This is a genomic window from Rhizobium sp. BE258 (assembly GCF_031457345.1).
In the GTDB taxonomy this organism is placed as follows: Bacteria; Pseudomonadota; Alphaproteobacteria; order Rhizobiales; family Rhizobiaceae; genus Rhizobium.
The window spans coordinates 227,771-417,687 of record NZ_JAVDWL010000006.1; the positions used below are offsets into that span (position 1 = coordinate 227,771).

At 61.7% G+C, this 189,917-nt stretch carries 177 protein-coding genes, 1 tRNA gene, 1 other RNA gene, 3 pseudogenes and 1 riboswitch (1 of these 183 cut by a window edge); of the genes and pseudogenes, 84 read left to right on the forward strand and 98 right to left on the reverse strand.

Annotated features, from left to right (window positions below):
• Positions 1–155 carry the 5' portion of a low specificity L-threonine aldolase gene (locus tag J2X43_RS21645; RefSeq protein ID WP_310297116.1) on the reverse strand. 898 nt of this gene lie to the left of the window's left edge, so the window shows 155 of its 1,053 coding nt (coding positions 1–155); its start codon is at positions 153–155; its stop codon lies beyond the left edge, outside the window.
• Between the two features lie 537 nt (positions 156–692).
• Between J2X43_RS21645 and gltB the strand changes: the two genes are divergently transcribed.
• Together gltB and J2X43_RS21655 are read left to right on the forward strand one after the other, a co-directional pair.
• Complete coding sequence (gltB, locus tag J2X43_RS21650) at positions 693–5,417, forward strand: glutamate synthase large subunit (RefSeq protein WP_310297118.1); 4,725 nt, start codon at positions 693–695, stop codon at positions 5,415–5,417.
• Between the two features lie 256 nt (positions 5,418–5,673).
• Positions 5,674–7,128, forward strand: coding sequence for a glutamate synthase subunit beta (locus J2X43_RS21655; RefSeq protein ID WP_112385534.1), 1,455 nt, complete (start codon positions 5,674–5,676; stop codon positions 7,126–7,128).
• Positions 7,129–7,173: 45 nt separating this feature from the next.
• Here the strand turns inward: J2X43_RS21655 and J2X43_RS21660 are convergent, their stop codons facing one another.
• Both J2X43_RS21660 and J2X43_RS21665 read right to left on the reverse strand, forming a co-directional pair.
• Positions 7,174–8,370, reverse strand: coding sequence for a DUF459 domain-containing protein (locus J2X43_RS21660; protein WP_405049629.1), 1,197 nt, complete (start codon positions 8,368–8,370; stop codon positions 7,174–7,176).
• Between the two features lie 87 nt (positions 8,371–8,457).
• A complete protein-coding gene (locus J2X43_RS21665) occupies positions 8,458–9,681 on the reverse strand; it encodes a lytic murein transglycosylase (RefSeq protein WP_310297125.1) in 1,224 nt (407 codons plus the stop codon).
• A gap of 200 nt (positions 9,682–9,881) precedes the next feature.
• Between J2X43_RS21665 and galU the strand changes: the two genes are divergently transcribed.
• Positions 9,882–10,769 (forward strand): UTP--glucose-1-phosphate uridylyltransferase GalU, encoded by an 888-nt coding sequence (gene galU / locus J2X43_RS21670; protein WP_112385532.1) that lies wholly within the window; start codon positions 9,882–9,884, stop codon positions 10,767–10,769.
• Between the two features lie 3 nt (positions 10,770–10,772).
• Here galU and J2X43_RS21675 read toward each other — a convergent pair whose 3' ends face one another.
• The gene (locus J2X43_RS21675; protein ID WP_310297130.1) at positions 10,773–12,356 is read right to left on the reverse strand and encodes an outer membrane beta-barrel protein; all 1,584 of its coding nucleotides are present in this window, start codon (positions 12,354–12,356) and stop codon (positions 10,773–10,775) included.
• A gap of 145 nt (positions 12,357–12,501) precedes the next feature.
• Here J2X43_RS21675 and J2X43_RS21680 point away from each other — a divergent pair, with 145 nt between their 5' ends.
• A complete protein-coding gene (locus J2X43_RS21680) occupies positions 12,502–13,497 on the forward strand; it encodes an SIS domain-containing protein (protein WP_112385530.1) in 996 nt (331 codons plus the stop codon).
• On the opposite strand, the gene J2X43_RS21685 is transcribed toward J2X43_RS21680, so the two are convergent.
• From J2X43_RS21685 to J2X43_RS21715, 7 genes are all read right to left on the reverse strand, one after another.
• On the reverse strand, positions 13,498–13,953 hold the full coding sequence (locus tag J2X43_RS21685) for an NfeD family protein (RefSeq protein WP_112385529.1): 456 nt from the start codon (positions 13,951–13,953) through the stop codon (positions 13,498–13,500). It lies immediately after the preceding gene.
• A gap of 3 nt (positions 13,954–13,956) precedes the next feature.
• Complete coding sequence (locus J2X43_RS21690) at positions 13,957–14,967, reverse strand: SPFH domain-containing protein (RefSeq protein WP_310297135.1); 1,011 nt, start codon at positions 14,965–14,967, stop codon at positions 13,957–13,959.
• 102 nt (positions 14,968–15,069) lie between these two features.
• Positions 15,070–16,104: a ferrochelatase gene (gene hemH / locus J2X43_RS21695; RefSeq protein WP_310297138.1), complete on the reverse strand. Its 1,035-nt coding sequence runs from the start codon at positions 16,102–16,104 to the stop codon at positions 15,070–15,072.
• A gap of 126 nt (positions 16,105–16,230) precedes the next feature.
• Positions 16,231–18,108, reverse strand: coding sequence for a 5'-nucleotidase C-terminal domain-containing protein (locus J2X43_RS21700; protein WP_310297141.1), 1,878 nt, complete (start codon positions 18,106–18,108; stop codon positions 16,231–16,233).
• A gap of 211 nt (positions 18,109–18,319) precedes the next feature.
• Complete coding sequence (gene omp10 / locus J2X43_RS21705; protein WP_112385525.1) at positions 18,320–18,688, reverse strand: outer membrane lipoprotein Omp10; 369 nt, start codon at positions 18,686–18,688, stop codon at positions 18,320–18,322.
• A 168-nt stretch (positions 18,689–18,856) separates the two neighbouring features.
• Positions 18,857–20,311 (reverse strand): homospermidine synthase, encoded by a 1,455-nt coding sequence (locus tag J2X43_RS21710; RefSeq protein ID WP_310297144.1) that lies wholly within the window; start codon positions 20,309–20,311, stop codon positions 18,857–18,859.
• A gap of 136 nt (positions 20,312–20,447) precedes the next feature.
• Positions 20,448–21,353, reverse strand: coding sequence for a DUF3445 domain-containing protein (locus J2X43_RS21715; RefSeq protein WP_310297147.1), 906 nt, complete (start codon positions 21,351–21,353; stop codon positions 20,448–20,450).
• A 54-nt stretch (positions 21,354–21,407) separates the two neighbouring features.
• Between J2X43_RS21715 and J2X43_RS21720 the strand changes: the two genes are divergently transcribed.
• Together J2X43_RS21720 and J2X43_RS21725 are read left to right on the forward strand one after the other, a co-directional pair.
• Positions 21,408–21,692: a CopG family ribbon-helix-helix protein gene (locus J2X43_RS21720; protein WP_310297150.1), complete on the forward strand. Its 285-nt coding sequence runs from the start codon at positions 21,408–21,410 to the stop codon at positions 21,690–21,692.
• Positions 21,689–21,988, forward strand: coding sequence for a type II toxin-antitoxin system RelE/ParE family toxin (locus J2X43_RS21725; RefSeq protein WP_310297153.1), 300 nt, complete (start codon positions 21,689–21,691; stop codon positions 21,986–21,988). Before J2X43_RS21720 ends, J2X43_RS21725 begins: the two co-directional genes overlap by 4 nt.
• On the opposite strand, the gene J2X43_RS21730 is transcribed toward J2X43_RS21725, so the two are convergent.
• The gene (locus J2X43_RS21730; protein ID WP_310297155.1) at positions 21,989–22,273 is read right to left on the reverse strand and encodes a YciI family protein; all 285 of its coding nucleotides are present in this window, start codon (positions 22,271–22,273) and stop codon (positions 21,989–21,991) included.
• Positions 22,274–22,403: 130 nt separating this feature from the next.
• Here J2X43_RS21730 and J2X43_RS21735 point away from each other — a divergent pair, with 130 nt between their 5' ends.
• The gene (locus J2X43_RS21735; protein WP_310297157.1) at positions 22,404–23,309 is read left to right on the forward strand and encodes a sensor domain-containing diguanylate cyclase; all 906 of its coding nucleotides are present in this window, start codon (positions 22,404–22,406) and stop codon (positions 23,307–23,309) included.
• Here J2X43_RS21735 and J2X43_RS21740 read toward each other — a convergent pair.
• The 3 genes from J2X43_RS21740 to J2X43_RS21750 all read right to left on the reverse strand — a co-directional run bounded on the left by J2X43_RS21740 (position 23,306) and on the right by J2X43_RS21750 (position 27,215).
• Positions 23,306–23,932 (reverse strand): aminotransferase class IV family protein, encoded by a 627-nt coding sequence (locus J2X43_RS21740; RefSeq protein ID WP_310297160.1) that lies wholly within the window; start codon positions 23,930–23,932, stop codon positions 23,306–23,308. The two genes, J2X43_RS21735 and J2X43_RS21740, sit on opposite strands and share 4 nt — an antisense overlap.
• Entirely contained in the window at positions 23,929–25,035 is a 1,107-nt protein-coding gene (locus tag J2X43_RS21745) for an aminodeoxychorismate synthase component I (protein WP_310297588.1), read from the reverse strand. The genes J2X43_RS21740 and J2X43_RS21745 overlap by 4 nt, the downstream gene beginning before the upstream one ends.
• Positions 25,036–25,361: 326 nt before the next feature.
• A complete protein-coding gene (locus J2X43_RS21750; protein ID WP_310297163.1) occupies positions 25,362–27,215 on the reverse strand; it encodes a M3 family oligoendopeptidase in 1,854 nt (617 codons plus the stop codon).
• Positions 27,216–27,423: 208 nt separating this feature from the next.
• Here J2X43_RS21750 and J2X43_RS21755 point away from each other — a divergent pair, with 208 nt between their 5' ends.
• Positions 27,424–28,977 carry a sigma-54 dependent transcriptional regulator gene (locus J2X43_RS21755; RefSeq protein WP_310297165.1) on the forward strand — a complete coding sequence of 518 codons (1,554 nt, stop codon included), beginning with the start codon at positions 27,424–27,426 and terminating at the stop codon, positions 28,975–28,977.
• Positions 28,978–29,155: 178 nt separating this feature from the next.
• Positions 29,156–31,009 (forward strand): DUF882 domain-containing protein, encoded by a 1,854-nt coding sequence (locus J2X43_RS21760; protein WP_310297168.1) that lies wholly within the window; start codon positions 29,156–29,158, stop codon positions 31,007–31,009.
• 127 nt (positions 31,010–31,136) lie between these two features.
• Here J2X43_RS21760 and J2X43_RS21765 read toward each other — a convergent pair whose 3' ends face one another.
• The 3 genes from J2X43_RS21765 to J2X43_RS21775 form a co-directional block, all read right to left on the reverse strand.
• Positions 31,137–31,400 carry a DUF2312 domain-containing protein gene (locus J2X43_RS21765; protein WP_007822869.1) on the reverse strand — a complete coding sequence of 88 codons (264 nt, stop codon included), beginning with the start codon at positions 31,398–31,400 and terminating at the stop codon, positions 31,137–31,139.
• Between the two features lie 91 nt (positions 31,401–31,491).
• Positions 31,492–31,797, reverse strand: coding sequence for a DUF1244 domain-containing protein (locus J2X43_RS21770; RefSeq protein WP_310297173.1), 306 nt, complete (start codon positions 31,795–31,797; stop codon positions 31,492–31,494).
• Between the two features lie 10 nt (positions 31,798–31,807).
• Positions 31,808–32,599, reverse strand: coding sequence for an N-formylglutamate amidohydrolase (locus J2X43_RS21775; protein WP_310297595.1), 792 nt, complete (start codon positions 32,597–32,599; stop codon positions 31,808–31,810).
• A gap of 219 nt (positions 32,600–32,818) precedes the next feature.
• Between J2X43_RS21775 and J2X43_RS21780 the strand changes: the two genes are divergently transcribed.
• Positions 32,819–33,289 (forward strand): DUF1036 domain-containing protein, encoded by a 471-nt coding sequence (locus J2X43_RS21780; protein WP_112385515.1) that lies wholly within the window; start codon positions 32,819–32,821, stop codon positions 33,287–33,289.
• Positions 33,289–34,728, forward strand: coding sequence for a pyruvate kinase (gene pyk, locus J2X43_RS21785; RefSeq protein WP_310297176.1), 1,440 nt, complete (start codon positions 33,289–33,291; stop codon positions 34,726–34,728). The genes J2X43_RS21780 and pyk overlap by 1 nt, the downstream gene beginning before the upstream one ends.
• A gap of 73 nt (positions 34,729–34,801) precedes the next feature.
• Here the strand turns inward: pyk and J2X43_RS21790 are convergent, their stop codons facing one another.
• The 3 genes from J2X43_RS21790 to J2X43_RS21800 are packed head-to-tail and all read right to left on the reverse strand — an operon-like array spanning position 34,802 to position 36,170.
• On the reverse strand, positions 34,802–35,356 hold the full coding sequence (locus J2X43_RS21790) for a DUF4865 family protein (RefSeq protein ID WP_310297179.1): 555 nt from the start codon (positions 35,354–35,356) through the stop codon (positions 34,802–34,804).
• Positions 35,353–35,754 (reverse strand): cupin domain-containing protein, encoded by a 402-nt coding sequence (locus J2X43_RS21795; protein WP_310297181.1) that lies wholly within the window; start codon positions 35,752–35,754, stop codon positions 35,353–35,355. Before J2X43_RS21795 ends, J2X43_RS21790 begins: the two co-directional genes overlap by 4 nt.
• Positions 35,751–36,170 carry a tautomerase family protein gene (locus J2X43_RS21800; RefSeq protein ID WP_310297184.1) on the reverse strand — a complete coding sequence of 140 codons (420 nt, stop codon included), beginning with the start codon at positions 36,168–36,170 and terminating at the stop codon, positions 35,751–35,753. Before J2X43_RS21800 ends, J2X43_RS21795 begins: the two co-directional genes overlap by 4 nt.
• 104 nt (positions 36,171–36,274) lie before the next feature.
• On the opposite strand from J2X43_RS21800, the gene J2X43_RS21805 reads away from it, so the two are divergent.
• Positions 36,275–37,192, forward strand: coding sequence for a LysR substrate-binding domain-containing protein (locus J2X43_RS21805; protein ID WP_310297187.1), 918 nt, complete (start codon positions 36,275–36,277; stop codon positions 37,190–37,192).
• 71 nt (positions 37,193–37,263) lie between these two features.
• Here the strand turns inward: J2X43_RS21805 and J2X43_RS21810 are convergent, their stop codons facing one another.
• The 4 genes and pseudogenes from J2X43_RS21810 to J2X43_RS21825 all read right to left on the reverse strand — a co-directional run bounded on the left by J2X43_RS21810 (position 37,264) and on the right by J2X43_RS21825 (position 45,480).
• Positions 37,264–42,726 (reverse strand): hypothetical protein, encoded by a 5,463-nt coding sequence (locus J2X43_RS21810; protein WP_310297190.1) that lies wholly within the window; start codon positions 42,724–42,726, stop codon positions 37,264–37,266.
• A gap of 449 nt (positions 42,727–43,175) precedes the next feature.
• Positions 43,176–43,326, reverse strand: a pseudogene (locus J2X43_RS21815) (GlxA family transcriptional regulator); the annotation flags it as partial.
• Positions 43,327–43,371: 45 nt separating this feature from the next.
• Positions 43,372–44,346: a threonine/serine dehydratase gene (locus tag J2X43_RS21820; RefSeq protein WP_310297194.1), complete on the reverse strand. Its 975-nt coding sequence runs from the start codon at positions 44,344–44,346 to the stop codon at positions 43,372–43,374.
• 72 nt (positions 44,347–44,418) lie between these two features.
• Positions 44,419–45,480, reverse strand: a complete 1,062-nt coding sequence (locus J2X43_RS21825; protein WP_310297197.1) for a helix-turn-helix domain-containing protein — start codon at positions 45,478–45,480, stop codon at positions 44,419–44,421.
• Positions 45,481–45,636: 156 nt separating this feature from the next.
• Here J2X43_RS21825 and J2X43_RS21830 point away from each other — a divergent pair, with 156 nt between their 5' ends.
• Entirely contained in the window at positions 45,637–46,344 is a 708-nt protein-coding gene (locus tag J2X43_RS21830; RefSeq protein ID WP_310297200.1) for a hypothetical protein, read from the forward strand.
• Here J2X43_RS21830 and ggt read toward each other — a convergent pair whose 3' ends face one another.
• The 7 genes from ggt to J2X43_RS21865 form a co-directional block, all read right to left on the reverse strand.
• A complete protein-coding gene (gene ggt / locus J2X43_RS21835; protein WP_310297203.1) occupies positions 46,345–48,090 on the reverse strand; it encodes a gamma-glutamyltransferase in 1,746 nt (581 codons plus the stop codon). It abuts the gene before it with no gap.
• Positions 48,091–48,155: 65 nt separating this feature from the next.
• Positions 48,156–49,169, reverse strand: coding sequence for an alpha/beta hydrolase (locus J2X43_RS21840; RefSeq protein ID WP_310297206.1), 1,014 nt, complete (start codon positions 49,167–49,169; stop codon positions 48,156–48,158).
• 65 nt (positions 49,170–49,234) lie between these two features.
• The gene (locus J2X43_RS21845) at positions 49,235–49,849 is read right to left on the reverse strand and encodes a tetratricopeptide repeat protein (protein ID WP_310297209.1); all 615 of its coding nucleotides are present in this window, start codon (positions 49,847–49,849) and stop codon (positions 49,235–49,237) included.
• A gap of 111 nt (positions 49,850–49,960) precedes the next feature.
• Entirely contained in the window at positions 49,961–50,086 is a 126-nt protein-coding gene (gene ykgO, locus J2X43_RS21850; protein ID WP_003566454.1) for a type B 50S ribosomal protein L36, read from the reverse strand.
• 154 nt (positions 50,087–50,240) lie between these two features.
• Complete coding sequence (locus J2X43_RS21855; protein ID WP_310297212.1) at positions 50,241–51,305, reverse strand: 5-(carboxyamino)imidazole ribonucleotide synthase; 1,065 nt, start codon at positions 51,303–51,305, stop codon at positions 50,241–50,243.
• Complete coding sequence (purE, locus tag J2X43_RS21860) at positions 51,302–51,796, reverse strand: 5-(carboxyamino)imidazole ribonucleotide mutase (RefSeq protein WP_112385502.1); 495 nt, start codon at positions 51,794–51,796, stop codon at positions 51,302–51,304. The genes J2X43_RS21855 and purE overlap by 4 nt, the downstream gene beginning before the upstream one ends.
• A gap of 19 nt (positions 51,797–51,815) precedes the next feature.
• The gene (locus tag J2X43_RS21865) at positions 51,816–52,019 is read right to left on the reverse strand and encodes a YdcH family protein (RefSeq protein WP_112385501.1); all 204 of its coding nucleotides are present in this window, start codon (positions 52,017–52,019) and stop codon (positions 51,816–51,818) included.
• A 228-nt stretch (positions 52,020–52,247) separates the two neighbouring features.
• Between J2X43_RS21865 and J2X43_RS21870 the strand changes: the two genes are divergently transcribed.
• Positions 52,248–52,421 (forward strand): YdcH family protein, encoded by a 174-nt coding sequence (locus J2X43_RS21870; protein ID WP_112385500.1) that lies wholly within the window; start codon positions 52,248–52,250, stop codon positions 52,419–52,421.
• A 159-nt stretch (positions 52,422–52,580) separates the two neighbouring features.
• Here the strand turns inward: J2X43_RS21870 and J2X43_RS21875 are convergent, their stop codons facing one another.
• Positions 52,581–52,841 (reverse strand): metalloregulator ArsR/SmtB family transcription factor, encoded by a 261-nt coding sequence (locus J2X43_RS21875; protein WP_310297217.1) that lies wholly within the window; start codon positions 52,839–52,841, stop codon positions 52,581–52,583.
• A gap of 123 nt (positions 52,842–52,964) precedes the next feature.
• On the opposite strand from J2X43_RS21875, the gene J2X43_RS21880 reads away from it, so the two are divergent.
• The gene (locus J2X43_RS21880) at positions 52,965–53,357 is read left to right on the forward strand and encodes a GFA family protein (RefSeq protein WP_310297221.1); all 393 of its coding nucleotides are present in this window, start codon (positions 52,965–52,967) and stop codon (positions 53,355–53,357) included.
• Here J2X43_RS21880 and J2X43_RS21885 read toward each other — a convergent pair.
• Complete coding sequence (locus J2X43_RS21885; protein ID WP_310297598.1) at positions 53,354–54,118, reverse strand: sulfite exporter TauE/SafE family protein; 765 nt, start codon at positions 54,116–54,118, stop codon at positions 53,354–53,356. The genes J2X43_RS21880 and J2X43_RS21885 overlap by 4 nt on opposite strands.
• 107 nt (positions 54,119–54,225) lie before the next feature.
• On the opposite strand from J2X43_RS21885, the gene J2X43_RS21890 reads away from it, so the two are divergent.
• Together J2X43_RS21890 and J2X43_RS21895 are read left to right on the forward strand one after the other, a co-directional pair.
• The gene (locus J2X43_RS21890) at positions 54,226–54,882 is read left to right on the forward strand and encodes a thiamine phosphate synthase (RefSeq protein WP_310297225.1); all 657 of its coding nucleotides are present in this window, start codon (positions 54,226–54,228) and stop codon (positions 54,880–54,882) included.
• A gap of 10 nt (positions 54,883–54,892) precedes the next feature.
• Complete coding sequence (locus J2X43_RS21895; protein WP_310297229.1) at positions 54,893–55,972, forward strand: tetratricopeptide repeat protein; 1,080 nt, start codon at positions 54,893–54,895, stop codon at positions 55,970–55,972.
• A 3-nt stretch (positions 55,973–55,975) separates the two neighbouring features.
• On the opposite strand, the gene J2X43_RS21900 is transcribed toward J2X43_RS21895, so the two are convergent.
• Positions 55,976–57,712, reverse strand: coding sequence for a chemotaxis protein (locus tag J2X43_RS21900; RefSeq protein WP_405049630.1), 1,737 nt, complete (start codon positions 57,710–57,712; stop codon positions 55,976–55,978).
• 342 nt (positions 57,713–58,054) lie between these two features.
• Here J2X43_RS21900 and J2X43_RS21905 point away from each other — a divergent pair, with 342 nt between their 5' ends.
• From J2X43_RS21905 to J2X43_RS21975, 15 genes and pseudogenes are all read left to right on the forward strand, one after another.
• The gene (locus tag J2X43_RS21905) at positions 58,055–58,384 is read left to right on the forward strand and encodes a hypothetical protein (RefSeq protein WP_405049631.1); all 330 of its coding nucleotides are present in this window, start codon (positions 58,055–58,057) and stop codon (positions 58,382–58,384) included.
• Positions 58,381–58,749 (forward strand): response regulator, encoded by a 369-nt coding sequence (locus tag J2X43_RS21910; protein ID WP_112385492.1) that lies wholly within the window; start codon positions 58,381–58,383, stop codon positions 58,747–58,749. The genes J2X43_RS21905 and J2X43_RS21910 overlap by 4 nt, the downstream gene beginning before the upstream one ends.
• Positions 58,746–60,800: a chemotaxis protein CheA gene (locus tag J2X43_RS21915; protein ID WP_310297239.1), complete on the forward strand. Its 2,055-nt coding sequence runs from the start codon at positions 58,746–58,748 to the stop codon at positions 60,798–60,800. Before J2X43_RS21910 ends, J2X43_RS21915 begins: the two co-directional genes overlap by 4 nt.
• A complete protein-coding gene (locus tag J2X43_RS21920) occupies positions 60,797–61,300 on the forward strand; it encodes a chemotaxis protein CheW (protein WP_310297242.1) in 504 nt (167 codons plus the stop codon). The genes J2X43_RS21915 and J2X43_RS21920 overlap by 4 nt, the downstream gene beginning before the upstream one ends.
• 32 nt (positions 61,301–61,332) lie before the next feature.
• Positions 61,333–63,039 carry a methyl-accepting chemotaxis protein gene (locus J2X43_RS21925; RefSeq protein ID WP_112518049.1) on the forward strand — a complete coding sequence of 569 codons (1,707 nt, stop codon included), beginning with the start codon at positions 61,333–61,335 and terminating at the stop codon, positions 63,037–63,039.
• A 53-nt stretch (positions 63,040–63,092) separates the two neighbouring features.
• Positions 63,093–63,221: a hypothetical protein gene (locus J2X43_RS21930; protein ID WP_310297247.1), complete on the forward strand. Its 129-nt coding sequence runs from the start codon at positions 63,093–63,095 to the stop codon at positions 63,219–63,221.
• Between the two features lie 82 nt (positions 63,222–63,303).
• Positions 63,304–63,855, forward strand: a pseudogene (locus J2X43_RS21935) (MCP four helix bundle domain-containing protein); the annotation flags it as partial.
• A 132-nt stretch (positions 63,856–63,987) separates the two neighbouring features.
• Positions 63,988–65,136, forward strand: a pseudogene (locus J2X43_RS21940) (methyl-accepting chemotaxis protein); the annotation flags it as partial.
• 2 nt (positions 65,137–65,138) lie between these two features.
• Positions 65,139–65,615 (forward strand): chemotaxis protein CheW, encoded by a 477-nt coding sequence (locus J2X43_RS21945; protein WP_112385487.1) that lies wholly within the window; start codon positions 65,139–65,141, stop codon positions 65,613–65,615.
• 27 nt (positions 65,616–65,642) lie between these two features.
• Positions 65,643–66,497 (forward strand): CheR family methyltransferase, encoded by an 855-nt coding sequence (locus J2X43_RS21950; protein WP_112385486.1) that lies wholly within the window; start codon positions 65,643–65,645, stop codon positions 66,495–66,497.
• Between the two features lie 12 nt (positions 66,498–66,509).
• Positions 66,510–67,607 carry a chemotaxis response regulator protein-glutamate methylesterase gene (locus J2X43_RS21955; RefSeq protein WP_310297252.1) on the forward strand — a complete coding sequence of 366 codons (1,098 nt, stop codon included), beginning with the start codon at positions 66,510–66,512 and terminating at the stop codon, positions 67,605–67,607.
• A 185-nt stretch (positions 67,608–67,792) separates the two neighbouring features.
• Positions 67,793–68,593: an inositol monophosphatase family protein gene (locus J2X43_RS21960; RefSeq protein WP_112385484.1), complete on the forward strand. Its 801-nt coding sequence runs from the start codon at positions 67,793–67,795 to the stop codon at positions 68,591–68,593.
• A 113-nt stretch (positions 68,594–68,706) separates the two neighbouring features.
• Positions 68,707–69,786, forward strand: a complete 1,080-nt coding sequence (locus tag J2X43_RS21965; RefSeq protein ID WP_112518044.1) for a MotA/TolQ/ExbB proton channel family protein — start codon at positions 68,707–68,709, stop codon at positions 69,784–69,786.
• Positions 69,787–69,789: 3 nt separating this feature from the next.
• The gene (locus J2X43_RS21970) at positions 69,790–70,821 is read left to right on the forward strand and encodes a peptidoglycan -binding protein (protein WP_112385482.1); all 1,032 of its coding nucleotides are present in this window, start codon (positions 69,790–69,792) and stop codon (positions 70,819–70,821) included.
• Between the two features lie 121 nt (positions 70,822–70,942).
• The gene (locus J2X43_RS21975) at positions 70,943–72,580 is read left to right on the forward strand and encodes an FAD-binding dehydrogenase (RefSeq protein WP_310297258.1); all 1,638 of its coding nucleotides are present in this window, start codon (positions 70,943–70,945) and stop codon (positions 72,578–72,580) included.
• Between the two features lie 36 nt (positions 72,581–72,616).
• On the opposite strand, the gene J2X43_RS21980 is transcribed toward J2X43_RS21975, so the two are convergent.
• Positions 72,617–72,805, reverse strand: coding sequence for a YegP family protein (locus tag J2X43_RS21980; protein WP_112385480.1), 189 nt, complete (start codon positions 72,803–72,805; stop codon positions 72,617–72,619).
• A 65-nt stretch (positions 72,806–72,870) separates the two neighbouring features.
• Positions 72,871–73,860, reverse strand: coding sequence for a tripartite tricarboxylate transporter substrate binding protein (locus J2X43_RS21985; RefSeq protein WP_310297262.1), 990 nt, complete (start codon positions 73,858–73,860; stop codon positions 72,871–72,873).
• Positions 73,861–74,090: 230 nt separating this feature from the next.
• Here J2X43_RS21985 and J2X43_RS21990 point away from each other — a divergent pair, with 230 nt between their 5' ends.
• Positions 74,091–75,311: an adenylate/guanylate cyclase domain-containing protein gene (locus tag J2X43_RS21990; RefSeq protein WP_310297265.1), complete on the forward strand. Its 1,221-nt coding sequence runs from the start codon at positions 74,091–74,093 to the stop codon at positions 75,309–75,311.
• Positions 75,312–75,317: 6 nt separating this feature from the next.
• Here J2X43_RS21990 and J2X43_RS21995 read toward each other — a convergent pair whose 3' ends face one another.
• The gene (locus J2X43_RS21995) at positions 75,318–77,120 is read right to left on the reverse strand and encodes an ABC transporter transmembrane domain-containing protein (RefSeq protein ID WP_310297267.1); all 1,803 of its coding nucleotides are present in this window, start codon (positions 77,118–77,120) and stop codon (positions 75,318–75,320) included.
• A gap of 192 nt (positions 77,121–77,312) precedes the next feature.
• On the opposite strand from J2X43_RS21995, the gene rpmE reads away from it, so the two are divergent.
• The gene (gene rpmE / locus J2X43_RS22000; RefSeq protein ID WP_007527409.1) at positions 77,313–77,534 is read left to right on the forward strand and encodes a 50S ribosomal protein L31; all 222 of its coding nucleotides are present in this window, start codon (positions 77,313–77,315) and stop codon (positions 77,532–77,534) included.
• A gap of 148 nt (positions 77,535–77,682) precedes the next feature.
• On the opposite strand, the gene J2X43_RS22005 is transcribed toward rpmE, so the two are convergent.
• From J2X43_RS22005 to J2X43_RS22015, 3 genes are all read right to left on the reverse strand, one after another.
• Positions 77,683–78,198, reverse strand: a complete 516-nt coding sequence (locus J2X43_RS22005; RefSeq protein ID WP_112385477.1) for a DUF1465 family protein — start codon at positions 78,196–78,198, stop codon at positions 77,683–77,685.
• A 379-nt stretch (positions 78,199–78,577) separates the two neighbouring features.
• Positions 78,578–78,769 carry a DUF1192 domain-containing protein gene (locus J2X43_RS22010; protein WP_310297273.1) on the reverse strand — a complete coding sequence of 64 codons (192 nt, stop codon included), beginning with the start codon at positions 78,767–78,769 and terminating at the stop codon, positions 78,578–78,580.
• Between the two features lie 31 nt (positions 78,770–78,800).
• Complete coding sequence (locus J2X43_RS22015; RefSeq protein ID WP_112385475.1) at positions 78,801–80,081, reverse strand: MFS transporter; 1,281 nt, start codon at positions 80,079–80,081, stop codon at positions 78,801–78,803.
• Between the two features lie 174 nt (positions 80,082–80,255).
• Here J2X43_RS22015 and J2X43_RS22020 point away from each other — a divergent pair, with 174 nt between their 5' ends.
• A complete protein-coding gene (locus tag J2X43_RS22020; protein ID WP_310297279.1) occupies positions 80,256–80,420 on the forward strand; it encodes a hypothetical protein in 165 nt (54 codons plus the stop codon).
• On the opposite strand, the gene J2X43_RS22025 is transcribed toward J2X43_RS22020, so the two are convergent.
• The 7 genes from J2X43_RS22025 to tkt all read right to left on the reverse strand — a co-directional run bounded on the left by J2X43_RS22025 (position 80,417) and on the right by tkt (position 89,665).
• Complete coding sequence (locus J2X43_RS22025; RefSeq protein ID WP_310297281.1) at positions 80,417–81,334, reverse strand: PhzF family phenazine biosynthesis protein; 918 nt, start codon at positions 81,332–81,334, stop codon at positions 80,417–80,419. The genes J2X43_RS22020 and J2X43_RS22025 overlap by 4 nt on opposite strands.
• Positions 81,335–81,446: 112 nt before the next feature.
• Complete coding sequence (locus J2X43_RS22030) at positions 81,447–82,367, reverse strand: fructose bisphosphate aldolase (RefSeq protein WP_310297284.1); 921 nt, start codon at positions 82,365–82,367, stop codon at positions 81,447–81,449.
• A gap of 236 nt (positions 82,368–82,603) precedes the next feature.
• A complete protein-coding gene (locus J2X43_RS22035; RefSeq protein WP_310297287.1) occupies positions 82,604–83,803 on the reverse strand; it encodes a phosphoglycerate kinase in 1,200 nt (399 codons plus the stop codon).
• Positions 83,804–83,873: 70 nt separating this feature from the next.
• Positions 83,874–85,742, reverse strand: a complete 1,869-nt coding sequence (locus J2X43_RS22040) for a potassium/proton antiporter (RefSeq protein ID WP_310297290.1) — start codon at positions 85,740–85,742, stop codon at positions 83,874–83,876.
• A gap of 280 nt (positions 85,743–86,022) precedes the next feature.
• Positions 86,023–86,511 carry a GNAT family N-acetyltransferase gene (locus tag J2X43_RS22045; protein WP_310297601.1) on the reverse strand — a complete coding sequence of 163 codons (489 nt, stop codon included), beginning with the start codon at positions 86,509–86,511 and terminating at the stop codon, positions 86,023–86,025.
• A 101-nt stretch (positions 86,512–86,612) separates the two neighbouring features.
• Positions 86,613–87,623 carry a type I glyceraldehyde-3-phosphate dehydrogenase gene (gene gap / locus J2X43_RS22050; RefSeq protein WP_310297293.1) on the reverse strand — a complete coding sequence of 337 codons (1,011 nt, stop codon included), beginning with the start codon at positions 87,621–87,623 and terminating at the stop codon, positions 86,613–86,615.
• Positions 87,624–87,691: 68 nt separating this feature from the next.
• Positions 87,692–89,665, reverse strand: a complete 1,974-nt coding sequence (tkt, locus tag J2X43_RS22055) for a transketolase (RefSeq protein WP_310297297.1) — start codon at positions 89,663–89,665, stop codon at positions 87,692–87,694.
• 342 nt (positions 89,666–90,007) lie between these two features.
• Between tkt and J2X43_RS22060 the strand changes: the two genes are divergently transcribed.
• The 3 genes from J2X43_RS22060 (at position 90,008) to ssrS (ending at position 90,893) form a co-directional block, all read left to right on the forward strand.
• A complete protein-coding gene (locus J2X43_RS22060) occupies positions 90,008–90,283 on the forward strand; it encodes a DUF4164 domain-containing protein (RefSeq protein WP_112385709.1) in 276 nt (91 codons plus the stop codon).
• A 13-nt stretch (positions 90,284–90,296) separates the two neighbouring features.
• Positions 90,297–90,674, forward strand: a complete 378-nt coding sequence (locus J2X43_RS22065) for a cell division protein ZapA (protein ID WP_112385469.1) — start codon at positions 90,297–90,299, stop codon at positions 90,672–90,674.
• A gap of 60 nt (positions 90,675–90,734) precedes the next feature.
• Positions 90,735–90,893, forward strand: a non-coding RNA gene (gene ssrS, locus J2X43_RS22070) — 6S RNA.
• A 9-nt stretch (positions 90,894–90,902) separates the two neighbouring features.
• Here the strand turns inward: ssrS and J2X43_RS22075 are convergent.
• A complete protein-coding gene (locus J2X43_RS22075) occupies positions 90,903–91,055 on the reverse strand; it encodes a hypothetical protein (RefSeq protein WP_162698732.1) in 153 nt (50 codons plus the stop codon).
• An 85-nt stretch (positions 91,056–91,140) separates the two neighbouring features.
• On the opposite strand from J2X43_RS22075, the gene J2X43_RS22080 reads away from it, so the two are divergent.
• Positions 91,141–92,061, forward strand: a complete 921-nt coding sequence (locus J2X43_RS22080) for a LysR substrate-binding domain-containing protein (protein WP_310297302.1) — start codon at positions 91,141–91,143, stop codon at positions 92,059–92,061.
• 4 nt (positions 92,062–92,065) lie between these two features.
• Here the strand turns inward: J2X43_RS22080 and J2X43_RS22085 are convergent, their stop codons facing one another.
• Positions 92,066–92,467, reverse strand: coding sequence for a hypothetical protein (locus tag J2X43_RS22085; protein WP_310297305.1), 402 nt, complete (start codon positions 92,465–92,467; stop codon positions 92,066–92,068).
• Between the two features lie 276 nt (positions 92,468–92,743).
• On the opposite strand from J2X43_RS22085, the gene J2X43_RS22090 reads away from it, so the two are divergent.
• Complete coding sequence (locus J2X43_RS22090) at positions 92,744–93,937, forward strand: MFS transporter (RefSeq protein WP_310297308.1); 1,194 nt, start codon at positions 92,744–92,746, stop codon at positions 93,935–93,937.
• A 38-nt stretch (positions 93,938–93,975) separates the two neighbouring features.
• Here the strand turns inward: J2X43_RS22090 and J2X43_RS22095 are convergent, their stop codons facing one another.
• A complete protein-coding gene (locus tag J2X43_RS22095) occupies positions 93,976–94,302 on the reverse strand; it encodes a helix-turn-helix transcriptional regulator (RefSeq protein ID WP_112385466.1) in 327 nt (108 codons plus the stop codon).
• Between the two features lie 56 nt (positions 94,303–94,358).
• Here J2X43_RS22095 and J2X43_RS22100 point away from each other — a divergent pair, with 56 nt between their 5' ends.
• Together J2X43_RS22100 and J2X43_RS22105 are read left to right on the forward strand one after the other, a co-directional pair.
• The gene (locus tag J2X43_RS22100; protein ID WP_310297311.1) at positions 94,359–94,853 is read left to right on the forward strand and encodes an SRPBCC domain-containing protein; all 495 of its coding nucleotides are present in this window, start codon (positions 94,359–94,361) and stop codon (positions 94,851–94,853) included.
• Positions 94,850–95,224, forward strand: a complete 375-nt coding sequence (locus J2X43_RS22105) for a VOC family protein (RefSeq protein ID WP_112538697.1) — start codon at positions 94,850–94,852, stop codon at positions 95,222–95,224. The genes J2X43_RS22100 and J2X43_RS22105 overlap by 4 nt, the downstream gene beginning before the upstream one ends.
• Position 95,225: 1 nt before the next feature.
• Here J2X43_RS22105 and J2X43_RS22110 read toward each other — a convergent pair whose 3' ends face one another.
• From J2X43_RS22110 to J2X43_RS22120, 3 genes are read right to left on the reverse strand one after another with little or no spacing between them, the layout of a single operon-like run.
• Positions 95,226–97,394 carry a glycosyltransferase family 2 protein gene (locus J2X43_RS22110; RefSeq protein WP_310297316.1) on the reverse strand — a complete coding sequence of 723 codons (2,169 nt, stop codon included), beginning with the start codon at positions 97,392–97,394 and terminating at the stop codon, positions 95,226–95,228.
• Positions 97,379–98,668 carry a hypothetical protein gene (locus J2X43_RS22115; RefSeq protein WP_310297319.1) on the reverse strand — a complete coding sequence of 430 codons (1,290 nt, stop codon included), beginning with the start codon at positions 98,666–98,668 and terminating at the stop codon, positions 97,379–97,381. The genes J2X43_RS22110 and J2X43_RS22115 overlap by 16 nt, the downstream gene beginning before the upstream one ends.
• A gap of 54 nt (positions 98,669–98,722) precedes the next feature.
• Positions 98,723–100,021 (reverse strand): hypothetical protein, encoded by a 1,299-nt coding sequence (locus J2X43_RS22120; protein ID WP_310297322.1) that lies wholly within the window; start codon positions 100,019–100,021, stop codon positions 98,723–98,725.
• A gap of 578 nt (positions 100,022–100,599) precedes the next feature.
• On the opposite strand from J2X43_RS22120, the gene gnd reads away from it, so the two are divergent.
• The 4 genes from gnd (at position 100,600) to J2X43_RS22140 (ending at position 108,044) form a co-directional block, all read left to right on the forward strand.
• Positions 100,600–101,619, forward strand: coding sequence for a phosphogluconate dehydrogenase (NAD(+)-dependent, decarboxylating) (gene gnd, locus J2X43_RS22125; RefSeq protein WP_112385460.1), 1,020 nt, complete (start codon positions 100,600–100,602; stop codon positions 101,617–101,619).
• 89 nt (positions 101,620–101,708) lie between these two features.
• Positions 101,709–103,862 carry a mechanosensitive ion channel family protein gene (locus J2X43_RS22130; protein ID WP_310297603.1) on the forward strand — a complete coding sequence of 718 codons (2,154 nt, stop codon included), beginning with the start codon at positions 101,709–101,711 and terminating at the stop codon, positions 103,860–103,862.
• A gap of 202 nt (positions 103,863–104,064) precedes the next feature.
• Positions 104,065–106,668, forward strand: coding sequence for a bifunctional lysylphosphatidylglycerol flippase/synthetase MprF (mprF, locus tag J2X43_RS22135; RefSeq protein WP_310297326.1), 2,604 nt, complete (start codon positions 104,065–104,067; stop codon positions 106,666–106,668).
• Positions 106,665–108,044 (forward strand): AcvB/VirJ family lysyl-phosphatidylglycerol hydrolase, encoded by a 1,380-nt coding sequence (locus J2X43_RS22140; protein WP_310297329.1) that lies wholly within the window; start codon positions 106,665–106,667, stop codon positions 108,042–108,044. The genes mprF and J2X43_RS22140 overlap by 4 nt, the downstream gene beginning before the upstream one ends.
• Positions 108,045–108,053: 9 nt before the next feature.
• Here the strand turns inward: J2X43_RS22140 and J2X43_RS22145 are convergent, their stop codons facing one another.
• The 10 genes from J2X43_RS22145 to ruvC are packed head-to-tail and all read right to left on the reverse strand — an operon-like array spanning position 108,054 to position 113,045.
• Entirely contained in the window at positions 108,054–108,617 is a 564-nt protein-coding gene (locus J2X43_RS22145; protein ID WP_310297332.1) for a DinB family protein, read from the reverse strand.
• A 30-nt stretch (positions 108,618–108,647) separates the two neighbouring features.
• A complete protein-coding gene (locus J2X43_RS22150) occupies positions 108,648–108,866 on the reverse strand; it encodes a DUF2945 domain-containing protein (protein ID WP_310297335.1) in 219 nt (72 codons plus the stop codon).
• Positions 108,867–108,916: 50 nt separating this feature from the next.
• Entirely contained in the window at positions 108,917–109,429 is a 513-nt protein-coding gene (locus J2X43_RS22155; protein ID WP_310297338.1) for an NUDIX hydrolase, read from the reverse strand.
• A gap of 8 nt (positions 109,430–109,437) precedes the next feature.
• A complete protein-coding gene (ruvB, locus tag J2X43_RS22160) occupies positions 109,438–110,478 on the reverse strand; it encodes a Holliday junction branch migration DNA helicase RuvB (protein ID WP_112385455.1) in 1,041 nt (346 codons plus the stop codon).
• Complete coding sequence (locus tag J2X43_RS22165) at positions 110,475–110,873, reverse strand: type II toxin-antitoxin system VapC family toxin (protein ID WP_310297344.1); 399 nt, start codon at positions 110,871–110,873, stop codon at positions 110,475–110,477. Before J2X43_RS22165 ends, ruvB begins: the two co-directional genes overlap by 4 nt.
• On the reverse strand, positions 110,870–111,130 hold the full coding sequence (locus J2X43_RS22170) for a type II toxin-antitoxin system PrlF family antitoxin (RefSeq protein WP_112385453.1): 261 nt from the start codon (positions 111,128–111,130) through the stop codon (positions 110,870–110,872). Before J2X43_RS22170 ends, J2X43_RS22165 begins: the two co-directional genes overlap by 4 nt.
• A gap of 54 nt (positions 111,131–111,184) precedes the next feature.
• Positions 111,185–111,799 carry a Holliday junction branch migration protein RuvA gene (gene ruvA, locus J2X43_RS22175; RefSeq protein WP_112518025.1) on the reverse strand — a complete coding sequence of 205 codons (615 nt, stop codon included), beginning with the start codon at positions 111,797–111,799 and terminating at the stop codon, positions 111,185–111,187.
• 10 nt (positions 111,800–111,809) lie between these two features.
• Entirely contained in the window at positions 111,810–112,223 is a 414-nt protein-coding gene (locus tag J2X43_RS22180) for a type II toxin-antitoxin system VapC family toxin (RefSeq protein WP_112518024.1), read from the reverse strand.
• A 1-nt stretch (position 112,224) separates the two neighbouring features.
• The gene (locus J2X43_RS22185; protein ID WP_310297354.1) at positions 112,225–112,476 is read right to left on the reverse strand and encodes an AbrB/MazE/SpoVT family DNA-binding domain-containing protein; all 252 of its coding nucleotides are present in this window, start codon (positions 112,474–112,476) and stop codon (positions 112,225–112,227) included.
• Between the two features lie 56 nt (positions 112,477–112,532).
• Positions 112,533–113,045, reverse strand: a complete 513-nt coding sequence (ruvC, locus tag J2X43_RS22190; protein ID WP_112385449.1) for a crossover junction endodeoxyribonuclease RuvC — start codon at positions 113,043–113,045, stop codon at positions 112,533–112,535.
• Positions 113,046–113,276: 231 nt separating this feature from the next.
• On the opposite strand from ruvC, the gene J2X43_RS22195 reads away from it, so the two are divergent.
• Positions 113,277–115,592, forward strand: coding sequence for a methyl-accepting chemotaxis protein (locus J2X43_RS22195; protein ID WP_310297359.1), 2,316 nt, complete (start codon positions 113,277–113,279; stop codon positions 115,590–115,592).
• 68 nt (positions 115,593–115,660) lie between these two features.
• On the opposite strand, the gene J2X43_RS22200 is transcribed toward J2X43_RS22195, so the two are convergent.
• Complete coding sequence (locus J2X43_RS22200; RefSeq protein WP_310297605.1) at positions 115,661–115,885, reverse strand: hypothetical protein; 225 nt, start codon at positions 115,883–115,885, stop codon at positions 115,661–115,663.
• A 302-nt stretch (positions 115,886–116,187) separates the two neighbouring features.
• On the opposite strand from J2X43_RS22200, the gene J2X43_RS22205 reads away from it, so the two are divergent.
• Positions 116,188–117,189, forward strand: a complete 1,002-nt coding sequence (locus J2X43_RS22205; protein ID WP_310297362.1) for an LLM class flavin-dependent oxidoreductase — start codon at positions 116,188–116,190, stop codon at positions 117,187–117,189.
• Here J2X43_RS22205 and J2X43_RS22210 read toward each other — a convergent pair.
• From J2X43_RS22210 to J2X43_RS22230, 5 genes are all read right to left on the reverse strand, one after another.
• Positions 117,186–117,743 carry an SH3 domain-containing protein gene (locus J2X43_RS22210; RefSeq protein ID WP_310297364.1) on the reverse strand — a complete coding sequence of 186 codons (558 nt, stop codon included), beginning with the start codon at positions 117,741–117,743 and terminating at the stop codon, positions 117,186–117,188. The two genes, J2X43_RS22205 and J2X43_RS22210, sit on opposite strands and share 4 nt — an antisense overlap.
• A gap of 1 nt (position 117,744) precedes the next feature.
• Positions 117,745–118,233 carry an invasion associated locus B family protein gene (locus tag J2X43_RS22215; protein WP_310297367.1) on the reverse strand — a complete coding sequence of 163 codons (489 nt, stop codon included), beginning with the start codon at positions 118,231–118,233 and terminating at the stop codon, positions 117,745–117,747.
• A 152-nt stretch (positions 118,234–118,385) separates the two neighbouring features.
• Entirely contained in the window at positions 118,386–118,820 is a 435-nt protein-coding gene (locus tag J2X43_RS22220) for a DoxX family protein (protein ID WP_310297371.1), read from the reverse strand.
• Between the two features lie 62 nt (positions 118,821–118,882).
• Entirely contained in the window at positions 118,883–119,368 is a 486-nt protein-coding gene (locus J2X43_RS22225; RefSeq protein WP_112538713.1) for a M48 family metallopeptidase, read from the reverse strand.
• 20 nt (positions 119,369–119,388) lie between these two features.
• Positions 119,389–120,363, reverse strand: a complete 975-nt coding sequence (locus tag J2X43_RS22230) for an MBL fold metallo-hydrolase (protein ID WP_310297374.1) — start codon at positions 120,361–120,363, stop codon at positions 119,389–119,391.
• A gap of 437 nt (positions 120,364–120,800) precedes the next feature.
• Here J2X43_RS22230 and J2X43_RS22235 point away from each other — a divergent pair, with 437 nt between their 5' ends.
• A complete protein-coding gene (locus J2X43_RS22235) occupies positions 120,801–121,400 on the forward strand; it encodes a sigma-70 family RNA polymerase sigma factor (protein WP_405049635.1) in 600 nt (199 codons plus the stop codon).
• Positions 121,397–122,200, forward strand: coding sequence for an anti-sigma factor (locus J2X43_RS22240; protein WP_310297380.1), 804 nt, complete (start codon positions 121,397–121,399; stop codon positions 122,198–122,200). The genes J2X43_RS22235 and J2X43_RS22240 overlap by 4 nt, the downstream gene beginning before the upstream one ends.
• Positions 122,201–122,257: 57 nt before the next feature.
• Here J2X43_RS22240 and J2X43_RS22245 read toward each other — a convergent pair whose 3' ends face one another.
• Entirely contained in the window at positions 122,258–123,004 is a 747-nt protein-coding gene (locus J2X43_RS22245; protein ID WP_310297382.1) for a YebC/PmpR family DNA-binding transcriptional regulator, read from the reverse strand.
• 174 nt (positions 123,005–123,178) lie between these two features.
• Between J2X43_RS22245 and J2X43_RS22250 the strand changes: the two genes are divergently transcribed.
• Positions 123,179–123,682 carry a pyridoxamine 5'-phosphate oxidase family protein gene (locus J2X43_RS22250; RefSeq protein WP_310297384.1) on the forward strand — a complete coding sequence of 168 codons (504 nt, stop codon included), beginning with the start codon at positions 123,179–123,181 and terminating at the stop codon, positions 123,680–123,682.
• A gap of 27 nt (positions 123,683–123,709) precedes the next feature.
• On the opposite strand, the gene J2X43_RS22255 is transcribed toward J2X43_RS22250, so the two are convergent.
• The 4 genes from J2X43_RS22255 to J2X43_RS22270 all read right to left on the reverse strand — a co-directional run bounded on the left by J2X43_RS22255 (position 123,710) and on the right by J2X43_RS22270 (position 127,064).
• On the reverse strand, positions 123,710–124,555 hold the full coding sequence (locus tag J2X43_RS22255) for an MBL fold metallo-hydrolase (protein WP_310297387.1): 846 nt from the start codon (positions 124,553–124,555) through the stop codon (positions 123,710–123,712).
• A 315-nt stretch (positions 124,556–124,870) separates the two neighbouring features.
• On the reverse strand, positions 124,871–125,695 hold the full coding sequence (locus tag J2X43_RS22260; protein ID WP_310297390.1) for a TIGR00282 family metallophosphoesterase: 825 nt from the start codon (positions 125,693–125,695) through the stop codon (positions 124,871–124,873).
• Positions 125,696–125,698: 3 nt separating this feature from the next.
• Positions 125,699–126,292: a 5-formyltetrahydrofolate cyclo-ligase gene (locus tag J2X43_RS22265; RefSeq protein WP_310297392.1), complete on the reverse strand. Its 594-nt coding sequence runs from the start codon at positions 126,290–126,292 to the stop codon at positions 125,699–125,701.
• Positions 126,293–126,359: 67 nt separating this feature from the next.
• Positions 126,360–127,064, reverse strand: coding sequence for a hypothetical protein (locus tag J2X43_RS22270; RefSeq protein WP_310297395.1), 705 nt, complete (start codon positions 127,062–127,064; stop codon positions 126,360–126,362).
• Positions 127,065–127,282: 218 nt separating this feature from the next.
• On the opposite strand from J2X43_RS22270, the gene ybgC reads away from it, so the two are divergent.
• The 13 genes from ybgC to serA all read left to right on the forward strand — a co-directional run bounded on the left by ybgC (position 127,283) and on the right by serA (position 142,781).
• Complete coding sequence (ybgC, locus tag J2X43_RS22275; protein ID WP_112385435.1) at positions 127,283–127,738, forward strand: tol-pal system-associated acyl-CoA thioesterase; 456 nt, start codon at positions 127,283–127,285, stop codon at positions 127,736–127,738.
• 393 nt (positions 127,739–128,131) lie between these two features.
• Positions 128,132–128,851: a protein TolQ gene (gene tolQ, locus J2X43_RS22280; RefSeq protein WP_112385434.1), complete on the forward strand. Its 720-nt coding sequence runs from the start codon at positions 128,132–128,134 to the stop codon at positions 128,849–128,851.
• A gap of 21 nt (positions 128,852–128,872) precedes the next feature.
• A complete protein-coding gene (gene tolR, locus J2X43_RS22285) occupies positions 128,873–129,328 on the forward strand; it encodes a protein TolR (protein ID WP_112385433.1) in 456 nt (151 codons plus the stop codon).
• A gap of 8 nt (positions 129,329–129,336) precedes the next feature.
• Positions 129,337–130,473 (forward strand): hypothetical protein, encoded by a 1,137-nt coding sequence (locus tag J2X43_RS22290; protein ID WP_112541090.1) that lies wholly within the window; start codon positions 129,337–129,339, stop codon positions 130,471–130,473.
• A 21-nt stretch (positions 130,474–130,494) separates the two neighbouring features.
• Positions 130,495–131,805 carry a Tol-Pal system beta propeller repeat protein TolB gene (gene tolB, locus J2X43_RS22295; protein WP_112385431.1) on the forward strand — a complete coding sequence of 437 codons (1,311 nt, stop codon included), beginning with the start codon at positions 130,495–130,497 and terminating at the stop codon, positions 131,803–131,805.
• A 157-nt stretch (positions 131,806–131,962) separates the two neighbouring features.
• On the forward strand, positions 131,963–132,493 hold the full coding sequence (gene pal / locus J2X43_RS22300) for a peptidoglycan-associated lipoprotein Pal (protein WP_112385430.1): 531 nt from the start codon (positions 131,963–131,965) through the stop codon (positions 132,491–132,493).
• Between the two features lie 163 nt (positions 132,494–132,656).
• Complete coding sequence (ybgF, locus tag J2X43_RS22305; protein ID WP_310297401.1) at positions 132,657–133,691, forward strand: tol-pal system protein YbgF; 1,035 nt, start codon at positions 132,657–132,659, stop codon at positions 133,689–133,691.
• Between the two features lie 11 nt (positions 133,692–133,702).
• Positions 133,703–135,037: a tRNA lysidine(34) synthetase TilS gene (gene tilS / locus J2X43_RS22310; protein ID WP_310297404.1), complete on the forward strand. Its 1,335-nt coding sequence runs from the start codon at positions 133,703–133,705 to the stop codon at positions 135,035–135,037.
• Between the two features lie 98 nt (positions 135,038–135,135).
• Positions 135,136–137,067 (forward strand): ATP-dependent zinc metalloprotease FtsH, encoded by a 1,932-nt coding sequence (ftsH, locus tag J2X43_RS22315; RefSeq protein ID WP_112385427.1) that lies wholly within the window; start codon positions 135,136–135,138, stop codon positions 137,065–137,067.
• Between the two features lie 247 nt (positions 137,068–137,314).
• Positions 137,315–138,667 (forward strand): phosphoglucosamine mutase, encoded by a 1,353-nt coding sequence (gene glmM, locus J2X43_RS22320; protein ID WP_112385426.1) that lies wholly within the window; start codon positions 137,315–137,317, stop codon positions 138,665–138,667.
• Positions 138,668–138,869: 202 nt separating this feature from the next.
• The gene (locus J2X43_RS22325) at positions 138,870–139,727 is read left to right on the forward strand and encodes an outer membrane protein (protein ID WP_112385425.1); all 858 of its coding nucleotides are present in this window, start codon (positions 138,870–138,872) and stop codon (positions 139,725–139,727) included.
• A gap of 190 nt (positions 139,728–139,917) precedes the next feature.
• Positions 139,918–141,099: a phosphoserine transaminase gene (locus J2X43_RS22330; RefSeq protein ID WP_310297413.1), complete on the forward strand. Its 1,182-nt coding sequence runs from the start codon at positions 139,918–139,920 to the stop codon at positions 141,097–141,099.
• 86 nt (positions 141,100–141,185) lie between these two features.
• Positions 141,186–142,781, forward strand: coding sequence for a phosphoglycerate dehydrogenase (serA, locus tag J2X43_RS22335; RefSeq protein ID WP_112385423.1), 1,596 nt, complete (start codon positions 141,186–141,188; stop codon positions 142,779–142,781).
• A 68-nt stretch (positions 142,782–142,849) separates the two neighbouring features.
• On the opposite strand, the gene J2X43_RS22340 is transcribed toward serA, so the two are convergent.
• On the reverse strand, positions 142,850–143,443 hold the full coding sequence (locus J2X43_RS22340) for a YidB family protein (protein WP_310297417.1): 594 nt from the start codon (positions 143,441–143,443) through the stop codon (positions 142,850–142,852).
• Positions 143,444–143,531: 88 nt separating this feature from the next.
• The gene (locus tag J2X43_RS22345) at positions 143,532–145,757 is read right to left on the reverse strand and encodes a heavy metal translocating P-type ATPase (protein WP_310297421.1); all 2,226 of its coding nucleotides are present in this window, start codon (positions 145,755–145,757) and stop codon (positions 143,532–143,534) included.
• Between the two features lie 70 nt (positions 145,758–145,827).
• Between J2X43_RS22345 and J2X43_RS22350 the strand changes: the two genes are divergently transcribed.
• The 3 genes from J2X43_RS22350 to J2X43_RS22360 all read left to right on the forward strand — a co-directional run bounded on the left by J2X43_RS22350 (position 145,828) and on the right by J2X43_RS22360 (position 148,997).
• Positions 145,828–146,250: a helix-turn-helix domain-containing protein gene (locus tag J2X43_RS22350; RefSeq protein WP_112385420.1), complete on the forward strand. Its 423-nt coding sequence runs from the start codon at positions 145,828–145,830 to the stop codon at positions 146,248–146,250.
• A 51-nt stretch (positions 146,251–146,301) separates the two neighbouring features.
• A complete protein-coding gene (locus J2X43_RS22355) occupies positions 146,302–146,724 on the forward strand; it encodes a pyridoxamine 5'-phosphate oxidase family protein (protein WP_112385419.1) in 423 nt (140 codons plus the stop codon).
• Between the two features lie 119 nt (positions 146,725–146,843).
• Positions 146,844–148,997 (forward strand): putative bifunctional diguanylate cyclase/phosphodiesterase, encoded by a 2,154-nt coding sequence (locus tag J2X43_RS22360; protein WP_405049632.1) that lies wholly within the window; start codon positions 146,844–146,846, stop codon positions 148,995–148,997.
• 2 nt (positions 148,998–148,999) lie between these two features.
• Here J2X43_RS22360 and J2X43_RS22365 read toward each other — a convergent pair whose 3' ends face one another.
• Positions 149,000–149,899, reverse strand: coding sequence for a LysR family transcriptional regulator (locus J2X43_RS22365; RefSeq protein ID WP_310297430.1), 900 nt, complete (start codon positions 149,897–149,899; stop codon positions 149,000–149,002).
• 181 nt (positions 149,900–150,080) lie between these two features.
• On the opposite strand from J2X43_RS22365, the gene J2X43_RS22370 reads away from it, so the two are divergent.
• The 4 genes from J2X43_RS22370 (at position 150,081) to J2X43_RS22385 (ending at position 153,224) form a co-directional block, all read left to right on the forward strand.
• Positions 150,081–150,290, forward strand: a complete 210-nt coding sequence (locus J2X43_RS22370) for a hypothetical protein (protein ID WP_310297433.1) — start codon at positions 150,081–150,083, stop codon at positions 150,288–150,290.
• A gap of 182 nt (positions 150,291–150,472) precedes the next feature.
• A complete protein-coding gene (locus J2X43_RS22375) occupies positions 150,473–151,600 on the forward strand; it encodes a TDT family transporter (protein ID WP_310297435.1) in 1,128 nt (375 codons plus the stop codon).
• Between the two features lie 216 nt (positions 151,601–151,816).
• On the forward strand, positions 151,817–153,016 hold the full coding sequence (mnmA, locus tag J2X43_RS22380) for a tRNA 2-thiouridine(34) synthase MnmA (protein WP_310297438.1): 1,200 nt from the start codon (positions 151,817–151,819) through the stop codon (positions 153,014–153,016).
• Positions 153,017–153,147: 131 nt separating this feature from the next.
• Positions 153,148–153,224, forward strand: a tRNA-Met gene (locus tag J2X43_RS22385).
• A 611-nt stretch (positions 153,225–153,835) separates the two neighbouring features.
• Here J2X43_RS22385 and J2X43_RS22390 read toward each other — a convergent pair.
• A complete protein-coding gene (locus tag J2X43_RS22390; RefSeq protein ID WP_310297442.1) occupies positions 153,836–155,407 on the reverse strand; it encodes a bifunctional diguanylate cyclase/phosphodiesterase in 1,572 nt (523 codons plus the stop codon).
• Positions 155,408–155,634: 227 nt separating this feature from the next.
• Here J2X43_RS22390 and J2X43_RS22395 point away from each other — a divergent pair, with 227 nt between their 5' ends.
• The 4 genes from J2X43_RS22395 (at position 155,635) to J2X43_RS22410 (ending at position 158,345) form a co-directional block, all read left to right on the forward strand.
• A complete protein-coding gene (locus J2X43_RS22395; protein WP_112385414.1) occupies positions 155,635–155,877 on the forward strand; it encodes a DUF6894 family protein in 243 nt (80 codons plus the stop codon).
• Between the two features lie 75 nt (positions 155,878–155,952).
• Positions 155,953–156,297, forward strand: coding sequence for a hypothetical protein (locus J2X43_RS22400; protein ID WP_112385413.1), 345 nt, complete (start codon positions 155,953–155,955; stop codon positions 156,295–156,297).
• 114 nt (positions 156,298–156,411) lie between these two features.
• The gene (locus tag J2X43_RS22405; protein WP_310297447.1) at positions 156,412–157,905 is read left to right on the forward strand and encodes a CHASE3 domain-containing protein; all 1,494 of its coding nucleotides are present in this window, start codon (positions 156,412–156,414) and stop codon (positions 157,903–157,905) included.
• On the forward strand, positions 157,902–158,345 hold the full coding sequence (locus J2X43_RS22410; protein ID WP_112385412.1) for a response regulator: 444 nt from the start codon (positions 157,902–157,904) through the stop codon (positions 158,343–158,345). The genes J2X43_RS22405 and J2X43_RS22410 overlap by 4 nt, the downstream gene beginning before the upstream one ends.
• A gap of 258 nt (positions 158,346–158,603) precedes the next feature.
• Here the strand turns inward: J2X43_RS22410 and J2X43_RS22415 are convergent, their stop codons facing one another.
• Positions 158,604–159,161, reverse strand: coding sequence for a histidine phosphatase family protein (locus J2X43_RS22415; RefSeq protein WP_310297450.1), 558 nt, complete (start codon positions 159,159–159,161; stop codon positions 158,604–158,606).
• Between the two features lie 29 nt (positions 159,162–159,190).
• Positions 159,191–159,342, forward strand: a riboswitch (cobalamin riboswitch).
• Between the two features lie 25 nt (positions 159,343–159,367).
• On the opposite strand from J2X43_RS22415, the gene J2X43_RS22420 reads away from it, so the two are divergent.
• The 3 genes from J2X43_RS22420 to J2X43_RS22430 all read left to right on the forward strand — a co-directional run bounded on the left by J2X43_RS22420 (position 159,368) and on the right by J2X43_RS22430 (position 161,108).
• Positions 159,368–159,577 carry a CbtB-domain containing protein gene (locus J2X43_RS22420; protein ID WP_310297453.1) on the forward strand — a complete coding sequence of 70 codons (210 nt, stop codon included), beginning with the start codon at positions 159,368–159,370 and terminating at the stop codon, positions 159,575–159,577.
• 12 nt (positions 159,578–159,589) lie between these two features.
• Positions 159,590–160,327, forward strand: coding sequence for a CbtA family protein (locus J2X43_RS22425; protein ID WP_310297456.1), 738 nt, complete (start codon positions 159,590–159,592; stop codon positions 160,325–160,327).
• A 169-nt stretch (positions 160,328–160,496) separates the two neighbouring features.
• A complete protein-coding gene (locus J2X43_RS22430; protein ID WP_310297459.1) occupies positions 160,497–161,108 on the forward strand; it encodes a hypothetical protein in 612 nt (203 codons plus the stop codon).
• On the opposite strand, the gene J2X43_RS22435 is transcribed toward J2X43_RS22430, so the two are convergent.
• The gene (locus J2X43_RS22435; RefSeq protein WP_310297462.1) at positions 161,093–161,755 is read right to left on the reverse strand and encodes a sulfite oxidase-like oxidoreductase; all 663 of its coding nucleotides are present in this window, start codon (positions 161,753–161,755) and stop codon (positions 161,093–161,095) included. The two genes, J2X43_RS22430 and J2X43_RS22435, sit on opposite strands and share 16 nt — an antisense overlap.
• Before the next feature lie 212 nt (positions 161,756–161,967).
• On the opposite strand from J2X43_RS22435, the gene J2X43_RS22440 reads away from it, so the two are divergent.
• From J2X43_RS22440 to J2X43_RS22465, 6 genes are all read left to right on the forward strand, one after another.
• Positions 161,968–163,761: a sensor histidine kinase gene (locus tag J2X43_RS22440; RefSeq protein WP_310297465.1), complete on the forward strand. Its 1,794-nt coding sequence runs from the start codon at positions 161,968–161,970 to the stop codon at positions 163,759–163,761.
• A complete protein-coding gene (locus J2X43_RS22445) occupies positions 163,758–165,089 on the forward strand; it encodes a sigma-54 dependent transcriptional regulator (protein ID WP_310297468.1) in 1,332 nt (443 codons plus the stop codon). The genes J2X43_RS22440 and J2X43_RS22445 overlap by 4 nt, the downstream gene beginning before the upstream one ends.
• A gap of 200 nt (positions 165,090–165,289) precedes the next feature.
• Complete coding sequence (locus J2X43_RS22450) at positions 165,290–166,273, forward strand: tripartite tricarboxylate transporter substrate-binding protein (RefSeq protein ID WP_310297471.1); 984 nt, start codon at positions 165,290–165,292, stop codon at positions 166,271–166,273.
• A 181-nt stretch (positions 166,274–166,454) separates the two neighbouring features.
• Entirely contained in the window at positions 166,455–166,916 is a 462-nt protein-coding gene (locus tag J2X43_RS22455) for a tripartite tricarboxylate transporter TctB family protein (RefSeq protein WP_310297474.1), read from the forward strand.
• 10 nt (positions 166,917–166,926) lie between these two features.
• A complete protein-coding gene (locus J2X43_RS22460; protein WP_310297477.1) occupies positions 166,927–168,432 on the forward strand; it encodes a tripartite tricarboxylate transporter permease in 1,506 nt (501 codons plus the stop codon).
• A gap of 93 nt (positions 168,433–168,525) precedes the next feature.
• Positions 168,526–169,695, forward strand: a complete 1,170-nt coding sequence (locus J2X43_RS22465) for a M20 aminoacylase family protein (RefSeq protein ID WP_310297480.1) — start codon at positions 168,526–168,528, stop codon at positions 169,693–169,695.
• A 178-nt stretch (positions 169,696–169,873) separates the two neighbouring features.
• Here J2X43_RS22465 and J2X43_RS22470 read toward each other — a convergent pair whose 3' ends face one another.
• The 17 genes from J2X43_RS22470 to J2X43_RS22550 form a co-directional block, all read right to left on the reverse strand.
• A complete protein-coding gene (locus J2X43_RS22470) occupies positions 169,874–171,664 on the reverse strand; it encodes an adenine deaminase C-terminal domain-containing protein (RefSeq protein WP_310297483.1) in 1,791 nt (596 codons plus the stop codon).
• Entirely contained in the window at positions 171,661–172,581 is a 921-nt protein-coding gene (locus J2X43_RS22475; RefSeq protein WP_310297486.1) for a nucleoside hydrolase, read from the reverse strand. The genes J2X43_RS22470 and J2X43_RS22475 overlap by 4 nt, the downstream gene beginning before the upstream one ends.
• A gap of 4 nt (positions 172,582–172,585) precedes the next feature.
• Entirely contained in the window at positions 172,586–173,608 is a 1,023-nt protein-coding gene (locus tag J2X43_RS22480; protein ID WP_310297488.1) for an ABC transporter ATP-binding protein, read from the reverse strand.
• Positions 173,601–174,380, reverse strand: coding sequence for an ABC transporter permease (locus tag J2X43_RS22485; RefSeq protein ID WP_310297490.1), 780 nt, complete (start codon positions 174,378–174,380; stop codon positions 173,601–173,603). The genes J2X43_RS22480 and J2X43_RS22485 overlap by 8 nt, the downstream gene beginning before the upstream one ends.
• The gene (locus tag J2X43_RS22490; RefSeq protein ID WP_310297493.1) at positions 174,377–175,204 is read right to left on the reverse strand and encodes an ABC transporter permease; all 828 of its coding nucleotides are present in this window, start codon (positions 175,202–175,204) and stop codon (positions 174,377–174,379) included. The genes J2X43_RS22485 and J2X43_RS22490 overlap by 4 nt, the downstream gene beginning before the upstream one ends.
• A 64-nt stretch (positions 175,205–175,268) precedes the next feature.
• The gene (locus J2X43_RS22495) at positions 175,269–176,288 is read right to left on the reverse strand and encodes an ABC transporter substrate-binding protein (protein WP_310297496.1); all 1,020 of its coding nucleotides are present in this window, start codon (positions 176,286–176,288) and stop codon (positions 175,269–175,271) included.
• On the reverse strand, positions 176,285–177,334 hold the full coding sequence (locus tag J2X43_RS22500; protein WP_310297500.1) for a LacI family DNA-binding transcriptional regulator: 1,050 nt from the start codon (positions 177,332–177,334) through the stop codon (positions 176,285–176,287). The genes J2X43_RS22495 and J2X43_RS22500 overlap by 4 nt, the downstream gene beginning before the upstream one ends.
• A 165-nt stretch (positions 177,335–177,499) precedes the next feature.
• On the reverse strand, positions 177,500–178,939 hold the full coding sequence (locus J2X43_RS22505) for an efflux transporter outer membrane subunit (protein WP_310297503.1): 1,440 nt from the start codon (positions 178,937–178,939) through the stop codon (positions 177,500–177,502).
• Between the two features lie 156 nt (positions 178,940–179,095).
• Positions 179,096–182,203 (reverse strand): efflux RND transporter permease subunit, encoded by a 3,108-nt coding sequence (locus tag J2X43_RS22510; RefSeq protein ID WP_112390934.1) that lies wholly within the window; start codon positions 182,201–182,203, stop codon positions 179,096–179,098.
• 46 nt (positions 182,204–182,249) lie between these two features.
• Positions 182,250–183,470 carry an efflux RND transporter periplasmic adaptor subunit gene (locus J2X43_RS22515; RefSeq protein ID WP_112518770.1) on the reverse strand — a complete coding sequence of 407 codons (1,221 nt, stop codon included), beginning with the start codon at positions 183,468–183,470 and terminating at the stop codon, positions 182,250–182,252.
• Positions 183,471–183,625: 155 nt separating this feature from the next.
• Positions 183,626–184,228: a TetR family transcriptional regulator gene (locus J2X43_RS22520; RefSeq protein ID WP_310297508.1), complete on the reverse strand. Its 603-nt coding sequence runs from the start codon at positions 184,226–184,228 to the stop codon at positions 183,626–183,628.
• A 96-nt stretch (positions 184,229–184,324) separates the two neighbouring features.
• A complete protein-coding gene (locus J2X43_RS22525) occupies positions 184,325–185,269 on the reverse strand; it encodes a phosphoribosylaminoimidazolesuccinocarboxamide synthase (RefSeq protein WP_310297511.1) in 945 nt (314 codons plus the stop codon).
• A 75-nt stretch (positions 185,270–185,344) separates the two neighbouring features.
• On the reverse strand, positions 185,345–187,090 hold the full coding sequence (locus J2X43_RS22530; RefSeq protein ID WP_310297514.1) for an SLC13 family permease: 1,746 nt from the start codon (positions 187,088–187,090) through the stop codon (positions 185,345–185,347).
• 115 nt (positions 187,091–187,205) lie between these two features.
• A complete protein-coding gene (locus J2X43_RS22535) occupies positions 187,206–187,892 on the reverse strand; it encodes a phosphoribosyltransferase (RefSeq protein ID WP_310297609.1) in 687 nt (228 codons plus the stop codon).
• Positions 187,893–187,906: 14 nt separating this feature from the next.
• Positions 187,907–188,713: a pseudouridine synthase gene (locus tag J2X43_RS22540; protein WP_112541131.1), complete on the reverse strand. Its 807-nt coding sequence runs from the start codon at positions 188,711–188,713 to the stop codon at positions 187,907–187,909.
• 175 nt (positions 188,714–188,888) lie between these two features.
• A complete protein-coding gene (locus J2X43_RS22545; protein WP_112390942.1) occupies positions 188,889–189,095 on the reverse strand; it encodes a hypothetical protein in 207 nt (68 codons plus the stop codon).
• Between the two features lie 139 nt (positions 189,096–189,234).
• The gene (locus J2X43_RS22550) at positions 189,235–189,573 is read right to left on the reverse strand and encodes a hypothetical protein (protein WP_112390939.1); all 339 of its coding nucleotides are present in this window, start codon (positions 189,571–189,573) and stop codon (positions 189,235–189,237) included.
• Positions 189,574–189,917: the final 344 nt, after the last annotated feature.

Consider the following 189,917-nt stretch of genomic DNA (forward strand, 5'->3'; position numbering starts at 1 on the left):
GCGACGTCGCGCTCGAAGACCTCGGAGAAGCGGGCTGCGACCTTCTTGTCGAGATCGCTGTTGCCATAGGCGGCGGCAAAGCCGGTGGAGGCTGAAAGAAGACGTTTGGCAATGGCCTCGTGGGCACCGGCCCAGTTGTCGGAAGCAAAAAACATGATGTGACCGCACTTGGTAGTTTGGGGAGGGGTAAAGTTCGGCAGGGACATTACGCCATTGCCGCGGCCGATCAAGCGGCAGCCATCAGACACATCACGAAATCTGATTTCCGCAATCAATATACAAAATAATGCAAAAGAGCGTAATTTTATGTCGCCTAATTGTGGTTTCGGGTAACTTTTGGTCGAAACTTGATGTTTTTTTAATTTATCACTCTTGCGGGAGCTCCGTCATTCTGGCATAGAACTTGTGAATTAGGACAGGGTTGTTGTCCTATTTTGGCCTTCGTGGCCGGAGAGGTGCCGAAAGTCCTGACCTTTGCAGGCTTTCACGTTATAGTCCGCACGAGCGCAAGACCTTTGAGGTTGCGCGGAAGCGGCTGACAGGCGCGGAGCGCGGCGGATCGCTTCTGGCGGGCGCATGCGGCCGATCTTCACAATGCAACAGCGCTGTCACGCGCCGGACCTAAGATCGGGAACGGTGCATGACGAAAGGCCGCCCGCCGACCCCCGCGGGCTTTGACAGGAGCGAAGACGATGACGAAGAAGACGCCATCCACGAGTTTTGACCAGAGTGCTGCGGCCAATGCGCGCGCGACGGCCAAAACGCGCAAATTCGCCTCCGGGCTGCCGAAAAAGCAAGGCCTCTACGATCCGCGCAACGAACATGATGCCTGTGGTGTCGGCTTCGTTGCGCATATGAAGGGTCAGAAGTCGCATCAGATCGTCAAGGACGGTCTCTTCATTCTCGAAAACCTGACGCACCGCGGTGCCGTTGGCGCTGATCCGCTGATGGGCGACGGCGCGGGCATTCTGGTGCAGATTCCTGATCGCTTCTTCCGTGAAGAGATGGCCAAGCAGGGCATCACCCTGCCGAAGGCTGGCGAATACGGCGTCGGCCACATCTTCATGCCGCGCGACGAAGCGCAGATCGAGCATTTCAAGAAGGTGATCAAGGATGTCATCACCGAGGAAGGTCAGGTTCTGATCGGCTTCCGCGATGTGCCGGTCGACAACTCGTCGCTCTCCAAGGCGCCCGAGATCGCCGCCACGGAGCCGCATCACGTTCAGATCTTCATCGGCGCCGGCGAAGATGCCGCGACGAACGACGAGTTCGAGCGCCGGCTGTTCACGCTCCGCAAGGTGATCTCGAACCGCATCTATGACGAGTTCGATGGCGAGGAGAGCAATTTCTATCCCGTCTCGCTGTCGTCGGCGACGATTGTCTACAAGGGCATGTTCCTGGCCTATCAGGTCGGTGCCTACTACAAGGATCTGGCGGACCCGCGCTTTGAGAGCGCCGTCGCCCTCGTGCACCAGCGCTTCTCGACCAACACCTTCCCGTCCTGGAAGCTGGCGCATCCGTACCGCATGGTTGCCCATAACGGCGAAATCAACACGCTGCGTTCCAACGTCAATTGGATGGCGGCGCGTCAGGCCTCGGTGTCCTCGCCACTGTTCGGCGACGATATCTCCAAGCTCTGGCCAATCTCCTACGAGGGCCAGTCGGATACGGCCTGTTTTGATAACGCGCTCGAGTTCCTGGTGCGCGGCGGCTATTCCATGGCGCATGCCGTGATGATGCTGATCCCGGAAGCCTGGGCTGGAAACCAGTCGATGGCTGCCGAGCGCAAGGCATTCTACGAATACCACGCGGCGCTGATGGAGCCGTGGGACGGCCCGGCTGCCGTCGCCTTTACCGATGGCAAGCAGATCGGCGCGACGCTCGACCGCAACGGCCTGCGTCCGGCGCGCTACCTCGTGACCAACGACGATCGTATCATCCTTGCTTCGGAAGCCGGTACGCTGCCGGTTCCGGAAGAGGACATCGTTCAGAAGTGGCGCCTGCAGCCCGGCAAGATGCTACTGATCGACATGGAAAAGGGCCGGATCGTTTCCGACGAGGAAGTGAAGTCCGAGCTTGCAACCAAGCATCCCTATCGCAGCTGGCTCGACCGTACGCAGCTGATCCTCGAAGACCTGAAGCCGGTGGAGCCGCGCGCGCTGCGCCGCGACGTCTCGCTGCTGAACCGCCAGCAGGCCTTCGGCTACACGACCGAAGACACCAAGATCCTGATGTCGCCGATGGCGACCACGGGTCAGGAAGCCGTCGGCTCGATGGGAACCGATACGCCGATTTCGGCAATGTCGGAAAAGTCGAAGCTGCTCTACACCTATTTCAAGCAGAACTTCGCGCAGGTCACCAACCCGCCGATCGATCCGATCCGCGAAGAACTGGTCATGAGCCTCGTGTCGTTCATCGGCCCGCGTCCGAACCTGCTCGACCATACAGGCATGGCGAATGCCAAGCGCCTCGAAGTGCGCCAGCCGATCCTGACCAACGGCGATCTCGAGAAGATCCGCTCGATCGGCCACACGGAAGACCGCTTCGACACCAAGACGCTCGACTTCACCTATGATGTCGAGCGTGGCGCCGAAGGCATGCCCGAGATGCTCGACCGCCTCTGTGAGCGTGCCGAAGCGGCCGTCAAGGGCGGTTACAACATCATCGTGCTGTCGGACCGTCAGCTCGGCCCCGACCGCATCGCCATCCCGGCGCTGCTGGCGACCGCTGCTGTCCACCATCACCTGATCCGCAAGGGTCTGCGAACCTCTGTCGGCATCGTCGTCGAGACCGGCGAGCCGCGCGAAGTACACCATTTCTGCCTGCTCGCAGGCTACGGTGCCGAGGCGATCAATCCTTATCTCGCTTTCGATACGCTGCTCGACATGCATGCCAAGGGCGAGTTCCCGAAGGAAGTCGATGCCTCGGAAGTCGTCTATCGCTACATCAAGGCTGTCGGTAAGGGCATCCTGAAGGTCATGTCGAAGATGGGCATCTCGACCTACCAGTCCTATTGCGGCGGCCAGATCTTCGATGCGATCGGTCTGCAGCAGGAACTGGTCGACAAGTATTTCTTCGGCACGGCAACGATGATCGAAGGTGTCGATCTCTCGGCCATCGCCGAAGAAACCGTTGCCCGCCATACATCGGCTTTCGGCAAGGATCCGCTGCTGGCGACGACGCTCGATATCGGTGGCGAATATGCCTACCGCATGCGTGGCGAAAGCCATGCCTGGACGCCGGATGCCGTTGCCACGCTTCAGCATGCTGTTCGCGGCAATGCCGAGGACCGCTACCGCGAGTTCGCCGAAATGGTGAACACGTCGGCGCTGCGCATGAACACGATCCGGGGCCTCTTCAACATCAAGAGCGCGGAGCAGCTTGGCCGCACGCCGGTTTCCGTTGATGAGGTCGAGCCTGCGATCGATATCGTCAAGCGCTTCTCGACGGGCGCCATGTCCTTCGGCTCGATCAGCCGCGAGGCGCATACAACGCTGGCGATCGCCATGAACAAGATCGGCGGAAAGTCGAATACCGGCGAGGGTGGCGAAGAGAGCGACCGCTACATGCCGCTGCCAGACGGTTCGTCGAACCCGGAACGCTCGGCCATCAAGCAGATCGCCTCGGGACGCTTCGGTGTGACCACCGAGTACCTCGTCAATGCCGACATGCTGCAGATCAAGGTCGCTCAGGGCGCCAAGCCCGGCGAAGGCGGTCAGCTGCCCGGCCACAAGGTCGATGCGACGGTTGCCAAGACCCGCCACTCCACCCCGGGTGTCGGCCTGATTTCGCCGCCACCGCACCACGACATCTATTCGATCGAAGATCTGGCACAGCTGATCTACGACCTGAAGAACGTCAACCCGACGTCCGACGTGTCGGTCAAGCTTGTCTCGGAAGTCGGCGTCGGCACGGTTGCGGCCGGTGTTGCCAAGGCGCGTGCCGACCACATCACGGTCTCGGGCTTCGATGGCGGTACGGGCGCATCGCCGCTGACGTCGCTGAAGCATGCGGGTTCGCCCTGGGAAATCGGCCTTGCTGAAACACAGCAGACGCTGGTGCTGAACGGTCTGCGCTCACGTATCGCCCTACAGGTCGATGGTGGCCTGAAGACCGGCCGCGATGTCATCATCGGCGCTCTTCTCGGTGCCGACGAGTTCGGCTTCGCGACCGCGCCGCTGATCGCCGCCGGCTGCATCATGATGCGCAAGTGCCATTTGAACACCTGTCCGGTTGGCGTTGCGACGCAGGATCCGGTCCTGCGCAAGCGCTTCAAGGGCACGCCTGAGCACGTCATCAACTACTTCTTCTTCGTCGCCAACGAAGTGCGCGAGATACTCGCCTCGCTCGGCTTCACCAAGCTCGACGATATCGTCGGCGCTTCGGAGCTGCTGGAGAAGGACGAGATGCTGGCGCACTGGAAGGCCAAGGGTCTCGATTTCAGCCGCATCTTCCACAAGGTCGAAGCCGCCAAGGAAGAGACCTACTGGACCACCCGCCAGAAGCATCCGATCGACGATATCCTCGACCGCAAGCTGATCGAGCAGGCGGAGCCGGCTCTCTCCTCGAAGACCCCGGTTGCCTTCGAAGTCGATATCAAGAACGTCGACCGTTCGGCAGGCGCGATGCTGTCGGGCGAAGTCGCCAAGCGTTATAACCATCGCGGCCTGAAGGAAGACACGATCAACGTGACGCTTCGCGGCACGGCCGGACAATCGTTCGGCGCGTTCCTGGCCCGCGGCATCACCTTCAACCTGATCGGCGACGGCAACGACTATGTCGGTAAGGGGCTTTCGGGCGGCAAGATCATCGTTCGTCCGCCGGAGAATTCGAAGATCGTTGCGGAAGATTCGATCATCGTCGGCAACACCGTTCTCTACGGCGCGACCGAGGGCGAGTGCTACTTCCGCGGTGTGGCCGGCGAGCGCTTTGCTGTCCGTAACTCGGGTGCGATCGCCATCGTCGAAGGCGTGGGCGACCACGGCTGCGAATACATGACCGGCGGCGTTGTCGTCGTGCTCGGCGCAACGGGCCGCAACTTCGCGGCCGGCATGTCCGGTGGCGTGGCTTACGTTCTCGACGAGATCGGCGATTTCGCCAAGCGCTGCAACATGGCGATGGTCGAACTCGAGCCGGTTCCGGAAGAGGACGACATGATGGAGAAGCTGCATCATCACGGCGGCGATCTGGCGCACAAGGGACGTGTCGACGTCTCCGGTGACATGACCCGGCACGACGAGGAGCGTCTTTATCAGCTGATCTCCAACCATCTGCACTACACGGGCTCGACCCGCGCCAAGCAGATCCTGGACGGCTGGGCCGACTACCGCCCGAAATTCCGCAAGGTCATGCCGGTCGAGTACCGTCGTGCGCTTGAGGAAATGGAGCGCGCCCGGATGGGTATCGCTGCGGAGTAATGCTCTTGAATCGCTAGGTCCAAAACTGCTCTGACGAGGGGCAATGAGATACCGGAAAGGACGCTGATGAAAAGTCGATGGTCACTGTTCCACTCTGTCTCATCTTTATGCCTCGCCGTCGCAGTTAGCGCCGGGACATCCTTTCTCGGCGGCGACCTGAGAACCGAATTTATAGCCCTGGGTGCGGTCGTGGGACTCGCCTACTGGTATTGGGGACCTCTGGGTCTTGGGCTTTGAGATGATGAGGGACGAAAATATGGGTAAGGTTACAGGCTTTCTGGAAATCGACCGGCAGGTTGCGAAGTATCAGCCGGCGTCGGATCGTATCCGGCATTTCCGCGAATTCACCATCCCGATGTCTGACCCGGAAGTGCAGAAGCAGGCAGCCCGCTGCATGGACTGTGGCATCCCCTATTGTCATGGCCCGACCGGCTGCCCTGTACATAACCAGATCCCGGACTGGAACGATCTCGTCTACAACAACAACTGGGAAGCAGCGATCCAGAACCTGCATTCCACCAACAACTTCCCCGAATTCACTGGCCGCGTCTGCCCCGCGCCTTGCGAGGAAGCGTGCACGCTGAACCTCGAAGATACGCCTGTGGCGATCAAGACGGTCGAACAGGCGATCGCCGACAAGGCTTACGAGCTCGGTTTCATCCGTCCGCAGCCGGCAACGGTTCACACCGGCAAGAAGGTTGCGATCATCGGTTCGGGTCCGGCCGGCATGGCGGCTGCCCAGCAGCTCGGCCGCGCTGGTCACGAGGTTCATCTCTATGAGCGCGAGAGCAAGGCTGGCGGCCTGCTGCGCTATGGCATCCCTGACTTCAAGATGGAGAAGAACTTCATTGACCGCCGCGTCGAGCAGATGAAGGGCGAGGGTGTCACCTTCCATTGCGGCGTCAATGTCGGCGTCGACGTGACAGTCGAGCAGCTCCTGGCAGATCATGACGCGGTGCTCTATTGCGGCGGTTCGGAGACCCCACGCGAGGCCGGTATTCCGGGCACGGATTTCGCAGGCGTTCATGACGCGATGCCTTATCTCGTGCAGCAGAACAAGCGCGTCGGCCGCGAGAATATCGACAGCGTCGGCTGGCAGGCGGATCCGATCCTTGCCGGTGCAAAGCATGTGGTCGTCGTCGGTGGTGGCGATACTGCGTCGGACTGCGTCGGCACAGCGTTCCGCCAGGGCGCCGTCAAGGTGACCCAGCTCGACATCCGCCCGCAGCCGCCGGAAAAGGAAGACAAGCTCGCCGTCTGGCCATTCTGGGCCACGAAGATGCGCACCTCGTCGTCGCAGGCCGAAGGCGCTGTCCGCGAATTCCAGGTCGCAACGCTCGAATTCGTCGGCGAAGACGGGGTGCTGACCGGTGTGAAGTGCTGCGAAGTCGACGAGCGCCGCAAGCCGGTTCCCGGTACGGAGTTCGTGATCAAGGCTGATCTCGCCTTCATCGCTATCGGCTTCCGCGGCCCGTTCACCGACAGCGTGCTCAAGGAACTCGACGGCAAGCTGACGCTGAACACCGACCGCCGCGGCTCGACCAACGTCGTTGCCAACGACAAGGACTACAAGACCTCGGTCGACAAGTTCTGGACCGCCGGCGACGTGCGCCGTGGACAGTCGCTGGTCGTCTGGGCAATCCGCGAAGGCCGTCAGGCCGCGCGCGCGATCGACGAAGCGCTGATGGGCTCGACGGTTCTGCCGCGTTGATCGGAAGCCTGATCTGAAAGACAAGGGCCGCTTTTGCGGCCCTTTTTATTTTGCGGAAACCTGCTTCGGTTCTTTGGCGGCGGGAAGCCTGTAGTCATCGACCCGGCCGGCGGGTGCCTGTTCGACCATGCCGTCCTGCACCAGAATGTCGCGTGGCGATTTCGTCAGCGATATCGGCGGTGCCTTGGCGCCGAGCAGTTCGGATCCGCCGTCGAGATTGGGATCGGAGAGGCTGATCGGCTGCGTGTGCGGCGCGTTCGGTTCGGGCAGGCCGAGGCTTGGCAGGTTGCTGGTATCGAGGCGCACCAGGTCCGGGCTTGCCTGGGTGCCGAGAATGCGGCGGGCCGGTTTCTCGACATAGAAGGCAACCTTGCGGCGTCCGGCCTGCGTCAGGTTGATGCCGTCAGAGGTGCGCAGGCGGACCTGCTGGCCGTTGATATCCGAACCGGTGACGATGAACTCGCCACCCTCGTTGACGAAGCCGTCCCAGATATCGACGAACTCGCCGCCGGCACTTTCGATCTGCTTGCGGAACAGCTGGTTCATCTGCACGGCATCCGCCGTCATCGAATCCGAATCGAAGGCCGGGAGACCGACCCAAAGTAGCGGGATCTTACGGCTTGTCACTTCCTTGCCGAAATTCAGCACACGCTTCTGGTATTCGGCATACCATGCGTCTGTCCGGAATTTTTCCTTGGTGCCGTTGATCGCCATCTGCTGGCGGTCGTTGGCGCCGATCATCACGACGACGATGGCGGGTTTCACCTCGTCCATCATCTTCAGCAGCTGTTCGGGCCAATCGTAGTAGTCGTCGCGGACAAGGCCTGACGAAACATTGCCGCGAGCATCGATGACGACGCCGGGAGAGGTCTTGAAGGCTTCAGTCATGCCGTCGCCGAGGCCGCTTGCCAGAAAGTCGCCGACGATCAGGATCTTCTGGGCATTTTCCTGCTTCTGAACGACGTCCTCATCGGGCACGGGTGCCACAGCCTTCGGCGCAGCCGCTGCCTTGGGCGGCGCAGTGCGCTTCTTCTGCGGGCGGGGCCGCTGAACATCGGGCGCAGGCGGATATTCCTCTTCGACGGCGCGGCGGCCGAGAAAGAAATCGAGGATCGAGCGGCGCTGATAACGCTCCTGGGCGCCGGCAAAATGGACAGGCGCAGTCACACCGAACGACAGCACCAACGCAGCCGTCAGCAGCGTTCGTCCGCCGAGTTTCCGCTTGTGATCAGACTTCCGCATGGTCATGCCCCGCATCTCGCGCCATTTTCGCATGGAGTGGGCGCAATCGTCCACTCACAACGCGATTTGTGCCGCGGATTCTTCCTGTTAGCGCCGCAGCGCGTTCAGAAGAGGAAGCGAAGGCTCGCCATCCGTCTGCATGCCGAGACGCTGTTGGACTGCCGAAATGGCGGCTTTCGATCCGGAGCCGAAATTGCCATCGACTTCACCGTCATAATAGCCGAGCGTCTTCAGACGGGTCTGGAGCTCGAACTTTTCCTTCACATCAAGCGTACCATCTGGCCGCGGCCAGCGCTGCTTAATGCCGCCATAGCCGGCGATCTCATCGGCAAGCAGACCGACGGCGAGAGCATAGCTGTCGGAAGCGTTGTATTTCTTGATGGTGAAGAAGTTCGAGGTCATCAGGAAGCCGGGGCCACCCGGGCCGCCCGGCATTTTCAGCTGCGCCTTGGTCGAAGCATCCTTGAAGCTTTTGCCATTCGGACGGGTCAGGCCCATCGCTGCCCATTGCGCCAACGTGTGGGTCTTGCCTGCCTGCTTGGCAGCACTTGCGGGAACCTGGACTTCGTAGCCCCAGGTCTTGCCTGTGTCCCAGCCATTTTTGGCCAAGAGGTTGGCCGAAGTCGCCAATGCGTCCGGAACCGAATTCCAGATGTCGCGATGGCCATTGCCATCGGCATCGACGGCGTAGAGCAGATAGCTGGTCGGGATGAATTGCGTATGGCCCATGGCGCCGGCCCAGGAACCGGTCATGCCGTCGGCGGAGATATCGCCATTTTGCAGAATCTTGAGTGCTGCGATGAGCTGCTTCTGGGCAAATTTCGCCCGGCGCTCGTCGGCATAGGCAAGCGTTGCCAGTGCGCGCGGCACGTAATGCAGGCGGTCGTCCTTGGCGAGCACGGCGCCGTAATTCGATTCCATCGACCAGATGGCGAGAATGATCGTCTTGTCGACGCCGAAATGGCGCTCGATGGCGTTCAGGGTCGAGGCGTGCTTTGCGGCCATTTTGCGGCCGATCTCGACTGTGTAGGGGTTAACCCGGGAATCCACATAGTCCCAAATCTTGGTGGTGAATTCCGGCTGAAAAGCCGCCTTTTCAAGGACTGTAGGGTCAGGTTCGCTCACACCCGCGAAGGCTTTGCGGTACGTTGCCTTGCTGATGCCATTTTGCGCGGCAGTTTGATAAAAGTCCGCGATCCACTTTTGGAACCGCTGGTCGGCGGCTGCGTTATGCGGAGCCAATCCGGCGGAAGCGGTCACAACGAGGGCGAAAGCAAGACCACGAAGGGAGTATTTGTGATTTTTGGTCATCGGCAGTCCGTATCCGTCATCTCTGTTACAAGTGCGGCGGAGGGGCATTCCGTCCGGACCCGAGACTACCGGAACGAAGTCAACAAATTCTTTACCATGACAACGTCTTCCCGTCATCATTTGTAAAACAGTAGCGAATTTAGCTTAATTCACCCCAAATAGCTTGAGTTCAAAGCGATAAGCCCCCCAGGAGGTTCTACGTGACGCAGCAGAAAAAGGTTCGTAAGGCGGTATTCCCGGTCGCAGGTCTTGGAACGCGGTTCCTTCCGGCAACCAAAGCCGTTCCGAAGGAAATGCTGACCGTCGTCGATAAACCGATCATTCAGTATGTGGTCGACGAGGCGCTGGAAGCGGGTATCGAGCATTTCGTGTTCGTCACCGGCCGCAACAAGCACATCATCGAAGACTATTTCGACATCCATTTCGAGCTGGAGCAGACGCTGCGCGAGCGCAGCAAGAAAGCCGAGATGACGCTGCTCGCCGGCCAGCTGCCGAAGGCTGGTACCGTCAGCTTCACCCGCCAGCAGGAGCCGCTCGGCCTCGGCCACGCCGTCTGGTGCGCCCGCGAGATCGTCGGCGACGAGCCTTTCGCGCTGCTGCTCCCCGATATGATCATGAAGGCCGAGGGCAAGGGCTGCATGAAGGGGATGATCGATCTCTATGCCCAGAGCGGCGGCAACATCATCGCCGTCGAAGAATGCGAGCCGGATCAGACGCACAAATACGGCATCGTCGGTGTCGGCGAGGCGATCGGTGAAGGCTTCCGCATCACCGGCATGGTCGAAAAGCCCGCCAAGGGCACAGCACCGTCGAACTTCTTCATCAACGGCCGCTACATCCTGCAGCCGGAGGTCTTCAAGATCCTGGAGACCCAGGAGCGCGGCGCGGGCAACGAAATCCAGCTGACCGACGGCATGCTGAAGCTTCTGACGTCGCAGGATTTCGCGGGATATCACTTCAAGGGAACGACCTATGACTGCGGCGCCAAGGATGGTTTCATCCTTGCCAACGTCGCCTTCGCGCTCGACCGCGCGGATATCCGCCCGACCGTCGAAGACGGCTTCAAGGCTCTGCTGAAGGGTCTTTGAGACCTAGCGTTTCAGCCGCAAACCGACACCGGCTCGCCATTGCTGCGAGTCGGTGCCTTCATCCCGCGTCGTCAGCTCGTAGCCGATAGTGCTCGTCAGATCGAGATAGCGGTTGATGTTCCAGATGAGACCGGCACTCGTCGTATAGACGGTCTCGTCGCTGGTTGCGCCCGACGGATAGTCGCGCAACGTCACTCCACCCAGAACCGTTGCCTGCAGGTTGTCGCGCAGCTGATGCGTGATCGTCGTCGTCAAGGCGTGTGAGACATAGCCGCTCAGCCCCGGCGTCGTGGAAGGCTGGATGCTGGTCTGCAGGTCGAAATTGACATTGGTACCGCGCAGCGGCGACCAGAGGATATTGGCGTCGACAGTCGCCGTATCGATCGAGGCCAGGCGGTCGTCGTCGAAACTTGCGGTTTCGTATCCGGCGCTGACTTCGCCTCTGAGCTTCTCGCCGAGATCGACCTGCACGCCGGCCTTGGCGCCGTAGCTGTTGCCGGAGCGGGCGTAGCCTGAGCTGTCGCGGGTCTCGTCGTAGGCGGTCTTGCCTACAGTGCCCTCAATGAAGGGGATGAGTGCCGGGGAGAGCTCGTAGCCGATGCGGGCGCGGAAGGTGCCGGCGGTCTGGTCGCGGTCGCTGAGGGAAACGTCCGTGCCGTTGGCGAGCGTCACGTCGGAATAGATGGTCCTGACGACATCGAGTTCGGTGGTGCCGCGCAGCACGCCGAAGTCGCGCTCGATTGAGGCGCCGGTGCTGAATTCCTGAACATTCGACTGCTTGCTGGCATCGGAGATGGCGTTCGGATCGTCGGTGTCCTCGCGGTAGAAGCGGTAGCCGCCCTTCAGATGCGCGACCGTATCCTCCGGCAGATCGAGGCGCAGATCGCCGTCGATCTGGAAGGAGGGCTGCTCTTCGCCTTCGCCGCTGATATTCTGCTGCCAGCTGCCCTGGCTGGTGACGGTCAGCTGGTGCAGCGCCCAGTCGGAGGTGAGTGTCGCGTTGCCATCGGTCTGCAGGAAGCCGCGGCTTTCCTTGGTGCCGTTTTCCTTGGTCGTCTCGGTATTGATCGACTGCGTAATCGACGGGCGCAGGATGAAGGTGCCGACGCGGATGCCGTCGGTATCCTTCTCGGTCAACGCATCGTCGGCCTTGCGCGGCAGACGGCGTTCGTCGATAGCCGGTTCGCGGGTGTTGAGGCGGCGCATGTCCTCGTCGAGGATCGAGCCTGTCGTCTCGTCGCTCGGCTGCTGATCGCCTGATGCCGTCGTGGATGACGTGCCGTTCTGCTGGGCGGCGCCGGTCTGGGTGCCGGTTGCGGTGCCATCGGGGGAGGGCACGCCGGGCTGGCCCGGATCCGGGACACCATCGCCATCCAGGTCTGCCGCCTGTGTCTGCTGGTCGCCGGTGTTGCCGCCGGAAGAATATTGGGAGGAGGATGGGTAGGTAGATGTGCCGCTGCCGTAGCTCTGCGCCGATTGGGCGAACGCGGACTGCGGCAGTGCTGCGGCGGCCAGGAGAACGGCAGACACGGCAAAGCGCGTCGCACGGAGCGGCGTCAAACTGCTCGTATCACGTTCCTTGCCCATTCAGAATCCGCGTGTGGCATGCTTCAACTCGTTACCTGAAAGTAAAACGTCATAGTTAATCATTCGTTTAGACTGGTGCCTTCGCGCCGTCGTTTCGACCGAGACAGCAATAGACAGCCACAGTGAAAAGCGCTAACGCAGGCTCATGATGAGGAAAGCTGTCAATCTGGCCGAGAACAGTGTGCTGGAATCCGCGAAGCGGACCATCACGACGGAGCGGCGCGGTCTCGAGGCGCTCGAGCGCGCACTCGACAACGGGCTTTCCGGCCCATTCTCCCAAGCGGTCGAAACGATCGGCGGCATCAGTGGCCGGGTGATCGTGACGGGCGTCGGCAAGAGCGGCCATATCGGCGCCAAGCTTGCCGCGACATTCGCCTCGACAGGAACGCCTGCCTTCTTCGTACACGCCGCCGAAGCCAATCACGGCGATCTCGGGATGATTGCCAGGGACGATCTGGTTCTGGCGATCTCCAAGGGCGGCGAGAGTGCCGAGCTTCGTAGCATCATCTCCTATACGCGCCGGTTTTCGATCCCGCTGATCTCGATCACCTGCGGTGCGGAATCGTCACTCGCCAAGGCCTCGGATGTTGTGCTTCTCGTTCCGAACGAGGAGGAAGCCTGCCCGAACGGTCTCGCGCCGACGACCTCTACACTGATGCAGCTGGCAGTCGGCGATGCAGTGGCGGTAGCGCTGCTTGAGGCGCGCGGGTTCACGGCGCGCGATTTCCATGTGTTTCACCCGGGCGGGAAACTCGGCGCCAGCCTGGCGCATGTTGGCGACATCATGCACACCGGCGAGCGCGTGCCGCTGGTGCCGCAGGGGACGCCGGTGCCGGACGCGATTCAGGTGCTGTCGCGCAAGCATTTTGGCTGTGTCGGCGTTCTCGATCAGGACGGCCGGCTTTGCGGCATCGTGACCGAAGGGGACATGGCGCGCAATCTTACGCGCAACCTCGCGGAACTTGTTGTCGACGACATCATGACGCGGACGCCGAAGGTGGTGAAGCCGTCAGTGCTGGCCACGGCAGCTCTCGCACTGCTCAACAAGCACCATATCGGCGCGCTGATCGTCGTCGATGACGACAACCGGCCGGTCGGGCTCATCCATTTCCACGATCTGCTGCGGATCGGCGTCGCCTGATCAGGCGGCCTCGACCGTGAGGTCGCGGCCGTTGCTCGCGACGACCTTGACGCGGGTGCCGACCGGAAGGTCGGGCCCCATGACTTGCCATATCGTATCGTCGAGACGAATCCGGCCGCGTCCCTCGCGGATCGGCTCGGCCAGCGTTGCCGTGCGGCCGACGAGGCTCGCGCCGCGCTGATTGAGGAAGGGCTCGTCCGTTGCGTCGTGGCGCAGCGTCAGCTTACGGCCAACGAAAGTTGTCGCCACGGCAAAGGCCGCGAAAAGGATCAGTTGCACTTCCCAGACCCAGAAGCCTGCGTCCCATAGGAGAAGCGAAAGGACGCCGACGGCGAGCGCCGCAAGCCCGATCCAGACGAGGAAGAAGCCGGGCACGATCATTTCGGCGGCCAGCAGGATCAGACCGATCACCCACCAGCTCCACGGGCCAAGCTCTGCAACGATGCGTGCCAGCATGCGTCAGCGCTCCGGGTTCTGGTTGAACGGGTTTACGGGTGGCGTGCTGCGCTGGGTGACCTGGCGGGGAGGCTGTGGGGCGGGCGGGGTGCTGCCGTCGCCGAAGACTTCCTTGGCGATAGCGCCGATGCCGCTCAGCGAGCCGAGAATGGAGGACGCCTCGATGGGCATCAGCACCACCTTGGAATTGGGGGCCGAGCCGATCGACGTCAGGGCTTCGGTGTATTTCTGCGCCACGAAGTAGTTGATCGCCTGGACGTCGCCGGCGGCGATCGCTTCGGACACCATCTTGGTTGCCTTGGCTTCGGCTTCGGCCAGGCGTTCGCGCGCCTCGGCGTTGCGGAAGGCGGCTTCACGCTGTCCCTCGGCCTGCAGGATCGCCGACTGCTTGGCGCCTTCGGCGCGCAGGATCTGGGCGTTTCGCGAACCCTCGGCTTCAAGAACCTGGGCGCGCTTCTCGCGCTCGGCCTTCATCTGCCGGGCCATGGCATCGACGAGGTCACGAGGCGGCTGGATGTCCTTGATCTCGACGCGGGTGACCTTGATGCCCCAGGGGTGCACGGCCTCATCGACGACGCGTAGCAGGCGGTCGTTGATCGCGTCGCGGTTGGAAAGCAGCTCGTCGAGATCCATCGAGCCCATCACCGAGCGGATGTTGGTCATCGTCAGGTTGAGGATGGCGTTTTCGAGGTTCGAGACCTGGTAAGCAGCCTGCGCGGCGTTCAGCACCTGATAGAAGGACACGGCATCGGCGGAGACCGAGGCGTTGTCCTTGGTGATCACTTCCTGGGTCGGGACGTTCAGAACCTGCTCCATGACATTCAGCTTGGCGCCGACGCGCTCGATGAAGGGGGTGATCAGGTTGAGGCCGGGCTCCAGCGTGCGCGTGTAGCGGCCGAAGCGCTCAATCGTATAGCGATAGCCCTGCGGTACCGTCTTGATGCCGGCAAAGAGCACCAGAATGACGAAGATGACGAGTGCGATGACGACGATGTCGAAGCCGCCCAGGACCATGAAATTCCTCCACCGGTTGTTGCCGGACAATCCGGCACACATCAAACGTGGAGACTTATCCCGTTATTTGCAATGATCCGCAACAAAAAGCCGCTGGTTGGGTCAGACCCAGCCGAGAAGCTCACGCCGTACCACCTTTTCGAGCACGCGCATGCCGTCTTCGCTGTCGTTTAGACAGGGGATATGCGCGAATTTCTCGCCGCCATTCTCATGGAAGGAGTGGGCTGCCTGTTCGGCAATTTCTTCCAGTGTCTCCAGACAGTCGGAGACGAAGCCGGGATTGAGAACCGCAATCTTCTTGACGCCGTCCTGCGCCAGCTTCTCGATTGTCTTGTCGGTATAGGGCTGCAGCCATTCCTCGGGCCCGAAACGAGACTGGAAGGTGACCATGAACTTGTCTTTCGACAGTCCGAGGCGCTCGCGCAGCAGCCGGCCGGTCTTCTGGCACTGGCAGTAATAGGGGTCGCCCTGCTTGAAGTAGGACATCGGGATGCCGTGGAAGGACGCGAGGATCATCTCCGGCTCCCAATCCAGCGTCGCCAGATGCTTGGTCACCGAATTGGCGAGTGCCTCGATATAGGTCTCGTCATCGTGATAATCCGGGATCGTGCGCAGGGCGGGCTGCCAGCGCATTGTTAGGAGTTTCTGGAACGCCTTGTCGTTGACGGTGGCAGTCGTTGCTGCGGCGTATTGCGGATAGAGCGGGAAAAGCACGATGCGGTCGCATCCGGCGGCCTTCAGGCTGTCGATCTTCGAGGCGATCGACGGGTTCCCGTAGCGCATCGCCCAATCGACGACGACGTTGGGAATGTCCTTCAGGCGCTCGGCCATCAGGTCCGACTGGCTGCGCGTATAGGTGCGCAGGTAGCTCTCGTCCTTGTCCTTGTTCCAGATCAGCTCATAGGCCTTGCCGACCTTGCCGGGGCGGGTGTTGAGCACGATGCCGAACAGGATCGGGTACCATTTCCAAGGCGACCATTCGATGACACGCTTGTCTGTCAGAAATTCGCGGAGGTAGCGGCGCATCGAGCTGTAGTCGGTGCCGTCGGGCGTTCCGAGATTGACGAGCAGCACGCCCACCTTGCCGAAGGTCACAGGCGGGTGTTCCGCCGGGCGGTTCGAAAGTTCAACGGTCATTCTGGCCCCAACGCTCTCATGTCTTCGCCGGCTCATACGCAGCCGGATGCGATCGGTTCAACCCTATAAGTAGAAAAGCCGGCCCGGGGAACCCCGGACCGGCTTTCGAGATCGGGACAAATCGTCTTACTTCGCGGGAAGCTTCAGCTCCTCGCCAACAACAAGCCGGCGCGGGTTCGGGCTGCCATTGGCTTCGGAGATCTTCTTCCAGAGCTCGCCATTGCCGTAGAACTGCTTGGCGAGATCCCAGAGCGTGTCGCCAGCAGCTATGACGTGGCTGGCGGGCGTTGCCGCTGCCGGAGCAGCCGCAGCCGGTGCCGGTGCCGCAGCGGGAGCGGCGGCCGGTGCTGCTGCCGCTGGGGCCGCAGCAGGGGCTGCCGGTGCGGCGGCACCAGCGGCTGCGATCGCCGTCACGCGTCCGTCGGTATAGGGCTTGTACGGGTTGTGCGCCGTCAGGTATCCGACAGTGACATCGGCGAGATCGGGGCCGAAATCGTAGGCATTCTTGCCTGCTGTTTCGAAGATCGAATAGCCATCGCCGCCGGCGCGCATGAAGTTGTTTGTGGCAACGCCGTAGGTCATGGCCGGATCGATGGCGACGAAATTATCGCCGTCCTTGACCTGCACATCGCTGACGCGGCTGCCGACCGGCTTGGAGACGTCGAAGCTGTATTTCAGACCGGCAACCTGCGCGAAGCGGCCGGCACCCTGATCGATCTGGCTGACACCGTTTTCGAGCGCCTTGACGACGTCGGCACCGGTCAGCTGGAAGGTCGCCAGCGTATTCTGGAACGGCAGAACGGTGATGACCTCGCCCTGGGTGACTTCGCCGCCATCGATCGAGGCGCGCAGACCGCCGCCGTTCTGGATGGCGATCTGGACGCCCTGGCTCTTGGTGCGGTCGAGCATGGCATCGGCGACCAGATTGCCCATCGAGCATTCCTGGACACGGCAAATGGTGCGATCACCCTCGATCGGACCTTCCGACGCGCCGATGACCTTCTTGCGCAGGTCTTCGATCGGCTTGGCCAGCTCGGCGATACGGGCGGTGAGCGCCGGATCCGGCGTGAACGTCGAATCGATCAGGATCGGATCGCCCTTGGCGCTCTTGACGACGCCGTTGTCATCGAAATCGACGACGAGATCGCCGAGATATTTGCTGTAGGATGCTGCCTGAACGACCGGAACCTTGTAGCCGCCCGGGTTGTCGACCAGCGTCGGATAGGGGCCTTCGGCCTTCGGATCGGTGTTCGACAGCAGGCTGTGCGAGTGGCCGCCGACAACGACGTCGACGTCGGGGATCTTGGCGATGAAGGCGAGATCGCGCGGATAGCCGACATGGGTCAGCGCGATGATCTTGTTGATGCCCTGCGCCTTCAGGTCCTGAACGGCTGCGGTGATCGAGGCGACGTCGTCGGCGATCAGCACCTTCGGGCCGGGCGAGGAGAGTTCTTCGGTGTCGTTGGTCACCGCGCCGACGATGCCGATCTTCTGGCCGCCGACATCGAGAACCAGCGATGGCTTGATGCGGTCGCCGAGCTTCGAGCCGTCACCGGCAAGCACGTTGGCCGAAATGACCGGGAACTGCACCTTGTCGAGGAAGGTGGCGAGGCCGTCTTCGCTGTCATCGAATTCATGGTTGCCGACGGTCATGACGTCGAACTTCATGGCGTTCAGCACTTCGGCTTCAGCCGCACCCTTGTAGGTCGTGTAGAACAGCGAGCCCTGGAAATTGTCGCCGGCATTGAGCAGCAGCACATTTTGGCCGGAGAGGGCCTGACGGCGCTGGTCGATCGCGGTCTTCAGGCGGGCGGCGCCGCCAAAGCATTCCTTCTTGCCTTCTTCCTCGGCAGAGCAGGTGGAATCGAACTTGTTGATCGATTCAATGCGGGAATGGAAATCGTTGATGTGAAGAATATTGAGCTGATAGTCGGCGAAGGCCGCGCCCGTGCTGAGCGCCAGCATCGACGCAGTCAGCAGACCGAAACTAAAGGATTTCGTCATCCTGTTCTCCTGATTTTCCGGCGGCAGCGCTTACCCCTGGCTGTTCCGCCGATCCCTCTTAGCCGTGTTACCCGGCGCGCCGGATGTTTTCATCTCACCTGCGCAACCGCAAGCGAAAAGCTGGGCCAATGCCCGCGCTTTCCAAGTGGCGGTAAACAAAAAAGCTCCCGCGAAGGGGAGCTTTTCATTTTCGGCAATCGGTGAAGTGTGGTTACAGGCTGCGCGTCAGCGTGAATTGCGCGCCGGCATCCGAGGTGCAGTTCAGCTGGCCCTGATTGACCAGTGCGCAGTTGACCTTGGACTGGGTCTTGCGCACCAGCGAGGTCATGTTGATTTCCACCAGAGACGGCCCGGTGTTCACATAGGTGCCGGATGCCAGCAGCTGGTTGCTGTCGGTCGTGCGGGTGGTGAAGGTGCCAGCCTGGAAGGTCGAGACGATGCCGTTCGGATCGCGCCATGCGCCTTCAACGCCCGTTGGCGCGGCACGGGTGGAAACCGGCATGGGACGGGGATCAGAGGAAACACAAGCTGCGAGCGCTGCTGCTGCAGCCGCGAGCGCGGCAATATTTCTCAACTTCATAAAGCTTCTCCGGCGATTGGCGGCGGACGATATCCGCAAGTTCTGGAAAAAACATGGCGCGGGGCGGCCGCCAAGGCAAGCCTTCTACAAGCTGCAAGCGAAATTACACAGCAGGCGTTACAAAAATGCCCGCCTTTCGGCGGGCATTTTGTCTCTGCCGGTTCGCGATTACGTGCGAACCAGGATGTTCTTGAACTGCCATGGATCCTTGGTGTCGATGTCCTCGGGGAAGAGGCCCGGGCGCCCATCGAGCGGGGTCCAGTCGGTGTAGTGTCCTTCGACCGGGCCGAGGTAAGGCAGCTGCACTTCGAGGCAGCGCTTGTAGTCGATCTCGTCGGCTTCGACGATGCCGGCCTTCGGGTTCTCGAGCGCATAGACCATGCCGGCGAGAACGGCCGAGGTGACCTGGAGGCCGGTGGCGTTCTGGTAAGGCGCGATGCGGCGGGTCTCTTCGAGCGACAGGCGCGAGCCGAACCAGTAGGCGTTCTTCTCGTGGCCGTAGAGCAGTACGCCGAGCTCGTCGATGCCTTCGACCAGTTCGTCTTCGTCGAGAACGTGGTGCACAGGCTGCGCGGTGCCGCCATTGCCGAACATCTCATGTAGAGAGAGAACGGCATCGTTGGCCGGATGATAGGCGTAGTGGCAGGTCGGGCGGAAGGTCACTTCGCCGTCCTTGTCGCGCACCGTGAAATAGTCGGCGATCGAGATGGACTCGTTGTGGGTGACGAGGAAGCCGTATTGCGGGCCAGGCGTCGGGCACCAGGTACGAACGCGGGTGTTGGCGCCCGGCTGTTCCAGGTAGATCGCTGCCTTGTTGCCCTTCTTGTGCTTCTTGGCGTTCTTCGGCATCCAGTTTTCGTGGGTGCCCCAGCCGAGTTCTGCCGGCTGCAGGCCTTCGGAGATGAAGCCTTCGACCGACCAGGTATTCCAGAAGACGTTGAGCGGCTTCGGGGTCTTGGTGAGCTGCGTGTCGCGCTCGGCAATGTGAACGCCCTTGACGCCGAGTTTCTTCATCAGCTTGGCCCAGCCTTCGCGGTCATGCTGATCCGGCTCTTCGAACTTCAGGCCGGTGTCGTTGGCGAGGTTGACCAGCGCCTGCTTGACGAACCAGGAAACCATGCCCGGGTTTGCACCGCAGGTGGAAACGGCTGTTGCGCCGCCCGGGTTCTTTTCCTTTTCCTTGCGCACGGTTTCGCGCAGCGCATAGTTGGTGCGGTCGGCGTTCTTCATGCTCTTGTCGAAATAGAAGCCGAGCCACGGCTCGACGACGGTGTCGATGTAGAGAACGTCGAGCTTGCGGCAGAGCTTCATCAGGTCGAGCGAGCCGGTATCAACCGAGAGGTTGACGCAGAAGCCCTGGCCTTCGCCTTCGGTAAGCAGCGGCTTCAGGAGGTCCTTGTAGTTGTCCTTCGTCACATATTCCTTGATGTGACGGACGCCGTGCTTCTTGAGGATTTCCATGTCGCCCGGCTCTTCGCGCGGGTCGATGACAACCAACCGGTTCTTGTCGAACTTGAAGTGGCGCTCGATCAGCGGCAGCGTGCCGCGGCCGATGGAGCCAAAGCCGATCATGACGATCGGGCCGGTAATTTCGGCATATACCGGGTGGTTCTGTTCCGTCATTCTTTTCTCCTGTGGAAGGCGACGAAGGCGATCAGCCTCAAGAATTCTTCAAAATGCGCTGAAAATAAGCGAAGTGACCGGCTCTAACCATAAAATGGCGTCACAATAAAGAGCGTTTGGTCCGGGAAAGCAAATATCAGGCGGGGGCCAGCTGCTGTGCAAGGCTGTGCAGCTTCTGCACGAGGTCAGCTTTCTGCAGCGTCAATCCCTTGTAGGCGGCCTGATGTTCGTCCAGCGCGTCGAGTTGTGACGCGAAGCTTGAGGCGAGTTCCGCGGCCCGCGGGTGATGCTCGATCGCGACAATCGGATCGACATAGACGCGGATGGTGAAGACGATATCGCCGGAAAAGGGAAGCTTGCGCAGCGTCTGCCGCTCGACGCGGGCGAAGCGTTCTGCGAGCGTGAAATCGTCGGCAGAAGGCGGGCGGCGGTGCTTGGAGAGCGGCAGGAAGAGATCGCCTGTCGCGTTGACCGACCAATTCATCCGCTCGACCGGCCGGGTGACCTGCAGATTGTCGAAGATGCGGGTGATCAGTGTGGCGTTGCGCGTGCCTTCGCTGAAACCGGGCACATCCGCATGGATCGCCTGCATCGGACGGCCGAACTTTTCCTGCAGCGACCAGGAAGACGGGAAGGAGACGTGGCCTGCGACCAAATGCCAGCCATCATCCTTTCGGCGCATGATGACGAGGTCATCGGCAACGAGCAGGCCGGCTCTCATCAGCGGCGGCAATGTGCTGTCAGCGAGATCAATTCTGGTGCCCGCCGTTTCGATGACGCTGCCGTGGCGGGCATACAGATCGGGATGGGCAGAGCAGAGATAGTCCGCAAGCAGCGCCAGACATTCCTGCTGTGCCGGCAGCGTAGCGTCTTCGGCGACAAACACGTCCTCGCGATGGGCACCGATGAGGCTGCGCTTCTCGCCGAGATAGCGCGCCAGATCGGCATCCGGCTCGATCCACCTGCCGATATCGAGCGGCATCAGGCCGATGGTGAACGGCTTGGATGATCCATCATAGGGTGTGTAAGCGGGAAGTTTCATTGTCAGGAAACTGCCGGTTTGCTAGGCTTGATGCAAGAGTGAAAGGAAAGCTTCTTGGCAAGCAATACTGTCTCCTTTGATATGCCCGACCCGATGAAGCGTCAGCTCGATCAGCTTTCGCGCATGACGAAACGCGATGCGTCCACGCTCGCGCGCGAAGCACTTGCCGACTACCTCCAGCGGCAAGACGAGCAGGCTTCGGCGATCGACGAAGCCCTTCGGTCTGCAGATGACGGTCAGTTTATTTCTCATGACGCCATGTCGGAATGGCTGGAATCATGGGGGAGTGCTGAAGAGAAATCGCCGCCCAAAATTGACGTTATCAAAGCCCGGCGATGAAGCTTCTATGGGCAGCGCTTGCACGCGCCGATTTGCTGGCCATCCGTCACTTCATTGCTGAGCACCATCCGGGTGCTGCCAAGGCTGTAGCGGACAAGATTCTGCGGTCGGCAAACTTGTTGCGTGAACAGCCTGAACTCGGCTTGGCCACCCATAGGAACGATGTCCGGCGGTTGCTTGTTGCCGGGTCGGTCTATTCGATCATCTATCGGATTTCCGACCAAGACATCGAGATCATCGAAGTTTTTGATGGTAGACGGCACGCCCCGCGTACCGATCTGAAGCCGGGCGACTAGCTATCTCTTCAAAGCTTCCAATCCCTCATTGACCGTTGTCAATGCCACTTCCGTCACCTGATATTCCGCAACGCCGTGCAGCGTGAAAGGATCGGCCGCGACGTAGGCTTCGATCTCGGACCGGTCGCCAGTGGCGAAAATCACGCCGCCGGTGCGCGGGACCTTGCGGCCGGAGGCGAGGAACCAGCCTTTTGCATAGCCTTCCTTCACCCAGGCCATGTGCGTCTCCATGTGTTTGTCGGCCTCCTCGTTGGGCTTCACGTAGGTGAGGGAGAGAATGAACATGTTCCGATCCTGAAAGCTGTGTGCCGTTATGAGGCTGTTGATAACCGAAATGGGACTGGTCCATCCATCTTCTTTTTAGACTTTCGCCGCAATGTGCCACACATCGCCACAGCACGCCCGGGACCATCGGATGACCCAGATATCGGAGCGGCTTGCGGAGTTGCAGGAAGAAAGTGCCGTGCTGATCGGGCTCTACGATCAGGATGACCGTTTGCAATATGCGAACGCCGCCTTTCGCTCCATCTTCGCCATCGAGCCGGACGAAACGCCCACATGGGCCGAACTCATGCGCCGCAACACCAAGGCCGGACGCGGTACGATCATCCGTACAGCCGATTTCGAGGCTTGGCTGATTTCGGCGCAGTCGCGCCGCGGCAAGCTGCCGTTCCGCGCCTTCGAGACCGATGTCGTCGATGGCCGATGGTTCTGGATGACGGAGACGGTTCAGCGCGACGGCTGGATGCTCTGCATCGCCAGCGACATCACGCATATGAAGACCAGCCAGCGCGATCTCCGGCAGGATCGCGACTTCGCACTGAAAGCATCGCAGACAGACGAGCTGACGGGCATTTCCAACCGGCGCTTCATGATGTCAGCGCTTGAGAACATGATCCTGCGGCAGGGTTCGGCATTGTCGATCAGCGGCTGCATGTGCATCATCGATCTCGATTTCTTCAAGCGGATCAACGACAGCTTCGGCCATCAGGTGGGGGATCTGGTGCTGATCGATTTCGCCCGCCGCGTCCAGCCGATGGTCCGTCGCCGCGACAGCTTCGGGCGGATCGGCGGCGAGGAGTTCATGCTGGTTCTGCCGGATACGACGCTGGAGCAGGGGGAGAAGATCGTCGACCGGGTGCTCGACCGTGTCCGCGTTGCGCGGCCGCTGCTGGCTTCCCCCGCATTTTCCTATACCTGCTCGGCTGGGCTTGCCGAGCTCAGGATCGGCGATACGGTGCAGCAGATCTATGCGCGGGCGGACGAGGCACTCTATGTTGCCAAGCAGAGCGGCCGCGACCGGCTTAAGATCGTCGCCTAAGGCAGGAGTATGGCGGGGATCAATCCGCGCAGCGAGTTGCCCATGTAGAGCTTGCCGGCGGCGATATCGGCAAGACCGATGCGGTCAACGCGGGCCTTGCGCTGGCAGATCAGCTCGGTGCGCAACACGCCGGCCAGCAAGCCGCAGGAGATCGGCGGCGTGCGCAGAATGCCGGAGCCGTCATCGAGGAAGACCGAGGTAATGGTACCCTCGCAGACCTCATCCTTCTCATTGAGCATCAGCACTTCGTCGGCATCAGCAGCTGCATATTCCGCTCGCGCCGTCTCATAGACCTCGCGGCGCGTGGTCTTGATGCGCAGCAGCTTGTTGCTGCTATCAAGGCGTTGGGCGGCGAGTTTCACTTTCCAGATGGTGTCAGGCGCCAACGGCACGAAGGGGGCGCTGGTCACCTCGATCCGGCCATTGGCGTCGAAGGTCAGCCGGACACGGAGCGGGGCCGCCGCATCCCGAACCGCCTCTTGCAGAGCTTCGGCCGCAGCCCGAGGAACGGGAAAGCCGGTACGGCGGGCAGAGCGTTCGAGGCGGGCGAGATGCAGCCTCAGCCGGGTGAAGCCCACTTCCGAATCCCAGCGCATCGTCTCGATCAGCGAGAAATCGCTCATCGGGCAATCTCCTGATCGCCGATCGCAAAGCGCGCCTTCAACAGGCACTCCTCATACTCGGCCTCGGCGGTGGAATCGAAGACGATCCCGCCGCCGACATTGAAGACGGCGCGGCCATCCTCGAAGAGGCTGATGGTGCGGATGGCGACGGAGAAGCGCATGGCGCCCGAGGGGGCAATCATGCCGATCGCTCCGCAATAGACATCGCGCGGCTGGTCCTCGAGATCGTCGAGGATCTGCATGGCGCTGAGTTTGGGGGCGCCGGTGATCGAGCCGCAGGGGAAGAGAGCGGCGAAGATATCGCGTATCGTCAGATCGGGAAGCAGCTTCGCCTGCACATGGCTCACCATCTGGTGCACCGTGGGGTAGCTCTCGATGTCGAAGAGTTTTGGCACGTCGAGCGTGCCGACTTCAGTGATGCGCGAGATATCGTTGCGCAGGAGATCGACGATCATCCGGTTTTCGGCCTGGGTCTTCACATCGGCCAGCATGGCGGCCTTGATCGCTTCATCCTCTGCCGCATCGGCCCCGCGCCGGGCGGTGCCCTTCATCGGATGCGTCTCGATCCAGCCGCTTTCGTCGGTGCGGAAGAAGAGTTCCGGCGAGCGAGATAGCACGATCGGGCCGCCGAGATCGGCATAGGCGCCGTATTTGACCGGCTGGCGCTCGATCAGCGACCAGAAGGCGGCGAGCGGATCGCCGCTCCAGCGCGCCTCGATCGGCATGGTGAGATTTGCCTGGTAGCAATCGCCCTGGCGCAGGTGCCAATGGAGGCGGTCGAAGCGGGTCTTGTAGGTCTCGAAATTCCAGCCGGCTTTCGGGGCTGTCAGGAATTCCTCGTTGTCGCGGCGGCGGACTGGCTGCGACAGGGTGTGGCCATCCGGTGCCGGCCCGTCGAAGACGCCGAAGCAGAGGAGAGGGGATTGGCGATCGGTGGGGAGTTTGGGGGCGAGCTTGTCTTCGAAGAGGTAGCCGGCCTCATAGGAGATGTAGCCCGCCAGCCATTTGCCTGCGGCCTTGGCGTCCTGCATTCGCTGCAGGGCGGCGAAGAATTCGGCTCGGTCGTTCGCGATGATGGTTTCGGACGGCTCGGCGAAGAGCATCGTCTGATCGGTTGTGTCGTCGCGGAAGAGGATGAATGGGCTCAATTTACGCCTCCCTCATTCCTGTGGCCTTAGGGCTGCGCCCACGGGATGTCACAGGAATCCAGTGCGCCCAAGTCCTTGGGCGCGGAAGAGCCACTTCACGGCGCAGACGCGCCGTGGCTGGATTCCTGTGACGAGCACAGGAATGCGGCAGTGGGTGGGTTGGCGTCATTCGTTCTCTCTTGGACGGCAGCAAGGACGGCGTAACCCGCCTGACATGCGGAAAGCCGTTTCGCTGATCGCCCTTCGTCAACCTTCTCCCCGCGAGAAGGAGGCCTATCGCTTCAGCCCCTATCCAAAGCTTCCAGTTCGTCGATCAGCCCCTCGATCATCGACAGTCCCTTGCTCCAGAACGACGGATCGGTGGCATCCAGGCCGAAAGGCTTCAGGAGTTCGGAATGGTGCTTGGTGCCGCCGGCCTTCAAGAGCTCGAAATATTTGTCCTGGAAGCCCTTGTCCGCCTTCTGGTAGACGGCATAGAGCGAGTTCACCAGGCAGTCGCCGAAAGCGTAGGCATAGACATAGAAGGGCGAGTGGATGAAGTGCGGGATATAGGTCCAGTAAGTCTCGTATCCCTCGGAAATCTTGATCGCCGGTCCGAGGCTCTCGGACTGGACCGATAGCCAGAGTTCGCCGATATCGTCGGAGGTCAGTTCGCCGGCCTTGCGCGCGGTGTGCAGCTTGCGCTCGAATTCGTAGAAGGCGATCTGGCGCACGACCGTGTTGATCATGTCCTCGACCTTCTGGGCAAGCATCGCCTTGCGCTCGCGCTTGTCCGCCGTCTTGTCGAGCAGGGCGCGGAAGGTCAGCATTTCGCCGAAGACGGAGGCGGTCTCGGCCAGCGTCAGCGGCGTCTGGCACATCAGCGCGCCCTGGCCACCGGCCAGAACCTGATGGACGCCGTGACCCAGCTCATGGGCGAGCGTCATCACGTCGCGCGGCTTGCCCATATAGTTGACGAGCACATAGGGATGAGCTGAGGGGACGGTCGGATGCGCGAAGGCGCCGGGCGCCTTGCCGGGGCGAACCGGCGCATCGATCCAATGTTCGTCGAAGAAGCGCCTGGCGATGTCGGCCATCTCGGGGGCGAAATTGCCATAAGCGGAGAGAACGGTATCCTTCGCCTCGTTCCAGGAAATGACAGCGTTCGAGGTTTCCGGCAGCGGCGCGTTGCGGTCCCAGAAATTCATCTGGTCCATTCCAAGCCATTTCGCCTTCATCTTGTAATAGCGGTGCGACAGCCGCGGATAGGCCTGCTTGACGGCAGCAGCCAGGGCATCGACCACTTCGCGCTCGACGCGGTTGGCAAGGTGCCTGGAGTCAGCGATGTCCTCGAAACCGCGCCAGCGGTCGGCGATATCCTTGTCCTTGGCGAGCGTATTGGTAATCAGCGTGAAAACGCGGATGTTGGCCTTGAAGGTTTCGGCCAGCGCCATCGCCGCCTTGTGGCGGGCTTCCGGATCCGGGTCCTGCAGCATGTTGAGCGCGACTTCGAGCGGCACCTTCTCGCCGTCGATCTCATAGCGAAGCTCGGCCATGGTTTCGTCGAACAGGCGGTTGAAGGCGGCGGCCGATGTCATCGACTTTTCGAGGAAGAGCTGCTCCAGCTTGTCATCCAGCTGATAGGGCTTGTCCTTTCGCAAATCGACGAGCCAGGGACGGTAGTGCCCGGCAGCCGGGTCGTTTTCCATGCAGGCATCCATGACAGCGTCGTCGATGCGGTTCAGTTCCAGCGCGAAGAACAAGAGGTGGCCTGAGAATTCGGTGATGCGCGCCTGCACGTCGCCATACAGCTTGCCGTTAACAGGGCTCGTCGTATCGGAGAAATAGGTGAGGCCGGCAAAGGAGCCGAGCCGGCCGATGATGTCGTCGAGCGCTTCATATTCCTTCAGCGCCTGGCCGATGCCATCGGCGCCGGTCTTGGTGGCGGCTTCGGCAAGCTTGCCTTTCCATTTCTCCTCGAAGGCGATCGCGTTCTTGCCTGCCTTTTCCATGTCACTGGTAAAGGCCGTCGATGTTGCTGAGGGGTAGAGGTCCTGCAGTTTCCAGACCGGAAGATCGCCGAGCGCAGCGTCAGCCGCGCCACCGGCAGATGTTGCCGAGAAATTAAGACCGGCAGCGTTGAGCGCAAAATTCATGGCGAAGCTCCTCTTCCTCATTCAAAACAGGTCTGACTACCTAAGCGCCGGAAGGTCCCGCATCAAGGGGCTTTCGGCGCGTTAAAGGCCCCGGTTCGATACGGAATCGCCATCGTCACAATCGTTAAAATGCGATTATTTCTCAAAACTGGATGTTCAAGCCTTTCAGGCAGAGTGCAACCTAGGTTTCGCATGAAGTGAGGCGACAATGACCGGTTACAATGAGCTCAAAGGGGCAGGGCAGATACTCGTGGTCGAGGATGACCCGGTACAGCGCCGTCTGTTGAAGAACGCAATCGAGCGCCACGGGCACGTCGTCCATCAGGCAGAAAACGGCCGCATCGGCCTGGAGATGGTCAAGCGCGATGCCGGCCTCTTCAATGTCATCGTGCTCGACCTGATGATGCCGGAGATGACCGGTCTCGAATTCCTGGAAGCGGTGCACGAATTCGGCACACAGATCCCGGTGATCGTGCAGACCGGGCAGGGCGGCATCGAAACGGTAGTCCAGGCGATGCGCGCCGGCGCCTTCGATTTCGTCGTCAAGCCTGTCTCGCCCGAGCGGATCGCTACCTCGATCGCCAATGCAATGAAGCTCGACCAGCGCGAAGTGAAGGCCCGCTCCGGCCGCCGTTCGCGCTCCGGTGTGGTCGGCTTCGATGATATCGTGTCGGCAAGCCCGGCAATGCTTCGTGTCATTGATCTGGCGCAGCGCGCCGCTCAGTCGAATATCCCGGTCGTTCTCGAAGGTGAGTCCGGCGTCGGCAAGGAGCTTGTTGCCCGGGCGATCCAGTCTGCCGGCGACCGTTCCGGCAAGCCGTTCGTGACCGTCAACTGTGGTGCTATCCCGCATAATCTGGTCGAGAGCATTCTGTTCGGTCATGAGAAGGGCGCTTTCACAGGCGCGACCGAGCGCCATACTGGCAAGTTCATGGAGGCCGATGGCGGCACGATCTTCCTCGATGAAATCGGCGATCTGCCGCTCGAGGTTCAGGTCAAGCTGCTGCGCGCCGTCCAGCAGGGCGAGATCGAGACCGTCGGTGCCCGCACCGCACATAAGGTCAATGTCCGCCTGATTTCGGCGACCAACAAGGATCTGATCGAGGAGGTCAAGAACGGCCACTTCCGCGAGGATCTCTATTATCGCCTCAACGTCTTCCCGATCACGATTCCGGCGCTGCGCAAGCGCAAGGAAGACATTCCGCATCTGGTACGCGTCTTCACCGACCGGTTCTCATCGGAGCAGAAGAACGGCCATCGCATGACCGTCAATTCCGGTGCGCTGGCACTGCTGACGGCTTACGACTGGCCGGGCAACATCCGGCAGCTGGAAAACGCCATCTTCCGCGCCGTCGTACTGGCCGAAGGTTCTGAGTTGACGGAATCGGATTTCCCGCAGATTGCGGCGCAACTGCCGGAATATGATGTGGTCGATCACCTGGCGCTGGTCGCCGACAACACGCATCGCGATCACGATGCGGAGTTTGCGGCATCCGACTACAGCGTTCCGCCGCCCTCGGTTCTCGATGCTGCGCATCGTCACGCCGATAGCGCCGAAAACGCGATCGCGAGCGTCAATCCAGCCGGCGAGGTGAGGAAACTTGCTGATGTCGAAGAGGAGTTGATCCGATTCGCCCTTAAATTCTACCGGGGCCAGATGAGTCAAGTGGCGAGGAAATTGGGGATCGGCCGTTCGACGCTGTATCGCAAGCTGAAGGACTACGGCATCGACCCCGATAATCCCCAGAAGGACGCCGCTTAGTCCACAATCCGTTAATATTCCCGCAAGCATGTTCGGTTACTGTTCATAAACCACTTGTTAGTCGATCGTTGACTATGTAAAGAAAAGGTTGATCGTGTGTGGCATTTTTGCCATCGTGTCACCGCATTTGACAGTCATTGGGACAGCCGGACATTTGGCAGTCTGACGGGGATTGAGTTTGCCGGATCTGAATGAGCATACCAAGCCTTCGCGCTTGAGCTGGCGTACGCTGTGCGCCAACGTTGGCGGAAAGGTGGTCCGGACGGCAATGGCCGCCCTCCTCGCGCTTGCGGTATCCTCACCTGTATTCGTCGGCACGCCTTCCGAAGCGGCCGGCGAAACACGCAGCCTGAAGCTCTATTTCATCCATACGGGTGAAAAGGCCGTCATCACCTACAAGCGCAACGGCAAGTTCGACCCGAAGGGTCTTGAGCAGCTGAATCGATTCCTTCGCGACTGGCGCAAGAACCAGCCGACGAAGATGGATCCGCATCTGTTCGACCTGATCTGGGAAGTCTACCGCCAGAGTGGCTCGAAAGATTACATCAACGTCGTCTGCGGTTTCCGCTCGCCGGGCACCAATGCGATGCTGAAGTCGCGTTCGCGCAATTCCGGTGTCGCCGAGAAGAGCCAGCATATGCTCGGCAAGGCGATGGACTTCTTCATTCCTGACGTGAAGCTAGCGACGCTGCGTGCGATCGGAATGAAGATGCAGGTCGGCGGTGTCGGCTTCTATCCCAAGTCTGGTTCGCCCTTCGTGCACATGGATGTCGGCGGCGTTCGTGCCTGGCCGCGCATGAGCCGCGATGAGCTCGTCCGCCTCTTCCCGAAGGGCAACACGCTTCATATCCCTGCCGACGGCACGCCGCTTCCCGGCTACCAGCAGGCATTGGCCGACTACAAGCGCCGTGTGAATTCCGACCAGCTCGTCGCTGCCGTCGGCGGCGATAATCTCTCGGAAACGAAGAAGCCGAAGACGCTGTTTGCAGCGTTGTTCGGTGGCGGTGCGGACGAAGAAGAGGACAGCTCGGACGATTCGGCTCCGGTCGCTGTTGCCAAGGCAACGCCGACGAAGCCTGAAGCTCCGGCCGCCGCGGCCGAGCCGGTGCAGGAAGAAGTTCAGGTTGCCGCCGTTAATGCGCCGGTTCCGCAGGTTCGTCCGGCATTCGCCGGTCAGCTCGGCGGCGGCGAAGTCGCCAATGCGATGCTTCCGGCCAATTCGGGCAACGCAGCTCAGCAGGCTCTTGCTGCCGCGACCGCGCAGGAAGATCAGCCGCAGCAGTTTGCCGATCTCAGCACTTATCATGTTCCTGTTCCGGAACTGCTTGGTCAGCGCCGCGAGCCGGGTGATGCTGAAGTGGCTTCCGTCGATCCGTCCATTCCTGTTCCGACGCCTGTTGATCGTCCTGTTGCTGCCGAAAACCTTCTGGCTGCAGCTGCTGATGCTGATCCGGATGCTGCGGGCGACGAAGCGGAAGCCGAACAGCTTTCTCCTGCCGTTGCACAGCAGCTCGACAAGGATAGCGCTGCTTCCGGTCCGCAGGTTGCCGCTCTCGCGCCGGCGACGGTCGAGCAGGCGATCAATGCAGCTATGCCCGGATCGAAGCCTGTCGCCGCCAAGACGCCGGTGCAGCTTGCAGCACTTGCACCGACAAAGTCGGCAAGCTTCGGCGATAACTTCGATCTGCCTCAGCAGCAGGTCAGCGTTGATGATGCCGTCCCTGTAACGCCGTCCAAGGGTGGACGTCCGACCAAGGCCGTTGCTGCCGCCGCCGATGCAGGCCGCGCTTCGGTTCGCACCGAGCCCAAGCTGACGCAAAAGATGATCTCGCAGTGGGCGCTCACCAATGCGCGTCTCGAAATGGTCACCAAGCCAGTCAAGGCGCCGCGCTTCGTTAGCCAGACGCTCCGCGCACAGCCGACCGCCGTCTATGCCGAAGGCTTCAACGTCAAGACCGCTTCCATCGATCCCGGCCGTTTCAGCGGCACGGCCGTCAACTTCATGGAAGTGAAGAAGTTCAACACGAACTGAGGCGTCCAATCGTTTGACAAAGGCCGCTGGAGCGATCCGGCGGCCTTTTTGTTTGTGGACCCGTCAGGCCATAGAAAAAGCCGCCGAGGCGCGAGGCCTGGCGGCTTTTGAACTATGCCGTCGCGGCTCAGCCTTCCGGCGGTGACTCGATCATGCCGAGCGCATGCAGGTAGGTGTCGAGGATCGCATCTTCTTCCATGCGCTCCTGCTCGTCCTTCTTGCGCAGGGCAACGACCTTCTTGAGGATCTTGGTGTCGAAGCCCATGCCCTTGGCTTCGCCGTAGACGTCCTTGATGTCGTCGGCGATGGTCTTCTTTTCTTCTTCCAGGCGTTCGATACGCTCGACAAAAGCGCGAAGCTGATCGCGGGCGACGCCGTGAGCATCAGACATCCGTGTTCTCCTGATTTTTGCGGATTGAAATTCGTGGGCGTTGACTGCCGTGAAGCGGCGCCGCGGTCAAGCCCCTTCGGCCATCATCGGCTTATTTGTGCGGGTTGTTCGTGTCGAAAGCGGCTTTCTGTGCTTCCGAAGCCTCGTTCTGGTGAAGGGTTCTCCACTGCTCGTACGGCATTCCGTAGACGATCTCGCGGGATTGATCCTTGGTTACGGCTACGCCGTTTTCCTCGGCCGCTTCCCGGTACCAGTTCGACAGGCAGTTGCGGCAGAAGCCTGCGAGGTTCATCAGGTCGATGTTTTGCACGTCGGTGCGATCGCGTAGATGTGCCACCAGCCTGCGGAAGGCGGCGGCCTCGAACTCGGTCTGCTGTTCTTTCGTCAGGTCGGTCATATCGATTCCTTCATGCATAGGGGCCGGTGCGCGACGGGTGCACCTGGTATTCGTGCAGAGCCGGATCGGCATTCATCGCCTCGAAGACCGGTGCCAGCCGCGCCGCCCAACCGGCGATGCCGGCCTCGTCGCCGATCAGGTCCTGACGGACTTCGAGCAGGGCGTGCGGAATGCCCGATACCATGCAGTGCCGGTACATGGTGTCACCCTTCAGCGCACCATCATAGGGCTCGTTGTCACCGACAATGAGATCGGGATCGCGGCGCAGCATGTCAAGCAGCGGGCCGACGGCGCGGTGGTCGCTGTCCCAGAGGACGGCTGCGTGCCACGGGCGGGGAACACCCTTCCAGGCGGGCGTATAGGAATGCAGCGACAGGACCAGCGGCGCCTTGCCGGTGGCACTCGCCACCCTGGCGATCTCCGCCGCTACGGCATCGTGATAGGGCCGGTGGAAGCGCTCGATGCGGTTCTGCCATTCGACTGAGGAGATCGGGTGGTTGCCCGGAATGATGGCGCCATCCGAGATCTTCATGATTAGCGTCGGGTCGTCCTCACCGCGGTTCGGATCGATCAGCAGCCGCGAGAAGCCGCCGAGGACGGCGGGAACGCCGAGCCTGGCCGAGAGGCTGCGCACCAGCCCCTCGATGCCGATGTCGTAAGCAATATGCCGGGTAAAGGCCGTCTCCGGCAGGCCAAGCTTTCCATAACCTTCCGGCAGCCGGTTCATGGCGTGATCGCCAAGGATCACCATGCCGCTGTCATGATTGCCGGGTAGGATTTCGAAGGGTTTGAAGTCTTCCATCAGCGAAGGGCCATTCGTCATTTCGGGCAAGGCGCCACTGATCGCATGCACGTGCCGGAGGTTCAAGCGGGATGAGACGGCAACAGCCGTGACTCGCCGGTCACAAGCAGGTTATGAAAGGAATATAATCGATTAGCATCGCGTTGACATTCGCGGGATGGCGGCGCAAGAAGGCACGGGAAAACGAATAACCGTGGGAGCAAATCGGAAGCCGTGTTGATGCAAGCCGCACCAAGTTTCCTCACCCGGTCCGGGCCGCTTGCCCGCCTCGCTTTGTTCGCATTCGCAGCCATGATGCCATTCTTCGCCGCAAACGCGGCACGCGCGGATTTCCGCGTCTGCAATGGCACCCAAAATCTGGTCGGCGTCGCCATCGGCTATCGTGCCAAGGATGGCTGGATCACCGAAGGCTGGTGGCAGGTCCCGGCAACGACCTGCGCGACGCTGATCGAAGGAGAGCTGCAGTCGCGATATTACTACCTCTACGCAGAAGATGCCGCCCGGGGAGGCCGTTGGACGGGCGATGTGCAGATGTGCGTAGCGGAGAACGAGTTCAAGATCACGGGCGTCAATGATTGCTATGCCCGTGGCTACCAGAAGATGGGGTTCAAGGAATATGATACGGGCCGCCAGGGTAGCTGGATGGTCCAACTTTCCGATACGCCCGGAACGCAAGAAAGCCCGAATTGATGAAGCGTAACCGCAAAGTAAAAATCCTCGCCACGCTCGGCCCCGCCTCCAGCGACGAAGCGATGATCGAGAAGCTGCACCAGGCTGGTGCCGATGTCTTCCGCATCAACATGAGCCATGCGAGCCATGACGTGATGCGCTCGCTGATCCAGCGCATCCGCTCGGTCGAAGCCCGCTCCGGCCGCCCGATCGGCATTCTCGCCGACCTCCAGGGCCCGAAGCTTCGCGTCGGCAAGTTCGCCGATACCAAGGTCGACCTGAGGCCGGGCCAGACCTTCACGCTCGACAACAACGAAGCGCCCGGCGATGCCACCCGCGTCTTCCTGCCGCACCCTGAAATTCTGGAATCGGTACAGCCGGGCCACCGCCTGCTGATCGACGACGGCAAGCTGGCGCTGCGCGCTGAAAAGTGCGACGGCAAGAGCATTGTCACCACGGTTATCTCGGGCACCAAGATTTCCGACCGCAAGGGCGTCAGCCTTCCCGATACGCTGCTCACCGTCGGCGTTCTGACGGACAAGGACCGCGTCGATCTGGATGCTGTTCTCGCCACCGACGACGTCGACTGGGTTGCGCTCTCCTTCGTGCAGCGCCCGGAAGATCTCGCCGAAGTGCGCAAGATCGCCAAGGGCCGCGTCGGCATCATGTCGAAGATCGAGAAGCCGCAGGCGATCGAGCGCATCGAAGAAATCATCGAGTTGTCCGATGCGCTGATGGTTGCCCGTGGCGACCTCGGCGTCGAAATGCCACTCGAAGCCGTTCCCGGTATCCAGAAGCAGCTAATCCGCGCCTGCCGCCGTTCGGGCAAGCCCGTCGTCGTCGCCACGCAGATGCTGGAATCGATGATCACTGCACCGGTTCCGACCCGCGCCGAAGTCTCCGACGTTGCTACTGCCGTGTTCGAAGGCGCAGACGCCGTCATGCTCTCGGCTGAATCGGCATCGGGTGACTACCCGGTCGAAGCCGTGGCCACCATGGCGTCGATCGCCACCGCCATCGAGCGCGAGCCGCATTACCCCGGTATCATCTACGCGCAGCGCGCTCAGCCCGAGGCAACCGGTGCCGACGCGATCTCGCTCGCCGGCCGCCAGATTGCCGAAACGCTGAAGCTCTCGGCGATCGTCTGTTACACCTCGTCGGGCACGACGGGTCTGCGCGCCTCGCGCGAGCGCCCGCAGGTGCCGATCCTGGCGCTGTCGCCGATCATCAAGACGGCCCGCCGTCTGGCGATCGTCTGGGGCCTGCACTGCGTCGTTACCCACGACGCGACCGATCTCGACGACATGGTCAACCGCGCCTGCCGCATCGTTGCCGACGAAGGTTTCGGCAAGCCGGGTGACCGCATCATCATTTCGGCCGGCGTTCCGCTCGGCACGCCTGGTGCGACCAACATGATCCGGATCGCCTATATTGGCTCCGACGGCCGCAGCGGCATCTGATCCTCAGAGATTGCAACGAATACAAAAACCCGCCGCGAACACGGCGGGTTTTTTCTTTTTTGGGCAGGTCGGCTTAAGCGGGGAGGGACATGTGGCCGACCCGGTAGATCTGGCCATCACCTGATATCAGCGGCGCGTCGCGATAAAGCGTGAAGCGGACGAGCGACCACGTCGTCGCTTCGAAGGCCGAGATTGCGGCCAGCACATCGCGCCTGCTGCCTGCTCGCGACGCACGCTCCGTTTCCTGCACTTTCAATCCGGCAAGATCCGCGTGCGGCTCGATAGGCAACACCTCGCTTGAAGCAAACTGCGCCTTGCCGAGATCGGGCGCAGTGGCTGCGTGCCAGACCATCCACTGCCGGATACTCGGGCGGCCGAAGGACTGGGTCAGTGCCTCAAAGCCCGGCCCAGTGATGAAATTGCTGGCGCCTTCGGGTGCGTTCCAGAGATAGAAGGGCGCATAGAGATTTTCCGCACTGCCGAACTCGCCCTTTCTGGCGCTGAGATAGGCTTTGAAACCTAGATGCGGCAAGCCATCGGTGCCCTGCCCACGGTCGCGGATCCGGCGGTCGATGATGCCCATGTCGTAATCGGCGGGCAGCGTGAAGCTGTATTGCATGGCGATCATCGGGATATCTCCACGGGTTCCAGCCAGTCGACGATGCGTTCGCCGTCGGTCGCCTGGATGCTGATGTAGCTGAAAGGGCTGCCGACGGCCGCGCCATGCCAATGTTTCTCATGTGGGGCGAACCAGACGGCGTCGCCGGTTCTGAGCTCCTCCACCGGCCCGCCGTCGCGCTGAGCGCGGCCGGTGCCGGAGAGGACATAGAGCAGCTGACCGCGCGGATGCGTGTGCCAGTTGGTGACGGTGCCGGGATCGAGTGTTGCCCGCATGGCCGTGTTTTCGCCGCGCGCTTCGCCTTCGAGCAGCATCTCGACCCAGAAGGGTGCCGATGCCACGCCGTCGGGCGAGCGCGTGACGCTTCCCGGGCGGCGGATGGTCATCGCGAGAGGATTACCGCTCATGACGGCTCTCCCATGGCGCGGGCGCGCCAGCCGTCATCTGCCATCTGCGCCAAGCCGTCGCCGAAGGACCATTCGTCGGGCTGAGAGCTGACGATGGTGATCATGATGTCTTCCTTCCGAAGCCCCGGCGCCTCGGTCAGCAATTCGGCGGCGCGCTTGAAGAAGGCCTTGCGCATCTCCGTCGTCCGCGGCCGGCCGGCGCGGATCGCGAAGAGCACGAAGTCGTCGGAGCGTGGACCGGCGAGATAGTTGCGGTCGAAGATCAGTTCGCCCGGCTCATGCTGCTGGATTTCGTGGAAACGGTCGGCAGGTGGCACGTCGAACGCCTCGACGAGCGCGCGATGGATGCCGTCCGAAAGGGCGCGCAGGTATTCCGGCGATTTGCCTTTGAGAAGGGAGATGCGAACGAAGGGCATGGGAGCCTCCTGTTTGAAATCTTGACAGGAGGAGCATCGCACGGCAGATTGATCCATAAAATCAGAATATACCGAACATATGATCCTGAAAAATAGGATTGATGATGCGCAAGACGAATTTCGATCTGGATGTTCTTCGAACCTTCGCGACCGGCATGGAGCTCGGCAATTTCGCGAAGGCTTCCGAACGTCTGGGACGTTCGACATCCGCCGTCAGCGCGCAATTGAAGAAGCTCGAAGAGCAGGCGGGAACACCGATCTTCCGCAAGGCCGGGCGTGGTCTGGCGCTGACAGAGGCGGGCGAGACGATGCTTGCCTATGCCCGCCGTCTGCTTGAACTGAACGATGAGGCGGTCGCGGCAATCCAGAGCGTCGAGCTGGAGGGCTGGGTGCGGCTCGGGCTGCAGGAGGATTTCGGCGAGACCGTGCTGCCCGATGTGCTCGGGCGTTTCGCGCGGGCGCACCCAAGGGTCCGGATCGAAGCGCGTGTCGTCCGCAATGTCGAACTGATCGAGCGGGTGACAACCGGCAAGCTCGATCTGGCGCTCGCTTGGAGCAACGGGACGGTGACGGCGCATTGCGAGGCGATCGGCGAGGTGCCGATGCAATGGATCGGCCCTGCCTCGGGGCCGTCAGGGTGGAGTGCCGAAAGCGGGGAGCCGCTGCCGCTGGCCTCGCTTGAAGCTCCGTGCCTGCTGCGGACCGCGGCCACCAATGCTCTTGACCGCGCCAACATCCCCTGGCGCCTTTCCTTCGTTAGTCCCAGCCTTGGCGGGCTGTGGGCAGCGACCGCGGCAGGCCTCGGGATCACCATCCGCACGCCGATTGGTCTGCCCTCAAAGGTCAGAGCGCTTGCGCCCGGCGCCGCCGGATTGCCGCCGCTGCCATCGCTGGGCCTGATGTTGCACCGCGCGGAAGCGGATGCGGATGCAGCAACCGCGCGCCTTGCCTCCCTCGTCCTGCAATCCGTCCGCGAGGAGTTGGTCAACGCGGTACCGGTGAAGGGGCTGGTTGGCGGTTAGGCTTCTGCCACAGCTGAATTGATAGCCGCTCCCGATCGTTGACGGGGAGCGGCCAGGAACCGGAGACCGCTCTAGAAGTCGCTATAGGCCGCCACAACGGCTGCAACCTGTTGGTCGTTCATGGCCAGGACCTGAGGGCTTGTGAAGGCGTTTGCGTGGTTCTTGTCGAGACCCCTGAGGTCCTCGACGGAAAGTCCGGAAATCGCCCCGGTGTCGATGGCGGCGATGTCTTCGACGGAGAACTTCGCCACATCCTCGGGCGCCATTGCGGCGAGCTGTGCGGCACTCAGCTTTGCCGTCTGCGCCGGTGTGAAGCCTTCAATCTGGTCTGCTGTCATCGCGGCGATCTGGGCTGGTGTGAAACCGGCGACAGCTGTGTCGCTGAATTTGCCGATCTGTGCGGCGGTCAGACTGCCGATCTGCACGGCACTCATCCCGCCTAGCTGGGCGGCAGTCAGAGCGCCGAGCTGAGCGTCTGTAAACTTGGCAAGCTGAGCCGGGCTGAAGCTCGGAATCTGCTGCGGCGTCAGCCCCTTCAGCTGATCGGGGCCGAGCTTACCGAGCTGGCTATCGCTGAGGGCAGCGATGACGTCGCTCCGCAGGCCGATCATCGCCTTGGCATTGATGGCGCCGATTGCTTCATTCGTCAGCTTGGAGACGTTTGCGACCGTCAATCCGGCCACCTGCAGGGCGGTGAAGCCGCCAATCTGAGCCGGGGTCAACCCGGCCACCTGATCCGCGGTCATGGCCGTAATCTGGCTTGCCTTGAGGCCGACGGTGGCGGTCGCGCTGATCTTGCCGATCTGCGCAGGAGAAAGCGCCGCGATCTGGCCGTTGGTCAGTGCTCCAGCCTGCGCTGCCGACAGGGCGCCGATCTGATCGTCGGTGAGCCCGCCAAGCTGTGCAGGCGTGAGGCCCGGGATCTGCGCCGGAAGGAGGCCGGCGATCTGCTCCTTGCTGAGCTTGCCGATCTGTTCGGTACTCAGGGCTGCGATCGCGTCATTCTTCAGGCCGGCTATCGCCGCTGGGCTGATAGCCGCCACTTCGTCGGCAGTGAATTTCGCAATATCTTGAGGGCTCAGGGCGGCCACCTGAGCGGCCGTCATTGCGCCGACCTGGGCAACGCTGAGCGCTTCAAGCTGCGTATCCGACATGGCGGCGATCTGCGCCGGCGTCAGGCCGGCAACCGCAGCGTTGTTCAGCTGGCCGATCTGGGCAGCGGAGAGAGCCGTAATCTGATCGTTGGTCAGCGCCCCGGTTTGCACCGCCGACAACGCCCCCATCTGCTCGTCCGTGAACTTGCTGAGCTGAACCGGGGTGAAACCGGGCATCTGCGATGCGGTCAAAGCCTTGAGCTTGTCAGCGCCGAGCTTGGCGATCTGGCTGTCGCTGAGGACGCTGATGGCCTCCGGCTTGAGGCCGCCAATCGCGGTGGCGCCGATGGCCGCGAAGGCATCGTCGCTCAGCTTGCTGACAGCGAGCGCGCTGAAGCCGGCGACCTGTGCCGCAGTTAGCAAAGCGCTCTTGTCCGCAGTGATCGTGGCTACCTGATCTGGCGTCATCGCCGCGATCTGCGTAGCGGTCAGGCCGGCAAAGGCGGTATTGCTGATTTGACCGATCTGAGCGGCAGTAAGGCTGCTGATCTGTGTGCCGGTCAGTGCGCCGACCTGAGCCGCGGATAGTGCGCCTATCTGCTGCTCGGTAAGTTTGCCGAGCTGTGCTGCGGTGAAGCCCGGGATTTGCTGTGCAGTGACCGAAGCGATCTGTTCCGCGCTTAGCTTTCCGATCTGGCTGTCGCTCAAGGCGGCAATCGCCTCGTTGGTCAGGCCGGCGATGGCTTTGGGATTGATCGCGGCAAATGCCTCGTCGCCGAGCTTGATGATATTTGCTGCCGTCAGGCCAGCCGTTTGTGCCGCGGTCAAGGCACCGGCCTGCGCGGCCGTAAGCCCGGCAATCTGGTCAGCCGTCATTGCGGCAATCTGAGAGGACTTCAAACCGGCAAAAACCGCAGTGCTCAGCTGTCCGATCTGCGCGCCGGACAGACCTGATATCTGGTCATTGGTCAGCGAACCGGCCTGCGCCGCCGTTATCGCGCCGATCTGTTCTTCAGTGAACTTACCGAGCTGCGTTGCCGTCAAGCTGGCAACCTGGCTGGGCAGCAAGCCTGCGATCTGTTCAGCACTCAACTTGCCGATCTGGCTTGGGGTGAGAGCGGCTATCACTGCATTGGTCAGACCGGAAATGGACTTGGGATTGATCGCGGCGATCTCTTCGTCGGAGAACTTGGCTATGTCGGCCACGGTGAGCGCACCAATTTGAGCTGCCGTCAGCGCGCCGGCTTGGGCGACACTCAGGCCTTCGCGCTGCGCTTCCGTCATATCGGCAATCTGCGCGGGTTTAAGGCCTGCAACGGCCGCGCTGCTGAGCTGGCCAATCTGCGCCGCGGACAGACCTGCGATCTGCTCCTTGGTCAGCGCGCCGACCTGAGCCGCTGAGAGCGCGCCAATCTGCTCGTCGGTGAACTTGCCGAGCTGGGCGGCAGTGAAGCCACCCATCTGCGCTACGGTGAATGCCTTGATCTGGTCGGCGCTGAGTTCGCCGATCTGGGTGTCGGTCAGAGCGGCGATCGTTTCGTTCTTCATGCCCGTAATCGCCTTCGGGGGGATGGCGGCGATAACATCGACGGGCAGTTTCGTGGAATTGCCCGGGTTCACCCCGGCAACTTGCGCGGCGGCAAGAACAGCGGCCTGCGCTGCTGTCAGTCCGGACAGCTGGTCGGCGCTCATCGCCGCGATCTGCGCCGCCTTCAAACCGGCAATGGCCGCGTTGCTGAGTTCACCGATCTGAGCAGGCGTCAATGCTGCAATCTGGGCCGGGCCAAGCGATGCGGCTTGAGCTCCAGACAGCGCGTTGATCTGATCGTTGCTGAAACCTCTGAGCTGATCGGGGGTGAAGCTGGTTATTTGAGATGCCGTAAACGCCTTGATCTGCGTAGCGCTCAACATCGAGATCTGGTCGTTGCTGAGCGCTGCAATCGCCTCGCTCTTCAGGCCGCCGATTGCCTTGGCGTTGAGGGCGGCAATGGCTTCGTCGCTCAGCTTGGTAACATTGGTTGCCGTAAGACCGGCAGTCTGCGCTGCCGTCAGCGCCCCGGCCTGGGCTGCGGTGAGACCGGCAAGCTGGTCAGCCGTCATCGCGCCGATCTGCGTTGCCTTGAGGCCGGATATGGCCGCATTGCTAAGCTGGCCGATCTGGATATCGGAAAATCCGCCGATCTGGGCGTTGGTCAGCGCACCGGTCTGCGTTGCCGACAAAGCTTTCATCTGTGTCTCGGAAAACGTTCCGAGCTGGGCAGGGCTGAAGCTTGCAATCTGCTTGGCGGTCAATGCTTTCATCTGATCCGCACTCAGCATGCCGATCTGCGTGTCGGTAAGTGCAGCGATGGTATTGGCCGGCAATGCGCCAATGGCCTTGGGGCTGATGGCCGCGATCTCGTCGTCCGAGAATGTGGCGATATCCTCCGGCGTCAATGCGCCGACCTGCGTTGCCGTCAGGGCAGCAACCTGTGCAACGCTTAGACCCTCAAGCTGCTCGGCCGTCATCGCAGCAATCTGGCTTGCCTTGAGAACGCTCAGCGCCGTGTTGCTGAGCTGGCCGATCTGGGCACCGGAAAGGCCGCTGATCTGATCGTTGGTCAGCGCACCAGCCTGGGTTATCGACAAAGCCTTGATCTGTACGTCGGAAAAGGTGCCGAACTGAGCAGGTGTCAGGCTGGCGAACTGCTTTGCCGTCAGCGCTCTGATCTGCAGCGTGCTCAATGAGGCGACCTGCTCATTTCCCAGGGCTGCGATGATCTCGTTCTTCAAGCCGCCGATGGCCTTTGGATTGATCGCCGCAAAGGCCTCCGCGCTCATCTTCGAAATGTTTTCGACGCCGAAGCCGGCAACCTGCAGGGTGGTCATCGCCGCCATCTGCGCTGCAGTCATGCCGGCCACTTGATCCGCGCTCATTGCCGCGATCTGTGTCGGCTTCAGACCCGGGGTGGCCGCAGTGTTGAGCTGGCCGATCTGTGTGCCGGACAGGCCGGCAATCTGCGCGTTGGTCAGCGCACCAACCTGTGCTGCGGACAATGCATTGATCTGCACGCCTGAGAAAGTGGCGATCTGATCCGGCGTGAAGCCGGCGATCTGCTTCGCCGTCAGCGACTTGATCTGATTGGCGCTCAGTTTGGCAATCTGATCGTTACCAAGTGCCGCAATTGCCGCATTGCTAAGGCCACTGGGCCATTTGATGGCTGCGATGGCGTCTCCGCTCAGCCCGGTGACATTGGTGGCGCTAAAGCCGGCAACCTGGGAAGCCGTGAGAAGTCCTGCTTGAGCAGCCGTCAAACCGGCCACCTGATCCGCCCGCATCACGGCAATCTGCGTCGCCTTCAGACCGCTGATACCCCCAGTGCTAAGCTGGCCGATCTGCGCTGCCGTCAGGCCGCCGATCTGGTCGTTGGTCAATGCGCCTGTCTGGGTGGCCGACAGTGCCTTGATCTGCACGTCGGAGAATGCACCGAGATGGTCCGGCGCTATGCTGGCAATCTGCTTTACCGTCAGCATTCTGATCTGATCGGCGCTCAACTTGGAAATCTGCTCGCCGCTGAGAGCCGCGATCGCTTCGGGCTTCAGCGCGGCAAACGCCTTGGCGCTGATTGCTCCGATTTCGTCGGGCGAGAATTTGGCGATGTCATCGGCGCCCAGCGCGCCAACCTGGGTTGCGGTCAGTGCGGCTGCCTGGGCCACACTGAGGCCTTCAAGCTGGATATCGCTCACCGCGGCGATCTGTGTTGCCTTTAGACCTGTGATGGCCGTGTTGCTGAGGCTTGCGATCTGTGTGGCAGTCAGTCCGACGATTTGTGTGTTGGACAGCGTGCCGACCTGGGCTGCCGACAGTGCGCCGATCTGGCTCTCGGAGAACGACGCGATCTGGCCTGGCGTCAAGCCGGCGATCTGCTTTGCCGTCAGCGCCTTGATCTGATCGGTGCTCAACGCGGCGATCTGCTCGCCGCTGAGAGCGGAAACTGCTTCGGTCTGCAAGCCGCCGATCGCCTTGGGGCTGATCGCCCCGACGTCTTCTGCCGAAAACTTGGCGATATCGTCCGCCCCGAGCGAAGCAATCTGGGATGCGCTCAGGCCCTTGATCTGATCGGGCGTCAGAGCCTCGATCTGCTCGGGGGTGAGGACAGCAAGCTGGGTCGTGCTCAAGGCGGCGATCTGAGCCCCGCCAAGCGCGGCAAGTTTCGCGGCGTCGATCGCTGCGAGTAGCTCCGGTCCCAGACCGGCAATCGCACCGGCCGATATGGCACCAAGCTGAGCTGAGTCGAGCTGTCTGATATCTTCCGCTTCGAGCGCAGAAATCTGCGTCTTGCTGAGAACCCTCACCTGATCAGGAGAGAGCGACCCGATATCCTCGGCCGAAAGCTCCTTGATCGTCTTCGTCGAGAGAGCTCTGATCTGGGCGGTCGTAAAGGAAGCGATCGAGGTCATCTAGTTGCCCTTGCACTGGCGTTGCCGGTAACCGTCTCACGTCTGATGTCCAAAGGTTCGCACGCACCGCCTTCGGGCGGTTTGCAACAAACGCAACGGAACAAGACGCAGAAACAAATGGTTCGACAGGCATCGCTGGAAGCGAGCCGATGGGCGGGACAAGCATTATCGATGCGGCGCGCGTAAAGCGGCCGCCTTCCCAACACGACATGCGGCATTGCTGCCGCAAATCGTCAGGCTCAAAACGACCGGAGCCGTTATCGGCCGAAAAATGACTTACCCCACAACCAACGATTACAGCCCTACCTGCCGCCGTCTTGTCAGGATATGTGTCGTGCTAAGCTTGCGTGAGGATGGAGAGACAACGCCCGATCAACGGCGCCGCGAAATAGACAGCTTCCGCGTGCGGTAATGATCGCGAGTCCAGGGGACCTGTTCGCTCTGTGCGTCCGGCGGATGTTCTGCGGTGGCGGGCTGAATGCGCGCAGGAAGGCACGGCGTATCCGCTCGCCATCGGCAAAAGCCGGTCTCGCGGGCGAAAGCACCGATCGGGTGGCGCGCCTGTCACATCAACAGTCTTGCCGCTTCCAGCCGCAGGTTTCTGCTCGAAACCAGCCACCCGCTATAAGGTTTGAGGATCCGGCGTCAGCCGAAGCGCTCCAGCGCCATTGCAAAGACTTCGGTATCGACATTCCCGCCCGAAGTGACGGTGATGACGCTGTCGCTTTCCAGCGCCTTGCCGTGGAACAATGCCGCAGCAAGTGCCACCGCGCCGCCGGGCTCGACGATGATCTTCAGCCGCTTGAAGGCGAGCGCCATGGCGCGCAGCGCCTCGTCGTCCGTCACGGCGATACCTGCGCCGGCAAGCCGCTGCAGGATCGGGAAGGTGATCTTGCCGGGTTCAGGCGTGATGATCGCATCGCAGATCGAGCCGGCCAGCGCCGCATTGCGCTTGATTTCGCCTGATGCCAGCGAGCGCGCGAAGTCGTCGAAGCTTTCAGGTTCGCAGGTGCGGACGGTAAAGTTCGGGGCGCTTGCTTCCAGCGCCAGCGCGATGCCGGAGCTCAGGCCGCCGCCGCCGCAGGGCACCAGAACTTCGGCTTCCTTGATGCCTTCCTCTTCCGCCTGTTCGGCAATCTCAAGACCCGTCGTGCCCTGGCCGGCGATCACGAGCGGTTCGTCGAAAGGCTTGATCAGCGTCAGGCGCCGATCGGCGGAGAGCCGGGCGCCGATGGCGTCACGGTCTTCCTTGGCGCGATCGTAGAGCACCACCTCGGCGCCGAAGGCGCGGGTGTTGTCGATCTTCAGCTTCGGCGCGTCCGCGGGCATGATGATGACCGAGGGGACGCCGTGGAGTTTGGCGGCCAGCGCCACGCCCTGCGCGTGGTTGCCGGAAGAGAAGGCGATGACGCCGCGCTTGCGGATATCGGGTTCCAGTCCCGATACCGCCGACCAGCCGCCACGGAACTTGAAGGAGCCCGTGTGCTGCAAACATTCGGCCTTCACAAAGACACGGCGACCAGCCATCTCGTCGAGAAAGGGTGACGAGAGCAGCGGCGTGCGCCTGATATGTCCGCGCAGACGGGCGCGGGCGGCGACGATCATTTCAATGGATGCCATGGGATGCTCTTTCGGCTGATGTGCTGCGCCATGAATAGAAGACGGCTTGGCGCTTGTGAACGCCGGTTCTTGTCACCGTGACACGAAAGCCTGTAGCGCGGTCTCCTTGGCGGGTTGCGGCGCGCGCTCACGGCGCCGGTATTCCGTCGGACTGGTGCCGGTGACGCGCAGGAACTCGCGATTGAAGTTCGACTTGCTGATGAAGCCCGCCTCGAACATCACGCTGGTGACCGGCATATCGTTATGCGCCAGTTGATCGCAGGCGAAGCGGATGCGGAATTCGTTGACATATTGCGAGACGCTCATGCCGTGGATGCGGTTGACCGCCACCGAGACGCGGCGGGCGGGGAGGCCGAGCTTGCGGGCGATGCGGTTCAGATTGAGCTCGGGATCGCGATAGACCTGCTTGGTCTCCATGAGGCTGTCGAGACGACTGGCGACGGCGTCGTCCTCTTCCGTTGGAAGAGCGGGCGATGGAGGCGCGCTGTCGATCCCCTGTTCCGGCTGCGTGCCGCCGGCGATCGAGGCCGCGGCGCCGAGGATCAGGAGGACGATGACGTTTCCGAGCGCAACGATGGCCCCGGCGTTGGCGCCGCCGGTGCGGTAGAGATCGAGGCTGATGACGACGTCGCTCAGGCCCGAGCCGATCAGCGCGACAGCCGTGATCACCAGCGACCGATAGGAAAGGAACGCCCCGTCGAGGCGGGAGGCGACAAGCGCATCGGCGCCGCTTCGCGAAATCCAGAGTAGCGCAAGGCCATAGCCGATGAAGAGCAGGATCAGGCTCAGGCCGACGACATCCCGCCAGCAGGCGAATGCCAGAGCAACGCCGATTGCCGGCAGAAGATGCAGCCATTGCCGGCTCAACGGCCGTGGCGTGCCGAGCGTCAGGTCAGCGAAGCTTGCGAAGGAGAGCGGCGCGACAATGGCGGCGAGCACGGCCTGCAGCGGCATGATCGCTAGCATGTCGTAGCCCCAGCGCAGGCCGATGAAGACGGATTGCAGCGCATAAGCGGCGATCAGCGCCAGAAACAGCCGCCGCCCGGGCGCGCTCCATTCCTCCATCCTCAGCATCCGGATGAGGAGGATAGAGAGGAGCAGGGCGACCACGAAAGGCAGAGGCACGAAAATCATCGGCAGTGTCCGGACATTTATCTCATCAATATGAGCACGAGATTGGCCTTGATCGCAATTGCGGGCGACCCGGAACACGATCAAGGTCTCAAGAAAGCGCAGCGGACCTCACCTTGCTTGCGCCGGATCCACCGGCGTCAAACAGGGAGCAAACCGATGACCATTATCCTTTCCATACCGCTTTTCTTCATGAGCCTCGTTTCCGCCTTCGGAGGCTCGAGCACGCCTGGCGAAATCTTCGATATCACCAAGGTCCGCTCAATCGTCATCCAGGGCGATTCCAGCTCGATCAGGATCACCACCGATGCCGGGAAGCCCTATGAGGCCGTCACATCCGGCCGCCGCAGCGGCTGGTTCTCATCCTGGTACTCGAGCTGGTTCTTCAATGCCTGCAAGGATGAAAGCCGGGTGCGGATCGACGGCACGGCGATGACGATCGATGTCGGCGTCTCGGCGTGGAGCGACATTGCCGATTGCACGCCTGAAGTTTCCGCCAACGTACCTGCGGGTGCGGCCGTGTCGATTGATCAGCATGCCTTCATGGCAAGGCTTGACGGAAACTTTTCCGCGTTTCGGACATCGGGCAACGCTGCGGATATCACACTCAACGGTCACGCATCGGAGGTCGACATCACGGGCACCGCGGTACGGGCGAACCTTACCTATGCCTTGATCACCCGGGACGAAACGATAGGTATCGAGGCGCAGTCGCTCGACGCCACCCTCGGTTTCGGCAAGGACGTTCCTGTCGATTACACCGTGATGGCCAAGGCGTCGCTGGTCGATACTTTGACGCCGAGCGTGCCGGGGGCAAAGCCGCAGGTGACGATCCGGGGCGATTATGTCCGCTCCCGGATCCGCTGATCAGTATCCCTTGGCCGAACCTTCCGCAGCGCGGCTGTCCATGGCGCCATAGTAGCGTGAGCCGCCGCCCTTCTCGATATCGGCCAGGCTCTTGCCGCCGACGAGGATGCCGGCGGCCAGGCCCCAGAGCGGCGCGTCGTTGCCGCCGTCGAAGCTGTAGCCCATGGCAGCGAGCGCCTTCTCGGTGTCAGGCGACAGTGCATAGGGCTCGAGATAGACCTTGTCCGGCTGCCATTGGTGATGGATGCGCGGGGCATTCACCGCCTGGCTGATGTCCATGCCGAAATCGATGACGTTGAGAATCGCTTCGAGCGTGATGGTGATGATGCGCGAGCCGCCCGGGCTGCCGATCACCATGAAGGGCTTGCCGTCCTTCGTGATGATTGTCGGGCTCATCGATGAGAGCGGCGTCTTCTTCGGGGCGATGGCGTTGGCCTCACCCTGGACGAGGCCGTAGAGATTTGCCACGCCGGGCTTGGAGGTGAAGTCGTCCATCTCGTTGTTCAAGAGGATGCCGGTGCCCGGCGCCACCACACCGGCGCCGAAGGAGCCGTTCAGGGTGTACGTCACCGCAACGGCATTGCCTTCGTCGTCGATGATCGAATAGTGGGTCGTCTCGGTGCTTTCCTTGCCGCCAAGCGGTTTCAGATCGGCCGATTTCCCGGCCTTGTAGGGATCGATCTTCTCGCGGATCTCGGTGGCATAGGCCTTGTCGAGAAGCTTGGAAACCGGATTGTCGATGAAGTCAGGATCGCCAAGTGCAGCGTTGCGATCGACATAGGCGTAGCGCATCGCCTCGACCATCGCATGGACAGTCTCGGCCGAGCCGTAGCCGAGATAGGAAAGCGGGTAGTCTTCGAGAACGTTGAGGATCTCGCAGATGATGACGCCGCCGGAGGAGGGCGGGGGCGAGGAGATGATGTCGTAGCCGCGGTAATTGCATTCGATCGGCTTCAACTCGCGGACCGAATATTGCTCGAAATCTTCCTTGGCGAGGATGCCGCCCTTTGACTGGCTGGCCTTGACGATCGCGTCTGCCGGGGTGCCCTTGTAAAAGGCGTCGGGGCCTTTCTCGGATATCGCCTGAAGCACGGCGCCGAGTTCCGGCTGCACCAGCTTCTCGCCTTCGGCGTAAGGCTTGCCATCGGGCTTCAGGAAGATCTTGGCAGCCGCCTCGTCTTTGGCGAGGCGCTTTGCGCTGTCGGCGAGCGAGGCTGCATCTCCCTGCTCGAAGGTGAAGCCGTCCTTGGCGAAAGCGATTGCCGGGGCAAGCAGGTCGGCACGGGATTTGGTGCCGTATTTTTCGCGCGCCGTCTCGAAGCCCATCACCGATCCCGGCACGCCGACCGCCAAATAGCCGTCGAGGCTGGCGCGGGGAACGATATCGCCCTTGGCATCGAGATACATGGTCTTGGTGGCGGCGAGCGGTGCGCGTTCGCGGAAGTCCAGGAAGGTGCTCTTTCCATCCTTCATGCGGATCGTCATGAAGCCGCCGCCGCCGATATTGCCGGCGGTGGGATAGACGACGGCCAGCGCATAACCCACGGCCACAGCTGCATCCACGGCGTTGCCGCCGCTCTTCAGAACCTCAACGCCGACATCAGTTGCCAGATGCTGGGCAGTGACGACCATGCCATGCTGCCCTTCGACGGGCGCAGGCGAGGCGGCAAAGCTGGTGGAAAGCGGGCTGAGAGAGAAGGCTAAAGCGGTGAAAAGCGAAATGGTTTTGGCTTGAAGCCGGTCCATGAGATCCCCTCCAAAAGATAAATTATCGAGTGGATATGGTTCGGCCTGCGCCGGGTGCAAGGCTTTCAGTTGGCGGTCGCAACGATATCGCCGGCCAGCCGCTCTTCGGCTATACGGGCCGCTGCCTGCAGATCGCGCGGCATGCCTGCAATCTTTTCCAGCCCGGCGATGGCCACATCCGTCGCCAGATAATCCGGCTTGTGCCCGACGCCCCGTATGGTCACCAGTTCCGAGCCGGCGATATCGCGGGCGAGGCCTTGGGAGTGCAGGTGTTCCCAGACGATATCGTCGCTGTCACCGGTCATGATGACGGTCGGCGCGGTGATCTCCCTGTAGCGATGGGACTCGGCCTTGAGATAGGCGAGCAGGCGGGTGAAATCGGTGGCGTTGTTGTGGAAGGTGCCGGGCCGCAGGACCAGTGACGGGCCGGTGCTGGCGATATAGTCAGCCGGGCGGACGTTTGGCCGGAAGACGTTCATCGTGCCCTGTTCCAGCCGCCGCAATCCCATCGGCACGACGAGCGCGTGATTGAAGAGCCAGCCGAGCAGCGGGGCCGTTGCAGCGTGATAGTACCAGTCCACGCCGCCCGGCCACGGGTGGGTCGCCGGCGCAAGGAAGAGCAGCCCTGCTGTTTTCTCTGGATGATGGACGCCGAAGGCGGCGGCGATGGCGCCGCCGAAGGAATGGCCGACGATGATCGCCTTTTCGATGCCGCGCCTTTCCATCAGCCGGGCAATAGCTGCCGCCTGACCGGACGGCACGGCATTTTCAGGGCCGCCACGCTCGGAATAGCCGTGTCCGGGGCGGTCGACGAAGAGCATTTCGGCGCGGCCCTGCAAAGGCCGCAGAAAGGCACCGGTCTGATCCAGCAGATTGCCGCTGGCGCCATGAATGAAGACGATCGCTGGGAGGTCGGCTGTGTCTGGACGCGGTATATGCAGGGCGTTCATGCGATAGCCGCCGACATCGGTCAGCTCGCCGACATTGGGGAAAGCTTGCTCGAACTGCCGGGCTTTGAAGGAGCTGTAGCCGATCGCGGCGGCCAGAGGGGCAAGAAGGGCGGAAACTTCGGCAAGCATGGGCGGACCGGCGGTGAACTCTGTGACTGTTTCCTAAAATTGGTCTCGCGCGGCCGCCGTCAAGATCAGGTGCGGCTGCCCGCCAGTTTTTCGGACAGCGTGTTCACCTGCTCCTGCGCCGTGCGGTTTGCCGGGAAGACCTCCAGGAAGCGTTCCCATGCCTTCAGCGTCAGCTGGTCGTTACCGGTGTCGTTCAGAATCGCGGCCATGCCGGACAATGCGCCGAAGTGGCGGGGATCGAGATCCAGCACATGCTCGATGTCCGACATCGACTTGCGATAGTTGCCCGAGGCGTAGTTGAGGGTGGCGCGGCGGTTCCAGCTCTCGGCATAGGTCGGCTTCAGGGCAATCGCCTGGTCGAGAAAGTCGAGGGCGGCGGCGCTGCGCTTGTCCTCGATTGCCTTGTCGGCCCACTGCATCAGAAGGTTTACGGTGGCGCTGCCGGAATCGTTCCATTCCGTGCGAATTTCCTGCGCGATGCCGTTGGCCTTTTCGGGGTCACGTTCGCGTTTCAGCTGGGCGTAGAGATTGTCGAGCCTCTGCTTCGGGGAGGCGTTGGTATCCGGCTGCTCGACGATGACGTCCTTCTCGGCGCTTTCGGCGGGGAAGGCAGGAGCAAGGAAACCGGTGGCGAGCGGCGCGGCCGCCAAGAGCAAAGCAAAAAAGCGCATGGCGGACAATGTAGCCCGCCATCACACAAGATCAAAGAAAATTTGACGTGATCACCAAAGCGACCCACCGGAAATGAGCGATCAAGCGGCTACGCCGTCAATCGCTTCCGGAACGCGCAATCAGCCCTGACGAGCCTTGAAGCGCGGGTTCAGCTTGTTGATGATGTAGATGCGGCCCTTGCGGCGAACCAGACGGTTGTCACGGTGACGAGCCTTGAGCGACTTGAGCGAATTCTTGATCTTCATTTTTCTGATCCGCGATCTCTGGGGGGAATTTCACATTCGCCCGTATCTTCAAACATTCAAAAGCGCGCTCGTGGCGCGCCTTTAGGTTGGGCAGGCAGATAACCCGATGGCATTCCTGTGTCAACCACATGAAGGCCTTTTATCCGGCAAAATCCTAGGTTTTCGCAGTCAGCACCGTCACATGGCCCATCTTGCGGCCAGGGCGGGACTCGGTCTTGCCGTAGAGATGGACGAGCGCGTCCTTGCGCCTCAGCCAGTCCGGAACGGTCAATATATCATCGCCGATGAGGTTCTGCATCACGCAATCCGAATGCCTGCCGGCATCGCCGAGCGGCAGCCCGCCGACGGCCCGGATATGCTGCTCGAACTGGGAAACCACGTAGGCGGCTTCCGTCCAATGGCCGGAATTATGGACGCGCGGCGCCATCTCGTTGGCGATCAGGCTGCCGTCGGCGAGCACGAAGAACTCGATGCCGATGACGCCGACATAGCCGAGCGAGGTCAGGATTGCATCCGCGGCCTGGCGGGCAGCCTTTGCCGTGGCATCGGAAATCGAGGCCGGGATCGTCGAGGTGTGGAGAATGCCGTTTCTGTGGATATTCTCGGCCGGATCGAAGGCGACGATCGTGCCATCAGTCGCGCGGGCGGCGATGATCGACACTTCTCGCTCGAAGGCGACGAAGCTTTCCAGAACGAGCGGCACACCACCGAGCGCCGCAAAGGCGCCTTCGGCGCTGTCGGCTGGCGAGCGGAATACTCTCTGGCCCTTGCCGTCGTAACCGAGGCGGCGGGTCTTCAGGACGCCCTGGCCGCCGAAATCCTTGAGTGCCGCTTCCAGGTCTTCCTGGCTGTCGACGCTATGGAATTTCGCGGTTGGGATGCCGCAGTCATTGATGAAGCGCTTTTCGACCAGACGGTCTTGGGCGGCTTCCAATGCCTTCGGCGGCGGATAGACTGGCACGCTTGCGGCCAGCGTTTCGGCAGCGCCGACAGGTACGTTCTCGAATTCATAGGTCACGACGTTGCAGAGGCTGGCGAGCTCGGCAAGGGCTGCCGGATCGTCATATGCGGCGGTGATCTGGTGATTGGCAACCTGGGCTGCCGGGGAATCGGCCTGCGGCTCCAGAATGACCGTCCGGAAATTCAGGCGGGCGGCAGCCATGGCCAGCATGCGGCCAAGCTGGCCGCCGCCGATGATGCCGATTGTCTTTGCGCTCATCTATCGTCCATGGGGTATTCGGCGATCGCATCGCTTTGGCGCGCACGCCATTCATCGAGGCGATCGGCAATATCGTCGTCGGAAAGGGCAAGAACGGCAGCGGCCAGCAGGGCGGCGTTGATCGCGCCGGCTTTGCCGATCGCCAGCGTGCCGACCGGGATACCGCCCGGCATCTGAACGATCGACAGCAGGCTGTCCTGGCCGGACATCGTCTTGGATTGCACCGGTACACCGAAGACCGGAAGCGGCGTGAAGGCGGCCGTCATGCCCGGAAGGTGGGCGGCACCGCCAGCGCCGGCGATGATGATCTTGAACCCCTCGTCGCGAGCGCCCTTGGCGAAGCTGACCATCCGGTCGGGCGTGCGGTGGGCGGAGATGATGCGCGCCTCATAGGGGATCTCGAGCGCCTCGAGCGTGTCGGCAGCGTTCTTCATGGTTTCCCAGTCGGATTGGCTACCCATGATGATGGCAACGGGTGGTCTGTCTGTCATCGTCAACGGCACGTCCTCTTCAGGCGATGATATCCGGGATGATCTGATCCTCGAGCTTCGACAGCTTGTCCTTGATCACAAGCTTCTTCTTCTTCATGCGCTGAACGCGCAGAGCATCGCAGCCGGTGGCAATCATGGCATTGATCGCGGCATCATAATCTTCGTGTTCCTGACGCAGGCGAGCCGCGATGAGCCTGACTTCCGCCTGTTCCTGATCGGCCATTTACATTCCCCATTATCGTCTTCGGACGTTGTCCGGTCTGCCGATGATTTCCGCAAGCTCCTATCACCAAATAGCGGTAACGGGAAGTTAGTGTTGATCATGAATTTGCCATCGACACACCATGTTTTCGCCTTCGACAAGCCTTCAAAAATATGTCACAGTCGAAAGGTTGACGCCTAGAACTCCAGCGATGGATGGCTGGGGAAGGCAAGAGGAAGGAAGGGTCTAATGACTGTTCAAGCTCATCTTGAGTCACTACAGAAGAAGCATGTAGCTCTGGAGGAAGAGTTACATTCACTGATGACAGCTCCCTCCAAAAGAGACGCAGACATTGCGGAGTGCAAGCGCAGGAAACTGCGTATCAAAGACGAGATCCAACGTCTGAAATCTTCCGTTCACTAATCGAATAATTGAGAGATCATTGCTCGGTCAATTGCGGTCCATAAGGACATAAACATAATCTTTCAAAAGGTTTAGCAAGACAGAGCCGATCCCAAGACATCATGCGCCAGTCCATTCAGTGCGGAGTTGGACTGGCGCATTTTTTATGTCCGGCGGGCGCTAGGCCCAGAATTGATCCAGCCAGAGATTGAGCCTGTCGAAGCCGCGGTTGTTGACCGCGTAGATGCGGCGCGTGCCTTCCGAGGTGACGGAAACGAGGTTGGAATCGAGCAGCGCCTTGAGGTGCTGCGAGACCGCGGGGCGGCTGATCGGCAGGCCTTCGGCGAGCTCGTTGACCGTCTTCGGCGCGCGCCTCAGCTCTTCCAGCAGGAACCGCCGGTTCGGATCTGATATCGCGGCGAAAGGGTCAGCGCTCGACATGCCGGAACGCTACGGCAAAGGGCGCATTCCGGCAAGGGAATTGTGCGGTGCAGCAAGCGCGATTGCAGCTTTGCCGTCGTCCGCCCTAGATATCTAGTCAGCTTCATTTTGAGGAGGATCACGATGGACCGCATCACCGGCGGCTGCCTTTGCGGCAGCGTCCGCTTTGCTGCAACGGGAGCCCCATACCGGGTCGGCATTTGCCACTGTCTCGATTGCCGCAAGCATCACGGCGCCCTGTTTCATGCCTCGGCGATCTATCCTGCCGATGCGGTCGAGGTTCAAGGCGAGACGGGGAGCTATGCGGGGCGGTTCTTCTGCCCGCGCTGCGGCTCGCCGGTCTTCGGCCGCAGCGGCGATGATATCGAGCTGAACCTCGGCTCGCTCAATGAACCCGGCCAGTTCAAGCCGGCCTATGAGCTCTGGACGATCCGCCGCGAGGCATGGCTGCCGAAATTCCCCTGGGTTCGCAGCTACGAGCGCGACCGCGACAATGCAAGCCGCTCGGAAGATTAATAGCCGAGACCCTCACGGATGATCAGGAAGGCAGCGATCAGCGCCATCGCATACATGAACGGATAGAAGATCTCCGGCTTCATGCGGCGCACACACCAGGCGCCGGCGATTGTTGCCAGGGGCGCGAAGGGCAGCAGCGTCATCGAGGTGACGAGGTTCTTGGTATCGAGCTGGCCAAGGGCGAAATAGGGGATCAGCTTCACGGCGTTGAGGATTGCGAAGAAACGAACGCTGGTGCCGGTGAATTCGCGCGGCGGCAATTTCAGCGGCAAGGCGTAGATCTGGAAGGGCGCACCGCCGGCATGAGCAACGAAGCTGCCATATCCGGATAGCGTGGCCCAGGCACTGGCGAGGATCGGGCGCTGGCCGCGCGGCGGGACGACTTTGCCCGCGCCAGGGCCGAAATTGTTCCAGAAGTATCGCAAGCAAAAGAGCACCATAACGAGGCCGATAAGGATGCGCAGTGCGTCTGCAGGAACAAGCGCCGATGTTGCCCAGCCGAACGCGATACCCAGCAAGCCGCCAGGCAGCATGATTTTCAGCGTCGTCCAGTCGCCATGCTGGCGCCAGATGATCAGCGAAATGATGTCCATGAAAACGAGGATCGGAAGCAGAATGGCGGCGGCCTCCACCGGAGACACGACGAGTGCCAGAAAAGGGACGCCGATCAACGAGAGGGCATCTCCCATGCCGCCCTTCGCAAACCCGACGAGCAATACCGCGGGCACCGCCGCATAAAAGAATGACAGTTCCGGCAGCATGCTTTTCAAGTCCTCCCCTTGCCAGCCCCGTCTATCGGAATTACTCACACAAAACGAGTGCGGAGTTGCCGCCTGCTGGCGGAATCCGCGGAAAATGGAAAGACGTCATGACCACCGACCCGGAAAACCGCTGCCGCCTAGTTCTGATCGCCCCTGACATCGCCGATGCCGATGAGAGGACGAAGATCGTCGGCGACGCGCTGAAGGGCGGCGATGTCGCCTCGGTGATCGTTCCGCAATATGGTCTCGATGACGGCGCCTTTCAGAAACATGCCGAGAAACTTGTGCCGGTTATCCAGGATGCCGGCGCTGCAGCGCTGATATCTGGCGACAGCCGTATCGTCGGACGGGCGAGGGCTGACGGGCTGCATATGGCTGAGCCGGCTGCAGCACTGGCCGAGGCGATCGACAAATATGCCGACAAGCTGATCGTCGGCGGCGGCAACGCGACCGATAGACATATGGCGCTGGAGATCGGCGAGGCCCGCCCGGACTACATCTTCTTCGGCAAGCTCGACGGCGACATCAAGCCGGAGGCGCATCCGAAGAACGTTGCGCTCGGCGAATGGTGGGCATCGATGATCGAGATCCCGTGCATGGTGATGGGCGGAACGGACCCGGCCTCGGCGCTCGTCGTTGCCGAATCCGGCGCCGAATTCGTCGCCCTCCGTCTGGCGGTCTTTGCCGATCCGGCACAGGCGCCTGCGATCGTTGCGCAGGTCAACGCACTTCTTGACGAAAAAGCGCCACGGTTTGAGGATTGAAGTCGCGCTTATGCCGATCCTTGCCGTTCAGATGCGCCGATTCTTCCTTGCTGCCGCCACGCTCGCCGTGGCGCTGCCCCACGTTGCTGCCGCGCAGACGATCGACAATGTGGTGACACGGCCAGTCGGCGGCGATGCCGAGCCGCTAAAGAAGGGCCGCCCCGCAGAGGGTGCTCAGCCCTCGTCCGGGCTCGGCGTGCTGGATCGCATGGGTGCGAAGCTGCCCGATCTGCCGCCCGAGAAGAACTACCACGGACCCGTCGATGACGCCTACGGCGCCTATCAGCGCGGCTATTATCTGACGGCGATGCAGCTTGCGCTGCCGCGGGCGCAGCTTGGCGATCCCTCGGCACAGACGCTGGTTGCCGAGATGCAATATGCCGGGCTTGGCGTGCGCCGCGATCTGAAGAGTTCGGCCTTCTGGTACGGCAAGGCGGCCGAGGGCGGCGATGCGGCGGCGATGTTCAAATATGCGCTGATGCTGATGGCCGGCGAGATCGTGCAGCGCGACAAGGCGAAAGCCGACGACTACATGAAGAAGGCGGCTGATTCCGGCAATTCTTCGGCGCAATTCAACTGGGCGCAGATCCTGACATCCGATCATCCCGGACAGGAGGGGCTGAAGCTGGCGTTGCCTTACTATGAAAAGTCAGCCGAGCAGGGGATCGCCGACGCGCAATATGCCGTTGCCGAACTCTATTCGACCTTGCCTGACCTGCCGGAAGAAAAGCGCCGGCGGACGCGTGAATGGATGGCGCGCGCGGCGCGTGCCGGTTTCGATACCGCCCAGGTCGATCTGGCTGTCTGGCTCGTGAATGGCCAGAACGGCCCGCGCGATTTCGTGCGTGGCTTCGAATGGATGCAGCTTGCCGCCAACCGCGGCAATGTCGTGGCGCAGAACAAGCTGGCGCATCTCTACATCTATGCGCTCGGCACCAAGCCCGATCCGGTCGAGGCTGCCAAGTGGTATGTCCTATCGCGCCGGGCCGGATTGCCCGACCCGGAGCTTGAGGACTTCTTTCTGGGGATCGAGGACGATCAGCAGAAGGCGGGGATCGACCGGGCGAACAAGTTCCGCCGGCTGCCGTAGTTCCTAGAACAGTGCATCGGCGAAGAGATCTTCGTCGCTCTCCGCGTTTACAGGGGCTGCCGCCACCGGTGCGGGTGCCGCCTCGTCTTCCATCTGCGGGATGATGTGGCGGTGGACGTGCCGCTCCTGCACCATGGTGTAGAGCTTGAAGATCTTGCGATCGAGCGGCGCGACAGCCTCGGCGATGTCGTCGATGGAGGCGATTTCCTGACCGGCTGCATCTTCAAGAACCGTGGCGCAGCGGGCCAGCGTTTCGCCGAGATCGTGTTCGAAGTCGAGCTTGCCGATCATCAGGGTGATCTTGCTTGCGACCTCGCGGCCGTGCTCGGCCAGCACCTTCAGTTCTTCTTCCATCATGTTGGCGGCAGAGCGGATGCTGCCGACGGCCGCCGTCAGGTTCTCGGCGAGACCGCCGGAATTGCCGGTTGAGGGCGCCATGTTGCCGGCGGCCGCTTCCAGTGCCGGAAGGCCGTTGACGATGGAGTCGGCGGAATCGTCGAGCTTGCTTGCAAAGATGCGCAGCTCGGCGGTGACGACGTTGATCGACTTGCCCTCTTCGCCGAGGCGGCTGCAGCGCAGGTTAGTGTTCAGAGCCATGTAATTGATATCGGTCTTGACCGAACGGATGTTGCCGATCGATTCCAACAGCTTAGCGGCAGTGCCCAGCGTCGATTGGCTGACCTGATCCGCCTGCCGGGTGGCCGCATCGACCTGCTTGACGATCTCGTGGGCTGCCGAGACGCTCGATTCCAGGGCGCGCATGAAGTTGTTTTCGCCACCGCCGCCCATCTGGTCGCGGAGCTTCATGATCTCGTGCGTGTCGTGGCTGAAGCTCTTGATGGTCTGCACGACATTCTGCGAGTCGCGGTGGAAATCGGTGCACATGTCCGCCATCTGTGCGGCGGTCAGGTGGTTGATGACGTTGCGCAAACGCTCGCGCTGGTCGGCGTCGAGCGATTTGCCGTCGCCCTCCAGAAACTCGTCGAGCAGGGCAAAGCTGCTCTGCACATGCTCGATGCGCTGACGGGTGATGTCGCCGATCTGCAGTGCCGACAGCGTCGAGGCGACCTTGGACTGGACGCCGCGTGCGATGGCGCCGACGTCGCGGGCGATGGCGCCAAGATTCTGGCGGTGGCCGGCAATCTTCTGCGCATCCTGGCGGAGCGCCGAAGCCACGGCAGGAACGGTCTCAGAATAGCTCTTCGACAGATTGACGCCAAAGCTCAGCGCCACTTTGACTTCCTTCTGCAGGCTGTCGAGATGGCCGGCGAAGCGGTTGACTTCCTCGGTACCGGAATAGATGCGTTCAAGGATTTCCTGGGCGAAGCCGGCGAATTCGGGAAGGCCAGCACCGGTGATCTTCACGGTCACCGCAAAGGTCCGCAGGTAGCGCATGGTCTCCTGCATTTCGGCAATGTGTTTGTGCAGATCACTGCCGGTCTGTGCAAGGACCGTCAGGGCGGTCTGGCGGGCCTGTTCGGTGACCGGCAGGGCCGTCAGGCTCTCGACGGTCGCGCGCAAATCAGCATCTGCATTGCTCGACTCATTGTTGTCGAGCGCCTTGGTGATGTTATCGAGGGAATTCAGCAAACGGTTGAGAACATCCATCACCGAAAGCAGTACCGTGCCGCCTTCGAGGAAGCGCTCTTCGACCTGGCTGCGCGCCGTTTCCAGCGTCCGGCTTACATCCGTGCCCGCCGTCAAGATTGTCGGCTGTGCCGATACCGCCCCGTGTTTCACCCTGTTCCCTTTACTTATAACTTTTGGAAATCTGGTGCTATCTTTACGGGCAGGATGGAAATGAGGGGTAAACAGTTCCGACTCGCGTACGTTGTGATTAATGCTGCGTAAAGATTCCAGCGCCCTTTGTCCGCTTTAGCCCTAATATTAAAATAACAGACTGTTTTCATTTTGTTTTTTAAAGAGCGGGAAAGCCATACTACAACTTATCTTAGGTAAAAATTCGGGAGTCCCGACTCGCTCCAATTGCAGATCGGTTACAACCAGAATTTACTCCCCGTTAAGCCTGTCGTGAGAGTCCTTTAAAGGAATACAAGTATTTCTCATGCCGCGAGGGCTGACTTGAACATGGATAATCAACTCCGTGATTCTGTATTATTTCCTGATGTTCTGAGCATCAGAAACGTATCCGATCTGCGTGCGAATATTATTTCGACGCTCGATAGTAATGAGCGGATTGTATTTCAGATTCCGGCTGGTGCCGAAGCCGACCTGAGCTTCGTGCAGCTGGTTGAATCGGCACGGCGGCAAGCAAAGGCGCTGGGCAAATCCCTGACACTCTCCTCGCCTGTTGGCGAACGTCTTCTCAAGGTTCTCGAACGGGCCGGCTTCGTCGAAGCCTTCACCGCCGAGGACGCGAAGTTCTGGTTGCATAAAGAGGTTACAGCATGAGCGCCAACATCCTGACAGTCGACGATTCCGCCAGCATCCGGCTGACGACCAAGGTCACGCTGACCAATGCAGGCTACGCCGTGACCGAGGCGGTCAACGGTGCGGAAGGTCTCGCCACCGCGCAGACCGCCCAGTTCGATCTGATCGTCACCGATCTGAACATGCCGGTTATGGATGGCCTGACGATGATCGAGGAGCTGCGGAAGCTGCCGAGCCAGGCCGGCGTTCCAATCATCTTCCTGACGACCGAGTCCGACGCCGATCTGAAGGCGCGCGCCAAGGCCGCCGGTGCCACCGGCTGGCTGACCAAGCCCTTCGATCCTGAGAACCTGGTGAAGATCGTCAAGAAGGTCTTAGGCAGATGAGCACGCTCGATCCGGTCGCAGTCTTCCGCATGGAAGCCGCCGAATGCCTTGAGGCAATCGAGGCGGGTCTTCTCGATCTCACTCATCAGCTCGACGACAAGGGTCTCGTCGATGCCGTCTTCCGCGGCCTGCACACCCTCAAGGGCTCGGGCGCCATGTTTGGCTTCGAGGCGCTTGCCGCCTTCACGCATCACTGCGAGACGGCTTTCGACCGGGTCCGCAAGGGTGAAGTACCGGCGACCGCCGAACTGGTGGCCGCGGTTCTGGCAGCGCAGGACCACATGCGCGCTCTCGTCGATCAGCCGGATGCCGATCACGGCGATACCGGACAGAAGCTGCTTGCCCTGCTGCAGGCAGCTGTCGGCGGTTCTGCTGCTGCGAAAGAGGCGGCGCCTGCCGTCGCTGCTCCGGCCGCCGCCGCACCAGCGCAGCAGAAGAAGCTCAACCGTTGGCGCATCCGTTTCAGCCTGCCGTCGAATGCGATGGCCAACGGCACCAATCCGCTCGGCCTCCTCGACGAGCTGCGCGAACTCGGCGAGTGCACCGTCCGCGCCAATACCGCCGCTATCCCGCCGTTGAACGAGCTGGTCCCGAACGAGCTCTACGTCTCTTGGGAAGTGGTGCTGAAGAGCGAAAAGGATCGTTCGGCGATCGATGATGTCTTCATCTTCGTAATGGATGACATGGAGCTCGAAGTCGTCGACATCGTTGACGCCCCCGCACCTGCTGCCGAGCCCGCGAAGGTCGTCGAACGTGCACCTGCAGCCATTCCCGCAGCCGCGATCCCGGCTGCTGCTCCGGCCTTCAAGCCGGTCGAAGCGCTGCCGGCCAAGCGCGAGGCGCCGGCTGTTGCCGCCGACAGCCGCCAGGCCAAGGCGCAGGAAAACGTTCGTGTTCCGGCCGAACGTCTCGACGAGCTGATGGACCGCGTTGGCGAGCTTGTCATCGCCCAATCGCGTCTCAGCCAGCTTGCCAGCTCCAGTGCCGATATTGCCTTGCGCTCCGTCTCGGAAGAAATCGAGCGTCTGTCGGGCGAGTTGCGCGACACGATGATGGTGCTGCGCATGGTGCCGGTCGCCACGCTATTTTCGCGCTTCCGCCGCCTCGTGCATGATCTCGCCCGCGAAACCGGCAAAGTAATCGAACTGGTCACCGAGGGCGAAAGCACCGAAGTGGACAAGACCGTCATTGAGCGCCTCGCCGATCCCCTCGTCCACCTGGTCCGCAATTCCATCGACCACGGCCTGGAAACGCCTGCCGACCGTCTTGCTGCCGGCAAGAGCGAAACCGGCACGGTGACACTGTCTGCCCGCCAGTCCGGCGGCGAGGTGATCATCTCCATCAAGGACGACGGCCGCGGCATTAACCGGGAACGGGTCCGTGCCAAGGCGGAGTCGTCAGGCCTGATTGCGCCGGGCCAGCCGCTGTCGGATTCCGAACTGCTGCAGCTGATCTTCGCGCCGGGCTTCTCGACGGCCGCGGCGATCACCAATCTTTCCGGCCGCGGCGTCGGCATGGATGTGGTCAAGAAGACGGTCGAGGCGCTGCGTGGTGCGATCGATATCGAAAGCAAGCCGGGCGAAGGCTCGGATGTGTCACTTCGCATTCCGCTGACACTGGCGATCATCGACGGTCTGCTCGTTCGTGTAGGCTCCGGCCGCTACGTCATTCCGCTGTCGGCGGTCGAGGAATGCCTCGAGCTTTCGCTCGAAGAAGACCTGCGTTCGCGCGGGCGGAGCTTCATCTCGCTGCGCGATAGCCTGGTGCCGTTCCTGCGGCTCCGCGATCTGTTCCGCACCGGCACCAAGCCTGACGTTCACCAGAAGGTGGTGGTCATCTCGACCGGCACTGAGCGTGTAGGCCTCGTTGTCGATCAGATCATCGGCGACCACCAGACGGTCATCAAGTCGATGTCGAAGCTGCATGACGACGTTGCGACCTTCTCGGGCGCAACCATTCTCGGCGACGGCAGCGTCGCCCTCATTCTCGACGTCGGCCATCTGGTGGCCGCCGGTCAGCAACAGGAATCTCAGATGAGGGTGGCAGGATGAGTGCGGTAGCCGAGAGAGTGGACCAGTTCTGGTCCTATGCCGACGAAATCGAGGTTCTGACATTCGACATGAATGGCGAAACCTTCGCGCTCGAAGCTGTGATGGTCCAGGAAATCCTCGACCTTCTGCCTGAGACCGCCGTTCCCGGCGCTCAGTCCTTCGTGGCCAGCGTCATCAACTTTCGCGGCAAGGTCATCCCGCTTGCCGATCTGCGCCTCGCCTTCGGCATGGAAGCGACCGAAGCGACGATCGACAGCCGCATCATCGTTATTGAAATCGACCTGCATGGCGAGCAGACGCTCGTCGGCCTCAGGACCGACAAGGTGAATGAAGTCACCACGCTCGCAAAGACGGCGAGCGAACCACCGCCGAGTGTCGGCATGCGCTGGCGCGCCGACTACATCAACTGCCTCGTCAAACGGGGAGGGGAATTCATCATCATCCCCAACCTGCAGGCAATCTTTTCCTCCCGGCACGACAGCGCCGGCAACTCACACTGAAACGCCGTTGATATCAGCTAGGGGGCTGGACGATGCGACTGACAATTAAAGCAAAACTGGTGACTGCGTTCACCTTCATCATATTAATGCTCGTGGGCACCGCCGGTTACGGCGTCATGAGCCTGGGCGCACTGAACGACACGCTCGGCAATCTGCTTGCCGGCCCGGCGGCACGCCTGGATCTCGCGCAGCAGATCAATATCGCGCAGCTGGAAGCGATCCGTCAGCAGAAGAACCTGCTGACTTCCCGCACGCCGGACGATATCGCCTCTTCGATTCAGAAGGGCGATCAGGCCCGCAAGGACTTCTCTGACGCATTCAGCAGCGTCGTTGCGATCGCCAGCGAAGAAGGCAAGCCGCGCTGGGCACAGATTGCCGAATTCTCCAAGGCGTTCAACCAGGCCGACGATCAGATCCGCGATCTGATGAAGGCCGGGAACATGGATGCTGCCAACACGATTTCGGTCTCTACCGCGCGCGATGCTGCCAACAAGATCGATGCGGCGCTCGATGACATCCTGGTGCTCGAAAAGCAGCGCATGAAGGATGCCGACGACAGCGCCGATCTGCAGTTTTCATCGACCCGTACGGTCATGATCTCTATTGCCGGCGTCGCTCTGCTGCTCGCAGCCGTTACTGCCTTCTGGATCGCCAACACCATCAGCAAGGGTCTGACCCGCGCCAACACCGTCGTTCGCGAAGTTGCCGAAGGCGACCTCACCAAGACGGCTGAGATCACCAACCGCGACGAAATCGGCGAACTGCTGGGCAACGTCAACGTGATGATCGAGCGTTTGCGCGGCGTCGTCGCCGATGCGCTGTCGGCTGCCGACAACGTCTCCTCGGGCAGCCAGGAACTGTCGGCGTCCTCCGAGCAGGTCTCGCAGGGCGCGACCGAACAGGCCGCGTCCGCCGAGGAAGCATCTGCCTCGATGGAGCAGATGGCTGCCAACATCAAGCAGAACGCCGACAACGCCGCTCAGACGGAAAAGATTGCCCGCCAGTCTGCCAAGGACGCCGAAGCATCGGGCGAAGCCGTCACTCGCGCTGTCGAAGCGATGCGCACGATCGCCCAGAAGATCGGTATCGTTCAGGAAATCGCCCGCCAGACCGACCTGCTCGCCCTGAACGCCGCTGTCGAAGCAGCCCGTGCAGGCGAACACGGCAAGGGCTTTGCGGTCGTTGCTTCCGAAGTCCGCAAGCTTGCCGAACGCAGCCAGTCTGCTGCCGCCGAAATCAGCTCGATGTCGGGCGATACCGTGAAAGCTGCTGCCGACGCCGGCGAAATGCTCGGCCGCCTGGTGCCCGATATCCGCAAGACTGCCGAACTGGTCTCCGAGATCAGCGCCGCCTGCCGCGAACAGGATATCGGTGCCTCGCAGATCAACGAAGCGATCCAGCAGCTCGACAAGGTGACCCAGCAGAACGCGGGTGCATCGGAAGAAATGTCGGCAACGTCTGAAGAACTCGCTGCCCAGGCAGAAGAGCTGCAGGCCTCGATCGCCTTCTTCAAGGTCGATACGGCCGGCGCCACCCGCGCTGGTGTCAAGAAGGCTGCTCCGGTCAAGACCACCGCCAAGTTCGTCAAGGCCCCGGCTGCTGCCCGCAAGCCGACCAACGATCACTTCGCTCACGGTCAGTCGGTTTCGAGCCAGCAGGCTCGCGCCAAGGGCTTTGCGCTCGACATGTCGATGGGCGGCCCTGACGCGCATGACGACGACTTCCGCGAAAGCGCCTGAGCGCTGAAGCTTCGATGAGATTGCCGCGGGCCTGATGGGCCCGCGGCAGGGAAATGCCCGGCGTGATGGATGCGCCGGTTTCGACCGGCGATGTCTGCCTGCCGGTCGCCGAAGCCCGGGTACGTCCTGATTGGCTGCCGGCTCAAGCGACGATGATCTGGAACAAGCGAATGGTCTCGTGATGCGTGCCGCTTACCGCGGCGCGATCCAAACGCCGCGTTGCCGCGGCGGAATAATCAGACAATCTCTAGTGAGGAATGCCCTATGACTGCCAGCCGCAAAAAAGGACTCTTCAGTTCCATCGGCACCAAGATTCTTGCGATCCAGATCTCGTCCAGCATTGCCATTGCCAGCGTCATCGGCGGTGGCGCCTATTACGGCATGAACGCAATGACTGAATCGATGAAGTCGATCTATGACGATCGCGTCGTTCCATTGCAGCAGCTGAAGCTTGTCTCTGACGCCTATGCCGTCAGCATCGTCGATACGACGCACAAGCTGCATGCTGACAAGCTCGACTGGCAGCAGGCCGCGACCAGCATCGAAGGCGCAAAGCGTACGATCTCCGACCAATGGTCGGCCTATCTCTCGACCGAGCTGACGCCGCAGGAAAGCCTGATCGCCGAAAAGGTGAAGAGCGACATGGCCAAGTCCGACACCGGGGTCGGCGAGCTGCAGGATATCCTGAAGTCCCACGATGCCGCCAAGCTCGACAGCTTCGTGAAGAATGACCTCTATCCGGCAATCGACCCGACCACCGACGGGATCGGCAAGCTCACCGAGTACCAGCTGGAAGCCGCGAAGGAACTCAGAGAGCAGGGCATCGCGCTCTTCCATTCGCTGATCCAGCTCACCGTCATCAGCGGTCTGCTGATCACGCTGGCTGCGATCGGCGTCGTCATCTTCGTCACCAACGCCATCAAGCGCAACCTCGCCGCCGCCACCGAGCTGGCAAGCGCCGTTGCACTCGGCGATGTTGCTGCCACGGCCACCGTCAATTCGAATGACGAGGTCAAGGACCTGGTGGACGCGCTGAACACCATGACCGCCAACCTCCGCAACACGGCCGGCATAGCCGACCAGATCGCCAATGGCGACCTGACGGTCATGCCGAAGGCGCTGTCGGACAAGGATACGCTTGGCATCGCCCTGGAGCGGATGGTCGAACGTCTGCGCGGCGTCGTTGCCGATGCGATCGCGGCTGCAGAGAACGTCTCGGCGGGAAGCCAGGAGCTGTCCTCCAGCTCGGAGCAGGTCTCGCAGGGTGCAACCGAACAGGCTGCCTCGGCTGAAGAAGCCTCCGCGGCCATGGAGGAAATGGCGGCCAACATCAAGCAGAACGCTGACAATGCCGCGCAGACCGAGAAGATCGCCCGCCAGTCGGCAAAGGATGCCGAAATCAGCGGCGAAGCGGTGACCCGCGCCGTCGAAGCGATGCGCACGATCGCCCAGAAGATCGGCATCGTTCAGGAAATCGCGCGCCAGACCGACCTTCTCGCTCTGAACGCCGCTGTGGAAGCAGCCCGTGCAGGTGAGCATGGTAAGGGCTTTGCCGTCGTCGCCTCCGAAGTCCGCAAGCTTGCCGAACGCAGCCAGTCGGCTGCTGCCGAGATCAGCGCCATGTCCGGTGACACGGTCAAGGCGGCCGCCGAGGCCGGCGACATGCTGGGGCGTCTGGTTCCGGATATCCGCAAGACCGCCGAACTGGTTTCCGAGATCAGCGCTGCCTGCCGCGAGCAGGATGTCGGCGCCTCGCAGATCAACGAAGCAATCCAGCAGCTCGACAAGGTAACCCAGCAGAATGCCGGTGCATCCGAGCAGATGTCGGCGACCTCCGAAGAGCTTGCGACGCAGGCTGAAGAACTGCAGGCCTCGATCGCCTTCTTCCGCGTCGATATGGCGACCGGACGTCAGCAGAAGGTGCCGGCGGCTCGCATGTCGGTCAGCCGCATCCCGGCTCCGGCGGTTCGCAAGCCGTCCAAGGCTCCGGCTGCCAACAGCATTGCCAGCCAGCAGGCACGCGCAAAGGGCTTTGCCCTTGATATGTCAATGGGCGGTCCCGACGAGGGCGATGCCGAATTCAAGGAAAGCGCATAATCATGGCGACAGCGTCCCAGGAAGCTCAATTCGTGACTTTCAGCCTCGGCGATGAAATCTTCGCCGTCCCGGTGGAAGTGGTCAGGGAAATTCTTGATTACGCGGAAGCGTTCAAGATCCCGAACGGTCCGGACTACCTGCTCGGCCTTCGCGACGTGCGCGGCCAGGGCGTGCCGACCATCGATCTCCGCCTGAAGCTCGGCATGTCGAAGACGCAGCCGACCTCGCATACGCGGGTTCTCGTTCTCGACATTCCGATGGAGAGCCGGATGCTGACGCTGGGTCTGGTTGCCGACCGGGTCTTCGAGGTCACGCCTTTCCGGCGCGATCAGATCGAGGCGGCGCCCGATATCGGCGTCCGCTGGCGTTCGGATTACATCGCAGGTGTCGTCCGCCGCGACGATGGTTTCGTGGTGATCGTCGATCTCGCGCGGCTGCTGTCGCGCGAGGATGCCTCGGCATTGCAATCGGCGGCCTAGCGCTGCCGCCTTTGGAGTATTGCGTTCATGAGTATGGCAGCAGTGGAAGCCCAATTGCCAGGCGACCGGATCAGCAAGCGTAATTTCGATAAGCTTGCCCGGTTCATCTACGATTATAGTGGCATCAAGATGCCTCCGACAAAACTGACGATGCTCGAGGGCCGTCTGCGCCGTCGCCTTCGGGCCACCCATCACTCCAGTTTCGATGATTATTGCGACTTCCTCTTCGATCATGGCGGTCTGGAGCAGGAAACGGTTTACCTGATCGACGTGGTGACGACCAACAAGACCGACTTCTTCCGCGAGGCCAAGCATTTCGAATATATGCAGCTGACGGCGCTTCCGGCGCTTGTTGCAGGTGGTGCGCGCAAGATCCGCACCTGGAGCTCGGCCTGCTCGACCGGCGCCGAACCCTATACGATGGCGATGGTGCTCTCCGAATTCGTCGAGGAGCGGGCCGGGCTGTCTTACAGCGTGCTGGCCACCGACCTCAGCACCGACGTGTTGCAGACGGCGCGTCGCGGCATCTATCCGCAGGATCTGGTGCAGCCGGTACCTCACGATCTGCAGCGCAAATATGTGATGACCGCCAAGCAGCCGGGCCGCCGTGATGTGCGCATCGCACCATCGCTGCGCAGCAAGGTCGGCTTTGCGCGCATGAACCTGATGGACGACAAATATCCGGTCGGCGAGCCGATGCAGATCATCTTCTGCCGCAATGTGCTGATCTATTTCGACAAGCCGACGCAGCAGGGTGTGCTGAGCAGGCTCTGCGACTGCCTGGCCGACGGCGGCTACATGTTCATCGGCCATTCGGAATCGATCACCGGATTCGACCTGCCGCTGAAGCAGGTTTCGAACACGGTATTCCAGAAGACGTAAAGCAGGATTGAGATGGGAAAGAAGATTCGCGTCCTCGTCATCGACGATTCCGCCAGTGTTCGCCAGACGCTGGTCCGCATTCTCGAAGAAGACCCCGATATCGAAGTCATGGGCGTGGCGACCGACCCCTTCATGGCCGCCCGCAAGATGCAGGAAGACGTCCCAGATGTCATCACGCTGGATGTGGAAATGCCACGCATGGATGGGATCACCTTCCTGCGCAAGCTGATGTCGCAGCACCCGATCCCCGTTGTGATGTGCTCGTCGCTGACGGAGACCGGTTCCGAGACGTTGATCCAGGCGCTGGAAGCCGGCGCCGTCGATATCATTCTGAAATCGAAGATCGGCGCTGCCGATAGCCTGGCTGACGATGCAATCCGCATCCGTGAAGTGGTGAAGGGCGCTGCCCATGCCCGTCTGCCATCTCTGCGGCGCGGTGTCGGCGTGGTGCGTTCGGCATCCGCTGATGGCCCGGCGAAGAAGCTCACGGCCGATGCGATGCTGCCGCCGCCGACCGGCCGCGCCATGGCGAAGACCACTGAGATGGTCGTCTGTGTCGGCGCATCGACAGGCGGAACCGAGGCGCTGCGTGAATTTCTGGAAGCGCTACCTGCCAACGCGCCCGGCATGGTGATCGTCCAGCACATGCCGGAGAAATTCACCGCCGCCTTCGCAAAGCGCCTCAACGGTCTCTGCGAGGTCGAGGTCAAGGAAGCTGCGGATGGCGATGCGGTATTGCGCGGTCATGTGCTGATTGCGCCAGGCGACCGGCATATGCTGCTCGAACGCCAGGGCGCCCGCTACCATGTGTCGGTCAAGACCGGGCCGCTGGTTTCCCGCCACCGCCCCTCCGTCGATGTGCTGTTCCGCTCGGCGGCGCGGTCCGCCGGCTCGAACGCCATGGGTATCATCATGACCGGGATGGGCGACGACGGCGCACGCGGCATGCTCGAGATGCATCAGGCCGGCGCCTATACCGTGGCACAGGACGAGGCGAGCTGCGTGGTCTTCGGCATGCCCAAGGAAGCGATCGCCAAGGGCGGTGTCAGCCGCGTTTTGCCGCTCGACCAGATAGCCCGCGAAGTGCTGCTGACACAGCAGAAGTTTTAGAGAAACCGGCGGCCTTGGCCGCCGGTTTTCGTCTGGCGACGAGGGTGGGCGTCGTCTCCCCTTGAAATTTCCCCGATTTTGTGGTCTTGAGGCCGCCAATCTTATAAAGCGCTGCCTTTTCCGGCGATCAGGGACACTTCCCGCCCTGACAGCGACCCCGTACCAGTTCCAAGGAAATTGCCAACATGGCCCGTTCTGCTCTTCTCAATGTCATGGTTCAGGCTGCCATCAAGGCAGGCAAGTCGCTGGGGCGTGATTTCGGGGAAGTTCAGAACCTGCAGGTTTCCGTCAAGGGTCCGGGCGATTTCGTTTCGAATGCCGATCGCAAGGCCGAGAAGATCGTCAAGGAGGAGCTGCTGAAGGCGCGTCCGACCTATGGCTTCCTCGGCGAGGAAAGCGAAGAGATCAAGGGCACGGACGGCGCGCATCGCTGGATCGTCGATCCGCTCGATGGCACCACCAACTTCCTGCACGGCATTCCGATGTTTGCGGTCTCGATCGCGCTGGAGCGCAACGGCGAGATCGTCGCCGGCGTCGTCTTCAACCCGGCGACCGACGAACTCTACACCGCCGAGCGCGGCGGTGGCGCGTTCCTCAACGATCGCCGCCTGCGCGTCGGCGCCCGCCGCGTGCTGTCCGATGCCGTCATCGCCTGTGGCGTTCCGCATCTCGGCCGCGGCAATCACGGCAAGTTCCTCGTCGAGCTGCGCCATGTGATGGGCGAAGTTGCCGGTATCCGCCGCATGGGTGCAGCGTCTCTGGATCTCGCCTACGTGGCCGCCGGCCGCTTCGACGGCTTCTGGGAAGACCGCCTTTCCCCGTGGGATATCGCTGCCGGTATTCTGCTGATCCGCGAAGCCGGCGGTTACGCAACCGACTGGAACGGCGGCGCCGATGTCGTCGAAGGCGGCGCGGTGGTAGCGGGCAACGAGTACATTCACAAGGCACTCACCGAAACCATCAAGCGCCCTATCCCTTCGAAGTAATTCCTCATCAAAACCGGCTGTTGTAAACACACGGTTTTCTGTCGCGGCATACTTCAATTCGGCACAATGTTGCTCTAGTCTCGCAGTGCAAGCAATGCGGAGGCTGCGAGACCATGGAAAACGTGAATGCGGCGGAGTTCGGCTCGACCGAAAAACCGAGCGGTACCTATACGCACAAACTCTCCAGCCCGATGTCCTTCTTGTGGACGATGGTCCTCTTTCTGGTGATCGTCGGCTTCATTGCTGCGATCCTTTTCAGGCAGACGCAAACCGCCTTCATGCATAATCCGGGCCTCAACGGCCTGATCCTCGGCGTGCTCGCTGTCGGCATCATTCTGGTGTTCAGCCATGTGCTGGCGCTCAGGCCCGAAGTGCGCTGGTTCAACTCGTTCCGCGCTGCCGGCAGCGCCGACAAGGTGAATCGTAATCCGAAGCTGCTCGCGCCGATGCGGGCGCTGATCGGCAGCCGCAAATCGACGGCAACACTATCGACGACGGCGCTGCGTTCGATCCTGGATTCGATTGCGACCCGTCTCGATGAATCCCGCGATACGTCCCGCTATCTCATCGGCCTGCTGGTCTTCCTCGGTCTGCTCGGCACCTTCTGGGGCCTTATCGGCACCATCGGTTCGATCAGCAATGTCATTCAATCTCTCGACGCAGGCACCAATGGCTCCGGCGATGTGCTGGCGACGCTCAAGGAAGGTCTTTCGACGCCGCTTTCGGGCATGGGCCAGGCCTTCTCGTCTTCGCTGCTCGGTCTCTCCGGCTCGCTGATCCTCGGCTTCCTTGATCTGCAGGCCGGCCGCGCGCAGAACCGCTTCTACATGGAGCTGGAAAACTGGCTGTCGTCGGTCACCGACGTCGGCTCGGACATGCCGGTTCCGATGATCGATGCCGCAGGCGGCTCGTCGGAAGATGTGCGTTCGCTCTCAGAATATCTGAAGAAGGTTTCGGAAGACGGCGGTGCCGGCAATCAGCGTTCCGTTGCCGCTATGGCGAGCCTCGCGGAGGGTATCCAGGGCTTGGTCAAGAACATGCGAAACGAGCAGCAGATGCTGCGCGACTGGATCGAGGCGCAGCAGGACGAGGCCAAGGCGATGCGCCGCACGCTCGACCGGCTAGCCGAGCGGATCGGCGCGCAGGAGCGCGGCTATCGCAGCAACCAGACAGAGAAGAGCGAGGGCAAGTAAGCCATGGCTCTCGCCAGGAACCGCCGCCGCGAGCGCACGGTCGATTATTGGCCGGGTTTTGTCGATGCGCTGTCGACGCTGCTGATTTCCATCATGTTCCTGCTGACGGTCTTCGTCGTCGGGCAGTTCATCCTCAGCCGCGAAATCAGCGGCCGTGACGAGGTGCTGACGCGCCTTAACAGCCAGATCAACGAACTCACCCAGTTGCTGGCGCTCGAAAAGGGCAGCAAGCAGGATCTGGAAGATTCCGTCGCCAACCTACAGGCTTCGCTTGCCGGCGCCGAGAGCGAGCGTTCGCGCCTTCAGGCGCTTCTCGATGCCGGCTCCGGCGGGCAGGACGTCGCGCAGCAGCGTATCGGGGGGCTGACGAAAGAACTCGACGAGCAGAAGCAGGTCAGTGAGCGGGCGATGAGCCAGGTCGAGCTGCTCAACCAGCAGATCGCTGCACTCCGCAGCCAGATCGCTGCCGTCGAAGTGGCGTTGCAGGCATCCGAGCAGAAGGATCAGACCTCGCAGACGAAGATCGCAGATCTCGGGCGGCGGCTGAACGTGGCGCTGGCGCAGCGCGTGCAGGAGCTGAACCGCTACCGCTCCGATTTCTTCGGCCGTCTGCGCGAGATTCTCTCCGATCGCGAAAACATCCGCATTGTCGGCGACCGCTTTGTCTTCCAGTCGGAAGTGCTGTTTCCGTCGGGCAGCTCGGATCTCAATCCGGATGGTACCGCCGAGATGGGCAAGCTTGCGGCAGCCCTTCTCGATCTTGCCAAGGAGATCCCGCCTGAGATCAACTGGGTGCTGCGTGTCGATGGACACACCGACAATGTGGCGTTGTCAGGCACGGGGCGCTACCGTGACAACTGGGAACTTTCCTCGGCGCGCGCCATCTCGGTCGTCAAATATCTGATCTCGCAGGGCGTCCCGGCAGATAGATTGGTGGCCGCAGGCTTTGGCGAATTCCAGCCGATCGCACCCGGCGATACGCCGGAAGCGCGAGCGACGAACCGCCGTATCGAGCTCAAGCTCACTGAGAAATAAGCTGGGGGCGGCATCTGGCCGCCCTGCCATCGCCCCAAATTTCAGAGAGTGAAATCCAGCAGTTGCGGCTGACGCTGCCACTGCATAACCTTGGATTCGTGAATGCGGGGAGGCGTTCGGGATGGAATGTGATGTGCTCGTCATCGGCGCGGGCCTGGCGGGACTGGTAGCGGCTGCCGAGGCTGCCGATCGCGGACACAAGGTCTGCATCGTCGATCAGGAAGGCGAGCAGAGCCTGGGCGGGCAGGCCTTCTGGTCTCTCGGCGGGCTGTTTCTCGTCAACAGTCCCGAACAGCGCCGGTTGGGTATCCGCGACAGTATCGATCTGGCGCGGCAGGACTGGTCTGGCTCGGCGGGGTTCGACCGGCCGGAAGATTACTGGCCGCGGCTCTGGGCCGAAGCCTATCTGGAATTTGCCGCCGGCGAAAAGCGATCCTGGCTGCATCAGCAGGGCATGCGCTGGTTTCCCGTCGTCGGCTGGGCCGAACGCGGCGGCGGCATGGCGCATGGCCATGGAAACTCGGTGCCGCGCTTTCATTTGACCTGGGGAACAGGGCCGGCCGTTCTCGAGCCTTTTATTCGCCGCGTCCGCGTAGCGGAAGGACAGGGCAAGATCACCTTCGCCTTCCGCCATCGGGTCGATGATCTGATCGTCGAGAACGGCACGGTCGTCGGCGCTTTCGGCACCGTGCTGGTGCCTGACAATGCGCCACGCGGCAAGGCAACGGCGCGGATGATTTCCGGCACGTTCCAGATCCGGGCTGGGGCCGTCGTCGTCACCTCCGGCGGGATCGGTGGCAATCATGATCTTGTCCGGCGCAGCTGGCCCGTGGACCGGCTGGGGGCACCTCCTGCATCGATGGTGGCGGGTGTGCCCGCCCATGTCGATGGCCGGATGCTGGAAATCGGTGAACGCGCCGGCGCGCGCGTCATCAACGGCGACCGCATGTGGCACTATACCGAGGGCTTGAAAAACTGGGATCCGGTCTGGGCGAACCATGGTATCCGCATCCTTCCCGGCCCATCCTCCTTCTGGTGCGATGCGCGCGGCAACCGGTTCGCCGCCCCTGCCATGCCGGGCTTCGATACGCTCGGGACGCTGAAGGCGATCAAGCAGACTGGCCACGACTACAGCTGGTTCATCCTGACCAAGGCGATCATCAAGAAGGAGTTTGCTCTCTCGGGCTCCGAGCAGAACCCGGATCTGACGGGCAAGGATATCAAGCTCCTGCTGCAGCGACTTGGCCGCGAACTGCCAGGGCCGGTGCAGTCGTTCATGGACAAGGGCGAGGATTTCATCGTTCGCAACACGCTGGAGCAGCTGGTCGACGGCATGAATGCGCTGACCGGCGAAAGGCTGCTCGACGTTTCGCATATCCGCCGGCAGATCGAAGCGCGCGACCGCGAGATCGGCAACAGCTTTTCCAAGGATGCGCAGGTGACGGCGATCCGCGGCGCACGGCGCTATATCGGCGACAAGCTGCTGAGGACGGCCCGGCCGCACCGGCTGCTCGATCCGGCCAAGGGACCATTGATTGCCGTGCGCCTGCATATCCTGACGCGAAAGTCGCTGGGTGGTCTGGAGACGGATCTTTCGGCGCGGGTGATGGGCGCAAATGGCGATGCCATACCCGGTCTCTATGCGGCCGGCGAAGTCGCCGGTTTCGGCGGCGGCGGCATGCATGGCTACAACGCGCTGGAGGGAACCTTCCTCGGCGGTTGCATTTTTTCCGGCCGGGTGGCCGGGCGGGCGGTGTGAAGGCGGCACCACATTCGGGATGCCGCCTTCCTTAAATTATGCCGTTGGCTTGGTCTGATCGTCGACCGTTGCGCCGGGCGCATTCTTCTTGATGGATTCGATGGCGCTCAGCGCGGATGCCTTTGCTTTGTAGCCTTCCGAGCCGAACATCTGCTCGCCGTTTGACGCCTTGAAGCGGAAACGGAATTCACCAGCCTTGTCTTTGTACACTTCGAACTTATACATCGATTGTCTCCCAAAATCAGGAAGTTGCCCCGGTAACAAAGAGCAATCTAGAGCAAAAGTTCAATCTATTCCATCTGGATATTTGCACCTTTAACGATCGGTTCCCATTTGGCCAGTTCGGCCTTCACATGGGCGCCAAGCTCTTCCGGCGTCGAGCCGACGATCGTGGCGCTGAAGTCCTTCATCCGCCCGGCTACGGCAGGATCCTTGAGGGCCTTGTTGGCTGAATCGTTGAGTTTTGCCACCACATCGGCCGGTGTATTGGCCGGGGCGAAGAGCGCGTTCCAGGTGTAGGTCTCGTAGCCGGGAACGCCGGATTCGGCGATCGTCGGAATATCCGGGAAGGATGTAGCCCGCTCGGCCGTTGTGACCGCGAGCGCGCGCAGCTTGCCGCTTTTGATGTGCGGGGAGGACGAAGGCAGGTTGTCGAACATGATCGAGACCTGGTTGCCGAGCAGGTCGGTCAGCGCCGGGCCTGCGCCCTTATAGGGGATGTGCTGCATCTTCGTTCCGGCCATGGCGTTGAAAAGTTCGCCGGAGAGATGCAACGGGGTGCCGTTGCCGGAGGATGCGTAGCTCCACTTGTCCGGCTCGGCCTTCAACAGCGCGATCAGCTCCTGAACGTTCTTGGCTGGCAGTTCCGGATTGACGACCAGCACGTTCGGCACCACGACAAGCAGCGAGACCGGGGCGAAATCCTTCTGCGGATCGTAGGGCGTCGATTTGAGGATCAGCGGGTTCAGCGCGTGGGTGGCAACGGTGCCCATCAGGATGGTGTAGCCATCCGGTTCGGCGCGGGCGACATTATCGGCGCCGAGATTACCGCCGGCACCGGCAACGTTCTGGACAATCACCTGCTGGCCTAGATCCTCCGACATCTTCTCGGCGATGATACGGGCGACCACGTCGGTCGATCCGCCGGCGGCGAACGGCACCACCATGGTGATGGTGCGATCCGGAAATCCTTCGGCCAGCGCCGTCCCCGCGCCAAGCGCGGTCAGCAATCCGATGCCGAGGGCAATACTTGCCCGGCGGGTAAAGGTAAAAGGCGCCATTCGATTCTCCTCCCAGAATTCAACAGCTCAGTCGCCCGGCTGCGTCTTGCCGGGCAGGAGGAGGTTAGGGCAGGGTGGGGTAAAGGCAACCGGTGCGATTGCTCGAGGGCATGCGACTTTAGTCGCCTTGGAATGGGGGATTGATATTACATTTGCACCTTCGATAACCATCTAAGGGTAAAACAGAATTCCACCGCTTGCCGCCGCAAGCGGATTTCATGAGGTTTGATATGCATCTGTCCCCCGATGCGATGGCCACTTTCACGGATGCCGAAGACGGCGCCTGGCCGCTTCGCCGCCGCCGTATTCTCGACTGGCTGGTCAACGAGACGCGCGGCGAACGCTTCATCGACAACATCTTCGTCGAGATGAATGAAAGGCTCCTGGAAGCAGGCGTGCCGCTCGGCCGCGCGACGCTGCATTTCCGCACGTTGCATCCGCAATGGATGGGCGCGCGCGTTCTCTGGCGACCGGGGCTGAAGGAAGGCAAGATCACCACCTTCGGCTATGGTGTCGAGAACACGCCGCAGTTTCTCAGCAGCCCGATGAACGAGATTTTCAGCGGCGCTTCGGAAGTGCGCCAGAATCTGGAAGGCGAGATCCACAGCGACTATGCGCTCTATGATGAGTTACGCGGCGAGGGACTGACCGACTATATCGCCTGGCCATTAGAGCACACGCTCGGCAAGCGCCATGTCGTCACCTTTTCCAGCAATCGGCCGAGCGGATTCACGGCCGAGCATATTTCGTTCCTTCGCGATCTTCTCCCGGCCCTGACGCTGGTCAGCGAGATCCGCGTCAAGAATATCCTGGCGCGCACGCTGCTGCAGACCTATGTCGGCCCGCATGCCAGTGAACAGATCCTCGCCGGCGCCACGACGCGGGGCAGCGGCAGTACAGTCGGCGCGGCGATCCTGATCTGCGATCTCCGCGATTTCACGACGATCTCGGACATGTGGCCGCGCGACGACGTCATCGAGCTGCTCAATGCCTATTTCGATGCCATGTCCGAGCCGATCGAGCGACACGGCGGTGAGATCCTGAAATTCATGGGCGACGGGCTCTTGGCGATCTTCCCGCTCAGCAATCCGGATGCCTGCCGCAACCTGCTGCTGTCGCTGAAGGAAGCCCGCACGGCGATCAACGACCTCAACAAGTTCAACGCCGAACGCGGCGTCGTCGAGCTGCGCTACGGCGTCGGCGTCCACGTCGGGGATGTGATGTATGGCAATATCGGCTCGCGCAAGCGCCTGGACTTCACAGTGATCGGTCCGGCGGTGAATGTCGCTTCACGGCTCGAAACGCTGACCAAGGAGGTCGGCCGTCCGGTGCTGATATCGAAGGCCTTCGTCGACATGGCGAAATGCGGCGCGGAACTGGAGCCCGTCGGCACCTACCCGCTCCGCGGATTGGGAGAGCCGGTGGACGTGTTTACGTTCCCGCAGGGGTGAGACCCGTTATTTCGCAATCGCCAGAAATTCCTCGGCGCCTGCATCAAATTGCAGCTTGGCGAGCTTGGCGTAGATACCGCCGTGCCGGATGAGGCTTTGGTGGGTGCCTTCTTCGACGATGCGGCCCTGGTCGAGCACGAGGATGCGGTCGGCTTTCAGGACGGTTGCCAGGCGGTGGGCGATGACGAGGGTGGTGCGGCCCTGCATCAGACCGTCGAGGGCCTTCTGGACCAGCGTCTCGCTCTCGGCATCGAGCGCCGAGGTGGCTTCGTCGAGCAAGAGGACCCGCGCGTTCTTCAGGATCGCGCGGGCGATGGCGATGCGCTGGCGCTGGCCGCCCGATAGCGTGATGCCGCGTTCGCCGACCTGCGTTTCGTAACCGCGGTCGAGACGGGCGATGAATTCGTCGGCCTGCGCGGCGATCGCGGCGGCGCGGACCTGCTCAGGGGTCGCCTGCGGGTGGCCGAAGGCGATGTTGTCGTGGATCGAGGCGGCAAAGATCGTCACGTCCTGCGGGACGATCGCCATGCGCTCGCGCAGATCATCCGGGTCGGTTGCGCGGGCATCGAGGCCGTCGATGGCGACAATCCCTTGCTGCGGGTCGTAGAAGCGCAGCAGCAGCGAGAAGATCGTGCTTTTGCCAGCACCCGATGGCCCGACGATGGCAACGGTTTCGCCGGGGGTGACATGAAAGCTCAAACCATGCAGCGCCGATTTTCCCGGGCGCGACGGATAGGCAAAATGGACGTTTGAAAACTCGACGCGGCCGCGGGCAGGCACCGGCAGGATTTCCGGCTGGGGCGGCGCTGCGATCGGCGATACTTCGTCGAGAAGCTCAGTCAGCCGGTCGGCGGCACCGGCGGCTTGCGAGAGTTCGCCCCAGACTTCAGAAAGCGCGCCGAGCGATCCGGCGGCGATGACCGAATAGAGCAGGAATTGGCCGAGCGTGCCGGCTGACAGCGTGCCTGTGAGCACGTTATGGGCGCCGACCCAGAGAACGGCGACGACGCTGCCGAAGATGAGGGTGATGGCGATACCGGTCAGCAGCGCGCGCGAGCGGATTGCCGAGCGGGCGGCTTCATAAGCGGATTCGACCGCCATGCCGTAGCGGGCGGCTGCGGCATCCTCGCCGTTGAAGGCCTGGACGGTGCGGGTGGCGGCAATGGTCTCGTTGGCAAAGGCGGAGGCTTCGGCGAGCGTATCCTGGGCGGCGCGCGAGCGCTTGCGCACCGAGCGGCCGAAGGCGACCAGCGGGAAGACGATCAGTGGGATGGCGCCGAGCGCCAGGCTTGCCAGCTTCGGCGAGGTGACGACCATCATGCCCATGGCGCCGAGACAGAGGATCAGGTTGCGAAGTGCGACCGAGGCGGTGGCGCCGACGGCGGACTTGATCTGTGTCGTGTCGGCGGTCAGGCGGGAGACGATCTCGCCCGACTGGTTGACGTCGAAAAACGAGGCGGAGAGGCGGGTGACATGGGCAAAGACATCGCGGCGCAGGTCCGAGACGATGCGCTCCCCAAGGGTGATGACGAAATAGTAGCGGAGCGCGCTGGCGATCGCGAGAACGATCGCCATCACCATCAGCATCGCGAAGTAGCTGTTGATGAAGGAGCCGTCCGGCTGCGTGAAGCCATGATCGATCATCCGGCGAATGGCCAGCGGCAGGGCAAGCGAGGTGACGGCGGCAAGCGCCAGCGCGACGAGGGCGCCGGTCACCAGGCCGCGGTAGCGCATGACATAAGGCGTCAGACGCCCGAGAGGCTTCAGCGACCGCGACTTCTTTTCCCCGCCCTGCACTGCGTCTGTCAAATCAGCTCCAATCGCCCTCAAACCGTTGATCACCAGCTTGTTGGCACTTGTTATCCTTTAGGCCTTCATGTATAGGCACCGCATCCGAATGGGAAGCCGTAGCCTTCGTGACTGCGGCTTCATTTATTCAATCGGGCCTCTTGCCGCAATGACATGCGTCAAATTGGACCCTGGCATCGCAGGAAGATTGTTATGAAGGCTGATATCCATCCCGACTACCACACCATCAAGGTTGTGATGACTGACGGCACCGAATACGAAACCCGCTCGACCTGGGGTTCGGAAGGCGCTGTCATGAACCTCGAAATCGATTCCAAGTCCCATCCGGCATGGACGGGCGGCAACCAGCAGCTCATGGACCGCGGTGGCCGCGTTTCCAAGTTCAACAAGCGCTTCGGCGGCCTCGGCCTCTAATCGCTTCTGCGGTACTGAATTTGAAAAGAGCCCGGTTTTCACCGGGCTTTTTTATTGCCCGTTTTTGGCGCTGCGCTTTCCGCCAATGAAAAAGGCCGGTTGCGCAGGGAACGCAACCGGCCGGATTTAAATATACTTCTGAGTAAACTTAGTTGTTGCCGAAAGCGGTCTGCAGCAAGCTGAGCTGCGCCTGAACGCTGTTCTGATTGTCGGGAACGATCGGGGCTTCCGACGGGCGATAGATTTCGCGGTCGAGAAGGGCGATGCGATTCTGCAGACGCAGCGAGCGCTCGACGAGATCGCGGAAGGATTCCGGCAGGTCGCCCCAGCCCGGAGCGTTGCGATCGACGTTGAAGCCGTCGAGGCGAACCTTGTTCTTTTCAGCCAGAACCTGATCGCGGGACATCTCGCCGTTGTTGACGGCGCGCTGCAACAGCAGCCACGATGCCATCTGCATCAGGCGGGTCGTGAGGCGCATCGATTCCGCTGCGTAAAGTACCGACGCCATGCGGGGGAGGACCTTGGAAGCTGCGCGGCCGTTACCATCGAGGTAGGCTGCGGTTTCTTCGACAAGCGACATGCCCTCGGCATAAAGCGTCTTGAATTGCGACGATGCGGCGGCGCGTCCGGCGAAGCTGATCGTATTCAAACCAAGTTCCGACATTCAATTTGTCCCTGTTGCACGCGTCTACATATGGTCAGGTAACGCCAGCCTGAAGTAAAAGTTTCAAGGGCCGGTCTTTATGTCTTTAAGATGGTATCATTACCCTAAATGCGCAAGGCGTTTCTTAAGAAAGGGTTAACTTCCACAGATTCGTGGTGAACGGCCGCGCAGGCAAAAAAGAAGAGCCGCAAAAGCGGCTCTCAAGGTAAAACAGGGAGAAAAATCAGACCAATTCACCGCATGGAAAACTGTCTGAGATCCAGACGAAATCTGGATGGTTTAAGTAATAGCTCGTAAAGCTTAATATCCTGTTAATACTGTTCAGCATTAAGACTGGGCGAAGCGTGTTTTGCGCTTGCCTGTGACTTCTTTCTTGAAGTCAGGAGCGGAACAGGCCCTCGGCGGCGGCGCGCCCCGAAGCCTTCCTGACCGACTCGGCCTCCAGTCTTGCGATCTCGCTTTTCAGCAGCTCGATTCGCTCCTTGAGCTCACCGACCGACAACAGCGAGAGATCCGCACCAATCTCGTGGGCGGTCTTCTTCACGGACCGTTCCTCGTCAAAGAAGCTCATGGCAATCCTCCCTTTCGTTCAGTTTGGCTTTTCAGCCATACTTTACAGCAGGATCACCACTTTCGGGAGACTTGTTGGATCCGCGGTCGGCAAGCGTCATGCTTTCGGGCGTGATCATCGGCGATGTTGCCGTCGGGATCGTCGTATAGGCGTCACGGGCGTCGGGGTGGATGGCAGCGCGCAGGCGGCTGCGGATGATCGCGTAGGCGGCGATCAGCACGTGAGCGATCGCCGTTACCAGGAACAGCGCGTGCGGGCTCACCATCGACATGACAGGGCCGCCGATCGTCGGGCCGATGACGGTGCCGATGCCGTAGAGCAGCAGCAATCCGCCGGAGACCTTCACGAAATCCTCGGAGGAGGCGAAGTCGTTCGCGTGCGCCACGGCGATCGGATAGAGCGTGTTGGCGACGGCGCCGTAGAACACCACGAGGCCGATCACCCAGAAGGGGTCGGACGGGCTGAAGAGGACGATCAGGATACCGGCGAGAGCAGCAAGGCCGGACATGGCGGCCAGAACGTAGCGGCGGTCGATGCGGTCCGAGAGGCGGCCGGCCGGAAACTGCATGACGGCGCCGGCAAAGATCGTGGCGCTCATCATGATGGCGATGCTGGTATCGGACAGCCCGGCACCGGCACCGAAGACGGCGCCCAGCGTGCCATAGGCACCATTGGCGATGCCGACAAGCAGGATGCCGAGGCAGGAGACAGGCGAATTGCGGTAGAGCGCCGGCAGGTCGAGGCGCACGGCCTTCAAAGGCTGCGGGGAGGCCGCGGTGGACAGCGTGGTTGGCAGCATGGCGACGCAATAGAAGACGCCGCAGATCATGAAGAGAATGGGCGTGCGCACATCTTCAAGCGGGATCATCATCTGGCCGCCGACGACGCCGAACAGCGTAATGGCGATATAGAGCGAGAAGATCGCGCCGCGGCTTTCGTTCGTCGCCCGTTCGTTCAGCCAGCTTTCGATGATCATCGAGGTGCCGGCCGTGGAGAAGCCGGTGACGGCGCGCAGCGCAATCCACCAGACCGGATCGATGACTATGCCGCTGAACAGCGCGCTGATGGCGATGATGGCGATGAAGCCGGAGAAGGCGCGCACATGGCCGACACGGCGCACCATATTCGGCGCCACAAGGCAGCCTATAACAAAGCCGCCGGCCCAGGATGTGCCGAGCAGACCGAGCGTGGTGGTGGCGTAACCTTCGATGTTCCCGCGGACGGGGAGCAGGATGCCCTGCAGGCCATTGCCCATGAAGAGGAAAAGCGTTCCGAAAAGCAGCGCGGCGACGGACAGCAGATTTCTTCTCATATGCCCACTCTCGACGAGTTCGATTTCAAAAAGACATAAGCCGAGACGATGTCCCGCCCAGTCCCAATGGTGTTGATTGTGCCCCGGAATGCCGTTACGGCATGAAGAAATTCTGTGTTCGCCCGGAATAATGTCGGTCCTGTGACATTATGATAATATTGGAAAAATAAAACCATGACCAAGCTGCTCGCATTGCTGCTCATCCTGGCCATGGTCATACACATCATCAAGCCGTTCGGGCTGCCCGGTTTGCGACGGCGAATGGACTTCTGGAAAATTGCGCTCATCGCTTTTGCGATCTGGACGGTAGCGCTGCTCGGCCGCGAGTTCTTCGGCTAGGCGAGAATCTCGCCGTGCATGACGAAGACGCAGCTGCCGGAAATGCGGACATCGGTGATCGTTCCACCCGCTTTCGTCACATCGACCTCAATGATGCTCCGACGACCCATCTCGACACCCTGTTCGATAGTGATGCGTTGTTGGCTGTCGTTTCCGGGCGTCCGGGAAACCAGATAGGCCGAGAGGGCGGCGGAGGCACTGCCTGTCGCCGGGTCTTCAGGGACGTTATCGAGTGGCGCAAACATGCGCGCACGAAGATGCCAGGGGTTCTCGCTGGAGCGGACATAGAGGAACAGCGAGAAGTCGTGGTTATTCTCGCCGCGGTTCCCGGCGGCTTCGCGGAACAGGGCGGGGTTGGGCACCGCTGCGGCAAGTGCCTCGAGGTTTGCGATTTCGGCAACGGCAAATTCCAGGCCGACGGAGACGAAAAGCGGGTGGTGGCGTGCGGTGGCGATCTCATCCGGCTGTATGGCGATGCAGCGCGCAATATCGGCTTCCGGGATCGCAGCGCCTACCTGCAGCGGTTTTGGCGCACGGATCGTCGCTGCGGTCACCTTTCCGTTGCTGCGGCGCAGATCGACCTCGACGATACCGGCTGCCTCCTCGAAGCGCAGCTTGTCGCCAACAGGTTTGCCGAAGATCTCGCTTTGCTGGCCAATGAAATAGGCGGTGCCGACATTCGGATGGCCGGCGAAGGGCACTTCCATTGTCGGCGTGAAGATGCGGACATGCGCGGTGTTGGCAGGATCCTTCGGCGGCAGCACGAAGGTGATTTCGGAGTAGCCAAACTCTGCGGCGATCTTCTGCATCTCGGCCGTGTCGAGAGCCTCTGCGCCGGTGATGACGGCAAGCGGATTGCCTTCGAAGCGAACGGAGGTGAAGACGTCGAGGGTGGTGTAGGCAAGATTGGGCACGGCAGGCTCCTGTTCGGCAGGCAGCCATGATTAGCCATGAGCGCCTATCACAGAAGATGCAAACTTGTCGCCGTGACAAAGAAAATGGGCGGCCAAGGCCGCCCACATTTGATCAAACGAGGGCGCTCTCGCGCGCGTCGGACTTATCGACGCTCGCCGCATAGATCTGGGCGATCGTTTTGGTCAGGCTCGCGTCGAATTCCGCGTCGCTCATCGTCACGCGCAGATTTTCCGCCAATGCGCGGGAGAAACTGGCGATCATGCCATGGTTATGGCTGAGCTTTTCGCAGGCGTCTTCGGTGCTGTATCCGCCTGAAAGGGCCACAACGCGGATCACCGACTTGTGGGCGATCAGCGGCGCATAGAGATCGGCAACGGTCGGGATCGTCAGCTTGATCATGACGTTTTCACCGGCGGGGAGCTTGTCCAGTTCCTTCAGGATCTCGTCGCGCAGGATGGCCTCGGCCTGCTGCTTTGTCGGGCTGTCGATCGAGACTTCGGGCTCGACGATCGGGATGAGGCCGTGGCCGATGATCTGGCGCGCCACTTCGAACTGCTGCTTCACGACGGCGGCGATCCCTGCCTTGTCCGCATGAGCGATGACCGAGCGCATCTTCGTGCCGAATATGCCCTTCTGCCGGGCGCGGATCAGGAGCGCGTCCAGATCGGGCATTGGCTTCATCACCTGAACGCCGTTCTCCTCGGCTTCGAGGCCCTTGTCGATCTTCAGAAAGGGAACGACGCCGCGCTTTTCCCAGAGGTAGGAGGGGACAGCCTGACCATCGACTTCGCCGTCCATGGTTCGTTCGAAGAGGATCGCGGCGATGACCTTCTCGCCCGAAAAGGCAGGCGCGCTCATGATGCGGGCGCGCATGGCATGGACCAGGCGGAACATTTCCTCGTCACCGGAATAATCCGATTCAGATACGCCATAAAGACGCAGTGCCTTCGGCGTCGAGCCACCGCTCTGATCCAGCGCTGCAATGAAACCCGGTGCAGAGCTCATCTTATCCAACATCTTCGCGTCTACCATGCTGCTCCTATCCCAAAAATCGGCGCGCTAGGCGCCTACTGCTCAATGGCTATCATTCGCGGATAACAGAAGTTTATGAGCGGGAGAATGGAGCGCTAAACCATTGAAACGATTGAAATCATTTCAATCGTTTGAAAGTTTGGGCAGTTTTGACCCCGCTGAGCAAAAGACCGCGAAAGCGAGGTGCTTCCGCGGTCCTATCCACATGTAAAAATTGTTAAATCAGCTTTGGCTGATTATTTGCCCTTGAGAACGGCAACGCCTGGAAGGACCTTGCCTTCCATCCATTCCAGGAAGGCGCCGCCTGCCGTCGAGACGTAGCTGAAGTCGTCGGCAACGCCTGCATGGTTGAGCGCCGAAACGGTGTCGCCACCGCCTGCGACCGAGGTCAGCTTGCCGGCCTTGGTGCGCTCGGCAGCGTATTTCGCAGCCGCAACCGTCGCCTTGTCGAAGGGCTCGATTTCGAAGGCGCCGAGCGGGCCGTTCCAGACCAGCGTCTGTGCACGGTCGATCCAGGCCTTGACCGCTTCGACCGACTTCGGACCGACGTCGAGAACCATGGCATCGGCAGGGATCGCATCGATGGCGACCGTCTCGTTGGCGGCTCCCGCCTTGAATTCTCGGGCGACGACGCCGTCCTCGGGCAGGATGATGGCGCAGCCGGCGGATGCGGCTTCAATCATGATCTGCTTTGCGGTTTCGGCGAGATCATGTTCGCAGAGCGACTTGCCGACATTGGTGCCGCGGGCGGCGATGAAGGTGTTGGCCATGCCGCCGCCGATGACGAGGGCGTCGACCTTCTTTACCAGGTTCATCAACAGGTCGATCTTGCTGGACACCTTGGCGCCGCCGACGATGGCGACGACCGGGCGGACCGGCTCGCCGAGACCCTTTTCCAGCGCTTCCAGCTCGGCCTGCATCGTGCGTCCGGCATAGGCAGGCAGCAGATGGGCGAGACCTTCGGTCGAGGAATGGGCACGGTGGGCCGCGGAGAAGGCGTCGTTGACATAGATGTCGCCGTTGGCGGCGAGCGCCTTGGTGTGTTCGGGGTCGTTCTTCTCTTCGGCCTTGTGGAAGCGGGTGTTCTCAAGCAGCAGGATATCGCCGTCCTGCAGCTTCGCGACGGCAGCGGATGCTGCATCGCCGATCGAGTCGGTGGCGGTGGCAACGGGCTTGCCGAGAACCTTGGCGACGTCGGCTGCGATCAGCGACAGCGAAAGGTCAGGCGAGGGACCGTCCTTCGGGCGGCCGAAATGGGCAAGCAGGATGACCTTTGCGCCCTTCTTCGACAGTTCGAGGATCGTCGGTGCGACGCGCTCGATGCGGGTTGCGTCGGTAACCTTGCCGTCTTTCACCGGAACGTTGAGATCGACGCGGACGAGAACGCGCTTGCCGGCGATGCCGTTGAGGTCGTCGAGGGTCTTGAAAGCTGGCATGGGAGTATCCGTTCGTTAGTGCCTTGGAAGGTGGCCGACCATAGCAAGGATGCCCCGCGACGCAAGGTGTTCAGCCGTGCTTTTCACGCGCGTTTTCGTCGCTCTCCGGCACCCGTCCCGCATGCGCAGGCTCCGACACATGGCGGCCTTTGAAGCGGTCGCGGATGCGCTGGATGATATCGCGCATGTTGATGAAGATCGGCAGGGTAATTGCCGGTTCCACCGCTTCCAGAGACATGCCGACGGAGCTGATGTGATCCTGATCGTCGAGGTCGCGAACGATGAGGATGATCGAGCCGAGACGGACGCGATCGGCATAGTCGGCCTTGCCGCCAAGCCGCTGCTTCATCAGTTCGGCGATCGTCAGGCCTTTCTCGGATTCGTTCAGCAGACCCGGCCCATAGGCGGCATCGAGATCGGCGGCTGGACGGATCGGCGAGAGCGCGAAGGCTCCGAAGAAGTCCGCATCATCCTCATCCACAGGCGCCTTGCTGGCGAAGAGACGGTCGAGCAGGCGGGCGTAGCTCGGGACGATGAAGAGATAGACCAGATCGTTTTCGCGCAGGCGGCCAGCATATTGATAGCGCAGCGACTTGCCGTCGCGGATGACCAGAGATGGTGTGGCCCAGCGCGGGATGCGCTCGCCACGGAGGACGGGACTGTCCTTGATGACACGGTAGGCGAGGAGTTCATGGTTTGCAGAGCCCGGCAGATCGATCTCGACCTTGTCGACGGCGCCCATACGCGGCGGGATGATGAGGCCGAGCTTCTTGGCCACCGGCTTGATCGTCCACCCCTGTACGAGGAGCGAGACGAGGACGATGATGAAGGCGACATTGAAATAGACATGGCCATTTGGCAGTCCGCCGAGGATGGGCATGATGGCGAGCAGGATCGAGACGGCGCCGCGCAGGCCGACCCAGGCGACGAAGCCGATTTCCTGCTGGGTGTAATCGTAGGGCAGCAGCGACAGCCAGACGGCCAGCGGGCGGGCGACGAAGATCAGGAACAGCGCCAGCGCCACGGCGGGTAGGATGATCGCCGGAAACTGCGACGGCGTTGCCAAAAGCCCAAGCACCAGGAACATGATGATCTGCGCCAGCCAGGTCATGCCGTCCTGGAAGCGCTTGATGGCGGCCAGGCCAGGCAGCTTGCGATTGCCGGCATAGATGCCCGCGACATAGACGGCGAGGAAGCCGCTGCCGCCGACCGCGCCGGTGAAGGCGAAGACGAGCATGGCAAGGCCGAGCACGAAGATCGGCGTCAAGCCGCGATCGGTATCGAGGCGGCTGACCACCTGGGCGATCATCATGCCGCCGAGCATGCCGAGGATGACACCGAGGCCCATTTCCTCGATGAAGAGGGCCAGCATCGACAGATTGATGCCGGAATAGCCTTCGCCGCTCGCCAGCAGTTCGACGAGAACGATGGTGAGGAAGATCGCCATCGGGTCGTTGGTGCCGGACTCGACTTCCAGCGTCGAGCGCACCTTGTCGCGGATATTGATGCCGCCGATGCGCAGCAGGAAGAAGACAGCGGCGGCATCGGTCGAGGCGACGATCGAGCCGAGCAGCATGCCCTCGAGCCAGCTGAAATTGAGCAGCCAGGTGGCGGCGAAACCGACAAGGGCGGCGGTCATCAGAACGCCGACGGATGCAAGCGTCAGCGAGGGAATCGCGGCAAGCTTGAAGGCCTGGATCGGCGTGCCGAAGCCGGAATCGAAGAGGATGACGGCGAGCGCGATGGAGCCAAGGATATAGGCAAGATAATTATTGCTGAACTCGATGCCGAGGCCATCCACACCGGCCAGCAGGCCGATGCCGAGGAAGAGGAGCAGCAGGGGGGCGCCGAAACGGAAGGCGAGCAGGCTGGAGAAGGCAGCAAGAAGCACCAGCGCCGTCGAAACCAGCACGACGATATAGAATGCTTCCACGTCCATCCCCTTTCACATCCGCGCCGCGGCCCGCCCCCGGAAACCGCAACCATTGCTCGATCCTCGTCCTTTGCTGCGCTTCCGCCAGTAAACGGCAAAAAAGACCGGAAGGGTAGGCCTTGCGGCTTAACCTTGCTGGGCTGCGGCGTCATGCTGCTGAACGGAGAGCCGGACGGCTCACCAGCGAATGCTACGGGAGAGAATCTCTATAAAGAATGTATAGGCAAATCAGGCGAGAGCAGGGCAAAAACTGAGATGAGCATCGCTTTTGCCGATAAGGCGGCGCTTATCGGCCATTGACCTGAAAGCGCTTGTTGATGCGATCGACCGGCGTGCCATCGAGAAGGGGAGCATCCTTCGTAATGCCGTAGGTCTCGAAGCCCATTTTTGCATAGTAGGCCAGACCACCGGTATTGTCGGCGCGGATCGTCGCGTTGATGAACTCCATATCGAGCGACCGGGCGGCCGCAAGCGTTGCCGCGAACAGGGCAGTGCCGACGCCGGGGATTTTGGGGTGCTTGCGGGAAAATGTCCCGATGTCGGCCCATCCGTCCGGCAGGTCTCCGTAGCGGCTGATCTCCTGGAACCCGGCAAGGCCGTTATCGGTTTCGGCGACATGGCAGGCGAAGACCGATGGTCCGTCGATGAACCATTCCCGGAATTCTGCAGGCGAAAGTGCGACCTCTATGGCTGTCGTGCCACCGGCCGCGATGATCTCGTTCAGGAGGCCGGTGAGCTCGCCAGCGTCATCCGCGATTGCTTTTCGAATGCTGATATCCACCATGATGCCGCTCGCCTCCCTCCGGTGCCACTCAAAACAAAAACGGCCCGGTTTCCCGGGCCGCTCTCTCGATCTGCTTTTCGCAAAAGCGAAGCTTAGATGAGCTTTGCGAAGGCGACGGCCGTGTCGGACATGCGGCTCGAGAAGCCCCATTCGTTATCGTACCAGGACAGGACGCGCACGAAGTTACCTTCCATGACCTTGGTCTGGTCGGTCGCGAAGATTGACGAATGGTCGTCGTGGTTGAAGTCGCGGGAAACCAGCGGCTCGTCGGTGTAGCCGAGAACGCCCTTCAGCTTGCCGTTGGAGGCAGCCTTGATGGCTTCGTTGATTTCGCCGACGGTCGTTGCCTTCTTGGAGACGAACTTGAAGTCGACGACCGAGACGTTCGGGGTCGGGACGCGGATCGACGTGCCGTCGAGCTTGCCCTTCAGGTGCGGCAGCACGAGGCCGACGGCCTTGGCAGCGCCGGTGGAGGTCGGGATCATCGACAGGGCTGCAGCGCGGGCGCGGTACAGGTCCTTATGCATGGTGTCGAGCGTCGGCTGGTCACCCGTGTAGGAGTGGATCGTGGTCATGAAGCCATGATCGATACCGACGGCGTCGTCGAGAACCTTGACGACCGGTACGAGGCAGTTCGTCGTGCAGGATGCGTTGGAGATGACCAGGTGTTCCTTGGTCAGCTGGTCGTGGTTGACGCCGAAGACGACGGTCAGGTCGGCACCATCGGCAGGAGCCGAAACGATGACGCGCTTGGCGCCGGCCGTCAGGTGGGCAGCAGCCTTGTCGCGCGAGGTGAAGATGCCGGTGCACTCGAGCGCGATATCGACGCCGAGTGCGCCGTGCGGCAGCTCAGCCGGGTCGCGAACGGCGGTCACCTTGATCGGCTTGCCGTTGCCGACGATGATCGTGTCGCCTTCGACCTTGACGGTCGCCGGGAACTTGCCGTGGATCGAATCGTAGCGCAGCAGGTGAGCGTTGGTTTCGACCGGGCCGAGGTCGTTGATCGCCACGACTTCGATGTCGGTGCGGCCGGATTCGACGATAGCGCGGAGAACGTTGCGGCCGATGCGGCCGAAGCCGTTGATGGCAACCTTTACAGTCATTTGCATTCACTCCCTAGACATGGGGCTTGCGGATGGAGTGGAGAGCGCCGGAGCGCTCTCCCTGAAACTCAGAGCTTTGCTTCTGCAGCAGCGACGACGGCGTCTGCCGTGATGCCGAAATGCTTGAAGACGTCCTTGGCCGGGCCGGAAGCGCCGAAGCTCTTCATGCCGATGAAGGTGCCTTCCGGACCGATGAACGCATCCCAGCCTTCGCGAACGGCGGCTTCGACGGCGATCTTGACCGGCGAGTTGCCGAGCACTTCCTTGCGGTAGGCATCCGGCTGTTCGAAGAACAGTTCGGTGCAGGGCACGGAAACGACGCGGACGGAAACGCCCTTGGCTTCGAGCGTGGCGCGGGCGGCAACGGCGAGTTCGACTTCAGAGCCCGAAGCGAAGATCGTCACCTTGGCGTCGGCCTTGCCGGCCAGCGTATAGGCGCCCTTGGTCGTCAGGTTCTCTTCCGAATATTCGGTACGAACCGTCGTCAGGTTCTGACGGGTCAAGGCCAGCGCGGTCGGGCGGTTCTTCGTCTTCAGCGCGATCTGCCAGGCTTCCGCCGTCTCGGTGACGTCGGCCGGACGGAAGACCAGCAGGTTCGGAACGGCGCGCAGGCTCGGCACCTGTTCGACCGGCTGGTGGGTCGGGCCATCTTCGCCGACGCCGATCGAGTCATGCGTCAGGACGTGGACGAGGCGGATACCCATCAGGGCGGCGAGGCGGATCGGCGGACGGCAATAGTCCGAGAAGATCATGAAACCGCCGCCATAGGGGATCAGACCGCCGTGCAGCGAGATGCCGTTCATGGCCGAGGCCATGCCGTGTTCGCGGATACCCCAGTGCATATAGCGGCCGGAGAAGTCGGTCGGCGTGATCGAGACCATCTGGCTGGTCTTGGTGTTGTTCGAAGGCGTCAGGTCGGCGGAGCCGCCGAGCGTTTCCGGCAGAAGGCCGTTGATCACTTCAAGCACGTCCTCGGACGCCTTGCGGGTGGCGACTGTCGGCTTGGTCTCGACGATTTTCTTCTTCAGTTCGCTGATCGCAGCGTCGAAGCCTTCAGGCAGATCACCAGCAAAGCGGCGGCTGAATTCAGCATTGTGAGCCGACTTTGCGAGGCCAGCTTCCCAGGACTTGACCAGATCGACCGAGCGGGCACCGGCGGTGCGCCATGCGTCGAGAACGTCGGCCGGGATGACGAAAGGTTCGGCTTCCCAGTTCAGAGCCTTGCGGGTAGCGGCGATTTCCTCGGCACCGAGCGGGTTGCCGTGAACCTTGTGGCTGCCCTGCTTGTTCGGAGCGCCGAAGCCGATGATCGTCTTGCAGGCGATGAAGGTCGGGCGGTCGGACTTGTGGGCGGCTTCGATGGCAGCGGCGATTGCTGCCTGGTCGTGACCGTCGACTTCGATCGTGTTCCAGTGAACCGCCTTGAAGCGCATGATCTGGTCGGTCGAGTCAGACAGGGAGACGGCGCCGTCGATGGTGATCGAGTTGTTATCCCAGAAGAGGATCAGCTTGTTCAGCTTCAGGTGACCGGCAAGCGCGATCGCTTCATGGCTGATGCCTTCCATCAAGCAGCCGTCGCCGTTGATGACATAGGTGTAGTGGTCCTGCAGGTCGGAACCGAATTCCTCGCGCAGCTTGCGCTCGGCGATCGCCATGCCGACAGCATTGGCAATGCCCTGGCCGAGCGGACCGGTGGTCGTTTCGATGCCGGTCGCGTGGCCGTATTCAGGATGGCCGGCGGTCTTCGAACCGAGCTGGCGGAACTGCTTCAGGTCCTCGATCGTCATGTCCGGATAGCCGGTTAGATAAAGGAGCGAATAGAGAAGCATCGAGCCGTGGCCTGCGGAGAGGACGAACCGGTCGCGGTTCGGCCAATGCGGCTTCTTCGGGTCGAAGCGGAGATACTTGCTGAAGAGGACAGTGGCGACATCAGCCATGCCCATCGGCATGCCCGGATGGCCGGAATTAGCCTTTTCGACTGCATCCATGGCGAGGAAGCGGATCGCATTTGCCATCCGGTCGTGTTGTTCAGGAGAGGTCATGGCTATTCCACGGGTTCCGGGTGTCGGGGGATGGCCTCGAGCCTTCTGAAGACCATCGATGAGAGCGGGGTGACACATAGCAGTTGGAACGGCCAAGTCAATAAATTGCAGGCCGAATCCGGGGCGGGTGCGACGATTTTTAACATTTGACCATCAAATTTTACAAAAGACCAATTCACTGCAAAGACTGGGACTATTTCAGTCATCCACAGAATAGGGCCGGTGCCCCCATGCCACCTTTATTGACGGGCAGTTGGCGAGCTGCATATCCTCTTGAAAACACTGAACCGGCACCGCTTGCCGATTCGAATGGTCTTCTGCGGGAACACCGGACTTAAGACAATGACGCCGACAGGCAACGCCATGGAAGCAGCGCTCAACGAGCTCAAACAGGCCATCTCAGGCCTGGAGAACGCCGTCGATATGCGCATCGAACGCCAGCGCGAGCAGGGCGATATCGAGGGCGAGGTACGGCGCGTTCATGCCGATCGCTCGAAACTGGCGCAGGAGCTGGATCAGGCGGAATTCCGGGCGAACCGTCTGGAAGAGGTCAATCGCGAGGTCTCCCGCCGGCTGGTGACGGCGATGGAAACCATTCGCGCGGTTCTGGACCGGTAAAGGAAGCAGCGACATGGCGCAGGTGACTGTTACGATCGACGGCAAGGCCTATCGCATGGCCTGCGAGGAAGGCCAGGAAGGCCATCTGACGGATCTCGCCAACCGCTTCGATGGCTATGTCGGCCATCTCAAGGGCCAGTTCGGCGAAATCGGCGATCTCAGGATCACTGTCATGGCCGGTATCATGGTGATGGACGAGATTGCCGAACTCACGCGCCGGGTGGCGGGTCTCGAGGCGGAACTCGACGGTCTGCGAAGCAATCGCGATACGGTACTTGCCGCGACCTCGCGCACCGAGGAGACGCTGGCATCGGCGCTTGGCGAAGTTACCAGCCGCCTGCGCAGCATCACCGAAAAGCTGAACGGCCGGACGCCTGCCGAGCTGAATTAATTCGCCGAAACACTGTCTTCTGCCACTGGCGCGGCCTCGAGAACGCCCTTATATATTGAAGGCGATCTGCGCCTCTCGACAGGAATCACAATCCCTGGGGCCATACTCGATCCAACGGGAGCTGTCCCTGACCAGGCTCGTGGGCCTGGACATATGGCGCCCACCTACGTTTGTAGGCACCCAGGATCGTAAACATCCACCGGTTGCCGCGGATCGCACTTTTCCCCTTCACAGTTTCCCTTCCCCGATTGCCACGTCCTTCTTCAGGTGAGCGCTTAGGTCGTTGGCCTTGGCGGGGCGAGGCGGTTTGGCCGCCGATTTGGCCCGATATGGCTGAACCAAGCGCAGCAAGATATTCAGAAATTTCATGGAAACGGTCATGGTCTTTCCTTCCATGACGCCAATTTACTGCTGTGGAGTAGCGCAGTATAATGAAACTCCCTCCGCTCAATGGTGAAGGATTTTCATGCCAAATCGCGTTCTGCCGCCTGTCGCCACATTGCAGGCCTTCTGCGCCATTGCGGAAACCGGCGGCTTTGCCAAAGCGGCGGAGCGGCTGGGTCTTACGCAGACGGCAGTCAGCCACCAGATCGCGCAGCTCGAAGGCTGGCTTGGCGGACGGCTTTTCGACCGCGGGCGGCATGGGGCCAGGCTGTCGGCTCTCGGAGCGAAGCTTCATCCGGACATTTCTGCGGCAATGACCGCACTGGAGATGGCGCTGCATCAGGGCCGTGCGGCAAGCCTCGATCCCTCGCTGGTCATTGCCACGACACCCGAATTTTCCAGCCAATGGCTGGCGCCACGGCTGGAGGCCTTCTGCCGCCGTTATCCGAAGATTGAGGTGCGCACCGCGGTCACCTATCAGCGCCCCGATTTCACCAGCGTCGATCTGGCGATCTGGCTTGGGCATGGCGGCTCAGAGCTTGTGACCGAATCTTTATTGCTCGACGACGAATTCGTGGTGTGTGCGCCGGAAGTCTCCGCGCGGCTTCCGCGCCGGGGTGCGGTTCGTGCGGCACCTCTGCTTGCCTATCGCGGCATGCGTCATACGGTTCTCGACTGGCAGCGATGGTTCGAGCAGGTTGGTGGCGACCTGAATTCGCATGAACTGGCCGGTTTCGATATTGGCGAAGCGGTGCGGGAAGCACAGGTCTTCGATACATTCGAGGAGATGCTGGAAGCCTGCGGCCGGGGCGAAGGCTTTGCGCTCGTTCGAAGTTCGTTGATGGATGCAGATCTTCAGTCGGGAAAATTGGTGCGCTGTTTCGTCGAACAGCAGCCGGCGGCATTGAATTATGCGATGCTTTATCCGGCGGGCGCCCTGGAAAAATCGTCAGTCGCGCTCTTCAGGCAATGGCTGCTCAGCCAGACAGGGCCGCAGCAATAGGTTCTTATTCGGCTGCAGCCAGATAGATGGTGTTCTGCGAGGAGGCGGCTAGCGCCTGCACTCTTGCTTCGGCCTTGGCGATCAGCTGGTAGAACTCGTCCTGTGCATCGACATCGATCTGGATGACGGCGTTGACGTCCTCCGGGGTATCGCAGACGCAGGCAACTGCCGAGATCGGACAGATGCCGCCCGGATAGCGCTTTCCATTGCCGGTATAGGCGCGGCGGCCCCAGCGCTCGGAGAAAACGGTCTCTTCGCGGTCCAGATGCAGAATCGTGCCCTTGCAGGCCGTCACAATCGCGGCCTTGCCGTAAGCGAACCAGTGATAGTTCAGCTTGCGCAGGATATATTTGCCCGTGATGTCCTCTCCGGCCAGTTCGGCGGGATCTTGAATCATTCTGATCATAACGGCGTCCTCGAAGTTGTCTTCAATATCCGGTATGTCGGTTTCCGCCGCAAGTCGAAAAACATCAGGTTTTGTATAGACTTAGTCACAAACTATTTCCAATTTTTACAAACGGACGGCTGTCGCGCATATCGGACTGAGTTCCATTTGGTGAATTGAATTCATAAGTGTTGGGATTTTCATCCGGATTATCGTCGCAATGGCGGTCGCCCATATTGTGAGCCGAACAAGAATTTGCCGCGCCTGTCAGATGCGGCTTTCACATCGGATCTCATTATGCCCCTTGCACTTTTTGCTTTGACGATCGCGGCCTACGCGATCGGAACCACCGAATTCGTCATCGTCGGCCTGCTGCCAACCGTTGCCGATGACCTTCACATCACGCTGCCGCTCGCCGGCTTGATCGTCAGCGTCTATGCCCTCGGCGTCACTTTCGGTGCGCCCATCCTGACGGCGCTCACCGGGCGGATCGAGCGCAAGCCGCTGCTGCTCGGGCTGATGGCGCTGTTTGTCCTTGGCAATGCGATGGCCGCGCTCAGCCCCGGCTACCTGCCGCTGCTGGTCGCCCGTGTGCTGTCGGCCTTTGCCCATGGCGTGTTCTTCTCGGTCGGCTCGACGATCGCCGCCGGTCTGGTCCCTGAAAATCGCCGTGCCTCGGCCATTGCGATGATGTTCATGGGCTTGACGGTGGCGATCGTCACCGGCGTGCCGCTCGGCACGTTCATCGGCCAGACTTTCGGCTGGCGCGCGACATTCGCAGCCGTTGCCGGGCTGGGCGTCATCGCCTTGATTGCGATTGCCGTCCTACTGCCCTCGACGCTGACGAGAGCTGAACCGGCGACGCTGCGCCAGCAGGCGGGCATCCTCGGTAGCGGGCGCCTGCTGATGGTGTTCGGAATGACGGCGCTCGGATATGGCGGCACCTTCGTGGCCTTCACCTTCCTGGCCTCGATCCTGCAGGAGGTCACCGGTTTCTCGGCTTCCTCAGTTAGCCTCATCCTGGTGCTCTATGGCCTGGCGATCGCTGCCGGCAACATCGTCGGCGGGCGGATCGCCAATCGGGATCCGGTGCGGGCGCTGACCTGGCTCTTCGTTGCCCAGGCCGCGGTTCTGGTGCTCTTCAGCTTCACGGCCGTCTCTCCCTGGCTGACGATCCCGACGCTGGCGGCGCTCGGCTTCCTCTCCTTCGCCAATGTGCCGGGCCTGCAGCTCTATGTCGTTCAGCTTGCCAAGCAGGTTCGGCCGGCAGCCGTCGATGTGGCCTCGGCCCTGAACATCGCCGCCTTCAACCTCGGGATTGCCGCAGGCGCCTGGATCGGCGGGCTGGTCGTGGAATCCCGTCTCGGCCTGCAGGCGACGCCATGGGTCGGCGCGATCCTGGTCGTTGGTGCGCTGCTTCTGACGCTGAAGAGTGCGGCTCTCGACCGGCGGGTGGTTCCGGCGGCGGAGCCCATGCGCAGGGCGGCCTGAACGGTCATGCAATCAACGGGCGCTTCGGCGCCCGTTTTCTATTGCGCTTCAAGATCGCTCTTCAACCGGTCGATGATCGAAAGCGCGTGCCCGGCATAGGCGCTGATCCAGCGGTCGTAGATATGTTTGATCGGCAGGCTGTTGAGGTGGTTCCAGCGTTCGCGGCCCTCCTTCTTCGCGATCACCAGACCGGATTCCTCCAGAACCTTCAGATGCTGCATCACCGTGCAGCGGTCCATATCCGGAAAATTTTCGCAAAGCATGCCGGTCGTGCGCGGTCCGTCCTTCAAAAGATCGAGGATCTCTCGGCGCCGGAAATGGGCGAGGGCCTTGAAGACAGGGTCGTTTTCCGATTCGCTTGACATGTTATGTTTTTATAACATAATGGCGCCGATCACAATGGAAAAGAGGAGGAAGTGCCATGTCCCTCGGTATTCGTGTCGGAGGCCGGATCGGCCGCCCTGCCGCGGAGGTTTTCGATGCGGTGGTCAATCCGAAAAAGCTCTCGGGTTATTTCACGACGGTCGGCGGCGCGAGCGCGCCGCTTGTCAAGGGAACCACGGTGACCTGGTGGAAGGACGCGCCGGTGGAGGTCGTCGATCTGGTGCCGGAGAGCCTGATCGTGCTGCGCTGGGACGGCGGAAAGGATGCGGACAAGGTCCGCTACAAGACGACGGTCGAAATGAAGTTCGAGGCGCTTGAGGATGGCGGCACGATGGTGACCATCTCCGAAGACGGCTGGCACGAAGACGAAGCCGGGCGGCGCGGCACCTATCTCAATTGCGAGGGCTGGGCCAACATGCTGTGCTGCATGAAGGCCTTCGTCGAGCACGGCATCAACCTGCGCGACGGCATGTTTCTCAGCGAGATGCGCGGCGAGCCGGCCGAAGCGCCTGACTACGAGGCACGGACATGAGCGCGGCTTTCGAGGGCGGCGTCGATGTCGCGATGAAGGTGCCGCCGCACCAATATCAGCCCGTCTTGAATTTTTACCGTGATGTCGTCGGGCTGAAGGAAATCGGCAATGAGGGTACGCGCGGCTTCGAACTTGGACCGATCCGGCTTTGGATCGACGAGAGCCCGGGCATGAGCCAGGCGGAACTCTGGCTGGAGCTCTTCACGCCGGATTTCGGCCAGGCCGCAGAGCATCTTCGTCAGGCTGGCGTGACGCGCTGCGATGCCATCGAACCGCTCGGCGAGAGTTTTCGCGGCGGCTGGATCCTCAATCCAGCCGGCATCGTCCATATGGTGCGGGAGCCGGATACCTGGGAACCGCCCTCGGAGTGACCTATTCGGCCGCGGGCGGCAGCAATCCCTGGCCCGGGGCCGGCAATGCCCTTGATCCGCTCGCCAGGATGCCGCCCGGCGACGGGCGCCATCTGGAGCGGCGCACGGAGACCGTGTTGGCCGCCATCCGCGTCTGGCCGGCATAGGCAGACGGCTTCTGGAACATGCGGCTGAACAGGGCTCGGAGCGCTGCCAGCGGATAGGCCCGGCCCGGCATTGCTTCCGGCATCTCGCTGTAGAGCCGCTGGATCATCTTGCGCCGGACGATCGCCGGATGGGCGTGGATATCCTCGCTTTCGCGCCGTTCCTTCACCGCGACTACGGAGACGGTGAATGACGACCGGTTCTGATCGACGCGGTCGATGCGTCCAGCAACGTCGAAGCCGGGGAAGGGCGAAAAGAGAAGCAGATCGCCGACACCGGCATTCATGCCGATGCGCGGCTGCTGCAGGCTGATTTCCGCCTGTGTCAGAGACAAGCTATCGACGGTGCAGGGCAGGGCCTGGCCGTTGCAGGTCATTGCCGTCTTGCGTCCGACCGGAAACTTGATGGCGTCCAGCGGCTCGCGCGGCAGCTCGATACACACGAGCATCGAGACGAATGCATAGACCATCACCACCATGCCCCAGGCGACACTAAAGCTGTCGAGGCCGCTGTAATTGCTGAGCAGCGGCCCATTGAGCATGCCGGTGAAGGTGAGGATGATGATCAGCGCGAAGGTGGTGGCGATCGGATAGAGGATATCGACGCGGGTGCGGTCCTCGCCCTTCGCCGTCACCTTGAATGGCCGTCCGAAGGGGTGGGCGATGGCGTGGCAGATGGCGATGGTGATCGGAATGGCCGAGACCATCTGCGAGACCTCGGTGAACAGCGGCAGGCTGCGCCAGCCGGAGACCCAGGCGTGGAAGGTCCACATCGCGCCGACCATCGGCAGCGCATAAAGGAAGAAGGCTTCGGGCTCCATCAGGATCGCCGGCAGGCCGAGGAAATAGAAGAGGATCGGCGCTGCCATCAGAAGCAGCATGAACGGCCGGCAGAACCAGAACAGCAGCCCGTGGAAATAATGCAGCCGCTGCATCAGCGTATAGCCGCGGCCGAAGAACGGCCCGTCGCGCAGCAAGGCTACCTGAATGGTGCCGAGACACCAGCGGCAGCGCTGGGTGATGTAGCCCGACAGGCTTTCGGCGGAGAGGCCGACGCTGAGCCGCTCGTTCAGCCAGCGGGTGCGCAATCCCTTCTGCATAAGACGGTAGGTGAGATGAATGTCTTCGGTCACGGTCTCCTCGGGCATGCCGCCGATCAGTTCAAGGGCATCGCGCCTGACGACGCAGGATGTGCCGACACAGAAGGCCGCTCCCCAGCCGTCCTTCGACGGCTGCATGACGTCGAAGAAGATGCGCTGGTCGTCGACCCAGGCTTTGGACGCCAGAAGGTTATGCTGCACCGGGTCGGCATTATAATAGAATTGCGGGGTCTGGATCAGTCCGATCTCGGGATCGACGAACTGGCCGATGATGCGCTTGAGGATCGGCCGCTGCGGCGCGAAGTCGGCATCGAGGATCAGGATGAAGGGGGCGTTGGTGATCTGCTTCGACCAGCGGATGGCATTGTTGATGTTGCCGCCCTTGGCGCCCTTGTTGTCGTCGCGCGTCAGATAGCGCACGCCGAGTTCGCTGCAGTAGTCGCGCAGCCATTCGCGCCGCCCGTCGTCGAGGATCCAGATGGTGAAGTTGCCGTAGTCGATCGCCTTGGCGGCGAGGATCGTCCGCTCCAGGATGGTGACATCCTCGTTGTAGGTGCAGATGAAGACGTCGACGGCCGGTGGCTTTCCCATGCGCGAGATCATCGCCTCGCTGGTATCGGCTGCCCCTGTATGGTCGGTCCGCCGGAAGAAGAAGACGATCGACAGCAGCGTGTAGAGAATGACCACGGCCTCGAAAGCCAGGTAGATGCGCGGCCAGATCGCGTAGGCGCTCCAGTCGAAAGCTGGCAGCGTCGTCGTCAGCCGGAAATAGACGTAGTTCGCAAGCATCAGGATCAGGATGGTGCCGAAGACGGCGCGGTCCTTGCTCCTGTTGCTGTCGAGCAGCAGTGCGCAGCCCAGAATGAGGGCAATCGTCACCAGCGAGAAGAGGATGGCATCCGAGAGGGTGACTACTTCTGGGGACATGGCTCTTCCTCGTTCTTGGCCGCAAAGGAATCTGCATTGAAGGGATTCAGCCTGAGTGCCGCGAGCACGGCCCATCCCGTCGCCCCGACATGGGGCAGGCGATAATATTTGAAGTCGCCGGGCTCCGAGTTCGGCCCCACCTGCAGCCCTGTGGTCAGCTGCTCGTCGACGGTGGCGTAGATCAGTTTCTCGGGTGAGATCTGGGCCGAGATGGTCTGGAATAGCGGCTCCGCCTTCTGCGCATCGCCGACCATCTGATAGATCAGCGCGGCCTGCGCGGTGCCTTCCAGCCAGATGCCGTCGCGATCGTCGTTGAAGTCGAAGCCGCCGGGAACGCCGTGGTTGACTTCCGTCCATTCGAGCACCTGCGGTGCCTTGGCGGCAAAATCCTTGACGGCGATCAGCGGCCACAGCTGGGCATCGAGACCGGACATGTTGACGTTGGGCGCGTTGCTGTCCGGCACGCTGCCGATATAGAAACGGCCCTCCGCCTTGTTCCACATGGCATCGAGGAAGTCCTTGGCACTCTCGCCGTCATGTTCCCAGTCGCCGGCCTCGTCGATTGTCGCCAGCCAATGATCGGCAGCGTAAATATCGAGATTGTGCTCGGTGGATTTCCAGGTCATCCGGTCGGGCGTCGGTTCGTGGCCGAAGAAGCCGCCGAAATAGCCGGGGTTCTTGGGGTCGGCAGTCGAACGGTGGATGAAGTCCATGATCTTGCGGGCGCCGTCGAGATAAGCCGTCTGGCCGGTCTCGGAATAGGCGGCGAGCAGGCCGAGCGCCCCCCAGGCGGTGCTGCCGGTCGCACTGCCGACCTGATAGCCGTCCTCGATCCAGGAGTTGCTGGCCGTGCTCCAGTAGCCGGGAAGCAGCATGCCGTCCTTGCCTGTTATGACCGGCCCGGAGCGATAGGCGTTGCGCAGCCGTCCGTCGTGATAGTGGCGGTCGGTTTCCAGCGCCAGCACCAGCGCATCGGCGACGCGTTTAGCCTCCTTGGCGCGGCCGCAGCCATAGAGCGCCATCATCGCCAGCGCGTTGTCATAGGTGAAGCCGGTATTGTCGAGCGCCGGGTGCAGCTTCGATCCGCCGTTTGCCGGTTCGAAACTGCGAAAGACGAAAGCCTGCTCCGGTTCACCCGTCATCAGCGCGGCAAGGCCGTCGCAGAGGGTGCAAGCCAGTTCGTCATGTTTGCCTGCGGCCGCAGCAGGCGGTGGGCTGAAGGCAAATGCCGCCATGGCGAGCATCGCCGCTAGGAACGTTCTACGCAAAACCATATCAAAGTCTTCCCTGTTATCGCCGCTCGATAACGTGAAGCGAAAGCGCGCTTGTTACTGCTGGAGGCTCGCCATCTTGTGGCCCTTGTCGAAAAACGCCGACGCGGAGAGCAGGCCGTCCGCCTCTGACAACTTGTCGACGGCCATTTTCGAATAGCGGGTGAGGCGCGCGACGACGGTCTCTCCAAGCGAGACAATCACGTCCTCACCGACATTGCATCCAAAGAACTTGTCGTTGTTGGGCTGTCCGGCAGCGGTCAGCTCGACAGGATCGTCATCGACCTTGACGAGGACATAGACCTCGTCGCCCTCGGCCTTCGGAAACTTGGCGAAGTAGCGGTTCTGCTGGCCGCTGTCGAAGTAGCGGACGATCTTGTAGACATGGCCGCTTTTCTTAACGCCGAGCGAGCGGAAATTGACCATCGCCGGCGTGCCGATATCGAGGGAGGAGACGTCGCGGCTTCTGTAGACCGCCGCAGCGAACGCCTCGGTGCAGTCGAGAGACTTGGCGACCGCCTGGCCCTGCATGACGAAATCGCCGAAGGCGGCGTCGACGCTGACGACCTGGCCGTGATGGTCTGCGACCACCTCGGCTGCCCCCGACTTGCCGAGCCGGCCTTCCTCGCGGTTGATCAGTTTCTCAACCTGCGCCTTGCGCTCGGTCATCTGGTTGATCTCGATATTGTCTTCGGCGATGTCGCCGGCGAGCTTGGTGCGCTGCATTTCCAGCGTCAGCAGGTTGGCTGCGACCGTGCCGCCCGTATAGATGTCGCGGCTGACCAGCGACTGGACGATTTCGTTGCGTTTCAGTTCGCCGCGGGCTGCATCGAGCTCGCCCTGGGCGGCATTACGTTTCTGCCGCTGCGGCTCGACACTCGCTTCGGAGGTCATCCCCTTCTTCAAAAGCACGGTGGCGCGCTGCAGCAGCGCATCCTGCTCGGCAAGCCGCGCCTCGTAGATCGAGACGTTCGATTGGGCGTTGCTGATGACGGCGCCAAGTTCGCTCAAAACCCCGTCCTTCACATCCGATATCTGCGCCTTGACCTTGCTCAGCTGGTCATTGCGTTCGGCAACCACGTTGATCGTGTTGTTGAGCTTTTCCGTCAGGTCGAGTTTCTCAAGCCGGAGACCGGTGAGAGACGTCTGATCCTGATTGGGATTGGAGACGGTTGCCGTCACGTCGCCGAGATTGACCACCTGGCCGACCTGCAAGGAAATCTTGTCGACGCGGCCGTAGATCGGCGAGGCGATCATCTGCACGGGGGCGTTGATCACCGCCTTCGGCGAAACGACGAAGAACTGGTTGGGTACCATCGAGATGCCGATGGTGAAGAGCAGCAGGAATGCGAACAAATACCCAACGATCCGCGAAGCAGACAGTATTCGTACGTCTTTTGGATGAATATTAATTGGTGTGGCCTTCATAGTCTTCAATCCTGAACTGACAAATCATAGATCGAAATTGAAGGGCACTTCCCCCGTTGTTTTTTTATTTAGTTGTTAATCAAAAAGTACCATCGAGATTTCGCCAAGGCAACTGCTCACCAAGTGCAAAATTTTGCGGGACAGTGTTGTGACGAAGATGAGCGATAAGTTAAGAATATGAAAAGAAACGGATTAATCAGCTTTATTTCGGGCATAGAAAATTTTCGTGACTGCTTTGATTGGCCGCTTGAAAGCATCCGCCGGTAACTGCGGCATGCTGCAATGCAACTGCCATACGTCTTTGCCGCCGGGCTCCGGGCGGCTCTTTTACTGAGTTTTTCACTCCGATTTTAACAGGGCCACACCCCTTGCGCGAAACGTTTCGCGGCATGAAAGGACGGCAGCGCGGTTTCATCTCCCGAATGTGACAGAGACTTCGCTTGCCTGCGGCGGCATGAGTGCTAATTTCCGGAATCATATCGATTAGATTCCCAGGAGAATATAAAATGCAGCTTGGCATGGTAGGTTTGGGCCGTATGGGCAACTACATGGTCCAGCGCTTGATGCGGGATGGCCACGAATGCGTGGTCTATGACGCGAAGCCGGAAAGTGTTGCCGACCTGACGGGCAAGGGCGCCACCGGAGCCAGCTCGCTCGAGGAGTTCGTCTCGAAATTGTCGCGTCCGCGCGCCATCTGGCTGATGCTGCCGGCTGCCATTACCGACAAGGTGATCGCCCAGCTTCTGCCGCTGCTGCATGATGACGACATCATCATCGACGGCGGCAATTCCTACTACCACGACGATATCCGCCGTGGCGCGGAGCTGATCACCAAGGGCATCCATTATGTGGATGTCGGCACCAGTGGCGGCGTCTTCGGCCTCGAGCGCGGCTATTGCCTGATGATCGGCGGCGAAAAGGGCATCGTCCAGTCGCTGTCGCCGATCTTCGCATCGCTGGCGCCTGGCGTCGGCGACGTGAAGCCGTCGGAAAACCGCACCGCCGGCGAACACAGCACCGCCGAGCAGGGCTATCTGCATTGCGGTCCGCATGGCGCAGGCCACTTCGTGAAGATGGTCCATAACGGCATCGAGTACGGCCTGATGGCCGCCTATGCCGAAGGCTTCAACATTCTGAAGAATGCTAATATCGGCGCGGCGACGCATGAAGCCGATGCCGAGACGGCGCCGCTCGCCCATCCGGAACATTACCGCTACGACTTCAATCTGCAGGATGTTTCGGAAGTCTGGCGCCGCGGCAGCGTCATCACCTCCTGGCTGCTCGACCTCACCTCGGATGCGCTGCATGCCGATCCGGCTCTGGCGAAATATGCCGGCCGCGTCTCGGATTCCGGCGAGGGACGCTGGACGATCATGGCGGCCATCGACGAAAGCGTTCCGACGCCGGTGCTGAGTGCTGCGCTCTACGGCCGCTTCTCGTCGCGCGACCAGGACGAGTTCGCCAACAAGGTGCTCTCGGCGATGCGTGCCGGCTTCGGCGGTCACGTCGAGAAGCCGAAGGCGTAAAGCCCAACAGGTACCCATATATTCTTGAAGACCCGCGCTTTCCGAGCGCGGGTTTTTTCGTGCCCATTGCCTATGGCATCGCAAGCGATATGGTTGATTCCAGTCATACCGGAGGGCGTCGGGTGTTGGGTTCAAGGTTCGTGAGGGGGAGCCTCTGGGCTTGCCTGTTTTCGTTGACGATTTTTCTCGGCACTTCCGATGGCGTATACGCGCAGACCGCGCCGGCGCCACCCGCAGCCGATGCCGCCACGCCGCCCGACAAGGTGCGGCAGATGATGCAGCTGATGCAGGCGCCCGAGGTGCAGACATGGATGGCATCGCAGATGAAGATGGTGCCCGCGGCGGCGGCCGATGACGGCGGACAGATGTCGGTGCTGTCAGACCTGCTCGCCCATGCGCGCCACCATGTCGAGATGGTCTCGGATGCGGCCATGGAACTGCCAGAAGAGGTCGAGGCGGCCGATGGCATTGTCGATCGCGAGGTCGAGCCGACAGGGCCTGGCTGGATCGCCGTTCAGGGGCTGACACTGTTGCTGATCGGCACTTTGGCCGAACTGCTGTTTCGCGCCGCGACGCCGCGTCCGCGCGTCCGCCGCTCCGATGTGGAGGAGCCTGCCGCGCTGCATCACGCTGGCGCCAATCTCTTCTATCGCGTCATCCCGGCCATCGTCTTCGCCATGGCGACGATCGTTCCGCTGGTTGCCTTCAGCTGGCCGCCGGTGAGCCAGGCGATCGCGATTGCCGTTGCGATCGCGCTGATCGCGACCCGCTTCACCATTTCCATCGGCCGGATGCTGGTCGTGCTGGTGACGCTGCCGCGCGCCGACGGCGAGCGCGATATCTCCCGCGCCAGAGCGCTGTACTGGTTCCGGCGCTCGGCCATATTCGCCATCTACTTCGCCTTTGGCTGGGTCGTCATCCAGGTCATGGAGCCGCTTGGCTTTTCGGTCGGCTCCCGCTTGTTCGTTGCCTACATCCTCGGAATCGGGCTTTTCCTGATTGCCGTCGAAGCGGTCTGGTCGCGCCCCAGCGATGGCGTCAGGCACAGCACGGCAACAGCCTGGTTTCTGACGATCTACTTCCTCGCGCTTTGGCTTCTGTGGGTCACCGGCTTCATGCTGCTGCTCTGGCTCGGCATCTATGCCCTGCTTCTGCCGAAGGTTCTCCGCGTTGCGACGGCCGCGGTCCGTTCGCTGCATCAGGCGGAAGCGGGCTTCCTCGCCAATCGCCGGATGGCGACCGTGTTGCTGGACCGCGGCGTTCGCGCCATCATCATCGCGGCGGCGGCGGTATGGATGGGGCGGATCATGGGCTTTGCGGCAGACAGGATGGCGGCGGGCGACACCATGGTCGATCGCATCACTCGCGGCGCCATTGGCGGCATCGTCATCCTGCTTGCGGCCGATCTGCTCTGGCATATCGTCAAAGCCTATATCAACGGCAAGCTTATCGATTCGCCGCTCGACGCTTCGGCCTCGGACGAGGAGAAAGCCAGACGGGCCCGGCTGCAGACGTTGCTGCCGATCTTCCGCAATATCTTCGCGGTGGTCATCGCCGTTATTGCCGTTTTGATGGTCCTGTCCGGTCTGGGTATCGAGATCGGGCCGCTGATTGCCGGCGCCGGTGTCGTCGGTGTCGCGGTCGGCTTTGGCGCGCAGACCATCGTCAAGGACGTGATCAGCGGCATGTTCTATCTCTGGGACGATGCTTTCCGTGTCGGTGAATATATCGAGAGCGGCAGCCACAAGGGGGTGGTCGAGGCCTTCAGCCTGCGCTCCGTGAAGCTGCGCCATCACCGCGGACCGCTGACGACCGTTCCCTTCGGCGAGCTCGGCGCCGTCAAGAACCTCAACCGCGACTGGACGATCGATAAGATCAGCCTCAACGTCACCTATGACACCGATCTGGTGAAGGCCAAGAAGGTCGTCAAGCAGATCGGTCAGCAACTGCTCGACAATCCCGATTTCGGCCCGCACATCATCGAGACGCTGAAGATGAAGGGCGTCGAGCAGTTCGGAGAATTCGCGATCGAGATCCGGCTGTCGATGATGACCAAGCCGGGGGAGCAGTTCGTCATCCGTCGCAATGCGCTGGCGATGATCCGCAACGCCTTCAAGGAAAACGGCATCGAGTTCGCGGTGCCGACGGTGCAGGTTTCCGGCGACGGGCGGGACCATGAGGCGATGGCCGCTGCCGCACGCTATGCGGCCCAGGCACGGGCAGGCGGCGAACCTGCCGCCTGAGGGTGGAGCGGGTGCGACGGAATGCTACAAAAGCGCTGTGGAGGACTATGTCACCCAGCGCTAATTTTGCCCCAATTCAGGCCGATGAGGCGCGCTTGGCGGTAGCGGGGTAGCGCTGTCGGGGGCCGATAGAGCTTGCCTGCAGCATATGCTAGTTCTTTGCCGAACGACTCACGCCAAGCTGGCAGTCGGCAGGGGTAAGATGGCGAATCAAGGCAGTCTGGAAGAAATGGAAAGCGAGGAAGCCGGTGGCTTTCGGGGCTTTATCCGGCGTTACCGTACGCAGCTTGTCGCGGCAGCGACGCTTATCCTGTTTTGCATGGTCGGTTATGCGATCATGCAGCTTACCAACGAAGTCCGCTATGACGACGTCGTCCAGGCGCTTGCCGACACGCGCGTCAGCTCGATCCTGCTGGCCTTGCTCTTTACCGGCCTCAGCTTCTTCGCGCTGATCTTCTACGATCTCAATGCGATCGAATACATCGGCAAGAAGCTGCCCTTTCCGCATGTCGCACTGACGGCGTTCAGCGCCTATGCGGTCGGCAATACGGCGGGCTTCGGCGCGCTCAGCGGTGGCGCTATCCGCTACCGCGCCTATTCGCGCCTCGGCTTGACGCCCGAGGATATCGGCCGAGTCATCGCCTTCGTCACACTGTCCTTCGGTCTCGGTCTTGCCAGCGTCGCGGCGATCGCGCTGATGATCATCGCCGAGGAAATCGGGCCGCTGATCAATACCAATGCGCTGCTGCTGCGGATCATCGCCGGGGCGATCCTGGCGGGGCTCGGCGTCATGGTCTATCTCGGGCGTGATGGCCGGGCGGTGGCTCTCGGCCCGATCGCCGTCCGCCTGCCGGATTCGCGTACCTGGTCGCGGCAGTTCCTCGTTACCGCCTTCGATATCGCCGCGTCGGCCACCGTGCTTTATGTGCTGCTGCCGCAGACAGCGATCAGCTGGCCGGTGTTCCTGGCGGTGTATGCGATTGCCGTCGGCCTCGGCGTGCTCAGCCACGTGCCGGCCGGTCTCGGCGTCTTTGAAACCGTCATCATCGCCTCGCTCGGCAGCGCGGTGAATATCGACGCGGTTCTCGGATCGCTGGTTCTCTACCGCCTGATCTATCATGTGCTGCCGCTGCTGATCGCAGTGCTCGCGGTGTCGCTGACAGAGCTTCGCCGCTTCGTCGATCATCCGGCCGCTTCCAGCATCCGCCGTATTGGCGGCCGCCTGACGCCGCAGCTGTTGTCGGCCTTTGCACTCATCCTCGGCGTCATGCTGATCTTCTCGAGCGTCACGCCGACGCCGGATGAGAATCTCGAATTCCTCGCCAATTATCTGCCTCTGCCCATCGTCGAGGGCGCCCATTTCCTGTCGAGCCTGCTCGGTCTGGCGCTCGTGGTTGCCGCGCGGGGTCTTGGCCAGCGTCTCGATGGCGCATGGCTGGTATCGGTGGTCTCCGCCGTTCTGGCGCTCACCCTGTCGCTGCTGAAGGCGATTGCGCTGGTCGAAGCGATCTTCCTCGCGATCCTGATCTTTAGCCTGTTCGTCAGCCGCCGACTGTTCACGCGCCACGCCTCGCTCTTGAACCAGACGCTGACGGCCGCCTGGCTCATGGCGATTGCGGTCATCTGTGTCGGCGCCGTCGTTATCCTGCTCTTCGTCTATCGCGACGTCGAATACAGTAACGAGCTCTGGTGGCAGTTCGAATTCGCGGCTGAAGCACCGCGCGGTCTGCGCGCCGTGCTTGGGATCACCATCATCTCCTCGGCGATCGCCATTTTCAGCCTGCTGCGTCCGGCGGCCTTCCGCCCGGAACCGGCAAGCGACGAGGCGCTGCAGCGCGCCGTCGATATCGTCAAGGCGCAGGATTATGCCGACGCCAATCTGGTGCGCATGGCCGACAAGAGCATCATGTTCTCCGAGAAGGGCGATGCCTTCATCATGTATGGCCGCCAGGGGCGCTCATGGATCGCGCTGTTCGATCCGGTCGGCGAGCGGCATGCCATTCCGGAGCTCGTCTGGAGCTTCGTCGAGGCGGCGCGGGCTGCCGGATGCCGCGCGGTCTTCTACCAGATTTCGCCGGCGCTACTGTCCCATTGCGCCGACGCGGGTCTGCGCGCCTTCAAGCTGGGCGAGCTCGCCGTCGCCGATCTCGGCGCTTTCGAAATGAAGGGCGGCAAGTGGGCGAACCTGCGCCAGACGGCCAGCCGCGCCCAGCGCGATGGCCTGAGCTTCGAGGTCATACCCGCCGAAGACGTACCTGCCATTCTCACCGATCTGGCCGCGGTTTCCAGCTCCTGGCTTGAAGACCATAATGCCAAGGAGAAGGGTTTCTCGCTCGGCGCCTTTGAGCCGGACTATGTCAATTCGCAGCCGGTCGGCGTGTTGAAGAAGGACGGCAAGATCGTCGCCTTCGCCAATATCCTCGTCACCGAAACCAAATCGGAAGGCACGATCGACCTGATGCGCTTCTCTCCAGAGGCACCAAAGGGGTCGATGGACTTTCTATTCGTGCAGATCATGGAATATCTGCGCGAGGAGGGATACCGCCACTTCAACCTCGGCATGGCACCGCTTTCGGGCATGTCGAAGCGTGAAACGGCGCCCGTCTGGGACCGCATCGGCAGCACCGTTTTCGAACACGGCGAGCGCTTCTACAATTTCAAAGGCCTTCGGGCATTCAAATCAAAGTTTCATCCGCACTGGCAACCGCGCTATCTTGCGGTTTCCGGAGGGGGCAATCCGATGATCGCGTTGATGGACGCGACCTTTCTCATCGGTGGCGGATTGAAGGGAGTCGTCAGGAAATGATCAGAAAATATATCCTCGCCGCAACATGCGCCACGGCGCTTGCATTTCCGGCCTATGCCGCCGACGAGAGCACGAAGGACTTCGAAACTGGACTCATCCCGTCGCCGCACATCTTTCTGCCGAAGGGTGATGTGAAGGGTGCGGTGATGCTGATCTCGGACGCGGCCGGCTGGGGCGACAACGAAAAGGCCGAGACGGATAAGCTGGTGGATGCCGGTGCCGTGGTGATCGGCGTCGACTTTCCGTCCTACATGGATGCGCTGCGCAAATACGATGCCAGTGACAATGACGGCTGCATCTACCTAGTCTCCGACATCGAGGCGTTGAGCCAGCAGGTTCAGCGCGCCGCCGGCAACAGCGCCTATCATCTGCCTATCATCGCCGGTGTCGGCGAGGGCGGCGCCCTGGCGCTGGCGATTGCCGCGCAGACGCCGGATGCGACGATCGGCCAGACGCTGGCGATCGATCCCACGGCAGGCATTCCGCTGACGCAGCAGCTCTGCACGCCGGCCAGCAAGAAGACCGTTGGCGACCGGATGATCTACGGCCTGACCGAGGGCAATCTGCCGGATCCCGTCGTGGTGGCCTTGACGTCGAATGCACCGAAGGATGGGCGCGAGCATGTTGCGGAGCTGAAGAAGACGCATCCGGCGATCGATGTTCGCGATGCCGATGACGACGCGCAGACGACGCTGTCCGATACGCTTGACGACATGATCGACGCATCGGGCAATGCCGATAATCCGCTCGGCCTGCCGCTTGCGGTTCTCGATGCCAAGCCGGCGATGGATACGATGGCGATCGTCTATTCCGGCGATGGCGGCTGGCGCGATATCGACAAGGAAGTTGGCAGCAAGCTGCAGAAGGAGGGGATTCCCGTCGTCGGCATCGACTCGCTGCATTACTTCTGGTCGGAACGGAAGCCGCAGGAGACCGCCGACGATCTCGGCAAGATCATCGACCTCTACCGGAAGCAGTGGAAGGTCAAGCATGTGCTTCTGATCGGCTACTCGTTCGGCGCTGACGTGGTGCCGGCGACATACAAGCTGCTGAAACCGGCCGAGAAGGCGTCGATCGTCCAGATCTCGCTGCTGTCGCTGTCGCACGAGGTTGACTACGTGATCTCCGTCATGGGTTGGCTCGGCCAGAAGACCGACGGGGCCGGTGGCGATCCGGTCGCCGATCTGAAGGATGTCGATCCGAAGCTGATCCAGTGTATCTACGGCAAGGAAGACGATGACGAAGTCGCCTGCCCGGATTTGAAGCAGAGCGGCGCTGCCGTCGTCGAGCTCGCGGGCGATCACCACTTCGACGAAAACTACGATCTGCTGACCAAGACCATCGTCGATGCGCTGAAGTCACGCCTCAACGACTGAGGTTGGCTTTCAGCGCATCAGCTTTTCCTCGCTCCAGCCGAGGGCGGCAATCTCGCCGCCCCGGAAACGGGCATCATCGTTGACAATGAATTCGTCGAGTTGCGGCGGGCGGACACTGGATTCCGCCAGCATCGCATGCACCTGGCCGCGGTGATGGGTCTGGTGCTGGAAAAGGTGGCTGAGGATATCGTCCGCACGCTCCTCCTGAAACCGGCCGCCGCGATCCAGCCGGATGGTTGCTGCCAAGCTGTCCGGCGTCAGCGCCTCGCATAGCGCAACAAGGCGTGCATCGACATTCCGCTGCTCGGGGATCAGCGCTTCAAGCGTATCGAACGGCTCTTCGATCTTCCATGCATCGGGTCCGAGGCTGCCGCCTTCGAGCCCATCCACGTAGAACCAGTCGACGGTGATGATATGGTTCAGCGTCATCTTGATCGAAGGGAAGAAGCTGGTGCGATGCGCTTCGAATTCGCCCGGCTGCAGCCGGAGGCAGGCATCGAGCAATCTGACATTGGCGAGCGCATTGTTATAGGCGAGCTTGCGGAAAGCCCGGCAGGGATCGAAAACGGTCATGTCATCTCCTGTCGGGCCGATCATCGCCCATCAATGAACCTTCCTGATTTCCGAGTGGCCCTTCAAGACCTTGCCGCCATCTTCCTGCTCGATCAGATAGGCGGGTTCCTCGCTGGTCGCCTTCCGCTTGATGTCGGCACCCTCGATGATGCGCTCGACGTCTTCGGTGAAGCTTTCAGCGATCCTGCCCGTTCCCTTGCCTTTGCCCCATGTCCACTCGACGCTCGTGCCCGTCCTGTATTTCTGCATGGCGATGCTCCTTGTTCAGGATGCAATGCGCGGAGAAGGGGACAGTTCCCTCAATCGTCCCGGTCGAGGTCGCCGTCGCGCCAGACGACGTGGCGCGGTGCCGGAGGAAGCGCCTCGATCTCGTCGGCAATGAAATAGGGCGGGATATCGAGAGCCTTCAGCGCTCCGCGGGTGGCGGGCACCCATTTGAACTCCAGAATGCTCTTGCCGTCCTCGATCTGATGGACGATCTCGTTTGGCCGGAAGGGGAAGCTTTCGGGGAGTTCCATCAGATAATAGAGCCCGAGTTCGTGCCAGTCGCGCTTCTCGAAATGGAAAAAATTCTCGACGATCCAGAGCAGGCGGCCGACCTCGACCGTCACACCGAGCTCTTCGACCATCTCGCGCCGCAGCGTTTCTTCCGAGGTCTCGCCAATCTCGGCGCGGCCACCCGGGAATGTCCAGAAAGGTTCATGGACGGCCCGGTGAACGAGGACATGGCCATCGCGAAAGCCGAGCCCGGCAATGCGGTAGTTGAAGCGTCCGGCACTGCCATCCAGCCGGATCATTGTTCTCTTCGGCATCGGCGCACTCAGTCGTCTTGCTGGAAGAGCCGGAACTGCGCGGCTTCCAGGTCCTTCGGCGGCTGCATGCCGAGGTGCTTCCAGGCGGTTGCGGTGAGTACACGGCCGCGCGGCGTGCGCTGGATGAAGCCCTGCTGGATCATGTAGGGCTCGATGATGTCCTCGATCGCATCGCGCGGCTCCGAAAGGCCGGCGGCGATGGTTTCGATACCGACAGGGCCGCCGCCGAAATTGACGGCGATCATGTTGAGGTAGCGCTTGTCGAGCTGGTCGAGGCCCATATTGTCGACGAGCAGCCGGGTCAGCGCTTCGTCGGCGATCTCGCGGGTGACGGCTTCGGCCCTGGCGACTTCGGCAAAATCACGGACGCGGCGCAGCAGACGCCCTGCGATGCGCGGCGTGCCGCGGGCGCGGCGGGCGATTTCCTTGGCGCCCTCGTCGGTCATCGGCAGGTTCATCAGCCGCGCGCCGCGGCGGACGATCAGCTCCAGTTCCTCGACGGTGTAGAAGGAGAGACGAACCGGAATGCCGAAACGGTCGCGCAGCGGTGTCGTCAGCAGGCCAAGGCGCGTGGTGGCGGCGACCAGCGTGAATTTCGACAGATCGATCTTCACGGAGCGTGCGGCCGGGCCTTCGCCGATGATCAGGTCGAGCTGGAAGTCTTCCATCGCCGGATAGAGGATTTCTTCAACGGCCGGGCTCAGGCGGTGGATTTCGTCGATGAAGAGCACGTCGCGCTCTTCGAGATTGGTGAGCAGCGCCGCAAGATCGCCGGCCTTGGCGATAACGGGACCAGAGGTGGAGCGGAAATTGACGCCGAGTTCCTTCGCCATGATCTGCGCCAGCGTTGTCTTGCCGAGACCGGGCGGGCCGACGAACAGCACATGATCCAGCGCCTCGCCACGGTTCTTGGCGGCCTCGATGAAGATTTTCAGGTTGGCGCGCGCTTCGGCCTGGCCGGTGAATTCATCCAGCGACTGCGGACGCAGCGTCGCATCAAAATCTTCGCCCTTCTTTTCCGGCGATATCAGGCGGGCGGGGTCGCTCATGTCAGTAGTTCCATTCCAGGGACGCCTCTGGCAGCTCGCTGATCGAAAGTTTTCGTAACAGAGCAGCCGGCATCTCGATTCCTAAGAGCTATGAAAACATCGGCAAATTCGGCTGTCGTTTGCGCCATCACATCAAGCGTCTCTTCAACGATGTTTTCGTCCTCCAGAATGAGGTCGGCGGCATCCAGCAGATCGGAAACTGCTTCCATGATCTCTTCACGCTTTAGCTTGATACGCTGCCGCAGAAACCAGGTCACCTCCATCAGGGTAATACAGCTTATATAGCCCGGCCCTGCCTCAGGAAGCGACGCGAAAAGAAGCTCGACCTTCTTAGCCTGCTCTGCATCATCCTTGAGAAAAAGGCGCAGCAAAATATTTGTGTCGACGCCGATCATTTTGCCGCGGCGACCCTTTGCGCGATAGAGTCTCCGACAGCCTGATCCATGTCATCGAGCGAGAAGGTCGGGCGATATGGATCGTGAAACTTTCCCGCGAGATCGATCGCGCGCTTGTTCTTCGCCTTGATGAAAACCTTACCATCGCTGTGGATGTAGCGAATTTTATCGCCAGGCTTCAGGTGCAAGAGTTCGCGAACTTCTGCGGGAACAGTTGTCTGGCCCTTTGATGTCAATGTACCGTAATAGATATTCATCTAAACCTCCTTACGTTTTAAATATAGTAAGGAATAAGTGATTTCGCAAGGAAATCATCGCGCCAGTTCCTTCAGCCCCAGCCGGATCAGCTTGGCGCTATCGGCACCTTCGCCGGCGGTCTTCATGGCGGCGGCGACGGCGTTGGCGGCCTGATCACGGGAATAGCCGAGATTGGTCAGCGCCGAGACGGCATCGGCAACCGGGGCCGAAGCCACGCCTTCGCCGAGTTCCTGCTTGAGGCCGATATTCATCGCCTCGCCGGCGTAGGCGGGTGCCTTGTTCTTCAGTTCGGTGACGATACGGACCGCGACCTTCGGCCCAACCCCTTGAGCGCGTGAGACGGCGGTCTTGTCCTGGAGGGCAATGGCATTGGCGAGTTCCGGCGGCGTCAGCGTCGAGAGCACGGCGAGCGCCACCTTGGCACCGACGCCCTGAACGCTCTGCAGCAGGTTAAACCACTCACGCTCAAGCACGCTCATGAAGCCGAAGAGCTTCAGCTGGTCTTCGCGGACATAGGTCTCGATGAAGAGGACGCAGGCCTCTCCGACGGAGCCGAGCTTCGACAGGGTGCGGCCCGAGCAATGGGCGACGTAACAGACACCATGCACATCGACGAGCACATAGTCTTCGCCGATTTCTTCGATGGTGCCTTTGAGCTTGCCGATCATGATATGTCCGTCAGGGATGGGTTTCGGGAGTGATGAGGTCGAGCGACGGGAAGTAGGCGCGGTAGCCCTTCACATCGCGTGTCAGCAGTGAATAGCCGCGTATGGCGGCATGCGCACCGATCAGGAAATCCGGCAGAACACGTTCGCGCTGGCCACCGGCCTTGCGATAGATACGGAATGCGGCTGCGGCCGCAAAAGCCGCTGGCCAGGGGAGATTTTCCCTGCGGAAGGCATCTTCCGGCAGTGCGTTATCGACTTCATCGATATCGCGGTAGCGTACCGAAAACTCGGCATAAATGATCGGGTTGATGAGCACCGGCCCCTGATCGAACGCTTCGATCGTCCGTTGCCGTGACCAGCCATGCCAGTTCGAAGACGGGATGGCGAGATCTACCAGCACGTTGGTGTCAATCAAGGTCGCCATGTCAGCGGTCACGTGTCATCGACATGAGCGCGTCAGCATCGATCGCCTGATCGCCGGTCCCTTCAAGCTTGGAGATCGCCCTGAGGACTTGATCAAGACGGTTTCGATCTTCGATGGCGCTACGACCGCTCTTTGGTGAAACGACTAGCTTGCCGCCTTCCATGGAGAATACGACCTCGCTGTTCGGCTCTATACCGGCCAGCTCGCGGAGATCGCGGGGAATCGTGACCTGACCTTTCGAGGTAACGCGCATGACTTTCTCCTTCAAAGTAAGAATAATCCTTACCTTGAGAACAAGTCAAGAACAAATTACCCCGCGAGCGCTGCCAGGCGCATGCGGTTGCTGCCGCGATTATGGGCATGGCAGATGGCGATCGCCAGCGCATCCGCGGCGTCGTCGCCCTTGAATTCCACCTTCGGCATCAGGATCTTCAGCATCATGTGGATCTGCTTTTTTTCCCCGTGACCGACACCGATGACGGCTTTCTTGACGGCGTTCGGCGCATATTCGGAAACCTGCAGCCCGGCGCGGGCCGGAACCAGCATGGCGATGCCGCGGGCCTGGCCGAGCTTCAGTGTCGCGACCGCGTCCTTGTTGACGAAGGTCTGTTCGACGGCGGCTTCATCGGGTGTGTAGCTGTGGACGATCTCAGCAAGCCCGTCATGCAGCTGGCAGAGGCGGGAGGCCAAGTCCATGTCGCCGTCCGACGTGACGGTGCCGGAGGCGACGAAGCGCAGCGAATTGCCCAGCGTGTCGATGACGCCCCATCCCGTGCGGCGCAGGCCGGGATCGATGCCGATGATGCGAATCGTGTTTTGCATGGCTCACCATATTGCAGTTGCAAAATAACTGCCATCGATATGTGAACAAAACAAAAACATCCCTTGTTTTTGTGTCGCGCCGTTTACTGCGAATTAAATCAGTTGTCTGAAATCTAATCCATCAAATGTGAGAGGGGCTCCTTTTTCGGAAGGTTAAGGCCCCCAGTGTTCTGTTTTCGGTCAAGCCAGCTGCGAAAAGCCAGGCAAGCCGCTCCGGAAGGGTTCTAGTTTATGGCTCAGAGATTTCAGTCTCTATCGTTTAAAGTGATTGCGACTTTCATTCTGCTCACGGCGCTTGCCGTCAGTACCATCAGCGTGCTCGGCTATTTCGCCAGCAGCCGCATTTCCGACGAGCAGGCGCTGAAGGCGAAGGAGAGCGTGCTCATCTTCCGCGGCGACATGCTGCAGGATCAGCTGGAGCAGCTTGAAAACCAGGCGAATTCGATTGCGCGTATCGAAGCGCTGCAGATGTCGATCACCAGCCTGAAGAGCGGCTGGAAGACCATCGAGAAGTCCTCGGGCGATGCCCGTGCGGAACTGAAGAAGGTCTTCATCACCAACAACCCGAACCCGGTCGATCAGCGCGAAAAGCTGATGAAGCCGGAGGGGCCGAGCGGCTTCTACTATTCCAACCATGAGAAGACGCAGGGCGAAGTCGCCCGCGACCTCGAGAACACGGCCTTCAGCGACCTGTTGATCGCCGACATGGATGGCTCCGTCCTCTATTCCTACAAGAAGGACGACAATTTCGCCGAAAACCTGAAGGCCGATGCCTGGAAGGTGACCGGTGCCGGTCTCGCCTATGCGAAGGCTGTCGAGAACACCGCAAAGGCGACCGACGATTCCGCGCCGACAGGCTTCTCGGGTCTGCGCGTCGATGCGGGCAAGTCGGGGATCTTCTATGCCGTTCCGATCGTCAAGCTGGGCCTCGCGAAGGGCATCATTCTGTTCAAGGTTCGTGATGATATCGTCACCGGTATCCTGTCGAAGGGCATTGTCTCTGGCAGCACGGCGCAGGCGGCGATCATTTCCAGCGATGGTTCGGCGGTCGGTCTTGCAGACGGCAAGCTGGCGACGCTCGACACCGCGGCCTTCACCTTCATTCCGGATGCGCTGGCCAACAATCAGGGCATGACGGTCGATGACTTCGACCGCGCCGATGGCTCGGCCCGCGCCTATGTCCGCGGCATCGATTATCACGGCGACCGCTTCCTGGTGGTCGAGAGCGTCCGTCTCAGCGAGCTGAATGCCGGCTCGATCGAGATCGCCACGTTGCTGACGATGATCGGTCTGGGTGCCCTCGTCGTCATGGCGATCGCCACCGGCCTGATCACGAAGCTGCTATTCTCGCCGCTTGCCCGCCTTGCCGGCAACACCCGCGACGTCGCCGACGGCAAGCTGGATACCGAGATCGGCAGCCAAAACCGCCACGACGAAATCGGCACGATGGCCAAGGCTCTTTCCCGCTTCAAGCAATCGCTGTTCGAAAGCCGCGAGCTCGAGGCCGCAAGTGCGGAGACCCGCACACGCGCCGAGCGTGATCGCCAGGAAAACATGGCGCTGCGCGAAGCCGAGGCGAAGAGCCTGCAGGATGTCGTCCAGGCGCTGGACGAGGGCCTGCATCATCTGGCCAGCGGCAATCTCGCCTATCAGATCGAGACGCGCTTCCCGACCGAGCTCGAGGGCCTGCGTGTCAATTTCAACGAGGCGCTTGCGACGCTGAGCGAAACGATGACGGCGATCGGCGGAAACTCGATGGCGGTTCGTTCAGGCTCGGAAGAGATGCGCAACGGCGCCGACGATCTGGCCGGCCGTACCGAGCGGCAGGCCGCCTCGATCACCGAGACCGCCAATGCGATCGACGCCATCACCCAGTCGGTCCGTATCCAGATCGAGCGCGCCGAGCAGGCTGAGCGGATTGCCCGTGACGCGAAGAAGGAAACGGCGGGCTCAAGCGATATCATGCGCGAGACGATCGCGGCGATGGAGGCGATCCAGTCGTCCTCGCGCCAGATCAACTCGATCATCTCGGTGATCGACGAAATCGCCTTCCAGACCAATCTGCTGGCGCTGAATGCTGGTGTCGAGGCAGCGCGTGCCGGTGAATCCGGCAAGGGCTTTGCCGTTGTCGCCATGGAAGTCCGTGAACTGGCACAGCGCTCCTCGAGCGCCGCCAAGGAAATCGCCAGCCTGCTGCAGAAGTCGACACATGAGGTCGAAAGCGGCGTGTCGCTGGTCGAGCGGGCAGGGGTTGCGCTGACCGGTATCGGCAGCCGCGTCGAGGCGATCAACGGGCAGATCCACGAGATCATGGAATCGACCCGCGAAGAGGCCGATACGCTGCGCCAGATCAACAGCGCGGTTTCCGAACTGGATTCGATGACACAGCAGAACGCTGCGATGGTCGAGGAAAGCACGGCAGCGATCCATCGTCTCGCCAGCGAGGCGCTGGAGATGGACCGCCAGCTCGGCAACTTCACGCTGCCGCAGGGCCATCACCACCAAAGCGCGGAAGTGCATGTGCTCAGGCACCGCCGCGCTTCCTGACGCTCTCAAAGGGTCAAGCGACTCCAGCCATCAAGTTGGATCTGGAGTCGCTTGAAACAGCGGCCTCATCAGAGGCTCAAGTCCAAGCCGAGCTTCCTGCTCAGCAAGAAGGCGGCGAGCCCAACGCCCAATACCGCTATCGCGAAGACCGCAGCCATCATGCCGCCCGATCGCAGTAGCGCTCGCCTGTCGCCTTTCTCCGATCGGTCATAGTGCCACTTGATGGCGAAGAACATGGCTATTCCCAAGGCAAGAACCTTGAACGTAACGAAGACTACCGGGACCCAATCCATATCAAACACTCTCGTATGCTAATCTGCGCTCCTTATGATCCCATTGAGGGCAGGCGCCTACTTCCGAGTATGCAACGCAGATATGTAATAGTAGGTGGTGGTTATTTAGCCTGTACTGCTGGCTCAGGAATGACCGCCTAGGGCCTGCAATGACAACGACATGCGGAATGCCGGAATTTGGTTTCCACATCTGCGTTGATGGCAGGCGGCCGATCGGCCCATTTTCTTCGCCGCAGGATTTGGATGCGGCGCCGTTACCACCTACATAGCCGGTAGCCCCATTATACCGACGGCAGGTTTTCATGATTCCCTTTTCCATCCTCGATCTTTCGCCCGTTCCAGAGGGCACGACCGTCAGCCAATCTCTCGCGGGTTCCGCGCGGATGGCGCAGAAGGCGGAAGAATATGGCTACAAGCGCTTCTGGCTTGCCGAGCATCACGGCATGCCGGGGATTGCCAGTGCCGCGACTGCCGTCGTCATCGGTCATGTCGGTGCGGCGACGAAGCGGATCCGCATCGGATCGGGCGGCATCATGCTGCCGAACCATTCGCCGCTTGTTATCGCCGAACAGTTCGGCACACTCGCCGCACTCTTCCCCGGCCGCGTCGATCTCGGTCTCGGCCGCGCGCCGGGAACGGATATGCGCACCGCCCAGGCGCTGCGCCGCAACCTCGATGCCGGCGCCCAGAGTTTCCCGCATGATGTCGTAGAGCTGCAGCAGCTGCTCGGAGAGCCGGTCGAGAACCAGGCGATCCTCGCGGTGCCCGGCAACCGGACGCATGTACCAATCTGGTTGCTCGGTTCCAGCCTCTACAGCGCCCAGCTCGCCGCCATGCTCAGTCTGCCCTATGCTTTCGCGTCGCATTTCGCGCCGGACTCGCTGCTCGATGCGATCGATATCTATCGCAGCAAGTTCCAGCCCTCCGCCGTCCTCGACCAGCCCTATGTGATGGCCGGTGTGATGGGCTCCGTCGCTCCGACGGATGAGGAAGCCGAGTATCACTTCACCTCGGCGCAGCAGCAGTTCGTCAATCTCCGGCGCAATGTGCGCGGCCAGTTCCCGAAGCCTGTGAAGGATATGGAGAGCTTCTGGTCGCCGATGGAAAAGCTCAATGTCGAGCATACGCTGCGCTATGCCGTCGTCGGCTCGCCGCAGACGGCTGAAGCCAAGCTCAAGGAGTTTCTGAAAGAGACGGAGGCCGACGAGCTGATCATCTCCATGCCGATCCACGATATCGAGGCGCGGCTGAAGTCGGTCGAGCTGTTCGCGGGGCTCGGCAGCTTTATGAGCGCCGCTGCCTAATCCGTGATCGTTTCGCCGGGATAGACACCCCAGAGGGCCGATTGCTCGACGAAGCCGGTGAGATTCTGGTGCGGCAGACCGATGCTGCACCACGCTCCGTCGCAGCGTCCGACATGGACGAGGACGCTGGCCATCAACGCCGCCGATACAGCCGCACTTTCCCGAGCTCCGGTGTGAAGTGCCGCAGGCTCTCTCAGCCAGGGGCCGATCACCGCGGTCCGGCGCGAGGAGAGCAGGGCGCGATGCATCCATCCGGTGATGCCATCGCTATCGCGCACCTGACGCCAATTGTCGTATTCGGCGGTGATCTCCAGCGGCAGGCCTGATTTCAGGTAAATCCACTTGGTCCCGTAATCCAGTGACGGGCCGATGCGCATGCGCGCGTTGGCCGATTTGAGCGAGACGAAACGGGGAACCGGCAGACCGGTTTCCCGGCCTTTTGGTGCGCTTGTCTCAACCGGGACTGCCGATGCCTGGCTGGCCAGGCAAGCGGCAAACAGGCTGCAGAGGGCAAGCAGCCTCATCGTCCGGCGAAGAAGAGAAAAACGGCGCATGTCAGCTACAGCTGGCCACCTGTTTCAACGCTGCTGTGATACCATCGAGCGAATAGGTGTAGCTGGTATCAGTCCCCCGGCTGGAGGTCGCCTCGATCACCATCTCGCTGCCGCCGCGCATGGCGCGGATCATTTCCGGTTCACGCTCCTCATGCTGCATCCAGGCGGCGTTCTCGCGGGTGAACATCCAGAATGTCTGGTCGCCGATGCGCACCTTCACGCGCGATCCCTGCTTCAACTCGTAGCCCATCCGCGCCTGTGGTTCGTATTTCGCCGAAGCGCCGGGGCCGACCATGAAGAAATTCTTGCCGTGATCGACACTGGCCGGAGTCTGGCCGGTCGGTACGGTCAGCAGATAGCAGACCGTCTGGCCATCGGACTTGTAGGAATAGACGCCCCAGTCGTTGAAGCGCTTGACCATTGTAGGCTGTGCTTGCGCGGCGAAGGCGCAAAGCAGCGAAATGGAGAGAGTGAGAGCAAGTTTCTTCATGGCATTTTCCCCGCCGATGGTGTGAGAGACGCTGGCCTGAGACAGACCGGCTGGAGGCAGGGACATTGAAGGGTTGCAGCGTTACCGCTTTCTTAAAATCAGGCTGCGGCTCACGGAGCTGTGAACCGCTTTGATCCAGATCATCGCGAAGGTTAGAAGAAGGCTGCCACCGGCGCCGGGACGATGCGCTTCAGGACGGCATCGACAGACAGCGATCCGGCGCCCGAGATCGCCAGCACAAACATGCCACCGGCGATCGCAAAGTCCTTCTCGAAATGCAGCAGTTCGTTCTGGCTGGTGAAATCGGTGTGGAAGAGCAGGGCCGTCATCAGGCAGAAGATGCCGAGCGCAACAGCACCCAGCCGTGTGGCCATGCCTGCCGCGACCGAGAAGCCGGCCGCGAGCTGCAGCAGGATGACGCCGATAGCGACCGGCAGTTCGAGACCCAGCCTTTCGAAGGCCGTTGCCGTGGCGTTGAAGTTCAGCGCCAACGTTGCGCCTTCATGCAGGAAGATGGCCGAGAGCAGCAGACGTCCGGCGAGAAGTGCTGCATTGCTGCCGACGGATCGGATAGGGGAATGTTCCATGATCATCTCCAAAGGGTGAGCAGGGCGAGCGGCATCTGCCGCCCGCCCCGGGGCAATCACCGTCAGTTGCCGCCCCGTGCGGCGATCGCCTCTTGTAGGTCTTCCAGCTCCTCGCAGCCTGCGGGGCACAGCTGCTTCAGCGAAGCCAGCTGCTCGTTCGCCTTGTCGGGCTTGCCGGTCTGCAGATAGAGCTCGCCAAGATATTCGTGTGCCGCCTTGTGATCGGGCTGCAGTTCCAAGGCCTTGGTGTAGTAGGTCAGCGACGTGTCGTAGTCGCCGGTCATGCGCAGCGTGTAGCCAAGCAGGTTGTAGACATCGGCCTGCTGGTTATCCTCGGCGAGGCCGCGCAATTCCTCGAGTGCGCCCTGATAGTCCTTGGCGGCGATCTTGGCGCGGACGGAGGTGAGGTCCGGGCCGTCCCCGGTTTCCATGTTGTCGACGGCAAAGGCCGGCATTGCTGTCAGCGCCGAGATGGCCGAGCCGCCTGCCGACAGCGCGCAGAAGCTGATGACGCCGAGAACGGCGTAGCGGGTGAATGATCTTTTCATGACGATGGTCTCCTCAGGCGTCAGGCCTGGCTGGTGGGTGTGAAGGCATAGGCGTTTCCGTCCTTGACGAAGCTGCCGGAGCCGGGGAAGGGGAAATGCGAGCCGCAGATGGCGATCTTGTCCGATATGACGCGATCGATCAGCTTGCGGCGGCTGGTGATGGCAAGAGGTCCGTCCTGATCGTAGCTGCCTTGCCATTCCGGGTGCGGCGCCAGCAGCGCCGGGACGTACATGATGTCGGCCGACACCAGCAGCTGGCTGTTTCCGGAGTTGACCAGATAGGTCGAATGACCCGGCGTATGGCCTGGCGCCGAAATCAGCTCGATGCCGGGCGCCACCTGCGCACCGTCCTCGACCAGCTTCCAGTTCTTCCATTTCGGGAAGACTTCGGCGATGCGCTTTCCGGCAGGCTTGCGTCCCTCCGCGAGTTTCGAGAGGCGGCCGGGATCGGTCCACCAGTTATATTCGGCCGAATGAACGATCAGTTCGGCATTCGGGAAGACCGGCGCATTGGTGCCCTTTTCCATCAGGCCCCAGACGTGGTCAGGGTGGAAATGCGAGATCATGACCGTGTCGATCTTGCGGTAGTCGATGCCGGCGGCCGCCATGTTGCCGGGAAGGTTGGTGGCATTGGCCTGCCACTGACCAACGCCGGAACCGGCATCCATCATGATCAGCCGTCCGCCGACCTTCAGGACGACCACCGTCAGTGGGATCGGCATGAAATCGGTCGGCAGATGCGCCTTGGCGAGCGCATCCTTGGTCTCGTCGACCGTGGCGTTCTTGATGAAGGCGGGATCGTGCGGCTTGCGCCACATGCCGTCATAGATGGCAGTCACTTCGATATCGCCGACATTGTAGCGGTAGAAGCCGGTTGCCGGTTCGTCCGGCGATGCGGCGAAGGCCGGGGGTACGAATTCGAGCTTCGATGCGAGGCCGAATGCGGCTGCCGCGGCGGCCGAACCAAGCAGTGTACGGCGTGACATTTCAAACATTGGGATGCCTCCTCTGGCTTGTCCTGTGTCTCAGCGGAGACGGGATGGGTTCGACGCCGCCGCTGAAGAACTAGACCGGAGAGGCCTGCTGCTTATTCCGAGCCTTTCGTAATTTTTCATGCAAGCCATTGAGAATGAACGGCTAATTTTTTCACCCCGGCAAAGCGGTCAAAAAAATCTCAGTCGGCAGGGAATAAAACCGGGTGCTTGGCGATCTAGGCAATAAAGGGTCGCATTGTGCTGAGGGCGGCCCGAGGACTAGAGTCGGCTGCGCTGCAGCCGCAGAGGGTGTGATGACCGAAGCCTGTCTTGCTTTCCCCACATCGTTCGACGATCAGCTGGCCGCGGCTCTGCTGCGCTGGCGCCGCCGCTCGCGATCGTTTTCTCAGCTCGCAAGCTGTTTTCTCGCCGAGGCAGCGTCGGTCCTCGTCGGCTATATGGAAATGGCACTGGCGAATGGTGGACAGCAGGCCGCTGCCGCCTCCGAGCAGCCCGATCACACGCTGCGTTTCCAGCAGAACATCCTTCCGCACATGGATGCTGCCTACAATTTTGCGCGCTTTCTCAGCCGCGACCAGGATGCGGCGCAGGATATCGTCCAGGACGCCTTCCTGCGCGCCTATCGCAGTTTCGAGACCTATCGCGGCGGCGATTCACGGGCCTGGATTTTCGCCATTGTCCGCAATTGCCATCTCGCCTGGCAACAGCAGGGGCGGCGGAAGGCACGTTTCGAAATGCCGCTGGATGGCGATGCCGGAGGCGACAGTCCGGCGCATGAGATTGCATCGGATGACGATACGGCGGAGACCGCGATGATCCGCGAGAGCGAGACGTCGCGCGTGCGCCATGTCATCGGCCTGCTTCCGGAGGCGATGCGGGAAATTCTGGTGCTGCGCGAACTCGAGGAGCTTTCCTATAAGCAGATCGCCGAGGTCATCGATGTGCCAATCGGTACCGTGATGTCGCGGATCGCCCGGGCGCGGCGCGAATTCGGCGAAGCCTGGGATGCGTTTGAGAATGGCGCGGTGCGGGCATGACCGAGGCGCCGAAGCAGGGCTGCGACCAGTGGGGGCCGGTGGTGCACGCCTTCATCGACGGCGAGCTGGATCTGGTGCGCGCGGCCGAGCTGGAAAGTCATCTGGCGGGGTGCCCGGATTGCCGGGCGGAGATCGAAAGGGTGCGCGGGGTGCGGCAACGGATCGGACAGGACGGCGTGCGCTTCAAGCTTCCGGACGAGGTCCGGTCGCAGGTTCTCGCCGCGCTGTCGCGCGAGCAGGCCATCTCCTCATCCGCTCTTCAGCCGCGCCAGAAGCCTGCTTCGCGGTGGGACCGTTTCTTTCGTTTCATTCGCGACTGGAGCTTCGTGCCGTCACTGGCGGCGCTGGCGGCGAGCGCAATGCTGTTCGTCAACGCGCCGGCGCCGGATCTCGGCATCGAGGACCAGTTGCTGGCGAGCCATGTCCATTCGATGCTCGCCGATCACCTCGTCGATGTGCAGACCTCGAATCAGCATACGGTAAAGCCCTGGTTCAACGGCCGCATCGATTTCTCACCGCCGGTCAACGATCTTGCCAAGGACGGCTTCCCGCTGGTCGGCGGCCGGGTCGATTATATCGGCGGCCGGGTGGTGGCGGCACTCGTCTACCGGCGCAACGGTCACGTCATCAACCTGTTCATCTGGCCGCAGGCGAAAGGCGGGCAGGCGACGCGGGAACATGACGGCTACAACATGACGGACTGGTCGTCCGATGGACTTGTCTTCTGGGCGGTCTCCGATGTCAGCGCTGGCGATCTCGCCGCCTTTCGCGACAGTTTCATCCGGGCGGCCGCACCCTGATCCAACGAAAAAGGCGGGCATCAAGCCCGCCTTTGAAAACAGTTCCGGAAGAGGCGATCAGGCCGAAAGCTTGGCCATCACTTCTTCGGAGACTTCGAAGTTCGAATAGACGTTCTGGACGTCGTCATCGTCTTCGAGGTTGTCGATCATCTTCAGCAGCGACTGAGCCTTTTCCTCGTCTACCGGCACGTTGTTCTGGGCGCGCCAGACGGCCTTGACGGTTTCGGCTTCGCCGAGCGTCGCTTCGAGCGCCTTGGCGACTTCGCCGAGCGATTCAAAAGCGCAGGTGATGTAGTGGCCGTCTTCGTCGGTCTCGACATCGTCGGCACCGGCTTCGATCGCGGCTTCCATCATCTTGTCGGCATCGCCTGCTGCGAGCTTGTAGGTGATTTCGCCGACGTGATCGAATGAGAAGGATACCGAGCCGGTTTCGCCGAGTGCACCGCCGGCCTTGGTGAAGATCGAGCGGACATTCGAGGCGGTACGGTTGCGGTTGTCGGTCAGCGCCTCGACGATGACGGCGGTGCCGCCCGGGCCGTAGCCTTCGTAGCGGATCTGCTCGTAGTTTTCGCCGTCGCTGCCTGCTGCCTTCTTGATGGCGCGGTCGATATTGTCCTTCGGCATGGACTGGGCCTTGGCGTTCTGGATGGCCAGGCGCAGGCTCGCGTTCATCGACGGGTCGGGCAGACCGGCCTTGGCGGCGACAGTGATTTCGCGCGCGAGCTTGGAGAACATTTTCGACCGCACGGCGTCCTGACGGCCCTTGCGATGCATGATGTTTTTAAACTGTGAATGGCCAGCCATGGCACCCCTGTTCACGTCTCATTATTCGGAATGGGCCGCCTTATAAGAGCGAAACGGGCCGTATTCAAGCGGAAAGCGCCTTTTCAGGCAGGCGGTTGGCTTGTGCAGCGCGGGGGAACAAAGGCGGCAGACCTGACGTTTTGAACCGGAAACTGAAAACGGAAGGGAATGGCCATGGCAAGCTTCAGCGAAGCCCGCGAACATCCGGCGCAGCAGCTCTGGGATCAGGTGAACGGCATTCACGCCGGCATGCTCGGTGTCGATGGCGCCGACATGCATATGCAGCCCATGGCGCCGCATGCCGATCCGAAGACCAACACCATCTGGTTCTACACCAAATCGGACGCGGATATCGTTCGTGCCGTGAAACCGGGAACACGCGCGCATTTCTGTGTCGTCGGCAAGGATCACGACTATCACGCCTGCCTGGCAGGCAAGATCGAGCTGAAAGCCGACCCGTCGAAGATCGAAGAATACTGGAACTCGGTGGTTGCTGCCTGGTACGAGAACGGCAAGAAGGACCCGAAGCTGACGATGCTCGCCATGCATGTCGATGATGCCGAAATCTGGGTCTCGACCGGCAGCAAGCTGAAATTCGGCTGGGAGATCGCCAAGGCCAATCTCGACGACGAGAAGATGCCGGATGTGGGCATCAAGCGGCATTTGCAGTTTGCTTAAAATTTGGAGGGGGATGGTGCTGCCCCCTCACTGCACGTCCCTCATCACATAAATCTGCGGCTTCTTCGGCAGCGTCCGCAGCGACACCGTCAACGTGTTGTTCTGCGCCATCTGAATATCGAATTCCTTGCCGATCATTGACAGGAATCGCTCAACCGGCGGCCCGCGGCGGTGCATCGGCAGGACAATGGAGGCGCGCAGGCGCTTGATCACCCGGCTCATGCTGTCCGGTCCCATCGTCAGCCCGCCATCGACGGGCACCATCACCACGTCGAGACGGCCGATCTCGGTGTAATGCGCATCGGTCAGCTCGTAATGCAGATGGCCGAGATGGCCGATACAGAGGCCGGCGATCTCGAAGATGAAGATCGAGTTGCCATCCTGCTGCGATCCGCCGAGGCCGTAGCTAAAGCGGATGTCCGTCGTGACGTTGCGGATATAGGCGTCGCCGACGACGAGATCGACCTTGGCCTTTTCGCCGGGAATATCGCTCCAGCCGTGCAGCACATGCTTGATCGCCGGATCCGGCGTCAGCGTGTAATGCGTCTGGTGCGCCTTGTTCATGGTCACGACGTCAGGCGTCACCGAGGGCTGGTAGATGCCGTTGTAATCGGTGGCGATGACGATGCCGCCGGGTGTGTCGATCTCGAAAGTGGAGTGGCCGAGAAAGGTGAAGGTGACGTCCTCGCCTTCCGATACCGCGGGGATGACGGGTGCGGTGGTCGAGAAGCTGGCGAACTGCGCCTTCGGAATGCCTTGGGCAATTGCCTGGCACTGGCTGACGTTCTTGCGCTGCTCCTGCGCGCTCGCGGCCTGTGGCAGGGCGAGGGAAACAACGCCTGCGATAGCGAGGACAAGCAATTGCGGCTTCATGCCACCCCTCCGGCGCTTTCATGAAGCCGGGAGGATGCGGCAAGGCGCCGCAGGGGTCCAGATGCGGGGTGCTCACAAATGCGTGTTGGGTGGGTGGTTCCTCGGCTGCTTTGGTGGCTGCCGGCCCCCTCTGCCCTGCCGGGCATCTCCCCCACAGATGGGGAGATTGGCTGGGCGCATCCGCTCGCCTCACCAGCATCGTCCTACGAGCCGCAGCCTTCATTTCAAAGCGGGGAGCCTGCCACTTGTTATCTCCCCACCCGTGGGGAGATGCCCGGCAGGGCAGAGGGGACTGCCACCCGCCAACGTCAAAGACTACCGCCAAAACTCCGGAATCGTCTCCGCCAGTCTCGGCCCCAGCCGCAGCGGTGCAATCTTCTCCGCCAAGCCCGTCGCGTCCGAAATCTCGACGCCGACCCCGCAGATCGTCGCCGGCCCGGTCGCCGCTTCCATCCGCCCCTTCGGCATCTTGGAGATGAACCGGTTGAGCGGCTCTTCCTTGTCCATGCCGAGCGAGCTGTCATAGTCGCCGCACATCCCGGCGTCCGACATATAGGCGGTGCCACCGTTCAGGATCTGGTGGTCGGCGGTGGGCACATGCGTATGCGTGCCAACGACGAAGCTGGCGCGGCCGTCGACGAAATGGCCGAAGCACTGCTTCTCGCTGGTCGCCTCGGCGTGGAAGTCGAAGATGATGGCGTCGGCCTGCTCCTTCAGAGGCGCGGCGGCGAGGATCGCCTCGGCCGACTTGAAGGGGTCGTCCAGCTCCGGATGCATGAAGACGCGGCCCATGATGTTGGCGACCAGAACGCGGGCGCCGTTGCGGGCGTAAAACAGGCCGGAGCCGCGGCCGGGCGTGCCCTGCGGATAATTGGCCGGGCGCAGGAACTGGTCATGGCGGCCAGCGAAAGCGACGGCGTCCTTCTGGTCCCAGACGTGGTTGCCTGTCGTCACGACATCGGCGCCGGCATTGATCGTCTCGAGGAAGATGTCTTCGGTGATGCCGAAGCCGCCGGCGGCGTTTTCGCCGTTGACGATGACGAAGTCGAGTTTCAGGTCAGAGACGAGTCCGGGCAGGCGATCCCAAACCGCGGTGCGTCCCGTCTTGCCGACCATGTCACCCAGAAAAAGCAGTCGCATTCACTATCCAATCCAAGAGGCAAAAAAGCGAAGGCCGCTTTCTGTCAGGATGGCATCCAGGCTTATATCATGCGGCTCGTCGGGCACATGTGCCACTTCCTGGCAGTCGAATGCAATGCCGATGAGCTTCGGTTTCAGGCCTTTTTGCCGCAAAAGGCTAATGGCACGGTCATAATAGCCGGCGCCGTAACCGATCCGGTGGCCACGGGCGTCGAAGGCCGAGAGCGGCACCAGCATGATGTCGGGGTCGAGAACCGGCGCATCCGGCCCTGGGCCCGACGTGCCGAAGCCGGTCGCGATCAATGGCGCGCCGCGCACCAGTTCGCGAAACACGATCGTCTGCTTGTCGATAATGGCGGGCACACAAAGGCGGGCGCCGCGGGCCTGAAACCGCGCCATCAGCGGCCGGAGATCGGCCTCGGAGCGGATCGGCAGAAAGCCTGAAATGACGGCGCCGGGATCGAAGCGAACGGCATCACCTGCGTGGTCGGCCATGGCAAGGGCCATGTCGATGCGCTCTTCTGGGGCGATCGCATCGCGAAGGGCGAGCCGTTCGGTTCGCAGGTCCGCCTTGAGTTGCTTGAAATCGGTCAGCATGCCGCAAACCATAAACCGCTGACGGGCCAATGCAATGCGTGAAAGCGGCGTTCGCTTTGCCGATCGGCTAGATGACGATGCTCGACGGAATGCCCGACGAACCGGTTGGAAGCGGCATGGCCTGCGTGTAGTCGCCGCCGGTCTTACCGTTTCTCACTTCATCCATCGCCTTTTCGAGAATCTGACGGACCTCGCGCAGAAGCGACTGCAGCTTTTCCAGCGATAGGCGGTCTTCGTTCGACACGCCTGATGCCTGCTGCTCGCCATCGGCGGCCGTGTCCTGGTAGGCCTTGCGTGCCTGCGCGGTATCGACAGGCTCGGTTTCTCCGGCGGCCGGATCGGCGGGTGTTTCGCCCGAGGCGGAAGCTGCGGAAGCAGAACCGGCCGTTGTTCCGGCGGTGCCCGCTTCGGCGGAAGCAGCCGCAACAGCACCTGGCGTGACGCCCGCGCCAGCGATGGAAGAGGCAAATTGTGCGGCGGCCGAGGCAATCTTCTGTGACAGCTGTGCGGCGAGCCGCGCCGTGGCTTCGGGCGAGAGCCCGCCGCTCTTCAGCATCTCCACCTGCTGCTGCAGTTCGGCAAGTTTGCGCGCGGCGCGTTCCTTGGCGATATCGGACGACGATTTCTTGTCCTGCTGCAGGGCGGCGAGGGCCTGATCGGCACGCTCGGCCAGCCGCACCTGCGGGTCGCTGCTCGGTGTTGCGGAGGCCGCAATCGACTGTTGTGGTGTGCTGCGCAGTATGTTCAGCGCATTCGACTGTGCGACCTGCATCATATCCCCCGATATCGTCAGGGATGGTTTCTGCAACTTCAGGCTTGCGCGGGCCTTGGCAGTAAACGCCGAGCGGGCGTCTTTTGTGTCTCGCAACGATGCAGCGCGGCAGGGTGACGGATGCAATCCTCGCCGCATTGCCTCCGGCCTGCTCATCCACTATCGGGGGAGACGCGGAACGATAACGAACTGGCAGGCATGCCCATCTGGAGACGGCTATTGTGGATGAGAGTTTTTCGATTTCGGGCAAGCTGACGGACGAGGGTCACAAACTCGTCCAGCGGGTCTATTATGAAGACACCGATTTCTCCGGCCTTGTGTATCACGCCCGCTACCTGCATTTCCTCGAGCGCGGACGCACCGATTACCTACGCTGCCTCGGTGTGGAGCAGCGCGAGCTTATCACCGCCGACGATGAAGGGCTGGTTTTCGTCGTCCACCGCATGGAGATCGACTTCAAGAGCCCGGCTCGGATGGACGATATCCTGACAATCGTAACACGAACCGAAAAGGCGGGCGGCGCCAAGATGATTCTGTCGCAGGAAATCCGCCGCGGCGAAACGCCGCTGATCGCGGCAAAGGTCATCATCGCTGTCATCAACGCCAAGGGCCGGCCACGCCGCCTGCCGGAAGGCTTGGCGAAGCAGATGCTGATTGCGGCTGACGCAGGCTAAAGGAAGCGTTTTATGCTGTAGAACAGCTGTAAACCGGCGCTTGCAAAAACATGAGTTTCATGTGAAGGAATTTCCGCGCTGCAGGAAATGCGCGGTGCTCCGCTGCCGGACCAGCTCAGATCAGTTCTGACCGGCTAGAAAAACCCAGCGAATTGAAGCTTTCAGTCGCACTCTGACACTAACGATGTGTTAACCATAATGGTGTCTTACTCTGAATGTCAGAGTTTGTGCGGTGCACGCCTTCCTTTGACCAAATTTGACGGCAAGGAAGGCGGAATAAAAGCTTCAAGCTTGACCAGGGCTTAGGGCGGCGGTCGCCAGACATTTCTTGCGAGATCACTTTTGTGCCGCCCGGTCAAGCACCGGGCGTTTGGATTCGGGGATTTTGGATCAATGGAACAAGCAGGATTGGCAGCAGCAACGGCCGACGTCAGCCTCTGGTCGCTGTTCATGCAGGCAGGCATCGTCGTTAAGCTCGTCATGCTCGGGCTTCTCGCGGCCTCCGTCTGGACGTGGGCGATCGTCATCGACAAGTATCTGGCTTATGGCCGTGCGCGGCGCCAGTTCGACAAGTTCGAACAGGTGTTCTGGTCGGGCCAGTCGCTGGAAGAACTCTACAGGACGCTCTCCGAGCGCAACAACACCGGCCTCGCGGCGATCTTCGTTGCGGCGATGCGCGAATGGAAAAAGTCCTTCGAGCGCGGTGCGCGCTCGCCGATCGGTCTGCAGATGCGTATCGACCGTGCCATGGACGTGACGCTGTCGCGTGAATCTGAAACACTTTCGTCCCGCTTGGGCTCGCTTGCGACGATCGGTTCGGCCGGTCCGTTCATCGGTCTCTTCGGTACGGTTGTCGGTATCATGACCTCGTTCCAGGCTATCGCCGGTTCGAAGTCGACCAACCTCGCGGTTGTGGCGCCGGGTATCGCCGAAGCGCTTCTTGCGACGGCTATCGGCCTCGTCGCCGCTATTCCGGCGGTTATCGCCTATAACAAGTTCTCCGCCGATGCCGGCAAGCTTTCGGCTCGCATGGAAGGCTTCGCGGATGAATTCTCCGCCATCCTTTCGCGCCAGATCGATGAAAAGCTGCAGCCGCGCCAGGCCGCGCAGTAACGGAACGGCGGGAGTACGACCATGGGTATGGCTGTTGGAGGCAATTCCGGGAGCGGTGGCGGACGCCGCCGCCGCGGTGGCCGGAACAAGAATGTAATTTCCGAAATCAACGTGACGCCGCTTGTCGACGTCATGCTGGTGTTGCTGATCATCTTCATGGTCGCAGCACCGATGATGACGGTCGGCGTGCCGATCGACCTGCCGGAAACGCAGGCCAAGGCGCTGAATTCCGAGACGCAGCCGATCACCATCTCCGTCAAGAACGACGGCCAGGTGTATCTGCAGGAAACGACGATCCCGGCTGAAGAGATTGCCGCGAAGCTCGAGGCGATTGCGACGACGGGTTACAACGAACGCATCTTCGTTCGCGGCGACGCGACGGCGCCTTACGGCGTGATCGCTGATGTGATGGCGCGCATCCAGGGTGCGGGCTTCAAGAATATCGGCCTCGTCACGCAGCAGAAGAAGGACCAGTAGAAAGCAAGATGAAGACCAGCGTCGTCACATCTGCTGTTCTGCATGGACTGGTGCTCGCTGCAGCGCTGGTGACCATTGGCTCGCCCGAGCATTTCAAGGTTGATGATTTCGAAGCGATGCCAGTCGATCTGGTGCCGGTCGAATCGATCACCCAGATGCAGCAGGGCGACAAGAAGGCGCCGATGAAGGAAACGTCGGCGCCGAAGCCGACGACGCGGCCGCCGACCCCTGATCAGGGCGAGAATGTCGGCGACAACAAGGTTGATCTCAAGACACCGCCGGTGCCGAACGCCAAGCCGAGCAATACGGATGCGGCGGCTGCCAATTCGAGCGAGAAGCCGGCGCAGAAGATCGATCCTATCCCGAACGAAGTGAAGGAAATCAACAAGGAAGAGACCGAGGTCGAGCAGCCGAAGGAAGTCGCTTCCATTCCGCAGACCAAGCCCGACGTCGCGCCGACCCCGCCGAAGCCGGAGGAAAAGCCGGTCGAGGAAGCAAAGCCCGAGGAAGCGCCGAAGCCCGATGCCGAAGCGCTGCCGGACAAGGTCCCGACCCCGGTTGCCAAGCCACAGGTGAAGCCGCCTGAGGAAAAGCAGGCCGAGAAGCCGCCGGAAAAGCCCCAGGACCAGCCGAAGACGGCTGAAAAGCCGACCGATAAGAAGAAGGACGATCAGAAGCGCGACGTGGCGAAATCCGCATCGTCGATGAAGAGCGACTTCAACGCCGACGACATTTCTGCGCTCCTGAACAAGACCGATCCTTCGGCCGGCGGCACGAAACACTCGACACAGGAAGCCTCGCTTGGCGCCAAGAAGGCGACGCAGGGTGCTTCGAAGCTGTCGATGAGCGAGATGGACGCGCTGAAGAGCGCGATCGCCGGCAACTGGAACGTCATTCCGGGCATGGAAGGCATGGGCGACGTGCGCATCAAGGTGCATATGAAGCTCGACGAAGACGGCAACATCATCGGCCAGCCCGAAGTCGAAGCAACCGGCGGCGACAACGATTCGACCCGCCGCGCGCTTGCCGGCGGTGCCTATCGCGCGATCATGAAGTCCGCGCCGTTCTCCACGCTTCCAAAAGATAAATACGATGCCTGGAACGAAGTCGTCGTGAACTTCGATCCCAGCGATCTAGGGATTTAAATGCTGAAAGGCCTCTGTCATATGAGAAAGTCTTCCCTTCTCCGCGCCTTGATGATGGTGGCGGGTCTCGTCACCGTCGGCGCCTTTACGACGCCTGCGAACGCGCTCGTCGAAATCAATATCAACAAGGGTAACGTTCAGCCGCTGCCGATCGCCGTCACCGATTTCCTGCAGGGCGATATGGGCGCGCAGGTTTCTCAGGTGATCGCCGCCGACCTGCAGCGCTCGGGCCTTTTCGCGCCCGTCAACAAGAATGCCTTCATCGAGAAGATCTCCAATCCCGATGCCGCTCCGCGCTTTGAGGACTGGAAGGTCATCAATGCGCAGGCACTGGTGACCGGCCGTGTGACGCAGGAGGCCGATGGCCGCCTGCGCGCCGAGTTCCGTCTCTGGGATACGTTTGCCGGCCAGCAGATGACCGGTCAGCAGTTCTACACGCAGCCGGAAAACTGGCGCCGCGTGGCCCACATCATCGCTGATGCGATCTACAAGCAGATCACCGGCGAAGAGGGCTATTTCGACACCCGCGTCGTCTTCGTTTCGGAATCCGGCACCAAGCAGCAGCGCAAGCGCCAGCTCGCCATCATGGACCAGGACGGCTTCAACGTCCGTACCCTGACCGACGGCAGCGACCTGGTTCTGACGCCGCGCTTCTCGCCGAACCGCCAGGAAGTCACCTACATGTCCTTCGCCAACCAGCAGCCGCGCGTCTACCTGCTGCAGCTGGAAACCGGACAGCGCGAAGTGGTCGGCAACTTCCCGGGCATGACCTTCTCGCCGCGCTTCTCGCCTGATGGCCAGAAGGTGGTGATGAGCCTCCAGCAGGAAGGCAACGCCAATATCTACACGATGGACCTGCGTTCGCGCACCACGACGCGCCTGACCTCGACGGCGGCGATCGATACGTCCCCGTCCTATGCGCCGGATGGCGGCCGTATCGTCTTCGAAAGCGACCGCGGCGGCCACCAGCAGATCTACGTGATGAATGCCGATGGCTCCGGCCAGACGCGTATCTCCTTCGGCGACGGCAACTATTCGACGCCGGTCTGGTCTCCGCGTGGCGATCTGATCGCCTTCACCAAGCAGTCGGGCGGCAAGTTCTCGATCGGCGTGATGAAGCCTGATGGTTCGGGCGAGCGCATCCTGACGACGGGCTTCCATAACGAAGGCCCGACCTGGGCTCCGAACGGCCGCGTGCTGATGTTCTTCCGTCAGGCCGCGGGTGCCGGTGGTCCGCAGCTCTACTCGATCGACCTGACGGGCTACAACGAGCAGCTCATCAAGACTCCGAACTACGCTTCCGACCCGGCATGGTCGCCGCTGCTGGAGTAGTGGACGGCCCGGAATACGCCTTCATGTCGCCGCAAAGTCCTGAAAATGGGCAATGTAGGGACAAATCAGTAAATCATTAACCATACTTCTTGAGCGCCGATTAACCTCGTACGGTTACAGTCCGGCAACCCTGATGAAGTCGCAAGGAGACCCGGCCATGAGCCGAATTCATACCCCGGCAATGAGCCGCATGCAGAGCCTCGCCCGCAACCCCGTCATGATCGCGCTCGTCGCTGGCCTCGCTCTCGCAGGCTGCGCCAACAAGAAGAACATGGCCAACAGCGCTGGCGATCTCGGCCTTGGCGCCGGTGCCGCAACGCCGGGTTCGGCTCAGGACTTCACCGTCAACGTCGGCGACCGCATCTTCTTCGACACCGACTCCACGTCGATCCGCGCAGACGCTGCCCAGACGCTCGACCGTCAGGCACAGTGGCTTGCCCGCTACCCGAACTACGCGATCACCGTCGAAGGCCATGCCGACGAACGCGGCACGCGCGAATACAACCTGGCTCTCGGTGCCCGCCGTGCGGCTGCCACCAAGGACTACCTCGCTTCGCGCGGCGTTCCGGCTCAGCGCCTGAAGACGATCTCCTACGGCAAGGAACGTCCGGTTGCTGTCTGCGACGATATTTCCTGCTGGTCGCAGAACCGCCGCGCCGTGACCGTTCTCGGTGGCGCAGGCATGTAATCTGCGGAAATCGCATTACATTTTGGAAAGGCGGTCCGTTCGCGGGCCGCCTTTTCTTTTTGAACACACTTTGGCCAGACTCCGTTGCTTTTTGAAAGCAATTGGCAAAATCTCCTGTTCGTGCCATCGGGGCGCGAAGAATCACTGGGACAGGACGATACCTATGAAGAAATATGTCGTGGCAGGGGTGCTCTGCCTCGCGGCTGTGACGGGGACCGAGCGAGCGGCGTATTCCGCCTCGTTTCTCGGTCTGAACCTTGGCGGCAAGCCGGTGCAGACGCAGGCGCAGCCTCCCGTCGTCAACGTGCAGAGCAGCGGCACGGAAATGCGGGTCCAGCAGCTGGAAGATCAGCTGCGCCAGCTGAACGGCCGCATCGAAGAGATGAGCTATCAGATCCTGCAGATGCAGGAATCGCTGCGCAAGACGCAGGAAGACAACGAGTTCCGTTTCCAGCAGCTTGAAAAGGGCGGCGGCGCAGGCGGCGGTTCGACCGGCGGCAGCACCAAGGGCACCAAGAAGAGCGAAGCCGACGTTCCCCCCGCATCGACGAACCAGGCGCAAGCCGGTGCTCGAGGGCAGGGCGGCGATGATGTTGCGACCATTATCGAAGCACCGCAGGGAGCCGAAACGGCTCCCTCCAACGACGTGCCGTCGAACAGCGGTCTTGGCCAGCCGCCGCAGCAGCTGGGTTCGATGGACTTCGACCAGAACGGCAATCCGATCGGCGGCACGGTCAATCCGGGCGCCGAGGTCGGTTCTGCGCCGCTTCCGCCTCCGGGCTCCGGCGCCTCGCCGCAGCAGACGGCATCGCTCGGCAGCGAGGCTGACCAGTACAAGGCCGCCTACGGCCATGTTCTCTCAGGCGACTACGGCACGGCGGAGCAGGAATTCACCCAGTACATCGCGCAGTATCCGGGCAGCGCCCGGGCGGCGGATGCAAATTTCTGGCTCGGTGAAGCGCTTTATTCGCAGGGCAAGTTCAATGAAGCGGCCAAGACCTTCCTGAACGCACATCAGAAATACGGCTCGTCGGAAAAGGCGCCGGAAATGCTCTTGAAGCTCGGCATGTCGCTGGCTGCGCTCGACAACACCGATACGGCCTGCGCCACGCTCAAGGAAGTCTCGAAGCGCTACCCGAAGGCATCGCGCGCCGTCATAAGCAAGGTCGCGAGCGAACAGAAGCGTCTCGCCTGCTAAGGGTTTCCGGTTTGTCTCCGGAAGCCATCCTGCCGCCCGAGGCTGCGGTCAGCCGCTTTCTCCAATCGCTTGCCGAACCCACGCGCATTCTCGTTGCGATTTCAGGGGGCAGCGATTCCACCGGCCTTCTCGTCGCCCTCAACGAAGCGATCAAATTCCAATCGAAATTCTCGCTCTGCGCCGCCACCGTCGATCACGATCTGCGCCCTGGCTCTGCGGATGAAGCGCGCGCTGCCGCTGCTCTCTGCCATTCGCTTTCCATAGATCACCTGATCTGCCGCTGGACAGGTCCGAAGCCGAAGACCGGCATCATGGCCGCTGCGCGCGAGGCCCGCTATCAGTTGCTCGCCGCGGCCGCGCGGCAACTCGGCGCAAATCTTGTTGTCACCGCCCACACGCTCGACGATCAGATCGAAACGCTGGCGATGCGCGCCGGCCGTGGCGCCACGTCCGCAGCCGAGACCGGGATTGCCGACGCCATGCTGTTCGATCGCAGCATCTGGATCGCCCGCCCTCTGCTTGCCTCCAGCCGAGCTGACATTCGCACACTGCTCACCGCCAGCCATATCGGCTGGTCGGATGATCCGAGTAACGAGGACATGAAATACGAGCGCGTTCGAACGCGCGCAGCCCTCGCTGTGCAAAGCGCCGACCGTCTCGACATGCCTTCCATGGAAACGAGAGCGGCGCTTGCGGAAAGTGCTGCAGACTGGCTCGACCGGCATTTCTCTCTCGCCGACCGCGGCCTCGGGCGCGTTTCGCCACAAGGGATCGATGTTGGCGATCCGGCCTTTTGCTATGCGCTCGGGCGTCTGGCAGCGGTTTTCGGCGGGCAGGCGTTTCCGCTCTCGTCTTCGTCGCTCGAACGCGTCCTTGCATTTCTCGGAACCGGCGAGCCGGGGAGGGTGACGGCTGGCCGGGTGGTCTTCGACAGGCGGCGTGACGGTCTTTACCTGACGCGCGAGGACCGCGGCATCTTGCCACTCGCGCTTGCGCAGGGCGCCTCCGCCATCTGGGACGGGCGGTTTGTGATCGCCAACCATTCCGGCTCGGAAATCCGTGTCGAAAAGCAGGGTGCCGAGCCAGACCAATGCGGCGTTGACGATCGCCTGCCGCGATCAGCCCTCAAGCGCGCTCTGGCTGCGGCTCCGGCCGTATTCGCTGGAGATGACGCAAATGTGTCCGGCGCATTTTTGGGGAGCGTGGAGGTCATCCCGCATTTTGCACCATTCGACCGCTTTTTGACACGATTCGACTTCAAGTTCGCCCAACGCCTCGCGGCGGCTTTTGGAACACGCCCCTATCCAAGGCCACCTTTAGGTCTTATTGACGGAAAAACCATCTGACGGACCGGATCGCCTTGGCAATGACACGGCGCAACCCTATGTTAGAGTTCAAATAAGACGGCCGCCATGAGGCGGCTGTTCCAGTGCTGGGGAGTTCGATGAACCCTAACTTACGTAATTTCGCCTTGTGGGCGATCATAGCTCTGCTGCTGATCGCTCTTTTCAGCATGTTCCAGACGACGCCGGCACAGACCAGCTCGCGCGAAATCCCTTACTCGCAGTTCCTGCGTGAGGTTGATGCGGGCCGTGTGAAGGAAGTCGTGGTCACGGGCAACCGTGTCTCCGGAAGCTATGTTGAAAATGGCACCACCTTCCAGACCTATTCTCCTGTGATCGACGACAACCTGCTCGATCGCCTGCAGCAGAAGAACGTCCTGGTTTCGGCCCGCCCGGAGACCGACGGTTCTTCCGGCTTCCTGAGCTATCTCGGCACGCTGTTGCCGATGCTGCTGATCCTCGGCGTCTGGCTGTTCTTCATGCGGCAGATGCAGGGCGGCTCGCGCGGCGCGATGGGCTTCGGCAAATCCAAGGCCAAGCTTCTCACCGAAGCGCATGGCCGCGTGACGTTTGAAGACGTCGCTGGTGTCGATGAAGCCAAGCAGGACCTCGAAGAAATCGTCGAATTCCTGCGCGATCCGCAGAAGTTCCAGCGTCTCGGCGGCAAGATCCCGCGCGGCGTGCTGCTCGTCGGTCCTCCGGGTACCGGTAAGACGCTGCTGGCGCGCTCCGTTGCCGGTGAAGCCAATGTTCCGTTCTTCACGATCTCGGGTTCCGACTTCGTCGAAATGTTCGTCGGTGTCGGCGCAAGCCGCGTCCGCGACATGTTCGAGCAGGCCAAGAAGAACGCGCCCTGCATCATCTTCATCGACGAAATCGACGCCGTCGGCCGCCATCGTGGCGCCGGTCTCGGCGGCGGTAACGATGAACGCGAGCAGACGCTGAACCAGCTCCTCGTCGAGATGGACGGCTTCGAAGCCAACGAAGGCATCATCCTGATTGCAGCGACCAACCGTCCTGACGTTCTCGATCCGGCGCTGCTGCGTCCGGGCCGTTTCGACCGCCAGGTCGTGGTTCCGAACCCTGACATCGTCGGACGCGAGCGTATCCTCAAGGTTCACGCCCGTAACGTGCCGCTGGCACCGAACGTCGATCTCAAGGTTCTGGCCCGCGGTACGCCCGGTTTCTCCGGTGCCGATCTGATGAACCTCGTCAACGAAGCTGCCCTGATGGCCGCACGCCGTAACAAGCGTGTTGTCACCATGGCGGAGTTCGAAGACGCCAAGGACAAGATCATGATGGGTGCCGAGCGTCGCTCGTCCGCCATGACCGAAGCCGAGAAGAAGCTGACCGCCTATCATGAGGCCGGTCACGCCATCACCGCGCTCAAGGTTGCCGTGGCCGATCCGTTGCACAAGGCAACGATCATTCCGCGCGGCCGTGCTCTCGGCATGGTCATGCAGCTCCCCGAGGGCGACCGCTACTCGATGAGCTACAAGTGGATGGTCTCGCGCCTGACGATCATGATGGGTGGCCGTATCGCGGAAGAGCTGACCTTCGGCAAGGAGAACATCACCTCGGGTGCGTCCTCCGACATCGAGCAGGCCACAAAGCTTGCCCGTGCCATGGTGACCCAGTGGGGTTTCTCCGACGTGCTTGGCCAGGTCGCCTATGGTGAGAACCAGCAGGAAGTTTTCTTGGGCCATTCGGTTTCTCAGTCGAAGAATGTCTCGGAATCGACGGCCCAGAAGATCGACAGCGAAGTGCGCCGCCTCATCGAGGAAGCCTATGCCGAGGCACGTCAGATCCTGACGGACAATCACAACGAGTTCGTCGCGATTGCCGAGGGTCTGCTCGAGTACGAAACGCTGACCGGTGAAGAGATCAAGGCCCTGATCCGCGGCGAAAAGCCGGCGCGCGATCTCGGCGACGATTCACCGCCGAGCCGCGGTTCGGCTGTTCCGAAGGCGGGCGCACGCCCGGCATCGAAGGGCGATGAAACGGAAGGTGGCCTCGAGCCGCAGCCGCATTGACCGAAAGTACGAAAGCCTAAGCTTAAGAGAGGCCGGGTTTCCCCAGGAAATCCGGCCTTCTCGTATCGGTAACGCGATGTAATCGGTTTTCGCGGTAATTGACGTGATGGCGCCTGCGTTTTGTGGCATGCCGCTATTATGAGCAGGCCGCGTTAGAGACATCGAACGAATTGATTCGTTCTTGCGGCCAGGATTTGCTTGGCACATGGCGCCGCCTGCTTGGCGCGCCGGAAGCATAGGGGTACATATGAAGAGACGTTACTTCGGCACGGACGGCATTCGCGGCCAGTCGAACATTTTCCCGATGACGCCGGATCTGGCGATGCGGGTCGGCATCGCGGTCGGTACCATCTTCCGCCGCGGCAATCACCGCCACCGCGTGGTCATCGGCAAAGACACACGCTTGTCCGGCTACATGCTCGAAAACGCCATGGTTGCAGGTTTTACTGCTGCCGGCGTCGATGCCTTCGTCCTCGGCCCGATCCCGACACCCGCCGTTGCCATGCTGACGCGATCGCTGCGCGCCGATATCGGCGTGATGATCTCGGCCTCGCACAATCCTTACGAAGACAACGGCATCAAGCTTTTCGGCCCCGATGGCTACAAGCTTTCCGATGATATCGAGCAGCAGATCGAGGACCTCCTTGAAAGAGACCTGTCCAGTCAGCTCGCCAAGTCCGACGATATCGGCCGCGCCAAGCGCGTCGATGGCGTCCACGACCGCTATATCGAACATGCCAAGCGCACACTGCCGCGCGACGTGACGCTTCAGGGCCTGAGGATCGCCATCGACTGCGCCAATGGCGCTGCATACAAGGTTGCGCCCGCCGCTCTCTGGGAGCTCGGCGCCGAGGTTGTCACCATCGGCAACGAGCCGAATGGCACCAACATCAACCTGAATTGCGGCTCGACCAGCCCGGTTGCCCTGCAGAAGAAGGTCGATGAAGTCCGGGCCGATATCGGCATCGCGCTCGATGGAGACGCAGACCGTGTGATCATCGTCGATGAGAACGGTGCCGTCGTCGATGGCGACCAGCTCATGGCTGTGATTGCCGAGAGCTGGGCCGAAAGCCAGCAGCTGCGCGGCAATGGTATTGTCGCAACCGTGATGTCGAACCTCGGCCTGGAACGGTTCCTCGGTGACAAGGGCATGACACTTGCCCGCACCAAGGTCGGCGACCGCTATGTGGTCGAGCACATGCGCCAGAACAATTTCAACGTCGGCGGCGAACAATCCGGCCATATCGTCATGTCCGACTACGGCACGACGGGTGATGGCCTCGTGGCGGCGCTGCAGATCCTGGCTGCCGTCAAGCGCACCGGCAAGACCGTCAGCGAAATTTGCCGCCGCTTCGAGCCCGTGCCGCAACTGCTGCGCAATGTGCGTATCTCTGGCGGCAAGCCGCTTGAAGATATCCAGGTGCAGAAGGCGATTGCCGATGCCGAAGCCGAGCTGTCGAAGAACGGCCGCCTCGTTATTCGCCCGTCGGGCACCGAGCCGCTGATCCGCGTCATGGCCGAGGGTGACGACCGCGCCCAGATCGAGCGCATCGTCAACGACCTGATCGGCACGATCTCGAACGTCCGCAGCGCGGCGTAAGATCCTCCCGATGTCTTGCATTGAGCCGGCGTCACAAGCGCCGGTTTTTTGTTGCCGCAAGAATTATGGTGTCCGCTCTATGAACAAACACGGTAAATATTCGTAGTTAAGCGGGTTTTAACGTTTCCCGTTCATTATCCAGACAAAGCGTATCAGATTGGCAGGCTCGCGCTCGGCCAATGTAACTTCTTTGGAGTGGATCATGAAAAAAGGCTTGGCCGGCATCTTCGCCGCACTGCTTATGACCTCGAATGCACTGGCGGCCGATCTCGCTCCTGTCGAGCCGGTTCCGGAAATGCCGCCTGAGGTGACTGTTACCGAAGCGACCGGCTGGTACCTGCGCGGCGATGTCGGTTATGGCTTCAACGATCTGCGCGGTGCCAAGTTCTATCAGGGCGGAAGCTCCGCTGACGAAGTGGACTTCACTACCTCGGACCTGCGGGACAGCTTCACCGTTGGCGGCGGTGTTGGTTATCAGGTCAACAGCTACCTGCGTACCGACTTGACGCTCGACTATCTCGGCAAGAGCGACTTCCACGGCTCGACGACTGGCGGCGGTTCTGCCTTCGGTGCCTGCCAGGTCACCTGCTCTTCGACCGATCTGTCTTCCTTGACGGCATGGACGCTGATGGCGAATGCCTATGTGGATCTTGGCACCTATGGCGTCTTCACGCCTTATGTCGGTGCCGGTATCGGTGGTTCCTACGTTAAGTGGAAAGATCTGCGCAACACGTCTTGCGACACCAGCGGCAGCGGTTTTGGTTGCGACGATACCGTCACGCATAACGGCAAGGGCGACTGGCGCTTCAGCTACGCTCTGATGGCCGGTGCATCGATCGACGTCACCTGCAACGTCAAGGCTGATGTCGGTTACCGCTTCCTGCATGTCGATGGTGGCAACATGTTCGGCTATGCTGAGAACGGCGGCCCGGGCCGCGACAAGGGCTTCAACGTCCACGAAGTCCGCGCCGGTGCACGCTACCTCTTCGGCGGTTGCGAGCAGCCCGTCGCTTACGAGCCCCAGCCGGAAATTCCGCTGCAGCAGCCTGTCTACAAGTAATCGGATCTCTATCGATCCTGCGAAAGCCGCCTTCGGGCGGCTTTTTGCTTTTCAGGCCTCGCGTCGCACCTGCGTCAAAAAATCCTCAGTGTGCGACACTTCTCCGTTGACCATGACGGGCGAGGTCTGTATCTACGGCGGCGGGACACCTCTCCCCAACGAGAGGCTAATTACCTGGAAGGGTATACATATGGCCGCTGCCACCGCAAAGCCGGACGTCCGTCCGAACAATACTCATTTTTCTTCTGGCCCTTGCTCGAAGCGCCCCGGTTGGTCGCTCGATGCTCTCTCCGACGCGCCGCTTGGCCGTTCGCACCGCGCGAAAGTCGGCAAGACGAAGCTGAAGCAGGCCATCGATCTCACCCGTGAAATTCTGGAAGTACCCGCGGATTACCGCATCGGCATCGTTCCCGCCTCCGATACCGGCGCCGTCGAAATGGCGCTCTGGTCGCTGCTCGGCGAGCGCGGCGTCGAGATGGTCGCCTGGGAAAGCTTCGGCGCTGGCTGGGTCACCGATGTCGTCAAGCAGCTGAAGCTGAAAGACGTCCGCAAGATCGAAGCCGGTTATGGCGAGCTGCCTGACCTCTCGACCATCGATTTCGACCGCGACGTCGTCTTCACCTGGAACGGCACCACCTCGGGTGTCCGTGTTCCCAACGCCGATTTCATTCCTGCCGACCGCAAGGGCCTGACGATCTGCGACGCGACGTCCTCTGCCTTTGCGCAGGACATGGACTTCGCCAAGCTCGATGTCGTCACCTTCTCCTGGCAGAAGGTTCTCGGCGGCGAGGGCGCACATGGCGTCATCATCCTGTCGCCGCGCGCTGTCGAACGCCTGACGACCTATGCACCGGCCTGGCCGCTGCCGAAGATCTTCCGCATGACCTCGGGCGGCAAGCTGATCGAGGGCATCTTCACCGGCGAGACGATCAACACGCCGTCGATGCTCTGCGTCGAGGACTATATCGATGCGCTGCTCTGGGCCCAGAAGCTCGGCGGCCTGAAGGCGCTGATGGCGCGCGCCGATGCCAATACCAAGGTCATCGCCGACTTCATCGTTGCGAACGACTGGATCGCCAACCTGGCCGTCAAGGCCGAAACGGCTTCCAACACCTCCATCTGCCTGAAGATCGTCGACAAGGATGTCACCGCTCTCGATGCCGATGGCCAGGCAAATTTCGCCAAGGGTCTCGTCGCTCTCCTCGAGAAGGAAGGCGTCGCCTATGACATCGGCGCTTACCGCGACGCCCCGTCGGGCCTGCGCATCTGGGCTGGTGCCACCATCGAAGCTTCCGACATGCAGAAGCTGATGCCGTGGCTCTCCTGGGCGTTCGAAACGCAGAAGGCCACGCTTTCCCAGGCTGCTGCCTGAGTTGATCGCATAAGGCTCCGCCGGAATGGCGGAGCCCAGCATCCCTGATTTCATCCATCGCTGAACACTTTTGAAGGAAGCCCACAATGGCACCTCGCGTTCTCGTATCCGACGAACTGTCGGAAACCGCCGTCCAGATTTTCCGCGACCGCGGCGTCGAAGTCGATTTCCAGCCGCAGCTCGGCAAGGACAAGGACAAGCTCGCCGAAATCATCGGCAACTATGATGGCCTCGCCATCCGCTCGGCCACGAAGGCGACCGAGAAGCTGATCGCTTCGGCGACCAATCTCAAGGTCATCGGCCGCGCCGGTATCGGCGTCGACAATGTCGATATCCCGGCTGCCTCGCGCCGCGGCATCATCGTCATGAACACGCCATTCGGCAACTCGATCACCACCGCCGAGCACGCCATCGCGCTGATGTTTGCCGTTGCCCGCCAGCTGCCACAGGCCGATGCCTCGACGCAGGCCGGCAAGTGGGAAAAGTCGAAGTTCATGGGTGTCGAAATTACCGGCAAGACGCTCGGCGTCATCGGCGCCGGCAATATCGGCGGCATCGTCTGCAAGAAGGCGATCGGCCTCGGCATGCATGTCCTGGCCTACGACCCCTTCCTGTCGGCCGAGCGCGCCCAGGAAATGGGCGTCACCAAGGTCGAGCTCGACGAGCTGCTGGCTCAGGCCGACTTCATCACCCTGCACGTTCCGATGACCGACAAGACCCGCGGTATTCTCGGCAAGGACAACCTTGCCAAGACCAAGCCCGGCGTTCGTATCATCAACTGCGCCCGTGGCGGTCTGGTCGATGAAGCCGCACTCGCCGAAGCCATCAAATCAGGCCATGTCGCCGGTGCCGGTTTCGACGTCTTCGAAGTCGAGCCTGCCAAGGAAAGCCCGCTCTTCGGCCTGCCGAACGTCGTCTGCACGCCGCATCTGGGTGCGTCGACCACCGAAGCCCAGGAAAACGTTGCTTTGCAGGTTGCCGAGCAGATGTCGGATTACCTCGTCAAGGGTGCGGTTTCTAACGCCATCAACATGCCGTCGATCACCGCCGAGGAAGCACCGCTTCTGAAGCCGTTCATCAAGCTGGCTGATGTTCTCGGCGCCTTCGTCGGTCAGGTCACCGACGAGCCGATCAAGGAAATCGAGATCCTCTATGACGGCGTCACCGCCGGCATGAACACCCGTGCGCTGACCTCGGCAACGCTCGCCGGTTTGATCCGCAGCCAGGTGGCGGACGTCAACATGGTTTCGGCGCCTGTTATGATCAAGGAAAAGGGCATCGTCCTCTCCGAGGTCAAGCGCGACAAGACCGGTGTCTACGACGGCTACATCAAGCTGACGGTCAAGACCGACACCATGACCCGCTCGATCGCCGGTACCGTGTTCTCGGACGGCAAGCCGCGCTTCATCCAGATCAAGGGTATCAACCTTGACGCCGATGTCGGCTCGCACATGGTCTATATCACCAACACCGACGTCCCCGGCATGATCGGCTTCATCGGCACGACGCTCGGCTCGGCCGGCGTCAATATCGCCAACTTCCAGCTCGGCCGTGACAAGCAGGGCGGCGATGCGATCGCGCTGCTATATGTTGATGGACCGCTGAACGACGAAGTTCTTGCCAAGCTGACCGCCAATGCAGCGATCCGCCAGGCCAAGCCGCTGGTCTTCGCCGTCGATTGATTTTCCTCCCAGGAAGACAAGAAAAGCCCGGCGCGGGAAACTGCGCCGGGCTTTTCCGTTTTGAGCGATCAGGCGCTGATGCTGCCTGCGTCGGGCACGCGGCCTTGCGGCGTCAGCCCGTCGACCGCCTGCGGCAGGGTCTTGGAGAGGCGGGCGAGAAGGTCATCCTTGTTGAGGCCGGTCGCCTTGGCGAGCTCGTCGACAATATCGGGGCCGAGGGCCTGGGAGAGCTGGCCGTTGTCGATCGGCTTGTTCTCGCCAGAGGAAACCCAGGAATTCGCCGTGTCGCCGAAGCCGTTCTGCTGGAAGTGATCGAGCAGGCCGCCAAGGCCGCCGCTCAATATGCCGCCGGCCGAGCCGCCTTTCAGCAGGTCGCCAAGGCCGCCTGCACCGGCAAGGCCGCCGAGAAGGCCACCCAAACCGCCGAGGCCGCCGGTTTGTGTCGCGCCGCCGCCATCTTGCCCGCCGCCGAGAATGCCACCAAGGAGACCACCCAGGCCTCCACCATCCGCTTGTGGCGCGGCTCCGCCAGGCTGGGTGCCCGAGGCTTGCGGCTGTGCGCCGCCGGTCAGTTCGCGAAGCGTGGCTGCAATCTTGTCGCGGTTCTGGTAGCCCGCAACGGCCAATATGCCCAGCAATGCCGTAAGATTCCTGCGATCCATGGTGTCCTCCCGCTGAAATCGCCAGGGCGCAATCCGCCCGGATGCCTCAATGCACAAGACGGCAAAATGTTCCGCAGCGCCGGTGTTTTCAGCCGCGCGGCTTGAGCAGGCGAAGCGCGTTCATCGTCACCAGCACCGTTGCGCCGGTATCGGCCAGGATTGCAGGCCACAGACCGGTGACGCCAATGATCGTAGTGAACAGGAAAACCGCCTTGAGACTGAGCGCGATCGTGATGTTCTGGAAGATGTTGCGCATCGTCCGCTGCGACAGTGCGATCATCTCCGCGACATCGCCGACACGTCCGTGAAGGATCGCCGCATCCGCAGTTTCGAGCGCGACATCGGTTCCGCCACCCATCGCGATGCCGATATCGGCGGCGGCAAGCGCCGGGGCATCGTTGATGCCGTCACCGACCTTGGCAACAGTGAAGCCCTCGCGCTTCAATTCGCCGACGATGCGCTGCTTGTCTTCAGGCATCAGTTCGGCGCGCACATCGATACCGAGCTGCTTGCCGATCGCCTGGGCGGTGCGGGCATTGTCGCCTGTCAGCATGACGATCTTCACGCCGCGGGCCTTGAGAGCGTCGAGGCCGGCCCGCGCGTCGTCTCGCGCTTCGTCGCGCATGGCGACCAGCCCGGCAATCGTATCATTGACGAGAAGGATCGAGACGGTCTTGCCGTCGTCGTTCAGTGTCTGGATCGCTTCGCCCTGCTCGGCGGTCAGCCGCTCGCGCACGGCGGCGGGGGAAAAGAGGTCGAGCTTCTCGCCACCGGCACGACCGCTCATTCCCTTGCCTGCAACGGCCGAGGCTTCAAGGGCAGGCGGGACCGGCAGCTTGTCGGCCGTTGCCCTGTTGAGGATTGCCAATGCCAGAGGGTGGCTGGAGTTGCGCTCAAGTACGGCAGCGCGCGACAGGATCTGCGCCTGGGTCAACGTGCCGAAGGAGACGATATCGGTGACCTTCGGCTTGCCTTCGGTCAGCGTGCCGGTCTTGTCCAGCGCGACGGCGGTGATCTTGCCGAGGCCTTCCAGCACGGCGCCGCCCTTCAGCAGCAGGCCGCGGCGCGCACCTGCCGAGAGCGAGGCGGCGATGGCGGCGGGCGTCGAGATCACCAATGCGCATGGGCAGCCGATCAGCAGGATCGCCAGACCCTTGTAGATCCATTCATCCCAGGCGCCGCCTGCGACAAGAGGCGGCAGGATCGCGACCAGTGCGGCAACTGCCACGACACCGGGCGTATAATAGCTCGAGAAGCGGTCGATGAAACGCTCGGTCGGCGCCTTCGATTCCTGGGCTTCCTCGACGAGCTTGACGACGCGGGCGATGGTGTTGTCGGCCGATGCCGCGGTGACGCGGACGCGCAATGCGCCATCGCCATTCACCGTTCCGGCAAAGACGATGTCATCAGGCGTCTTGCGAACCGGAACGCTCTCGCCTGTAACGGGGGCTTCGTCGATTGCGCTTTCGCCGGAAACAATGATGCCGTCGGCCGAAATCCGGTCGCCGGGGCGCACCAAAATGATGGCGCCGACGGCAAGCGTCTCGGCCGGGACTTCGCGGGTTGCGCCGTTTTCCTCAAGCAATGCGCTTTTCGGGACGAGCGCGGTCAGCGACTGGATGCTTGCCCGGGCTCTACCCGCCGCAACGCCTTCCAGCAACTCGCCGACAAGGAAGAGGAAGACGACGGCTGCGGCTTCTTCCGCCGCATTGATGACGACGGCGCCGACGGCGGCGATGGTCATCAGCATCTCGATCGAAAACGGCGTGCCGGCCAGCGCCGCCATCATCGCCCGCCTTGCGATGGGTACAAGACCGATCAGCATCGCGACCATGAATGCGTAAGGCGCGATCGCCGGGACAAGGTGACCCGCCGCATAGGCTATGACGAAGGCCGCGCCCGACAGGATGGTGAGCCTTCCCTTGCTGCTTTTCCACCAGGGACCGGTGGACGGCGCGTGATCATGACCATGCAGGCCGGGGATTTCGGCCTCATCATGCGAATGCCCTGCATGCTCATGCTCGTGATTGTGGTCATGTCCGGAATGGTCGTGGTGGACAGCGGTCTTTTCGTGCCTGGCATCTTTGCCGCCCGCCGCCATCGGAACGACGGAATAGCCAAGGCCGGTGACGCGTTTCTCGATGGTGCCGAGATCGCTGCTGCCGTCGTGGCGCACCGTCATCGTACCGGCAGTCACGGAGACCGAGACATCCTCGACGCCAGGCACGCGGCGCACCGCCGTGTCGATCTTTGCCGCGCAGGAGGCGCAGTCCATGCCGCCGACGCGGTATTTTGCCTGGGATGTTTCGGCCATGATCCGGTTCCTTGTCTTCTACCGGTTTTCTTCCTACATCCTCTAGTCACTAGAGGTGCAAGAGGAGATCATGAAAAAAATCACCATTGGAGATGCCGCGCGTCAGAGTGGCGTCAAGGTGCCGACGATCCGCTATTACGAAAGCATCGGATTGCTGGCTGCCCCAAGCCGTAGCGAGGGCAACCAGCGCTCTTATGAAGTGTCGGATATCCGGCGGCTGGCCTTCGTGCGGCACGCGCGCGAGCTCGGTTTCGAGGTCGATGCCATCCGGGCGCTGCTGACGCTGCAGGACGACCCGCATCAATCCTGCGCATCCGCCGATGCCATCGCCAAGGCCCGTCTCATCGAGGTCGAGCAGCGTATCCGCAGCCTGACGGCACTGAAGGCGGAACTGGAGACCATGGTCGAGGGCTGCTGCCACGGGCGCGTCGACCAGTGCCGGGTCATCGAGATCCTGGCCGATCACGGTCAATGCATGCACGACCATCATTGAACTTAAAACCGCCGTGGCCGTTTCTTCGACTGGACAACGGAGGAGCCAGTCATGACGAAGATGAGCCTTGCGGATATTTCCAAGAAGATGCGCGATATCGATGTCGCGATGCTATCGACCCATACCGACGGCGGCGCGATCGCCGGCCGGCCGATGAGCAACAACCGGGAGGTCGATTACGACGGCGACTCCTACTATTTCACGTGGTCGGATTCGCGCATGGTCTCCGATATCGAGCGTAACCCCAAGGTCTCGCTGACATTCCAGGGGAAGCAGTTCTTCTCGATCGCCGTCGAGGGTAAAGCCGAGGTCGTGCGCGACAAGAAGGCCTTTGAGGAACATTGGACCAAAGACCTCGACGATTGGTTCAAGGATGGTATCGACACCAAGGGCGTAGCGATGATCAAGGTCCATGCCGATCGCATCCATTACTGGAGTGGCGAAGAGGACGGCGAGGTCAAACTGAAGAACTAGGCCATGCGGCGCCGGTGGCAAAAGAATAGTCACCGGCGCGGTGACGGGAAGCACTTGCCGAGATTTTACAGAACGACGATGCCTATTCATCGGGCTTTCGCCTAAAGTTTAGGCGCGCTATGATTCTGATTTTATTTAGTTTTTTCAGTTATAACGGCGGAGTTCCGTTTCAATTTCCGATAAGATTCATGGCATCCACCACGACGAATCCAGATGATTTCCACGCCCCGAACGATGACTTCCGTTCGCTGTTCGAGACCCATCCGTCGCCGATGTGGGTCTACGATCCCGTCACGCTGCGTTTCCTGATCGTCAACGATGCGGCCCATGATCTCTACGGCTATTCCGCCGAGGCCTTCGCGCGGATGACGGTGCTCGACATCCGGCCCGCGACCGAGCGCGAGCGGATGGTCAGCGCCGTTCAGGGCCGGACCGATATCGAGCGGGCCGAGCGCTGGACGCATTTGAAGGCCAGCGGCGAGCCCTTCGAAGTGCTGACATACGGGCGCGAGGTGCGCTTCGACGGCGGCAATGCCATTCTTGCCATCGTTCAGGACCGAACCGAGGTCAACGCCGCCAGACGGCAGGTCACAGATGCCCGCTCACTGCTCGACAGCATCGTCGATAATCTGCCGGTCGGTGTCTTCGTCAAGGATATGGAAGACGACGGGCGCTATGTGCTGTTCAACCGCCAGAGCGCCACGATTGCCGAAATGCCCGGCCGAGAGATCGTCGGCAAGACCGACCGCGTGGTGTTTCGCGACAAGACCCGGTTTTTCCGCGAGCAGGACAAGCGGGTGCTGGAAGAAGACATCACGATCACTTTCGAGGAAGTCATTGCCAAGAAGGGCGGCGGCCATCGTCTGCTGAAGACGGTGAAGCGTGCGCTTCCAGCATCTGAGGGTCGTCAGCGCCGCTATCTTCTCGGCATCTCGCAGGACGTGACCGAGGAGCGCGCCTTCGAAGCGCGCCTTGCGCATCTTGCCATGCACGATGCCCTCACCGGGCTGCCGAACCGCGCGGCTTTTGCCGATCACATCGAGAGCCATGCCGCGGCAGCAACGGCGCAGACGCCGATCGCGCTGCTGTACCTCGATGTCGATCACTTCAAGCTGATCAACGACAGCAAGGGTCACGCGGCCGGCGACGCGCTGCTCTGCCAGGTGGCGCGGCGGCTGAAGATGCTCCTGGAGGAGGGGGATCTCGTGGCGCGCCTAGGCGGCGACGAGTTTGCGATCGTGCTGAAATCCGGCGATTGCGGCCGGACTGGACGCTTTGCCGAGCAGCTGCTCGCCGTGCTCAGCGCGCCTTTCGATCTCGACGGCAGCAACGAGCACGTGACCTGCAGCATCGGTGTCGCCTTGGCGCCGGATCATGCCGGCGATGCCGACGTGCTGATGCGGCATGCCGATCTGGCGCTTTACGCCGCCAAGGAAAGCGGCCGCTCCACCTACCGTTTCTACGAGACGGAAATGCGCCTTGAAGTGGAGCGGCGTCATCAGCTCATCGCTGAATTGCGCGATGCCGTCGAGAAGCGGCAGTTCGAGCTTCACTACCAGCCGATCGTGCAGGCGGCGAGCGGCGAACTCGCCGGTTTCGAAGCATTGATCCGCTGGCATCACCCGAGCCGCGGGCTTGTGGCGCCGATGGAATTCATTCCGCTCGCCGAAGAAACCGGGCTGATCGTGCCGATCGGCGAATGGGTGCTGCGCGAAGCCTGCCGCGTTGCAGCCGGCTGGCCCGGACATCTAAAGATCGCCGTCAATCTTTCGGTCTGCCAGTTCCGCCACAACACGCTGCTCGCGACCGTCGTTTCGGCGCTCGGCGACAGCGGCTTGCAGGCGCAGCGGCTGGAGATCGAAATCACCGAGTCCGTTTTCCTCGCCGATGTCGAACAGAGCCTGCCGCTGCTTCGGGCCCTGAAGGAGCTCGGCCTGCGCATCGCCATCGACGATTTCGGCACCGGCTATTCGTCTTTCAGCTATCTGCGGGCCTTTGCCTTCGACAAGATCAAGCTCGACCGCAGTTTCGTCGCCGGCATGGAGAGTGACCCCGGCAATCTGGCAATCATCCGTGCCGTCGTCGGCATCGGCTCAGGGTTCAATGCGGTGACGCTTGCCGAAGGCATCGAGACGGAAGAGCAGCTGCAGAGGCTACGGCGGGAGGGTTTTGCGGAAGTGCAGGGCTATCTGCTCGGCAAGCCGATGCCGCAGGCCGACGCCGAGCGGATGACCGAAGGCGATGTGCCGTTAAGGCGCGCCGGTAATTGGTGAGATCATCGCGTCGAAGGCGTCTTAGCTCTATCCAGGGCGATCTTCTCAAAAGCTTTCGCCGCGTTCGAGTTATAGCGATCAGGGTTGCGGATCAGGAAGTAGGGTCGTGGAAGGGGCGCTATAGTTGTCTGTACCGCGCGTCCCGACAGTATCGAGGTTTCGGCGGCACTTTTCGATATCAACGTGGCTCCTAATCCCTGCTCGACCGCGCCTACCACGGCCGAGTTGTCGGGTAGCTCCATCACCACGTCGATGGATGCTGCCGGTGTAGCGTGAAGTTCCAGAAGGCTCTTGAAGGCGAATCTGGTTCCGGAGCCCAACTCCCTCAGCACCCAGGACGTTTCACTCAGATTGTCGAGAGGACGGGTTCTCGAGGCCCATGGATGATCCGGCGAGACGATCACTACCATTTCATCCTCGTCCAGCTGCATCGCGGCAACATCAGGGTCGTCGGTCGGCCATTCGATGAGTCCGATCTCCGCAACGCCCGCCTTCACGGCAGCGGTCACTTCACTGGTGTTGCCCATGCTCGTGCGGAGCTTGATGCCCGGATATTGCCGCCGGAAGGCCGCCAGGCGCTTGGGCAGCCAGTGTGAAACGATGGTGTTGCTTGCCATGATCGACAGGTCACCAACTTGAAGGTTGCCGAGGTCGATGAGCGCCGCTTCAGCCGCCGCCGCACTTGCCAGCACCTTCAATGCTTCCGGCAGAAATTTTCGCCCGGCCGGGTTCAGCACGATCGATCGTCCAACTCGATCGAAGAGCTCGATGTCGTAACGGGTCTCGAGGGCTTTTATGGCTGCGCTGACGGCCGATTGGCTGAGGTTGAGTTTCTCGGCGCCCCTGGTGATGTGCTCGACGGACGCTACCGCCGCGAAAATTCGAAGCTGATCAAGGGTCATGTCAATCCTTGTGCCGATGCGCAGAGGTAGGGTGCCTGCAGTCCGATTATCACGGTAGACAGGGATTTTCTAGCGATCGCCGCCGTCAGGCTGATCCTTCCAATGCGCGAAACACCGGCATCAAGCCGTCCCTGACCGCGGCAGTAGTTGGCCCTTGGTCCAACTATACTTCAATCTGCGGATGGATCCATACGAACGCGCGATACAGACCTCCAATACGTTCTACGATTGGATGTTCCGGCACATCTATCTGCTTGTGCCGGCCCAGGCAGGCGTGGCGGAATTCCTGTCATCGTTCAAAGAGTTTCCGCCCCGGCAGAAATCTGCAAGCTTCAGCCTGGATCAAGTGCTCGAAAAGATGACGGATGCATCGGCCAGCGGTGGGCATTGAGGCTCTGACGCCTGGCTGCATCGCGCTGGAGAGATGAAGAAAGATTGCCTCGGCTAACTAGGCCGGGGCATTTATTTTAGTATAGTTTCATCGATTTTATCGAACGGTTTGACAATCACAATTCGTTGGAAGCGATTAATTCAAGGGTCTATTGGTGACGCCGAAAGATGAGGCGAGCGGCAATGACCATTCTGATGAAAACCGGTGCCGGTGATGTTCCCAGCGAAGGGCTGCGGCTTGTCCGGCATTTCACGCCCAACTGGTTTGCAGCGACCATGGGTACCGGGATGTTCGCCGTCTGCCTGGCGCAGTTTCCATCGGCACCGGCGCTCTACAGCCTCGGCGAAACGCTGTGGGTGGCGAACATCCTGCTCTTCATTGCTCTTTCGCTGATCTACGCGGCGAAGTGGATCATCTATCCTGGCGATGCGCGCCGGATCTTCGATCATCCGGTGCTTTCGATGTTCTTTGGCTGCATTCCGATGGGACTCGCCACCATCATCAACGGCTTCGTGATCTTCGGGCAGCCGCTGGTCGGGGATTTCGCGATCGATATCGCGCAATCGCTATGGTGGTTCGATGCGGCGCTGGCGATCCTTGCCGGTCTTTCCATTCCGCTTGCCATGTTCACCCGGCAGGAGCACGCGATCCATCAGATGACGGCGGTCTGGCTGCTGCCTATCGTCGCCTCTGAGGTGACCGCCGGCAGCGGCGCGATGCTAATGGCGCACCTGCCGTCCGGTGCGCCGCAATTCACCATGCTGTTCGCGAGCTATGTCCTCTGGGCCTGCTCCGTGCCGCTGGCGCTCGGCATTCTGGTAATCCTGTTCCTGCGCATGGCGCTGCACAAATTGCCGCCTGCCAATATGAGCGCGACGAGCTTTCTGGCGCTCGGCCCGATCGGCACCGGTGCTTTCGGTCTGGCTCTATTTGCCGCCAATAGCGCCAGCGTGCTGGAAGCAAAGGGGCTCGGCGAACTGGCGACGGCGATGGCCGGGGCGAGCCTGCTCGGCGCCGTTCTGCTCTGGGGTTACGGGCTCTGGTGGCTGGCGATCGCCATCGCCACGACGGTCAGCCATGCGCGCGAGGGGCTGCCGTTCAATCTCGGCTGGTGGGCCTTCACCTTTCCGATCGGCGTCTATGCGGTGACGACGCTGCGGCTTGGCCAACTCCTCGACTTTCCACTGCTGACAAGTTTCGGCGGCGTGCTAGTGGCGGCGCTTGCGATGATCTGGCTGGTCGTGGTCGGCAAGACGCTCTCCGGCGCGCTGAAAGGTTTTCTTTTTGCCGATCCCTGCCTGGAGAACTGAATTCTGCGCGGCATAGGCCGTTCACTCGTCGGGACGGCGGCCGAATTCCGGCTGTGGAGGCTGCCCCTTGCGTGGGCGGCCAATCCTTTCTATATCCAGCGGCACGGAAAGCCCGGCGGACGAGCCCGCCGGTGGCATCGAAACCGGCCGTATTTGCAGCGCAAAGCATGCCGGTCGCATCAATCGCGGAACTCGCGCAGAATTTGGCAGTGGGACGTGAATACACTGGATTTTGACAAGAAGCCGGAAGACACCCGTGTCGTCGTGGCCATGTCGGGCGGCGTCGACAGCTCCGTCGTGGCCGGAATTCTGAAACGCCAGGGCTATGACGTTCTCGGCATCACCCTGCAGCTTTACGATCATGGCGCCGCCGTTCACCGCGCCGGTTCGTGCTGCGCCGGTCAGGATATCGACGATGCGCGCCGCGTCTGCGAGACGCTCGGCATTCCGCATTACGTGCTCGATTATGAAAAGCGCTTTCGCGATACGGTGATCAACCCGTTCATGGAAAGCTATGTGGCCGGTGAAACGCCGATCCCCTGCGTGTCCTGCAATCAGACAGTCAAGTTCGCTGATTTGCTGGAAACCGCCAAGGAGCTCGGCGCCGATGCCTTGGCCACCGGCCATTACATCCGTTCGCGGCCCAACCCCGCAAGCGGCGCGCCGGGACGCCGGGCACTCTATCGCCCTGCCGATGCCGATCGCGACCAGAGCTACTTCCTGTTCGCGACGACGCAGGAGCAGATCGATTATCTGCGCTTTCCGCTGGGCGGCCTGCCGAAGGCGGAAACGCGCAAGCTCGCCGAAGAGATGGGCCTCGTCGTTGCCAAGAAGGCCGATAGCCAGGACATCTGTTTCGTGCCGCAGGGCAAGTATTCCGATGTCATCAACAAGCTGAAGCCAAATGCGGCGCTGGCGGGCGAGATAGTTCATCTCGACGGCCGCGTGCTCGGCCGTCATGACGGTATCCTGCATTATACGATCGGCCAGCGCCGCGGCATCGGCGTCGCCACTGGCGACCCGCTCTATGTCGTCTATCTCGACGCGCGCTCGCGCCGCGTCATCGTCGGCCCCAAGGAAGCGCTGGAAACCCACCGCGTCTATCTGCGCGACGTCAACTGGCTGGGCGACGAACCGCTGCTGCAGGCTGCTGCCGGTGAAGGCTTCGCCTGCTATGCCAAGGTCCGCTCCACCCGTGTGCCGGAACCGGCGGTGCTGCGCGCCGACGCATCGGGCATCTATGTCGATCTGACCGTCGGCGAAGCCGGTATCGCGCCGGGCCAGGCCTGTGCGCTCTATTCGGCGCCGGGCGACGACGCCCGCGTTTTCGGCGGCGGCTTCATCGAACGCTCGGAACGTGAGCCTGCAGCGGAAGCCTCGCTGAAAGCGCTTCTGAGCCAGCCGGTGGCTGCGTGAAATTGTTGGGAAAAGCCATGCTGCAGCGCTCCCTTTTTCTCCTTCACGTGCTTGACACAAAGCCGAGACGCTCTTAATAACCCGCTCATCCGACGGGCTGCCGCTTTGTGAAGGGCTTGTCTGGATGGTGTGGCTGGGTAGCTCAGTTGGTGAGAGCGCAGGATTCATAACCCTGAGGTCGGCGGTTCAATTCCGCCCCCCGCTACCATTTTTCATCACCGAATACGCATTCTAAGGTGAGGCTTGAGAAAGCCTCTGATCGCTCTTTTGCGATGAGACTTTTGGGCAGCTCTGCTTGCTTTGATTCTGGTCAGATGCGTTCTGTGCCGGCAGCGTCTTCATCCTGACATTTCCCAAGCGCTCGACGTTTTGATCAAAAATGCCCGCCGCAATGGTGTGCGACGGGCATAGGTTGATCCGAAGACTGATCTGTCAGGCTATCACCGGCAAATCCGTTCACGTCTTTGAATGAGATCACCGTGACGCCAATAGCGAACGGTCTCCGTATGGCAACGTGGACGGTAACGTCTGTCGTCGCGGTAATCGCGGCTATGGCGCAACGGACGATACTCCTGTCCGTGGGTTCTCGCCCACGTTTCCCTTTGCCGCTCCGTGGGAGCCGCCATGCTTGGCGACGGGATTGCCGAAATCGAGGTGATGGCGAGCAGGCAGGCCACTATTATTTTCTTCATGCTTCTTCCAACGTTCTGTTGACGAGACTGGAAAAGCAACGCGGTCTGCGCGGTTTGGTTCCTGAGAGCGTGGTGATTTGCATCGGCTCGCCGGATTCAGGCCCGCAGGCTTTCAGGATACCTCCGGCTATCCCGCAGCAGACAGCGTCTGCATCCGCTCGGCGATAAACGCGCTGGCCTGATCGGCTGGCATGGCCTTTCCGAACAGGTAGCCCTGGCCGATGTCGCAGCCGAGGCGGGTGAGGTAACCGAGCTGGCTGTGTTCCTCGATGCCCTCGGCCGTCGTCTTGATGTTCAGGCTGTGGCCGAGGCCGAGCATGGCGCGGACGATCTTTTCCTGGCGTTCGTCGTCCTGGTAGGTGGCAACGAAGCTCTTGTCGATCTTGATCTTGTCGAAGCGATAACGGGCGAGCTGGGCAAGGCTGGAATAGCCGGTGCCGAAGTCGTCAAGGGCGATCTGGACGCCCGCCGCATGCAGTTCATCAAGGATGACGGCGGCCACCGCCGGATCCTGGATCAGGGCATTTTCGGTAATCTCGATCTCCAGCCGCTCCGGCGGCAGGCCGGAGGCGACCAGCACCTTGAGTACGCGCGAGGCCAGCAATCTGTCTTCCATCTGCACCGGCGAGATGTTGAAGGAGAGCACGATCCGGTCATGCCAGGCCAGTGCATCGCCACAGGCCTGGGTCAGCAGGTTTTCGAAGAGCTCGGTGATCATCCCGGTCTCTTCGGCAATGCCGATGAAGACAGGCGGCGGGATGCTGACACCGCTATCGTCGGTCCAGCGGGCTAGCGCCTCGAAGCCGCAGATATCGCCGGTCTTCAGGTCGATCAGCGGCTGGTAGAAGGGCCGGATGGCCTTTTGCTGGATGGCGGTGCGCAGTTTGGCTTCGAGAGCCGCGCGTTCGGCGACCTTGTCCTGCATCGAGGCTTCGAAGGCGAGGGCATGGTTGGGGCCGCGCGACTTTGCTTCGTACATCGCAAGATCGGCGCGGTGCGCGGCGTTTTCGAGCGGCTCGCTGCCCTCGATCCAGCGCTCGTAGCCGACACTGGCGCCAACCTCGACGGCAAAGCCGTCGATGCTGATTGGCCTGGTGACGGCCTGAATCAGGACGCGCGCGAAATGCCGCTCGCGCTCCTCGGTCATGCCGGCGCCGATGATGACGAATTCGTCGCCGCCGAAGCGGTAGACGCAATCGGCATTGCCGAGCGAACAGATGCGCCGGGCAACCTCGATCAACAGGATGTCTCCGCCCTTGTGGCCGACGAGATCGTTGACCTTCTTGAAGCCGTCGAGATCGACGGAAAACACGGTGACATTCAGCGCTTCCGCCTCTGCATGCTCGTGGTTCTTCGGCGTGGAGCGGGTGAGTTTCTTGCGCTCGAAGGCGTAGCGGTTCGGAAGCTTGGTCAGGTGATCGTGGGTGGCCGTCCAATCGGCCTTGAACTGGGCCGCGGCACGAAGCTCCATTTCCTGGCGGAGATCGGCAATGCGCAGGATCGAATAGATGAAGCTCATCGCACCGGCGATGACGAAGGCGAGCACCAGCTTCTCGGCGCCGTAATCATCGAACATCTGCACAAAAGCCGACAGCCCGTCGCCGAATTGCAGCCAGGCGCCGAGCAGCCAAAGGACCGTTCCCAGCATCATGACCGATAAACATTGCCTTCCGGCACGGCTACGAAAGAACCCCGGCATCGTCATTCCTCACCCCATATAAGACATAGCAATATCATCGAAGTCTGAAATGTTCGTTGAAAACGGGTAGTGATTGTTTGCTGCAATCACTGGGCTGCAGAACGACGCAAGGGATCGGTGGTCGCACGGAAACGACGGGCCTGGCCGGCTCCGCCCAAGTTTTTAGACGCGAATTGAAACCTTTAGCCTGTTTCCCGCTTTAAAGAGCAAAACCAGAGTGGGAAGCAATGTCCGCATTCTATTTCAAGACGCATGACAATGACGGCACTGTGCCAGCCGACCGGGCTTTCGAGTTTCCGGATCTGATCTCGGCCGTTGAACAGGCCAAGCGCGTGCTGGCGGAAATGGCGCTGGATGGGTTGCCGTCGGCGCCGGGCGAGCGGCTCAGCATCGAGGTGCAGAACGGTCAGCGCATGCCGATCGTCAATCTTGAACTCGAGCTGACCATCAGCTACCTGCGCCAATCCTGATAGCCGTCCCGCGGAACCAAGCGATCGCCTCTGCCGTTTGGACATTGAAGTTGAAACGCTCAGGAGGATAGGTCCATGCAGGTCGTCGGCACTCAGGTCATTCCCAGCCATGGCGGAAAATCGGGATTCACCGTCGAATTCGTCAGTGATGGCGGCGAGGTCGTCTCCGTTCAGATGAAGGGAGCCGATGATCTCAACCGGCAAAACGCAATCGACAAGGCGAAGGCGCTGATGGGCGAATTTGCTTCGGCCGAGGCGCAGGAAGGCGGCGATATGCGCGTTCGCGAGAGTGCGCGCGTTTCCAAGGCAGAGCAGGAGCTGGAAGCGCAGCTTGATCGCGGCCTTGAGGATACGTTTCCGGCAAGCGATCCGGTTTCGGTGACCAGTCCGTCGATAGCGGGCGACGGCGTCAAACACTGACGCAAATCCCATTTATAGTCACGCTGGGTATCATTGCCTTGCGGTCATCGGGTTGATCGCAGGGCGTTTTTCCGTCACTTGTATTTCAGAAAATCCTTTTCAGAGAAATCCCTGATGTCATCCAACACCTCCTTCGTTCGCTCGACGCTGATCATGCTCGGGCTCGGCGTTCTGCTTCTGGTGGGCATCGTCGGGACCTCGCTGTGGTTGACGAGAGAAAACCGGGTCTATTCCGATACCGTTGCCGAGATGCGCCGGATCCGCAGCGGCTCGGCCGATCTGCTGTCGGCGCTTCAGGATGCCGAAACCGGCCAGCGCGGCTTTCTGCTGACCGGCGAGCAGAGCTATCTCGATCCTTTCAATCTGGCCTTGAAAAATCTGCCGGAGCGGCGAAAGCGCCTTGCCGATGCCGTTGCCAACTACCCGGAATATGCCGGGAAACTGCCTGACCTCGACAAGGCGATCGACGGCAAGCTGGCAGAGGTCGAGAACACCGTAGCGCTCGCCCAAAGCGGAAGGCAGCAGGAAGCGCTTGCCATCGTCAGCAACGACAGCGGGCGCGTCTACATGGACGATGCCCGGCGCCTTATGATCGGCTTCATTGGGCTGACCGACGAGCATTTGCGGGTGATCGTTGCCGAGCAGCTCGAGGCCGCCAGCGATCTGCAATGGGTCACCGTCGGCGGTGCGTTGGCGATCGTGATTGTGCTTGGCGGCGCCATCCTCATTATCTTCCAACATGTGCGCGATCTGTCGCGGGCGCGTGAGGAACTGGAAGCGCTGAACAGCGGCCTTGAGGAGCGCGTCAACGAGCGCACGGAGGATCTGATGCAGGCGAACCAGGAGATCCAGCGCTTCGCCTATATCGTCACCCACGACCTGCGCGCGCCGCTGGTCAATATCATGGGCTTCCTCAGCGAGCTGGAGGCGAGCCTCATTGCAGTGACGGCCTATGTGATGGCCGACGAGAAGAAGCCGAGCGAAAGCGAGATCAAGGAAGCGCGGCTGGCGGTGGAGGAAGACCTTCCGGAGGCGATGAGCTTCATCCGCTCGTCGACGCGGAAGATGGATTCGCTGATCAACGCCATCCTGAAGATTTCCCGCGACGGGCGCCGCAAACTGGTTCCGGAGAGGGTCGACCTCAAGGCCGCGATGGAGACTGCGGCTGCGAGCGTTCACCACCAGGTGGTCGCTGCCGACGGGACGATGGAGATGGACATTCGCGTTCCGGCGCTCATCACGGACCGCTTCTCGCTGGACCAGATCGTCGGCAACCTTTTCGACAATGCGGTCAAATACCGCTATCCTGGCCGCCCGGTGAAGATTGCGGTCCGGGCAATGCCTGCCGGCAAGGGCCGTATCAAGATCGATGTCGAGGATAATGGCCGCGGTATTGCAAAGAACGACCGCGAGCGCGTTTTTGAGCTGTTCCGCCGCGCCGGCGAGCAAGACCAGCCGGGCGAGGGGATCGGCCTCGCATATGTGCGTTCGTTAATACGAAATTTGGGCGGCGACATTACTGTCGAGTCGATTGAGGGTACCGGCAGCACGTTCACGCTGCTCCTGCCTTCGGATCTCACCACCATCGTAAAGGGTACAGAGTCATGAAAGCCACGGGCCAGGAAGTCACGATCGTGATGATCGAAGACGATGAGGGGCATGCCCGCCTTATCGAGAAGAACGTGCGCCGGGCCGGCGTGAACAACGAGATCGTTCCCTTCACCAATGGCAAGAGCGCTCTCGATTTCATCCTTGGTGCCGATCGCAGCGGTGAGGTCAGCAGGGACCGCTATCTGCTGGTGCTGCTCGATCTCAATCTGCCTGACACCTCGGGCATCGACATTCTCGAGCAGATCAAGGGCAACGAGCACACCAAGCGCATGCCGGTGGTGATCCTGACGACGACCGATGACGAGCGTGAAATCCAGCGCTGCTACGATCTCGGCGCCAATGTCTACATCACCAAGCCTGTGGATTATGAAGGCTTCGCGCACGCGATCCGCCAGCTCGGCCTGTTCTTTGCGGTCATCCAGATTCCGCAGCAATAATGCGAAAAGGCGAGCAGTTTGGCTGCTCGCCCTTCTTTCAGCTCACCAGCATCGGGATGCTGATGACAAAGCCTATGAGAACAACGGCGGTCGCGATCTTCAGAAGACGCATGCGCCGTGTACGCTCCCCACTCCAATCATACGTCATGGCTGGTCTCCCCGGGGCAAGGACTTAGCGCCCGGCAAGCCGGGTTCAATAGGTATCGCGCAACTTGCTTGCGTAAGGCTTATCTAAATTTCGCGTTGGGAATGGTCGCCTTAGCGGCCGAAGCGCAGCGCCCAGCGGCGGCCGTCATGGCTCATGCGCAGGATGGCAAGCGGTTCGATATCCGTCAGCCAGAACGAGGCGAGCGGCGCGTTCAGCACATGGAGAACGGCGGCCCGGATCACCGCGGCATTGGCGATTGCGATCATGTGCCCGTCGAGGCTCTGCTGTTCTTCCATCCAGCCGATGACGCGAGACTGAAGTTTGGCGAGACTTTCTCCGCCATGCGGCGCCGATTGCGGGTCCGTCATCCATTGAACCAGGGCGTCGGGTTCCTTTGCCTGCAGATCGGCAAGTGAGCGTCCCTTCCAGCGACCGTAGTCAGGATCGGCGAGCCTGGGATCGCCGGTGGCGGCAAGGCTCAAGATTTCGGCCGTCTGCAATCCTGCCAGGGCAGGGCTGCTTGCGCTCCGATCGGCGTGCCGAAGCCTCTCCGTCAACGCTGCGGTTTCCACAACGGCGCTCTGTTCCAGTGGCTCGTTCAGAGGGAAGCGGCCTTCGCGGTTGGCGCTGGTCGGGCCGTGGCAGATCCAGGTCAGCCGGGTATGCACAGGTGAGCCTCCGGCTTGCCGTGGATGGCAAATGAAGTTTCGTTGACAGTTCTCAGCCTAGAGATATAACGGGCATGTTGCGGGTTTGGAAGCCGGTGGAAATCCGGCGCGGTCGCGCCACTGTGACCAGGATGCGAGAGCAGGCTGGAAGTCAGACCTTGCCGCCAACACTCTTTCGACTGAACGCGTCATTCCAGGAGGAATACATGTCTGACACCACTTTCGCGCCCGTCGCAGCACCGGCGCCAATCCCGCTAGGCGAAATCCTGCCATGGGCGATCTTCGGCGGCCTGCTGATGATCATCGCCATCTATTTCGTCGGCACGGAAGAGGGCGCCATGGCGCTGTTCTCCGGCGGCTACGTCCACGAATTCGTGCATGACGGCCGCCACCTTCTCGGCTTCCCCTGCCACTAAAGGACGACAGACATGGTTGGAAATCTTCTTCTCCGTGGGATGATCGCGGGGGCGGTTGCTAGCATCCTGGTGTTTGCCTTCGCCCATACCTTCGGTGAGCCGCTGGTCGACCAGGCGATCGCCTTCGAGGAAGCCGCAGCCACGGCTGCCGGCGAAGCCGCCGAACCCGAAATCGTCAGCCGCGCCACGCAGGCCGGCATCGGCCTCTTCACCGGGGTAATGGCTTACGGCATCGCCGTCGGCGGCCTCTTTGCTCTTGCCTTCGCCTTCGTGCATGGCCGCTTCAGCAAGCTCAGCGCCCGCGGCACGGCTGCCGTCATCGCGCTGGCAGCTTTCGTCGCCATCATCCTCGTGCCCGGCATCAAGTACCCGGCCAATCCGCCGGCTGTCGGCAATCCGGATACGATCGGCGTTCGCACCGAGTTGTTCTTCCTGATGATCGTCGTCTCGGTTGGGGCGCTGGTTGCCGCCGTGGCATTTGCCCGCAATCTGGCTGTCCGCTTCGGAATCTGGAACGGTTCGATCATCGCCGGCATCGCCTATATCGTCTTCATCGGCGCCGTGCAGTATCTGCTGCCGCCGATCAACGAGGTGCCGGAAAACTATTCGGCAGCGGTGCTCTGGAGCTTCCGCACGACGTCGCTCGGCATGCACGTGATCCTGTGGTCGGTGCTTGCGGTGGTCTTCGGCTTTCTGGCCGAGAAGCGGCTGGAAACGCGGTCCCCGGTTGGCCGTCCGGCGTTTCGGTGAGAGGTTGGTGAGGGAGGTGTTCCGCACTCTCCCTCATTCCTGTGCTCGTCACAGGAATCTAGCCACCGCGCGTCGGCGCGGTGAATGACTCTAGTTTCCCGCGTCCATGGACATGGACGCACTGGATTCCTGTGACAAGCACAGGAATGAGGGATTGGTAAGGTCTGCGATGAAACGGCTGCTTCTTCGTTCGGCGATCTCTGTAGCTGCGCTCGCGCTGCTGACCGGCGGAGCCATGGCCCACAGCCGCACCGCGTCGGAAAACCATAGCGGCATTTCCGTTCCCGAAATTTCCCACGGCGAAATGGCCGTCATGGCTGACTACCGCGATCGGATCATCGCGCTCGCGTCCCGCGCCACCGATACGAACGAGCCGTTCCGCCGGGTGCTGAACTATGCGCAGATCCAGTATTCCTACTGTCTGTGGGGGCGGATGCCCGGCAGCGTCACGGATGAGGAAAGTCCGTTCAACGAGTGCGCCCATGCCTATCTTGCCGCTACCAAGGCGGTGCTGCTATCGCTGCGGGATATGCCGCGCGAGAGCGAGGCGGCGACTGCGATCATTACGGATGCCGATGCCGACATGGTGCGCCGCGGCCTGTCGCTGATCACCTGCCGTTTCAGCGGCGAGGCTTTCAATACTGCCGATGTCATCAAGCCGCGCTGGAGCGAAATTCCGCTGCATACCGCGAGCATGGCGTCGCTGACCGGTTTCTTCGCGGTGATCTTTGGCGTCTTCTTCGCCGGCCGCAGGCTGCTGCGGGTTCAGTCTTCGGTGTAGCGCTGCTCGCGCCAGGGGTCGCCGAGCATGTGATAGCCGTTCATTTCCCAGAAGCCCGCCCTGTCTGACGGCATCAGGTCGATGCGGCGCAGCCATTTGGCGCTCTTCCAGAAATAGAGATGCGGCACGACCAGCCGCATCGGGCCGCCGTGATCAAGCGTCAGCGGCTGCCCCTCCCAGGCGGTCGCCAGGATCGCATCTTCGGCGGCGAAATCCGCCAGCGGCAGATTGGTGGTGTAGCCGTCATAGCTCGTCAGCATGACGTAGCCGGCTTCGGCCTTCGGCATGGCGGCGTCCAGCAGATCGCGGGTCGAAACGCCTTCCCAGCGGTTGTCGTAGCGCGACCATGTCGTCACGCAATGGATGTCGCTGACATGGGTGCTCTGCTGCATCGACTGGAAATCAGGCCATGTCAGCGCAAGCGGTGTCTCTACGAGACCGCGCACCTCGAGCTTCCAATCATCCAGCGATATCGCCGGCTGTTCGCCGAGATCGAGCACCGGCCAGTTCTTCACCAGATGCTGGCCGGGCGGCAAACGCTCGGTCTCCGGGCGGGAGATGCGGCCGGTGAGGAACTTGCCTTCCGCGGCCCAGCGGCGTTTGGACGTGGTGAGCTTGCTGTCAACAGGCGCCTGTTCGTCGGTCATCGCGGTCTCCCATCACAGTCGGCCGATAGGACAATTCCGGGCCCGGAGTGTCAAGGGCAGGGTGATCGCCTTGGCCATGCCGCTGGCCTCTTGGAATTCGCGGCGCCGGTCAGTACAATCGGTCGGTCGGGGTTGCCTTCCTGGGGAGGGAGGCAAAATGGGAGGAGCCGCCGCTGTCTCAGAGGCATAGGCTTATATTTGCGCTGTTTTCAGTGCCTTTCGTCGTTTTCGCCTTCTTCTATTATGGCGGATCGCTGGCGACGCGCGCCTATATGGGCGAGGCCTCGGCGCAGGCGGGGACGGCGCTGAGGCTGGCCGTCTCCGCCCTCAGCGGTCACCTGAACCGCTACGAGGCACTGCCGGCGTTGATTGCCGATCACGACGATATCAAGGAACTGGTCACGCATCCCGGTGACAAGGATCTGCGCGACGCCGCGAACCTCTATCTCAAGGAGATCAACCATCTCCTCAAGTCCTCAGACATCTATGTGATCAAGCCCGACGGCGAGACGATCGCCGCCAGCAATTTCGATATGCCCGGAAGCTTCGTCGGCGAGAATTTCAGCTATCGCCCGTATTTCCAGGAGGCGATTTCGGGCAAGCAGTCGCGGTTCTACGCGCTGGGGACGACCTCGCTGAAGCGCGGTTATTATTTCGGATCGCCGATCAGGGGCGGCGACGACATTCGCGGCGTCATCGTCTTCAAGGTGGATATCGACATGATCGAGTCTTCCTGGACCAGCGGCGAATACCGCATCTTCGTCTCCGATCCTGAAGGCATCATCTTCATGTCCGGCAAGCCGGCCTGGCTGTACAACAGCATCCTGCCGCTGACGGCGGATCGCATGCAGCGGACCGAGGCGTCCCGGCGCTATGCCAACGCGGCGCTGACCGCATTGCCGCTGGGCCGCAGCCGGTTCGCAGAGCATGATCTGATGACGATGATCGAGGAGGGGGCGCAGAAGGAATATCTGGTTCTCTCGCAGTACATGGAGGCGGAAGACTGGACGGTGAACGTTCTGCTCGATACCGGCTCCGTCCGGGCGCAGGCGCGCACGGCGCTGGTCGCCGGTTTCCTGATGCTCTGCATTGCCGGTCTCGCCTTTGCCGTTCTGCGCCAGCGCCGGATGCGGCTCAATGAACGCATGCAGCTTCAGGCCGACGCCCGCAACCAGCTGGAACGGCGCGTCGAGGAGCGCACCGCCGATCTCGCCCGGGTCAACAGCCGCATCGAGGAAGAGATCGCCGAGCGGCGCCTGACGGAGCAGCAGCTGCGGCAGACGCAGGCCGATCTCATCCAGGCGGGCAAGCTCGCCGGGCTCGGCCAGATGTCGGCGGCACTCTCGCATGAATTCAATCAGCCCCTGGCGGCTGCCAAGACCTATACGGATAGCGCCGCCGTGCTGCTCGACCGCGGAAGAAACACCGAGGCGCAGGACAATATCCGCCGTATCGGCGGGCTGATCGACCGGATGGCGGCGATCAGCAAGCATCTTCGCAATTTTGCCCGTAAGCCGAACGAGAAGCTGGGTCCGGTGCCGCTCGACGAGGCGATACGCGATACGCTGGAGATCGTCGCCTGGCGGCTGAAGGCGGCCGATGCCGATCTGCAGCTCGATCTTGGCCTGCATCCGCCGGTCGTCCGGGCGGGTTCCGTGCGTCTGCAGCAGGTGCTGGTCAATGTCATCTCGAATGCGGCTGATGCGGTGGAGGGCCTGAACGACCGGCGGATCGAGGTCAGCGCCTTCGAGTATGCCGACAAGGTGGTGCTGACAGTGCGCGACTTCGGGCCCGGCGTGCCGGCCGCGATTGCCGAGCGCATCTTCGATCCGTTCTTCACCACCAAGGGCGTCGGCAAGGGGCTGGGGCTCGGTCTTTCCATCTCCTACAACATCATCAAGGATTTCGGCGGCAGCCTGACTGTTGCGAACCACCCCGATGGCGGGGCCGAATTCCGCATCGAACTGCAATCGGCGGCGGGCGCCATGCCGGAGGCTGCGGAATGAACGAACAGAAGATCCTGCTCGTGGACGACGAGGAGGAGCTGCGCCGTTCGACGGCGCAAGCGCTGGAGCTTTCGGGCTTCAACGTCGAGACCTTTTCGAACGCCGACCATGTGCTCGAGCTGATCGGCTACAGCTTCCCCGGCGTCGTCGTCAGCGATATCCGCATGCCCGGCACCGATGGCATGACGCTGATGAACCGCATCCGCGAGATCGATGCGGAAGTGCCTGTGATCCTCGTCACCGGCCACGGCGATGTGCAGCTGGCGGTGAAGGCGATGCGCGAGGGCGCCTATGATTTCATCGAGAAGCCGTTCACGCCGCAGATGCTGGCCGGTGTCATCAAGCGCGCCCTCGAGCGCCGCAGTCTTGTCCTCGAAAACCGGCTGCTGAAGGCCGTCGCCGGAAAGCGCGATGATATCGAGTCACGGCTGCCGGGACGGACGCAGGTGATGGTCGATCTGCGCTACCGCATCCGGGCGATCGGAGCGAGCGATGCCGATACGCTCATTGTCGGCGAGACGGGAGCAGGCAAGGAAGTGGTGGCCCGGGCGCTGCACGATATCAGCGCCCGGGCCAGCCGCCCTTTCATCGCCATCAACTGCGCCGCACTTCCCGCAAACCTGATCGAAAGCGAGCTGTTCGGCCATGAGGCGGGCGCCTTTCCCGGCGCCGTGCGTCCGCGCTACGGCAAGTTCGAGCACGGCCGCGGCGGTACAATCCTGCTCGACGAGATCGGCTCGATGCCTTTCGATCTGCAGGCGAAGTTTCTGAGAGTGCTGCAGGAGCGGGTGATCTCGCGGCTCGGCTCCAACGAGATCGTGCCGCTCGACGTCCGCTTCATCGCCACCAGCAAGGTCGATCTGGAAGCCGAAGTCGCCGCCGGCCGCTTCCGCGCCGATCTCTTCTACCGGCTGAATGTCGCGACCCTGCATGTGCCGGCGCTGACGCAGCGGCGCGCTGATATTCCGCTGCTGTTTCTCCAGTTGGTACGAGAGGCGGCGGCGCGCTATGGGCGCGACGATCTGCCGGTTTCCCCTGACCTGATCTCCGATATGGCCCAGCGCGACTGGCCGGGCAATGTGCGCGAGCTTCGTAACGCGGCAGACCGCCTGGTCCTCGGCCTCGATGGCGGCGAACGGCCGAATGGCGAGGTGTCCGGGCTTGCCGATCGCGTCGCCGAATTCGAGCGCGGGGTGATTGCAACGGCGCTGGTCGCGCATGGTGGAAGTCTCAAACCGGTCTATGAGTCGCTGCAGATTTCACGCAAGACGCTGTACGAAAAGATGCAGAAATACGGGCTCGACAAGAAGATGCTCGTTTCCGAATAGCCAAGATGGGTGGATTTCCACCCATCGTCTTCGGCCTTTGTTTCCAAATCGACCCATGGTGCAGCGCACGCAGGCGAAATCTCTGTCTGACGGTGGCGCCTGACGATTGCCGGGGCCCGTTTACCTCCTGTTAATGGCCGCCATTCCAGCCGCGCACGGGAAGCGCCGCTGGCAGCCTGTTTTCATCAGGGAGGAAAACGATGAAACTCTTCAAGGCCATGCTTGGCATGACGGCCGCTGCCGCCGTCTCTCTTTTCGCTGCCGGTGCATCCGCACAGGGCTATCCTGAACGCACCATCACCATGGTCGTGCCGTTCGCGGCCGGCGGCCCGACGGATACCGTCGCGCGCCTCGTTGCCGAATCCATGTCGAAGGATTTGGGACAGCAGATCGTCGTCGAAAATGTCGGCGGCGCCGGCGGTACGCTCGGCGCCGGACGCGTCGCGTCGGCCGATGCTGATGGTTACACCATCCTGCTCCACCATATCGGCATGGCGACGTCCGCCACGCTCTACCGCAAGCTCGCTTATGACACGCTCAACGCCTTCGATTATGTCGGTCTCGTCACCGACGTGCCGATGACGATCGTCGCCCGCAAGGATTTCGAACCGGCCGATCTCAAGGGCCTCGTCGAATATGTCAAGGCGAACAAGGACAAGGTGACCTACGCCAATGCCGGTATCGGTGCAGCCTCGCATCTCTGCGGCATGATGTTCATGAGTGCCATCCAGACACCGCTGACGACGGTTCCCTACAAGGGTACCGGCCCTGCGATGACCGATCTTCTCGGCGGCCAGGTCGATATCATGTGCGACCAGACCACCAACACCACCAAGCAGATCCAGGGTGGCACGATCAAGGCCTATGCCGTGACCTCGCCGAAGCGCCTCGATGTCCTGAAGGACGTTCCGACCGCTGTCGAAGGCGGCCTGCCGGGCTTCGAAGTCGGTATCTGGCACGGCATCTACACGCCGAAGGGCACGCCTGCCGACGTCAACGAGCGTCTGTCGAAGGCACTGCAGGTGGCGCTGAAGGACAGCAACGTCGCTGCCCGCTTCGCCGAACTCGGCACCGTGCCGTCGCCGGACGCCGATGCGACGCCTGCGGCGCTGAAGGCAAAGCTCGAGAGCGAAATCACCCGCTGGAAGCCGGTGATCGAAGCGGCCGGCGAATACGCCGACTGAGTGGCCGTCGCAAGCCCGGAGCTTGTGGCCCCCTCACCCTAGCCCTCTCCCCGCTGGGGAGAGGGGACGCGGTTTTCCTTCTCCCCAGCGGGGAGAAGGTGCCCGCAGTTTCAGGCGCAACGCGTTGCGCCGGGGATGAGGGGGCTCCACCCACAGTTCTCTCCAACCCCACGGAGACACCATGAAATCTGTCACATTCGACACCACCAATGCGATCTGCGGCGCGCTGCTCGTCGCGACCGGCGCGTTCTTCGCCTATCAGTCCTTCACGCTGGAACTCGGCACGGCGTTGCGCATGGGGCCGGGCTATTTTCCGCTGGTGCTCTCAGGGGTGCTCGTCATCCTCGGCGCTATCGTGTTCTTCCAGGCGCTGCGCGTCGAGGGCGAGCCGATCGACCCATTTGCCTGGCGCGGCATGCTCTTCATTCTGCCGGCGCCTGTCATCTTCGGCCTGACGGTTCGTGGGCTGGGCTTTGCGCCCTCGCTGTTTCTCACGGCCTTCATCGCCTGTTTCGCGTCGGAGAAGATGAATGTCTTCTACGCGCTGATCCTGTCGCTGGGGCTCACGGTCTTCTCGGTCGCGGTGTTCAGCTATGGCCTCGGCCTGCCGTTCGAACGCTTCGGTCCGTGGACCAGGTTCTGAGGAGAGAGACATGGAACTTTTCAACAATCTCGCCCTCGGTTTCGCCACGGCGGCAACGCCGGCTAACCTGCTCTTCTGCCTGATCGGCGTTCTCCTGGGCACGCTGATCGGCGTGCTGCCCGGCATCGGCGCCACGGCGACGATCGCCATGCTCTTGCCGATCACCTTCCAGCTGGAGCCGGTCTCTTCGCTGATCATGCTCGCCGGCATCTATTACGGCGCGCAGTATGGCGGCTCCACGACGGCGATCCTGATCAACATGCCGGGCGAGTCATCCTCGGCGGTGACGGCGATCGACGGCTATCAGATGGCCCGCAAGGGCAGGGCGGGGGCAGCACTGGCGATCGCCGCACTCGGCTCGTTCTTCGCCGGAACGGTCTCGACCTTCCTCGTCGCCATCTTCGCGCCGCCGCTGACGGAGATCGCGCTAAAATTCGGCGCGCCCGAATATTTCTCGCTGATGATCGTCGGTCTGGTGTCGTCGATCGCGCTGGCGCATGGCTCGATCATCAAGGCGCTGGCGATGGTGGCGCTCGGTCTGCTGCTCGGGCTCGTCGGCACCGATATCTATACCGGGACGCCGCGCTTCACCCTTGGCATCCGCGAATATGCCGATGGGCTGAACTTCGTGGCGCTCGCGGTCGGCGTCTTCGGCATCGCCGAAATCCTGCGCAATCTCGAAGGCGAGAAGACCCGGACGGTGCTGATGGCGAAAGTCTCCGGATTGCTGCCGTCGAAGAGCGAGTTCAAGCAGATGATCGCGCCTGTCATCCGTGGCACGGCGATCGGCTCGGCACTCGGCATCCTGCCCGGCGGCGGTGCCATTCTCGCGTCCTTCGCCTCCTATACGGTGGAGAAGCGCACGTCGAAGAACCCGGAAGAATTCGGCCACGGAGCGGTGGCGGGTGTCGCCGGTCCCGAGTCGGCGAACAATGCGGGCGCTCAGACCTCGTTCATCCCGCTCTTGACGCTCGGCATTCCGGCCAACCCGGTCATGGCGCTTATGGTCGGCGCGATGATCATCCAGGGGATCGTCCCAGGTCCGAACGTCGCGACCGAACAGCCGGCGCTGTTCTGGGGCATCATCGCCTCGATGTGGATCGGCAACCTGATGCTCGTCATCCTCAACCTGCCGCTGATCGGTCTCTGGGTGAAGCTGCTGACGGTGCCCTACTATGTGCTCTTCCCCGTCATCATGGCCTTCTGCTCGATCGGGGTCTACAGCGTCAACGCCAATGTCTACGACCTCTATGCCGTCGCCTTCTTCGGCCTGATCGGCTACGTGCTGGCGAAGCTGCGCTGCGAGCCGGCGCCGCTGCTGCTCGGCTTCGTGCTCGGGCCGCTGCTGGAAGAAAACCTGCGGCGGGCGATGATCCTGTCACGCGGCGATCCGACGACCTTCGTCACGCGTCCGATCAGCGCCGTGCTGCTCGCCATCGCGCTCGGCGTGCTGATCATCGTCTTCCTGCCGAGCGTCAAGAAGAAGCGCGAAGAGGTGTTCGTCGAGGAAACGTGAGGGGTTGAACTCACCGCTCCTTTGTTGAACAAAGGATCCATGAAGCGGGCGCCGGTCTGGCGCCCGTTTTCGCATGCAAGGACATCCCGGCTCATGACCATTCCCGCAGGGATCATCGACGATCTGCCCTTTCTCGCCTCGCTTCGCCGCGATCTGCACGCCCATCCGGAGCTCGGCTTCGAAGAAGAGCGCACCAGCGATATCATCGCGAAACTGCTGGAGGAGGCGGGCATCAAGGTGCATCGCGGGCTGGGGGTAACGGGTGTCGTCGGCACGCTGCAGGTCGGCAACGGCACGCGCAGCATCGGCTTGCGCGCCGATATGGACGCGCTGGCAATGCCGGAGATCGCCGATCGCCCCTACAAATCGACGGTGCCAGGCAAGATGCATGCCTGCGGTCATGACGGGCATACGGCGATGCTGCTCGGCGCCGCCCGGTATCTCGCGGAGACCAAGGGCTTTTCCGGTACGGTGCATTTCATCTTCCAGCCGGCCGAAGAGGGCCGGGGCGGCGCAAAACGCATGGTCGAGGAGGGACTGTTCGATCTCTTCCCCTGCGATGCCGTCTACGGCCTGCACAATATGCCCGGTCTCGACACCGATGAGATCGCCGTCGTCGAGGGGCCGCAGCTTGCCTCATCCGACAGCTGGCGCGTCACCTTCCGCGGCATCGGCACGCACGGCGCCAAGCCGCATCTCGGCCGCGACCCGATCACTGCCGCCGGCACGTTTCTCGCTTCGCTGCAGACCATCGTTGGCCGCGTCGTCGATCCGCTGCAGCCGGCGGTCGTCAGCGCCTGTTCGCTGCAGGCGGGTGATCCGAAGGCGCTGAACGTCATCCCCGATATCGTCGAGATCGGCGGCACGGCGCGGGCCTATTCCCCGGAGGTGCGCGATCAGCTGGAAGAAGAGATCGGCCGGTTGGCGCATGGGACGACGCAGATGTTCGGGATTGCTGCGGACTATCAATTCGAACGGCGCATTCCGCCTGTCGTCAATAACGCCGATGCGACGGCGCGGGCGCTGGGTGCTGCGGGCGAAGTGTTCGGGGCGAAGGTCCGCACCAGCTTTCCGCCGTCGACAGCGGGGGATGACTTTGCATTTTTCGGGCAGAATGCGCCGGGGTGTTATGTCTGGCTCGGGAACGGCCCGGCTGTGGACGGGGCGCTGCACCACAATACGGCTTATGATTTCAATGATGGGGCGCTTGGGTTTGGCGCGGCTTATTGGGTGAAGCTGGTGGAGTGGGAGTTGGTGGCTTAGACCGCGCCCGGAGCCCCCTCATCCGCCCTCCGGGCACCTTCTCCCCGCTGGGGAGAAGGGAGGTGTGGCAACGCCTCGCCTTAATTTTTTGGTGGCACAACGATGCGACTTCCCTTCTCCCCAACGGGGAGAAGGTGCCCGAAGGGCGGATGAGGGGGCCACGCCCTCCAAGCGATCCTTAGGACAATATCTCCACCACCGGCGTCTCCAGCACCTTCCCGGTCAGCACATCGGCAATCCCCATATCCGTCTGATGCGGGCCGATGTTACAGGCAAGCGTCGCACCGAAGCAGGCCTTGAAGACGAGGTAGGGCGGCTGCCAGGTGACGATCTCTTCCATCGCCTGACGGATATCGCGAAACCCCTGCGCCGTCTCGGCAAGCGGGGCTTCGGTGACGAGACCCGAGAGCGGTAGCGGCAGCAGCGCCAGGATGACGCCATCCTTCGCAACGGCCATGCCGCCGCCTGCTGCGATCACCGCATTCGCCGCCGCCGCCATATCCGCAGTGTTGCCGCCGAAGACCGTCAGGTTGTGGCTGTCATGCGAAACGGTGGTGCAAAAGGCGCCGCGCCATTCGCCCCAGCCGGTGAGGAAGCCGGTGCGCGGATGTGGATCGGTGAGCCCGTGGCGATGGGCGACCGAGATCATCGTGCTGCCTGCGGGCGGGACGACGAAACCGTTTTCGACTGACGTTTCAGCCTCGGCCCATTGGGTGAAGCGCGGACGGTCGATGGTGGCGACGCGCACACGGGCGCCTTCGGAGCGGACCTTGAAGTCGTCTTCGCCAAGCGGAGAGAGTTTGACGGAATTGGTGAGTGGCGTCGTGTCGAGCGGCTTCAGCGCCGCTGTCATGACGCCATCCTGCGCAATGGTACGGCCATTAGCGATCACCCGTCGCGCCCGGAAGTCGGTCAGATCATCGAAGAGCACAATATCGGCGCGACGTCCGGCGGCGATCAGGCCGAGATCTGTGCGTCTCAGCCGCTGGGCCGCATTGAAGGTCGCGGCGCGGAGCGCCCATTCCGGGCGCATGCCGTAGCGCACCAGGCGACGGATCACGTCGTCGAGGCCGCCACCATCGAGCAGTTCGTCGGGGAAGACGTCATCGGTGCACAGCGTCACCGTCTGCGGCAGGTGGCCGATGGTGTGCAAGGCTTCGACAAATTCGGCAAGCAGGTGGTCGTGCGAACCGCGCAGCTCGATTGTCATGCCTGCCGCCAACTTCTGCAACAGGTCCGCGCCGGAGGTCAGTTCGTGGTCGGAGGTGATGCCTGCGGCCATAAAGGCATTGAGATCGGCGCCCTCCAGCCCGCGGGCATGGCCGCAGACGAGCTTGCCGGAGGCGAGACCGGCATTGACGATCTCGGTCATGCGCGGATCGCCGTCGATGACGCCGCGCATGTTCATCACCTCGGCGACGCCGCCGATGGCGGGCGAACGGAGCATTTCGGTGATGACGGAGGCATCGAAATCAGCCCCGGCGCGTTCCAGGCCGGGTGCGGAGGGCACGCAGGATGGGGCGAGCAGGATCATGCGGAGCGGCAGGCCCGCGGAGGCCTCGATCGCCCAGCGGACGCCGTCGAGGCCGTGGACATTGCCGAATTCATGCGGGTCCCAGAGGATTGTCGTCACGCCGCGCGGCAGCACGGCCCGGACATATTCGGCCGGTGTCACCATCGAGCTTTCGACATGCATATGCGTGTCGATCAGGCCGGGGGTGACGATCGCGCCCGAGGCATCGACGATCTCGGCGGCATCGCTGCGGCTTCCCGGCGCATGGACGCTAGAAATCAACGGGCCTGTGAGGCCGATATCCGCCTCGCGGATCAGGCCGGTGACGGCATCGAGCAGTTTGCCGCCGGTTATGAGAATGTCGAAGGGCGCATCGCCGCGGGCGGCGGCGACAGCGCGGGCGTGCAGCTGCGGGTCGTTGAGATCGGCGGGTTCCTGGCGGAGCGGATGGCTCATTTTCCGGCCTCGCTCGCCAGCGCGCCGAGGATCATGGCGCGGGCGGCTTCGGCGTCGATCTCGACGGCGAATTCGGCATTGGGTGCTGCGTGGGTGGTGCGGGTCTCGACGACGGTGCGACCGCGGGTGAACTGGCCGGCGAGCTCGACATCGATGCGAGCGGCGCGGAAGGTGACCAGTTCAGGGGCCACGAAAGCAACTGCGGCAGAGGGATCGTAGATCGCCATGGCGGCGCGACCGCGGCTGACGCCGATATCGACATAGCCGGCCAGCATGTCAGCGATCAGTTCGGCATTGGCGCCGCCGGCGGAACGGATCGGGACGATATCGTCGGGTCTAGCAAGGACTTTGCGGCAGAGATCGAGATCGACCATCTTCAGCGCCAGGCCGTGGCTGATGACAATCGCCAAGGCCTCGGGGTCTGCAAGGGCGTTGAACTCGGCAGAAGCGGTATGATTGCCGATGGTGACGCCGCCGCCCATCCAGGTCAGTTCGGTGATGCGGGCGGCGAGATCGGGCCGGGCGAGTGCCAGCGCTGCGATATTGGTCAGCGGTCCCAAGGCCAGGATGCGATGCGGTCCATCTGTTTCGAGCCAGCGGCAGAGTGCGGTGAACGCATCGCTATCCGGCAGCGCCGGGCCTTGCGGCAGCGTGCGGCCCGCCGTCGGGATGCCTGTGTCGCCGAGGATTGCCTGGGCGGTCTCGATCTTGCCGATCACCGGATTGGCCCTGCCGCTATGGATGGGGAAGGTCCAGCCGAAGGCCTGTGCGGCGCCCGCGGCATTCACCTTCACCTGCGGCAGCGGCGTGTTGCCGAAGGCCAGCGAGACGCCTGATATTTCGAGGCCCGACTGCTTCACCACCAGAATGGCGGCGATGTCGTCGAAGCCCATGTCGGTATCGATCCAAATTCCCATCATGTCACCCGAAGCGCGAAAGGCTTGCGGCTGCAGCAAGCGGAAGGTCGAAGGAGAGGGCGGTGCTGATCGCATGGGCAGGGAGGCTTGCATCGACCTCCGCCTTGATCGGCCCGAGCGGCGTGTCGAGCAGGTACTCCCGGGTATTCCCGGCGAAGGAGGTGCCGCGCACGGTTCCCTGGAAAGGACCGGAACCAAGGATGACCGTGCGCGGCCGCCAGGCCAGCCCTGCAGCCTGAGGCGCAGGGGCCGGCAAATCGACCGGACCATTCGGCGTTGCGAGCTTGCCGCCTTCGAGCTTGAAGACATTCTCGAAGCCGACGAAATCGGCGACGAAGGCCGAGACCGGCCTGTTGTAGATATCTTCAGGCGTACCGATCTGCTCGATCCCGCCGTTCAGCATGACGACGATCCGGTCGGCAAGGGCCAGCGCCTCGACCTGATCATGGGTGACGAAGATCATCGTCACGCCGGTTTCCTTTTGGACGCGCTGCAGCTCGGCGCGCATTTCCAGACGCAGCCGGGCGTCGAGGTTGGAGAGCGGCTCGTCGAGCAGCAGCACCTTCGGCTCCATCACCATCGAGCGGGCGAGCGCCACGCGCTGCTGCTGGCCGCCGGAGAGTTCGGCGGGCTTGCGGGAAGCGAAGTTTGCGAGGCCGACCGACTTGATGCCCGAGGTGACCCGCTTGTCGAGATCCTGGCCGGATATGCCCTTGAGGCGCAGGCCGAAGGCGACGTTTTCGTAGACGGTCAGATGCGGGAAAAGGGCGTAGGACTGGAAGACGAGGCCGACATTGCGCTTGTTGGCCGAGACGCGGGTGATGTCGTCGCCATCGAGATTGATGCGGCCGGAGGCGGGCGTCAGCAGGCCGGCGATCGAGCGCATCGTCGTCGTCTTGCCGCAGCCGGAGGGGCCGAGCAGGGCGACGAGCTCGCCCTTTTCGATCGTAAGATCGAGGTCCTTCACCGCGACCGTATCGCCATAGGCCAGCGTCAGCTTGTCGAGTTGAAGATAGGCATCAGACATAACGCGAGAATCCCAGGAAGCGTTCGGCAAGGAAGACGATGCCGATGGACAGGAAGGCGAGCAGCGAGGAGAGGGCTGCGATCGACGGATCGTAGGTGGTTTCCATGTAGCCCAGCATGTCTATCGGCAGGGTGCGGACACCGGGGCCGGAAAGGAACAGCGAGACTGGCACCTGATTGAAGCTAGTGACGAAGCCGAGGATAAAGGCCGCGAGAATGCCGCCGCGGATATTCGGCATGACGACACGGAAGAAGGCGCCCGATCGCGACGAGCCCAAGAGAACGGCGGCTTCCTCGATATCGGAGCGCAGGTTGTTGAGGCTCGCCGAGACGACACGCACGGCATAGGGCAGCACCAGCGCGGTATGGGCGAAGAACAGCGCCAGCGTGATGTTGAAGCCGAAGGGCACGACCAGATAGCGCAGCAGCGCCAGGCCGACGATGATGCCGGGCACGATGATCGGCAGGGAAACGATGGTGCGAATGGTTTCGCCGAAGGGCAGCTTGTAGCGCGACAGCGCGTAGGCGGCGGGAATGCCGAGGATGAGCGCCGAGAGCGTGCCGAAAACGGCGAGGAACATCGACATGCCGAAGCTCTCGCGGAAACTGTCGATGGTGAAGACCTTGGCGACCCATTTCAGCGACAGGCCCTGCGGCGGGAAGGCCAGCGTGTCGCCGGCCGAGAGCGAGGCGGCGATGATGATCAGGAATGGGCCGATCAGGAAGGTCAGCAGCAGGATCAGGACGAGCGGCGGGAAGAGGCGTGCGGTCATCGCTTGTTCCTCGCGGTCGCTAGGCGTTTCAAGAGAATGTTGGCGGCGAAGCTCATGACGATCAGCATGAAGGCGATGACGCTGGCCGAGACGAAATTGTTGGAAACGGAGACCTGCTGGTAGAGCAGGGTCTCCAGCATCAGCACCTTGGAGCCGCCGAGCACGGCGGGAGTGATGTAGGCAGTCAGCGAGCCGGTGAAGACGAGCGTGCCGCCGACCACGAGGCCCTCCTTGGTGAGCGGCAAGATGACCTTCCAGAACACCTGGAACCAGTTGGCGCCGAGCACCCGGGCGGCCGGGATCGCATCCTTCGGCATGTTTTCCAGGGCGCTGATCAGCGACAGAATCATCAGCGGCAGGAAGAGCTGCAGCAGGCCGATGAAAACTGCGGTTTCGGTAAAGAGCAACCGCAGCGGCTCGTCGCTGAAGCCGAGACCGGTGATCGCCTGGTTGATGATGCCGGTGCGGCCGAGGATGACGATCCAGGCGTAGGTGCGGGCCACCGGCGAAATCATCAGCGGCAGGGTGACCAGACCGATCATCCGGCCCTTGCCCTTGGGCGGCAGGTTGACGATGGCAAAGGCCGCGGCATAGCCGATGACGGCCGAAACGGCGGTGACTTCGAGGCCGAGCCGGAAGGTGCGCAGAAAGACGGTGCGGTTCAGCTGCTCGGAGAAGAAATCGGTGTAGGCCGACAGTGTCCATGCGCCGTCAGCGCGAAAACCTTCGGAGAGCAGAACGGCGACGGGCAGCAGGAAGACCACGGCCGCAAAGATTGCGGCCGGCAGCGCAAGCGCCATAGCTTCTGCTCGGTTCTGAAACATCGGGAGCCTTTCGGGCAGGGAAGAAACGGTCCCGGGCTTGCCGGGACCGGATGTTATTTGTGGCTTACTGGCCGACCGTGCTGTTCCATTCCTTCAGCCAGGCATCGCGATTATCGAGCGCCACGGCAGAGGGGATGAGCTTCAGACTCTTTGCCGTTTCCTCGCCATAGGTGAGGTTGTTGGCAGCGGCCTCGGAGAGCTTGACCTCCTTGTTGGCCGGGCTGTCGACGAGCTTTTCGGCAAGCTTGGTCTGGATGTCGGTGGAGAGCCAGAAATCCATGAACTGCAGGGCGAGGTCCTGGTTCTTCGAGCCCTTGGCGAGAACCATGACGTTCATGCCGCCGGTCTGGCCCTCCTTCGGGGTTGCCCAGGCAACGGGCACGTCGAGCTTGGTGAAGCCTGCCCAGGAGAAGCGGCCGATAGGGGCGGCCCAGATCTCTTCCTGCTGCATCAGCTGCACGAGCTGCGAGGACTTTTCGTAGAAGGTGACGATATCGTCCTTCTTTTCGCCGACGGCCGCGATCGCGCCCTTGAGATCAGGCGTATCCTTGCCGATCGCCTTGCCGAGCATGAAGAGTGCCGGCGGTCCCTGATTGGTGGTGACATTCGGGAAAGCGACGTGGCCGACATATTCAGGCTTCAGCAGATCGGCCCAGGACTCGATCTTCATCTTGTCGGAGCGGTAGGCGATCGAGGTGGCGTAGAAGGTGTAGCCGACGCTCATGCCGTCGCCGTTCGGATCCTTGGCGACGTCGTAAAGCTTGCCGAAATTGGTGAGCTTCGACGTGTCGATCTTCTCGACCAGATCCTTGCGGGAGGCCGAGAGCGCGTCGGCCATCGAGACGACGGCCATGTCGATGACGGGGTTCGCCTTGTTCGCTTCCATCTTGGCGATGCGCTCGACGCTATTGCCGGTTTCGACGACGAGCTTGCAGCCGCACTGCTTTTCAAAGGGATCGTAGACGATCGTCTTGAAGTCGTCCTGTGCGAAGGCATAGACGGAAATGGTCAGCGTGCGGTCCTGCGCGGCTGCCGCCAGCGGGGAGAGCGCCAAGAGCGCTACCGATGCGATGAGGGATTTCATGTCGCGAGTTCTCCATCTGTCAGGTTTTCTTTTGCCGGGCGTGCTGGCCCGGAGGATTGGCGGACGATCAATTGCATGGGTACGCGATCGGTCTCCGCAGTGACGATGACACCCTCCCGGGTGCCGCTTTCCAGAATGGTCTTCAGCAGCGCCGAGATGGCGATCTCGGCGATCCTGTCCATGTCCATCCGTGCCGTGGTCAGCGCCGGGGTGACGACCGGTGACCAGATCAGGTCGTCGAAGCCGGTGACGCTGACATCGGCGGGCACATTGATGCCTTCCTGCTGCAGCTCGGTCAGTGCCCGAAGGGCTTGCAGGTCGGAAAGGGCGGCGAAGGCGGTAAAACCTTCGGCAGCCTTCCTGGCGAGGCCCAGCCGGCAGCCGGCGCCGGCCGTCTGTTCGAGCCGTTCGATCCAGAGCATTTCCGAGCTCATGCCCTTGGCGAGCCCGGAGCGAATGCCGCCGGCGCGATCGTTCTGGACGTTCGATTCCGGATTGTTGCCGATGATCAGGATGCGCTTGTGGCCGAGACCCGCCAGATGGGCGGCGATCTGCTGGCCGCCCTGCCAGTGGTCGGCGGCAACCGTGTTGCCTGGGGTTGAGGCCGTGTCGATCACGGCGACGGGACAGCTGGAAGCGGAGATGCGGGTGGCGCGGCGGGGGACGACGACCATGCCATCGACGCCGCGTTCGATCAGGCGGTTGATCGCCTCGGTCTGCGCCGTCACGTCACCGCGCGAGTCGGCGATAAGCACGCCGTAGTCGGCGGACTTGGCGGCGAATTCGATCGCCTGGGCGATTTTCGGGAAGAGCGGATTGGCAATATCCGGAAGCACGAGGCCAAGAACGCCGCTGCGGCCGGTGCGCAGTGCCCGGCCTGCCTGGCTCGGCACGTAACCGAGCTCGGCGGCATGGTCGCGGATCTTTTCCGCCAGCTGTTCGGAAACACGGCCCTTGCCCGAAAGCGCATTTGAAACGGTCGCAACGGAGACGCCGAGCGACGTTGCTATTCTGCTCAAGTTCGGTCCCGGGCGTGACGAAGCCATGGTTTGCCGTGCGGTTGATTAATCGTTTAATCAGGCTGTACAGGAAGCATGTGGCGTTGTCGAATCGAATCTTAGCGTAACTGGCGTTTTCCGCACTATATTAGATGTTACGGACATAAAAAAAGCCCCGCAGAGCGGGGCTTTTTCTGGATCGTTTAGCGGTGATTACTTCTTCACCGCAACCGTCTGCACCTTCGCGACGGCACTCGGCTTTGCGCCATCGGGCGCATAGCCGCCGCCGACGGCGACGTTGAGCGAGACGTAGTCCTTGGCCATCTGCTGGACGGCGGCGGCAAGGCTTGCCTGGGCCGTCGAGACGTTGCGCTGGGCATCGAGAACGTCGAGCAGCGAGGATGCACCGTCCTTGTAGCTGGCGGTCGAGAGCTCAAGCGATTCCTGGGTGGTCTTCACCTGGGCACGCAGCGCCTGAACCGTCTGCGCATCGCGGCGCACTGCCGACAGTGCGTTCTCGACCTGCTCGACGGCGCTCAGCACCGCAGACTTCCAGGCGAGATAGGCGGCCTTGGCATCCGACTTGGTGATGTCGACATTGGCGCGCAGGCGGCCGCCGTCGAAGATCGGCAGGTTCAGCGTCGGGCCGAAGGACCAGGTGGTCAGGCCGCCATTGCCGCCGACCGGGCGGACATAGGAGGGCGAGATCGAGCCGGACAGCGAGATCGACGGATAGAGCTGTGCCTCGGCCACGCCGATATTGGCGGTGGCGGCGGCCAGATCCCGTTCGGCCTTGCGGATATCGGGACGGTTGCGGATCAGGTCAGCCGGAATGCCGGCCTGCAGGCCACCACGGAACACCGGCTGATGCGAGCCCTTCTGCAGATCGCTGACCAGCGAGGAGGCGGGCAGGCCGAGCAGGGTGGCGATGTGATGGGCGGCAACCCGGAAGTTGGTTTCGAGACCGGGGATTTCGGCCTGGGTCGACTGCACCAGACCTTCGGCCTGGACGACGTCGAGGCGCGAGGCGGCACCGGCTTCGAGCTGGAACTTGGTGAGGTCGAAGGTTTCGCGGCGCGACTTCAGGTTTGCCTGGGAGAGCGCGATGCGTTCCTGGTAGTAGCGGGCGTCGATATAGCTGTTGACCAGATCCTGGAGGAAGGTGAGCTTGGCGACATCGGCGGTGGCATAGGCCGAATCCAGCGATGCCAGTGCGCTTTCCTTCGAACGGCGGTATTCGCCGAACAGATCGAGCAGCCAGGAGACATTGGCTTCACCGGCGGTGGTGTTGGTGGCGCCGGAGCGGGTGCGAAGGTTGCCCATCTGGCCGCTGACGGTATGGGAAGCACCGACGACGAGGCTGGGCAGCGCGCCTGCACCGGCGACCGTCACCTGGGCTTCGGCAGCGTTGATGCGCTCCAGCGCCTGCAGCACGTCGAGGTTCTGGCCGATGCCCTGGGCCACCAGCGAATTCAGCCGCTGGTCGCGATAGGCCGTCCACCACTGGGCGGTCGCAACATCACCATTGCTCTTGACCCCGCCTTCACCGAACTTCGCGGGAAGCGGCATCTCCGGGGGGACATGATCCGGACCGCTCACGCAGCCGGCCAACAAAAGCATCAATGCCGGTGTGGCATAACGAAGAGATACCATGCAATGTTCTTCCTGTAACTCGACCAAGTTCTAAATTTCTTGTCCGAAGCATCATGCTTCGCAATCGGCCGCGCTCCGTGCCAACGAGATACACCATGCCGAAGCAGTTCCGCGGCAATGTAGCAATGAGTCAGTCATTCTGGCAGTGTATTTTTATCACACTCCCGCCTCATTTTTGCGCCGCGAGAAGACCCGACGAATGACCACAAAGAAGGACGGAACGAAGAAGATACCGAGCGCGGTCGCAGCCAGCATGCCGCCGAGAACGCCGACACCGATGGCATTCTGGGCCGCCGAGCCGGCACCGGTCGCGATCGCCAGCGGCACGACGCCGAGGATGAAGGCGAGCGAGGTCATGATGATCGGGCGCAGACGCAGCCTTGCCGCTTCGAGAGTCGCCTCCAGAAGACTCATCCCTGTCTCCATGCGGTCCTTGGCGAACTCGACGATGAGAATCGCATTCTTCGCCGCCAGTCCTATCGTCGTCAGCAGGCCGACCTTGAAGTAGACGTCGTTGGCCTGGCCGAAGAGCGTTGCCGCGGCAAGCGCGCCGAGCACGCCGACCGGTACGGCCATGATCACCGAGAACGGGATCGACCAGCTTTCGTAAAGCGCTGCAAGGCACAGGAAGACGACGAGAATCGAGATCGCGTAGAGGATCGGCGCCTGCGAGCCGGAGAGCCGCTCCTGATAGGAGATCCCCTGCCAGGCAACGGTGTAGCCACCGCCTAGCTGCGCCGTCAGTGCTTCCATCTCATTCATCGCGTCACCCGAGCTGACGCCCGGCGCCGAGGCGCCGTCGAGCGGGATGGCGCTGACCGCATTGAAGCGGGCAAGCGAAGGGGCGCCCTTTGCCCATTCCGTCGTGGTGAAGGCGGAGAAGGGCACCATTTCGCCAGCCGTGTTGCGGGCATACCAGTGATCGAGATCGCTCGGCTGCATTCGGAAGGGCGCGTCGCCCTGCACATAGACAGGCTTGATCTCGCCGTTCAGCGTGAAGTCGTTGACGTCGCGGCCGGTGAAGATGATCGACAGCATCGAATTGACCGAGGCAATGTCGACGCCCATCGCACCGATCTTTTCCTGATCGATGATGATCTTCATCTGCGGTTCGACTTCCTTGTTGTTGCTGCGCAGCGCGACGATCTTGCCGCTGCTGTTGCCCATCTGGATCAGCCGCTTCGATGCCGCATCGAGCGCTTGGGTGCCATGGCCGCCGGTATCGACGAGATACATGGAGAAGCCGCTGGATACGCCGAGGCCCTGGATGGCCGGCGGCAACAGCGCGAAGACCTGCGCCTCGCGGATGGTAAAGAAGTTCTTAAGCGCACGGTTGACGACGGCCTGCGCATGCAGGTTCTCGTCGGTGCGCAGCGAGAAGTCCTTGAGCTTGGTAAAGACGATCGCGCTGTTCTGGCCCGAACCGTTGAAGCCGAAGCCAAGGGCGCCGAAGACCGAATCGACGGCGTCCTTCTCGTTTTCGCGGTAATATTTCTCGACCTTCTCGACGACGGCCTGGGTCTGCTGCGAGGTGGAGCCTGGCGGCGTGGTGACGATCGTCAGCAATACGCCCTGGTCTTCCTGCGGCAGGAACGAGCTCGGCAGTTTCGTGAACAGATAGGCACATCCGCCGCCGACGATCAGGAACAACAGCATGACGCGGACCGGCCGCTTCAGCAGGTAGCCGATGGTGCGGACGTAGCCGTTGGTGGAACGGGTGAAGTTGCGGTTGAACCAGTCGCCGACGCGGTTCTTTTTGTGCTCGTTGACCGGCTTCAGCATCGTGGCGCACAGCGCCGGCGTCAGCACGATGGCAACGAGGGCAGACAGCAGCATCGCCGAGACGATGGTGATCGAGAACTGCCGGTAGATGATGCCGGTCGAGCCGCCGAAGAAGGCCATCGGAATGAAGACGGCGGTCAGAACGAGCGCGATACCGATGATAGCACCGGTGATTTCACCCATCGATTTCTCGGTCGCTTCGAGCGGCGAGAGCTTCTCTTCAGACATGATGCGCTCGACGTTCTCGACGACGACGATGGCGTCGTCGACGAGCAGACCGATCGCCAGGACCATGGCGAACATCGTCAACGTATTGATCGAATAGCCTGTCGCCGCAAGGATGCCGAAGGTCCCGAGCAGAACGACGGGCACGGCGATCGTCGGGATCAGCGTGGCGCGCAGGTTCTGCAGGAAGATCAGCAGCACGACGAAGACAAGCACAATCGCTTCGATCAGGGTGTGGACGACCTTTTCGATCGACAGTTCGACGAAGGGCGTCGTGTCGTAGGGATAGGTGATTTCGACGCCTTCGGGCAACGAGCCACTGATGCTTTCGAGCGATTCACGGACGCGGGCGGCAGTGTCGATGGCGTTGGCGCCGATCGCCAGGTTGACCGCGAAGCCGGTCGAAGGCTGGCCATTGTAGCGGGACGAGCCGCCGTAGCTTTCCTGGCCGATCTCGATGCGGGCGACGTCGCTGAGGCGTACCGTCGACCCGTCCTTCTCGACCTTCAGGATGATATGCTCGAAATCGGCGACCGTCGTCAGCTGGCTCTGGGCGGTGATCGTGACGTTCAGCTGCTGGCCTTCGGTGGTCGGCTGAGCGCCGAGCGAGCCGACGGAGACCTGCGTGTTCTGCGCCTCGATGGCCGAGGTCACATCGCTTGGCGTCAGCTGGAACTTCTGCAGCTTGTATGGATCCAGCCAGACGCGCATGGCGTAGCCGGAACCGAAGATGTTGATGCTGCCGACGCCTTCGAGGCGCTGCACCTGATCTTCGATCGAGTTCGAAACGATGTTGCCGAGATCGACGGAGGAGCGCTTGCCATCGGTCGAAACCAGCGACCCGACGAGCAGGATGCTCGAGGTAGAGCGCGTGACGCTGATGCCGGCGTCGATGACGTCTCCCGGCAGCTGCGACTGGACGAGCTGCAGCTTGTTCTGCACCTGCACCTGGGCGATGTCGGCATCGACGCTGTTGCCGAAGGTCAGCGAGATGCTGGCCGAGCCGGTCGACGAGGTCGAGGTCATATAGGTGAGATCGTCGAGGCCGGTCATGCCTTTTTCGATGATCGTCGTCACCGATTTCTCGACGGTTTCGGCGCTGGCGCCGCGATAGGTGGCGTTGATGCGCACCGTGGTCGGCGCGATGTCAGGGTATTGCGAAATCGACAGCGTATAGATGCCGAGCAGGCCCGCGAGCATGATGGTGATCGCGATGACCCACGCAAAGATCGGGCGTCGGATGAAGAACTTGGCCATCAGTTTATTCCTGTGCGGCTTGGATCACTGTGAAAGGCGTCGCGACTTACTTCGCGGCGGGCTTCTGAGCGTCACCGGCCGCAGGCTGCTCAGCAGCCACGACCACACCGTTTTCATTGATTTTCATGGGAACCGGCTTCACCGGCATGCCTGGCGTAATGGATTGCAGACCGCTGACGATCAGCTGGTCGCCGTCCTTGATGCCCTGCGTGACGAGCCACGCGTTGTTGGAGGGCGTCGCGTCTTCGAAGACGCGGCTTTCGACCTTGCCGTCGGCCGAGACGAATTGCGCCGTCAGGCGGCCGTTGGCATCGCGGCTGGTTGCGAGCTGGGGCAGCGCATAGCCGTTTTCCGAGCCGAGCTCGACGGTGGCACGGACATACATGCCGGGCAGAATGACGCGGTCGGGGTTCGGGAAGAGAACGCGGATGATGAAGGTGCCGGTCGTCTCGCTGACGATCTGCTTCGACATATCGAGCTTGCCCTTCTGATTGTACTCCTTGCCATTCTCCAGGATGACGCGGAAGGCGACGTTGGCGCCTTCGCCCTTCACCTCGCCGGAGGCGATCGCATCGCGGAGCTTCAGGAGATTGGTGCTCGATTCCGTCAGCGAAATGTAGATCGGGTCGAGCTGGCGCACCGTCGTCAGCGCTGTCGTCTGGTTGGCGGCGACAACGTTGCCGACATTGTAGGCGGTCTGGTCGATGACGCCATCGAAAGGAGCGATGATCTTGGTGTGGTCGAGATCGATCTGCGCCGAGGCCAGCGATGCCTTGGCGGAGGCCACTTCGGCCTGCGCCTGTAGCAGCGTCGTCTTGGCGGTTTCATACTCGATCTGCGTCGCACCGCTGCCGACGAGCCGCTGGTAGCGGTCGAGATTGCTCTGGGCGCTCGGAACGCTGGCTTCCGCCTTGGCAATCGCCGCCGTCGCCTGCTCGACCGTGGCGATATAGGGTGCATCGTCGATCTGGTAGAGAAGGTCGCCCTTCTTGACTTCACCACCTTCACGGAAGGCGATTTCGCGGATGATGCCGCTGACCTGCGGGCGGATATCAGCGGTCTGGAAGGCTTCGGCACGGCCGGGCAGAATCGTCGTCACCGGGTAATTCGCCTTGGTGAGTGCGACAACGCCGACGGGCGAAGCCTGCTGGGCAGCCCCTGCCGCGCCAGCGCCGGCGGCTCCCTGCTTGTTGCCGCTATCGCTGCAGGCTGCGAGCAGTCCGCCAATTGCCAGAGCCGAGGTGATGAGGAGGGCACGCCGTATCATTCTGAATTCCTTGATGCAGATGGCATTCACAGACCGGACCAGCCTTCCGGCCGGCAACAAGCGACATATTAAAAGGCTGGTTGATCCGGATTCAAATGCCATCAATCCGAATTTAAGAAAAGCTTTCCGAAGTGACGTATGTCAGGAATCGTCACTTAGCAAGCGCTATTTTGCAGTGCGGTATCAACAAAACAAACGATATCGTGTGCTTTGTGAACGAGCGTTTCCTTGTCATCACGCGCAATCAGCACCGGATGAAGGACGCAGGCCAGGACGTCGGCGACGGTAATTGCGGCGCGATGCGGGTCGGCGCAGCGGTAGGCGCCGGAGGCGACACCGTCCTGGATGATCTGCTGGAGCCGCTGTTCGATACGTTCCCTATAGCGGTTTCCCGCCTCGAACTTGGCTTCGATGGTCGTCAGGACCATCTCGAAGATATAGGGGTTGTCCTTGATATCCTGCAGGTGGCTGTCGAGCAGGCGGAGCACGAAGCGCTGCAGCCGCTCCTTGGGCAGCATCTCGCCGTCGACGGAGCCGAAGCGGTCGGCCATCGCTCCGAGATGGATTTCGGCAATGGCATCGACCAGCGCCGTCTTGGAATGGAAATGCTTGAAGACATTGGCAGGCGACATGCCGAGGGCGGTCGCGATGTCGGCGATCGAGACGGCGACATAGCCCCGTTCACGAAACAGCATCTCTGCCATCGACAGGATGTCGGCGCGTGTCTCTTCGGCCTTTCGTCTCGGCCTGCGTGCCATTCAGCCCCCTGCCGGTCTTTGCCGGCTCGCTTTCATTCAATGCTAGCGCGATCGAAGCCCGGCCTGCAAGCATCTCTGCAGGCCGGCTTCAGGCGCTCAGGCGAAATAGGGCGCGAGGTTGGTGCGCACACGGGCGAGGGGCGTTTCGCCGCTGTCATCGGGGACGAAGGTCTTTCCGGTGATCGCCTCATAGGCCTTGATGTAGACGGCCGAGGTCTGCTCGATCAGATCGGCGGGGATTTCCGGGATCGCGTCCTTGTAAGGGTCGCAACGATCGGCGACCCAGGCACGGACGAAGTCCTTGTCGAAACTGACAGGGCGGCCGCCGCTTTCGAATGCGGCCTGATAGCTATCGGCCAGCCAGTAGCGGCTGCTGTCGGGCGTATGGATCTCGTCCGCGAGGATGATGTTGCCCTCGGCGTCGGTGCCGAACTCGTATTTGGTGTCGACGAGGATCAGGCCACGCTTGGCCGCCATTTCCTGACCGCGGGCAAAGAGCGCCAGCGCGTATTTCGACAGCGTGTCCCACTGCTCCTGCGTCAGCAGTCCTTTGCCGGTGATTTCGGCGGGTGTCAGCGGCGCGTCGTGGCCGCCATCGAATTCCTTGCTGGTCGGCGTGATGATCGGTTCCGGCAGGATCTGGTTGTCGCGCATGCCGTCGGGAAGGGTGATGCCGTACATCTGGCGCTCGCCCTTCTTATAAAGAGTAAGGATCGACGTGCCCGTGGTGCCGGCCAGATAGCCGCGCACCACGACTTCGACCGGCAGGATGTCAAGCCGTTTGCCGACGACGACATTCGGATCGGGATAGGCCATCACGTGGTTCGGGCAGATGTCCTTGGTTGCCTCGAACCAGTAGCGGGCGGTCTGCGTCAGCACCTGGCCCTTGTAGGGAATGCAGGTGAGAATGCGATCGAAGGCGCTGAGACGGTCGGTGCTGATGATGATGCGGCTGCCATCCGGAAGATCGTAATTTTCGCGCACCTTGCCGCGGTAATAGTTCGGCAGTTCGGGGAAGTGGGCTTCGGATAGGATTCGCACGGGCTCAGCATTCCTTTGTTGGAGGGGTTCATCCCTGCTCTAGTTTCATTGCGGGCGATGTCAAGCAAATGGCGGTCAAAGCCAGACGGCCGCGACGATCAGCACCGTCATTATATATCCGAGCAGGGCGAGAGGGCCACCGGCGCGCAGGAAGTCCGAAACCCGGTAGCTGCCGATGCTCATCGCCAGCGTATTGTTATGGTGACCGAAGGGCGTGAGGAAATCGAGCGAGGCACCGGCGGCTACGACGATCAGATAGGCAGCCGGGGGATGATGGGCGGCGGCGGCGAATTCCAGGGCGATCGGGCTGAGCACGATCGCGACCGTGGCATTATTGACGAAGGGCGTCAGCGCCATGGCGATGAAGAGCAGCAGCGCGATACCGGCAATCGGCATCGAAATCGGCACGGCGAGGCTCAGCCAGTGTGCCAGCACTTCGGCGGTGCCAGTCGTCGCCACCGCCGAGCCGATCGGGATCATTGCGGCCAGCATGATGACGATCGGCCAATTGATATCGGCCATTGCCTGGCGGATGTTGAGAAAGCGGGTCACGGCCAGCGCGAAGACCGCGGCGGCAAAGGCGATCTCGGGCCGCAGCAGGCCGAAGGCCGAGAGCGCGACACCGGCGGCGAAGATCGCGAAAGGGCGCCACGATCCCTTGACGCTGCTTGTTGCCGGTTGCGTCGCCAGCGGCAGGCACTCGCATTCCTCGAGTGCCTCGGCGATCGCATCCCGGGTGCCTTCCAAGACCAGGATATCGCCGATCGACAGCTGCAGATCCTCGAAGCGGCCTTCGATGCGTGGCGAACGCATCGAAAGCGAGGTGACCGAGACGCCCCGATTGCGGAAGACGTCGAGCGAGCGGATGCGCGAGCCGATCAACGTGCTTTCGGGCATGACGACAGCCTCGACGCGCGCGAAATCGGTCTGCAGCCCGTTCGGATGGATGGGTGCGGCAAGGGCTCCCTCTGCCTCCAGATCCGAAAAGACTGCGTCAGCACCTTCGGCAAGCAGTATGTCTCCCGCCGTGATCACCGATTGCGTCAGGCTGCCGAAGACGAAGGTGCCGCCGCGGATCAAAGCATGCGGTTGCAGCCCGAAACGCTCGGGGCAATCGGACAGCCGTGTGCCGGCAAGCGGCGATGTGACCGGGATTTCGCGCTCTGCGACGATGCGGCGGCCCGCGGGTGGCGGCGCCGAGATGTCGCCGTCGGTTTCCGGAAACAGACGGACGGCGAGGGCGGAGACGAGGAGAATCCCGGCAATTGCCACCGGCAGGCCCGCATAGGCGAAATCGAAGAAACGGAACCCAGTTCCCGTCGCCTTTGACAGGGCATCGCTGACGAGCAGATTGGCCGGCGTGCCGATCAGCGACACCAGGCCGCCAAGCAGTGCGGCGAAGGAAATCGGGATGACCAGCTGGCGCCTTGGAATCTGCAGCACCGTTCCGGCGCGCAGGGTCGCAGGCAGCATGATGGCGAAGGCGCCGATATTGTTCATGAAGATCGAGATGAAGCCGGTGATCCCGGCAAGTGCGGCGATGACGGCGGCATTCGGCCAGCCGGCCGATTGAAAGCGCTGGGCCAGCCCGTCGAAGAATTTCGCCTGTGCCAGGACCTGAACGATCAGCAGGATTTCGACAACGGTGATGACGACGGGGCTTGCGAAGCCGGTAAAGACCGCCTCGGCCGGGTAGAGCTTCAGAAGAAATCCGGCCAGCAATCCGCCGATCGCCACGACTTCGATGCGGAAACGGTCGAGGGAAAACAGAACGAGCATCGTAGCGAGGAGGACCAGCAGAGAGGCTTGCTCGACATTCATGGGCAGGCTCGCGTTGCAACCGTCAGCCGAATGTAGCGGTCCGGGCGCGGCTGTATAGAGAGAGGCGGGAGAAAGATCGCATAATCCTCATAACCGGCCGCGTTGGCGGCGGCGATCAGAGCGCCGGAACGCGCCAGCGGCCGTCGGCCGTCTTTTCCAATATCGGCGTCGAAAACACGCCGATCGTCCGGGCCGGCCAATGCGGTCCCGATGCTGCCAGCCTGTCCCGCCAGCGATCCGATTGCAGCATCGCGGCACCGATCACGATCGGCTCGATGCTGCAGGCGCTAAGGAGGTTCAAGCCTGAGACGATCGAGGCGCCGCTCGATATGACATCGTCGATCAAGGCGACACGGCGGCCTTCGAGCAAAGGCAGCATGCGCGGGTCTATATAGAGACGCTTCTGCTGGCCGGGCGTGGTGATCGACGAGAGCTCGACGGACAGCTCATCGCGATACCAGAATTTGCGGGAGGTGCCGAGCGGCACATAGCGCGCATGGCCGAGCTTCTGGGCGACGGCTGCCGCAAGCGTCAGGCCAAGCGTCGGCAGGCCGGCGATCACGTCGGGTTCGAAGGCTGCAAGCTTTGCTGCCAGCGCCGCGGCCAGCGTATCCAGAACGGTAAAGCTCGCCTGATTGACGATCAGCGAGGCCAGCGCGTGCTCGCCGTCCGAAAGCATGCGGATCGGCAGACGAAGCTGGCGGCCGTCCTCGAGCCCGGCAACATAGAAATCAGCGAAAGTACCGGTGGTTTCGAAGCTGCCGGGGGCGTGGATCTCCTGCCAGAAGTCGTGGGGGGCCATGGTCATGCTGCGGTTCAATCCCGTCTTGTCTTTTCCATGCCGGTGCGGCGGCGCAGATCGCGAAGCTCGGTGTCGGTCAATGCCCGGACGGCGCCCTTCGGCAATTCACCGAGCTCAAGTCCGCCGATCGCCACGCGCACGAGCCGCAGGCATTCGGTATCGAGCGCCTCCAGCATGCGGCGGATCTGGCGGTTGCGGCCTTCGTCAAGTTCGACCTCGATCCAGGAGTTGCGATCGCCGCTGCGCAGCAACGTTGCCGAGGTCGCCTTCAGCAATTCGCCGTCATGGCGCACGCCGTAGGTCATCTCCGCCAGAAGTTCGCCATCCATGATCCTGCCGACCTGCACATGATAGGTCTTGGTCACGTGGGTGATCGGGTCGAGAAGCGTTTGGGCGAATTTGGTGTCGTTGGTGAACAGCAGCAGGCCTTCGCTGGCCTTGTCGAGACGGCCGACCGGCGACAGATGCGGGGCGTCGAAATCCTTCAGGCAGTCGTAGACGGTCGGCCGCCCCTCGGGATCGTGGCGCGTGGTCACTAGGCCGCGCGGCTTGTTCAGCATCAGGTAGATCTTGTCTTCGGCGGCGATCGCCGTGCCATCGACCGATATCTTGGCGGTCGAGAGATCGACCCAGGCGCTGGCATCGGTGATCTTGCGCCCGTCGACGAGCACCCGCCCGTCGGCAATCAGACGCTCCGCCTGGGTGCGGGAACAAAAGCCGAGCTTCGACAGGGCGCGGGGCAGGGTGACCCGCTTGCCGCTGGCATCGGGGCCGGGCCGGGCGCGGTCACGCAGTTTCTGCGGTGGGCGCCGTTCCTTCAACGCGCTGTCCTTCTTCCATTCATGGCGAAGGTTTTTGGCATGAACGGCAAACGCGCGCCAGCATGGGCGGTCAAAATCCAGAGAATTTCAGGGATTGCGGTATAAGAGCGGACGTCAAAAACCAGCGGCGCGAAGAGCGCCGTCTAAAAAGGTAGTCTGAGCGTCGCCGTGCCGGTCAATGATAGGCCAGGAAACCAGCGAGTTCCTGACGGCTGATGGTAATGCCGGCCGCAGCCTTCACAGGGTCGGGATGCGTATAGGACAGGCTTGCCATTTCAGGCAGGTCGAGAGCCTGCTGCATGTTCATGATGCCGATCGCGCGACGGCCGTTTGCGCTGTTGACGCTGACCTCGACGATGCAGTTCGTCTTCCTGTTTTCCATGATCATTTCCTCCCTCCTTATTATGCTTGAATATCTGGCATTAAAAATAGGTTTTTATGAGACATAAGTATTTACGGACCTTGGCGAATTTAAGATCACCAAGGTCCGTAAAAAGTCATAGTTATTGTGCGTCGCGGTATCAGCGCCACCAGTTGCGCTGCGGCGGCTGTTGCTGGCCGCTCAAGAGATAGCCGGCGAGAAAGCCGAGCGCGCCGACAAGCGCTAGCGCCGTGGTGGTGGCTGCCGGGTGCTCGCGGGCCGCACCTGCTGCGGCAACGCCTTCGGCACGGATCTGCGCGACCGCATTCTTGGCCTTCGGAAGCGCGTCGTCATACGCCTTGCCGGCGCGGTCGCGGACTTCATAATAGGCTTCGGCGCCCTGGGCGGATATCATCTTCTGCAAACGTGACACTTCCTGCTGGAGGGAAGCGATGTCCTTGCTGACGGACGAACGGATGTCATCGGTATTGGCTGCCATAATGGTCTCCTTTCCTGCAATGGTGAGAGAACACCGCAGGACGGATTAGGTTCCGCGCCGTTGGCGGCTTTGCGCCGCCGGTTCTTTAGCATTCCGTGTATTATATCGGTGAGGATCAGGCTGTTTCCGCAGGCCTTTTGCGGTTTCCGGGGGGCGGAAAGCGATTTTTTGACCGGTTGATAAAGATTTTCGACGGGAGAGCGCCGCAAGGGGCGGGGCTGTGAATAATTCGCACGAGAATTTCCGAGCCAAATCAATCTGTTACAAAAATGTCAAAAAACTTTGTTGGGTGCTGTTGACTGTTTGCGGGGGTTAGCCGTATAAGCCGCGTCACTGAACGAGGG

Excerpts from the sequence above, each read along its gene's own strand:
- gltB (WP_310297118.1), top strand. The coding sequence starts at position 693 with ATGACGAAGAAGACGCCATCCACGAGTTTTGACCAGAGTGCTGCGGCC.
- J2X43_RS21655 (WP_112385534.1), top strand. The coding sequence starts at position 5,674 with ATGGGTAAGGTTACAGGCTTTCTGGAAATCGACCGGCAGGTTGCGAAG.
- J2X43_RS21660 (WP_405049629.1), bottom strand. The coding sequence starts at position 8,370 with ATGCGGAAGTCTGATCACAAGCGGAAACTCGGCGGACGAACGCTGCTG.
- J2X43_RS21665 (WP_310297125.1), bottom strand. The coding sequence starts at position 9,681 with ATGACCAAAAATCACAAATACTCCCTTCGTGGTCTTGCTTTCGCCCTC.
- J2X43_RS21675 (WP_310297130.1), bottom strand. The coding sequence starts at position 12,356 with ATGGGCAAGGAACGTGATACGAGCAGTTTGACGCCGCTCCGTGCGACG.
- J2X43_RS21680 (WP_112385530.1), top strand. The coding sequence starts at position 12,502 with ATGATGAGGAAAGCTGTCAATCTGGCCGAGAACAGTGTGCTGGAATCC.
- J2X43_RS21685 (WP_112385529.1), bottom strand. The coding sequence starts at position 13,953 with ATGCTGGCACGCATCGTTGCAGAGCTTGGCCCGTGGAGCTGGTGGGTG.
- J2X43_RS21690 (WP_310297135.1), bottom strand. The coding sequence starts at position 14,967 with ATGGTCCTGGGCGGCTTCGACATCGTCGTCATCGCACTCGTCATCTTC.
- hemH (WP_310297138.1), bottom strand. The coding sequence starts at position 16,104 with ATGACCGTTGAACTTTCGAACCGCCCGGCGGAACACCCGCCTGTGACC.
- J2X43_RS21700 (WP_310297141.1), bottom strand. The coding sequence starts at position 18,108 with ATGACGAAATCCTTTAGTTTCGGTCTGCTGACTGCGTCGATGCTGGCG.
- omp10 (WP_112385525.1), bottom strand. The coding sequence starts at position 18,688 with ATGAAGTTGAGAAATATTGCCGCGCTCGCGGCTGCAGCAGCAGCGCTC.
- J2X43_RS21710 (WP_310297144.1), bottom strand. The coding sequence starts at position 20,311 with ATGACGGAACAGAACCACCCGGTATATGCCGAAATTACCGGCCCGATC.
- J2X43_RS21715 (WP_310297147.1), bottom strand. The coding sequence starts at position 21,353 with ATGAAACTTCCCGCTTACACACCCTATGATGGATCATCCAAGCCGTTC.
- J2X43_RS21725 (WP_310297153.1), top strand. The coding sequence starts at position 21,689 with ATGAAGCTTCTATGGGCAGCGCTTGCACGCGCCGATTTGCTGGCCATC.
- J2X43_RS21730 (WP_310297155.1), bottom strand. The coding sequence starts at position 22,273 with ATGTTCATTCTCTCCCTCACCTACGTGAAGCCCAACGAGGAGGCCGAC.
- J2X43_RS21735 (WP_310297157.1), top strand. The coding sequence starts at position 22,404 with ATGACCCAGATATCGGAGCGGCTTGCGGAGTTGCAGGAAGAAAGTGCC.
- J2X43_RS21740 (WP_310297160.1), bottom strand. The coding sequence starts at position 23,932 with ATGAGCGATTTCTCGCTGATCGAGACGATGCGCTGGGATTCGGAAGTG.
- J2X43_RS21745 (WP_310297588.1), bottom strand. The coding sequence starts at position 25,035 with ATGCTCTTCGCCGAGCCGTCCGAAACCATCATCGCGAACGACCGAGCC.
- J2X43_RS21750 (WP_310297163.1), bottom strand. The coding sequence starts at position 27,215 with ATGAATTTTGCGCTCAACGCTGCCGGTCTTAATTTCTCGGCAACATCT.
- J2X43_RS21755 (WP_310297165.1), top strand. The coding sequence starts at position 27,424 with ATGACCGGTTACAATGAGCTCAAAGGGGCAGGGCAGATACTCGTGGTC.
- J2X43_RS21765 (WP_007822869.1), bottom strand. The coding sequence starts at position 31,400 with ATGTCTGATGCTCACGGCGTCGCCCGCGATCAGCTTCGCGCTTTTGTC.
- J2X43_RS21770 (WP_310297173.1), bottom strand. The coding sequence starts at position 31,797 with ATGACCGACCTGACGAAAGAACAGCAGACCGAGTTCGAGGCCGCCGCC.
- J2X43_RS21775 (WP_310297595.1), bottom strand. The coding sequence starts at position 32,599 with ATGGAAGACTTCAAACCCTTCGAAATCCTACCCGGCAATCATGACAGC.
- J2X43_RS21780 (WP_112385515.1), top strand. The coding sequence starts at position 32,819 with ATGCAAGCCGCACCAAGTTTCCTCACCCGGTCCGGGCCGCTTGCCCGC.
- pyk (WP_310297176.1), top strand. The coding sequence starts at position 33,289 with ATGAAGCGTAACCGCAAAGTAAAAATCCTCGCCACGCTCGGCCCCGCC.
- J2X43_RS21790 (WP_310297179.1), bottom strand. The coding sequence starts at position 35,356 with ATGATCGCCATGCAATACAGCTTCACGCTGCCCGCCGATTACGACATG.
- J2X43_RS21795 (WP_310297181.1), bottom strand. The coding sequence starts at position 35,754 with ATGAGCGGTAATCCTCTCGCGATGACCATCCGCCGCCCGGGAAGCGTC.
- J2X43_RS21800 (WP_310297184.1), bottom strand. The coding sequence starts at position 36,170 with ATGCCCTTCGTTCGCATCTCCCTTCTCAAAGGCAAATCGCCGGAATAC.
- J2X43_RS21805 (WP_310297187.1), top strand. The coding sequence starts at position 36,275 with ATGCGCAAGACGAATTTCGATCTGGATGTTCTTCGAACCTTCGCGACC.
- J2X43_RS21810 (WP_310297190.1), bottom strand. The coding sequence starts at position 42,726 with ATGACCTCGATCGCTTCCTTTACGACCGCCCAGATCAGAGCTCTCTCG.
- J2X43_RS21820 (WP_310297194.1), bottom strand. The coding sequence starts at position 44,346 with ATGGCATCCATTGAAATGATCGTCGCCGCCCGCGCCCGTCTGCGCGGA.
- J2X43_RS21825 (WP_310297197.1), bottom strand. The coding sequence starts at position 45,480 with ATGATTTTCGTGCCTCTGCCTTTCGTGGTCGCCCTGCTCCTCTCTATC.
- J2X43_RS21830 (WP_310297200.1), top strand. The coding sequence starts at position 45,637 with ATGACCATTATCCTTTCCATACCGCTTTTCTTCATGAGCCTCGTTTCC.
- ggt (WP_310297203.1), bottom strand. The coding sequence starts at position 48,090 with ATGGACCGGCTTCAAGCCAAAACCATTTCGCTTTTCACCGCTTTAGCC.
- J2X43_RS21840 (WP_310297206.1), bottom strand. The coding sequence starts at position 49,169 with ATGCTTGCCGAAGTTTCCGCCCTTCTTGCCCCTCTGGCCGCCGCGATC.
- ykgO (WP_003566454.1), bottom strand. The coding sequence starts at position 50,086 with ATGAAGATCAAGAATTCGCTCAAGTCGCTCAAGGCTCGTCACCGTGAC.
- J2X43_RS21855 (WP_310297212.1), bottom strand. The coding sequence starts at position 51,305 with ATGAGCGCAAAGACAATCGGCATCATCGGCGGCGGCCAGCTTGGCCGC.
- purE (WP_112385502.1), bottom strand. The coding sequence starts at position 51,796 with ATGACAGACAGACCACCCGTTGCCATCATCATGGGTAGCCAATCCGAC.
- J2X43_RS21865 (WP_112385501.1), bottom strand. The coding sequence starts at position 52,019 with ATGGCCGATCAGGAACAGGCGGAAGTCAGGCTCATCGCGGCTCGCCTG.
- J2X43_RS21870 (WP_112385500.1), top strand. The coding sequence starts at position 52,248 with ATGACTGTTCAAGCTCATCTTGAGTCACTACAGAAGAAGCATGTAGCT.
- J2X43_RS21875 (WP_310297217.1), bottom strand. The coding sequence starts at position 52,841 with ATGTCGAGCGCTGACCCTTTCGCCGCGATATCAGATCCGAACCGGCGG.
- J2X43_RS21880 (WP_310297221.1), top strand. The coding sequence starts at position 52,965 with ATGGACCGCATCACCGGCGGCTGCCTTTGCGGCAGCGTCCGCTTTGCT.
- J2X43_RS21885 (WP_310297598.1), bottom strand. The coding sequence starts at position 54,118 with ATGCTGCCGGAACTGTCATTCTTTTATGCGGCGGTGCCCGCGGTATTG.
- J2X43_RS21890 (WP_310297225.1), top strand. The coding sequence starts at position 54,226 with ATGACCACCGACCCGGAAAACCGCTGCCGCCTAGTTCTGATCGCCCCT.
- J2X43_RS21895 (WP_310297229.1), top strand. The coding sequence starts at position 54,893 with ATGCCGATCCTTGCCGTTCAGATGCGCCGATTCTTCCTTGCTGCCGCC.
- J2X43_RS21910 (WP_112385492.1), top strand. The coding sequence starts at position 58,381 with ATGAGCGCCAACATCCTGACAGTCGACGATTCCGCCAGCATCCGGCTG.
- J2X43_RS21915 (WP_310297239.1), top strand. The coding sequence starts at position 58,746 with ATGAGCACGCTCGATCCGGTCGCAGTCTTCCGCATGGAAGCCGCCGAA.
- J2X43_RS21920 (WP_310297242.1), top strand. The coding sequence starts at position 60,797 with ATGAGTGCGGTAGCCGAGAGAGTGGACCAGTTCTGGTCCTATGCCGAC.
- J2X43_RS21925 (WP_112518049.1), top strand. The coding sequence starts at position 61,333 with ATGCGACTGACAATTAAAGCAAAACTGGTGACTGCGTTCACCTTCATC.
- J2X43_RS21930 (WP_310297247.1), top strand. The coding sequence starts at position 63,093 with ATGCCCGGCGTGATGGATGCGCCGGTTTCGACCGGCGATGTCTGCCTG.
- J2X43_RS21945 (WP_112385487.1), top strand. The coding sequence starts at position 65,139 with ATGGCGACAGCGTCCCAGGAAGCTCAATTCGTGACTTTCAGCCTCGGC.
- J2X43_RS21950 (WP_112385486.1), top strand. The coding sequence starts at position 65,643 with ATGAGTATGGCAGCAGTGGAAGCCCAATTGCCAGGCGACCGGATCAGC.
- J2X43_RS21955 (WP_310297252.1), top strand. The coding sequence starts at position 66,510 with ATGGGAAAGAAGATTCGCGTCCTCGTCATCGACGATTCCGCCAGTGTT.
- J2X43_RS21960 (WP_112385484.1), top strand. The coding sequence starts at position 67,793 with ATGGCCCGTTCTGCTCTTCTCAATGTCATGGTTCAGGCTGCCATCAAG.
- J2X43_RS21965 (WP_112518044.1), top strand. The coding sequence starts at position 68,707 with ATGGAAAACGTGAATGCGGCGGAGTTCGGCTCGACCGAAAAACCGAGC.
- J2X43_RS21970 (WP_112385482.1), top strand. The coding sequence starts at position 69,790 with ATGGCTCTCGCCAGGAACCGCCGCCGCGAGCGCACGGTCGATTATTGG.
- J2X43_RS21975 (WP_310297258.1), top strand. The coding sequence starts at position 70,943 with ATGGAATGTGATGTGCTCGTCATCGGCGCGGGCCTGGCGGGACTGGTA.
- J2X43_RS21980 (WP_112385480.1), bottom strand. The coding sequence starts at position 72,805 with ATGTATAAGTTCGAAGTGTACAAAGACAAGGCTGGTGAATTCCGTTTC.
- J2X43_RS21985 (WP_310297262.1), bottom strand. The coding sequence starts at position 73,860 with ATGGCGCCTTTTACCTTTACCCGCCGGGCAAGTATTGCCCTCGGCATC.
- J2X43_RS21990 (WP_310297265.1), top strand. The coding sequence starts at position 74,091 with ATGCATCTGTCCCCCGATGCGATGGCCACTTTCACGGATGCCGAAGAC.
- rpmE (WP_007527409.1), top strand. The coding sequence starts at position 77,313 with ATGAAGGCTGATATCCATCCCGACTACCACACCATCAAGGTTGTGATG.
- J2X43_RS22005 (WP_112385477.1), bottom strand. The coding sequence starts at position 78,198 with ATGTCGGAACTTGGTTTGAATACGATCAGCTTCGCCGGACGCGCCGCC.
- J2X43_RS22010 (WP_310297273.1), bottom strand. The coding sequence starts at position 78,769 with ATGAGCTTCTTTGACGAGGAACGGTCCGTGAAGAAGACCGCCCACGAG.
- J2X43_RS22015 (WP_112385475.1), bottom strand. The coding sequence starts at position 80,081 with ATGAGAAGAAATCTGCTGTCCGTCGCCGCGCTGCTTTTCGGAACGCTT.
- J2X43_RS22020 (WP_310297279.1), top strand. The coding sequence starts at position 80,256 with ATGACCAAGCTGCTCGCATTGCTGCTCATCCTGGCCATGGTCATACAC.
- J2X43_RS22030 (WP_310297284.1), bottom strand. The coding sequence starts at position 82,367 with ATGGTAGACGCGAAGATGTTGGATAAGATGAGCTCTGCACCGGGTTTC.
- J2X43_RS22035 (WP_310297287.1), bottom strand. The coding sequence starts at position 83,803 with ATGCCAGCTTTCAAGACCCTCGACGACCTCAACGGCATCGCCGGCAAG.
- J2X43_RS22040 (WP_310297290.1), bottom strand. The coding sequence starts at position 85,742 with ATGGACGTGGAAGCATTCTATATCGTCGTGCTGGTTTCGACGGCGCTG.
- gap (WP_310297293.1), bottom strand. The coding sequence starts at position 87,623 with ATGACTGTAAAGGTTGCCATCAACGGCTTCGGCCGCATCGGCCGCAAC.
- tkt (WP_310297297.1), bottom strand. The coding sequence starts at position 89,665 with ATGACCTCTCCTGAACAACACGACCGGATGGCAAATGCGATCCGCTTC.
- J2X43_RS22060 (WP_112385709.1), top strand. The coding sequence starts at position 90,008 with ATGACGCCGACAGGCAACGCCATGGAAGCAGCGCTCAACGAGCTCAAA.
- J2X43_RS22065 (WP_112385469.1), top strand. The coding sequence starts at position 90,297 with ATGGCGCAGGTGACTGTTACGATCGACGGCAAGGCCTATCGCATGGCC.
- J2X43_RS22075 (WP_162698732.1), bottom strand. The coding sequence starts at position 91,055 with ATGACCGTTTCCATGAAATTTCTGAATATCTTGCTGCGCTTGGTTCAG.
- J2X43_RS22080 (WP_310297302.1), top strand. The coding sequence starts at position 91,141 with ATGCCAAATCGCGTTCTGCCGCCTGTCGCCACATTGCAGGCCTTCTGC.
- J2X43_RS22085 (WP_310297305.1), bottom strand. The coding sequence starts at position 92,467 with ATGATCAGAATGATTCAAGATCCCGCCGAACTGGCCGGAGAGGACATC.
- J2X43_RS22090 (WP_310297308.1), top strand. The coding sequence starts at position 92,744 with ATGCCCCTTGCACTTTTTGCTTTGACGATCGCGGCCTACGCGATCGGA.
- J2X43_RS22095 (WP_112385466.1), bottom strand. The coding sequence starts at position 94,302 with ATGTCAAGCGAATCGGAAAACGACCCTGTCTTCAAGGCCCTCGCCCAT.
- J2X43_RS22100 (WP_310297311.1), top strand. The coding sequence starts at position 94,359 with ATGTCCCTCGGTATTCGTGTCGGAGGCCGGATCGGCCGCCCTGCCGCG.
- J2X43_RS22105 (WP_112538697.1), top strand. The coding sequence starts at position 94,850 with ATGAGCGCGGCTTTCGAGGGCGGCGTCGATGTCGCGATGAAGGTGCCG.
- J2X43_RS22110 (WP_310297316.1), bottom strand. The coding sequence starts at position 97,394 with ATGTCCCCAGAAGTAGTCACCCTCTCGGATGCCATCCTCTTCTCGCTG.
- J2X43_RS22115 (WP_310297319.1), bottom strand. The coding sequence starts at position 98,668 with ATGGTTTTGCGTAGAACGTTCCTAGCGGCGATGCTCGCCATGGCGGCA.
- gnd (WP_112385460.1), top strand. The coding sequence starts at position 100,600 with ATGCAGCTTGGCATGGTAGGTTTGGGCCGTATGGGCAACTACATGGTC.
- J2X43_RS22130 (WP_310297603.1), top strand. The coding sequence starts at position 101,709 with ATGGTTGATTCCAGTCATACCGGAGGGCGTCGGGTGTTGGGTTCAAGG.
- mprF (WP_310297326.1), top strand. The coding sequence starts at position 104,065 with ATGGCGAATCAAGGCAGTCTGGAAGAAATGGAAAGCGAGGAAGCCGGT.
- J2X43_RS22140 (WP_310297329.1), top strand. The coding sequence starts at position 106,665 with ATGATCAGAAAATATATCCTCGCCGCAACATGCGCCACGGCGCTTGCA.
- J2X43_RS22145 (WP_310297332.1), bottom strand. The coding sequence starts at position 108,617 with ATGACCGTTTTCGATCCCTGCCGGGCTTTCCGCAAGCTCGCCTATAAC.
- J2X43_RS22150 (WP_310297335.1), bottom strand. The coding sequence starts at position 108,866 with ATGCAGAAATACAGGACGGGCACGAGCGTCGAGTGGACATGGGGCAAA.
- J2X43_RS22155 (WP_310297338.1), bottom strand. The coding sequence starts at position 109,429 with ATGCCGAAGAGAACAATGATCCGGCTGGATGGCAGTGCCGGACGCTTC.
- ruvB (WP_112385455.1), bottom strand. The coding sequence starts at position 110,478 with ATGAGCGACCCCGCCCGCCTGATATCGCCGGAAAAGAAGGGCGAAGAT.
- J2X43_RS22165 (WP_310297344.1), bottom strand. The coding sequence starts at position 110,873 with ATGATCGGCGTCGACACAAATATTTTGCTGCGCCTTTTTCTCAAGGAT.
- J2X43_RS22170 (WP_112385453.1), bottom strand. The coding sequence starts at position 111,130 with ATGAATATCTATTACGGTACATTGACATCAAAGGGCCAGACAACTGTT.
- ruvA (WP_112518025.1), bottom strand. The coding sequence starts at position 111,799 with ATGATCGGCAAGCTCAAAGGCACCATCGAAGAAATCGGCGAAGACTAT.
- J2X43_RS22180 (WP_112518024.1), bottom strand. The coding sequence starts at position 112,223 with ATGGCGACCTTGATTGACACCAACGTGCTGGTAGATCTCGCCATCCCG.
- J2X43_RS22185 (WP_310297354.1), bottom strand. The coding sequence starts at position 112,476 with ATGCGCGTTACCTCGAAAGGTCAGGTCACGATTCCCCGCGATCTCCGC.
- ruvC (WP_112385449.1), bottom strand. The coding sequence starts at position 113,045 with ATGCAAAACACGATTCGCATCATCGGCATCGATCCCGGCCTGCGCCGC.
- J2X43_RS22195 (WP_310297359.1), top strand. The coding sequence starts at position 113,277 with ATGGCTCAGAGATTTCAGTCTCTATCGTTTAAAGTGATTGCGACTTTC.
- J2X43_RS22200 (WP_310297605.1), bottom strand. The coding sequence starts at position 115,885 with ATGGATTGGGTCCCGGTAGTCTTCGTTACGTTCAAGGTTCTTGCCTTG.
- J2X43_RS22205 (WP_310297362.1), top strand. The coding sequence starts at position 116,188 with ATGATTCCCTTTTCCATCCTCGATCTTTCGCCCGTTCCAGAGGGCACG.
- J2X43_RS22210 (WP_310297364.1), bottom strand. The coding sequence starts at position 117,743 with ATGCGCCGTTTTTCTCTTCTTCGCCGGACGATGAGGCTGCTTGCCCTC.
- J2X43_RS22215 (WP_310297367.1), bottom strand. The coding sequence starts at position 118,233 with ATGAAGAAACTTGCTCTCACTCTCTCCATTTCGCTGCTTTGCGCCTTC.
- J2X43_RS22220 (WP_310297371.1), bottom strand. The coding sequence starts at position 118,820 with ATGGAACATTCCCCTATCCGATCCGTCGGCAGCAATGCAGCACTTCTC.
- J2X43_RS22225 (WP_112538713.1), bottom strand. The coding sequence starts at position 119,368 with ATGAAAAGATCATTCACCCGCTACGCCGTTCTCGGCGTCATCAGCTTC.
- J2X43_RS22230 (WP_310297374.1), bottom strand. The coding sequence starts at position 120,363 with ATGTTTGAAATGTCACGCCGTACACTGCTTGGTTCGGCCGCCGCGGCA.
- J2X43_RS22235 (WP_405049635.1), top strand. The coding sequence starts at position 120,801 with ATGGAAATGGCACTGGCGAATGGTGGACAGCAGGCCGCTGCCGCCTCC.
- J2X43_RS22240 (WP_310297380.1), top strand. The coding sequence starts at position 121,397 with ATGACCGAGGCGCCGAAGCAGGGCTGCGACCAGTGGGGGCCGGTGGTG.
- J2X43_RS22245 (WP_310297382.1), bottom strand. The coding sequence starts at position 123,004 with ATGGCTGGCCATTCACAGTTTAAAAACATCATGCATCGCAAGGGCCGT.
- J2X43_RS22250 (WP_310297384.1), top strand. The coding sequence starts at position 123,179 with ATGGCAAGCTTCAGCGAAGCCCGCGAACATCCGGCGCAGCAGCTCTGG.
- J2X43_RS22255 (WP_310297387.1), bottom strand. The coding sequence starts at position 124,555 with ATGAAGCCGCAATTGCTTGTCCTCGCTATCGCAGGCGTTGTTTCCCTC.
- J2X43_RS22260 (WP_310297390.1), bottom strand. The coding sequence starts at position 125,695 with ATGCGACTGCTTTTTCTGGGTGACATGGTCGGCAAGACGGGACGCACC.
- J2X43_RS22265 (WP_310297392.1), bottom strand. The coding sequence starts at position 126,292 with ATGCTGACCGATTTCAAGCAACTCAAGGCGGACCTGCGAACCGAACGG.
- J2X43_RS22270 (WP_310297395.1), bottom strand. The coding sequence starts at position 127,064 with ATGCAGGTCGCACAGTCGAATGCGCTGAACATACTGCGCAGCACACCA.
- tolQ (WP_112385434.1), top strand. The coding sequence starts at position 128,132 with ATGGAACAAGCAGGATTGGCAGCAGCAACGGCCGACGTCAGCCTCTGG.
- tolR (WP_112385433.1), top strand. The coding sequence starts at position 128,873 with ATGGGTATGGCTGTTGGAGGCAATTCCGGGAGCGGTGGCGGACGCCGC.
- J2X43_RS22290 (WP_112541090.1), top strand. The coding sequence starts at position 129,337 with ATGAAGACCAGCGTCGTCACATCTGCTGTTCTGCATGGACTGGTGCTC.
- tolB (WP_112385431.1), top strand. The coding sequence starts at position 130,495 with ATGAGAAAGTCTTCCCTTCTCCGCGCCTTGATGATGGTGGCGGGTCTC.
- pal (WP_112385430.1), top strand. The coding sequence starts at position 131,963 with ATGAGCCGAATTCATACCCCGGCAATGAGCCGCATGCAGAGCCTCGCC.
- ybgF (WP_310297401.1), top strand. The coding sequence starts at position 132,657 with ATGAAGAAATATGTCGTGGCAGGGGTGCTCTGCCTCGCGGCTGTGACG.
- ftsH (WP_112385427.1), top strand. The coding sequence starts at position 135,136 with ATGAACCCTAACTTACGTAATTTCGCCTTGTGGGCGATCATAGCTCTG.
- glmM (WP_112385426.1), top strand. The coding sequence starts at position 137,315 with ATGAAGAGACGTTACTTCGGCACGGACGGCATTCGCGGCCAGTCGAAC.
- J2X43_RS22325 (WP_112385425.1), top strand. The coding sequence starts at position 138,870 with ATGAAAAAAGGCTTGGCCGGCATCTTCGCCGCACTGCTTATGACCTCG.
- J2X43_RS22330 (WP_310297413.1), top strand. The coding sequence starts at position 139,918 with ATGGCCGCTGCCACCGCAAAGCCGGACGTCCGTCCGAACAATACTCAT.
- serA (WP_112385423.1), top strand. The coding sequence starts at position 141,186 with ATGGCACCTCGCGTTCTCGTATCCGACGAACTGTCGGAAACCGCCGTC.
- J2X43_RS22340 (WP_310297417.1), bottom strand. The coding sequence starts at position 143,443 with ATGGATCGCAGGAATCTTACGGCATTGCTGGGCATATTGGCCGTTGCG.
- J2X43_RS22345 (WP_310297421.1), bottom strand. The coding sequence starts at position 145,757 with ATGGCCGAAACATCCCAGGCAAAATACCGCGTCGGCGGCATGGACTGC.
- J2X43_RS22350 (WP_112385420.1), top strand. The coding sequence starts at position 145,828 with ATGAAAAAAATCACCATTGGAGATGCCGCGCGTCAGAGTGGCGTCAAG.
- J2X43_RS22355 (WP_112385419.1), top strand. The coding sequence starts at position 146,302 with ATGACGAAGATGAGCCTTGCGGATATTTCCAAGAAGATGCGCGATATC.
- J2X43_RS22360 (WP_405049632.1), top strand. The coding sequence starts at position 146,844 with ATGATTCTGATTTTATTTAGTTTTTTCAGTTATAACGGCGGAGTTCCG.
- J2X43_RS22365 (WP_310297430.1), bottom strand. The coding sequence starts at position 149,899 with ATGACCCTTGATCAGCTTCGAATTTTCGCGGCGGTAGCGTCCGTCGAG.
- J2X43_RS22370 (WP_310297433.1), top strand. The coding sequence starts at position 150,081 with ATGGATCCATACGAACGCGCGATACAGACCTCCAATACGTTCTACGAT.
- J2X43_RS22375 (WP_310297435.1), top strand. The coding sequence starts at position 150,473 with ATGACCATTCTGATGAAAACCGGTGCCGGTGATGTTCCCAGCGAAGGG.
- J2X43_RS22390 (WP_310297442.1), bottom strand. The coding sequence starts at position 155,407 with ATGCCGGGGTTCTTTCGTAGCCGTGCCGGAAGGCAATGTTTATCGGTC.
- J2X43_RS22395 (WP_112385414.1), top strand. The coding sequence starts at position 155,635 with ATGTCCGCATTCTATTTCAAGACGCATGACAATGACGGCACTGTGCCA.
- J2X43_RS22400 (WP_112385413.1), top strand. The coding sequence starts at position 155,953 with ATGCAGGTCGTCGGCACTCAGGTCATTCCCAGCCATGGCGGAAAATCG.
- J2X43_RS22405 (WP_310297447.1), top strand. The coding sequence starts at position 156,412 with ATGTCATCCAACACCTCCTTCGTTCGCTCGACGCTGATCATGCTCGGG.
- J2X43_RS22410 (WP_112385412.1), top strand. The coding sequence starts at position 157,902 with ATGAAAGCCACGGGCCAGGAAGTCACGATCGTGATGATCGAAGACGAT.
- J2X43_RS22420 (WP_310297453.1), top strand. The coding sequence starts at position 159,368 with ATGTCTGACACCACTTTCGCGCCCGTCGCAGCACCGGCGCCAATCCCG.
- J2X43_RS22425 (WP_310297456.1), top strand. The coding sequence starts at position 159,590 with ATGGTTGGAAATCTTCTTCTCCGTGGGATGATCGCGGGGGCGGTTGCT.
- J2X43_RS22430 (WP_310297459.1), top strand. The coding sequence starts at position 160,497 with ATGAAACGGCTGCTTCTTCGTTCGGCGATCTCTGTAGCTGCGCTCGCG.
- J2X43_RS22435 (WP_310297462.1), bottom strand. The coding sequence starts at position 161,755 with ATGACCGACGAACAGGCGCCTGTTGACAGCAAGCTCACCACGTCCAAA.
- J2X43_RS22445 (WP_310297468.1), top strand. The coding sequence starts at position 163,758 with ATGAACGAACAGAAGATCCTGCTCGTGGACGACGAGGAGGAGCTGCGC.
- J2X43_RS22450 (WP_310297471.1), top strand. The coding sequence starts at position 165,290 with ATGAAACTCTTCAAGGCCATGCTTGGCATGACGGCCGCTGCCGCCGTC.
- J2X43_RS22455 (WP_310297474.1), top strand. The coding sequence starts at position 166,455 with ATGAAATCTGTCACATTCGACACCACCAATGCGATCTGCGGCGCGCTG.
- J2X43_RS22460 (WP_310297477.1), top strand. The coding sequence starts at position 166,927 with ATGGAACTTTTCAACAATCTCGCCCTCGGTTTCGCCACGGCGGCAACG.
- J2X43_RS22465 (WP_310297480.1), top strand. The coding sequence starts at position 168,526 with ATGACCATTCCCGCAGGGATCATCGACGATCTGCCCTTTCTCGCCTCG.
- J2X43_RS22470 (WP_310297483.1), bottom strand. The coding sequence starts at position 171,664 with ATGAGCCATCCGCTCCGCCAGGAACCCGCCGATCTCAACGACCCGCAG.
- J2X43_RS22475 (WP_310297486.1), bottom strand. The coding sequence starts at position 172,581 with ATGGGAATTTGGATCGATACCGACATGGGCTTCGACGACATCGCCGCC.
- J2X43_RS22480 (WP_310297488.1), bottom strand. The coding sequence starts at position 173,608 with ATGTCTGATGCCTATCTTCAACTCGACAAGCTGACGCTGGCCTATGGC.
- J2X43_RS22485 (WP_310297490.1), bottom strand. The coding sequence starts at position 174,380 with ATGACCGCACGCCTCTTCCCGCCGCTCGTCCTGATCCTGCTGCTGACC.
- J2X43_RS22490 (WP_310297493.1), bottom strand. The coding sequence starts at position 175,204 with ATGTTTCAGAACCGAGCAGAAGCTATGGCGCTTGCGCTGCCGGCCGCA.
- J2X43_RS22495 (WP_310297496.1), bottom strand. The coding sequence starts at position 176,288 with ATGAAATCCCTCATCGCATCGGTAGCGCTCTTGGCGCTCTCCCCGCTG.
- J2X43_RS22500 (WP_310297500.1), bottom strand. The coding sequence starts at position 177,334 with ATGGCTTCGTCACGCCCGGGACCGAACTTGAGCAGAATAGCAACGTCG.
- J2X43_RS22505 (WP_310297503.1), bottom strand. The coding sequence starts at position 178,939 with ATGGTATCTCTTCGTTATGCCACACCGGCATTGATGCTTTTGTTGGCC.
- J2X43_RS22510 (WP_112390934.1), bottom strand. The coding sequence starts at position 182,203 with ATGGCCAAGTTCTTCATCCGACGCCCGATCTTTGCGTGGGTCATCGCG.
- J2X43_RS22515 (WP_112518770.1), bottom strand. The coding sequence starts at position 183,470 with ATGATACGGCGTGCCCTCCTCATCACCTCGGCTCTGGCAATTGGCGGA.
- J2X43_RS22520 (WP_310297508.1), bottom strand. The coding sequence starts at position 184,228 with ATGGCACGCAGGCCGAGACGAAAGGCCGAAGAGACACGCGCCGACATC.
- J2X43_RS22530 (WP_310297514.1), bottom strand. The coding sequence starts at position 187,090 with ATGAATGTCGAGCAAGCCTCTCTGCTGGTCCTCCTCGCTACGATGCTC.
- J2X43_RS22535 (WP_310297609.1), bottom strand. The coding sequence starts at position 187,892 with ATGGCCCCCCACGACTTCTGGCAGGAGATCCACGCCCCCGGCAGCTTC.
- J2X43_RS22545 (WP_112390942.1), bottom strand. The coding sequence starts at position 189,095 with ATGGAAAACAGGAAGACGAACTGCATCGTCGAGGTCAGCGTCAACAGC.
- J2X43_RS22550 (WP_112390939.1), bottom strand. The coding sequence starts at position 189,573 with ATGGCAGCCAATACCGATGACATCCGTTCGTCCGTCAGCAAGGACATC.